The 222,856-nt window shown below is 74.8% G+C and carries 222 protein-coding genes, 1 tRNA gene, 2 pseudogenes and 2 riboswitches (2 of these 227 cut by a window edge); of the genes and pseudogenes, 80 read left to right on the top strand and 145 right to left on the bottom strand.

Features of this window, described 5'->3' with window-relative positions:
• On the top strand, window positions 1–194 hold the end of the coding sequence (locus FHX32_RS27345; protein WP_109904953.1) for a MarR family winged helix-turn-helix transcriptional regulator. The gene continues 268 nt to the left of window position 1, outside the view; the window shows 194 of its 462 coding nt (coding positions 269–462); the start codon falls outside the window, past its left edge; its stop codon occupies window positions 192–194.
• 61 nt (window positions 195–255) lie between these two features.
• Here FHX32_RS27345 and FHX32_RS27350 read toward each other — a convergent pair whose 3' ends face one another.
• The 3 genes from FHX32_RS27350 to FHX32_RS27360 form a co-directional block, all read right to left on the bottom strand.
• A complete protein-coding gene (locus tag FHX32_RS27350; RefSeq protein ID WP_167189440.1) occupies window positions 256–966 on the bottom strand; it encodes a hypothetical protein in 711 nt (236 codons plus the stop codon).
• Between the two features lie 74 nt (window positions 967–1,040).
• Complete coding sequence (locus tag FHX32_RS27355) at window positions 1,041–1,496, bottom strand: peroxiredoxin (RefSeq protein ID WP_274703366.1); 456 nt, start codon at window positions 1,494–1,496, stop codon at window positions 1,041–1,043.
• Window positions 1,497–1,538: 42 nt separating this feature from the next.
• On the bottom strand, window positions 1,539–2,372 hold the full coding sequence (locus FHX32_RS27360; protein ID WP_167189443.1) for a patatin-like phospholipase family protein: 834 nt from the start codon (window positions 2,370–2,372) through the stop codon (window positions 1,539–1,541).
• Between the two features lie 76 nt (window positions 2,373–2,448).
• On the opposite strand from FHX32_RS27360, the gene FHX32_RS27365 reads away from it, so the two are divergent.
• From FHX32_RS27365 to FHX32_RS27375, 3 genes are all read left to right on the top strand, one after another.
• Window positions 2,449–3,177, top strand: a complete 729-nt coding sequence (locus FHX32_RS27365; protein WP_167189446.1) for an SDR family oxidoreductase — start codon at window positions 2,449–2,451, stop codon at window positions 3,175–3,177.
• Between the two features lie 12 nt (window positions 3,178–3,189).
• Window positions 3,190–3,924, top strand: coding sequence for a methyltransferase domain-containing protein (locus FHX32_RS27370; protein ID WP_167189449.1), 735 nt, complete (start codon window positions 3,190–3,192; stop codon window positions 3,922–3,924).
• 104 nt (window positions 3,925–4,028) lie between these two features.
• Window positions 4,029–4,655, top strand: coding sequence for a GNAT family N-acetyltransferase (locus FHX32_RS27375; RefSeq protein ID WP_167189452.1), 627 nt, complete (start codon window positions 4,029–4,031; stop codon window positions 4,653–4,655).
• A gap of 91 nt (window positions 4,656–4,746) precedes the next feature.
• Here FHX32_RS27375 and FHX32_RS27380 read toward each other — a convergent pair whose 3' ends face one another.
• On the bottom strand, window positions 4,747–5,208 hold the full coding sequence (locus FHX32_RS27380) for an Lrp/AsnC family transcriptional regulator (protein ID WP_109904977.1): 462 nt from the start codon (window positions 5,206–5,208) through the stop codon (window positions 4,747–4,749).
• Window positions 5,209–5,300: 92 nt separating this feature from the next.
• On the opposite strand from FHX32_RS27380, the gene FHX32_RS27385 reads away from it, so the two are divergent.
• From FHX32_RS27385 to FHX32_RS27400, 4 genes are all read left to right on the top strand, one after another.
• On the top strand, window positions 5,301–6,155 hold the full coding sequence (locus tag FHX32_RS27385) for an LLM class flavin-dependent oxidoreductase (RefSeq protein ID WP_167189455.1): 855 nt from the start codon (window positions 5,301–5,303) through the stop codon (window positions 6,153–6,155).
• Window positions 6,152–6,601: a nucleoside deaminase gene (locus tag FHX32_RS27390; RefSeq protein ID WP_208419444.1), complete on the top strand. Its 450-nt coding sequence runs from the start codon at window positions 6,152–6,154 to the stop codon at window positions 6,599–6,601. The genes FHX32_RS27385 and FHX32_RS27390 overlap by 4 nt, the downstream gene beginning before the upstream one ends.
• 111 nt (window positions 6,602–6,712) lie before the next feature.
• Window positions 6,713–7,852 carry a sensor histidine kinase gene (locus FHX32_RS27395; protein WP_167189458.1) on the top strand — a complete coding sequence of 380 codons (1,140 nt, stop codon included), beginning with the start codon at window positions 6,713–6,715 and terminating at the stop codon, window positions 7,850–7,852.
• A complete protein-coding gene (locus FHX32_RS27400; RefSeq protein ID WP_167189460.1) occupies window positions 7,849–8,511 on the top strand; it encodes a response regulator transcription factor in 663 nt (220 codons plus the stop codon). The genes FHX32_RS27395 and FHX32_RS27400 overlap by 4 nt, the downstream gene beginning before the upstream one ends.
• Before the next feature lie 72 nt (window positions 8,512–8,583).
• Here the strand turns inward: FHX32_RS27400 and FHX32_RS27405 are convergent, their stop codons facing one another.
• Together FHX32_RS27405 and FHX32_RS27410 are read right to left on the bottom strand one after the other, a co-directional pair.
• A complete protein-coding gene (locus FHX32_RS27405) occupies window positions 8,584–9,006 on the bottom strand; it encodes a DUF6223 family protein (protein ID WP_167189464.1) in 423 nt (140 codons plus the stop codon).
• Window positions 9,007–9,433: 427 nt separating this feature from the next.
• Window positions 9,434–10,003: an AAA family ATPase gene (locus tag FHX32_RS27410; RefSeq protein WP_167189467.1), complete on the bottom strand. Its 570-nt coding sequence runs from the start codon at window positions 10,001–10,003 to the stop codon at window positions 9,434–9,436.
• Between the two features lie 54 nt (window positions 10,004–10,057).
• Here FHX32_RS27410 and FHX32_RS27415 point away from each other — a divergent pair, with 54 nt between their 5' ends.
• The 3 genes from FHX32_RS27415 to FHX32_RS35460 are packed head-to-tail and all read left to right on the top strand — an operon-like array spanning window position 10,058 to window position 12,211.
• On the top strand, window positions 10,058–11,062 hold the full coding sequence (locus tag FHX32_RS27415) for a tyrosine-type recombinase/integrase (protein WP_167189470.1): 1,005 nt from the start codon (window positions 10,058–10,060) through the stop codon (window positions 11,060–11,062).
• A complete protein-coding gene (locus FHX32_RS27420) occupies window positions 11,059–12,075 on the top strand; it encodes a hypothetical protein (RefSeq protein WP_167189473.1) in 1,017 nt (338 codons plus the stop codon). Before FHX32_RS27415 ends, FHX32_RS27420 begins: the two co-directional genes overlap by 4 nt.
• A 10-nt stretch (window positions 12,076–12,085) precedes the next feature.
• Window positions 12,086–12,211, top strand: coding sequence for a hypothetical protein (locus tag FHX32_RS35460; RefSeq protein WP_486481358.1), 126 nt, complete (start codon window positions 12,086–12,088; stop codon window positions 12,209–12,211).
• A 129-nt stretch (window positions 12,212–12,340) separates the two neighbouring features.
• On the opposite strand, the gene FHX32_RS27425 is transcribed toward FHX32_RS35460, so the two are convergent.
• Both FHX32_RS27425 and FHX32_RS27430 read right to left on the bottom strand, forming a co-directional pair.
• Complete coding sequence (locus FHX32_RS27425; RefSeq protein ID WP_167189476.1) at window positions 12,341–12,643, bottom strand: hypothetical protein; 303 nt, start codon at window positions 12,641–12,643, stop codon at window positions 12,341–12,343.
• Between the two features lie 110 nt (window positions 12,644–12,753).
• Window positions 12,754–13,533 (bottom strand): endonuclease/exonuclease/phosphatase family protein, encoded by a 780-nt coding sequence (locus tag FHX32_RS27430; RefSeq protein ID WP_167189479.1) that lies wholly within the window; start codon window positions 13,531–13,533, stop codon window positions 12,754–12,756.
• A 336-nt stretch (window positions 13,534–13,869) separates the two neighbouring features.
• Between FHX32_RS27430 and FHX32_RS27435 the strand changes: the two genes are divergently transcribed.
• Window positions 13,870–14,643, top strand: coding sequence for a sulfite exporter TauE/SafE family protein (locus tag FHX32_RS27435; protein WP_486481359.1), 774 nt, complete (start codon window positions 13,870–13,872; stop codon window positions 14,641–14,643).
• A 42-nt stretch (window positions 14,644–14,685) separates the two neighbouring features.
• A complete protein-coding gene (locus FHX32_RS27440) occupies window positions 14,686–15,462 on the top strand; it encodes a GNAT family N-acetyltransferase (RefSeq protein ID WP_167189482.1) in 777 nt (258 codons plus the stop codon).
• A gap of 27 nt (window positions 15,463–15,489) precedes the next feature.
• Here the strand turns inward: FHX32_RS27440 and def are convergent, their stop codons facing one another.
• Together def and FHX32_RS27450 are read right to left on the bottom strand one after the other, a co-directional pair.
• On the bottom strand, window positions 15,490–15,999 hold the full coding sequence (def, locus tag FHX32_RS27445; protein WP_167189485.1) for a peptide deformylase: 510 nt from the start codon (window positions 15,997–15,999) through the stop codon (window positions 15,490–15,492).
• A gap of 10 nt (window positions 16,000–16,009) precedes the next feature.
• Window positions 16,010–16,798, bottom strand: coding sequence for a TetR/AcrR family transcriptional regulator C-terminal domain-containing protein (locus FHX32_RS27450; protein ID WP_167189488.1), 789 nt, complete (start codon window positions 16,796–16,798; stop codon window positions 16,010–16,012).
• A gap of 78 nt (window positions 16,799–16,876) precedes the next feature.
• Between FHX32_RS27450 and FHX32_RS27455 the strand changes: the two genes are divergently transcribed.
• Window positions 16,877–17,836, top strand: coding sequence for an ATP-binding cassette domain-containing protein (locus FHX32_RS27455; RefSeq protein ID WP_167189491.1), 960 nt, complete (start codon window positions 16,877–16,879; stop codon window positions 17,834–17,836).
• Window positions 17,833–18,645, top strand: a complete 813-nt coding sequence (locus FHX32_RS27460) for an ABC transporter permease (RefSeq protein WP_167189494.1) — start codon at window positions 17,833–17,835, stop codon at window positions 18,643–18,645. Before FHX32_RS27455 ends, FHX32_RS27460 begins: the two co-directional genes overlap by 4 nt.
• A gap of 199 nt (window positions 18,646–18,844) precedes the next feature.
• Here the strand turns inward: FHX32_RS27460 and FHX32_RS27465 are convergent, their stop codons facing one another.
• Window positions 18,845–19,321 (bottom strand): MarR family transcriptional regulator, encoded by a 477-nt coding sequence (locus FHX32_RS27465; protein WP_167190912.1) that lies wholly within the window; start codon window positions 19,319–19,321, stop codon window positions 18,845–18,847.
• A gap of 51 nt (window positions 19,322–19,372) precedes the next feature.
• Between FHX32_RS27465 and pip the strand changes: the two genes are divergently transcribed.
• Entirely contained in the window at window positions 19,373–20,323 is a 951-nt protein-coding gene (gene pip / locus FHX32_RS27470; protein ID WP_167189497.1) for a prolyl aminopeptidase, read from the top strand.
• A 52-nt stretch (window positions 20,324–20,375) separates the two neighbouring features.
• Here the strand turns inward: pip and FHX32_RS27475 are convergent, their stop codons facing one another.
• Together FHX32_RS27475 and FHX32_RS27480 are read right to left on the bottom strand one after the other, a co-directional pair.
• The gene (locus tag FHX32_RS27475) at window positions 20,376–20,981 is read right to left on the bottom strand and encodes a YdeI/OmpD-associated family protein (protein ID WP_167189500.1); all 606 of its coding nucleotides are present in this window, start codon (window positions 20,979–20,981) and stop codon (window positions 20,376–20,378) included.
• Window positions 20,982–21,146: 165 nt separating this feature from the next.
• Complete coding sequence (locus tag FHX32_RS27480; protein WP_167189503.1) at window positions 21,147–22,340, bottom strand: chorismate-binding protein; 1,194 nt, start codon at window positions 22,338–22,340, stop codon at window positions 21,147–21,149.
• A 123-nt stretch (window positions 22,341–22,463) separates the two neighbouring features.
• Here FHX32_RS27480 and FHX32_RS27485 point away from each other — a divergent pair, with 123 nt between their 5' ends.
• Window positions 22,464–22,664, top strand: coding sequence for a DUF5999 family protein (locus FHX32_RS27485; RefSeq protein WP_167189506.1), 201 nt, complete (start codon window positions 22,464–22,466; stop codon window positions 22,662–22,664).
• 124 nt (window positions 22,665–22,788) lie between these two features.
• Here FHX32_RS27485 and gcvP read toward each other — a convergent pair whose 3' ends face one another.
• Window positions 22,789–25,608 carry an aminomethyl-transferring glycine dehydrogenase gene (gene gcvP, locus FHX32_RS27490; RefSeq protein ID WP_167189509.1) on the bottom strand — a complete coding sequence of 940 codons (2,820 nt, stop codon included), beginning with the start codon at window positions 25,606–25,608 and terminating at the stop codon, window positions 22,789–22,791.
• 73 nt (window positions 25,609–25,681) lie between these two features.
• A riboswitch (glycine riboswitch) is annotated at window positions 25,682–25,779 on the bottom strand.
• 99 nt (window positions 25,780–25,878) lie between these two features.
• Here gcvP and FHX32_RS27495 point away from each other — a divergent pair.
• Complete coding sequence (locus FHX32_RS27495; protein ID WP_167189512.1) at window positions 25,879–26,235, top strand: nuclear transport factor 2 family protein; 357 nt, start codon at window positions 25,879–25,881, stop codon at window positions 26,233–26,235.
• A 115-nt stretch (window positions 26,236–26,350) separates the two neighbouring features.
• Here the strand turns inward: FHX32_RS27495 and FHX32_RS27500 are convergent, their stop codons facing one another.
• Window positions 26,351–27,220 carry an NAD-dependent protein deacetylase gene (locus tag FHX32_RS27500; protein WP_167189515.1) on the bottom strand — a complete coding sequence of 290 codons (870 nt, stop codon included), beginning with the start codon at window positions 27,218–27,220 and terminating at the stop codon, window positions 26,351–26,353.
• A 120-nt stretch (window positions 27,221–27,340) separates the two neighbouring features.
• On the opposite strand from FHX32_RS27500, the gene FHX32_RS27505 reads away from it, so the two are divergent.
• On the top strand, window positions 27,341–28,000 hold the full coding sequence (locus tag FHX32_RS27505) for an SDR family oxidoreductase (RefSeq protein WP_167189518.1): 660 nt from the start codon (window positions 27,341–27,343) through the stop codon (window positions 27,998–28,000).
• A 79-nt stretch (window positions 28,001–28,079) separates the two neighbouring features.
• Window positions 28,080–28,790, top strand: coding sequence for an SDR family NAD(P)-dependent oxidoreductase (locus FHX32_RS27510; RefSeq protein WP_167189521.1), 711 nt, complete (start codon window positions 28,080–28,082; stop codon window positions 28,788–28,790).
• A 45-nt stretch (window positions 28,791–28,835) separates the two neighbouring features.
• On the opposite strand, the gene FHX32_RS27515 is transcribed toward FHX32_RS27510, so the two are convergent.
• From FHX32_RS27515 to FHX32_RS27580, 14 genes are all read right to left on the bottom strand, one after another.
• Window positions 28,836–29,522, bottom strand: coding sequence for a cell division protein DivIVA (locus FHX32_RS27515; protein WP_167189524.1), 687 nt, complete (start codon window positions 29,520–29,522; stop codon window positions 28,836–28,838).
• The gene (locus tag FHX32_RS27520; protein WP_167189527.1) at window positions 29,519–30,697 is read right to left on the bottom strand and encodes a globin domain-containing protein; all 1,179 of its coding nucleotides are present in this window, start codon (window positions 30,695–30,697) and stop codon (window positions 29,519–29,521) included. The genes FHX32_RS27515 and FHX32_RS27520 overlap by 4 nt, the downstream gene beginning before the upstream one ends.
• A 2-nt stretch (window positions 30,698–30,699) precedes the next feature.
• Window positions 30,700–31,098 carry a group I truncated hemoglobin gene (locus tag FHX32_RS27525; RefSeq protein WP_167189530.1) on the bottom strand — a complete coding sequence of 133 codons (399 nt, stop codon included), beginning with the start codon at window positions 31,096–31,098 and terminating at the stop codon, window positions 30,700–30,702.
• A gap of 636 nt (window positions 31,099–31,734) precedes the next feature.
• Entirely contained in the window at window positions 31,735–32,331 is a 597-nt protein-coding gene (locus FHX32_RS27530; protein WP_167189533.1) for a MerR family transcriptional regulator, read from the bottom strand.
• A gap of 207 nt (window positions 32,332–32,538) precedes the next feature.
• Window positions 32,539–33,003, bottom strand: coding sequence for a bifunctional nuclease family protein (locus FHX32_RS27535; RefSeq protein WP_088962140.1), 465 nt, complete (start codon window positions 33,001–33,003; stop codon window positions 32,539–32,541).
• Between the two features lie 173 nt (window positions 33,004–33,176).
• Entirely contained in the window at window positions 33,177–33,878 is a 702-nt protein-coding gene (gene ftsR / locus FHX32_RS27540) for a transcriptional regulator FtsR (protein WP_208419526.1), read from the bottom strand.
• Between the two features lie 50 nt (window positions 33,879–33,928).
• Window positions 33,929–34,381 carry an oxoglutarate dehydrogenase inhibitor Odhl gene (gene odhI, locus FHX32_RS27545; protein WP_030503922.1) on the bottom strand — a complete coding sequence of 151 codons (453 nt, stop codon included), beginning with the start codon at window positions 34,379–34,381 and terminating at the stop codon, window positions 33,929–33,931.
• A 214-nt stretch (window positions 34,382–34,595) separates the two neighbouring features.
• The gene (gene gcvH, locus FHX32_RS27550) at window positions 34,596–34,976 is read right to left on the bottom strand and encodes a glycine cleavage system protein GcvH (RefSeq protein WP_167189540.1); all 381 of its coding nucleotides are present in this window, start codon (window positions 34,974–34,976) and stop codon (window positions 34,596–34,598) included.
• A gap of 56 nt (window positions 34,977–35,032) precedes the next feature.
• The gene (locus tag FHX32_RS27555) at window positions 35,033–36,046 is read right to left on the bottom strand and encodes a DUF881 domain-containing protein (RefSeq protein ID WP_167189543.1); all 1,014 of its coding nucleotides are present in this window, start codon (window positions 36,044–36,046) and stop codon (window positions 35,033–35,035) included.
• A gap of 11 nt (window positions 36,047–36,057) precedes the next feature.
• On the bottom strand, window positions 36,058–36,390 hold the full coding sequence (locus FHX32_RS27560; RefSeq protein WP_007460356.1) for a small basic family protein: 333 nt from the start codon (window positions 36,388–36,390) through the stop codon (window positions 36,058–36,060).
• Entirely contained in the window at window positions 36,387–37,322 is a 936-nt protein-coding gene (locus FHX32_RS27565) for a DUF881 domain-containing protein (RefSeq protein ID WP_167189546.1), read from the bottom strand. The genes FHX32_RS27560 and FHX32_RS27565 overlap by 4 nt, the downstream gene beginning before the upstream one ends.
• The gene (clsA, locus tag FHX32_RS27570; protein WP_167189549.1) at window positions 37,319–37,957 is read right to left on the bottom strand and encodes a cardiolipin synthase ClsA; all 639 of its coding nucleotides are present in this window, start codon (window positions 37,955–37,957) and stop codon (window positions 37,319–37,321) included. The genes FHX32_RS27565 and clsA overlap by 4 nt, the downstream gene beginning before the upstream one ends.
• 261 nt (window positions 37,958–38,218) lie before the next feature.
• The gene (locus FHX32_RS27575) at window positions 38,219–39,070 is read right to left on the bottom strand and encodes a SpoIIE family protein phosphatase (RefSeq protein ID WP_167189552.1); all 852 of its coding nucleotides are present in this window, start codon (window positions 39,068–39,070) and stop codon (window positions 38,219–38,221) included.
• A 124-nt stretch (window positions 39,071–39,194) separates the two neighbouring features.
• Window positions 39,195–39,941: an SAM-dependent methyltransferase gene (locus FHX32_RS27580; RefSeq protein ID WP_167189555.1), complete on the bottom strand. Its 747-nt coding sequence runs from the start codon at window positions 39,939–39,941 to the stop codon at window positions 39,195–39,197.
• Window positions 39,942–40,060: 119 nt separating this feature from the next.
• Between FHX32_RS27580 and FHX32_RS27585 the strand changes: the two genes are divergently transcribed.
• From FHX32_RS27585 to FHX32_RS27595, 3 genes are all read left to right on the top strand, one after another.
• The gene (locus tag FHX32_RS27585; protein ID WP_167189558.1) at window positions 40,061–40,942 is read left to right on the top strand and encodes a universal stress protein; all 882 of its coding nucleotides are present in this window, start codon (window positions 40,061–40,063) and stop codon (window positions 40,940–40,942) included.
• 77 nt (window positions 40,943–41,019) lie between these two features.
• Window positions 41,020–41,232 carry a phosphatidylethanolamine-binding protein gene (locus FHX32_RS27590; RefSeq protein WP_167189562.1) on the top strand — a complete coding sequence of 71 codons (213 nt, stop codon included), beginning with the start codon at window positions 41,020–41,022 and terminating at the stop codon, window positions 41,230–41,232.
• The gene (locus tag FHX32_RS27595) at window positions 41,229–41,702 is read left to right on the top strand and encodes a hypothetical protein (protein WP_167189565.1); all 474 of its coding nucleotides are present in this window, start codon (window positions 41,229–41,231) and stop codon (window positions 41,700–41,702) included. Before FHX32_RS27590 ends, FHX32_RS27595 begins: the two co-directional genes overlap by 4 nt.
• A 1-nt stretch (window position 41,703) precedes the next feature.
• Here the strand turns inward: FHX32_RS27595 and FHX32_RS27600 are convergent, their stop codons facing one another.
• The gene (locus tag FHX32_RS27600) at window positions 41,704–41,910 is read right to left on the bottom strand and encodes a hypothetical protein (RefSeq protein ID WP_088993884.1); all 207 of its coding nucleotides are present in this window, start codon (window positions 41,908–41,910) and stop codon (window positions 41,704–41,706) included.
• A 133-nt stretch (window positions 41,911–42,043) separates the two neighbouring features.
• On the opposite strand from FHX32_RS27600, the gene FHX32_RS27605 reads away from it, so the two are divergent.
• Window positions 42,044–42,700, top strand: coding sequence for a hypothetical protein (locus FHX32_RS27605; RefSeq protein ID WP_167189568.1), 657 nt, complete (start codon window positions 42,044–42,046; stop codon window positions 42,698–42,700).
• 6 nt (window positions 42,701–42,706) lie between these two features.
• Here FHX32_RS27605 and FHX32_RS27610 read toward each other — a convergent pair whose 3' ends face one another.
• The 8 genes and pseudogenes from FHX32_RS27610 to fdh form a co-directional block, all read right to left on the bottom strand.
• Complete coding sequence (locus FHX32_RS27610; protein ID WP_167189571.1) at window positions 42,707–42,877, bottom strand: hypothetical protein; 171 nt, start codon at window positions 42,875–42,877, stop codon at window positions 42,707–42,709.
• A gap of 90 nt (window positions 42,878–42,967) precedes the next feature.
• Window positions 42,968–43,165 (bottom strand): hypothetical protein, encoded by a 198-nt coding sequence (locus FHX32_RS27615; RefSeq protein ID WP_167189573.1) that lies wholly within the window; start codon window positions 43,163–43,165, stop codon window positions 42,968–42,970.
• Between the two features lie 63 nt (window positions 43,166–43,228).
• The gene (gene selB / locus FHX32_RS27620; RefSeq protein WP_167189576.1) at window positions 43,229–44,992 is read right to left on the bottom strand and encodes a selenocysteine-specific translation elongation factor; all 1,764 of its coding nucleotides are present in this window, start codon (window positions 44,990–44,992) and stop codon (window positions 43,229–43,231) included.
• A gap of 3 nt (window positions 44,993–44,995) precedes the next feature.
• Window positions 44,996–46,303, bottom strand: a complete 1,308-nt coding sequence (gene selA, locus FHX32_RS27625; protein ID WP_167189580.1) for an L-seryl-tRNA(Sec) selenium transferase — start codon at window positions 46,301–46,303, stop codon at window positions 44,996–44,998.
• Window positions 46,304–46,322: 19 nt separating this feature from the next.
• Window positions 46,323–46,418 (bottom strand) — tRNA-Sec (locus tag FHX32_RS27630).
• 45 nt (window positions 46,419–46,463) lie between these two features.
• Window positions 46,464–47,663, bottom strand: a complete 1,200-nt coding sequence (gene nrfD, locus FHX32_RS27635) for an NrfD/PsrC family molybdoenzyme membrane anchor subunit (RefSeq protein WP_486481360.1) — start codon at window positions 47,661–47,663, stop codon at window positions 46,464–46,466.
• Window positions 47,660–48,730, bottom strand: a complete 1,071-nt coding sequence (locus FHX32_RS27640; RefSeq protein WP_167189583.1) for a 4Fe-4S dicluster domain-containing protein — start codon at window positions 48,728–48,730, stop codon at window positions 47,660–47,662. Before FHX32_RS27640 ends, nrfD begins: the two co-directional genes overlap by 4 nt.
• 86 nt (window positions 48,731–48,816) lie before the next feature.
• Window positions 48,817–52,035: pseudogene (gene fdh / locus FHX32_RS27645) on the bottom strand (formate dehydrogenase); the annotation flags it as partial.
• A gap of 70 nt (window positions 52,036–52,105) precedes the next feature.
• On the opposite strand from fdh, the gene FHX32_RS27655 reads away from it, so the two are divergent.
• Entirely contained in the window at window positions 52,106–52,906 is an 801-nt protein-coding gene (locus FHX32_RS27655) for an SDR family oxidoreductase (protein WP_486481415.1), read from the top strand.
• 542 nt (window positions 52,907–53,448) lie between these two features.
• On the opposite strand, the gene FHX32_RS27665 is transcribed toward FHX32_RS27655, so the two are convergent.
• Window positions 53,449–54,036, bottom strand: coding sequence for a hypothetical protein (locus FHX32_RS27665; protein WP_167189589.1), 588 nt, complete (start codon window positions 54,034–54,036; stop codon window positions 53,449–53,451).
• A gap of 821 nt (window positions 54,037–54,857) precedes the next feature.
• Between FHX32_RS27665 and FHX32_RS27670 the strand changes: the two genes are divergently transcribed.
• From FHX32_RS27670 to FHX32_RS27690, 5 genes are all read left to right on the top strand, one after another.
• Window positions 54,858–55,199 (top strand): YciI family protein, encoded by a 342-nt coding sequence (locus tag FHX32_RS27670; protein WP_167189592.1) that lies wholly within the window; start codon window positions 54,858–54,860, stop codon window positions 55,197–55,199.
• A gap of 47 nt (window positions 55,200–55,246) precedes the next feature.
• Complete coding sequence (locus FHX32_RS27675; RefSeq protein ID WP_167190924.1) at window positions 55,247–56,494, top strand: DUF6596 domain-containing protein; 1,248 nt, start codon at window positions 55,247–55,249, stop codon at window positions 56,492–56,494.
• Window positions 56,495–56,587: 93 nt separating this feature from the next.
• Window positions 56,588–56,929: a hypothetical protein gene (locus tag FHX32_RS27680; RefSeq protein WP_167189595.1), complete on the top strand. Its 342-nt coding sequence runs from the start codon at window positions 56,588–56,590 to the stop codon at window positions 56,927–56,929.
• The gene (locus tag FHX32_RS27685) at window positions 56,926–57,585 is read left to right on the top strand and encodes a nucleotidyl transferase AbiEii/AbiGii toxin family protein (RefSeq protein ID WP_486481361.1); all 660 of its coding nucleotides are present in this window, start codon (window positions 56,926–56,928) and stop codon (window positions 57,583–57,585) included. The genes FHX32_RS27680 and FHX32_RS27685 overlap by 4 nt, the downstream gene beginning before the upstream one ends.
• 154 nt (window positions 57,586–57,739) lie before the next feature.
• Window positions 57,740–59,530, top strand: coding sequence for a 5'-nucleotidase C-terminal domain-containing protein (locus FHX32_RS27690; RefSeq protein WP_167189598.1), 1,791 nt, complete (start codon window positions 57,740–57,742; stop codon window positions 59,528–59,530).
• Window positions 59,531–59,984: 454 nt separating this feature from the next.
• Here FHX32_RS27690 and FHX32_RS27700 read toward each other — a convergent pair whose 3' ends face one another.
• Complete coding sequence (locus tag FHX32_RS27700; RefSeq protein WP_167189601.1) at window positions 59,985–60,800, bottom strand: DUF2785 domain-containing protein; 816 nt, start codon at window positions 60,798–60,800, stop codon at window positions 59,985–59,987.
• The gene (locus tag FHX32_RS27705; RefSeq protein ID WP_167189605.1) at window positions 60,797–61,951 is read right to left on the bottom strand and encodes a geranylgeranyl reductase family protein; all 1,155 of its coding nucleotides are present in this window, start codon (window positions 61,949–61,951) and stop codon (window positions 60,797–60,799) included. Before FHX32_RS27705 ends, FHX32_RS27700 begins: the two co-directional genes overlap by 4 nt.
• A gap of 192 nt (window positions 61,952–62,143) precedes the next feature.
• On the opposite strand from FHX32_RS27705, the gene FHX32_RS27710 reads away from it, so the two are divergent.
• Together FHX32_RS27710 and FHX32_RS27715 are read left to right on the top strand one after the other, a co-directional pair.
• A complete protein-coding gene (locus FHX32_RS27710) occupies window positions 62,144–62,380 on the top strand; it encodes a hypothetical protein (RefSeq protein WP_088993896.1) in 237 nt (78 codons plus the stop codon).
• Window positions 62,356–63,629, top strand: a pseudogene (locus FHX32_RS27715) (MFS transporter). Before FHX32_RS27710 ends, FHX32_RS27715 begins: the two are co-directional and overlap by 25 nt.
• Window positions 63,630–64,013: 384 nt before the next feature.
• Here FHX32_RS27715 and FHX32_RS27720 read toward each other — a convergent pair.
• The 3 genes from FHX32_RS27720 to FHX32_RS27730 all read right to left on the bottom strand — a co-directional run bounded on the left by FHX32_RS27720 (window position 64,014) and on the right by FHX32_RS27730 (window position 67,803).
• Window positions 64,014–64,649: a hypothetical protein gene (locus FHX32_RS27720; RefSeq protein ID WP_167189608.1), complete on the bottom strand. Its 636-nt coding sequence runs from the start codon at window positions 64,647–64,649 to the stop codon at window positions 64,014–64,016.
• Window positions 64,650–64,661: 12 nt separating this feature from the next.
• Window positions 64,662–66,461, bottom strand: a complete 1,800-nt coding sequence (locus FHX32_RS27725; protein ID WP_486481362.1) for a DUF4012 domain-containing protein — start codon at window positions 66,459–66,461, stop codon at window positions 64,662–64,664.
• Window positions 66,462–66,579: 118 nt separating this feature from the next.
• Window positions 66,580–67,803, bottom strand: a complete 1,224-nt coding sequence (locus FHX32_RS27730) for a glycosyltransferase family 4 protein (RefSeq protein WP_167189613.1) — start codon at window positions 67,801–67,803, stop codon at window positions 66,580–66,582.
• Window positions 67,804–67,962: 159 nt separating this feature from the next.
• Here FHX32_RS27730 and FHX32_RS27735 point away from each other — a divergent pair, with 159 nt between their 5' ends.
• Window positions 67,963–68,517, top strand: coding sequence for an arsenate reductase/protein-tyrosine-phosphatase family protein (locus tag FHX32_RS27735; RefSeq protein ID WP_167189616.1), 555 nt, complete (start codon window positions 67,963–67,965; stop codon window positions 68,515–68,517).
• On the opposite strand, the gene FHX32_RS27740 is transcribed toward FHX32_RS27735, so the two are convergent.
• From FHX32_RS27740 to FHX32_RS27780, 9 genes are all read right to left on the bottom strand, one after another.
• Complete coding sequence (locus FHX32_RS27740) at window positions 68,498–69,958, bottom strand: polysaccharide biosynthesis tyrosine autokinase (RefSeq protein WP_167189619.1); 1,461 nt, start codon at window positions 69,956–69,958, stop codon at window positions 68,498–68,500. The two genes, FHX32_RS27735 and FHX32_RS27740, sit on opposite strands and share 20 nt — an antisense overlap.
• 260 nt (window positions 69,959–70,218) lie before the next feature.
• On the bottom strand, window positions 70,219–70,416 hold the full coding sequence (locus FHX32_RS27745; RefSeq protein ID WP_167189623.1) for a hypothetical protein: 198 nt from the start codon (window positions 70,414–70,416) through the stop codon (window positions 70,219–70,221).
• Between the two features lie 112 nt (window positions 70,417–70,528).
• Window positions 70,529–71,116 carry a TMEM165/GDT1 family protein gene (locus FHX32_RS27750; RefSeq protein ID WP_167189626.1) on the bottom strand — a complete coding sequence of 196 codons (588 nt, stop codon included), beginning with the start codon at window positions 71,114–71,116 and terminating at the stop codon, window positions 70,529–70,531.
• Between the two features lie 225 nt (window positions 71,117–71,341).
• On the bottom strand, window positions 71,342–72,307 hold the full coding sequence (egtD, locus tag FHX32_RS27755) for an L-histidine N(alpha)-methyltransferase (RefSeq protein ID WP_167189629.1): 966 nt from the start codon (window positions 72,305–72,307) through the stop codon (window positions 71,342–71,344).
• A gap of 51 nt (window positions 72,308–72,358) precedes the next feature.
• The gene (gene egtC, locus FHX32_RS27760; protein WP_167189632.1) at window positions 72,359–73,105 is read right to left on the bottom strand and encodes an ergothioneine biosynthesis protein EgtC; all 747 of its coding nucleotides are present in this window, start codon (window positions 73,103–73,105) and stop codon (window positions 72,359–72,361) included.
• A gap of 97 nt (window positions 73,106–73,202) precedes the next feature.
• Window positions 73,203–74,540 carry an ergothioneine biosynthesis protein EgtB gene (gene egtB / locus FHX32_RS27765; RefSeq protein ID WP_486481363.1) on the bottom strand — a complete coding sequence of 446 codons (1,338 nt, stop codon included), beginning with the start codon at window positions 74,538–74,540 and terminating at the stop codon, window positions 73,203–73,205.
• On the bottom strand, window positions 74,537–75,772 hold the full coding sequence (gene egtA / locus FHX32_RS27770; RefSeq protein ID WP_167189635.1) for an ergothioneine biosynthesis glutamate--cysteine ligase EgtA: 1,236 nt from the start codon (window positions 75,770–75,772) through the stop codon (window positions 74,537–74,539). Before egtA ends, egtB begins: the two co-directional genes overlap by 4 nt.
• A gap of 305 nt (window positions 75,773–76,077) precedes the next feature.
• Window positions 76,078–76,929, bottom strand: coding sequence for a hypothetical protein (locus FHX32_RS27775; protein WP_208419447.1), 852 nt, complete (start codon window positions 76,927–76,929; stop codon window positions 76,078–76,080).
• Window positions 76,930–76,945: 16 nt separating this feature from the next.
• Window positions 76,946–77,575 (bottom strand): RNA polymerase sigma factor, encoded by a 630-nt coding sequence (locus tag FHX32_RS27780; RefSeq protein ID WP_167189638.1) that lies wholly within the window; start codon window positions 77,573–77,575, stop codon window positions 76,946–76,948.
• Window positions 77,576–78,162: 587 nt separating this feature from the next.
• Here FHX32_RS27780 and FHX32_RS27785 point away from each other — a divergent pair.
• On the top strand, window positions 78,163–79,470 hold the full coding sequence (locus FHX32_RS27785; protein WP_486481364.1) for a serine/threonine-protein kinase: 1,308 nt from the start codon (window positions 78,163–78,165) through the stop codon (window positions 79,468–79,470).
• Between the two features lie 262 nt (window positions 79,471–79,732).
• Here the strand turns inward: FHX32_RS27785 and FHX32_RS27790 are convergent, their stop codons facing one another.
• The 5 genes from FHX32_RS27790 to FHX32_RS27810 form a co-directional block, all read right to left on the bottom strand.
• Complete coding sequence (locus FHX32_RS27790) at window positions 79,733–82,213, bottom strand: ABC transporter permease (protein ID WP_167189641.1); 2,481 nt, start codon at window positions 82,211–82,213, stop codon at window positions 79,733–79,735.
• Complete coding sequence (locus tag FHX32_RS27795) at window positions 82,210–82,986, bottom strand: ABC transporter ATP-binding protein (protein WP_167189644.1); 777 nt, start codon at window positions 82,984–82,986, stop codon at window positions 82,210–82,212. The genes FHX32_RS27790 and FHX32_RS27795 overlap by 4 nt, the downstream gene beginning before the upstream one ends.
• Before the next feature lie 147 nt (window positions 82,987–83,133).
• Entirely contained in the window at window positions 83,134–83,799 is a 666-nt protein-coding gene (locus FHX32_RS27800; protein WP_167189647.1) for a response regulator transcription factor, read from the bottom strand.
• A complete protein-coding gene (locus FHX32_RS27805) occupies window positions 83,796–85,049 on the bottom strand; it encodes a sensor histidine kinase (protein ID WP_167189649.1) in 1,254 nt (417 codons plus the stop codon). Before FHX32_RS27805 ends, FHX32_RS27800 begins: the two co-directional genes overlap by 4 nt.
• A gap of 67 nt (window positions 85,050–85,116) precedes the next feature.
• Window positions 85,117–85,797, bottom strand: coding sequence for a DUF305 domain-containing protein (locus tag FHX32_RS27810; protein ID WP_167189652.1), 681 nt, complete (start codon window positions 85,795–85,797; stop codon window positions 85,117–85,119).
• A 138-nt stretch (window positions 85,798–85,935) separates the two neighbouring features.
• Between FHX32_RS27810 and FHX32_RS27815 the strand changes: the two genes are divergently transcribed.
• Window positions 85,936–87,390, top strand: a complete 1,455-nt coding sequence (locus tag FHX32_RS27815) for an LVIVD repeat-containing protein (RefSeq protein ID WP_167189655.1) — start codon at window positions 85,936–85,938, stop codon at window positions 87,388–87,390.
• A 72-nt stretch (window positions 87,391–87,462) separates the two neighbouring features.
• Here the strand turns inward: FHX32_RS27815 and FHX32_RS27820 are convergent, their stop codons facing one another.
• Entirely contained in the window at window positions 87,463–87,684 is a 222-nt protein-coding gene (locus tag FHX32_RS27820; protein ID WP_167189657.1) for a DUF2188 domain-containing protein, read from the bottom strand.
• Between the two features lie 101 nt (window positions 87,685–87,785).
• Between FHX32_RS27820 and FHX32_RS27825 the strand changes: the two genes are divergently transcribed.
• From FHX32_RS27825 to FHX32_RS27835, 3 genes are all read left to right on the top strand, one after another.
• Window positions 87,786–88,793: a linear amide C-N hydrolase gene (locus FHX32_RS27825; RefSeq protein ID WP_167189660.1), complete on the top strand. Its 1,008-nt coding sequence runs from the start codon at window positions 87,786–87,788 to the stop codon at window positions 88,791–88,793.
• Between the two features lie 223 nt (window positions 88,794–89,016).
• Complete coding sequence (locus FHX32_RS27830; RefSeq protein WP_167189663.1) at window positions 89,017–89,760, top strand: hypothetical protein; 744 nt, start codon at window positions 89,017–89,019, stop codon at window positions 89,758–89,760.
• A complete protein-coding gene (locus FHX32_RS27835) occupies window positions 89,757–90,101 on the top strand; it encodes a winged helix-turn-helix domain-containing protein (RefSeq protein WP_167189665.1) in 345 nt (114 codons plus the stop codon). Before FHX32_RS27830 ends, FHX32_RS27835 begins: the two co-directional genes overlap by 4 nt.
• 99 nt (window positions 90,102–90,200) lie before the next feature.
• Here the strand turns inward: FHX32_RS27835 and FHX32_RS27840 are convergent, their stop codons facing one another.
• The 6 genes from FHX32_RS27840 to FHX32_RS27865 form a co-directional block, all read right to left on the bottom strand.
• Window positions 90,201–91,031, bottom strand: a complete 831-nt coding sequence (locus tag FHX32_RS27840) for a MerR family transcriptional regulator (RefSeq protein ID WP_167189668.1) — start codon at window positions 91,029–91,031, stop codon at window positions 90,201–90,203.
• Window positions 91,032–91,087: 56 nt separating this feature from the next.
• Window positions 91,088–92,701 (bottom strand): asparagine synthase-related protein, encoded by a 1,614-nt coding sequence (locus FHX32_RS27845; protein WP_167189671.1) that lies wholly within the window; start codon window positions 92,699–92,701, stop codon window positions 91,088–91,090.
• A gap of 4 nt (window positions 92,702–92,705) precedes the next feature.
• Window positions 92,706–93,674, bottom strand: coding sequence for a hypothetical protein (locus tag FHX32_RS27850; protein ID WP_167189674.1), 969 nt, complete (start codon window positions 93,672–93,674; stop codon window positions 92,706–92,708).
• A 156-nt stretch (window positions 93,675–93,830) separates the two neighbouring features.
• Entirely contained in the window at window positions 93,831–94,613 is a 783-nt protein-coding gene (locus tag FHX32_RS27855) for an isocitrate lyase/PEP mutase family protein (RefSeq protein ID WP_167189678.1), read from the bottom strand.
• Window positions 94,610–95,626: a cytochrome P450 gene (locus FHX32_RS27860; protein ID WP_486481365.1), complete on the bottom strand. Its 1,017-nt coding sequence runs from the start codon at window positions 95,624–95,626 to the stop codon at window positions 94,610–94,612. Before FHX32_RS27860 ends, FHX32_RS27855 begins: the two co-directional genes overlap by 4 nt.
• 227 nt (window positions 95,627–95,853) lie before the next feature.
• A complete protein-coding gene (locus FHX32_RS27865) occupies window positions 95,854–96,594 on the bottom strand; it encodes a helix-turn-helix domain-containing protein (RefSeq protein WP_167189681.1) in 741 nt (246 codons plus the stop codon).
• A gap of 130 nt (window positions 96,595–96,724) precedes the next feature.
• Between FHX32_RS27865 and FHX32_RS27870 the strand changes: the two genes are divergently transcribed.
• Window positions 96,725–98,941, top strand: coding sequence for a family 43 glycosylhydrolase (locus FHX32_RS27870; RefSeq protein WP_167189684.1), 2,217 nt, complete (start codon window positions 96,725–96,727; stop codon window positions 98,939–98,941).
• A 48-nt stretch (window positions 98,942–98,989) separates the two neighbouring features.
• Here the strand turns inward: FHX32_RS27870 and FHX32_RS27875 are convergent, their stop codons facing one another.
• The 9 genes from FHX32_RS27875 to FHX32_RS27910 all read right to left on the bottom strand — a co-directional run bounded on the left by FHX32_RS27875 (window position 98,990) and on the right by FHX32_RS27910 (window position 108,175).
• Window positions 98,990–100,288 carry an ABC transporter substrate-binding protein gene (locus FHX32_RS27875; protein WP_167189687.1) on the bottom strand — a complete coding sequence of 433 codons (1,299 nt, stop codon included), beginning with the start codon at window positions 100,286–100,288 and terminating at the stop codon, window positions 98,990–98,992.
• 16 nt (window positions 100,289–100,304) lie between these two features.
• Window positions 100,305–101,405, bottom strand: coding sequence for a branched-chain amino acid ABC transporter permease (locus FHX32_RS27880; RefSeq protein ID WP_167189690.1), 1,101 nt, complete (start codon window positions 101,403–101,405; stop codon window positions 100,305–100,307).
• Complete coding sequence (locus tag FHX32_RS27885) at window positions 101,402–102,286, bottom strand: branched-chain amino acid ABC transporter permease (protein ID WP_167189693.1); 885 nt, start codon at window positions 102,284–102,286, stop codon at window positions 101,402–101,404. Before FHX32_RS27885 ends, FHX32_RS27880 begins: the two co-directional genes overlap by 4 nt.
• A complete protein-coding gene (locus tag FHX32_RS27890) occupies window positions 102,283–104,175 on the bottom strand; it encodes an AMP-binding protein (RefSeq protein WP_167189695.1) in 1,893 nt (630 codons plus the stop codon). The genes FHX32_RS27885 and FHX32_RS27890 overlap by 4 nt, the downstream gene beginning before the upstream one ends.
• Window positions 104,172–104,948 (bottom strand): ABC transporter ATP-binding protein, encoded by a 777-nt coding sequence (locus FHX32_RS34675; protein ID WP_486481366.1) that lies wholly within the window; start codon window positions 104,946–104,948, stop codon window positions 104,172–104,174. The genes FHX32_RS27890 and FHX32_RS34675 overlap by 4 nt, the downstream gene beginning before the upstream one ends.
• Window positions 104,945–105,736: an ABC transporter ATP-binding protein gene (locus FHX32_RS34680; RefSeq protein ID WP_208419448.1), complete on the bottom strand. Its 792-nt coding sequence runs from the start codon at window positions 105,734–105,736 to the stop codon at window positions 104,945–104,947. The genes FHX32_RS34675 and FHX32_RS34680 overlap by 4 nt, the downstream gene beginning before the upstream one ends.
• Before the next feature lie 134 nt (window positions 105,737–105,870).
• Entirely contained in the window at window positions 105,871–106,392 is a 522-nt protein-coding gene (locus FHX32_RS27900; protein WP_167189698.1) for a 2'-5' RNA ligase family protein, read from the bottom strand.
• Between the two features lie 26 nt (window positions 106,393–106,418).
• Window positions 106,419–107,024 (bottom strand): response regulator transcription factor, encoded by a 606-nt coding sequence (locus FHX32_RS27905; protein ID WP_167189701.1) that lies wholly within the window; start codon window positions 107,022–107,024, stop codon window positions 106,419–106,421.
• Entirely contained in the window at window positions 107,021–108,175 is a 1,155-nt protein-coding gene (locus FHX32_RS27910) for a sensor histidine kinase (protein WP_486481367.1), read from the bottom strand. The genes FHX32_RS27905 and FHX32_RS27910 overlap by 4 nt, the downstream gene beginning before the upstream one ends.
• Before the next feature lie 133 nt (window positions 108,176–108,308).
• Between FHX32_RS27910 and FHX32_RS27915 the strand changes: the two genes are divergently transcribed.
• The gene (locus FHX32_RS27915) at window positions 108,309–109,163 is read left to right on the top strand and encodes a hypothetical protein (protein WP_167189707.1); all 855 of its coding nucleotides are present in this window, start codon (window positions 108,309–108,311) and stop codon (window positions 109,161–109,163) included.
• Window positions 109,164–109,264: 101 nt separating this feature from the next.
• Window positions 109,265–111,058, top strand: coding sequence for a DEAD/DEAH box helicase (locus FHX32_RS27920; RefSeq protein WP_167189710.1), 1,794 nt, complete (start codon window positions 109,265–109,267; stop codon window positions 111,056–111,058).
• Between the two features lie 67 nt (window positions 111,059–111,125).
• Here FHX32_RS27920 and FHX32_RS27925 read toward each other — a convergent pair whose 3' ends face one another.
• A complete protein-coding gene (locus FHX32_RS27925) occupies window positions 111,126–111,596 on the bottom strand; it encodes a MarR family transcriptional regulator (RefSeq protein WP_167189713.1) in 471 nt (156 codons plus the stop codon).
• 57 nt (window positions 111,597–111,653) lie between these two features.
• Between FHX32_RS27925 and FHX32_RS27930 the strand changes: the two genes are divergently transcribed.
• Window positions 111,654–112,142, top strand: coding sequence for an SgcJ/EcaC family oxidoreductase (locus FHX32_RS27930; RefSeq protein ID WP_167189716.1), 489 nt, complete (start codon window positions 111,654–111,656; stop codon window positions 112,140–112,142).
• A gap of 67 nt (window positions 112,143–112,209) precedes the next feature.
• Here the strand turns inward: FHX32_RS27930 and lon are convergent, their stop codons facing one another.
• Window positions 112,210–114,546, bottom strand: coding sequence for an endopeptidase La (gene lon, locus FHX32_RS27935; RefSeq protein WP_167189719.1), 2,337 nt, complete (start codon window positions 114,544–114,546; stop codon window positions 112,210–112,212).
• A gap of 395 nt (window positions 114,547–114,941) precedes the next feature.
• On the opposite strand from lon, the gene FHX32_RS27940 reads away from it, so the two are divergent.
• A complete protein-coding gene (locus FHX32_RS27940) occupies window positions 114,942–115,286 on the top strand; it encodes a histone-like nucleoid-structuring protein Lsr2 (protein WP_167189722.1) in 345 nt (114 codons plus the stop codon).
• A gap of 143 nt (window positions 115,287–115,429) precedes the next feature.
• On the opposite strand, the gene FHX32_RS27945 is transcribed toward FHX32_RS27940, so the two are convergent.
• On the bottom strand, window positions 115,430–116,686 hold the full coding sequence (locus FHX32_RS27945; protein WP_167189725.1) for a hypothetical protein: 1,257 nt from the start codon (window positions 116,684–116,686) through the stop codon (window positions 115,430–115,432).
• Window positions 116,687–117,000: 314 nt separating this feature from the next.
• Window positions 117,001–117,870 (bottom strand): PDDEXK family nuclease, encoded by an 870-nt coding sequence (locus FHX32_RS27950; RefSeq protein ID WP_167189728.1) that lies wholly within the window; start codon window positions 117,868–117,870, stop codon window positions 117,001–117,003.
• A gap of 228 nt (window positions 117,871–118,098) precedes the next feature.
• Here FHX32_RS27950 and FHX32_RS27955 point away from each other — a divergent pair, with 228 nt between their 5' ends.
• Both FHX32_RS27955 and FHX32_RS27960 read left to right on the top strand, forming a co-directional pair.
• Complete coding sequence (locus tag FHX32_RS27955) at window positions 118,099–118,692, top strand: GNAT family N-acetyltransferase (RefSeq protein WP_486481368.1); 594 nt, start codon at window positions 118,099–118,101, stop codon at window positions 118,690–118,692.
• A 46-nt stretch (window positions 118,693–118,738) separates the two neighbouring features.
• A complete protein-coding gene (locus FHX32_RS27960; protein WP_167189734.1) occupies window positions 118,739–119,467 on the top strand; it encodes a helical backbone metal receptor in 729 nt (242 codons plus the stop codon).
• A 33-nt stretch (window positions 119,468–119,500) separates the two neighbouring features.
• On the opposite strand, the gene FHX32_RS27965 is transcribed toward FHX32_RS27960, so the two are convergent.
• Together FHX32_RS27965 and FHX32_RS27970 are read right to left on the bottom strand one after the other, a co-directional pair.
• Complete coding sequence (locus tag FHX32_RS27965; protein WP_167189737.1) at window positions 119,501–120,451, bottom strand: TerC family protein; 951 nt, start codon at window positions 120,449–120,451, stop codon at window positions 119,501–119,503.
• Window positions 120,452–120,617: 166 nt separating this feature from the next.
• Window positions 120,618–121,313 (bottom strand): CBS domain-containing protein, encoded by a 696-nt coding sequence (locus FHX32_RS27970; protein ID WP_167189740.1) that lies wholly within the window; start codon window positions 121,311–121,313, stop codon window positions 120,618–120,620.
• Between the two features lie 211 nt (window positions 121,314–121,524).
• Here FHX32_RS27970 and FHX32_RS27975 point away from each other — a divergent pair, with 211 nt between their 5' ends.
• Both FHX32_RS27975 and FHX32_RS27980 read left to right on the top strand, forming a co-directional pair.
• Window positions 121,525–122,082, top strand: a complete 558-nt coding sequence (locus FHX32_RS27975) for a hypothetical protein (protein WP_486481369.1) — start codon at window positions 121,525–121,527, stop codon at window positions 122,080–122,082.
• 176 nt (window positions 122,083–122,258) lie between these two features.
• Window positions 122,259–122,651 carry an FKBP-type peptidyl-prolyl cis-trans isomerase gene (locus tag FHX32_RS27980; RefSeq protein WP_167189746.1) on the top strand — a complete coding sequence of 131 codons (393 nt, stop codon included), beginning with the start codon at window positions 122,259–122,261 and terminating at the stop codon, window positions 122,649–122,651.
• Between the two features lie 70 nt (window positions 122,652–122,721).
• On the opposite strand, the gene FHX32_RS27985 is transcribed toward FHX32_RS27980, so the two are convergent.
• Window positions 122,722–123,072, bottom strand: a complete 351-nt coding sequence (locus tag FHX32_RS27985) for an STAS domain-containing protein (RefSeq protein ID WP_167189750.1) — start codon at window positions 123,070–123,072, stop codon at window positions 122,722–122,724.
• A gap of 162 nt (window positions 123,073–123,234) precedes the next feature.
• On the opposite strand from FHX32_RS27985, the gene FHX32_RS27990 reads away from it, so the two are divergent.
• The gene (locus FHX32_RS27990) at window positions 123,235–124,254 is read left to right on the top strand and encodes an SMP-30/gluconolactonase/LRE family protein (protein ID WP_167189753.1); all 1,020 of its coding nucleotides are present in this window, start codon (window positions 123,235–123,237) and stop codon (window positions 124,252–124,254) included.
• Between the two features lie 84 nt (window positions 124,255–124,338).
• On the opposite strand, the gene FHX32_RS27995 is transcribed toward FHX32_RS27990, so the two are convergent.
• Window positions 124,339–125,601 carry an Ig-like domain-containing protein gene (locus tag FHX32_RS27995; RefSeq protein WP_167189756.1) on the bottom strand — a complete coding sequence of 421 codons (1,263 nt, stop codon included), beginning with the start codon at window positions 125,599–125,601 and terminating at the stop codon, window positions 124,339–124,341.
• Window positions 125,602–126,291: 690 nt separating this feature from the next.
• On the opposite strand from FHX32_RS27995, the gene FHX32_RS28000 reads away from it, so the two are divergent.
• Together FHX32_RS28000 and FHX32_RS28005 are read left to right on the top strand one after the other, a co-directional pair.
• A complete protein-coding gene (locus FHX32_RS28000; RefSeq protein WP_167189759.1) occupies window positions 126,292–127,239 on the top strand; it encodes a sugar phosphate isomerase/epimerase family protein in 948 nt (315 codons plus the stop codon).
• Window positions 127,240–127,264: 25 nt separating this feature from the next.
• On the top strand, window positions 127,265–129,352 hold the full coding sequence (locus FHX32_RS28005) for a PQQ-dependent sugar dehydrogenase (RefSeq protein ID WP_167189762.1): 2,088 nt from the start codon (window positions 127,265–127,267) through the stop codon (window positions 129,350–129,352).
• A gap of 63 nt (window positions 129,353–129,415) precedes the next feature.
• Here the strand turns inward: FHX32_RS28005 and FHX32_RS28010 are convergent, their stop codons facing one another.
• From FHX32_RS28010 to pdhA, 4 genes are all read right to left on the bottom strand, one after another.
• On the bottom strand, window positions 129,416–131,095 hold the full coding sequence (locus tag FHX32_RS28010; RefSeq protein WP_486481370.1) for a right-handed parallel beta-helix repeat-containing protein: 1,680 nt from the start codon (window positions 131,093–131,095) through the stop codon (window positions 129,416–129,418).
• Between the two features lie 146 nt (window positions 131,096–131,241).
• On the bottom strand, window positions 131,242–132,603 hold the full coding sequence (locus FHX32_RS28015) for a dihydrolipoamide acetyltransferase family protein (RefSeq protein ID WP_167189769.1): 1,362 nt from the start codon (window positions 132,601–132,603) through the stop codon (window positions 131,242–131,244).
• Window positions 132,600–133,616, bottom strand: a complete 1,017-nt coding sequence (locus tag FHX32_RS28020; RefSeq protein ID WP_208419546.1) for an alpha-ketoacid dehydrogenase subunit beta — start codon at window positions 133,614–133,616, stop codon at window positions 132,600–132,602. The genes FHX32_RS28015 and FHX32_RS28020 overlap by 4 nt, the downstream gene beginning before the upstream one ends.
• Window positions 133,613–134,803, bottom strand: coding sequence for a pyruvate dehydrogenase (acetyl-transferring) E1 component subunit alpha (pdhA, locus tag FHX32_RS28025; RefSeq protein WP_486481416.1), 1,191 nt, complete (start codon window positions 134,801–134,803; stop codon window positions 133,613–133,615). Before pdhA ends, FHX32_RS28020 begins: the two co-directional genes overlap by 4 nt.
• Before the next feature lie 72 nt (window positions 134,804–134,875).
• Between pdhA and FHX32_RS28030 the strand changes: the two genes are divergently transcribed.
• Window positions 134,876–135,382: an Lrp/AsnC family transcriptional regulator gene (locus FHX32_RS28030; RefSeq protein ID WP_167189778.1), complete on the top strand. Its 507-nt coding sequence runs from the start codon at window positions 134,876–134,878 to the stop codon at window positions 135,380–135,382.
• Window positions 135,383–135,389: 7 nt separating this feature from the next.
• Here FHX32_RS28030 and FHX32_RS28035 read toward each other — a convergent pair whose 3' ends face one another.
• From FHX32_RS28035 to FHX32_RS28045, 3 genes are all read right to left on the bottom strand, one after another.
• Window positions 135,390–136,361 carry a non-homologous end-joining DNA ligase LigD gene (locus FHX32_RS28035; RefSeq protein ID WP_167189781.1) on the bottom strand — a complete coding sequence of 324 codons (972 nt, stop codon included), beginning with the start codon at window positions 136,359–136,361 and terminating at the stop codon, window positions 135,390–135,392.
• Between the two features lie 60 nt (window positions 136,362–136,421).
• Window positions 136,422–136,748 carry a hypothetical protein gene (locus tag FHX32_RS28040; RefSeq protein ID WP_167189784.1) on the bottom strand — a complete coding sequence of 109 codons (327 nt, stop codon included), beginning with the start codon at window positions 136,746–136,748 and terminating at the stop codon, window positions 136,422–136,424.
• Between the two features lie 306 nt (window positions 136,749–137,054).
• Entirely contained in the window at window positions 137,055–137,285 is a 231-nt protein-coding gene (locus FHX32_RS28045) for a hypothetical protein (RefSeq protein ID WP_167189788.1), read from the bottom strand.
• Between the two features lie 223 nt (window positions 137,286–137,508).
• On the opposite strand from FHX32_RS28045, the gene FHX32_RS28050 reads away from it, so the two are divergent.
• From FHX32_RS28050 to FHX32_RS35465, 3 genes are all read left to right on the top strand, one after another.
• Entirely contained in the window at window positions 137,509–138,237 is a 729-nt protein-coding gene (locus FHX32_RS28050; protein ID WP_167189790.1) for a histidine phosphatase family protein, read from the top strand.
• Window positions 138,238–138,583: 346 nt separating this feature from the next.
• The gene (locus FHX32_RS28060; protein ID WP_167189793.1) at window positions 138,584–140,071 is read left to right on the top strand and encodes a S8 family serine peptidase; all 1,488 of its coding nucleotides are present in this window, start codon (window positions 138,584–138,586) and stop codon (window positions 140,069–140,071) included.
• A gap of 176 nt (window positions 140,072–140,247) precedes the next feature.
• Window positions 140,248–140,493 (top strand): hypothetical protein, encoded by a 246-nt coding sequence (locus tag FHX32_RS35465; RefSeq protein WP_486481371.1) that lies wholly within the window; start codon window positions 140,248–140,250, stop codon window positions 140,491–140,493.
• On the opposite strand, the gene FHX32_RS28070 is transcribed toward FHX32_RS35465, so the two are convergent.
• Entirely contained in the window at window positions 140,418–141,272 is an 855-nt protein-coding gene (locus FHX32_RS28070; protein ID WP_167189796.1) for a metallophosphoesterase family protein, read from the bottom strand. The two genes, FHX32_RS35465 and FHX32_RS28070, sit on opposite strands and share 76 nt — an antisense overlap.
• A 104-nt stretch (window positions 141,273–141,376) precedes the next feature.
• A riboswitch (ZMP/ZTP riboswitch) is annotated at window positions 141,377–141,466 on the top strand.
• An 18-nt stretch (window positions 141,467–141,484) separates the two neighbouring features.
• On the opposite strand from FHX32_RS28070, the gene FHX32_RS28075 reads away from it, so the two are divergent.
• A complete protein-coding gene (locus tag FHX32_RS28075; protein WP_167189800.1) occupies window positions 141,485–142,924 on the top strand; it encodes a glycine hydroxymethyltransferase in 1,440 nt (479 codons plus the stop codon).
• A gap of 62 nt (window positions 142,925–142,986) precedes the next feature.
• On the opposite strand, the gene FHX32_RS28080 is transcribed toward FHX32_RS28075, so the two are convergent.
• The 7 genes from FHX32_RS28080 to FHX32_RS28110 form a co-directional block, all read right to left on the bottom strand.
• Window positions 142,987–144,645, bottom strand: coding sequence for a ribulokinase (locus FHX32_RS28080; protein WP_167189803.1), 1,659 nt, complete (start codon window positions 144,643–144,645; stop codon window positions 142,987–142,989).
• Between the two features lie 197 nt (window positions 144,646–144,842).
• Window positions 144,843–145,103: a hypothetical protein gene (locus FHX32_RS28085; RefSeq protein WP_109905009.1), complete on the bottom strand. Its 261-nt coding sequence runs from the start codon at window positions 145,101–145,103 to the stop codon at window positions 144,843–144,845.
• A 67-nt stretch (window positions 145,104–145,170) separates the two neighbouring features.
• Window positions 145,171–146,616: an aminotransferase class I/II-fold pyridoxal phosphate-dependent enzyme gene (locus tag FHX32_RS28090; RefSeq protein WP_486481417.1), complete on the bottom strand. Its 1,446-nt coding sequence runs from the start codon at window positions 146,614–146,616 to the stop codon at window positions 145,171–145,173.
• A complete protein-coding gene (locus FHX32_RS28095; protein WP_167189806.1) occupies window positions 146,565–147,692 on the bottom strand; it encodes an alpha-hydroxy acid oxidase in 1,128 nt (375 codons plus the stop codon). The genes FHX32_RS28090 and FHX32_RS28095 overlap by 52 nt, the downstream gene beginning before the upstream one ends.
• Complete coding sequence (locus tag FHX32_RS28100; RefSeq protein WP_167189808.1) at window positions 147,685–148,662, bottom strand: alpha/beta hydrolase; 978 nt, start codon at window positions 148,660–148,662, stop codon at window positions 147,685–147,687. Before FHX32_RS28100 ends, FHX32_RS28095 begins: the two co-directional genes overlap by 8 nt.
• 55 nt (window positions 148,663–148,717) lie before the next feature.
• Window positions 148,718–149,935: a cytochrome P450 gene (locus FHX32_RS28105; protein WP_167189811.1), complete on the bottom strand. Its 1,218-nt coding sequence runs from the start codon at window positions 149,933–149,935 to the stop codon at window positions 148,718–148,720.
• A 63-nt stretch (window positions 149,936–149,998) separates the two neighbouring features.
• Complete coding sequence (locus tag FHX32_RS28110; RefSeq protein ID WP_486481418.1) at window positions 149,999–151,276, bottom strand: SGNH/GDSL hydrolase family protein; 1,278 nt, start codon at window positions 151,274–151,276, stop codon at window positions 149,999–150,001.
• A gap of 306 nt (window positions 151,277–151,582) precedes the next feature.
• Here FHX32_RS28110 and FHX32_RS28115 point away from each other — a divergent pair, with 306 nt between their 5' ends.
• From FHX32_RS28115 to FHX32_RS28130, 4 genes are all read left to right on the top strand, one after another.
• Window positions 151,583–153,157 carry an AMP-binding protein gene (locus FHX32_RS28115; RefSeq protein ID WP_167189817.1) on the top strand — a complete coding sequence of 525 codons (1,575 nt, stop codon included), beginning with the start codon at window positions 151,583–151,585 and terminating at the stop codon, window positions 153,155–153,157.
• Window positions 153,154–154,365 (top strand): MFS transporter, encoded by a 1,212-nt coding sequence (locus tag FHX32_RS28120; protein ID WP_167189820.1) that lies wholly within the window; start codon window positions 153,154–153,156, stop codon window positions 154,363–154,365. Before FHX32_RS28115 ends, FHX32_RS28120 begins: the two co-directional genes overlap by 4 nt.
• Window positions 154,366–154,575: 210 nt before the next feature.
• Window positions 154,576–155,490, top strand: coding sequence for an aminoglycoside phosphotransferase family protein (locus tag FHX32_RS28125; RefSeq protein ID WP_486481372.1), 915 nt, complete (start codon window positions 154,576–154,578; stop codon window positions 155,488–155,490).
• Window positions 155,491–155,542: 52 nt separating this feature from the next.
• Entirely contained in the window at window positions 155,543–155,947 is a 405-nt protein-coding gene (locus tag FHX32_RS28130) for an MmcQ/YjbR family DNA-binding protein (protein ID WP_109898643.1), read from the top strand.
• A gap of 83 nt (window positions 155,948–156,030) precedes the next feature.
• Here FHX32_RS28130 and FHX32_RS28135 read toward each other — a convergent pair whose 3' ends face one another.
• Complete coding sequence (locus tag FHX32_RS28135; protein WP_167189823.1) at window positions 156,031–156,498, bottom strand: SLOG cluster 4 domain-containing protein; 468 nt, start codon at window positions 156,496–156,498, stop codon at window positions 156,031–156,033.
• Between the two features lie 139 nt (window positions 156,499–156,637).
• On the opposite strand from FHX32_RS28135, the gene FHX32_RS28140 reads away from it, so the two are divergent.
• Window positions 156,638–157,330, top strand: a complete 693-nt coding sequence (locus FHX32_RS28140) for an SGNH/GDSL hydrolase family protein (RefSeq protein ID WP_167189826.1) — start codon at window positions 156,638–156,640, stop codon at window positions 157,328–157,330.
• Window positions 157,327–158,346 (top strand): WYL domain-containing protein, encoded by a 1,020-nt coding sequence (locus FHX32_RS28145; RefSeq protein WP_167189829.1) that lies wholly within the window; start codon window positions 157,327–157,329, stop codon window positions 158,344–158,346. Before FHX32_RS28140 ends, FHX32_RS28145 begins: the two co-directional genes overlap by 4 nt.
• An 89-nt stretch (window positions 158,347–158,435) precedes the next feature.
• Here the strand turns inward: FHX32_RS28145 and FHX32_RS28150 are convergent, their stop codons facing one another.
• The 12 genes from FHX32_RS28150 to FHX32_RS28205 all read right to left on the bottom strand — a co-directional run bounded on the left by FHX32_RS28150 (window position 158,436) and on the right by FHX32_RS28205 (window position 169,573).
• The gene (locus tag FHX32_RS28150) at window positions 158,436–159,794 is read right to left on the bottom strand and encodes a circularly permuted type 2 ATP-grasp protein (protein WP_167189832.1); all 1,359 of its coding nucleotides are present in this window, start codon (window positions 159,792–159,794) and stop codon (window positions 158,436–158,438) included.
• A gap of 3 nt (window positions 159,795–159,797) precedes the next feature.
• On the bottom strand, window positions 159,798–160,769 hold the full coding sequence (locus FHX32_RS28155; RefSeq protein WP_167189835.1) for a transketolase C-terminal domain-containing protein: 972 nt from the start codon (window positions 160,767–160,769) through the stop codon (window positions 159,798–159,800).
• Between the two features lie 2 nt (window positions 160,770–160,771).
• Window positions 160,772–161,743 carry a thiamine pyrophosphate-dependent dehydrogenase E1 component subunit alpha gene (locus tag FHX32_RS28160; protein WP_167189838.1) on the bottom strand — a complete coding sequence of 324 codons (972 nt, stop codon included), beginning with the start codon at window positions 161,741–161,743 and terminating at the stop codon, window positions 160,772–160,774.
• On the bottom strand, window positions 161,740–162,531 hold the full coding sequence (locus FHX32_RS28165; RefSeq protein ID WP_167189842.1) for a DUF3050 domain-containing protein: 792 nt from the start codon (window positions 162,529–162,531) through the stop codon (window positions 161,740–161,742). The genes FHX32_RS28160 and FHX32_RS28165 overlap by 4 nt, the downstream gene beginning before the upstream one ends.
• Before the next feature lies 1 nt (window position 162,532).
• Window positions 162,533–163,462, bottom strand: a complete 930-nt coding sequence (locus tag FHX32_RS28170; RefSeq protein WP_167189845.1) for a phytanoyl-CoA dioxygenase family protein — start codon at window positions 163,460–163,462, stop codon at window positions 162,533–162,535.
• Window positions 163,459–164,550 (bottom strand): 4-hydroxyphenylpyruvate dioxygenase, encoded by a 1,092-nt coding sequence (hppD, locus tag FHX32_RS28175; protein ID WP_167189848.1) that lies wholly within the window; start codon window positions 164,548–164,550, stop codon window positions 163,459–163,461. The genes FHX32_RS28170 and hppD overlap by 4 nt, the downstream gene beginning before the upstream one ends.
• Before the next feature lie 67 nt (window positions 164,551–164,617).
• On the bottom strand, window positions 164,618–165,856 hold the full coding sequence (locus tag FHX32_RS28180) for a beta-ketoacyl-[acyl-carrier-protein] synthase family protein (RefSeq protein ID WP_167189851.1): 1,239 nt from the start codon (window positions 165,854–165,856) through the stop codon (window positions 164,618–164,620).
• The gene (locus FHX32_RS28185; protein ID WP_167189854.1) at window positions 165,853–167,469 is read right to left on the bottom strand and encodes a class I adenylate-forming enzyme family protein; all 1,617 of its coding nucleotides are present in this window, start codon (window positions 167,467–167,469) and stop codon (window positions 165,853–165,855) included. Before FHX32_RS28185 ends, FHX32_RS28180 begins: the two co-directional genes overlap by 4 nt.
• Entirely contained in the window at window positions 167,466–167,993 is a 528-nt protein-coding gene (locus FHX32_RS28190; RefSeq protein ID WP_167189857.1) for a beta-ketoacyl synthase chain length factor, read from the bottom strand. Before FHX32_RS28190 ends, FHX32_RS28185 begins: the two co-directional genes overlap by 4 nt.
• A complete protein-coding gene (locus FHX32_RS28195; protein WP_167189859.1) occupies window positions 167,990–169,069 on the bottom strand; it encodes a beta-ketoacyl synthase N-terminal-like domain-containing protein in 1,080 nt (359 codons plus the stop codon). Before FHX32_RS28195 ends, FHX32_RS28190 begins: the two co-directional genes overlap by 4 nt.
• Window positions 169,062–169,307: an acyl carrier protein gene (locus tag FHX32_RS28200; RefSeq protein WP_167189862.1), complete on the bottom strand. Its 246-nt coding sequence runs from the start codon at window positions 169,305–169,307 to the stop codon at window positions 169,062–169,064. Before FHX32_RS28200 ends, FHX32_RS28195 begins: the two co-directional genes overlap by 8 nt.
• Window positions 169,307–169,573: an acyl carrier protein gene (locus tag FHX32_RS28205; protein WP_088993997.1), complete on the bottom strand. Its 267-nt coding sequence runs from the start codon at window positions 169,571–169,573 to the stop codon at window positions 169,307–169,309. Before FHX32_RS28205 ends, FHX32_RS28200 begins: the two co-directional genes overlap by 1 nt.
• Window positions 169,574–169,588: 15 nt before the next feature.
• Here FHX32_RS28205 and FHX32_RS28210 point away from each other — a divergent pair, with 15 nt between their 5' ends.
• Complete coding sequence (locus tag FHX32_RS28210; protein ID WP_167189865.1) at window positions 169,589–170,365, top strand: 4'-phosphopantetheinyl transferase family protein; 777 nt, start codon at window positions 169,589–169,591, stop codon at window positions 170,363–170,365.
• On the opposite strand, the gene FHX32_RS28215 is transcribed toward FHX32_RS28210, so the two are convergent.
• The 11 genes from FHX32_RS28215 to FHX32_RS28265 all read right to left on the bottom strand — a co-directional run bounded on the left by FHX32_RS28215 (window position 170,260) and on the right by FHX32_RS28265 (window position 180,676).
• The gene (locus FHX32_RS28215; RefSeq protein ID WP_167189868.1) at window positions 170,260–171,654 is read right to left on the bottom strand and encodes a class I adenylate-forming enzyme family protein; all 1,395 of its coding nucleotides are present in this window, start codon (window positions 171,652–171,654) and stop codon (window positions 170,260–170,262) included. The two genes, FHX32_RS28210 and FHX32_RS28215, sit on opposite strands and share 106 nt — an antisense overlap.
• 384 nt (window positions 171,655–172,038) lie before the next feature.
• A complete protein-coding gene (locus tag FHX32_RS35470) occupies window positions 172,039–172,209 on the bottom strand; it encodes a hypothetical protein (protein ID WP_486481373.1) in 171 nt (56 codons plus the stop codon).
• A 199-nt stretch (window positions 172,210–172,408) separates the two neighbouring features.
• Window positions 172,409–172,744, bottom strand: coding sequence for an antibiotic biosynthesis monooxygenase family protein (locus FHX32_RS28225; RefSeq protein ID WP_167189871.1), 336 nt, complete (start codon window positions 172,742–172,744; stop codon window positions 172,409–172,411).
• On the bottom strand, window positions 172,744–173,988 hold the full coding sequence (locus tag FHX32_RS28230; RefSeq protein WP_167189874.1) for a beta-ketoacyl synthase N-terminal-like domain-containing protein: 1,245 nt from the start codon (window positions 173,986–173,988) through the stop codon (window positions 172,744–172,746). Before FHX32_RS28230 ends, FHX32_RS28225 begins: the two co-directional genes overlap by 1 nt.
• Entirely contained in the window at window positions 173,985–175,259 is a 1,275-nt protein-coding gene (locus tag FHX32_RS28235) for a beta-ketoacyl-[acyl-carrier-protein] synthase family protein (protein ID WP_167189876.1), read from the bottom strand. The genes FHX32_RS28230 and FHX32_RS28235 overlap by 4 nt, the downstream gene beginning before the upstream one ends.
• A 114-nt stretch (window positions 175,260–175,373) precedes the next feature.
• Entirely contained in the window at window positions 175,374–175,778 is a 405-nt protein-coding gene (locus FHX32_RS28240; protein ID WP_167189879.1) for a cupin domain-containing protein, read from the bottom strand.
• A complete protein-coding gene (locus FHX32_RS28245; protein ID WP_167189881.1) occupies window positions 175,771–176,511 on the bottom strand; it encodes an SRPBCC family protein in 741 nt (246 codons plus the stop codon). Before FHX32_RS28245 ends, FHX32_RS28240 begins: the two co-directional genes overlap by 8 nt.
• A complete protein-coding gene (locus FHX32_RS28250) occupies window positions 176,508–178,070 on the bottom strand; it encodes an acetyl-CoA carboxylase biotin carboxylase subunit (RefSeq protein ID WP_167189883.1) in 1,563 nt (520 codons plus the stop codon). Before FHX32_RS28250 ends, FHX32_RS28245 begins: the two co-directional genes overlap by 4 nt.
• A gap of 10 nt (window positions 178,071–178,080) precedes the next feature.
• Complete coding sequence (gene accB / locus FHX32_RS28255; RefSeq protein ID WP_167189885.1) at window positions 178,081–178,632, bottom strand: acetyl-CoA carboxylase biotin carboxyl carrier protein; 552 nt, start codon at window positions 178,630–178,632, stop codon at window positions 178,081–178,083.
• The gene (locus tag FHX32_RS28260; protein ID WP_167189887.1) at window positions 178,629–180,341 is read right to left on the bottom strand and encodes an acetyl-CoA carboxylase carboxyltransferase subunit alpha; all 1,713 of its coding nucleotides are present in this window, start codon (window positions 180,339–180,341) and stop codon (window positions 178,629–178,631) included. Before FHX32_RS28260 ends, accB begins: the two co-directional genes overlap by 4 nt.
• Entirely contained in the window at window positions 180,338–180,676 is a 339-nt protein-coding gene (locus FHX32_RS28265; RefSeq protein WP_167189890.1) for a TcmI family type II polyketide cyclase, read from the bottom strand. The genes FHX32_RS28260 and FHX32_RS28265 overlap by 4 nt, the downstream gene beginning before the upstream one ends.
• A gap of 424 nt (window positions 180,677–181,100) precedes the next feature.
• Between FHX32_RS28265 and FHX32_RS28270 the strand changes: the two genes are divergently transcribed.
• From FHX32_RS28270 to FHX32_RS28285, 4 genes are all read left to right on the top strand, one after another.
• Window positions 181,101–181,907 (top strand): BTAD domain-containing putative transcriptional regulator, encoded by an 807-nt coding sequence (locus FHX32_RS28270; protein WP_167189892.1) that lies wholly within the window; start codon window positions 181,101–181,103, stop codon window positions 181,905–181,907.
• A 123-nt stretch (window positions 181,908–182,030) separates the two neighbouring features.
• Window positions 182,031–182,378, top strand: coding sequence for a TcmI family type II polyketide cyclase (locus FHX32_RS28275; RefSeq protein WP_167189893.1), 348 nt, complete (start codon window positions 182,031–182,033; stop codon window positions 182,376–182,378).
• Window positions 182,379–182,393: 15 nt separating this feature from the next.
• Window positions 182,394–183,743 carry an FAD-dependent monooxygenase gene (locus FHX32_RS28280; protein ID WP_167189896.1) on the top strand — a complete coding sequence of 450 codons (1,350 nt, stop codon included), beginning with the start codon at window positions 182,394–182,396 and terminating at the stop codon, window positions 183,741–183,743.
• Between the two features lie 234 nt (window positions 183,744–183,977).
• Window positions 183,978–184,868: a hypothetical protein gene (locus FHX32_RS28285; protein ID WP_167189899.1), complete on the top strand. Its 891-nt coding sequence runs from the start codon at window positions 183,978–183,980 to the stop codon at window positions 184,866–184,868.
• A gap of 115 nt (window positions 184,869–184,983) precedes the next feature.
• Here the strand turns inward: FHX32_RS28285 and FHX32_RS28290 are convergent, their stop codons facing one another.
• Window positions 184,984–185,829: a hypothetical protein gene (locus FHX32_RS28290; protein ID WP_167189902.1), complete on the bottom strand. Its 846-nt coding sequence runs from the start codon at window positions 185,827–185,829 to the stop codon at window positions 184,984–184,986.
• 237 nt (window positions 185,830–186,066) lie between these two features.
• Between FHX32_RS28290 and FHX32_RS28295 the strand changes: the two genes are divergently transcribed.
• The 3 genes from FHX32_RS28295 to FHX32_RS28305 all read left to right on the top strand — a co-directional run bounded on the left by FHX32_RS28295 (window position 186,067) and on the right by FHX32_RS28305 (window position 188,135).
• Window positions 186,067–186,273, top strand: coding sequence for a hypothetical protein (locus FHX32_RS28295; protein ID WP_167189905.1), 207 nt, complete (start codon window positions 186,067–186,069; stop codon window positions 186,271–186,273).
• Window positions 186,274–186,414: 141 nt separating this feature from the next.
• Entirely contained in the window at window positions 186,415–187,062 is a 648-nt protein-coding gene (locus FHX32_RS28300) for a methyltransferase domain-containing protein (RefSeq protein ID WP_208419451.1), read from the top strand.
• Between the two features lie 113 nt (window positions 187,063–187,175).
• Window positions 187,176–188,135, top strand: coding sequence for a TIGR03557 family F420-dependent LLM class oxidoreductase (locus FHX32_RS28305; protein WP_167189908.1), 960 nt, complete (start codon window positions 187,176–187,178; stop codon window positions 188,133–188,135).
• 79 nt (window positions 188,136–188,214) lie between these two features.
• Here FHX32_RS28305 and FHX32_RS28310 read toward each other — a convergent pair whose 3' ends face one another.
• The 5 genes from FHX32_RS28310 to FHX32_RS28330 all read right to left on the bottom strand — a co-directional run bounded on the left by FHX32_RS28310 (window position 188,215) and on the right by FHX32_RS28330 (window position 196,852).
• Complete coding sequence (locus FHX32_RS28310) at window positions 188,215–189,852, bottom strand: right-handed parallel beta-helix repeat-containing protein (protein WP_167189911.1); 1,638 nt, start codon at window positions 189,850–189,852, stop codon at window positions 188,215–188,217.
• 190 nt (window positions 189,853–190,042) lie between these two features.
• A complete protein-coding gene (locus FHX32_RS28315) occupies window positions 190,043–192,139 on the bottom strand; it encodes an amino acid transporter (RefSeq protein ID WP_208419452.1) in 2,097 nt (698 codons plus the stop codon).
• Window positions 192,140–192,349: 210 nt separating this feature from the next.
• Window positions 192,350–192,742: a hypothetical protein gene (locus FHX32_RS28320; protein WP_486481374.1), complete on the bottom strand. Its 393-nt coding sequence runs from the start codon at window positions 192,740–192,742 to the stop codon at window positions 192,350–192,352.
• Window positions 192,743–193,075: 333 nt separating this feature from the next.
• The gene (locus tag FHX32_RS28325; protein ID WP_167189915.1) at window positions 193,076–193,846 is read right to left on the bottom strand and encodes a DUF5995 family protein; all 771 of its coding nucleotides are present in this window, start codon (window positions 193,844–193,846) and stop codon (window positions 193,076–193,078) included.
• A 105-nt stretch (window positions 193,847–193,951) separates the two neighbouring features.
• Entirely contained in the window at window positions 193,952–196,852 is a 2,901-nt protein-coding gene (locus FHX32_RS28330) for a helix-turn-helix transcriptional regulator (RefSeq protein ID WP_167189918.1), read from the bottom strand.
• A 188-nt stretch (window positions 196,853–197,040) separates the two neighbouring features.
• On the opposite strand from FHX32_RS28330, the gene FHX32_RS28335 reads away from it, so the two are divergent.
• The gene (locus FHX32_RS28335; RefSeq protein ID WP_167190956.1) at window positions 197,041–199,338 is read left to right on the top strand and encodes an AAA family ATPase; all 2,298 of its coding nucleotides are present in this window, start codon (window positions 197,041–197,043) and stop codon (window positions 199,336–199,338) included.
• Between the two features lie 114 nt (window positions 199,339–199,452).
• The gene (locus FHX32_RS28340; RefSeq protein ID WP_167189921.1) at window positions 199,453–200,349 is read left to right on the top strand and encodes an aldo/keto reductase; all 897 of its coding nucleotides are present in this window, start codon (window positions 199,453–199,455) and stop codon (window positions 200,347–200,349) included.
• Between the two features lie 152 nt (window positions 200,350–200,501).
• On the opposite strand, the gene FHX32_RS28345 is transcribed toward FHX32_RS28340, so the two are convergent.
• The 6 genes from FHX32_RS28345 to FHX32_RS28370 form a co-directional block, all read right to left on the bottom strand.
• A complete protein-coding gene (locus FHX32_RS28345) occupies window positions 200,502–201,176 on the bottom strand; it encodes a flavin reductase family protein (RefSeq protein ID WP_167189924.1) in 675 nt (224 codons plus the stop codon).
• Between the two features lie 71 nt (window positions 201,177–201,247).
• On the bottom strand, window positions 201,248–201,811 hold the full coding sequence (locus tag FHX32_RS28350; protein ID WP_167189927.1) for a dienelactone hydrolase family protein: 564 nt from the start codon (window positions 201,809–201,811) through the stop codon (window positions 201,248–201,250).
• Between the two features lie 65 nt (window positions 201,812–201,876).
• A complete protein-coding gene (locus FHX32_RS28355) occupies window positions 201,877–202,986 on the bottom strand; it encodes a nucleotide disphospho-sugar-binding domain-containing protein (protein ID WP_167189930.1) in 1,110 nt (369 codons plus the stop codon).
• A gap of 44 nt (window positions 202,987–203,030) precedes the next feature.
• Complete coding sequence (gene paaI, locus FHX32_RS28360; protein WP_167190959.1) at window positions 203,031–203,411, bottom strand: hydroxyphenylacetyl-CoA thioesterase PaaI; 381 nt, start codon at window positions 203,409–203,411, stop codon at window positions 203,031–203,033.
• 31 nt (window positions 203,412–203,442) lie between these two features.
• Window positions 203,443–204,750: a phenylacetate--CoA ligase PaaK gene (gene paaK, locus FHX32_RS28365; RefSeq protein ID WP_167189932.1), complete on the bottom strand. Its 1,308-nt coding sequence runs from the start codon at window positions 204,748–204,750 to the stop codon at window positions 203,443–203,445.
• Between the two features lie 167 nt (window positions 204,751–204,917).
• Window positions 204,918–205,895 (bottom strand): zinc-binding dehydrogenase, encoded by a 978-nt coding sequence (locus FHX32_RS28370; protein WP_486481375.1) that lies wholly within the window; start codon window positions 205,893–205,895, stop codon window positions 204,918–204,920.
• A gap of 218 nt (window positions 205,896–206,113) precedes the next feature.
• On the opposite strand from FHX32_RS28370, the gene FHX32_RS28375 reads away from it, so the two are divergent.
• From FHX32_RS28375 to FHX32_RS28395, 5 genes are all read left to right on the top strand, one after another.
• The gene (locus FHX32_RS28375; protein ID WP_167189938.1) at window positions 206,114–206,878 is read left to right on the top strand and encodes a class I SAM-dependent methyltransferase; all 765 of its coding nucleotides are present in this window, start codon (window positions 206,114–206,116) and stop codon (window positions 206,876–206,878) included.
• Between the two features lie 73 nt (window positions 206,879–206,951).
• The gene (locus tag FHX32_RS28380; protein ID WP_167189941.1) at window positions 206,952–207,425 is read left to right on the top strand and encodes a FluC/FEX family fluoride channel; all 474 of its coding nucleotides are present in this window, start codon (window positions 206,952–206,954) and stop codon (window positions 207,423–207,425) included.
• The gene (gene crcB / locus FHX32_RS28385; RefSeq protein ID WP_167189944.1) at window positions 207,422–207,784 is read left to right on the top strand and encodes a fluoride efflux transporter CrcB; all 363 of its coding nucleotides are present in this window, start codon (window positions 207,422–207,424) and stop codon (window positions 207,782–207,784) included. The genes FHX32_RS28380 and crcB overlap by 4 nt, the downstream gene beginning before the upstream one ends.
• Before the next feature lie 100 nt (window positions 207,785–207,884).
• Complete coding sequence (locus tag FHX32_RS28390; protein WP_167189947.1) at window positions 207,885–208,778, top strand: IS982 family transposase; 894 nt, start codon at window positions 207,885–207,887, stop codon at window positions 208,776–208,778.
• 78 nt (window positions 208,779–208,856) lie between these two features.
• On the top strand, window positions 208,857–209,567 hold the full coding sequence (locus FHX32_RS28395; RefSeq protein ID WP_167189950.1) for an MBL fold metallo-hydrolase: 711 nt from the start codon (window positions 208,857–208,859) through the stop codon (window positions 209,565–209,567).
• Between the two features lie 7 nt (window positions 209,568–209,574).
• Here the strand turns inward: FHX32_RS28395 and FHX32_RS28400 are convergent, their stop codons facing one another.
• Window positions 209,575–209,910: a hypothetical protein gene (locus FHX32_RS28400; protein WP_088994030.1), complete on the bottom strand. Its 336-nt coding sequence runs from the start codon at window positions 209,908–209,910 to the stop codon at window positions 209,575–209,577.
• Between the two features lie 163 nt (window positions 209,911–210,073).
• The gene (locus tag FHX32_RS28405; RefSeq protein WP_167189954.1) at window positions 210,074–211,285 is read right to left on the bottom strand and encodes an MFS transporter; all 1,212 of its coding nucleotides are present in this window, start codon (window positions 211,283–211,285) and stop codon (window positions 210,074–210,076) included.
• A gap of 157 nt (window positions 211,286–211,442) precedes the next feature.
• Between FHX32_RS28405 and FHX32_RS28410 the strand changes: the two genes are divergently transcribed.
• The 3 genes from FHX32_RS28410 to FHX32_RS28420 all read left to right on the top strand — a co-directional run bounded on the left by FHX32_RS28410 (window position 211,443) and on the right by FHX32_RS28420 (window position 214,222).
• The gene (locus tag FHX32_RS28410; RefSeq protein ID WP_167189956.1) at window positions 211,443–212,429 is read left to right on the top strand and encodes a LacI family DNA-binding transcriptional regulator; all 987 of its coding nucleotides are present in this window, start codon (window positions 211,443–211,445) and stop codon (window positions 212,427–212,429) included.
• A 117-nt stretch (window positions 212,430–212,546) separates the two neighbouring features.
• A complete protein-coding gene (locus FHX32_RS28415; protein WP_486481376.1) occupies window positions 212,547–213,251 on the top strand; it encodes an alpha/beta hydrolase in 705 nt (234 codons plus the stop codon).
• 29 nt (window positions 213,252–213,280) lie between these two features.
• Window positions 213,281–214,222, top strand: a complete 942-nt coding sequence (locus FHX32_RS28420; protein ID WP_167189962.1) for an AraC family transcriptional regulator — start codon at window positions 213,281–213,283, stop codon at window positions 214,220–214,222.
• 75 nt (window positions 214,223–214,297) lie between these two features.
• Here FHX32_RS28420 and FHX32_RS28425 read toward each other — a convergent pair whose 3' ends face one another.
• The gene (locus FHX32_RS28425; protein WP_167189965.1) at window positions 214,298–214,927 is read right to left on the bottom strand and encodes a TetR family transcriptional regulator; all 630 of its coding nucleotides are present in this window, start codon (window positions 214,925–214,927) and stop codon (window positions 214,298–214,300) included.
• A 68-nt stretch (window positions 214,928–214,995) separates the two neighbouring features.
• Here FHX32_RS28425 and FHX32_RS28430 point away from each other — a divergent pair, with 68 nt between their 5' ends.
• Window positions 214,996–216,177: an FAD-dependent monooxygenase gene (locus FHX32_RS28430; RefSeq protein WP_167189968.1), complete on the top strand. Its 1,182-nt coding sequence runs from the start codon at window positions 214,996–214,998 to the stop codon at window positions 216,175–216,177.
• Window positions 216,178–216,181: 4 nt separating this feature from the next.
• On the opposite strand, the gene FHX32_RS28435 is transcribed toward FHX32_RS28430, so the two are convergent.
• From FHX32_RS28435 to FHX32_RS28475, 9 genes are all read right to left on the bottom strand, one after another.
• Window positions 216,182–216,667 (bottom strand): NUDIX domain-containing protein, encoded by a 486-nt coding sequence (locus FHX32_RS28435; protein WP_167189971.1) that lies wholly within the window; start codon window positions 216,665–216,667, stop codon window positions 216,182–216,184.
• 67 nt (window positions 216,668–216,734) lie between these two features.
• Window positions 216,735–217,244 (bottom strand): cupin domain-containing protein, encoded by a 510-nt coding sequence (locus FHX32_RS28440; protein WP_167189974.1) that lies wholly within the window; start codon window positions 217,242–217,244, stop codon window positions 216,735–216,737.
• 32 nt (window positions 217,245–217,276) lie between these two features.
• Entirely contained in the window at window positions 217,277–217,768 is a 492-nt protein-coding gene (locus tag FHX32_RS28445; protein WP_486481377.1) for a PfkB family carbohydrate kinase, read from the bottom strand.
• Complete coding sequence (locus tag FHX32_RS28450) at window positions 217,765–218,742, bottom strand: DUF6807 domain-containing protein (RefSeq protein ID WP_167189977.1); 978 nt, start codon at window positions 218,740–218,742, stop codon at window positions 217,765–217,767. The genes FHX32_RS28445 and FHX32_RS28450 overlap by 4 nt, the downstream gene beginning before the upstream one ends.
• Window positions 218,739–219,401 carry a hypothetical protein gene (locus FHX32_RS28455; protein ID WP_486481378.1) on the bottom strand — a complete coding sequence of 221 codons (663 nt, stop codon included), beginning with the start codon at window positions 219,399–219,401 and terminating at the stop codon, window positions 218,739–218,741. The genes FHX32_RS28450 and FHX32_RS28455 overlap by 4 nt, the downstream gene beginning before the upstream one ends.
• Window positions 219,385–220,146, bottom strand: a complete 762-nt coding sequence (locus FHX32_RS28460; protein WP_486481419.1) for a carbohydrate ABC transporter permease — start codon at window positions 220,144–220,146, stop codon at window positions 219,385–219,387. Before FHX32_RS28460 ends, FHX32_RS28455 begins: the two co-directional genes overlap by 17 nt.
• A gap of 116 nt (window positions 220,147–220,262) precedes the next feature.
• On the bottom strand, window positions 220,263–221,246 hold the full coding sequence (locus tag FHX32_RS28465) for a carbohydrate ABC transporter permease (RefSeq protein WP_167189983.1): 984 nt from the start codon (window positions 221,244–221,246) through the stop codon (window positions 220,263–220,265).
• A 53-nt stretch (window positions 221,247–221,299) separates the two neighbouring features.
• Window positions 221,300–222,529: an IS110 family RNA-guided transposase gene (locus FHX32_RS28470; protein ID WP_167179979.1), complete on the bottom strand. Its 1,230-nt coding sequence runs from the start codon at window positions 222,527–222,529 to the stop codon at window positions 221,300–221,302.
• A 236-nt stretch (window positions 222,530–222,765) separates the two neighbouring features.
• Window positions 222,766–222,856, bottom strand: partial view of an extracellular solute-binding protein gene (locus FHX32_RS28475; protein ID WP_167189986.1) — the end only. 1,256 nt of this gene lie beyond the right edge of the window; only the last 91 of its 1,347 coding nucleotides appear in the window; its start codon lies beyond the right edge, outside the window; the stop codon is at window positions 222,766–222,768.

Consider the following 222,856-nt stretch of genomic DNA (forward strand, 5'->3'; position numbering starts at 1 on the left):
CGCCCGACCCCGCCGACCGGCGCCGCAACGTCATCACCATCACCCCGGCCGGGCAACGTGAGCTGCGCCGGATGGGGGAGACCCTCGCCGCGGTCCAGGACACCCTGCTCGCCCCGCTCACCGCCACCGAACGCGGCCAGCTCACCCGGCTGCTCGGCAAGCTGCTCACCCACCACCGGCAGCGCCGCCCCTGACCGGCGAAAACGGCGGCGGGACGGGCGGCGCCACCGCCACCCGCCCCGCCGCCGCGTCGCCTCAGTGCGCCTCGCGCAGCTCCGCCAGCCGGGCCTCGATCTCCGCCAGCTCGGCGCGCAGCTTCTCGGCCTGCTGCTCGGCCTCGGCCCGCTCGGCGGCCAGGATCTGCTCCACCGCCTCGTGCACCCCCGGCACGTCCACCAGCGCCACCATCCGCAGCGCCTCCGCCGGCTTCACCACGTACGGCTTCGCCAGCGCCTTGCTGCCCTGCTGCGCCGCCACCGTCCACTCGCCGTCGGCGTACGCCAGGGTCACCGTCAACCCGGCCGGGCCCTTCGGCTTCGCCGCCTTGCCCGCCCGGCGCGCCGGCTTGGCCGCCTCCACCGTCTGCACGCTCGACTCCTCCCGCCGCGCCGGCCGCGGCGCCGGCACCCGGTCCAACACGAACTCCGGCTCCGCCGGCGCGGCCGGCGGCTCCGGCTCGGGCTGCGGCTCCGGCTCGGGCTGCGGCTCCGCCGCCGCCTTGCGCCCGGCGCCGCGTGGCGCCACCGCCACATCCGCCGGAGAGAACGGCAACTCGTCGCGGCCGAACCGCACCACCACGAACTCCTCCGAGGCCGCCGGGTCGGTCAGCTCCACCACCTGACCGACCTGCCCGGCGATCTGCCCCGCCGCGGCGGTGAACACCACCTTCGGCTTACGGCCGGCCGCCAACGCCTCCCGGAAGCTGCGCACATCGTCGTCGGACAACCCCTGGCCAGCGGCACCCATCAGCAACCTCTTCCGTACACCTGTTTGATGCCTGCCTTGATACCAGCCGGCTGCGACAGCGCCGCGGCGGGGGATCACCCACCCAGCGCCCGCAACGCCCGGTCCGCGTGCCCGGTCATGCTCAGCTCACTGTGGACCACCTCGATCAGCCGGCGGTCGGTGCCGATCACGAACGTCACCCGCCGGGTGCTCAACGCGCCCAGCGGCAACCGCCGCCGCACCCCGAACCGCTCGGCCACCGCGCCATCGGCATCCGACAGCAGCGGATAGTCGAACCCGTGCAGCCGGGCGAACTCCGCCTGCCTGGCCACCGGGTCGCGGCTGATCCCCACCCGCTGCGCGCCGAGCGCCGCGAACTCCGCCGCCAGGTCCCGGAAGTGGCAACTCTCGGCGGTGCAGCCGCGGGTCATCGCCGCCGGGTAGAAGAACAGCACCACCGGACCCGCCGCCAGCAGCTCCGACAACCGCCGCACCGTGCCCGTCTGGTCCGGCAGCGCGAAGTCCGCCACCACGTCCCCGACACCCAGCACCGCGCACCTCCACCCTCGACACCGACGCGGCGAGCGTAGAGGTCAACCCCACACCGCGGCCACCTCGTCGCACACCGCCGCCGCCTGCGCCCGACCGGCCCGCGCCGCCGCCGCCCGCCGCGCCGGGTCCAGCACGTTGCGCCCGATGGCCGCCCGCGCCGCCGCGTCCGGCGCCACCACCGCCACCTGAGACCCCGCCGCCCGCAACGCCGCCACCTGCGCCGACAACCGGGGCATCGGCCCGAACGCCGCCGCCGTCGGCGCCAGCACCACCACCCGCTGCGCGCCCCGGGCCAGGTCCGCGTTCACCGCCGAGCGCATCCCACCGTCGATGAACCGCCGGCCACCGATGGTCACCGGCGGCCACACCCCGGGCACGGCGCAACTGGCGCCCACCGCGTCCACCAGCGACACCCCGCTGTCGGCGTCGAACACCACGAACTCACCCGACGCCGCGTCCACCGCGGTCACCAGCAACCGCCGGGCCGGCCAGTCCCGCTGCGGCAGCCGCGCCTCGATCACCGCCCGCCGCGACGCCTCCGACGGCGTACGCGCGGCCACCGCCATCGCCCCGATCCGGGCCCGCGACCGCACCGCGTCCCGGGTCCGACCACCGGCCCACACCAGCCGCGCCACCGCCGCGAACCCGAACCGCGCCGCCACCTCACCGCCCGGCGGCGCCAACTGCGCCTCGTACAACTGCTCGACCGGCCGGCCCGAGCACACCTGCGCGCCCACCACCGAACCCGCCGACGTGCCCACCACCAGGTCCGCCTCGGCCAGCGCGACACCCCGTTCGGCCAGCCCGGCGACGATCCCCAGCTCCCAGGCCACCCCGGTCACCCCACCGCCGCCCAGCACCAACGCCCGCGTCATGTGACGTTCCCCTCCCCGCCGGCCCGTGCCGGTCACGGTAGCGTCGGCGCAGCGACAACGGCAGGGGAGAGGTGCGTTGAATCCGGTCACCGTCATCACCGGCGGCAGCCGCGGCATCGGCGCCGCGACCGCCCGCCGGCTCGCCCGCGCCGGCCACCACGTCGCGCTGTCCTACCGCCGCGACCGGGACGCCGCGGCCGCCGTCCTGGCCGACCTGCACGCCACCGGCGTACGGGCCGTCGCGGTGCCCGCCGACACCCGCGACCCCGACCAGGTCGCCGCCCTCTTCGACGCCGCCGCCGACCTCGGCGACCTCACCGGCCTGGTCAACAACGCCGGCGTCACCAGCCCGATCGGGCCGTTCACCGACCTCGACCCCGCCGACCTGCGCGAGGTCGTCGACGTCAACCTCATCGGCTACGTCCTCTGCGCCCAGCAGGCCGCCCGCCGGATGAGCGGCGGCGCCGCCATCGTCAACATCTCCTCCGCGGCGGCCACCCTCGGCAGCCCCGGCGAGTACGTCCACTACGCCGCCGTAAAGGCCGCCACCGACACCCTCACCACCGGCCTGGCCAAGGAACTCGCCCCCCGCGGCATCCGGGTCAACGGCGTCGCCCCCGGCATCATCCGCACCGACATCCACGCCCTCTCCGGCATGCCCGACCGCCCCGACCGGGCCGCCGGGCGGATCCCCCTCGGCCGCGCCGGCGAACCCGACGAGGTCGCCGCCGCGGTCGCCTGGCTGCTCAGCCCGGACGCCTCCTACACCACCGGCGCGGTCCTGCGCGTCGCCGGTGGCCTCTGACATCATCGGCCCATGACCGGAGTCTTCGGAGACGTCGCCGACCTGTACGACGACGCCCGCCCCGGATATCCCACCACCATCGCCGACACCATCCGCGCCTACCACGGCGCAACCCCGACCCACGTGGTCGAGATCGGCGCCGGCACCGGCAAGGCCACCGACGTCCTGCTGCGCCTCGACGCCCCGCTCACCTGCCTCGAACCCGACCCGCGGATGGCCGCCGTGCTGGCCGCCCGACACCCGGGCGTCACCGTGGTCGCCCAGACCTTCGAACAGTGGCAGCCACCCACCGGCGGCGTACCGCTGATCGCCTGCGCCCTGGCCTGGCACTGGCTCGACCCGGCCACCCGCAACCAGCGCGCCCACGCCGCCCTCACCCCCGGCGGCACCCTCGCCGTCTTCGGCCACAAGTACGGCTACGCCGACCCCGACCAGGGCGGCGCCATCGACGCCGCGCTACGCGCCATCGACCCCACCGTCACCGAACGACCCGCCGGCTGGTTCGAACACGACATCACCGCCAGCGGCGTGTTCACCGACGTCCGCGCCGACACCACGCACCGCGACGTTCCGCTGGACACCGACGGCTACCTGCGCCTGCTGCAGACCTTCGGCCCCTACCGGCAACACCCGCCCGACCAGCAGACCCGCGCGCTGACCGCGCTGCGGTCCGTGGTGGACGGCTTCGACGGCACCGTCACCCTGCGCCTGCGCACCACCCTCGTCCTCGCCCGCCGCCCGCGCTGAGCCCGTCGACCCGCCCGCCCGCCGCGTCGAACCGGCGACCGGTGGCGGCAGACCGCCCGTGCCCACCGACCCGACGCCAGGTCGGGGTCGGTGACAATCGCGGCATGCCCCTGCTCGTCCCACCGCTGATGGCGCCCGGCACGATGGCGCGACGGCCGCAACCCGAGATCGACGCCGACGGCCTCCGACTGCGACCCTGGCGGCCCGCCGACCGGGCCGCCGTGGTCGCCGGCTACGCCGACCCGGCGATCCGACGCTGGCACTGCCGGTCGATGACCGACGACGAGGCCCGCGCCTGGATCGCCGGCTGGCCCGAACGGTGGCGGCGGGAGACCGGCGCCGGCTGGGCGGTCGTCGACCACACCGGGGTGCTCGGCCAGATCAGCCTGCGCCGGCTCGACCTCGCCGAAGGGCTGGCCGAGGTGTCGTACTGGGTGCTGCCGGCCGCCCGGGGCCGGGGCGTCGCACCGCGCGCGCTGGCCGCGCTGACCGGCTGGGCGTTCACCGGGCTCGGGCTGCACCGGGTGGAGCTGTCCCACTCCACGGCCAACCCGGCGTCCTGCCGGGTGGCGCTGCGCGCCGGCTTCCCCGCCGAGGGCACCAAACGCGGCGAGGGCCGGCACGCCGACGGCTGGCACGACATGCACCTGCACGCCCGCCTGCGCGGCGACCCGGACCAGCGGACGGCGACCCGACCCGTGACCGGGGGACCGGCGCCGGCGCCACGGTGACGCCCGTAGCAGGTCGACCTCCACCCGTCCCCGCAGGTGCCGTGGACCTGACCGACCGACCCGTGGGTCCGGGCCCCGCCCGGACCCACGGTCACGAACACGTGGCCGGCCGGCCCATCGGACCACGGTAGGGCAACGTCTGGCTGTAGACGATGTTGGTGGTGGTGCTGCCGAACCGGGCCAGTTCGTTCACCAGCTCCTCGAGGTGGACCATCGAGGTGGCGGCCACCTTCAGCGAATAACAGTCCTCGCCGGTGGTGCGCAGGCACTCCAGGATCTCGACCCGCTCGCCGAGCAGCCGGTGCAGTGGCTCGTGCCGGCTGCCGGGGTACTTCAGACGCACGACGGCGAGCACCGGGTAGCCGACCTTCGCCAGGTCGACCTCGGCGCGGTAACCCGCGATCACCCCCGCCGCCTCCAACCGCTTCACCCGTTCGGTCGCCGCGGAGGCGCTCAGGTTCACCCGGCGCCCCAACTCGGTCAGCGGAACCCGCCCGTCCCGCTGGAGCTCACCCAGGATCGCCCAGTCGGTCGCATCGAGACTCTCGGCCATTCCGGCAAACTACCGGCAGATCCACGGCGAAACCGCCCACCCCCGGGCCGAACTCCCTTCAACCCGGCAGCACCGCCGAATAGCCTGGACGTGTGAAGATCGGCGTCAACGTCCCCAACTTCGGCCCCGGCACAAACCCCGACGTGCTGCGCCGCTGGGCGCAGACGGTCGAGGGCCTCGGCTTCGACCTGCTGATGGTGTCCGACCACATCGCCGTGACAGCCGACGTCGCCGAGCAGTACCCGGCACCGTTCTACGAACCCTTCACCAACCTCGCCTGGCTGGCCGGCGTCACCGACCGGGTCCGGCTCGGCACCACCATCCTCGTCGCCCCGTACCGGCACCCGCTGCTCACCGCGCGGATGGCCGCGAACCTCCAGCAGCTCAGCGGCGGCCGGCTCGTCCTCGGCGTCGGCGTCGGCTGGGCCCGGCAGGAGTTCGCCGCGCTCGGCATCCCGTTCCACCACCGCGGGCGCCTCACCGACGAACACCTCTCGGCGATACGCGACGCCTGGGCGAACGACACCGACTACCGCGCCGGGCAGATACCGATCTGGATCGGCGGCAACAGCGACGCCGGCCTGACCCGGGCCGTACGCCTCGGTGCCGCCTGGCACCCGCTGCGGTTCACCCTGCCCTGGCTACGCGCGGCACTGCACCGGATGAAAGCCGCGGCCGACGAGCAGCGACGACCCGTCCCCGCCCTGACGCCCCGCATCGCGCTACGACTGACCACGGCACCCCTCACCGGCCCCGCCCGCCTCGCCGGCGAAGGCACCATCGAGCAGATCGTCGACGACCTCGACCAGTTGCGCCTCCTCGGCGCCGAGACGGTCGTGCTCGACCCCTTCAACGGCGACCCGCACGAGACCCACCGGCCACAGACCGCATGGCACGCGCTCGCCACCGTCGCCGCCCACTGCGACCAGAACGACCACCACCGATGAACGGAGCACACGTGCACCTCGACGACGAACGTCACCTCCGCCGGGCCATCGCGCTCGCCGACGCCGCCCGGGAAGCCGGCAACCCGCCCTTCGGATCCCTGCTGGCGGGCCCGGACGGCACGGTGATCGCCGAAGAACGGAACACCACGATCACCGACAACGACATCACCGCCCATCCCGAGCTGAAGCTGGCCCGGTGGGCGGCCGCGAACCTGGCCCCGGACGTGGCAGCGGCCACCACCATGTACACCAGCTGCCAGCCCTGCGGCATGTGCACCGGCGCGCTCGAACGCTCCGGCCTCGGCCGCGTCGTGTTCGCGCTGGCCACCGAGCAGCTCGACAGCCTCAAGGCGCCCAGCTTCACCGCCGGCCCGCGGCCCGTACCGCAGGACGGCCCCGCACTGTTCGACGAGGCAGCCAAACCGGTCGAGGGCTACTACCGCTGAGCCACCACCCGCGACGAGATCCGCACAACGCTGACCGGGACAGCAACGAACCGCTCGGAACGCACACCGGAGCTTTCTCCGCCGCCGAACCGACGGTCTAGGCTTCGGCCCATGTCGAGCTGGCGATGGCACAGCCGGGCAGCGAACACCACCCTGGTGCTCGCCGTCGGCCTGGTCGCCCTCGTCGGCCTGCTCGTGCAGTCCCGCGGCCTCGACACCACCGCCGACCGGCTGGCCCTGCTGGCCGTACTGGCGTCCACCGCCGCGCTGTACCTCCGCCGCCGCCACCCGGTGGCGGTGGGCGCGGTGGCACTGGCCGCCGTTAGCGCGTACGGGGCACTGCTGCACCGCCCCGGCCCGATCATGCTGGTCTTCGTCGTCGCCCTCTACACCGTCGTCGACGAAGGCCACCTCGGCGTCGCCATCGGCCTCGGCCTCGCCTCCGTACTCGCCTTCGCCGCCGCGGACAGCTACGACAGCACCAACGCCAACGGAGCCACCCTGTTGCACGCCGGCTGGCTCATCGCGGTCATCGTCGGCGTCACCCGCAACCGCCGCGCCTACCTCGCCGAGGCACAGGCCCGCGCGCTCGCCGCCGAACAACGGACGGCGGAGGAAGCCCGCCGCCACGCCACCGAGGAACGGCTGCGCATCGCCCGCGACCTGCACGACGCGCTCGGCCACCACCTCTCACTGATCAACGTGCAGGCCAGCGCCGCGCTGCACCGCCCGGACCCGGCCCGCTCGGAACAGGCCCTCACCGCGATCAAACACATCAGTAAGGAGACGCTGGGCGAGTTGCGCGCCACGCTGGGCAGCCTGCGACAGGACGGCGAGGCACCCACCCGCCCCGCACCCGGCCTGCACCGCCTCGACGAGCTGGTCACCACCGCCGGCCGGTCCGGCCTGACCGTCCGCACCGAACTGACCGAAACCCGGCCACTGCCGCCGGAGGTCGACCTGGCCGCGTACCGGATCCTGCAGGAGGCGCTCACCAACGTGACCCGGCACGCGGGCGCGACCACCGCGGTGATCCGGATCCGACCCGACCGCGACGACGTGCTGGTGGAGATCGACGACGACGGCACCGGCGCACCAGGGCCGCCCGGCAACGGAATCCTCGGCATGGGCGAGCGGGCCCGGGCACTCGGCGGTGCGCTGACCACCGGCCCCGGCCCGGACGGCGGCTTCCAGGTCCGGGCCCGCCTCCCGCTGCGACCCGGCCCGATACTCACCGGAGCGACACCGTGATCCAGGTGCTGCTCGCCGACGACCAGACCCTGGTCCGCGCCGGGTTCCGGTCCATCCTGCACGGCGAGGACGGCATCGAGGTCGTCGGCGAAGCCGCCGACGGCGCCGAGGCCGTGCGGCTCGCCCGCCAACTACGGCCCGACGTCGTCCTCATGGACATCCGGATGCCCGGCCTGGACGGCCTCGCCGCCGCCCGGGAGATCACCGTCAGCTCGCCGGTCCGCGTCATCATCCTGACCACCTTCGACCTGGACGACTACGTCTACGGCGCGCTGCGCGCCGGCGCGAGCGGCTTCCTGGTCAAGGACACCGAGCCGGCGGAGCTGATCCACGGGGTACGCGTGGTGGCCCGCGGCGACGCGCTGATCGCACCGTCGATCACCCGCCGGCTGATCGCCGAGTTCACCGCCCGGGCCACGCCCCCCGACCCGGGTCCCCGGCTGAACGCGCTCACCGAACGGGAACGCGAGGTGATGACGCTGGTCGCCGCCGGCCTGTCCAACGACGAGATCGCGGCGCGCCTGGTGCTCAGCCCGGCCACCGCCAAGACGCACGTCAGCCGGATCATGACGAAGACCAAGGTCCGCGACCGGGCCCAGCTGGTGATCCTCGCCTACGAGTCCGGCCTGACCGTCCCCGGCTGGCTCACCCGCTCCTGACGCGGGCGCGCCCCGACGACGACCCGGGGGCCGGCCCGGCCCACACGCCGGGCCAGCGCCCGTCGACCGGTGTCAGCCGACGCGGCGGGAGCGGGCCAGCGCCAGCCCACCCAGCACGACCGCGACCAGCCCGACCAGCAGGGCTACGTAGGCTCCACCCCGCCCGTTGCCGGTGCCGATGCCATTGTCCGACGTGGCTACCACCAACCCGCCGAGGCCGATGCCGAGCAGACCCGCCACCAGACCCACGGTGGCTCCGAGCCGCCCGCTGCCGGTGCCGATCCGACTGGTGGGGCGGGCCAACGCCAGCCCGCCGACGATTGCGCCGGCCAGCCCCAGCACGGCGGCCACGCTGGCCCCGAGTCGCCCGGCGCTCATGGTGTAGGCATCGGCCGCGACCGGCTGGGTCGAGACGTACGCCGCCGCCGGTGTGGCGAACCCCAACGCCCCGAGCAGCGCGGCGGTGGTGGCGGTGAGCAGGTGACGGACGGACATGGCGGATCCCCTTCGCTGGCATGACCGGTACAGGCCGCAGCGTATGGACCGGCGAGGTGCCGAGTCGTCGTGCCGGAGTTGCGATGCGGCTACCACCCCGGTTGTACGTGCCCCGGCCGCCGCACCACCAGGGTTGTGAGCCCAGGGGAGCGGCATCGACGACCGTCGACAGCGTCGTGGCGAAGGGTTGGTGTACTCGCCGGCGGCGCCGGCGGCCGTCGGCCGGGCACCGGTGATCTCCGAGAACGGGGCACACGGCTGCGGTGGCCACGGACAGTCCGATCCGATCGGCGAGCGTCTCGGCGCGCCAGACACGGCGCGAGGCCGACGTGGGCCCTGTCGTCCAACCAGGACGCCGAGCGCGACCGTGCCGACCGTCGAAGTTCCCAGCTCATCCCGCCCGACGCTCGTGGTTCGATAATGTACATTATGTCAAGTCGAGCGGATCGGGGTCCTCTCTCGCCGGAGGCGGCCCCAGGTACGCCACCACCGCGGCGGCGCGCCGCTCGACCGGGCCGGGCGGCACGGCCACCAGTTCGTAGCCGTGTTCCACGTACACCTCGGCGTGCACGGCGGCGAACTCCAGCGACTCGGTGTAGCTGATCCGGCGGGCCGCCGTCGGCGTCACGAAACCCAGCGGCCGGACCAGGAACACCTGACGCTGGTAGATCCCCTCCCGGGCCGTCCGCTCCACCTCGGCGGCGAGTACCGCGCCGACCGGCCGGCCCAGGAACCGGGCCAGCGCGAGCGTGCACAGTGGTGACCGGTCGTACACCTGCACGGGCCCGCACGCCCCGGCCTGGCGGCTGCGTTGGAGCCGGACGACGGCCTCGACGAAGTCGGGCTCGCTCCACGGCTCGGCCACGCCCCGGGCCTGCCCCGCCGTGATCACGTCGGTGGCCGCCTCGGCGACGACCGGGTATCCCCGCCGACGCAGTTCGTCGGCGATGCTGGTCTTGCCCGCTCCCGGCGCGCCGGTCAGCACGTACCGTCGCATCCGCGCCCTCCCCTGAGCTGTCCACGAACGCGAAAGTCATGCATAATATCCCTTATGCATGACAAACAGGACGAATCGGTGCAATACTGGATCGAGGAGTTCCTGACCGCCCGGGCCACCCGCAAGCCGTCCCCGCACACGCTCGAGGCGTACCGGCGAGACCTGCGTACCGTCGCGGCCCTGGCCGGCGAACTGGTCACCCCTCCCCTCCCCCTGGACGCCCTGCCCGTCGCCGCCCTCACTCCCCGGCTGATGCGCGCGGCGTTCGCCCGGTATGCGACGCCGCGCGCCGCGGCGTCGGTGCACCGTGCCTGGTCCACCTGGAACAGTTTCTTCTCCTTTCTGGTCGCCGACGGGGTGGTCGGCGGCAACCCGATGCCGGCGGTCGACCGGCCCCGCGCGCCGCTCCCCCGGCCCAAGCCGCTGCGCGGGTCGGACACCCCGGAACAGCTGCTGACGGCGGTGGCCCGGGAGGACGCCCGGCAGCGTGATCCGTGGCCGGAGCGCGACGTGGCGGTGCTGGCGCTGGCGCTCTGCGCGGGACTGCGGCTGTCGGAGCTGCTGGCGCTGCGGGTGGGTTCGCTGGCGGGCCGGCCCGGTGAGCGGCGCGTCGACGTGGCGGGCAAGGGTGGGCGGCCGCGGGTGGTGCCGATCGAGCCGGAGCTGGACGGGGTGCTGGTGGACTATCTGGACAGCCGGGCCCGGCGGTTCGGGGCGCGGACGGTGCGGCCGGACGCGCCGCTGCTGGTGGACCGGCGGGGCGAGCCGCTGCGTCGGGGTGGGCTGCAGTACCTGGTGGAGTCATGTTACCGGCGGGCGGGCATCGGCGACCGGGTGCCACCCGGGGCGCGGCTGCACGCGTTGCGGCACACGTTCGCCACCCGGTTGGCCGAGGACGGGGCGAGCGCGGCGGAGATCATGCGGTTGCTGGGGCACGCGTCGTTGGCGTCGTCGCAGGCGTACATCGAGGTGACGGCCGGTCAGCAGCGGGACGCGGTGCGGGCCAACCGCACCAACCGGGTGTTGGCGGGGTTGGTGCGGGGGGTGGCGCGGCGGTGAGGGTGGGCGAGGCGCGCGCGGTGGCGGCGCGGTGGGTGCGCCAGTACGCGGCGCGGGAGCCGGGTGTGCGGGGTGCGTTGGTCAGTGGTTCGACGCTGGGTATGCCGGACGACGCGGTGCTGCCGCCGTGGTCGGACGTGGACGTGCTGGTGGTGCGGGACGCGCCGGCCGGGAAGCTGGGCAAGTTCCGCTGGGGTGGGGTGTTGCTGGAGGTGACGTTCCTGACCTGGGCGGAGCTGGGCGAGCCGGAGGAGGTGCTGGGGTCGTTCGTGTTCGCCGGGTGTCTGCGGGCGGGCGCGGTGCTGGCGGATCCGACGGGGCGGCTGGTGGCGACGCACCGGCGGGTTGCGGCGGAGTTCGCCGAGCCGCGGTGGGTGCGGCGGCGGTGGGCCGGGGTGCGGGAGCGCGTCGAGCGGGGGTTGCGGGAGCTGGACGCCTCGGCGCCGTTGCCGGAGCAGGTGCTGGCGTGGCTGTTTCCGACGTCGTTGACGGCGGTGGTGCCGTTGGTGGCGGGGTTGGTGGAGCCGACGGTGCGGCGGCGGTACGTGCGGGCGGGTGAGGTGCTGGCCGAACGCGGTCTGGCGGAGCGCTATCCGGGTCTGCTGGATCTGTTGGACGGTGGTGGGGTGGGTGCGGCTCGGGTGCGGGAGCACCTGGCCGGGTTGGCGCGCACGTTCGACGTGGCGGCTCAGGTGGCGCGGACGTCGTTCTTCTTCAGTGCGGACGTCACGCCGGCGGCGCGGGTGGTGGCGGTGGACGGCAGTGGGGCGTTGGTGGCGGCGGGGTTGCATCGGGAGGCGATGTTCTGGATCGTGGCGACGTACGCCCGGTGTCACCTGATCCTGGCGGCGGACGCTCCGGAGCGGGGTGCGGAGTTGCTGCCGTTGTTCGAGGCGGCGGTGGCGGATCTGGGGGTGGCGTCGGCGGCGGATCGGCGGCGGCGGGCGGATGCGGTGTTGGCGTACCTGCCGGGGTTGTGGGAGACGGCGGAGCTGGTGATGGCCCGGTCGTGAGGTGTGGTCAGTGGGCGCGGTGGCCGGTGCCGTCGGCGGTGGCGGGCAGCGGGCCGAGGACGGCGTCGACGCTGTGGATGCGGGCGCGGGTGGGCTGGTAGTCGGCGCAGACGGCGTCGGCCTTGTCGCCGAGTGAGCAGCAGGACCGCGGCGGCGAGGGCGGGTGCGGTGCGGGGGTGGGACACGGCGGTCTCCACGGGGTGCGGTGGTGCCGGCAGGGCGGCTCAGTACGCCGCCCTGCCGGCACCGGGTTACCGGGTGGGTGTCACAGGGCCGCGCACTGGTCGGTGCGGGGTCCGTGGACGGTGTTGGTGAGGCCGAGGTTGATCGGCTCGGGGGTGTTGCCGGCGCAGGCGAGCGGGCCGCGGACGGTGGTGCATTCAATCTGGTAGTCGGTGGCGTCGGGTACCGGTTGCCAGGCGAGGGTGGCGTATCCGTGGGCCTGCTGGGCGGTGAGGTCGGTGACCTGGTTGGGGTCGGCGGTTTCCTGCTGTCGGGCGCTGGCCGGGGTGGCGACGAGGCTGACGGCGAGGAGTGTGGACAGTGCGATGAGGGCGGTGCGTCTCATGTGGCCTCCATGGCGAGGACTGGCTGACCGTGACGCGGTTGGGACCAGACGCAACGACCTCGAGCAATACTTGCGGTAAGGGGTCCCTTCCCCTGTCGCCGCTGACCGGTTCAGCCCAGGTCGACGAGGAGGGGGCGGTGGTCGGAGATGGTGGACAGCGGGGTGTGCACGCCGGTGACGGCAGGCAGTTGATCGATGCCCTGCCGGTCGGCGAGGACGTGGTCGAGTTGCACCCGGGGTTGCCCGGCGGGGTAGGTGGGGCGGCGGCCCAGGGGTCGCCAGCCGGAGACGAGGCGGGCGGCCCAGGCGGGCAGGTTCAGGTCGCCGAGCAGGATGCGGGGGGCGGGCAGGGTGCGCAGGGCGCGGACGACCCGGCGCAGCTGGTGGGCGTTCCAGCCGGGGACGAAGGACAGGTGGGTGGCGGCGACGGTGAGCGGGCCGTGGGGGGTATCGAGGATGGCCGCGAGCAGTACGCGGGGTTCGTCGTGCAGCAGGACGAGCCCGCCGCCGGGGCCGGGGACGTAGACCGGTGAGCGCACCGGCGCGGGGCGCAGTCGGGTGACCCGCCAGCTGCGTACCGGGTGGCGGCTGACCAGGCCGACGCCGTAGCAGGGTTCGCCGTGCCCGTCGTCGTCGTGGGTGAGCGGGCGGAACTTCTCGCCGGGGGTGCCGACGACGGCGGCGGCGAAGCGGTGTTCGGGCGCGTCGAGCGCTCGGGCGGCGATGGCGGTGAGGTCGAGTTTGCCGCTGCGGCTCTGGTCGCGGTCGACCTCCTGCAGGGCGAGGATGTCGGCGTCCAGCGCGGTGACGGCGGCGGTGAGACGGTCGGGGTCGACCAGGCCGTCGGTGAGGGAACGGCCGTGCAGCAGGTTGAACGTGGCCAGGCGCACGTTTGCACCCTACGATGCCGTGGCACAGTTGCCCGGTGCTCAGGGTGTTGCTGTGTTCGGCGCTGGTGTTCGTGGCGGTCGGCGCGGTGGGTGTCTGGTTGCGGCGCGCTCGCGGCCGCTGAGGTCGTGCATCCCCCGGCCGGACCGGTCAGCCGGCCGGTGCTGGGTGCACGGCACGGTGCGGATCATGCTCGAGGCGCGGCCGGCGGGCCGCACGCGCGGGCCACGGGTGGCCCGCCCAGCTGCCCGGATTCGGTGCCGGCCGGGTGTCGGTGCTGGTGAGGCTGGCCACAGACGGTCTCGCCGCCGGGCCGGCGATGGGAAGAATGGCCGCCCGTGGACCCCGTATCGCTGACCACCCTGCTCGCGGCGGCCGCCATGGCCGGCTGGGTCGACGCGGTGGTGGGCGGCGGCGGTCTGCTGCTGCTGCCGGCGCTGCTGGTGGGGGCGCCGGGGGTGCCGGTGGCCACCGCGTTGGGCACGAACAAGCTGGCGGCGATCGCCGGGACCGCCACGGCGGCGGTGACGTACGCCCGGCGCACCAAGCTCGACTGGGCGGTGGCCGGGCCGGCGGCCGGGCTTGCGGTGCTCTGCGCCGGGCTGGGCGCGGCGCTGGCCGGCAGCGTCCCGGGGTCGGCGTACCGGCCGGTGGTGCTGGTGGTGCTGGTGTCGGTGGCGGTGTTCGTGTTGCTGCGGCCCCGGCTCGGCGTGGTGGCGGCGCCGCAGCGGCGCACCCCGAAGCGGGTGGTGGCGGCGGTGGCGGTGGCCGGCGTGGGCATCGCCCTGTACGACGGGTTGATCGGCCCGGGCACCGGCACGTTCCTGGTGCTGGCGTTCACCGCGCTGGTCGGCGCGGACTTCGTGCACGGCTCGGCGATGGCGAAGGTGGTCAACGCCGGCACCAACCTGGGTGCGCTGGTGGTGTTCGCGGCGACCGGGCACGTGTGGTGGCTGCTGGGCGCGGGCATGGCGGTGTGCAACATCGCCGGGGCGGTGCTGGGGGCGCGGATGGCGTTGCGGCGCGGCGCCGGGTTCGTGCGGCTGGTGCTGCTGGTGGTGGTGCTGGCGCTGGTCGGCAAGCTCGGCTACGACCAGTGGCTGGCGAGCTGACCGGCCGGCGGGGCCGCACGGCCGGTGTGTGATCATCGGCGGGTGCCGGTACGCGCGGAACACGACCGGGCCGTCCTGGCGCGACTGTTGGGGCGGGATCCGGTGCTGCACGCCTACCAGTTGGGCGACCTGGACGACTTCTTCTGGCCGTACACCTCGTGGTTCCGCCGCGGGGACGAGGTGGCGTTGCTGTACCACGGCGCCGACCCGCCCACCCTGCTGGCGTTCGCCGCCCCGGCGCGGGTCGCGGCGCTGGCGGCGTTGCTGCGCGAGCTGGCGCCGGTGCTGCCGGCCCGGCTGTACGCGCACCTGTCCCCCGGCCTGGAGCCGGCGCTGGCCGACGGGTTCACCTTCGACGCGGCCGGCGGTCACCACAAGATGGCGTTGACCGATCCGGCGCGGCTGGCGGCGGTGGCCCCGGCGGGGGTGGTGCTGCACGCCGGTGACCTGCCGGCGCTGCGCCGGCTCTACGCGGCCGCCTACCCGGGCAACTGGTTCGACCCGCGGATGCTGGACACCGGCCAGTACGTGGGCGTGCGCGACGGCGACGAGCTGGTCGCGGTGGCGGGGGTGCACGTGTACTCCCCCGCCTACCGGGTCGCGGCGTTGGGCAACGTCACCACCCATCCGCGGGTACGGGGCCGGGGGCTGGCCGGGGCGGCGGTGGCCGCGCTGTGCGGGCGGCTGCGCGAGCGGGTCGACCACGTCACGTTGAACGTCAAGGCCGACAACACGGCGGCGCTGCGGCTGTACGACCGGCTCGGCTTCACCCGCGTCGCCGACTACGGCGAGTACACGCTGACCACCCGCCGGGCCTGAGCACCGGCAGCCCGCCGGGGGTGGCGGTCAGCCGCGTTGGCGGGGCGAGTCGAACTGGCCGGCGCGGATCTCGCGCAGCGCCCGGCGGCGGACGTCGCCGCGCAGGGTGTCGACGTAGAGCCGGCCGGCCAGGTGGTCGGTCTCGTGCTGCAGAGCGCGGGCCAGGAATCCGCTGCCGGAAATGGTCAGCGGCTCGCCGTGCTGGTCGAAGCCGTGCGCGGTGGCGTGCATCGCCCGCCGGGTCGGGAAGTACAGCCCGGGGATGGACAGGCAGCCCTCGTCGTCGTCCTGGGTCTCCTCGGACAGTTCCAGGGTCGGGTTGATCAGGTGCCCGCGGTGGCCGTCGGCGTCGTAGACGAACACCTGGGCGCTGACCCCGATCTGGTTGGCGGCCACGCCGGCGCGCCCGGGCGCGCCGAGCAGGGTGTCCATCAGGTCGCTGACCAGGGCGCGCAGTTCGGCGTCGAAGCTGGTCACCGGCTCGCACGGGGTGCGCAGCACCGGGTCGCCGATGATCCGGATGGGCCGCATCGTCATGCCGGCAAGATTATCCGGCGGCGGGCGGGGCGCCACCGCCCGGGCGGTCGCGGATCAGCACCTCGATGCCGTCGAGGATGCGGCGCAGCCCGAACTCGAAGGCCCGTGCCGGGTCACCGGCGGCCTGGTACTCCTCGCCGGCGGCGGCACCGACCCGCGCGGCGAGCGGGAAGCGGCGCGGGTCCATCGCCTTCTCCAGGTACGGGGCGTGTGCCTGCCACCACTGTTCCTCGGTCATGCCGGTGCGCTCGGCGGCCTGGGCGGCCTCCACGGCGCCGCGTACCGCGCCGTGCACGAACCCGGAGATCAGCGTGACCACGGCGTCCATCTCCAGGTCGGTCAGGCCGATGCCGTCGACGGCGCCGAGTTCGTACTCGTAGCGGGCGATCACGTTGGGGCCCAGCGGCGGGCGGGTGGTGGCGACCTGCAGCAGCCAGGGGTGGCGCAGGTAGAGCGCGCGGGTCTCGCGGGCGATCTGTTCGAGCCGGCCCCGCCACCCGCCGGGCACGTCGGCGGGACGGGCGGTCTCGCCGTAGACGGTGTCGAGCATGACGTCGAGCAGTTCGCCCTTGCCCGGCACGTACGTGTAGAGGCTCATGGTGCCCACCCCGAGCCGCTCGGCGACCCGGCGCATGGACAGCGCGGCGAGTCCTTCGGTGTCGGCGACCTCGATCGCGGCCCGGACGATCCGGTCGACGCTCAGGTCGGGGCGCCCCTTGCGGCTGACGCGTTCCCGGGTGCGCCACAGCAGGGCGAGGCTGCGGGCGGGATCGCCGGTGCCGCTGTACTCCGTCGTCACGCCCCGCACTTTACCGTCGCCTGTACCGTACGTTGTACGGTACGCTGTACGACACGAGTTCGGGAGACGGGAGCGCGGATGCACGACGACACACCGGCCATCGAGGCCGAAGGGCTGCGCAAGCGGTACGGCGACACCGAGGCCCTCGCCGGGCTCGACCTGGCGGTGCCGACCGGGCGGGTCTGCGCCCTGCTCGGCCCGAACGGGGCCGGCAAGACCACCGCGGTGCGGATCCTCACCACCCTGCTGCGACCCGACACCGGCCGGGCCCGGGTCGCCGGGCACGACCTGGTGCGCCACCCCGACCGGGTGCGGGCCGCGATCGGCCTGGTCGGGCAGCACGCCGCCGTCGACGAGGTGCTCAGCGGCCGGCAGAACCTGGTCCTCTTCGGCCGGCTGCACCACCTGTCGGCGCGCGCCGCCCGGACCCGCGCCGACGACCTGCTCGACCGCTTCGGCCTGGCCGACACCGGCCCCCGGCCGGTGTCCGGCTACTCCGGCGGCATGCGCCGCCGGCTCGACCTGGCCGCCAGCCTGGTCCGCGCCCCGCGCGTGCTCTTCCTCGACGAGCCCACCACCGGGCTCGACCCACGCGGGCGCAGCGAGGTGTGGGACGCCGTGCGCGGCCTCGTCGCCGACGGCACCACCGTGCTGCTGACCACCCAGTACCTGGAGGAGGCCGACCAGCTCGCCGACACCGTCCGGGTGATCGACACCGGCCGGGTGGTCGCCGCCGGCACCCCCGACCAGCTCAAGAACGACCTCGGTGGTGACCGGCTCGACGTGGTCTGCGACCGCGCCGCCGACCTCGACCGGGCCGCCGCCCTGGTCGCCGCCGCCACCGCCGCCACCCCGGCCGTCGACCCGGCCGCGCTGCGGATCAGCGTCCCGGTCAGCGACCGGGTCACCGCCCTGGCCGCCGTGCTGCGCGCCCTGGACGGCGTCGGCGTCGCCGACGTGGCGGTGCGTCGCCCCACCCTCGACGAGGTGTTCCTGCGCCTCACCGACACCCCGACCGCCCGGACGGTGACCGCATGAGCAGCCTCACCCTCACCCCGGCCCGGCTGCGCTGGGCCGTCACCGACAGCGCCGTGCTCACCGGCCGGGCGCTGCGGCACTGGGCCCGCCAGCCCGGGCAGCTGATCGTCGGACTGCTCTTCCCGGTGCTGCTGGTGCTGATGTTCGGCTACCTGTTCGGCGGGGCGATGTCGGTGCCCGGCGGCGGCGACTACCGCGAGTTCCTGCTGCCCGGCCTGTTCGCCATGACCATGGCCTTCGGCATCGAGGCCACGTACGCCGCGGTGGCCACCGACACCGCCCGCGGGGTCACCGACCGGTTCCGGTCGCTGCCGATGGCCCCGTCGGCGGTGGTGACCGGCCGCGCCGCCGCCGACCTGCTGCACTCCGCCGCCGGCCTGGCGGTGATGCTCGGCTGCGGCTGGCTGGTCGGCTGGCAGTGGCGCAACGGCGCGGGCCCCGCGCTGGCCGCGATCGGGCTGCTCCTGCTGCTGCGGGTCGCGCTGATCTGGGTCGGCATCTACCTGGCGCTGCTGCTGCGCCGGCCCGAGTCGGTGGTGGCCCTGCAGATCCTGGTCTGGCCGGTCGGGTTCACCTCCAACGCGTACGTGCCGCCGGAGACCATGCCGGGCTGGCTGGCCGCGCCGGCCGAGTGGAACCCGCTGTCGGCGACGGTGGCCGCCTGCCGGGAGCTGTTCGGCAATCCCGGCTGGGGCGGCGAGTCGTTCGCCGCGCAGCACGCCGTCGGGCTCGCCGTGGCCTGGCCGGTGCTGCTGATCGCGGTGTTCCTGCCGCTGTCGGTGCGCCACTACCGGCGGCTGAGCCGCTGACCGGAACCAGCACGTCGTGGGGCGCCGCCGACGTCGGCGGCGCCCCACGACCACGACCTGCGGCCGCGGTGTGACGGCCGGAAGAACCGCCGGCCGACGGTCGCGGCCGGACGTCCCGTGTGCGGGCGGGGCCGGCGCGCCGGGCGGCACGGGCACAGCCGGGCGGCACGGGCACAGCCGGGCGGCCGGGCGGCGGGGATCAGGCGGACGGTGGGGGCAGGCCGGCGTCGGCGATGCGCTGGCGCAGTGGCCGGCGGCCCACCGCGGCGAGCAGCGCGTGCAGCAGGTCGGCCAGCGGCACCGGCAGTTCCGCGTCCAGGTCCCGCATCGCCGCGGTGGTGGCCGCCCACTCCGCCTCGATGACCGGCAGCAACTCGCGGGCCCGGCCCGTCAGGTGCACGATGCGGTGCCGGGCGTCCGCGCCGCGGGTCAGCTCGACCAGCCCCGCCCGGGCCATCTGCGCCACGGTCTGGCTGGCCGCCGAATGGGTGACCCCGACCCGGCGGGCCAGGTCCCGGATCGGCAGCGGCCCGTCGGCGACCAGCACCCGCAGCGGCGGCGAGAACCGGGGTCGGTAGTCGGCCAGGCCCCGCTCGGCGTAGACGGCGGCCACGTCGCCGTCGAGCACCTCCAGGACGTGCCGCAGCAGCGTCCCCACCGCCTTCCGGTCCGGCATCTCAGTCACCCCGCTAATGTAACAGCGCTGTTGTATCTGAGGGAGGACAGAATGTACGAAGCGGTGCAGCCGTACGCGCACGGCATGCTCGAGGTCGGCGACGGCCAGCTCGTGTACTGGGAGACCTGCGGCAACCCGGCCGGCAAGCCGGCGGTGGTGCTGCACGGCGGCCCCGGCTCCGGCGCCACGCCGAGCTGGCGGCGCTACTTCGACCCGGCCCGCTACCGGGTGCTCCTGTTCGACCAGCGCGGCTGCGGCCGCAGCCGCCCGCACGCCGCCGACCCGGCCGTCGACCTGTCCGTCAACACCACCGACCACCTGGTCGCCGACATCGAGCGGCTGCGCGAGCACCTGGACGTGGACCGCTGGCTGGTGCTCGGCGCGTCCTGGGGGTCCACCCTCGGCCTGGCCTACGCCCAGCGCCACCCCGACCGGGTCAGCGAGCTGGTGCTGTTCAGCGTGGTCACCACCAGCCGCCGCGAGGTCGAGTGGATCACCCGGGAGATGGGGCGGATCTTCCCCGCCGAGTGGGCCCGCTTCCGCGACGGGGTGCCCCCCGCCGACCGCGACGGCGACCTCGCCGACGCCTACGCCCGGTTGCTGGCCGACCCGGACCCAGCGGTGCGCGAGCGGGCCGCCCGGGACTGGTGCGCGTGGGAGGACACCCACGTCGGCACCGTCCCCGGCCACCGGCCCGATCCCCGCTACGCCGACCCGGTGTTCCGGATGGCCTTCGCGCGGCTGGTCACCCACTACTGGCGGCACGCCGCCTTCCTGCCCGACGGGCAGCTGCTTCGCGAGGCACGGCGGCTCGCCGGCATCCCGGGCGTGCTGCTGCACGGCCGTCGGGACGTCAGCAGCCCGCCGGAGATCCCCTGGCGGCTGGCGCAGGCCTGGCCGGACGCCCGTCTGGAGCTGCTGGAGGCCGCCGGGCACGGCTCCGGCCACGGCATCGGCGCGCGGGTCCTGGCCGCGCTGGACGAGTTCGCCGGCCGCCGCTGAGCGTTCGCGCCGGCAGCGCGAGCGGGCGCGGCGCCGCGGGCCGGCGGCGGGTTCAGTCGTCGAGGGTGCGCCGCTGCGGATAGATCGTCTCGCCGCGGGCGAGCATGTCGACGAACTGGGCGATCCGCCGGGCCCGGGTGTCGGCGCGCTTGGCGCCGGCGACCCGGTACACGACGGCGTACCGGTTCTGCGCGGTGAGGATGTCGAACATCGCCCGCGCTCGGGGCTGCGCCGCCAGCGCGGCGGCCAGGTCGTCGGGCACCTCGGCGCTGGCCTGCCCCGGGTAGGCGGCGTCCCACCGGCCGTCCGCCCGGGCGCGCTCGACCTCGGCCATTCCGGCCGGGCGCATCCGTCCTTCGCGGATCAGCCGGGTGACCAGGTCGACGTTGCGCGCGGACCACACGCTGCGGGGACGCCGCGGGGTGAACCGCCGCCGGTAGGTGCTCTCGTCGCGGCGGCCGGCCTGGCCGTCGATCCAGCCGTGGCAGAGCGCCTCGTCGAGCGCCTGGTCGTAGGTGAGGCTGGTCGGGTGTGTGGTGCCCTGCCGGGCGAGCACCAGCCACACCCCGGTGGTGCTGTCGTGATGCGCGGCGAGCCACTCCCGCCACGCGTCGGCGTCGGCGTCGATCAACTCCGCGACGTCAGCTGCTGACCCCACCCTGACCTCCCCCACGACCGCATCCGGACCACCGGTGCGGTTGTCCGTTCCCGGGCCGCCAACCTCATGATCGACGCGCCGGGCGACCCGGGGTACGACCGTAGCGGCACCCGCCGACAGTCTCGCCGGATGACGCCGCACAGGGCCGGCGGGGGCGGTCCGGGGTCAGCGGCCAGCGAGGGCGGCGCGTACCGGTGCGGTCTTCGCGGCCGCCTCGGCGACCTCGGCGTCCGGGTCGCTGTCCCAGGTGATGCCGCCGCCGGCCCAGACGTGCATCCGGTCGCCGTCGGCGGCGGCGGTGCGGATGGTCAGCCCCAGGTCGATCCGGCCCGGCGCGACCCAGCCGAGCGCCCCCATGCTGGCGCCCCGGCCGACCGGTTCCAGGGCGGCGATCCGGTCCAGCGCGGCGAGCTTCGGCGCGCCGGTGACCGACCCGCCGGGGCAGACCGCGCGCAGCAGGTCGGCCAGGCCGAGCCCGTCGGCCACCGCCGCGGAGACGGTGGATTCGGCCTGCCACAGGTCGCACCAGCGGCGGACCGCGAACAACTCGTCCACCCGGACGGTGCCGGTGCGGGCGAGCCGGGCCAGGTCGTTGCGTTCCAGGTCGACGATCATCACGTGTTCGGCGCGTTCCTTGGCCGAGGCGAGCAGTTCGACGCGGCCGGTGGCGGTGGCCGGGCGGGTCCCCTTGATCGGGCGGGTGATCAGCCGGCCGTCGGCCAGCTCCACCAGGGTCTCCGGGGAGGCGCAGCCGATCGCCCAGCCGGCGCCGGTGAGGGTGCCGCCGTAGCGGGCGCCGGGCAGCGCGCCGAGGCGGGCCAGCGCCGGCAGCGGGTCACCGGCATACCGGGCGGCCGCGTGGCCGACCACGTTGACCTGGTAGACGTCGCCGCGACCGATGGCCGCGTGGACCGCCCGCACCGCGTCGGCGTGCTGCCGGGGGGTCCAGCTCTCCGCCCAGTCGCCGAGCCACCAGCCGGCCGGCGGCGACGCGGCGGGCGGCGGCGCCGGGGTGTGCCCGTAGACCACCACGGCGACCTCCGGCAGGTCGGCCGGGTTGGCGGCGCCGGCCGCGGCGCCGGCCAGCAGCGCGCCGGCGGCGGCGGAGACGTAGAGTGCGGCCCCGCACGCCCCGGCGGGATCGTGCCGGGCGGCCGGGCGGGCCAGGTCGTGCAGCGGCAGGCCGTGGGCGGCCAGGAACTCCTCGGCGAGGGCGGCCGGGTCGCCGCCGTCGGCGGGCCGCCACTCCCACCGGGCGCGTTCGACCAGCGTACGGCGGCAGCCGGCGGGTGCCGCCGGCACATCGATCAGCCTCTCGCTTGGGAGCGTTTCCACGCCGTCCGGCCCAATCCGCCTCATCCGTTCAGTGGATTTCCCGTCAACCACGCGCACTTGTGCTCGATGCTGGCCACTTTCGCTTGGTACTGTGCGTCACTGGTCATGTGAACCATGACACAGTGCCCCCACAGTCCGGAGAACCCGATGTGCCAGCACCAACCCACCTGCCCCTCCGCCGAGGCGACCGACCGGGAGGCCGCCCGAGTCATCGCCTGCTTCCGTGAGCAGGGCTGGAGCCTGCTCTGCAACGGTGTGATCGTCTTCGAGGACACCGGCGAGCTGCTTCCCGACGGCCGCACCATCGCACCGCACCGCGGGCCCGCCCGCCACGCCCTCGTAGCCTGACCTGTCACTGTCCGTAACGTCATTCTTCGCGTCGGCCCAGGCTAGTCCCCCGGTCGGGACGTCCGCCGGCAGGTCGGCGTACCCGCCGGGGCGGCACCCATGACCGCCCCGGCGCGCCGCGACATCAGCTCTCGAAAGCCTCCGGCGACGGGCATGAGCAGACCAGGTTCCGGTCGCCGTACGCGCCGTCGATCCGCCGTACCGGCGGCCAGTACTTCCCGGCCCGGTCCACCCCGGCCGGGTACGCGCCCACCGACCGCGGGTACGGGTGCTCCCAGGAGTCGCCGCTGACCATCGCCGCGGTGTGCGGCGCGTTCGCCAGCGGGTTGTCGCCGGCCGGCCACTCCCCCGCACCCACCTTGTCGATCTCCGCCCGGATGGCGATCATGGCGTCGCAGAACCGGTCCAGCTCGGCCAGGTCCTCGCTCTCCGTCGGCTCCACCATCAGCGTGCCCGCCACCGGGAACGACATGGTCGGGGCGTGGAAGCCGTAGTCGATCAGCCGCTTGGCGACGTCGTCCACGCTCACCCCGGTCGCCTTCGTCAGCGGCCGCAGGTCCAGGATGCACTCGTGCGCCACCAGGCCCTTGTTGCCGGCGTACAGCACCGGGTAGTGGGCGCGCAGCCGCGCCGCCACGTAGTTCGCCGCGAGCACCGCCACCCCGGTGGCCCGGGTCAGCCCGGCCGCACCCATCATCCGCAGGTACGCCCACGGGATCGGCAGGATCCCCGCCGACCCGTAGCGGGCCGCCGAGATCGCCGGCCGGCCGTCGACGTGCCCGCCCAGCGGGTCGCCCGGCAGGAACGGCGCCAGGTGCGCCCGCACCGCCACCGGACCGACCCCCGGCCCGCCGCCGCCGTGCGGAATGCAGAACGTCTTGTGCAGGTTCAGGTGCGACACGTCCGCCCCGAACCTGCCCGGTTTGGCGAACCCGACCAGCGCGTTGAGGTTCGCCCCGTCGACGTACACCTGGCCGCCGGCCTCGTGCACCTTTGCGCACAGCTGCGCGATGCCGGTCTCGTACACGCCGTGCGTGGACGGGTACGTCACCATGATCGCGGCGAGCGCGTCCCGGTGCTTGTCGATCTTTGCGTCGAGGTCGACCAGGTCGACGTTGCCGTCGGCGTCGCAGCCGACCACCACCACCCGCATGCCGGCCATCACCGCGCTGGCCGCGTTGGTGCCGTGCGCCGACGACGGGATCAGGCACACGTCCCGGTGCCCCTCACTCCGGGAGGCGTGGTACGAGCGGATGGCCAGCAGCCCGGCCAACTCGCCCTGGGAACCGGCGTTGGGCTGCACGCTGACCGCGTCGTAGCCGGTCACCTCGGCCAGCCACGCCTCCAGCTGGGCGATCATCTCCCGGTAGCCGGCGGTCTGCTCGGCGGGCGCGAACGGGTGGATGTGGGCGAACTCGGCCCAGCTCACCGGCTCCATCTCGGTGGTCGCGTTGAGCTTCATCGTGCAGGAGCCGAGCGGGATCATGCCCCGGTCCAGGGCGTAGTCGAAGTCCGACAGCCGCCGCAGGTAGCGCAGCATCGCCGTCTCCGAGTGGTGGCTGCGGAACACCGGGTGGGTGAGGAAGTCCGAGGTGCGGGCCAGCCCGGCCGGCAGCGCGGGGTCGCCGGCGCCGTCGAACGCGGGCACCCCGAACGCCGCCCACACCGCCGCCAGGTGCGCGTCGGTGGTGGTCTCGTCGCAGGCGATGCCCACCCGGTCGGCGTCGACCAGGCGCAGGTTCACCCCCCGCTCGGCCGCGGCGGCGACCACGTCCGCCGCCCGGCCGGGCACCGTCGCGGTGACGGTGTCGAAGAACGCGACGTCCGCGACGCTCACCCCGCCGGCGCGCAGCCCGGCCCCGAGCCGCGCCGCCATCTCGTGGGTACGCCGGGCGATCGCCCGCAGCCCGTCCGGGCCGTGGTAGACGGCGTACATGCCGGCCATCACGGCGAGCAGCACCTGCGCGGTGCAGATGTTGCTGGTCGCCTTCTCCCGCCGGATGTGCTGCTCGCGGGTCTGCAACGCCAGCCGGTAGGCCGGGTTGCCGTCGGCGTCGCGGGACACCCCGACCAGCCGGCCGGGCAGCATCCGCTCCAGCCCCGACCGCACCGCCAGGTAGCCGGCGTGCGGGCCACCGAAGCCCATCGGCACGCCGAACCGCTGGGTGGTGCCGGCGGCGATGTCGACGCCGATCTCCCCCGGCGGGCGCAGCAGGGTCAACGCCAGCAGGTCCGCGGCGACGGTGACCAGCGCCCCGACCGCGTGCGCCGCCTCGACCAGGCCGGCCTGGTCGCGCACCGCCCCGGACGCGCCCGGGTACTGCAGGTGCAGGCCGAAGAACTCGCCCGGCAGCGCCTCGGCGTCCAGGTCGAGCACCCGCACCTCGATGCCGAGCGGCTCGGCCCGGCTGGCGATCACCGCGATGGTCTGCGGCAGGGTGTCGGCGTCGACCACGTACACCGGGCTCCTGCTCTTCGACGCCCGGCGGGCCAGGGTCATCGCCTCGGCCGCGGCGGTGCCCTCGTCGAGCATGGAGGCGTTGGCGGTGGCCAGCCCGGTCAGGTCGGTCACCATGGTCTGGAAGTTCAGCAGCGCCTCCAACCGGCCCTGGCTGATCTCCGGCTGGTACGGCGTGTACGCGGTGTACCAGGCCGGGTCCTCCAGCACGTTGCGGCGGATCACCGCCGGGGTGTGCGTGCCGTGGTAGCCCAGGCCGATCATGGACACGGCGACGGTGTTGCGCGCGGCGAGGGCCCGCAGCTCGGCGATCGCCTGCTGCTCGGTGGCCGGCGCCGGCAGGTCGAGGGTGCCGTGCCAGCGGATCACCTCGGGGATCGCGGCGTCCATCAGCTCGTCGATCGAGCCGTATCCGACCGTTTCCAGCATCCGGCGCTCGTCGTCCGGATCGGGGCCGATGTGGCGGGCGGCGAACTGCTCTGTCATGGGCTGCGCTCCCGGGGGCGAGGTCGACGGGTCGGCCTCCCCCTGAGTCGCGCCCGCGCAGCGCTCCACAGTGCCTGCCCCCGCGGTCCTTTTGCCTGAGAGGTTCCGGGGAGGATATGCCCCTTCGGCGCCGCCCGTGCTGCTGTGGGCGGTCTCTCCCGCGTGGGTGGTACCGGCGAAGGTCAACGCTACCAGCGTCGGTGTTTCGGGCCGATGTCGTACCCCCGTCCCCGATCATGGGGGTAGTCGCGCACACCGCAGGAGGTGCCCATGACCGAGCCGGCGACCAGCCCGGACGACCTGGGGCGATTCTTCGTCGCCCGCGCCAACGCCCGCGACGTCGAGGGTCTCGTCGCCCTCTACGAGCCCGACGGGGTGTTCGCCACCCCGGCCGGGCCCGCCGCCGGCGCCGAGCAGCTCCGGGTCGCGTTCGAGCAGATGCTCGCCGACGGGCCCACCTTCACCCCCGGCCAGCCGCAGCCCACCCTGTACGCCGGGGAGCTGGCGTTGACCTCCACCCGCCTCGACGACGGTTCGGTCACCGCGGAGGTGGCCCGCCGCCAGCCCGACGGCACCTGGCGGTGGGTGCTCGACCAGCCCCGCTTCGTCCCGCCGCCGACCAGCTGACCGACCCGCCGGCCCTGGCGCCCCTCGGGGCCGGGCACACGGCGTCGGTTGATCGGCTGCCGCCGGTCATCCGGCCTGCCGCGCCGCGGCCGGAGTGGCCGGGAAGACCGCGCGCCTACCCGGCGGCCACCGCGGCGACCGTCCCGGCACTGTCGGGGGCGCCGGCGGTCCGGTCGGCCAGCGCGGGCAGCAGCCGGCCCAGCGGCGCGTCCACGGTCAGCGCCGCGTACCCGTCCCCGCGGGTCGGCCCCTGGTTGACGATCGCCACCGGGATGCCCAGCTTCGCGGCGCGCAGCACGAACCGCCGCCCGGACATCACCGTCAACGACGAGCCCAGCACCAGCAGCAGCCGGGCCCGGTGCACCACATCGAAGCAGCGCGCCACCCGCGGCGCCGGCACCGTCTCACCGAAGAACACCACGTCGGGCTTGAGCGTGCCGGTGCCGCAGAACGTGCAGTCCACCACCCGGAACCGAGCCACCTCGGCGTCGGGGAGATCCACGTCACCGTCCGGGTTGACGGCGTCGACCTGGGCGTCGAAGCCCGGGTTCGCCTCCCGCAGCCGCCGGTCCAGCTCCTCCCGCGAGGTGTGGTTGCCGCAGTCCAGGCAGACCACCTCGTCCAGGCGACCGTGCAGCTCCACCACCGGCGCGCTGCCGGCCGCGGTGTGCAGCCCGTCGACGTTCTGGGTGATGACCGCGTCGACCAGGCCGGCGCGCTGCAACCGGGCCACCGCCCGGTGCCCGTCGTTCGGCGCCGCCCGGGCGATGGTCCGCCACCCCAGGTGGCTGCGCGCCCAGTAGCGCCGCCGCGCCTGCGCGTCGCCGGTGAACGTCTGGTACGTCATCGGGGTGTGCCGGCGGGCCGCGCCGCTGGGCCCCCGGTAGTCCGGGATGCCCGACTCGGTGGACAGTCCCGCCCCGCTGAGCACCACGACACCACCGGCGCCCACCAGTTCGGCCAGCGCGTCGATCGTCTCGGTCACCCGTCCATGCTGCCTCACCCACCCGCGCCGCGGCGACCACGCCGCGGGCCACCGGCCCGCCCCCGGGGCCCGCGACCGCCTCCGGCGGCGCACCCGCGGCCGGCCGGCTAGATTGCGGGTATGCGCGTCGTCATCGCCGGAGGACACGGCAAGATCGCCAGGCTGCTGCTGCGGGACCTCGCCGGCCGCGGCGACACCGCCGTCGGCCTGATCCGCAACCCCGACCACGCCGCCGCGCTGACCGCCGCCGGCGCCCACCCGGTCCTCGCCGACCTGGAACACCTCGACGTCGACGCCCTCGCCGGCCACCTCGACGGCGCGGACGCGGTGGTCTTCGCCGCCGGCGCCGGCCCGGGCAGCGGCGCCGCCCGCAAGGACACCGTCGACCGGGCCGCCGCCGTGCTGCTCGCCGACGCCGCGCAGCGCGCCGGCGTCCGCCGCTACCTGCTGGTCTCCTCGATTGGCGTGGAGGGCGAACCGCGCCCCGGCACCGATGAGGTGTTCGCCGCGTACCTGCGGGCGAAGAAGGCCGCCGAGGACGACATCACCGGCCGGGACCTCGACTGGACGGTGCTGCGGCCGGGCCGGCTCACCGACGACCCGCCGACCGGGCGGATCACCCTGGACCGGCGGGTGCCCCGCGGCGCGGTCACCCGCACCGACGTCGCCCGGGTGCTGCTCGCCCTGCTCCACGCCCCGGCCACCGCCGGCCTGATCCTGGAACTCGTCGGCGGGGACACCCCGATCGCCGAGGCGGTCGCCGCCGTCACCGCCCGCTGACGCCGCCACCGGCGGCCCGCCTCCGGCCTGACCCGGGTCCTCGACAGGGCCGACACCCGAGCTGCGAAACTCGGTGATCATGCAGGAGTCACCGAAGGCGGCGCCGGTGGCCGTGGTCACCGGAGCCAACCGGGGCATCGGCCGGGCGGTCGCCGCCCACCTCGCCCGCGACAACTATCACACCGTCCTCGCTGTCCGCGACCCCGATCGGGGCCGGCACGCGGCCCGGGACCTGCCCGGCAGCGTCACCGTGGAGCGCCTCGACGTCGCCGACGCCGACAGCGTCACCCGGTTCGCGCAACGGCTGCGCGACCGGCACGGCCGGGTCGACGTGCTGGTCAACAACGCGGCGATCAACTACGACACCTGGCAGGACCCGCTCGGCGCCGACCTGGCCGTCGTCCGCGACACCCTGGAGGTCAACGCCCTCGGCGCCTGGCGGGTCAGCCAGGCCCTCGTGCCGCTGATGCGCCACCGGCGCCCCGGCCGGCGGATCGTCAACGTCTCCAGCGAGAGCGGCTCCCTGACCGGCATGGGCGCCGCCGCCCCCGGCTACGCCATGTCCAAGGCCGCGCTGAACGCGCTGACCCGGCTGCTCGCCGCGCAACTCGCCGCCGACGGGATCCTGGTCAACTCGGTCTGCCCCGGCTGGGTCGCCACCGACATGGGCGGCCCCGCCGCGCCCCGCACCGCCGCCGAGGGAGCGGCCAGCGTGCTGTGGGCGGTGCGGATCCCCGACGACGGCCCCACCGGCGGGTTCTTCCGCGACGGCGAACCGCTGCCCTGGTGAGGCCACCGGCGGCCGGCCCGCGAACCGCGCGGGCCGGCCGCCGGTTCAACGCTGCTGGTGGCGGGGCAGCGCACCCTGCCCGGCACCGGCGTGCACCGCCGGACCAGCCGGTCCGACCAGCCGGTCCATGGTGCGGGCCAGGTGCTCGCTGCCGTCGTCGAGGTGCCGCGCCGCGGCCTGCATGTGCGAGATCATCATCTCGCCGTAGATCCGCAGCGCCTCCCGGGTGGCCACGCCGTCGTCGAAGCTCGACCCGGCCGCCGAGCGGTAGTCCTGCACCGCCCGCTCGGCCTCCCGCTTCGCCTCCTCCGCCGCCGCCTGCACGTAGCTCTCGTACTGCACCCGGGCGTACTCGGCCACCCGCCGCGCGTAGTCGTGCGCCTGCGCGATGATCTGCTCGGCCTCCCGCTGGGCCGCCGAGAGCAGGTTCACCTCCTTCGCCGCCGGCAGCTTCGCCTCCGCCCCGGCGCTCGGGATCACCCCGTGCCGGTGCAACTCCACCCGGTCGTTGAGCCGCTCGTTCTCCGCCCGCAGGGTGGCGATCTGCGCGGACAGCAGATCCAGCTCGTCGGCCACCTGCATCCGGAACCGGTCCACGTCGGCGTGGTCGTAGCCACGCCGGGCGAACGACGCGGAACCGAACTCCCACCGACGCACCCGGTCGGCCGTCATCCGTACCTGCACACCGCCGGAGACCTGCGCACCGTCATACCGGCTGATCGGAGTCGTCAACGGGAACCTCCGGAACTGTCAGGGGCGGACGCCTGATCCACCGCCGTGCGCCACGCCGGGCCGTACCAGTGCTTGCCCAGCCCTTCGTGGTGCAGCTGACCGGCGTGGTAGCCGGCCCGGGCCAGCGCCGCCGCCGAGTACGACACCATCTCGTCGGAGCCACACACGTACACGTGCCGGGACCGCCAGTCACCGTCGGCCAACGCCCGGTCCACCGCGTGCACGAACTCCCCCGGCCGCTGCAGGTCCGTGCCCACCACGTAGGTCACCGTCAGCCACGGGTTCGACGACGCCAGCTTGTCGATCGCGTCGTTGTCGTAGAACTCGGTGCGCGAGCGGGCCCCCACGTACAGGTCGACCTTGCGCCGGGAGCCTTCCGCCGCCACCTGCTCCACCAGCGCCTTCACCGGCGCCCAGCCGGTGCCGCCGGCCAGCAGCAGCAGGTCCGCCGACCCGGCCGACCACAACGTCAGCCGGTCACCCACCGGCGCGGCCAGGTGGATCTGGTCACCGGTCGCGCACCCGTACACCAGCCGTGACGACACCGCCCCGCCGGGCGCCGCGCGCACGTGCAGCTCCAGGGTGCCGTCCGCGCGCGGCGCGTTCGCCGGCGAGTAGTACCGCCACGACCGCACCGACGGGTGAGACACCCCGATCGACTGCCCCGGCGTGAACGGCAGCAGGTACTGCGGACGCAGGGTCAGCACCGCCACGTCGAACGCCCGCCGCTCGTGCCCGATGATCTCCGCCACCCACCACGGCGGGTTGACCGCCTCGGCGGCCTGCGCGGCCTCGATCATCACCTGCGACACCAGCCCGTACGCGCCGGCCCAGTCCTGGGCCAGGTCTTCGGTCCACTGCTCGCCGAGGAAGTGCTGCAACGTCGCCAGCAGCGCCTCCCCGACCGCCGGGTAGTGCTCCGCGCGCACCGCGAACTTGCGGTGGTCGGCGCCGAGGTCCTGCAGGAACCCGACCAGCCGGTCCACCTGGTCCACGTTGGACACGATGTGCCCCAGCGCGGTGACCAGCCGGTCACGCTGCCCCGCCATGTTCGTCGGGAACATCTGCCGGGTCTCCGGGTGGGCCAGGAACAGCGTGGAATAGAAATAGAGCGGCACCTGGTCGCCGTGCGCGGTGACCAGGGACCAGCTCTGCTTGAGCCGGGCGGCGTCCACGCTCAGGCGCTCGCCGGGTTCCCGCTGGCCACCACCTGGTCCTGCACCTGCCCCAGCACCACCTGCACGTCGGCGATGATGTCGCCCGGCACACCCAGCTCGGCCAGCGTCACGGTCAGGTGCTCACCGACCTTGACGTAGTGCTCCACCGGGATCCGCAACGGCTGGTGCGCCTCGGCCAGGCTCCGCCCGGCGTACTCGTTCGGACCACCCAGCACCACGGTCAGCATCAACGCCAGGTGCCGACGCTGCCCCGGCATGTCCACATCGGTGAAGTAGCCGGCCAGTTCCGGGTCGGCCAGCACCCGGTCGTAGAACAGGTCGACGGCGGCCTTGACCGAGGTGGCGCCACCGATGCGCTCGTAGTGGGAGGCGGGAGCGGTTTCTTCCGTAACCGTCACGGTCGTTCCTTCCGACGTGGAGGGGTCGCGCGGGGCTGGCGCGCAGGGGCAACGGTCGGCCGGCGCGCATCAGCGCCGTCGCAGGCGACACCCGCACCGGGGCGACCGCGTGACGGACCATAGCGCGTCACGTCGCCGCGGTCATCGCCCCCCTATCGGATTCCCGACGCTCTCCACTACCCACAGTGACAATCAGACCGGCATCGACATCCACAGTAGGCAATCACCAGCGCACCCACAGTCATCACTGATGCGACAGCCACCGCCGGCCGAACCCGCCACGGACCGGCACCAACGGCCCCGCGCTCGCCGCTGACCACCGCAGACACCCGACGACCGATCGCCTGACCTGCATCATCCGTCCCGGCAGCCCCACCTCAGCCGCAGAGACGACCACCACACACCAATCGGCCAGCCACCCGCCAGCGCCCCCGGCACCCCGCACACAGCGTCACCACGAAATATGCAACAAGCCTCGGCGCGTCGCGCGCACCGTACGTCACAGAACCGGCGCCCGAGCGCCCGGGAAGCCGCCACCGCACGACCACCAGGACACCCGACCAGCCCGGACCCACCCTGCCGGCCGGACACGGCCACCGGTGGCGCGTCAGCACCACCCCACCACGACCGACCCGGTCAGCCGGCCCGCCTACGCGCCCGCCGCGCCGCCAACTCGTCCCCCACCGAATCCGGCGCCACCGCCGGCGACTCCTGACCCGGCGTGGCCGCCGCCGGCTCCGCCGGCAGATGCGACAACGAACCCTGGATCTCCTTGAACGCCCCACCGATCGCGATGCCGAACACGCCCTGGCCGCCCTGCAACAGGTCGACCACCTCCTCCGGCGACCGGCACTCGTACACCGTCGTCCCATCGGAGATCAACGTGATGCCCGCAAGGTCCGCCACCCCACGCGAGCGCAACGCCTCGATCGCCTTCCGGATGTTCTGCAACGACACCCCGGCGTCCAGCAGCCGCTTCACGACCTTCAAGACCACCAGGTCCCGGAACGAATACAACCGCTGCGTGCCCGAACCCGAGGCGTCCCGCACACTCGGCACCACCAGCCCGGTACGCGCCCAGTAGTCCAACTGGCGGTAGCTGATCCCCACCGCGTGGCAGGCCGTCACCCCCCGGTAGCCCACCGAACCGTCACCGTCCGTCGCCACCCCCGGCGGCGCCGCACCCGGCTCGTCCACTTCCGTACCCGGATCGGGATCTCGCGGCTCGTGCATCCGGACAACCTCCCCGCCAGTGCGGTGACACGTCGTTTCCGGGACGTGCACCCCTCGACACGGCAACCCTATAGCCGCCCCCAGGAGTTACCGCGCAGGAACCGTCGCGACACGCCGCGCAGTCAGGGGAAAGATCACCCACACCGCCGGGACATCACCCACAGTGACCCCGATCGACCTCACCACCAGCCGCCCACCGGCAGCCGGTCAACCCGCGAAATCCTCCGGACGCACCTGCTCCAGGAACTCGCGGAACTTCTCCACCTCGTCCTCCTGCTCGTCCGGGATCACGATCCCCGCCTCACTGAGGACCTGCTCGGCACAACGAATGGGCGCCCCCACCCGCAACGCCAACGCGATGGAATCGCTCGGCCGCGCCGACACCCGCACCCCGTCACCGATCAACAGATCGGCGTAGAAGACGTTCTCCTTCAACTCGGTGATCTCCACCGCCCGCAACGGCGCCTTCAACGCCGCCAACACGTCCCGCAGAAGGTCATGAGTCAACGGCCGGGCCGGCTTGACCCCCTGCTGCTCGTAGGCGATCGCCGTCGCCTCGACCGCGCCGATCCAGATCGGCAAGTAGCGGTCCCCCTCGACCTCCCTGAGCAGGACGATCGGCTGGTTGCTGGGCAGCTCCACCCGAACCCCGACCACGCTCAGCTCGCGCACCGCCGCCTCCGTGTCGTTGTCACCTACGCCGCACCGCGCCCTTCCCTGCACGGTACACGGACCGCGACACGGCCGTCCCACGCGCAATCCGCACCACGCCCGCGCCAGAAAGGGGTTACCCCGGCAAGCCTACGACACGCTTCCCGGGACAGATCTTTCCGCACACCCGCCGGTCACCGGCCCAACGTCGACCGCAACCCCACCCGCACCAACGCCGCGTGCAACTGCTGAGACAACGCCACCAACTCCCGCGCCGTCTCCGCCGCCCGCGCCCGCGCCGCCGGATCACTCTGCCGCGCCAACGGCGCCACCAACTGCGCGAACAGACCGACCTCCCGATCCGCCGCCGTCCGGTAAGCCCGCAGATGCCGCGGCTGGAACCCGTACGCCGCCAGACCCGCCACCGCCCGCGCGATGATCAACGCATCCCCGTCGTACCAACCCGGCGGATCCGACACCACCAACCCGAGCCGCTCCAGCTCCGCCAACGTCGACTCGTCGAGCCCGCTGCGCGCCACCAGATCAGCCCGACCGAGCCGCACCTCCGACGACTCGGCCGGCTCCGCCGACTCCCGCCCCGGCACCTCACCACCAGGACCCACCGCCACCAACGTCGGCCGCGCCCGACCCGGCGCCTCCCCGGTCGCGTCCCACTGCGCCAACTGCTCACGGATCACTCGCAACGGCAGGTACTGGTCCCGCTGCGCGGTCAACACGAACCGCAACCGCGCCACATCGTCCCAGCTGAACTTCCGGTAACCCGACGCCGTACGCTGCGGCTCCACCAGACCCTCGGCCTCGAGAAACCGCAACTTCGAAATCGTGACGTCCGGAAAATCCACCCGCAACTGCGCCAGCACCTCACCGATGCTCATCAACGGTTGCGCGCGCGCCGCACCCGGCGACGTCGAGGCCGCAGGCTCGTTCACCCCCGGCCGGCCTCCCCCTCCGGGCGCGGACCGGCGATGAACACCACCCGGAACTTGCCGATCTGCACCTCGTCACCATTGCTCAACGTGGCCGCCTCGACCCGCTCCCGGTTCACGTACGTGCCGTTCAGGCTGCCCACGTCCCGCACCGTGAACGTGCCACCGTCCCGGTGGAACTCCGCGTGCCGCCGCGACACCGTCACGTCGTCCAGGAAGATGTCACTGTCCGGATGCCGGCCGCTGGTCGTCACATCGTGATCCAGCAGGAACCGGGCACCCGCGTTCGGACCCCGCCGGACCACCAGCAGCGCCATCCCCGGCGGCAACGAACCGGACATCCGGCTCGGCACCACATCGGTGTCCGGCCCCTCCAGCACTTCGTCGAGCGAGCCGAGATTGAGCGTCGAAGTGACGTCGAGTGGGGGGAACTCGTCGTCTGGGCGCGTCATGGGACCACCTCACGGATCTGTTCGGTCGGCGTCGGGTGATGGCGGGTCTGGCCGCCGGGCCAATGAACACCCGGCGGCTGGCTCCCCGTGCCCGGAAAGGCGCTTCCGCGACGCTCAACTATTGGGTTCTCGGTCGACTGGGCGAGCCTAGCCAGCGCCGAAATGCAGGGCAACCGGACGCGCGGACTCGACAGGCGCACCGGCTCGGGCACACTCAGCTCTCGGTGAGCTCGCGATACGCGCCCGCGGACAGCAGCCCGCCGACCGCCGCCGGATCGTCCGGGGTGATCTCCACCAACCAACCCGCACCGTACGGGTCAGTGTTGATCACCTCAGGGGTGTCACCGAGCGCCTCGTTGCGCGCCGCCACCGTACCGCTGACCGGGGCGTAGATCTCCGACACACTCTTGGTCGACTCGATCTCACCCAACGACTCACCAGCAGCCACCGCCGTGCCCGCCTCGGGTAGCTGGACATACACGATGTCACCCAGCGCGTCCTGCGCGAAATGGGTGATGCCGACCCGGACAGTGCCGCCGTCGCCACCGGACACCCACTCGTGCTCAGCGGTGTAACGCAGATCCTCAGGAATCACCAGACGCGTCCCTCATCCATCGGTGCACCGGGCGCACCCGGTGCCGGCCGCGCCGGTCAGGAGACCGGACGGGCGTGTTCCAGCTTGATCGGCGCGTGCAGCGCCGAAACCTCGGCAGCCTCACGATCCTCAACGATCACGTTACCGCCGTCGCCCGCAACCGACGCCACCACCCCACCGGGAATGTTCAACGCCGTACGCATCGTCGCCGGATCACCGATCACCGTGATCGTGTACGGACCCGTCAACCGCCGCCCGTCCACGATCAACGACCCGTTCTCCCCGTCCAGGAAGTACGTCGACGCGACGATCCGCACCGTCGCCCGATCCCCACCGGAAATCTGCATCGCCTCCGCGCCCGCACCCCGCAACTCCTGCACCGCGTCCAGCACCCGCGACGCCGAGATCGGCTTGCCACCCGGAACGAACCGCACCGACAACCCCGGCCCCGTCGCCGGCAACGTCCCCGCCAGGATCCCCAACTCGTCCGCCCGCCGGGTAGCCTCCTCCAACGCCGCCTGGCGCCCCTGCTCACCCGACTGCAACTGCCGCTGGCTCTCCTCCAACGACTCGATGTCCTGCCGCAACCGGTTCGTCCGCGAATCCAGGTCGTACAGGATCCGGACCAGGTCCTCCTGCCGGGTCGCCGCCAACGTCGGATCCGTCGACGTCGTCTTCAACTGCACCACCAGGGTGAACCCCAGCAACGCCAACAGCACCGCGATCATCACCCCGGCCGAGCTGAGCCGCGCCCGCACCGACCGCGCCGGCCCGCCACCCGCCGCCGGCGCCTCCACGGCCCCGCCCGGCCCGCCGGCACCCCCGGCCGGCCCCTCGACCGCCGCGGCGCTCGCCCGACCCAGATCCACCGTCGCCGCCTCACCGGCGGCGTCCGACTCCTCCGCCGGCGGACCGTCCTCCCGCTCCGCAGGCCGCGGCGCCAACGGGCTCAACTCGTCCGGATCCGGCGCGTCCGGCCGCGGATCCGGCTCCCCCGCCGGCCCCGACGGACGCGGCGGACCCGCCGGCTGCGGCCAGCCGGTCCCCGTCTCGGTGTGCTCGTCGCTCATCGCCTGTAAACCTACGCCCGGAACAGGTGCCGGCGGATCGCCGCGACGTTACCGAAGATCCGCACCCCCAGCACGACCACCACACCGGTGGACAGCTGACCACCCACGCCCAACTGGTCACCCAGATACACGATCAGACCCGCCACCAGCACGTTCGAGATGAACGACACCACGAACTGCTTGTCGTCGAAGATCCGGTCGAGCTTCGCCCGCACCCCACCGAACACCGCGTCCAGCGCCGCCACCACCGCGATCGGCAGGTACGGCTGCAACGCCGCGGGCACCGTGGGATCGAGCCACACCCCGAGCACCACCCCGGCGAGCAACGCCAGCACCGCGATCATCGACCACCTCCGGAGGGGCTGGGGGGCGTCCGGGAACCGGACGGCTGGACACCGGTGGCCGACCGCGACGGCGTCGGACTCACCGAAGGCTCCGCGTAGCGTAGCTGCGGCTCCGGCGCCGCCGGCAGGGTGAGGTCGTCGACCTTGCGCACCCCGAACGACAACCCGGTCTTCTCCGCCACCTCACGCATCAACAACGCCGACCGGCTGTCCTCGAACCGGCGCTTCATCGACCCCGGGCCGATCGCCGACACCTCGTACGGCCCGGTCACCGGGCGGAAGTCCACCAGGATCGCCTCGCCGGCCGACCGGATCGTCGACGTCGCCGTCAACCGCTGACCGTTGATCGCGATCGCCTCCGCACCCGCGCTCCACAGGTCGTTCGCCACCGCCTGCAGGTCGCTGTAGAGCACCCGCGGCGGCCCGGCGCCCGCCCCGGTCACCGCGTCCTGCTTCCCCGGCGCGTCCGCCAGCCGCACCACCACGCCGTCGCCGCGCACCCGGCCCATCCCGGTACCCGCCTCCAGGTCCCGCAGCCGGGCGGCCTGCGACCCGCTCAACGCCAGCTCGCGCTGCCGGGCGACCTCCTCGCGCAGCTGGTCGGACCGGGCCGCCAGCCGGTCCGCCTCGGCCTGCCGCTCCTTGATCTGGGCGACCAGCCCGGAGCGGGCCTGGCTGCGCCCCGGCTCGTCGGCCAGCGTCTGCTTGTACGCCACCGCGAACAGGAAACCGAGCAGCACGATGACCACCAGGCTCACCGAGCGGGCCGACCAGCCCCGCCACCCCGAGGGCGGCCCACTGTCGCGCCGGTGCGCCGCCGCGTCCAGGTAGCCGGGATCGAGCGGGTTGCGGAACAGCTCGGTGAGGAAGTCCGGGGCGTACACCCGGTCGGCGCGGCCCTGGCCCTGGCCCTCCCGCGGCGTGCCGGTCACGCGCCCGCTCCCCCGGCCCGCACCGCGGTGACCAGCTGGCGGGCCTGCACCACGTAAAGCGCGCCGGCCACCCAGTAGAGGATCAGACCCCACCAGGCCAGACCCCAGCCGACCGGGCCGGCCACCGCGGCCGCGTCCGACACCGCCGACGCCAGCAGCAGCACCGGGAACGCGGCCAGCAGCAGGAACGTGGCGGTCTTGCCGACGTAGTGCACCGGCGGCGGCCCGTACCCGTAGCGGCGCAGCACCGCCAGCGAGCCGAGCAGCAGCAGCTCCCGCGCCAGCAGCGCGGCGGTGAACTGCCAGGGCACCACCTCGCGCGCGGTGAACCCGAGCAGCGTGGCGAGGATGTAGAGCCGGTCGGCGAGCGGGTCGAGCAGCTCGCCTAGCCGGCTCACCTGGCCCAGCCGGCGGGCGATCCAGCCGTCCACCCAGTCGGTGGTGCCGCCCACGGCCAGCACCACGATCGCCGCCACGTCTGCGCGGGCGACCAGCAGCAGATAGAGGAAGAGCGGCACGCCGAGCAGCCGCACGAAGCTGATCAGGTTGGGCAGGGTGAGAACCCGGTCGCCGGGAGCCGGATCGGCGCCGCCCGAGGCCCCCGGATGCGCTGCCCCAGCCGGCCGACGCGACACCGAACCTCCTCCGCGGCGCGTCGCGGCCGCCCGACCGAGGCCGGGCGCTGCGGGACGCGTGCTGTCGGGCCGGCATCCGCCGGCACCCGCTGCGGTCCCGGGACGGGACCTCCCCTGATTCGGCCCGCGATCGTCGTGATCACGGGCCGGCTGAGTTGCGCTGCCACTATATCGGGCGCTCGCCGCCCGCCCGGGTGCCGCACGGTCCGCCTCGGCGGCGTCGCCGTCGCTTGTGACGGGGCTCACGTCGCGTAGAGCATCCTAGGATGCTGGAATCGGCGGCTCGGCCTGGCCGAAGGCGTCCACCGCCCGCACCCGGCCGGTGAGCGTGTCCAGCTCCAGCAGCACGGTCGCCACGTACCGCCGGCCCCGGTGCTGGTGGAAGACCGTGTCCGAGGCGAGTTCGGCCTGCTCGGTCAGGCTGCCGCCGGAGCGGCGGGCGTTGCGCAGCGCGTTCACGGTCACCGCCGTGAGCAGCGAGGCGGACAGCCCGATGCCGGAACCGTTGAGCACGGCGAGGGTCAGCCGGTCGCCGTCGAGCGACCAGTCGAAGTGGTCGCCGCCCACCGTGTACGCCGGCTCCAACTGGCCGGCGAGCTGGAACGCGTCGTGGCTGACCCCGCGCCCCGGCAGCAGCTCCCACTGCATCTCCGCGGCCATGCTGAGCCGCTCCCGGCGGCGGGCCCGGCGGTAGCGGTCGGCCTCCCGGTCCGCCGCGCGCAGCACCACCGCCAGCTCACCGGCGACGTCACCGACCCGCTCCACGATGGCCGGGCCGGGCGCGGTCGGGAACTCGACCAGCAGCACCCCGAGCCGCTCCCCCCACACCGACAGCGGCAGGTAGAGCCGGCACCGGCCGTCCCCGGCGCCGTCGAGCACCGGCTGCTGACTGCTGAAGCACCGCTGCGCCATACCCTGACAGGACAGGAAACCGGCCTCGGGCACCTCCGGGTCCAGCACCGGCCAGAGGCCGCTGATCCGGTAGTCGGCGAGGAACACGTCCGTCCGCGTCGCGCCCAACGTGGACCGGATGGCCCGGTCGGCGGCCTCGGCCACCTGGTCGGGCGGGGACTCGCGCAGGGCACGCGACAACCCGCCGGGCGCGTCCAACATGGTTCTCCTCCGGCAACACTTGCTGTAGGGCAAGCATCAACCGGGGGCCGCCTGGACCGCGCCGCGCGGGCGGCCCGCCATCGTGATCAACCTGCCTCCGGAGGCCCGCCGGCCCGCCGCGGAATCAGTCCGCCGCGCGGACCGCCACCGCGCCGTGGAAGGCGTCCGGAACGTCGGCCGGCGGGCCGTCGGGGCGCCACCGCACGATCGGCGCGATGCCGTCGGCCGTGGGCCGCCACCGGCCCAGCAGGGGCGCGAACGCCTCGGGCCGGCGCATCCGGAACGCCGGCCCCATCATCGCCAGCGCCTCCGGGTGACCGGCCAGTTCCTCGGTGTCGAAGTCGATCGCGAGCCGGCTGCCCGGGGCGACCGCGCCGTACAGCTCGTCGAGCGTACGGGCGAGCGTCTCGTCGTCGAGGAACGCGGCCAGCCCCAGGAAGACCACGCCGACCGGCCGCCTCCCCCACCCCGGCACGAACCGGTGCAGCTGCGCCGGGTCGACGGTGCCGATGTCGGTGGCGTCGCCGTAGCCGTAGCCGGCCCGATCGCTGCCGGCCAGGATCCGCTGGCCCAGCCGGATGGTGACCGGGTCCACATCGGTGTAGAGCACGGTCGCCTCCGCGGCGACCTCGTGCACGTTGCCCATGGTGGGCACCCCGGCGCCGAAGACCAGGAAGCTGTCCACGCCGTCGGCGACGATCGCCCGCACCGCCCGACCGAGGAAGGCACGCAGCTCGCGGAAGACCGGCGCGCACGGCCCGTACGCCTGCTCGAAGGCGCGCGCCGCGGCCACGTCCACCGGGGAGTGATGCTCCCCGCCGAGCCAGAAATCGATCATCCGTGCGGTGCTCGGCTGGTCGGGTTCAACCATCGACGACGCTCCCTCCCCGGCGGTCGTCGCCAGCGTACCGAGCGGACGTCCTGGGCGGTATCGCCCCGCCGGCACGCCACCGGCCGCGATACTGACCCGGAACCGGTGGGAGGTGGACGGTGAACTCGGCGAACGGCGCGGCCGTGGTGGTCGGCGTGGACGGTTCGCGGCCGGCGCTGCGGGCCGTACGCCTGGCTGCCGCCGAGGCCGACCGGCGCAACCGGCCGCTGCGGGTCGTGCACGGCTTCATCTGGCCGCTGCTGCACGTGCCGCTGCAGCCCCCGGCCGGCGGGCCGCCGGGCAGCGGACTGCGGCAGCAGGCCGAGCGGCTGGTCGCCGAGGCGGTGGCCGAGGCCGAGTCCGCGGTGCCCGGCCTGCGGATCTCCGGCGAGATCGTCGACGGGGAGGCGGCGGCGGTGCTGCTCGGCGAGTCGCCGGCCGCCGCGATGATCGTGCTCGGCGACCGGGGCCTGGGCGGCTTCTCCGCGCTGGTGGTCGGCTCGGTCGCGGTCCAGGTCGCCTCCTACGCCGACTGCCCGGTGCTGGTCGCCCGCGGCACCGACCGGGCCGACGGGCCGGTCGTGGTCGGGGTGGACGGCTCCGAGACGTCCCGGCTCGCCGCGGAGTTCGCGGTCGAGGAGGCGTCGGTACGCGGGGCCGAGGTGCTCGCCGTGCACGCCTACCGGCACCCGGTCTCCACCGGCCCCGGCGACATGCAACCGCTGGTCTACGACGACAGCGAGCTGCGCACCGAGGAGGAGCGGCTGGTCGCCGAGGTGACGGCCGGGCTCGCCGACCGCTGGCCCGACGTGCCGGTCACCCGGCGGACCGTCCGCGGCCGCCCGGCGGCGGTGCTCACCGACGCCTCCCGCCAGGCCCAGCTGGTGGTGGTCGGCCGGCAGGGGCGCGGCGAGTTCACCGGGCTGCTGCTGGGTTCGGTGAGCCAGTCGGTGCTGCACCACGCCGACTGCCCGGTCGCGGTGATCCGCGCGCCGCGCTGAGCCGGGGTTGGCCCGCCCGCAGACGGGTAGACGCAACCCGGTACGCCGACGGGCGACAGCGACCGGAGGAGGCAGTGATGCCAGGACCACGGCCGGGCAGCAACGCGTACGACAAGCAGCGCGCGCGGATCCGCAACGCGATCGACGATTCCGGACGCCGGGTGCCGGACGACAAGGCCAACCAGGTGGCCAACCGGATCCTGCAGGAGGACCGGGGACAGCGGGGCGTCGTGCGCGGCGAGCGGACGTACGGGCCCAAGGGCGAGCGCGAGCCCGGAGACCCGAAGTGACCGGGACCAGCCTGGCCGACGGGGTGATCGTCGGGGCGGTCGGCAGCACCGCGCTGAACATCGTCAGCTACCTGGACATGGTGCTCCGCGGGCGCCCGGCGAGCAGCACGCCGGAGGAGAGCGCCGGCCGGCTGGCCGGGGTGGCGCACGTCGACCTCGGCGCCGGGGACCAGGCGGCCAACCGCCGCTCCGGTCTCGGGCCGCTACTCGGCTACGGCGCGGGGATCGCCGCCGCGGTCGGCTTCGCGCTGCTCACCCGCGGCCGGCGGCAACCCCTGCCGCTGGCCGCCGGGCTGCTCGGCGGGGGCGTGATGACGCTCTCCGACGGCGGGATGACCGCGCTCGGCGTGACCGACCCGCGCACGTGGCGCCGCTCGGACTGGATCGCCGACCTGGTGCCGCACCTGGCGTACGGCTTGACGGCCGCAGCCACCTGGAACCGGCTGCGGCCGCCCGGCGGGCGGGGCTGAGTCAGCCCCGCCCGCCGCTCTCGTCGTCGGCCACCGGCTCCCCGGCCGGGCCGTACGGCGAGACCTGTCCCTTCGGCACCGGACGCCCGGCGTCCCCCTTGGACGTGCCGCGGTTGCGGGGATGACCGGTCGGTTGTGGGCCCTTGCTGTACTGGCTCGTGGCGCCCTTGTCGTTGCGCCGGAGCTCCTCCTGCTGCGGGTTGACCACAACTGTCTCCTTCCGCCGGACGGCACCCGGCCGGCGCCGCCTCCGCCACGGGTTACCCGCCGCGGCAGGCGCCATGCCGCAGCCGGACCGGTCGGCCAGGGGTGACCGGCCGCAGGCCGGGTACCCCCGGCAGATGGGCGACGACCGGACCGTGGCGCGGGTCCTGCTGGACCGGCGGGGACGCACGTACGCCGAGGAGGCCGGCATCCGGCTGGCCGACCGGCCGGCCCCGCTCTACCAGCTGCTGGTGCTCGCCACGCTGCTGAGCACCCGGATCCGGGCCCAGGTCGCGGTGGCCGCCGCCCGGGAGCTGTTCGCCGCCGGCTACCGCACGCCGCAGGCGATGGAGGCGGCCAGCTGGCAGGACCGGGTGGACGCGCTGGGCCGCGGCCACTACCGCCGCTACGACGAGCGCACCTCGACGATGCTCCGCACCGGGGCCCGGCTCTGCCTGGACCGCTGGCGCGGCGACCTGCGCCGGCTGCACCGGGAGGCCGACGGCGACCCGGCCGGGCTGCGCCGGCGGCTCACCGAGTTCCCCGGCATCGGCCCCACCGGGGCGGACATCTTCCTGCGCGAGGCCCAGACGGTCTGGCCGGACGTGCGCCCGTACGCCGACCGGCGTGCGCTGGCCGGGGCGAAGCGGCTCGGCCTGCCCGCCGCGCCGGACCGGCTGGCCGGGCTGGTCGGCGCGGCCGAGTTCGGCCGGTTCGCCTCGGCGCTGGTCCGGGTCGCGCTCGGCGAGGAGTCCGCCGGCGAGGTCAGCCGCACCGCCGCCGGCGCCCGCTGACCGCGCTCACTTCGTCGGCGTGTCCCCCGGCTTGGTGAGGTGCCAGACCAGCAGGGCCGCCAGCAGCGCCAGCACCACGAGGCCCCCGGTCACCCCGCCGCCCTCCTCGGGACTGCGGCCGGTGGTGCCGAAGTAGATCACCGCGAGCCCGGCGAGCACCGTGAGAAAGGTACGCATTCCTCGGTCCTTCACGTACCGCACGGTACGGACGGGAACAGGAGCGTACCCGGCTTTTCCGGCACATTCCCCCGAACGGGGGTGGTGCGCTCAGTCGACCTCCAGGTCGTCCAGCGAGATCTTGTGCGACATCAGCCAGCGGGCCAGCGCCGACATCCCGAACAGCCACAGCGGCGCCGACTCGGTGGTGCCGTTGGTGGCGAAGATGGCGAACCGCAGGTCGGGCGCCCGGTACGCCTCGATCCGCCACTTGTGCTGCCGGTCCCGCCAGATCGCGGAAGGGTCCATGCCCGTCACGCTAGGTGACCGGCCCTCCCGCCGGGCGGCCTTGACCACCCACGACGGTCCGGATCAACCGCTGGCGGCGACCACGATCCGGGCGTCGTCGGGCAGCCGGCGGGTGGCGCCGCGCCGGTCCAGCAGTTCCAGCAGCGGCACGGCGACCCGCCGGGTGGTGTCCAGCGCCCGCCGGGCGGCACTGAGCGTGAACGGCTGCGGCAGCCCGGCCAGCACCCGCACCGCCTCGTCGGCGGCCCCGGGCAGCAGCACCACGTTCTCGGCCAGCCGCAGCAGCGCCCCGGCACGCACCGCGGCGCCGATCTCGCGCGGCCCGAGACCGAGGTCGGCGAGGTCGGCCACCTCCGGGGCGCGGAACGGGCGCTCGGCGTACCCGGCCCGGAGCCGGGCCACCGCGCGGGCCACCGGCTCGGGCAGCGCGTCGGCGGCGGACGCGGTGACCCGCCCGGCGCGCAGCCGCAGCGGCGGCCGGACCAGGGCCTCGACCAGCGCCCGGTCGGGCAGCTCCAGGCGCCGCCGGAGCAGCTCGACCGGCGCGCCCGGCTCCAGCGGGTGCTCCCGGCCGTACCGGGTGACCTCCTCGCCCAGCCGGACCGCCAGCTGCCGCCAGTGCTCCGGGTCGGCCAGCCAGTCACCGGCGACCGGTCGGACGGTGACCTCGACCCCGGTGCGGACCAGGTCGGTGACCCGGGCCAGCCGGCGGCGGCGCAGCTCGCCGGCCAGGTCAGGACGGCCGTCCAGGCCGGCGAGCACCGCGGCGCGGGCGGCCGCGGCGCCCCGGCGGGTCAGCGGCGGGGGCGCCACGTCCAGCACGGTCACCCCGCCGGCGACGTGGTGGCGGCCCGGATCGCGCAGCAACGCCCGGTCGCCGACCAGCAGCGGCAGCGGGCGAGCCAGCCGCAGCCGGGCGGTGTCCGGGCCGAGCGGGCGCACCCGGGCGGGCACCGCGGCGGCGCCGACGTGCAGGGTGAGGGTGGCCGGCAGGTCGGCGACCGGGTCACCGGCGAGCCGCACGTCGAGCAGGTCGGTCAGCCGGAACCGGCCGGGGCTGAGCAGCGCGTCGCCGCGGGCCAGCCGGTCGCGGGGTACGCCACGCAGGTTCACCGCCACCCGGGCCACCGCGTCGACCCGCGCCGCGGCGACGCCGAGGCGGTGCAGGCCGCGCACCCGCACCGGCTCCCCGGTGGCGGCCAGTTCCAGCTCGTCGTCGACGCGCAGCCGGCCGGCGCCGAGGGTGCCGGTGACGACGGTGCCGCTGCCCCGGACGGTGAAGCAGCGGTCCACCCAGAGCCGCACCGGCGCGTCCGCCACCGGCGCGGGCAGCCGAGCCGCCAGCCGGTCCAGCGCCGCCCGCAGCTCGGGCAGGCCGGCGCCGGTGACCGCGCTGACCGCCACCGCCTCCACCGCTGCCAGCGAGGTCGCGGCGAGTTCCGCCCGGGCCCGGGCCAGCGCCGGCCCCGGATCGGCCAGGTCCGCGCGGGTCACCACCAGCAGGCCGGACGACACCCCGAGCGCGTCCAGCGCCGCCAGGTGCTCGGCGGACTGCGGCATCCAGCCCTCGTCCGCGGCGACCACGACCAGCGCGGCGGGCACCGGACCCACCCCGGCGAGCATGTTCGGCACGAACCGTTCGTGCCCGGGCACGTCGACGAAGGCGACCGTCCCGCCGGACGGCAGCGCGGTCCAGGCGAAACCGAGGTCGACGGTCATGCCCCGGCGCCGCTCCTCGGCCCACCGGTCCGGTTCCATCCCGGTCAGCGCCCGCACCAGCGTCGACTTGCCGTGGTCCACGTGCCCGGCGGTGGCCACCACCCACATGGCTCAGCCGTCCCCCGCCACCCGTAGCACGGCGGCCCGCACCGCGTCGTCGGCGTCGGCGGGCACGCAGCGCAGGTCCAGCAGCAGCCGGCCGCGCACCACCCGGCCGAGCACCGGCGGGTCGCCGGTGCGCAGCGGCCCGGCGTACCGCTCGGGCAGGCTCAGCGCCCACGAGTCCAGCTCCACGCCGGGGGCGCCGCCGCCACCGACCACCGCGGCGGCCGGCACCACCTCGGCCTTGCAGCCGTCGGCGGCGAGCCGGTCGCGCAACCACTCGGTCCGCTCCCGCAGGGCGCCGGCGGCCGCGTGCAGCGCCGCCCGGGTCGGGGTGGCCGGGTCACCGACGGTGGCGGCCAGCGCGGCCAGGGTCAGTTTGTCCACCCGCAGCGCCCGGGCGAGCGGGTGCCGGCGCAGCCGGTCGACCAGGTCGGCGGCGCCGAGCAGCAGCCCGGCCTGCGGGCCGCCGAGCAGCTTGTCGCCGCTGGCGGTGACCAGCGCCGCGCCCGCGCGCAGGGTGCTCGCGGCGTCCGGCTCGTCGGGCAGCAGCGGATCCGGGGCGAGCAGCCCGGAGCCGATGTCGGCCACCACCGGCACGCCGAGGGTGGCCAGCCGCCGCACCGGAACCGCCGAGGTGAAGCCGGTGACCTGGAAGTTCGACGGGTGCACCTTGAGCACGAAACCGGTGCGCGGGCCGATCGCCGCAGCGTAGTCGGCCAGCGTGGTGCGGTTGGTGGTGCCCACCTCGCGCAGCCGGGCGCCGGTGCTCTCCAGCAGGTCCGGCAGCCGGAACCCGTCGCCGATCTCCACCAGCTCGCCCCGGCTGACCACGATCTCGCCGCCGGCGGCCAGCGCGGTGGCGGCCAGCACCAGCGCCGCCGCGCCGTTGTTCACCACGTGCACCGCGCCGGCGTCCGGCACCGCGGCCGCGAGCGCGTCCAGGGCGTCCCGGCCCCGCCGGGCCCGCCGGCCAGTGCGCAGGTCGAACTCCACATCGGTGGGTCCGGCGGCGGCGACCACCGCGGCGACAGCGGCCGGCGACAGCGCCGCCCGGCCCAGGTTGGTGTGCAGCACCACCCCGGTCGCGTTGAGCACCGCCCGGGGCACCGGCGCGGGCAGCGCGGCCAGCGCCGCGTCGCGTACCTCGTCGGGGCTGATCTCGCCGCGGCGGGCCCGGTCCTGGGCGCGGTGGACGGCGGCCTTGACCCGGTCCCGCCCGAGCGTGCGGGCAGCGGCGGCAAGCGCGGGGTCGGCGAGCAGCGCGTCGGTGCGCGGCACCCGCCGGCGCGGATCCGCGCCGCCGTCCCCTGTCACGTCATCTCCCCGGCTGGCTTGGCGGAGACGGACGGGAATCGAACCCGCCTGGCCCGGGTCCCGGACCACACCGGTTTTGAAGACCGGGAGGGGCACCAGCCGCCTGAACGCCTCCACGGAGCATTTGACCACAGCGGCGGCGGGGCCGCGCGAGTAAGGGTCAGTCCTCCCCGGCGGCGCGGGCCAGCCGGTCGCGTTGCGGCACCACCGTGTACTTCGGATCCCTCGCCGAGGCGACGCCGCCGTGGAAGATGCCGAACCGGGTCGCCACCGACGCGGCCAGCAACGCCGCCCCGGAGAGCGCGGAGACCGTCCGGCTGCGCCCGCCGAGGACGGCGCCGGCCACCCCGGCGCCGGTCAGCGCCCGCCCGGCCCGCAGGAGCCTGCCTGCCCGGCCGACCCGGTACGGCTCGCTGAGCAGCCCGAGCCGGGTCTCCACCCGGTGCGAGCCGTACAGCTCCAGCGCCGCGCCGGCGACCGCCATCCGCCGCGCCGGCCCGGCCTGCCCGAGCGGCGCGGCGAGCAGACCCACCCCGGCGCCGCTGGCCAGGGCACTGCCCGCGAAGACCACCGGCAGCTCCGGGTACGCCTCGTGCCAGGACGGCACGGCCGTGTCGGCCAGCAGCACCCCGGTGTACGTGGCCAGCGCCGGCGCGGTGACCGCGGCGGCCAGGCCGGCGGCGTGCCCCACCGGTGGCAGCACCCGCCGGGCCAGCCCGGGCAGACCGTGCCCGGGCAGCCAGGGCGCGGCCTCCGCGACCGCCGCCACACCGGCGGCCGGCCCGAACGCGACCAGGATCCAGGTGCCCACCGACATCGGCGAGGTCGGCTTGGCGACCCGCAGCATGTGGTGGAACCGGGCCGGCCGGCCCAGGTCCCGGATCAGGAAGCCGGTGCTGGCGCCGACCGCCGCCAGCGCGGCGAGCCGCCCGGCCCGGCGCAGCGCCGGCCGGCCGGTGAGCTGACCGCCTGCGGCCAACAGCGACGACCCGGCCGCCAGCCCGCCGGTGAACAGGTACGCCGCGATGTCCCACTTCCACACCGGGGGCTTCAGCACCGGCCGGCCGTAGTAGGAGGTGAACTCGGCCTCCGGGACGGTGAGCTCCGCGCCGCCGCGCCGGCGCCGCCCGCCCCGGTGCCGCTCGGTCGGGGCGGCCGGCGTCGCCGGGGACGGCGCCAGGCCCGCCGCGGCGGCCCCGGCGTCGCTGCGCGCGGCGCCGACCCCGGTGCCGGTGGACCGCCCGCCCTCCCACGCCGGATCACCCGACCCGCCGGGGCCGGTTGCCGCCGGTCCGGCACCACCGCCGGCCAGGCGCTCGCGGAAACGGCGGAACCGGTCGCCGACCGGGCGGTCACTCACGAGGAACCTCCGACGAACGCGGCGACGGCGGCCGCCGCCATGGCCAACGCGGCCAGGCCGGCGCGCTTCCACATCTTCGGCAGGTCCCGGGTGGTCACCACCGGGTCCGGCGGCAGCCCGTACACCTCCGGGGAGTCGAGCAGCAGGAAGAAGGCGCCGTCGCCGCCGACCCCGTCGGTCGGGTCGTGCCCGTACAGCCGCGCCTCCGGCACACCCCGCTCGTGCAGGGTGGCCACCCGGGCGGCGGCCCGCTCGCGCAACTCCTCCAGCGGACCGTACTGGATGGACTCGGTCGGGCAGGCCTGCGCGCAGGCCGGGGTCATTCCGGCGCCGATCCGGTCGTAGCAGAGCGTGCACTTCCACGCCCGGCCGTCGCCCTTGCGCTGGTCGATCACCCCGTACGGGCAGGCCGAGATGCAGTAGCCGCAGCCGTTGCAGATGTCCTCCTGCACGACCACCGTGCCGAACTCGGTGCGGAACAGCGCCCCGGTCGGGCAGACGTCCAGGCAGGCCGCGTGGGTGCAGTGCTTGCAGACGTCGGACATCATCAGCCAGCGGAAGTCGGTGCGCCCCTCGGCGCTGCCGGTCCGTCCCGGCGGCCCGTCACCCGGCATGCCGAGGAACCGGGTACCGGCCGCCGTCGCCGCGGCCGGGTCGCCGGCCATCCGGGCGGCGGCGTCCGGCGAACCGGGCGGCACACCCGGTTCGGTGCCGGTGGGGTTGCCGGTGCCCGCGGCCACCGCCGCCGACGAGGCGCTCACCGAACCGCCGGTCGGGTTGCCGGCGAACGGGGGCGTCCGGTGGCCGGCCGGGCGGGCCTGCTCGACGAAGGCGACGTGCCGCCACGAGTTGGCGGTCAGCGCGCCGGTGTTGTCGTATGACATGCCCAGCAGGTCCAGCCCGGAGCCGGGCACGTCGTTCCACTCCTTGCAGGCCACCTCGCACGCCTTGCAGCCGATGCAGACGCTGGTGTCGGTGAAGAAGCCCATCCGCGGTGGGGCGTCGGACCAGCCCGCGTCCGGTGCCGGGTCCAGCGGGCCGAAGAGGCTGTTCGGGCCGGGGCTCATCTCGGCCCTCCCCCGTCCGGCCGCCGCTCGCCGGGCGGGTGCGCGCCGGGAGTGACGATCGAGGGATGCGGACCGGGGTCGGCGCCCGGTTCCAGGCCGGCCCGGCGCCGGTAGTCGGCCACCAGGTCCAGCAGGCGCGGCCCGGTGGGCCGCCGGCCCGGTCGTACGTCGCAGGTACCGATCTTGCTCTCCTGGATCAGCACGTTCGGGTCGAGGGTGATCCCGAACAGGTCGTTGGCCGAGTCGCCGGTGACCAGCCCCTCACCGCCGAAGTGGTACGGCAGCCACACCTGGTGGATCGTCCGGCCGTCCACCCGCAGCGGGGCGAGCCGGTCGGTGACCAGCACCCTCGCCTCGATCACCGCCCGCCCGCTGACCAGGTGCGCCCAGCCCAGGTGGGCCAGCCCCAGCTCGCCGGCCAACTCCGGGGACACCTCGACGAACATCGCCGGCTGCAACTCGGCCAGCGGCCGGACGGTGCGGCTCATCCCGCCCGCGGTGTGGTGCTCGGTGAGCCGGCTGACCGTGAACACATACGGGAACACCTGACCGTGCTCGGCCGGTGGGCTGGGGTTCACCGAGTTCACCGGGTGCGGGTACACCTTGCGGGTCGGGTTGGCCTGCTGCCGGTAGAACGGATTGCGCACCGGCGACTCGGCCGGTTCGTAGTGCGTCGGCAGTGGGCCGTCGATCAGCCCGCGCGGCACGTACAGCCAGCCCTTGCCGTCGCTCTGCATGACGAACGGGTCGTCACCGGCGATCCCGGCCGGTCCGGAGGTTCCCTCCGGCGGCCGGTACGTCGGCGGTTTGGTCTTCTCGAAATCCGGCACGTCGTAGCCGGTCCACTCGCCGGCGTCGGCATCCCACCAGACGTACTTCTTCCGTTCGCTCCACGGCCGGCCCTGCGGGTCGGCGGAGGCGCGGTTGTAGAGGGTGCGCCGGTTGGCCGGCCACGCCCAGCCCCACTCGCCGGCCACCCAGTTCTGCTCGTGCCGGGACTTGCGGCGGGCCGCCTGGTTGACCCCGTCGGCGTACACCCCGGTGTAGATCCAGCAGCCGGCGGCGGTGGAACCGTCGTCGCGGGCCTCGGTGAACGACGACAGCGGGCGGCCGGTCGCCACCTCGTACCCGTTGATCTCGCGCAGCACCGCCTCGGCGCTCGGCTCGGCGAACGGAGCCTGCGTGGGGTAGTCCCAGGTCAGGTCGAGCAGGGCCCGGTCGCGGGGGTGCGGAGAGCCGGCCAGCTTCTCCCGCAGCTTGCGCCCCAGGTGGTAGAAGAACCACAGCTCGGAGCGGCAGTCGCCCGGCGGGTCGAGCGCCTTCTCCCGCCACTGCAGCAGCCGCTGGGTCTGGGTGAAGGTGCCCTCCTTCTCCACGTGCGACGCGGCGGGCAGGAAGAACACCTCGGTGCGGCACTCCTGCGGGACGATCTCGCCGGTGGCCACCTCGGGGCTGTTCCGCCAGAACGTGGCGCTCTCGATCATGAACAGGTCGCGGACCACCAGCCAGTCCAGGTTGGCCATGCCCAGCCGCTGCGCCCGGCCGTGCGCCGAGCCGACCGCCGGGTTCTGGCCGAGCAGGAAGTAGCCCTTCACCTTGCCGTCGATCATGTTCAGCACCTGCTGGTAGGTGCCGTGGTCGCCGGTCATCCGGGGCAGGTAGCCGTAGCAGAAGTCGTTCTCCGGTGTCGCCGCGTCCCCCCAGTACGCCTTCAGCAGGCTGGCGCCGTAGGCCCGCGCGTTGCCCCAGAACCCCTTCTGGCCGGGGTGCCGGATGCTGTTCACCCACTGGTCGAAGGTCGGGTGGTCGGCGTGGTGCGGCATCGGCAGGTAGCCGGGCAGGAGGTTGAACAGCGTCGGGATGTCGGTGGAGCCCTGGATGCTGGCGTGCCCGCGCAGCGCCAGCACCCCGCCGCCGGGCCGGCCCACGTTGCCCAGCAGCAGCTGGATGATCGCGCCGGTACGGATGTACTGCACGCCGACGCTGTGCTGGGTCCAGCCGACCGAGTAGATCAGCACGCCGGTGCGCTCCCGGCCGGAGTTCTCCGTCCAGGCCCGCGCCAGCTCCAGGAACTTCTCCCGCGGCACACCGCAGACCCGCTCCACCATCTCCGGGGTGTAGCGGGCGAAGTGCCGCTTGAGGATCTGGTAGACGCAGCGCGGGTGCTGCAACGTCTCGTCCCGCTCGGTCCGGCCCGGGATCGGCGCGCCGTGCGACTCGTGCCGCAACCCGGCCGCGGCGTCCCGCTCCTTGTCGGTCTCCTCCGCCGCCGTCCCCGCCCGGGTCTCCTGGCCCGCGTACTGCCAGCTGGTCCGCTGGTACGTACCGGTGTCCGGGTCGTAGCCGGAGAAGAAACCGTCCCCGTCCTCGGTGTCGACGAAGTCCTCGCTGACGATCGTCGCGGCGTTGGTGTACGCCAGCACGTACTCCCGGAAGTCCAGCTCGTTGCTCAGGATGTAGTTCACCACCCCGCCGAGCAGGGCGATGTCCGAGCCGGCCCGGATCGGCAGGTACGTGTCGGCGAGCGCGCTGGTCCGGGTGAACCGCGGATCGACGTGGAAGACCTTGGCGCCGCGCCGCTTGGCCTCCATCACCCACTGGAAGCCCACCGGGTGGGCCTCGGCCATGTTCGAGCCCTGGATGACGACGACGTCAGCGTTGGCGACGTCCTGCTGGAAGTCCGTCGCGCCACCGCGACCGAAGCTGGTCCCCAGACCGGGGACGGTGGCGGAGTGTCAAATCCGGGCCTGGTTCTCGATCTGGAGCGCCCCCATCGCGGTGAACAGCTTCTTGATGAGGTAGTTCTCCTCGTTGTCCAGCGTCGCCCCGCCCAGGCTGGAGATGCCCAGGGTGCGGTTCAGCGGCCGGCCCTCGCCGTCCACGTCCTCCCAGGTCTGCTCCCGCGCGGCGAGCACCCGGTCGGCGATCATGTCGAGCGCGACGTCGAGGTCCAGGTCCTCCCACTCGGTGCCGTACGGCCGGCGGTAGCGGACCTTCGTCTGCCGCAGCGGGCTGGTCACCAGGCTCTTGCTGGCCGCGCCCTTCGGGCAGAGCCGGCCCCGGGAGATCGGGCTGTCCGGGTCGCCCTCGATCTGGCTGACCCGGTTGTCCTTGACGTACACCCGCTGGCCGCAGCCCACCGCGCAGTACGGGCAGACCGAGCGGGCCACGCTGTCGGCGGTCTCGGTACGCGCCGTCAGCTCCGCCGAGCGGGCCGACTGCGCCGCGGCGCCCCGGCCGAGCGGGTCGGTGCCGGTGAGCTGCCGGTAGACCGGCCAACCTTGGATGAAGGTACGGATGCCCACCACGCCACCCCCCTTCGCCCCGACGCCGACCCCTCGAACATAGGCCAGCCGACGCCCGCACGCGACAGCTCTGACCGATCTTCACGTCCCGGAGACAGCGCCGCCCCTTCGCGACGGCAGGAGGTGGTCGAGGCCGACCGGCGTCGTCGAGGCGTTCGCGGACGTCACCCACGCGGTGGTGCTGCTTCCCATGGTGTACGAGCCGGCCCTGGTCGCCCGATACGCGAGCAACGTCGCGCACGCCGCCCGGGCTGCCGGCGTGACAAGGCTGGTGTTCGTCACGGGCAACCGGATACCGACGGACGCCGACACCGGCGTGGCCGCCCTCGACACCCGCCGCACGGCGGCGCAGACCCTGCTCTCCTCTGGTGTTCCCACGGTGGTGCTCCAGCCGTCGGTATATCTGGACAACCTTCGCGCACCGTGGGTGGCCGGCCCGCTGGAGGATGAGGGCGTCCTGCGGTACCCGCTCGCCCCGCAGGCACCGGTGGCCTGGGTGAGTCACGAGGATCTCGCGGTGGCCGCCGTGGCCGCGCTGCACCAGCCCGGGTTACCTGGTCACCACCTGCCTCTCGGCGGCCCGGACGTCCTCACCGGCCCGCAGCTCGCCGCCCTGTTCGGCGAAGCCCTGGGCCGGCCGGTGCGGTACGTGCCGCAGACTCCGGCAGACTTCGAGGCCACGCTGACAGCGGTGCTGGGAGCAACGACCGCAGCCGCGGTGGCGGACACCTACCGGTGGGTCGCCCGGCACCCCCGGTACTACGCGGCCGACCCGGCGCCGGTGCACCGCCAGCTCGGTGTGACCCTGACGCCGCCCCGGCTGTGGGTGACGGCCCAGCCCTGGTCTCCGAACGCCGGAATATCCCGATGAGCGGCCTGCACCGGGCGGTCGGCCGAGCCCACGACGGCTCGTCCGTTCCCTTTGAGGACTTGGCGATGACCGTCACCGATGAGATCCGCCGGCACCACGGCGTCATGGCGGGCCGGCTGTCCGGACAGCTCCCCCGCACCCGGGATCAGTTCGACGTGTTCGCCGACGCGCACACCCCAGATTTCGTCCTGGTCAACGAGGACGGCGCGGTCCTCGGGCGGGAACTCGTCCTCGCCGCCGTGGAGGCCACCCACGGCGCCGTTCCCGGCTTGGTCGTGGTGATCCGGGACGTCCGGCTGGTGGCGCACGCCGGACCGCTGGTGGTCGCGCTGTTCGACGAGTGGCACCACCGGCCCGATGGCGAAACGCTGCGTCGGTGCACGGTGATCTTCCGCCGTGACCACATCGTCCCGACCGTTCTGCGGTGGCGGCATCTACAGGAGACGTCGGTGTATTCCTGGAGTGACGGCTGCACGACTGGCCGGCATCTGTTGGGTGCCGGCCAGCAGTCCCCCTGTGAGGAAAGTGTTTGTTCGGTTGGGTCAGCTGTTCCAGTGCTCGGCGACGAGGTCGGCGGCCTGCTGTTCCCACTGGGCGTAGTGGTCCGGGTAGGCCGACACCTGCACGGTCTGCGCGGCGACGGTCAGGGGCATGTCCTGCCACCCGTCGACCTGCTTGAGGCCCTTCAGGAACGCCGTGGTCGAGTACTCGGGGTCGGTGATCTGCTCCACCGTGCCCCACCCGCTCGACGGGCGCTGCTGGAACAGGCCCTGCGAGTCGTGGTCGTTGCGCTCGCCCAGGTGACCCAGGTTCTCCAGCTTCGACTCCTGCAGGCTGGTGGCGATGGCCACCACGGCGGCGCGCTCGTCCATGTCGGACGTCTTCGTCGCCGCGATGATCGCCTTCACATTCGCGACCTGCTCGTCGTTGAGGTCGATGCGCGACTGCTCACCCTGCACCCCGTGCGGGATCAGCTTGCCCATGTCCGGCTTGTCAGCCTGCACCACGGCGACCGGCTTGACGGCCTCGACCGGGCCGGTGTCGGCGTGGGTGGCGGGGCCAGCGGCGATGCCACCGGCGAAAGCCAGACCAGCAATACCCAGAACGCTCTTCCGCATGATCGTGTTCATCACACAGCTCCTTCCGGGGGATAACGCCACCAGCCCAAGGGGGGACAGGCCGACAGGGCGCAAGCACCATCAGGCGCTCAGAAAGACTTGGGGGACTCGGCACGATCACGGGCGGGGGACGCCCGTGGTGCCAAAAATGCCGGCCGAACCAGTAGGGCGGGGGTGCCCTACGCGGTGCCGGACTGGGTAACGACCGCCATTGCTGCGATCGCCGGGTGATGTAACGACCGGCCGCCCGCCATCATTCCGCGAACCCAGGACCCCGGGCCGGCCCTGCCGGCCACGTGCCCCTGCTCGATCGTCCGCATGATGTAACGCCCCCGACCAGGCCCCGATTCCACCACCCGGATGCCACCGATCACACCCACAAACCCGACACACACCCCACCGACCGCATCCCAGCAAACGCCCACCCCGGAGGCTGGGCAAGGTGATCAACTCCGGGTCAGCGGGGAGGGGGCCACCGAGGAACGAGCGGGATACCTCAGCGGCATATCCATGACTCAGAGGTATCACCCTCCCGGACAACACGCCTGGCCCCCGACGACACCGTGACGGCACGAACGGAGCTGGGCCACACCCCCAACCGCAACCACCCACCCACCGCAAGCGAACGGCGCGCCACCGAAACCGCAACCACCCACCGCGAGCGGACGGCATGCCCCAGGCCACTCACCGCCCGCGCGCCACCAACCGGCCGCAACCACGGCGCTGACCACCGCGCCGAAAAATCTCCCCGGACCCGGTCGATTTCCCCCGGACCCGATCGTCGTCATCCTGTACGGCACAGGGCCGCACAAGCAGACCTCGAGGAGTTCGACATGAAGTACATGCTGCTGATCCACGCCGGCGCCACCGACGGGGCCGACCAGTGCACGTTCGAGGACTGGGTGATGTACGACAAGGCGCTGAAGGAAGCCGGCGTCCTCGTCTCCGGGCACTCGCTGAAGGACCTGACCACCGCCACCACCGTGCGGGTCGGCCCGAACGGCGAACGGACCGTCACCGACGGGCCGTACGCGGAGACCCGCGAGGTGCTCGGCGGCTACGACGTGATCGACGTACCGAACCTCGACGTCGCGCTGGAGTGGGCCGCCCGCTGCCCCGGTGCGCGCGGCGGCGGGTCGGTGGTGGTGCGGCCGGTCGCCGAGTTCGACCTGTGACCGCGGTGGACGAGCGGGGCACCAGCGTCGGGGCGTCCGTCGAGCTGATGTTCCGGGAGGAACGCGGACGCCTGCTCGCCTCTCTCGTCCGCCGGTTCGGCGACCTGGACCTGGCCGAGGAGGTCACCTCCGAGGCGATCGAGGCGGCTCTGGTGCGCTGGCCGGTCGACGGCGTACCGGCGAGGCCCGGAGCCTGGTTGCTGACCACCGCCCGGCGCAAGGCGGTCGACCGGCTGCGCCGGGACCGGGCGTACGCGGCGCGGCTGGCGATCCTGCAGGTGGAGGCGGACCGGGCCGATCCGGCTGCGCCGGCGGACGCGGACACGGACCTGCCCGACGAGCGGCTTCAGCTCTTCTTCACCTGCGCCCACCCGGCGCTGCCCGCCGAGGACCGTACGGCGCTGACCCTGCGGTGCCTCGCCGGCCTGACCACGCCCGAGGTCGCGCGGGCCTTCCTGGTGCCGGCGGCCACGATGGCGCAGCGGATCGTCCGGGCGAAACGGAAGATCCGGGAGGCCCGGATCCCGTTCCGGGTGCCCGGCCCGGACGAGCTGCCCGACCGCCTGCCCGGCGTGCTCCAGGTGCTCTATTCGATCTTCACCGAGGGCTACGCGGCCAGCTCGGGGGCCCGGTTGCAGCGGCTCGACCTCGCCGAGGAGGCGATCCGGCTGGCCCGGATCCTGCGCCGGCTGCTATCCGCCGAACGGGAGGTGGCCGGGTTGCTCGGGCTGATGCTGCTGGTGCACGCCCGGCGCGACGCCCGTACCGGCCCGGACGGCGAGCTGGTGCTCCTCGCCGACCAGGACCGCGGCCGGTGGGACCAGCAGATGATTGAGGAGGGGCGCGCCCTGGTGCCGGTGGCGCTGACCGGCGGCCCGCCCGGCCCGTACGGGGTGCAGGCCGCGATCGCCGCGCTGCACGACGAGGCCGCCGACGTGGCGAGCACCGACTGGCCGCAGATCGTGGCGCTCTACGACGTGCTGCTCGCCGTGGCCCCGTCCCCGATCGTCGCGCTGAACCGGGCCGCGGCGGTGGCCATGCGGGACGGGCCGGCGGCCGGCCTGGCGCTGCTCGACGAGCTGGCCGACGAGCCGCGGCTGCGCGGGCACCACCCCTACCCGGCCGCCCGCGGCGACCTGCTGCGCCAGCTCGGCCGGTACGCCGAGGCGGCGGCGGCGTACCGGGCGGCGCTCGACCTGGCCGGCACCGAGCCGGAGCGGGCACACCTGCGGCGCAACCTGCGCGCGGCGGAGGGCCACGACCCGGACCACCCGGACCACCCGGACCGGCCATGACCGGCCCGCACGGACGAGGCGTCGGCCCGGTCGAATGCGCATGAGGCGCACGCGTACGCGCGTCCCGGCGGCCGGGGGCGTTACCCTGTCAGCATGTCGGCCGTTTCCGCCACCACCCCCCGCGCGGTCCACCTGGCCCGCCCGGGGCGTCCCGCCGTGGTGGCGCGCACCCTGGCCGAGCTCACCGGCCCCACCCGCGGCGTGGTGGAGCTGCCGGTACGGCTCGTGTGGTGCCCGGACCGCCACTTCGACCTCGGCGACCCGGACCAGCTGCTCTGGATGTACGAGAACGTGCTGCGCGAGACCACCCGCACGGAGGACCTCCGCCGGCTGATCAACGGCCGGACGCTGCGCCGGGTGTGGCGGCTGCTCAACCTGCCGCGTGGCGTCCGCGCCGCCTGGGAGGACCGCCACCGGGGCCTGCGGGCGGCGTGAGCACCGCCCACCCCCACGAGTTCTACCGCGAGGTGGCCCGGGTGGCCCTGTCGGCCGCCGGGCGGTACCGGTTCGTGCTCGGCGGCGGGGTGGCCTGGGCCGCCCACGGGCTGGTCACCCGCCCCACCGAGGACGTCGACCTCTTCGCCGACGTGGAGGGCGCGGCCGCGGCCGCCGCGACCGCGGTGCGGGACGCGCTGCGGCGGGCCGGCTTCCAGGTCGACGACGCCGACCCGGACAGCGACCTGGCCGAGCTGTTCGACGGCTTCGACCGGGACCTGCGGGACTTCGTGGTCAGCCGGGGTCACCGGCAGCTCCGGCTCAGCCTGGCCCGGCTCGACCGGCACCGCAGCCCGGTGGTGATGGACCTGGGCCCGGTGATGGACCTGCGCGACCTGGTGGCCAGCAAGACCGCGGCCCTGGTCAACCGCCGCGAGGTGCGCGACTACATCGACGTCGCCGCGGCCCGGGAGCACTACCCGGTGGCCGAGCTGCTGGCCCTGGCCCACCAGTTCGACCCGGCGCTGGACCCGGAGGACGTCAGCGCGGCCGGCCGCTACCTCGACCGGCTGCCGGACCGCCGGTTCGCCCGCTACGGGCTCGACCCGACCGAGGTCGGCCGGATCCGCGAACGACTCGCCGACTGGCCACGCTGACCGCACCCGCCGCAAGGCGCGGTCACTTCGTCGGCCGTCCGCCCGTCACACCGAGCACTGGGGCGGCGCGGGCTGCTGTGGCTGGTGGGACAGCCGGCCGTTATGGTGCGCTCGGCGCCCACGAGGCGACTCCATCCCCATGGAAGGGCATCGCATGACCTCTCCCTCCGGCCCGTCACGCCGCACGGTGCTCGCCGCCGCGGCCGCGGCGGCCTCCGCCCCGCTGATCGCCGCCGGCCCCGCCCAGGCGGCCGGCGCGGCCCGACCGCGGAGCTGGGACCTCACCCTGCTCGGCACGTCCGACACCCACGGGAACGTCTACAACTGGGACTACTACTCCGACGCCGAGTACGACGACAGCCGGCACAACGACATCGGCGTCGCGAAGCTGGCGACCCTGATCAACCAGATCCGCGCCGAGCGGCGCGGCCGGGCGACGCTGGTGCTCGACGCCGGCGACACCATCCAGGGCACTCCCCTGGCCACCTTCTACGCCAAGCAGGAGCCGATCACCAGCACCGGTGAGACGCACCCGATGGCCCGGGCGATGAACATCATCGACTACGACGCCGTCACGCTCGGCAACCACGAGTTCAACTACGGCCTGCCGCTGCTCGACCTGTGGATCCGCCAGCTCGGCTTCCCGGCGCTGGCCGCCAACGCCATCAACGTGGCCACCGGCAAGCCGGCCTTCCTGCCGTACGTCATCAAGAAGGTCTCCCTCGGTTTCGCCGCGCCCACCCTGCGGGTCGGCATCCTCGGCCTGACCAACCCCGGCGTGGCCATCTGGGACAAGAGCAACGTCGAGGGCCGGCTGCGCTTCGACGACATGATCGCCACCGCGGCGAAGTGGGTGCCGGTCATGCGGGCCCGGGGCGCCGACATCGTGCTGATCTCCGCGCACGGCGGCGACAACGGCACCTCCAGCTACGGCCCGGAGCTGCCGATCGAGAACCCGACCGCGCTGATCGCCGAGCAGGTCCCCGGCATCGACGCGATCCTCTTCGGCCACGCCCACGCCGAGGTCGCCGAGCGGTTCGTGACCAACGCGCAGACCGGCGAGCAGGTGCTGCTCTCCGAGCCGTCGAAGTGGGGCCAGCGGCTCACCCGGATGGACTTCGAGCTGACCCGCGAGCACGGCCGGTGGAAGATCACCAAGAAGGCAGCGGCGCTGCTCAACACCAACACCGTGGTCGAGGACCCGAAGGTCCTCGCGGCCGTGCGGGCCCAGCACCAGAAGACCGTGGCGTACGTCAACCAGGTGGTGGCCCGGTCCACCGTGGAGCTGTCGGCCGCGGAGTCCCGGTACACGGACACCCCGATCCTGGACTTCATCAACCACGTGCAGACCGAGGTGGTGACCGCGGCCCTGGCCGGCACCTCGTACGCGAGCCTGCCGGTGCTGTCGATCGCGGCGCCGTTCAGCCGCACAGCGGTCTTCCCGGCCGGGGACGTGAAGATCCGCGACGTCGCCGGGCTCTACGTCTACGACAACACCCTCGAGGCGGTCGTGCTCAGCGGCGCCGAGGTGCGGGCCTACCTGGAGTACTCGGCGAAGTACTTCCGCACGCTCGCCCCGGGCGCCCCGGTGGACCCGGAGACGATCAGCGACCCGGCGGTGCCGGACTACAACTACGACGTCATCTCCGGCCTGGACTACGACATCGACATCTCCCGGCCGGTCGGTCACCGGATCACCCGGCTGGTGCTGCCCGGCACCGACACGCCGGTGGCCGACAACGCGCAGTTCGTGGTGGCGGTGAACAACTACCGGCGCAGCGGCGGCGGCAACTTCCCCGGCATCGTCAAGACGCAGGTCTACAACGCGCAGCAGGAGATCCGCCAACTGCTCATCGACTGGGCGCAGGCCCGGGGCACGATCGACCCGGGCGACTTCTTCCAGCCGAACTGGCGGCTGGTCCGCGAGGGCGTCCCGGTCTTCTGACCCGTACCACCCGACGGGCCGTGGGCGGCGACGCCCGCGGCCCGTCGCCGTGTCTCAGGCGTGCCGCAGGTCCCAGCGCTCCGGCTCGTCGAGCGGCTCCGGGCGGCCCGGCGGGGTTCGGTCTCGGTCAGCTCGACCCGCTCCTCGGGGCGCGCCACGCGCGGCAGCTCGCCGAACCGGACGTGCCGCAGGAACGCGTACTCCTTGTCGGTGAACGACGGATGGGTGCGGTCGTCGGTCATGCGCCCTCCCCTTTCGCCGCCATTCTCTGCCGGCGGGCCCTCCCCTGGCCAGCGTCTCGTGGGCCCAGCAGGTCGCGCGGGCCACGTCGCGTAGAGCATCCTAGGATCCTGGGTGGACGGGGTTCGCCGGGGTCGCTCGCCTCGCCCGTGGAAACGGCGGTCCACTCACGCACGCCTCAGCGGTCGTGCCGCTGAGGCGAGAACGGCTCCGGTCAGTGGTGCTGGAAGACCGGGGCCAGCACCTCGACGAGCCGGGCCTTGACCGCCTCCCGGTGGGACAGCGGCAGCGGGTCGGGGCCCGGGTGCGCCGGCCACAGCGCCGGCGGCCGCTCGGCGATCCCGGTGTCGGCGAGCAGGTAGAGCGCCCGCAGCGTCCGCATGCAGTTCGACATGCGCGGCGGCGTGCTGCCGCGCGGCTTGGTGGCGAAGTCGGCCTCGACCGGGTCGAGCCAGCTCACCGCGTCCCGCGGCGCCAGGTCGGTACGGGTGAGCACCAGCGCGATCGCCCGGGCCAGCCGGTCGTCCTCCTGCTCGGCGAAGAGCTGGTCGGTCGGGGCGACCAGGCGGGCCGCGGCCAGGGCGAGCATCGCCGCCGGGTCGACCGCCGGATGACGGCCGAAGGTGCCCAGCAGGTCCGCGCCGTGTGCCACCGCGTGCAACCAGCCCAGCCGCGGATGCCAGCCGCGCAGGTCGGTCTCCGTCGGATACCAGGCGGTGAAGGCCGCCAGCCAGGACGGGCGGAAGTCGCCACGGGAGACGATCATGTCGAGCACCAGCGGGGCGAACGTGCGGGCCTGCACCTCCGGGTCGGTGAACCGCTCGGCCATCAGGTCGCCGAGCGCCGCCCGGCGGTCCGCGTCGATGACGTCGCGGGCGATCCAGGTCGACAGCACCACGTACGGCGCGCCGTCGCGGACCTCCGGATCGGGATCGCGCAGCGCGGCGGCCAACTCGGCGACCAGGGCGTCGAACGGCCGGTCGGCGGGTACCGCGAAGTCGTTCTCGCCGACCTCGTCCCAGTTGATCACCCGGACAGCCTAGCCGCGGGTCGCCGGGGCGCGGGCAGCCGGTCCAGCAGCGCCAGGGCCGCCCGGACCGGCGCCCGGGACAGCGTCTCGTCGAAGCTCGCCCGCCCCTGGCAGAACCGCACGAACATCCGCCAACCCGGCGGGGTGGCCAGCAGCGCGTGGAAGACGTCCGGCCGGCGGGAGAAGACGTCCAGCAGCCGGTGCCCGGCCCGCATCGAGGGCATCAGCCGCTCGGCGACCGCGCGCTCGTAGCCGGCCGGGTCGCCGGCCGCGACCGCCGCGCCGGCCAACTCCCCGGAGCGCAGCGCGTAGCTGATCCCCTCCCGGCTCCACGGCTCCAGCAGCCCGGCGGCGTCCCCGACGACCAGCACCCGGCCCCGCCGCAACGGCGAGTCCTCGGCCCGGCAGCGGGTCAGGTGCCCCGAGTCGTGCTCCGGCGGCACGTCCGCCAGCCCCAACCGGTCCACGAACCGGCGCAGGTACTCCCGGGTCCGCTCCCCCTCGCCGCGGGCGGCGACCACCCCGACGGTGAGCCGGTCACCCTTCGGGAACACCCAGCCGTACGACCCGGCGAGCGGACCCCAGTCCACCAGCACCCGGCCCCGCCAGCGCGCCTGCTCCTCCGGCGGCACCGGCAGCTCCACCTCCAGCCCCAGGTCGACCTGCCGGTAGTCGACCCCGACGTGCCGGGCCGTCACCCCGGACGAGCCGTCGGCACCGATCACCGTACGGGCGTGCACGGTGTCGCCGTCGGCCAGCCGCAGGCGTACGCCGTCGGGGTCCTGCTCCACGGCGCGGACCGCGACCCGCTCGCGGACCTCGGCGCCGGCGTCGACCGCGGCGGCGCGCAACCGGTCGTCGAACTCCTCCCGGCGGACCATGGTCACCAGCGGACCGCCGTGGCGTCGGGTGAACCCGCGCCGGCCGTCCCGGGTGAAGGTGACCCGGTCGACCCGGTCGTGCGCGGGCACCTCGATCCGGTCCGCCACGGCCGCGAGCGAGGTGCCGATCAGGCCACCCCCGCAGGTCTTGTACCGCGGATGCGCGACGCGTTCCACGACGACGGTGCGGACGCCGGCACGGGCGGCGACGTACGCGGCGGAGAGCCCGGCCGGCCCACCGCCCACCACGGCGAGATCCCAGACGATCACGTGTGCAGCCTAGGGCACCCGGTCACCGGTGACGGTGGCGGCGCGACCCGACCCGCACCCGCGTTCGCGCCCGCGGCGGGCACCCGGCGGAGCGCCGGCACCGCCCGATCGGGTGGGCATCTTCGGTCAAGCAGGGGGTAACCGCGCAGCGCAGACCGCCCGCGCGGAGGCGGCGGGAACGAAGGAGGAGCCATGCGGCAGGTACAGCTGTCGGAGGTCGAGGAACGGGTGTACGAGGCGGTGACCGCGCTCGAGGCGCGCGGGCAGGTGCCCTACCCGGACATGATCGCTGAGGAGTGCGGCCTGACCGAGGAGCAGTTGCACGCCCCGCTGCACATGCTCACCGAGAAGAACCTGCTGCACCGGGAGGATTCACCGATGGCCGGCCTGGACTTCGGGCCCCGATTCTGCGCCCGCCAGATGGCGTGACGCGCCGGCGGCCGGCGCCGGACGACCGGCGGCGCTGGCAGGCCCTCGGGGTCGGGCTGGTCGCCGCCTTCATGACGCTGCTCGACGTGAGCATCGTCAACGTCGCCGTGCCGTCGAGGCCGGGCTGGCCACCTCCCCCGAGTGGCTGGTCGTCGCGCGAGTACTCCAGGGAGCCGCCGCCGGAGTGGTCAACCCGCAGGTCACCGGCCTGATCCAGGAACTCTTTCAGGGCCCGGAACGTGCCAGCCCGTTCGGGCTGCTCGGCGCCACCATCGGCATCTCCACCGCGGTCGGCCCGCTGCTCGGCGGTCTGCTGATCGCCCTCGGCGGCCAGGAGCACGGCTGGCGGTGGGTCTTCTTCGTCAACGTGCCGGTCGGGATCGTCGCGGTGATCCTCGGCTGGCGGCTGCTGCCCAGCCGTTCCAGGGGTCCGGTCGACAACCGGCGCCTCGACCCGGTCGGTGTACTGCTGCTCGGGGTCGGTGTGGTCCTGCTGCTGCTGCCGCTGGTGCAGCAACAGCAGTGGCGCGGACCGCAGAAGTGGCTGCTCGTCCCGGCCGGGCTGGTCGCGCTGGTCGCCTTCGGACTCTGGGAGCGGCGGTACGCGCGCCGGCGGCAGCCGCTGTTCGACCTGCGGCTGTTCACCTTCCGGTCGTACACGCTGGGTTCGCTGATCGCGTTCATCTACTTCGGTGGGTTCACCGCGATCTTCTTCATCTTCACGCTCTACCTGCAGAACGGGCTCGGCTACAGCGCCCTCGTCGCCGGCCTGGCCATCACCCCGTTCGCGCTGGGCTCGGCCGCCGCGTCCGCGCTCGGCGGCCGGATCGTCAACCGGTACGGGCGCCCGCTGGTCGCCAGCGGCCTGGTCACCGTGGTCGTCGGCCTCGTCGGCGTGGTCGCGATCCTCGAGTTGGGCCCCGGGCACATCGCCGTACCGTGGCTGACCGCCGGGCCGCTGCTGGTCGCCGGCCTCGGCAGCGGGCTGGTGATCGCGCCCAACCAGACGCTCACCCTCTCCGAGGTACCGGTGCGGCAGGCGGGCAGTGGTGCGGGCATGCTGCAGACCGGCCAGCGCATCGGCACGGCCGCCGGCATCGCCGCCGTCGGCTCGGTCTTCTTCGCCTCACTGACGGCGAGCGACGGGGACTGGTCCCTGGCCTTCCGGCACTCGCTGCTGCTGCCCGCCGGGATCATCGCGCTGGCCCTGGTCGCCGCCGTCGCCGACATCAGCCGCAGCCGCCGCTGACCGCCCCCGGAGGTTGGGGCGGGGTGATCAACTCCGTGTCGCCGATATGGGGCGGGTGCCGGGTAGCCGGGGAACGAGCGCGATACCTCTCCGTCATTTTGATGACTCAGAGGTATCACCCTTCCCGGGACCCATGCCCAGCCGTGACGACACGCCCGACCCGAACGGGCCCCGCCGGCAAGGAACCCGCTCAAGTGACCGAGCGAGCGGGACTCCGAGCGGCCGTCACGAGCGGACCCGGGCCACACCCCAACCGCAACCACCCACCGCGAACGGACGGGCAGGCCACACCAACCACCTCGCACAACAGGGCTGGCGCCCGTCGGAACACTCCGACGGGCGCCAGCCCGAGGTGCCTCCGGGCCCTGCCCGGTGCCGAACCTGTCAGCTCGCGCCCGTGCCGATGCGGTGGCGGCGACGCCAGGCCAGCGTCGTGAGCAGCAGCACCGCGCCGACGCCCACCAGGCCGCCGCCGAGCTTCATCGGCGTACCCAGGCTGTCACCGGTGACCGGCAGCGGCTGCTGGTCAGCCCGCCGGGGCAGCACCCGGACCTCGGTGGAGGCCGAGCGGTCGGACTCGTCGCCGGTCGCCGTGAAGGTCAACAGGCCGGTGATCGACGGCTTGTACGGCTTGGTGAACCTGCCCCGCGAGTTGGTGTACGCGTAGAAGGTCAGCGGGGCGGCGGCCTGGAAGGCCACCGGGGCCATCGCGACCGTGCTGCCGTCGCTGCGCCGCGCCCGGCCGGGGGCCGGGGCGGCGAGCGGGGCGACGCTGACCACGATGGTCACGCGCTCGTTGGGGCCGAAGTTCCGGCCGGTGAGGACGACCGTCTCACCGAGGGTGATCGTGGTGCGGTTGACGGTGAGTGTCGCTGCGCCCTGGCCCGGTGGGTAGGGCGGTGGTTGGGGCGTGTCCGTCAGCGTGGGCGCCGGCTGCGGCTGCGCCGCCCCCGCTGCGGTCGGCACGGCCACCACGGCCAGACCGACCGTGAGCGCCATGATGATGCGGGATAGCCGCATGATGGTTCCCTCCTACTGGTCACAGCTTGGTGCGGTAACAACTTGGGTGGTCCATGGGGTGGCGGTGGGCGTGAGCCACAGCTCGGCCGTTCCGGCGCCGGTCTTCGCCGTGAGCAGGGAAACCTCCAAGGTGCGGGAGGCTCCCGGTCCGACGTCCACGTTGGCCGTCGCCACCTGCCGTCGCCGTTCGGTGCCGGAGCCGAGCGCCACCTCGGCCCCGTCGAGACGGGCGTCGAGCACCGATCCGCCGGCCGGGCTGTACACCGAGACGAAGGTCCGCACGGTGTACGGGTCGCCCGCCAGGCCGAGGCCGAGGACCGACTTCGCCAGGCCGGTCTTCGGCGCCGTCGAGCGCAGGGTGACGCGCAGCCGGAGCTGCCGGCGGCCGTCGGGTCGGCATTCGCCGAGCGTCAGGTCCGCCGCCGGGCGCAGGTAGTAGCCGAGCTTCGCGCCGCTGCCGTCGTTGAGGAACACGCCGACGGTCGGCACGGTGTCCTGCTCGGGAAGCGTTCCGGCCATCCGGCTGGCGCCGAACGTCCGCTGCTCCTCGGGGCGGGCACTCCAGAACAATATCCGGCGTTCCCGGACAGCACGGTCGAATACGGACAATAACGCCCTTGGGTTGACATTCTTCTTGAAGAAGGCGTCGAAGACCGCGACGGCCGCCGCCGTGAAGTACTCGTCCTGCTGCCGGGTGTCCAGCCGCTGGTAGCTGTCGCTGAGCAGCGTCCGCACCGCGGTCTCGCTGTCCAGCGGGGCGTGCCCGGGCACCAGCACCGGCCCGGTCGCCTTCAGCAGGTACGACAGCACCACCGGGTCGACCGCCAGCACGCCGTCCACGTTCAGGCCGGTCTGCTGGCGGACCATCTGCCGGTAGAGGTTGGCGGCGGTCGGGAAGTGCGGGGTCAGGTTGACGTCCGCCGGGTAGATGCCGGGCAAATCGCCCCAGAGACGGCGTACCTCGGCGGGCGTCTTGAGCGGCGGGGTGAAGCGACCCAACGCGGCGCTGCTCCCCTGCCGGCCCATCCGCACCCGGCCGTCGTCGGCGTGCAGCACGGCGTACGCGCCGAACATCCCGCCGGTGGCCCGCAGCTCCGCGTTGTTCTGCGACACCAGCAGGTAGCGGCGCGGCCCGTCGACGCCGAGCAGCGGCGGCAGCAGCCGCGCGGCCTGGTCAGCCGCGGCGGTGAGGTCGGCCAGCCGGTCGATCTCGCCACGCAGGTCGGTGAGCGCCTGGCGGATCTGGCTGACCAGGTCGTCGACCGGGACCCTGGCGAGGCTGGTCCGAGTGTCGCGGACCGTCCGGTGCACCGCGGCGAGTTCGGTGGAGAGGGTGCGCAGCCGGGCCACGTCCAGCCGGCCCTCGGTGGGCACGAGGCCGGCGAGGTCGGTGCGGAGCAGGCTCGGGAACGCCTGCCGCGCCAGGTCGTCGATCGCGATCGAGATCTGGCGTACGGCGGCCAGGTCGTCGCCCGCGAACGGCGCGCGCCGCCCGACCCACCAGCCGGGGTCGGCGGTCGCCGCCCGCGCGGCCCCGGACTGTTCCTGCAGTGCGGCGAGGGTGCGCTGGGCCCGGGCGGTGTCCCCACCGACGACCTGGGCGCTGAGCTCCCGGGCCAGCCCGGCGGCGTTGACCAGGTGGGCGCGGGCCTGCCAGCCCCGGAATCCCACCCAGCCGACGGAGACCAGCAGCAGCGAGCCGACGACCAGCGCGCTGAGCAGGGCGCGGCGCAGCCGGGCGCGGCGCAGCCGGGCGCGCCGGCGCCGCCGGGACCGACTGCGCCGGCGGCGCGGCCTTTCGCTCTCCGTCACGCCGTTCTCCATTTCCAAAACCGGACAGAAGGGCACGTTTCTCTGACGTTCTTAGCACGTAACGAGCCTTCTGGGTCGGAAATGACGGTCTGACTGGTATGCGAATATCGCTCGTCGGTCAGCGGGCGCCGGAGCGGGCCGCCACGACCTCGCGGAGCAACCCCTCGATCCGGTCCACCCCGGCGGTCAGCGACATCTCCCGCAGGTACGCCTCCCGGCCCCGCCGGCCCATGTCGACCCGGGCGGGCGGCGGGATGGTGGCGGCCAGCCAGAACCGGTCCGCCAGCGCGGCCCAGTCCTCGGGTGGGCAGGAAAGGCCGGCCCGGGCCCGCTCGACCAGCTCGGCGGTGTCGCCGCCGGCGGACGCGACGACCGGGGCCGCGCAGGAGAACGCGGCCTGCAGCTTGGCCGGCACCGTGCCGCGCAGTTCCGGCAGGTCACGCAGCATGACCAGCTGGTAGTCGGCGGCGGCGTACAGGTCCGGCATGTCCAACGGGGACCGGCGTTCGACGAACCGCACGTTGTCGGCCCGCAGCTCGGCAGCGAGCCCCCGCACCCGCCGCTCCTGCGCGCCCGATCCCACCAGGACCAGGTCCATCGTGTCGTCCAGCGCGGCCGCCGCGCGGACCGCGGTCTCCAGGCCCTGCCGATTCCCGATGGTTCCGGCGTGCATCACCACGCAGCGGCCGTCCCGACGGACCAGCCGCTGGGCGGCGGGGCTCGGGCGGGCGGGGTGGAAGATCCGCTCGTCGGTCCAGTTGAGCACCACCCGGACCCGGGCCGGATCAGCGCCGGCGGCCACCACCGGGTCGCGCAGCGACGGCGCGGCCACCGCGATCGCGTCGGCGGCCCGGTACGTCCGGGCCATCGCCGCGCCGATCCGCGCCGTCCACCCGCCGGCGTCGGCCCCGCCGGGTTCGTCCCGGGCGCAGACGTCCGGCACGTGCAGGACGGTCGGCACCCGGCCGAGCAGCCGCAGCAGCCCGGCCGCGGCGAACACGGTGGCCGGCGGCTGGTGGACGTAGAGCGCGTCCACGTCGGCGAGGAACCGGCGGCCGGCCAGCACCGCACTGCCCGCGAAGGAGAGGTAGCCGGCCATCCGGGCCCGCACCGAGGAGTCCCCGCCCGCGTACCGGGGCACCCGCCGGACGGTGAGCCGCTCGCTGCGCGTCTCGTGCTGCCAGCGCTGGCGCCACCCCGGATAGACGTGCCCGCCCGGGTAGTCCGGGAAGCCGGTGAGCACCCGCACGTCGTGCCCCCGGGCGGCGAGTTCCTCGGCGAGGCTGCCCGGGATGAACGCCGGCTCGGGCGGGAAGTGGTACGTGAGCACGCCGATCCTCACCGGGTCACCTCCGTCCGGGGCGGCCGGTTCGGCGCGGCAGCACCGGTCACCGGGGTGGAGTCCACGTACGATGCCGACAACCCCTCCGCGGTCGGCCGTCGCACGCCGGCCGCCGTCGCGGCGACCCGCGCCGCGACCTCGCCGACGGAAGGGGTCCAGATGACCGACCGGGTGCTGTTCGTCTGCCACGCCAACCTGTGCCGGTCGCCGATGGCCGAGTACCTCGCCCGGCGGCTGCTGGCCGACCGGCCGGTCACCGTCTCCAGCGCGGGCACCGACGCCGTCGAGGGCCTGGCCATGCACCCGTACGCCGCCGAGGTGGCGGCGGAGACCGGCGCGGACCCGTCGGGCTTCCGTAGCCGGCTGCTGCGCCCGGAGTACCTCGAGGGCGCCACGCTGGTGCTCACCTCGACCCGGCGGCAGCGGTCGGTGTGCACCGCGATGGTGCCGGCGGTGCTGCACCGGACCTTCACCCTGCGCCAGTTCGGCCGGCTGGCCGCGGCGGCCGAGCCGCCGGAGGACCTGGCCGACGATTCGCTACGGGCCGCCGTCGTGGCGGCCGCCCGGGCCCGGGGGCGGCTGCAACCCGCCGCCCCCGGTACGGACGACCTGCTGGACCCGATCGGCGGCGCCGCCACCGACTTCCGAAGCTGCGCGGAGGAGATCGAACGGTCGCTACGACCCCTCGCCGCGCTCATCGGGGCAGCCGGGTGAGTTCCTGCGTACGGTCCGGGACACCGGCGCCGGCGCGCTCGGCGTGCCGGCCGCTGGTGGCCCGGTCCGCCGGTACCGAGGTGGTGGCGGTCGAGGCGACCACCCGGTAGGCCTCGTACTGGTAGGCCTCGGCCTTCGGGACCTTGGCCATGTTCAGCACGCAGCCGAGCAGGCGCACCGAGACCGAGTGCAGCGCGCGGGCGGCCGCGGCCACCTGGGTGCGCGAGGTCCGGCCCTGCTGGGACACGAGCAGCGCGCCGTCGGCCTGCACGGCCACCACGACACCGTCGGTGACGGCCAGCAGCGGCGCGGTGTCGATGATGACGATGTCCGCCGACTCCCGCAGGGCCAGCAGCAGGTCCGCCATCGCCTTGGAGCCGAGCAGCTCGCTCGGGTTCGGCGGCGCCGAGCCGCTGGGCAGCACCAGCAGGGACTTGTCGCCCCAGCGCTGCACCACGTCCCCGACCTGCACGTCACCGACCAGCACGTCGGTGAGGCCGACGCCGGCGTCCAGGCCCAGGTAGTCGTCGACCTTGGGCCGGCGCAGGTCGGCGTCGACCAGCAGCACCCGCCACCCGGCCTCGGCCAGCGCGATGGCCAGGTTGCAGGAGAGGGTGGTCTTGCCCTCGCCCTGCAGCGCGCTGGTCACGGCGATCACCCGGGCGGGCTCGTGCACGTCGACGAAGCGCAGGTTGGTCCGGAGCTTGCGGACCGCCTCGGCCCGCGCCGAGTTCACCGCCTCGCCGACGATCAGCGGCTCCGCCTTGGCGCTGCCCTCGAACGGGATCTCGCCGAGCAGCGGGCTGCCGGTGGCCCGTTGCAGGGTCGCCGCGTCGCGCAGCCGGACGTCGGCCAGCCCGCGCAGGATCGCCAGGCCCATCCCGCAGAGCAGGCCGAGCAGGCCGCCGATGGCGCCGTTGCGCACCGGCTGGGGCGAGACCGGGCTCGAGCTGACCCGCGGGCCGCTGACCACCTCGATCTTGATCGGGCCGGTCTGGCCGTTCGCCGGCGTCTCGACCTTCTGCACGAGCTCGACGAACTTCGCCGACAGTGTCTCGGTCACCCGCAGCGCGCGGGTCTGGTCGGTGTCGGTCACCGACGCCCGGAGCAAAACTGTGCCGGTCTCGGTGGAGGTGCTGACCCGGCGCTGGATCTCCTCGGCGGTCAGGCCCACCGAGTTCTCGGCCACCACGGCCTGCGCGAGCCGGTCGCTGGTCAGCAGCTCGGCGTACGACTTCACGCGCTGCTGCATGAGCAGTCCGCCCTGGTAGGCGTCCGTGACGCCCTGGCTCGGGGTGGTGACGAAGAAGGTCACCGAGGCGACATACCGGGGCTCGGCCCGGACGGTGACGAACGCGGTCACCCCGAGCGCTACCATGATCGTGAGCAGGACGATCCACCAGTGCTGGCGCACCAGGCGAAGCTGGCGGTACAGGTCCATCAGGCGCGCCTCCGTACCAGGCCGGTAACGCCAAAGAACTTCACGGAAACCCCCAAGGTCGACTCAATCTCGTGAACCATTAAAGCGGCTCATGCGCCTTTATGTCCGGAGTTATCTGTTTTCTCCTAGGCGAGAAGGCGCGCCCGGAATTACCAACCCGAGAACTGGTCGTTCGGCATCGCCCCGGAAGCAGAAAAGCCGTCCGGGCACGGTGCGAACGGGGGCGCCGGCCACGCCGGCGCCCCCGTTTCGCGTACGCCTCAGCGGCGCCGGTCGGCCGGCGCCCGCTCCTCGGCCTCGTCGGCGAGGGCGTCGGTCACCGGTTCGGTGAAGTCGTCGGCTGGCACCGCCACCTCCTCCGCCCGGTCCTGCTCGTCGGCCCGGCCACCCGGCGGCGGCTCGGGAGCGGTGGCGCCGCCGGCGAACCCGTACTCGTTCGGCTCGTCGTGCTTGCTCATGTGGTTATCCTCCCGGTTTCTCCGCTTTCGCCTCCTACCGCTCACGGTAGGTGGTGATCCCTGTGCCCGCAGGACGCCGGGGATAGTCACCGGGGCGACGGGTGGTCCGCGCTCAGCGCAGCTGCGCCACCGCCTCCAGGATCAGCCAGAGCCCGCAGATGGCGAAGAGCACAGCGGCGCCGTAGCGGATGGTCCGCTCCGGCAGCTTCCGGCCGAGCAGCCGACCGACCAGGATGGCGAGCGCGTCCGCCGCCACCATGCCCACGGTGGAGCCGAGCCAGGTGCCGAACCAGCCGTACTTGGTGGCCAGGGTGATGGTGGCCAGCATCGTCTTGTCGCCCAGCTCGGCCAGGAAGAAGGCGACCGAGACCGCGACGATGGCGGACTTGCTGGTCTTCTCAGCCTTGCGCCGCTCCTCCTCGGTGAGCTTGTCCCCGCGCAGGGTCCACGCCCCGAAGCCGAGGAACGCCAGGCCGGCGAGCAACGAGATCCAGCCGGTCGGCAGCGCGGCGCCGAGACCGTACCCGATCGCCACCGAGGCCAGGTGCACCACGGCGGTGGCCACGGTGATCCCGATCAGCACCGGCAGCGGCTTGAAGCGGGTGGCGAAGGTCAGCGCCATCAACTGGGACTTGTCGCCCAGTTCGGCGACGAAGATGACGCCGAAGCTGACCGCCAGCGCGACGAGGAAACCCTCCATGACATCCTTCCGGTCCACGCCGGGAGGAGGTACGGGGCGACCTCGACCCGGCTGATACAGCCTGGGTCGAAGGTCTCGCCCGCCCCGCCGTCGGCGGGGCCGTGTGGCCGGATGCGAGAACGCACCAGTATGTCGACCACGACATTGGGGGCTACTCCCCTTCGCGCCGCCAGCCTAGCCGATCACCTCCGCCGGCCGCCCCCGGAGTGAACCGGCTCACCCGGCTCAGTCGGCCCGGGCGAGGGTGACCCCGAACAGGCCGTCCGGATCGGTCCAGAACTCCGCGGCGGCGAACCCGGCCGCGGCCAGCTCCCCGGCGATCCCCGCCGGGCGGAACTTCGCCGAGACCTCGGTGCGCAGCTCCTCGCCGGCGGCGAACCGGACGTCCAGGTCGAGCACCCGCACCCGCATCGGCCGTCGGGCCCGCAGCCGCATCTCGATCCACTCCCGCTCCGCGTCCCAGCGGGCCACGTGGTCGAACGCCGCCGGGTCGAAGTCGGCGCCCAACTCCCGGTTGATCACCCGCAGCACGTTGCGGTTGAACTCGGCGGTCACCCCGGCCGCGTCGTCGTACGCCGGCACCACCACCGACGGGTCCTTGACCAGGTCGGTGCCGAGCAGCAGCCAGTCGCCGACCTCCAGCGCGGCGCGCATGTCCGCCAGGAACCGGGCCCGTTCGGCCGGCAGCAGGTTGCCGATGGTGCCGCCGAGGAACACCACGAGCCGGCGCCCACCGGTGGGCAACCGGTCGAGGTGCCGGGTGAAGTCACCGACGATGCCGCGTACCCGCAGCGCCGGATAGTCGGCGGCGATCTCGGCGGTGGACCGGCGCAGCGCGCTGACCGACACGTCCAGCGGCACGAACGTGCCCAGCCCGCCGTGCCGGGTGAAGGCGTCCAGCAGCAGCCGGGTCTTCTCCGACGAGCCCGAACCGAGCTCGATCATCGTCTTCGCGCCGGTCAGCTCCGCGATCCGGTCGGCCCGTCGGGCCAGCACCGCCCGCTCGGCGCGGGTCGGGTAGTACTCCGGCAGCCGGGTGATCTCCTCGAACAGCTCGCTGCCCCGGGCGTCGTAGAACCACTTGGGCGGCAGCCACTTCGGATCGGCGCTCAGACCGACGCGCACGTCGTCGCGCAGGCCACGGTCGAGGTCCCCGGGTTGGAGGTGGATCTCCAACGGCTCGGTGCTCATCTGGGCTCCCTTCGTTCGGGCGACAGGTCCCTCTCCCCGGCCGGTCAGCGGTCACACCTGCCCGATGGCGCGTACCCGCACCTCGGTCGCGGTGCCGGTCACCAGGTGCCCATCGGGCACCTCACGCCAGCCGGGTTCGTCGTCGTGCGGTTCGGACGCCAGCAGCACCGACCGCGGTGTGGTGCGGATGGACAACGCGTGCCCGGCCACGCTGGCCGCCACCGTCCGCCCGTCGGTGAGCAGCAGGTTGAGCCGGGAACCGGGGGCGGCCGCGGCGACCGCGGCGACCGTCTCGGCGACCGCCCGGGCCGGATCCACCCCGGCGCGCAGCCGGTGCCGCACCAGCGCCCAGAGCAGCGCCGAGTCGGTGGCCGCGTCCAGGGTGAGCAGGTCACGCACCGGCAGCCCGGTGGCCAGCGGCACCATCGAGTCGGGCCAGCCGCGCACCACCCCGTTGTGGCTGAACAGCCAGCGCCCCTCGGCGAACGGCGCCGCGGCATTGTCCAGCACCGCCATGCCGACGGTGGCCGAGCGCACCGCCGCCAGCACCGCACCGGTCGAGGTGACCGCGGCGAGCTGGGCGATGGTCGGGTCGCTCCAGATCGGCTGGGCCCGCCGGTACCGCACCGGGTCACCGTCGCCGGGAAACCAGCCGATGCCGAAGCCATCGGCGTTGATCGTCCCGCCGCCGCGCATGTCGCGCGGCGCCCAGGACTGCCGCAGCAGCGAGTACGGCGGGTCGAACAGCAGCTCCCGCAGGTTGACCGGCGGCCCAAGGTAGGCCAGGTGGCGACACATCAGCCGGCACCGCCGCCGGCCCGCCGGGCGGCTCGCCCGCCCGACCGGCCGCGCGCCGCCCACGCCCCGCCGGTGGTACGCGTCGCGGATGCCGGCGTCACCCGCACGCTTCCTCGACGGTGGCGTCGCGGGCGCAACGGAAGCCGCTGAAGATCTGCCGGCGGATCGGGTAGTCCCAGTTGCGGAAGGTGCCCCGGCAGGCCGCCCGGTCGGTGCCGAACGACCCGCCGCGCAGCACCCGGTAGTCGTCGCCGAAGAAGACCTCGGAGTATTCCCGGTAGGGGAAGGCGGTGAAGCCCGGGTGGCCGCGGAAGGTGGTCGAGGTCCACTCCCACACGTCGCCGATCAGCTGGTGCACGCCCAGCGGGGAGGCCCCGTCCGGGTACGCCCCGACCGGGGCCGGCCAGAGGTGCCGCTGGCCCAGGTTCGCGTGCTCGGCGGTGGGGTCGTCGTCGCCCCACGGGTAGCGCCGGGAGCGGCCGGTGGCCGGATCCCAGCGGGCCGCCTTCTCCCACTCCGCCTCGGTGGGCAGCCGCTTGCCGGCCCAGGCCGCGTACGCCTGCGCCTCGTGGAAGCAGACGTGCACCACCGGCTCGTCGTCGCGGACCGCCGTCCACCGGCCGAAGCGGCGGCAGGCCCAGCCGTCGCCGTCGCGCCGCCAGTGCATCGGCGCGGTCAGCCCGGCCTCGGTGCGGTGCCGCCAACCCTCCGGGGCCCACCAACGCGGGTCGTCGTAGCCGCCGTCGGCGATGAACGCGCGATAGGCGCCGTTGGTGACCGGCGCGGCGTCGATGACGTACGCGGGCAGCTCGACCCGGTGCGCCGGGCGCTCGTTGTCCAGCGCCCAGGGGTCGGTGTCGGTGCCCATGGTGAACGGCCCGGCCGGCACCAGCACCTCGTCGCCGACCCGCACCCGCGGCTCGGGCGGCGGGGGCGCGGCCAGCACCGCCGGGCCGGCGCGCAACTGGTGGGTGGCGAGCATCGTCTCGTCGTGCTGCTGCTCGTGCTGGACGATCATCCCGAAGGCGAACCCGTCGGCGACCAGCGGCCGGTCGGTGAACCGGACCCCGTCCAGCAGATCGAAGACCTTGTCGCGGACGGCGCTGACGTAGGCGCGGGCCTCGGCCGGGGGCAGCAGCGGCAGCGCCGGGCGGTCCTTGCGGGGCTGCTTGAACGCGTCGTAGAGATCGTCGATGTCACGCCGGACCGGCTCCCGCCCGCCCACGTCACGGACCAGCCAGAGCTCCTCCTGATTGCCGACGTGGGCCAGATCCCACACCAGCGGCGACATCAGCGGCGAGTGCTGCCGCATCAGGTCGGCGTCGTCGACCACCTCGGTCAGCAGCGCCGTCCGGGCCCGGGTACGCGCCAACTCCTCGGCGATCCGGCCGCGCAGCCGCTCCGCGCCGTCCCGCTCCGTCACGTCTCCGGTCACCGGTGTCCCCTCTCCGCGACGGCGCGCCGGCGCCGTACGCCTCGGTGGATCTCGTCGTACAGCGGCGCCGGCAGGTCGAGCCGGGGCAGCGCCGCCAGGGCCAGGTCGAACAGGGCCGCCGCCGCGGCGGCCAGCGCCGGATCGCGCAGGCCGTGCCGGGCGGCGGTGGGCCAGCGGTGCGCCACCGGCGCGGCGACCGCCCGGGCCGCGTCGACGGTGTCGGGGCCGCAGAGCAGGGCGGCGAGGACCGTCAGCGGCAGCGTCCAGCCCCGGCCGGGCTGCGCGTCGAGGTAGCGCAGCTCCAGGTAGCCGCGCGGGCGCACCGGCGGGAAGAGCGTGCTGACGTGGTATTCCAGGTCGTCCGTGGTGGGCGGCCGGGGCAGCGCCCCGTCGATCCAGTCGGCGAAGGTGACCCCGGGCGGCGGTGTCCAGTCGGCGCCGTCGCCGCGCACGCAGAGCAGCGGCGCCGCCAGCACGTACGCCGTCCAGGCCGACACCGGGTCCAGCTCGGCCTGCTGCGGCGTCCAGACCGGTCGGGTGCGGGCCGGGTCGATGGCCAGCCAGGCGGCCATCCGGGCCGATGCCCAGCCGGTGCGCCGGCCGGCGTGCCGGTCGGCGGTGGCGAACGCGGCCACCAGCGGTGGGCCGACCGCGTGCACCAGCGCCCAGCGGGCGGCGAACCGCTCCGGCTCGCCAGCGTCCAGGCAGATCTGCAGGCCGGCGGTGCTGTACATCATCGTCCGTCCGGCCGGCCCGCGGCGGTCGAAGACCTGCCGCATGGCCCGGTAGCGGGGCGTCTCGACGACCGGACGCGGGGCCCGGTGGGGATCGATTCCGGTCTGCCCGAGGGCCAGCCCCGCACCGGCGAGCAGGTTGGTGAGCTGGGCGACGTCGGCCTCGGTGGCCTGGATCAACGCGGCGATCGAGGGTCGCGGCGCGGTGGAGACCTCCAGTTGCCCGCCCGGCTCCACGGTCACGGTGCTGCCGTGCCGGAGCTGTTCGGCGGGACTGGCGGGATCGAGGGTGACAGGGGTGTGCCGACCGAGCGCCGCCCGGAGCCGCTCGGCGTCGACCGGGCGGGCGGGGTCGGCGGTGTCGTGCACGGTCCATTCCAGTTCGACGCCGGTGCGGGTCGGTGGACCGGTCTTGAAGCAGATCCGGGCGAGGTGCCGGGCGGCCGCGCCGGACTCGCGCAGCACGGTGGACTGGTCAAGTTCCGGTGACGTCACCACGGGATGCCCCCTCTCGCTGCCGGCGACCCGACCTTGGGCCACCGTAACCCGGCCCACCGACAACGTTCCGCCCGTACGCGGCGATCCCCGGTTGGCGGTGCGGGGGTGGCGACCCGCTGACGTGCGACTCGGGCCGCACGGCAATGCGGGACCAGCGACGATGTCGCCTGGGCCGGCGGGGGCGGTGCGGCCGGCCACCCGTGCTCCGTTTTCAGCCGGTCGGGCGGGCGGTACCTCAGTCGCCCGACGATGTCCTGGGCCGCCAGCCACACGGCGGTAGGCGGACCCGGCGGGCGAGCGGCGGCTCAGCCGGCCGGGCGGGCAGGGGGCCGGGCGTTCCGGCCGGTGGCCGGCGGGGCGGCCGGGTCCGCCGACGGAACATCCCCACCGGCGGCGGGGGCCGCGCCCCGAGCGGCCGGATCGGCGGCGGGCGGGACGGCGGCCGGCGGGACGGCCGGCTTGATCTTCGGGGACTTCGGCGGCTTGGCCGCCGGGGATTCTTCCGGCTCGGTGGCGTCGGGCACCAAGGCGTGGCAGTGGTCCTCGACCCGGTCCCGACCACCGGCGGCGGTCACCAGCCCGCCGAAGGCCGGCGTGTCCAGCGCCTTCGCCCGCTGCGCCGGCGACTTCGCCAGGTAAGCCCGGCACAGTCCGGCGAGCTGCTGCTCCCCGGCCGGCGACCGGTTGCCGCCGGCCGGCCCGCTGGTGGTGGGCGTCGCCGGGCCGGGCGATTCGGTGCCGCCGGCCGTGGCCGGCCCGCCCGCCCCGTCGGTGGTCGGGGCCGGGGCCCGAGTGGTCGGCGAGGGCGGGGGCGGGGGCGGCGGATCGTCCGGACGGTCGAGCGTGGCGGCGGCGAACGCGGCGCCGGCGGTCGCGGTGGCCGCGACGCCGGCGATCCAGGCCACGGCGCCGGCGGTGAACCCGCGACGGCGCGCGGCGCGGGGCGGCGCGGCGGCCGGCCCGGCCGCACGGGCCGCACGGAAGGCGGCCAGCGCCGCTTCCTCCCCGGCCAGTTCGCCGGGGCGGGCCGGGGAGGCCGCCGCCGACAGCAGCCGGGCGAGCGGATCCGTCCCGGCGGGAGTGCCGGGACCGGCGGCGTCGAGCAGCCGATCGGACTCGGTGCGGTCGGCGGGCCGACCGGTCCGGCGCAGGCGCATCCTGAATCCCCTCACGTCAACCGTCCGCCGGCTCGGCGTGCGGCGCCTGCCGGCGCCCGGTACGCGGACGGGGCGGCGCGGCGCTCTCCGACTCGGCCGGCCGGTCGGTCGGGTAGTGGCGTTCCATCAGCGCGGCGAGCCGCCGCAGCCCGCGGTGCGCGGCCGTGCGCACCGCTCCGGGTCGCCGCCCGAGCACCCGGCCGGCGGTCTCCGCGTCCAGCCCGATGACCGCGCGCAGCAGCACGGCCTCGGCCTCCCGGGGCGGCAGGGTCGAGATCAGCGCCAGCGCCGCCTCGGTGCCGATCGTCTCGCCGGCCCGTTCGGCGGTGTCGGCGTCGCCGGCCAACTCGCTGAGCGCCTGCACGGGCACCGGCAGGGACGGGCGGCGGCGCTGCCGGCGCAGGTGGTCCATGGCCCGGTTGCGGGCGATGGTCACGGTCCAGGCGCGGAACTCGCCGCCGGTGAAGCTGGGCAGGTCGCGGGAGATCTGCAGCCAGGTCTCCGAGGCCACGTCCTCGGCGTCCGCGCCGACCAGCGCGGTGAGGTAGCGCAGCAGGCCCGGCTGGAGGCTGCGGTAGAGGAAGCGGAAGGCGTCCTCGTCGCCGGCCTGGGCGGCGACGACGGCGTCCGTCAGCTCACCGGACATGGGTCCGCCGGCTCCGGGTCGACGGTCGGGCGCAGCAGCCCGGCCGGTGCGGCGTCCGGGGCAGGGTGCAGCGGCGCACGCCGGACCTGGCGTGCGCGACACCAGCCCGGTCCGGCAGCCGGACCTGATCCCGCACCCTCAGCCCCCCGCTGACCTGTTCGCACCCCCGGCCGCAGTGGCCCGGCGGTATGTCTGGACACTCGCCACGGCGCGACCGACGGCGGGTGCCGCGGCAGGGCCGTGGGGCGGGCCCGAGTTCGGCTAACGCTAGGAGCCGGTGGCCGATCCGACAAGCCGGTGACCGTGGGGAAAAGAGTGAGATTTATCTGGCCGAAGGCCGGCGAGTTGCCGTAACACAACCGGAGATCGGGACGCTACGACGCCCCGGACGGCGTTGTGGGCGCGGTGGGGCCGGCCGTTCGCCCAGCCCAGCGCGGGCGCGCGCGGATCTCGTCACGGATCGTTCCGGTCCGGTGACACGATATCGGAGGAGATCGCGATTTCGCCGCCCCACCGGCCGGTCCGCGGCGGCCGGGGCGCGCTGGTCGCGGCGCGTGCTTTCCCGCGGCGCTGGGTACGGTATTGCTGTGTTGTCATCGGAGGTCGTGCTCAGCGGCCGCTACCGCTTGGACGAACGTGTCGCCACTGGCGGCATGGGTGACGTCTGGCGTGGCTCGGACCTGGTCCTCGGCCGTTCGGTCGCGGTGAAGGTGCTGCTGCCGGCGCTGGTCTCCGACCCCGACTTCATCGCCCGGTTCCGGGCCGAGGCGCGGATCATGGCCGCGGTGCGGCACACCGGCATCGTGCAGGTCTTCGACTACGGTGCGGACGAGCTGCCGGACGGCTCCCGGGCCGACTACCTGGTCATGGAGTTCGTCACCGGCCAGCCGCTGTCGAAGCGGATCGAGGCGCTCGGCCGGCTGGACGTGGCCGAGACGATGTCGATCGTGGCCCAGGTCGCCCAGGCGCTGCACGCCGCGCACTCCGGTGGCATCGTGCACCGGGACGTGAAGCCGAGCAACCTGCTGGTGCAGGAGGACGGTTCGGTCGTGCTGGTCGACTTCGGGGTCGCCCGGTCGACCAACGTCACCAGCATCACCAGCACCAACGCGGTGCCCGGCACCGCGCTCTACATGGCTCCCGAGCAGGCCGCCGGCCGCCCGGTCTCCGGCGCCACCGACATCTACGCCCTGGGCGCGGTGGCGTACTGCTGCCTGACCGGCAGCCCGCCGTTCACCGGCGACAATCCCCTGCAGGTGGCCGTGCGGCATCTCGACGACGAGCCGCCGGAGCTGCCGCACGACATCCCGGAGGCGGTCCGCGCCCTGGTCGGGCGTGCCCTGGCCAAGGACCCGACCGACCGGTTCAGCAGCGGCGCGGCGATGGCCGCGGCGGCCCGGGCCGCGGTCTCCGACCCGTCCGCGCCCACCGCGATGGTGCCGCCGGCGGCGGGTCGGCTGCGCAACGCCGGCACGGCGGGCGGACGCCGGCGGCGCGGCACCCTGGTCGGCGCGGCAGCGGCGGTGCTGGTCGCGCTCGCCGCGCTCGGCGCGGCGCTGGGCGCGGCCCAGGAGGCCAACGCGCCGGCGGTGGAGATGCCGACCACGGTGCCGGCGACCGCGCCGAGCGAGGCAGAGCTGCCGGTCCAGGACGATCCGAGTTCGGATGCCCCGGCCAACCGGCCGTTCCGCCCGGCCGGGTCGACCGGAAGACCGTCGGCGTCGGTCAGCCCGACCCCCAGCGTGCAGCCCAGCGAGACCGCCAGCCCGAATCCCCCACCGGTTGAAACCCCGCCCCCGTCGACCAGTCCGTCGACGACGCCACCGGTCGATCCGCCGACGGAGTCACCGGCCTCACCCACGGCCGACCCGGGTGGCGGCGGGTCCGCGGAGTGACCACGAACGCGGCCAGCTAACACTTCCGCACCAATGGCACCGTTGTTTCCAAAACGGACTCACGATGTGAAAGACGGCGCTATGGTCGAGGGCAGGTAGGTAGGTAGTTGGCCGCGTACCGGTGGCGGCAGGCCGGAACGTCTGCCCGTCCGCGCCCACTCGGCGCGGCGCCGCGGCTCCGGATGACCCGGCACCGCTGGCTGGTCCCGCCGCCCTGAGGGGACGGCGGGACCGGCCGGCGGATGTCACCCGGGCGCGGCGGTCACTGGTCGCCGAGCGCCTCCACCACCGGCCGGGACAGCGCCCGCCGGGCCGGCAGCACCGAGGCGCCCAGCGCCGCCAGCACCGCGACGCCGAGGATCAGCCCAAGCTGCCCCAGCGGCAGCACCACGTGGAAGTCCCCGCCGATCCGGCCGAGCAGGGCCATCGCGGCCGCGCTGACCCCGGTGCCGAGGCCCACGCCGAGCACCGCGCCGACCAGCGCCATCAGCACCGCCTCGACGGCCAGCATGCCGCGCATCCGACCGCGGGTCAGCCCGACCGCGCGCAGCACGGCGTTCTCCCGGGTGCGCTCCACCACCGACAGGCTCAGCGTGTTGGCCACCCCGACCAGCGCGATCACCACGGCCAGGCCGAGCAGCGCGGTGACGAACGCCAGCAGCATGTCCACCGTGCTGGTCAGCATCTCCTTGTAGGCGCCCTGGTCCATCAGGTTGACCGTCGGGTAGCGGGCCAGGACTGTCTCCACGGCGGCGCGGGCCGAGTCGGCGGAGACCCCGTCGGCCGGGTCGATCTCGGCCAGGAAGCCCCGCCGGTCCGGGAAGAGCGCGGTGAAGTCGTCCTCCGCCACCTCGATCACGTGACCGGCCGGCACCGAGCTGCCGGCCGGTCCCGGCCCGTCGTCGGTGACCACGGCGGCGACCCGCAGCTCCCGGTCCCGCACGGTGACCGTCGAGCCGGCGGTCCAGCCGCGCGCCTGCGCCAGTTCCCGGTGCACCAGCGCCGTGCCGGGGCCGAACCCGCCGAGGTCGCCGGCGACCACCCCGGTCAGCGTCCGGGCGACCAGGTCCGGGTGCGCGGCCCGGATCTCCATCCCGGCGGACACCGCGCTGCGCTGCTCGTGCACCACCCCGAGTTCGGGGCGGGCACGCAGCTCGCCGGCGAGGGTCGCCGGCAGGTCGCCGCCGATCCCGGTGACCACGAGGTCCACCCCGATCTCGGCGTCCACGCTGCGCTCGATGCCGTCCTTGGTGCTGCGCGCGCCGACCACGAACGCGGAGACCAGCCCGATCCCGATCACCAGCGCGGTGGCGGTGGCGGCGACCCGCCGGGGATTGCGCACGGCGTTGGCCACGGCCAGCCCGGCGGTCGCCCCGAACAGCCGGCGGGCCGGCCAGCCGAACACCCGCACCAGCGCCGGCACCAGCACCGGCCCGAACAGCACGATGCCGAAGAAGGTCAGCACCCCGCCGGCCGCGACCAGCAGCACCTGCACAGCGAGCGCGGCGCCGACCAGCGCGGCGATCCCGGCCGCGACGACCACCGCGCCGGCGGCCAGCCGCAGCCGGCCGGCGCCCCGGGTGGGTTGCACCGCCGCGTCGGTGAGCGCGGCGACCGGGGCGATCCGGGTGCCTCGCCAGGCCGGCAGCAGCGCCGCGCCGACCGTGATCGCGGTGCCCAGCACCAGGCTGAGCAGCACCGTCGGCGCGGTGACGGTGAGCCCGCCGGAGGCCGGCGCGTCCAGCCGGGACATCAGCTCGCCCAGGCCGGCGGCCAGGCCGACGCCGAGCAGCACGCCGACCGCGGAGGCGGCCAGCCCGACCACCACCGCCTCCAGCAGCGCGGCGCGGAACAGCTGCCCGCGGGTCGCCCCGACCAGCCGCAGCAGCGCGGTCCGCCGGGTCCGCTGGGCCAGCACGATGGCGAACGTGTTGGCGATGACGAACCCGGCCACCACCACCGCGACCCCGGCGAAGGTGAGCAGCACCATGTTGAACTGCTCCAGGCTGCGGACCGCCTCGTCGACCGCGTCGTCGAGGATCTGCTGGCGGGTCTTCACGCTCGGCCCGGCGCCGGTCGCCGCGGCGACCCGGTCGACCAACTCCGCCTCGGGCACACCCGGCCGGGCGGCCACCATGATCCGGCCGTACCCGCGCTCCCCGGTGACGGCGAGGGCGTCGGACCCGACCAGGCCGATGAACGGGCCGCCGATGTCCCGGGCGGTGCCAGCCACGTCGACCGTGCCGACCAGGGTGTACGGCCGGGCCGCTCCCCCGGCCCCGCCGACCCGGACCGGGGCGCCGAGGGTGAAGCCCTCGGCGGCGACCGTCGGCGCGTCGAGCACCACCTCGCCGGGACGGTCCGGCAGCCGGCCGGCGACCACGTCGTACGAGCGCAGGGCGGGTTCGACCGGGATGGCGGCGAGCACGGCGTAGCCGAGCACCGGCCGGCCGTCGGCGCCGAGCGCCCCGCCGGAGCCGGTCAGCTCGCCGGCCGCGGCGGCCACCCCGTCGACCGCGCGCACCCGGTCGACCAGGGCCGGCGGCAGCGCCTCGGACTCGGCGTAGACGCCGAGGTCGGTGTGCCGGTCGAAGGTGCCGGCCCGCTCGTACGCGCCGGCCCGCATGCCGTCGACGAAGATCAGCGTGCCGGCGACGAACGCCACGCCGAGCACGATGGCCAGTGCGGAGAGCAGCAGGCGCAGCGCCTCGGCGCGCAGCGAGCGCAGGGTCAGCCGGATCACCGGGCCACCGCCTGGCGGGCGGGGTCGAGCCCGGCGAGCGCGTCCAGGACCCGCTCGGCGGTGGGCGCGGTGAGATCGCGCACCAGCCGGCCGTCGGCGAGGAAGACCACCCGGTCGGCGTGCCCGGCGGCCACCGGGTCGTGGGTCACCAGGACGACGGTCTGCCCGAGGGTGTCGACCGCCTCGCGGAGCAGCCGCGGCACCTCGGCGCCCGCGCGGGAGTCCAGGTTGCCGGTGGGCTCGTCGGCGAAGATGACCCAGGGCTTGGTGATCAGGGCGCGGGCCACCGCCACCCGCTGCTGCTGCCCGCCGGAGAGCTCCGCGGGCCGGTGCCGCAGCCGGTCGGTGAGCCCCACCGCGGCCACCACCTGGCGCAGCCAGCCGGGGTCGGGGCGGCGGCCGGCGATGGCCAGCGGCAGCACGATGTTCTCCTCGGCGCTCAGCGCCGGCAGCAGGTTGAACTTCTGGAACACGAAGCCGACCCGGTCTCGGCGCAGCAGGGTGAGCCGGCGGTCGTCGAGGCGGGCCAGGTCGGCATCGCCGATGCGCACCGCGCCGGCGGTGGGCCGGTCCAGGCCGGCCAGGCAGTGCATGAGGGTGGACTTGCCGGAGCCGGACGGGCCCATGATGGCGGTGAACCGGCCGGCGGCGAAGTCGACGTCGACGCCGGCCAGGGCGACGACGGCGGCCTGGCCGCTGCCGTACCGCTTGGACAGGCCGCGGGCGGTGACCGCGACGCCGGCGGCGGCGTGCGCGGGAGGTGCGACGGACACGTGGCGCTCCCCGTGGAGATCGTTGGTGGGACGTCTCCGACGCTATGGGCGGGCCGGCCGGGCGGCGTCCACCCGCGCGCTCGACTCCGCTGCGACCGCGGGTGCCCCTGACCGGGCGGTCCCGTACGACCTGGGTCGTACGCCGGCTCAGCCGCCGGGGGTGACCAGCCCGCTCTCGTACGCCAGCACCACGGCCTGCACCCGGTCGCGGAGCTGGAGCTTGGCCAGGATCCGCCCGACGTGGGTCTTCACGGTCGCCTCGGCGACGTGCACCCGGGCAGCGATCTCGGCGTTGGACAGCCCCTGCGCCACCAGCAGCAGGACCTCCCGTTCCCGCTCGGTGAGCTGGGCCAGCCGGGGATCCTCGGTCGGGCCGGGGCCGAGCTGGCCGGCGAACCGGTCGAGCAGCCGCCGGGTGATCGACGGGGCGACCACCGAGTCGCCCTGGGCCACCACCCGGATCGCTGCCAGCAGCTCCTCCGGCGGGACGTTCTTGAGCAGGAACCCGCTGGCCCCGGCCTGGAGGGCGGCGAACGCGTCGGCCTCGGTGTCGAAGGTGGTGAGGACCAGCACCCGGGGCGGGCCGGCGGGCCGGCCGGCGCAGAGCCGGCGGGTCGCCTCCACCCCGTCCATGGTCGGCATCCGGATGTCCATCACCACCACGTCGGCGGCGACCCGGTCGAGCACCCGAAGCGCGTCGGCGCCGTCGATCGCCTCGCCGACCACCTCGAGGTCGGGCTGGGAGTCCAGCACCATCCGGAACCCGGCGCGCACCAGCGCCTGGTCGTCCACGATCACCACCCGGACCGTCATGCCGGCACCACCTCCGTTCCGGCCGTCGACGGTAGCGGCAGCCGCGCCCGCACCTGCCAGCCCCCGGCCAGCCGGGGCCCGGCGGTCAGGCTGCCGTCGTACACCGCCACCCGCTCGCGCATGCCGACCAGGCCGTGGCCGCCGGACGGCGCCGGGCCGACCACGGTCCGGCCGCGCCCGTCGTCGACCACCGCGACCAGCACGGCGCCGGGCTCGCGGGCGAGGGTGACCTCGACGGCCGCGCCGACCCCGGCGTGCTTGAGCGCGTTGGTCAGCCCCTCCTGCACCACCCGGTAGACGGTCAGCTCCAGCCCGGGCGGCAGCGGCGCCGGCTCACCGGTCACCGCGTGCCGCACCCGCAGGCCGGCGACCCGGAACCGGTCGAGCAGGGCGGGCAGTTCGGTCAGCGCCAGCCGGCGGTGCTCCGGGTCGGCGACCACCCCGGCGCCGTCGGGCTCGGCCGCCGCGCCGGTGTCGGCCGCCGCCTCCGGCCGGCCGTCCTCCCGCAGTACGCCGACCAGCCGGCGCATTTCCTCCAGCGCCTGCCGGCCGGTGTCGGCGACCACCTTGACAGCGGCGCGGGCGGTCTCCGGGTCGCGGTCGAGCATGTACCGCGCCCCGTCGGCCTGCACGATCATGACGGCCATGCTGTGCGCCACCACGTCGTGCAGTTCGCGGGCGATGCGGGCCCGCTCCCCGGCGACCGCGGCGCGGGCCTCCGCCTCGCGTTCCCGCTCCAGGGTGGCGGCCCGCTCCTCCAGGCTGAGCACGTAGAGCCGGCGGGTCCGTACGTTGAGCGCGACCAGCCAGACCGCTCCGGTGACCAACCCGAAGTAGATCGCGGTGGCCCACCAGGCGACGCCACCGTCGGTCTGCCGGTCGTTCTGCACGGCGGCCAGCAGCACCCCGACGGCGGCGACGATCCCGGCGAGGATGCCGTCGCGGAGCCGGTCGGCGTACTTCACGACGCTGTAGAGGGCGATCAGCACCGCGATGTCGAAGGGCAGCGGACCCCAGCCGGCGACCACCTGGAGCAGCGCGAGCGCCGCCACCACGGCGGTGACCGCCGAGGGGTGGCTTCGCCGGAACAGCAGCGCCACCGCCATCGCGGCCCCGGTCAGGGTGGCCTTCCAGTCGCCCGGCTGGGCCACCACGCCGGCGACGGCGAAGAGCGCCACCGCCGCGGAGACGAAGACGTCGAAGGCGACGCTGCGCAGCGGACGGCCGAAGATGGTGCGGTTCACGGTCACCCAGCGTACGTGCCCGGTCGGCGCGACGGCCGGCCCGCCGTGATCATGCGGGGGTGGCGGCGCCGGGTCAGGAGTCGAGGAGTTCGCGCAGCCGGTCGATCTCGACGGACTGCTCGGTGGCGACCGAGTTGGCGAACTCGGAGAGGGTGAGCTCGGAACCGACCTTGAGCAGCTCGGTGGCCATCTCGACCGCGCCCCGGTGGTGCTCGGTCATCATCCGCACGAAGAGCCGGTCGAACTCGGCGCCCCGGGCGTCGGCGAGCCGGCGCATCGCCTCGGCCGACTGCATGCCGCGCATGGTGCCGTGGTCGTGCCCGTCGACCCGCTCGGCGAGACCCCGGACCTGCAGCCAGCCCCGCAGCATGCCGATCTCCGGGCCCTGGCTGGCCCGGATCCGGTCGGCGATGGCCCGCACGTCGGGGTCGGCGGCCCGGTCGGGGGCGAGTTCGGCCATCGCCAGGGCCTGCCCGTGGTGCGGGATCATCATCCGCACGAACTCGACGTCCATCGCGTTGTGCGGGCGCTCGGGGGCGCGGACCTGCTCGGCGGGCCGGACGGCCGCCGACTCCCCGGGCCGGCCCGGCACGATCACCGGCGGGCCGGTCGGGGTGGGCGTGGCGGTCGCGGCGGCCGGCCGGGCCTCGCCGGGCGCCGGGTCGGCGCCGGCGCGGACCACGACCAGGACCACCAGCGGCAGCGCGAGGGCCAGTGTGACGATCGCCAGGGTCCGCGCGCGCCGGTTGGTCATGGGCCACTCCCTGAGATCGAGGTCACCGCGATGGTATCCATTGACGGACCTGGCGACATGTGACCCAGATCACATCGACGCATGTCGTCGGACGGTAAGGTGTGGACAATCGTCACCCCCCTTGCGAAGGGCTCGCCGATGATCAGATTCCCCTCGCCGCGGACCCGGCGGTTCAGGGTCGTCAGCCTGGCCGCGGCCGGGCTGCTCCTGGCCAGCGCCGCGACCGCACCACCCAGCAGCGCCGGCGTGGCGCCGCAGCCGGCGTCGGCCGGCACAGTGGACACCACCAACACCATCCCCGGCGTCGACGAGATCGTCAGCAGTCCCAACCTGCGACTGATCACCAACCTGCCCAAGCAGGCCCCGCTGGACGCCACCAACAGCGACCTGGCGTTCCAGGGCAGGTACGCCTTCGCCGGCAACTACAACGGCTTCGTCGTCTGGGACATCTCCCGGCCCAGCGCGCCGACGGTGGTGGCGTCGGTGTTCTGCCCCGGATCGCAGAACGACATCTCCGTCCACGACGACCTGCTCTTCCTCTCCACCGACTCGCCGCGCAGCGACGACTCGTGCAACAGCACGGGCCTGCCGGCGACGGAGAAGGAGTCGTGGGAGGGCATCAAGATCTTCGACATCCGGGACAAGGCCAACCCGCGCTACATCAAGTCGGTGGAGACGGCCTGCGGCTCGCACACCCACACGCTGGTGCCGGCCAAGGACAACCGCTCCGTCTACCTGTACGTCTCCTCGTACAGCCCGCGGGCGGAGTTCCCGGACTGCCAGCCGCCGCACGACTCCATCTCCATCGTCAAGGTGCCGCTGAAGAAGCCCACCGCGGCGGCGGTGGTGGCCACGCCGAACCTCTTCCCGGACGGCGGCTACGAGGGCGTGCCGGGCGAGAAGTCGGCGACCACCGGCTGCCACGACATCACCGCGTACCCGCAGAAGGACCTGGCCGCGGGCGCCTGCATGGGTGACGGCATCCTGATGGACATCCGTAACCGGGAGGCGCCCCGGGTGATCAACCGGGTGCGGGACACGACCAACTTCGCGTTCTGGCACTCGGCCACCTTCAACAACGCCGGCACCAAGGTGGTCTTCACCGACGAGCTGGGTGGCGGCGGCGCCGCGACCTGCAACGAGACCATCGGGCCGAACCGGGGCGCGGACGCCATCTACGACATCACCGGCCGCGGCGACAACCGGACGATGGTCTTCCGCAGCTACTTCAAGATCCCCCGGACCAACGCCGACACCGAGAACTGCGTGGCGCACAACGGCTCGCTGATCCCGGTGCTCGGGCGGGACATCATGGTCCAGGCGTGGTACCAGGGCGGCGTGTCGGTGTGGGACTTCACCGACTCGGCCAACCCGACGGAGATCGCCTTCTGGGAGCGCGGTCCGATCTCGACGGAGGCCCCGGTCGGCGGCGGCTCGTGGTCCGCGTACTACTACAACGGCCACATCTACTCCAACGACATCGCCAAGGGCTTCGACGTGCTGAAGCTGACCGACTGGCGGACCTGGACGGCGGAGCTGGTCCGGTACCGCGAGCTGAACGTGCAGACCCAGCCGCGCTACCTGGGCTGGTAACCCACGCGACAGACCGGGCCCGGTCCCCGTTCGGGGGCCGGGCCCGGTCACGTACGCGGCGAGGCGGTCGCCTCAACCCACCGGCGGGTACGGGTCGCCCTGGTAGGTGTTCTCCGTCTCGATCTTCCCGTCGGCGGTGTGCACGACGAGCTGGCTCGGCTCGTCGCCGTGCGCCGCCTCGCGGCCCGCCTCGACGGCGCGCTGCTTCGTGTCGAAGGTGCCGACCACCTGGTTGCCCCGCTCGACCTTCCAGCCGCCACCGTTCGGTACGACGTGGTACTCGTTGCGCTTCATGCCACCTGCCTCTCGTTCGTGGCGGTTCAGGTACCCGGCCGTGCGGGCCGAAAACCGGGCCGGTGGACAACCATCTATCGCTGCCCTAGCGTTCAATAGATATGCGGAGGACTTTGTGGGGCGCCGGCGTCGCCCTGATGCTGGCCGTGACCGCCTGTTCCACACCCGACCCGGCCGACCCCGCACCGGACGCGCCGGCCGTGACCGGGACGCCGATCGCCTCCCGGCAGGACCCGGGCCAGGTCGAGCAGACCCTGACCAGCCTGCGCAAGGTCGACGACCTGCCGCTGTACGAGATGACCTACGTCGGGGCTTACGACCCGACCGTGGGCACGGACGCCAGTCCGACCACGAAGCCGTTCGGCTGCTCGCTCTTCGTCGCCGCGGGAGACCCGGGCCGGCCGCTGTTCGCCCGCAACTTCGACTGGGACGCCAACCCGGCGATGGTGCTGCGCACCGACCCGCCGGACGGCTACGCCAGCATCTCCGTGGTGGACATGTCCTACCTCGGGGTCGGTGCCGACCCGGCCGGCGACCGGCGGCTGCTCAACGCCCCGCTGCTGCCCTTCGACGGCATGAACGAACGCGGCCTGGCGGTGGGGCTGGCCGCCGACGACGGCGCCCGGGCCGAGCGGGATCCGGCCAAGCCGACCGTCGGTTCGGTGCGCATCCTGCGCCTGGTGCTCGACCAGGCGGCCACGGTGGACGAGGCGGTCGCCGTGTTCAACCGGTACAACGTGGACTTCGACGGCGGGCCGCCGCTGCACTACCTCATCGCCGACGCCACCGGCGCCTCGGTGGTGGTCGAGTTCACCGACGGCCGGCTGCGCGTGGAGCGGGGGTCGGGCGGGTGGCAGGCGCTGACCAACGTGCCGGTCGCCGGGGTGCCGGAGCAGCGCCGCCGGGAGGACCACCGGTACCGGGTGATCGCCGAGGCGCTCAGCCGCACCGGCGGGGTGGCGGACGCGCCCGCCGCCCTGGGGATCCTCACCGACGTCCGCCAGGGACACACCCGCTGGTCGGTGACGTACGGCCTGCGCAGCGGCGAGGTCCGGCTGACCACCGCCAGCGGCGGCGGCGAGCGGCGCTACCAACTGCCGGTGAGCTGACGCCTCCCGGCGCGCCGCGACGGCCGGCAGCCCCGGCGGCGTCCCCGGCGGTGAGCAGGTGCCCGTGCCGCTTCCCTGCCGTGCCGGCGGCCGCCCGACCCGCCCGTCCCGGGTCGCGGCAGCGCGGCCGGTCCCGGGTGGGCGATGTTGCCAGCGCGGTGCGCCGGCCATAAACTTTGCATCGCAGAGCTTTCGCTGTCGCAAAGCCAGACAGGAGTACGCCATGGAGCCCGGCGCCACCGAGCAGGCCGAAGACACCCTCGCCGCCCTGGAGCGGTTGCGCCGACGCACCCACCGGCGCGTCCACGGCGGCGCCTGGCTGCCCGCCCTCGGCATCGCCGCGCTGCTGCTCGCCAGCGTGGCGCTCTACCGACACCCGCTGGCCTTGCCCACCTCCATCGTGGCCGAGCATCCCTGGTGGGCGGGGCTGCCCGACGAGCAGCGCAGCCCGGTGGCCTCCTACGCGTTCTGGTTCCTCGGCACGCCGCTGCTGTTCGCCGGCATCGGCCTGTGGTACCGCTGGCGTGCCCGCCGGCTCGGCGTACGGGTCGCGTGGCCGCTCGTCGCCGGCACCGGGCTCGGGGTGCTGGCCCTGCTGGCCGTGCTGGCCGCGGTGCCGACCGGGCCGGTGCCCGACGGGCTCACCGTCGCCGACGGGCCGTACTGGTCCGGGCTGCTCACCCCGCTGCTGCCGCTCGCCGCCGCGGTCGTGGTGCTCGGCCGGGCCGAGCGCAGCGCCGGCCTCACTGCGGCCGGGGTGTGGATGGCCCTGCTCACGGCCTGGCTGTGCACCTCGTTCCCGCTGGGCACGCTGCCCGGCTGGGCGGGCCGGCTGCTCGGCGGGGGCAGCGGCCTCGGTGGCCAGCTCGGGCTACGACCCGGCCACTATCTTGTCCTGATGGCACTCCCCCTGCTCGCGGTCGCCGCCGTCCGGCTGGTGTCCGGCCGCCGTCCGGACCGCGCGTGACGCGGCAGCAGCCGCCGCACCCCGCCACGGCCCTGGACGACGTGGTCCACCAGCGGGTCCGGCTGGGCATCCTCACCGTGCTGAGCGAGGCGCACGAGTGCCGGTTCGCGGTCCTGCGCGACGAGCTCGGGCTGACCGACGGCAACCTCAACCGGCACCTGCGCATCCTGGAGGAGGCCGGGCTGCTCCAGGTCACCAAGGGCTACCAGGGCCGCCGGCCGTGCACCTGGGTGCGGTTGACCCGGCAGGGCCGGGCCGCGCTGCGCGCGGAGGTCGCCGTGTTGGAGCAGCTGGTGACCCGGATCCGCGGCGCGGCCGGCCGACCGGACGCCGACGGCTGAGCACCGGGCCGCCGACCGGCCGTGGCGGACGGCCGGCGGTGGCGGACGGCCGGCGGTGGCGGACGGCCGGCGGTGGCGGACGGCCGGCGGTGGCGCCGGTCAGCCGCGCCGAACGGGCAACTGGAGCTCCGTGACGCCCTTCTCCGGCGCGTCCGGGCAGTAGTCCAGGTAGACCTCCCGGGCGAACCCGTCCGCCCGGTAGCCGTTCTCCTCGATCCAGCGGGCCAGCACCTGCATGCTCCGCTCCACCTCGTCCATCGGGCCGTGGTGGATGACCGTCGCCGCGGCGGGCACCGCGGGCAGGTCGGCCACCGCGACGCCGGCCGCCGGATCGGGGTCGACGTCGACGGTCACCCCGGCGTGCACCACGACGGCCTCGCCGCCGGGCTCCCCGGCCGGGGCGTACCAGGCGATGCCCGGTCCGCTCGGCCGGATCCCGGCGGCCGCCAGCCGGCGGAACAGCTCCGGGTAGAGCGGCTGGATCACCGGGCTGATGTCCTCGGTCTGGTAGCTGGGCGCGGTGGCGCTCAGTTCCGCGAGGCGCACCGGCGCGATCGACTTGAGTACGACGTCCTGGGTGGTCATCCGACCCTCCGTCTCGATCATCCGGAGCCTCGCCTCGATCCCGGCCAGCCGGGCGGTGTCCGCGGCGACCTGCGCCTCCAGTTGCGAGCGGCGCAGCCGCAGCATGCCGCGCAGTTCGGCGACGTCGACGGCGTCGTCGAGGATCGCCTGCACCTGGGCCAGGGTGAAGCCCAGCTCCTTCAGCGCAATCACCCGGTTGAGCCGGCGCAACTGCTCGGCGGTGTAGTAGCGGTACCCGCTGTACGGGTCGACGGCGGCCGGGCGGAGCAGGCCGATGCTGTCGTAGTGGCGCAGCATCCGCACCGACACCCGGCCCAACCTGGCGAAGTCTCCGATGCTGAACATGACGCTCCCTACGGTCGGCGCTGACACCGTGTCAGAGTCAACCGCGGCGCGTCAGCTCAGCCCGGCAGCGGGGCCTCCTCGTCGCCGCGAATGCGGCGCGGGCCGACCAGCCGGCGCACCATCGGGGCGGCGTTCCACTTCGCCGCACCGACCAGGTCGCGGGCGTGCTCCAGCACGGTGTAGTCCGGCCGCGCCCGGCCGGCTGCGATGGCCCGGTCCAGGTCGTTGCCGCAGCGGGTGAGCACGGTGTCGAAGTCCCGGCGGACCGGCTCCAGCAGGTGGTAGCCGAACTGGCGGTGCAGCCGGGCGAAGAGCGGCTTGTAGAGCCGGGCCCGCTCGTGCAGCCCCGACGAGTACGACATCGGGTTCTTCGGCCGCCGCCGCACGTAGTCGGGCAGCAGGTCGGCGAAGGCCCGCCGGACGATCCACTTCTCCTGGCCCTCGCGCAGCTTCAGGGTGACCGGCAGCCGCATCGCCAGCTCCACCACGTTCAGGTCGAGGAACGGCACCCGGGCCTCCACCCCGTATCCCATGCTGGCCCGGTCGACCCGCTGCAGCTCGGTCCGGCACAGGTTGCGGATCTTGTGCAGGAAGAGCCGGCGGGACGCCTCCGGGCCCACCTCGTGGTACATCGGGTAGCCGCCGAACAACTCGTCCGAGCCGTCGCCGGTGAGCACCACCTTGACGCCCAGCTCCCGCAGCCGGCGGAAGATCGGCACCGAGACCACCGCGTTGATGATGTCGCCGTACTCGGTCAGCTCGGAGATCCGGATCGCCTCCCGGATCTCGGCCAGCCGGATGTCGCGCGGGCGCAGCTCGACCACCTCGTGCGGCACGCCCAGGTCGGCCGCGAGGCGCCGGGCGTACGTCACGTCCGGGCTCTCCGGCACGCCCACGGTGACAGCGACGCAGTCCGGGTGCATCTCCCGGACGTGCAGCAGGGCCAGCGAACTGTCCAACCCGCCGGAGAGCACCACCCCCACGGTGAGGTCGGTGTCCACCCGGACCCGGATGCTGTCGGTGAGGGCGGCACGGACGAGCAGGGCGGCCTCGTCCGGGTCGTCCACCACCGGCAGCCCCTCACCCAGCCGGAGCAGGTCGAGGTACGGACGCAGCCGCACCTGCCCGTCGGCGTCGGCCCAGCCGTGGTGCCCGGGCGGCACCTCGGCGATCTGGGTACCGTGCCCGACCAGCGCCTTCACCTCGCTGGCCAGGTGCAGGCAGCCCGGGGTGCGGGTCCAGTAGAGCGGCTTCACGCCGAGCGGGTCGCGCACCAGGTAGGCGCGGCCGGTGGCCCGCTCGACCACGGCGAAGGCGTACTCCCCGCGCAGCCGGGTCACCATCCGCTCGCCCCAGTGCAGGAACGCGGCCAGCACCACCTCGGTGTCGCTGACGCTGCGGAACCGGTACCCGAGCCGCGTCAGCTCCCCGCGCAGCTCGTGGTGGTTGAAGACCTCGCCGTTGTAGCAGAGCACCCACCGCTCGTCGGCGGAGGTCCACGGCTGCACCGCCCGCTCCCGGTCCACCACCCGCAGCCGCCGGACGCCGGCGAGCAGGCCGTTCTCGTACCGGGTCTCGGTGACCTCGCCACGCGGGGCGAGCACCGTCAGCATCCGCCGGAAGATCGCCGGGTCGGCCTCCGGGCCGAGGCTCAGCACGATGCCGCACATCGGCTCACACCCCCATCTCGGCTTCGTACGCCCGGCGCAGCCGCCGGCGGGCGCCGGGCGCGAGACAGAGGTGCCAGGCCTGGCCCTCGTCGACCACGTTGACCTCGCCGGCCTGTTGCCGGGCCAGCAGCAGCCCGGCGAGGGTCTCCCGGACGCCGAACCGGTCGAACCAGGCCAGCTCCACGTCGGCCGCCCAGCCGAGGCAGTGCCCGCTGGGCACCATGGCGGCGTAGCCGAGGCGGCGCAGCCGGTACTGGTGCTCGGCGCTGCGGACCAGGCTGGTCACCCAGAGCGGCGGGGTGCCCGCCGGGGTGCTGGCGGCGAACTCGCGGCCGACGTCGTTGAGGAATGCGACCATCTCCCGGCGGGCCCGGCGGAACAGCAGCCCGGCGGTACGCGGCGCGGCGTCCGGGAGCAGTCTGCGGCGCAACGCGCGCACCCCCCGCCCCAGCACGGTGGCCGGCTGCTCCTGGTAGCGGAAGCGGAGCAGGTCCCGCCGGCGCAGCCACTCCAGGTCCACCAGTTCCGGGCTGGCGTAGACCTGCGCGTCGGTGAGGTAGGTGGGCGCGTCCCGCCACCACATCACGTCGATGCGGGAAAGCAGGTAGATCCGGACCAGGGCGGTCAGGTCGGCGGCGGAGCTGCGTTCGTTCGGCTGGTAGCGGGCCATCTCCAGCAGCAGCGTCTCGCGGGCGCCGACGAAGCCCTGCGGGGTGGCGTCGAGCACCGCCGCGATGGCCGGTTCGCGCAGCCGGGCGTCGATCAGCACCTGCCGGGCCGCGGTGGATGGTGCCGTGGCCAGCGCGCCGACCTCGACCAGCAGTTCGGCCACTGCGGCGCGGTAGGCGTCCAGATCGGGGCCGGGCGACGGGATCCGCCGCGGCGGGCCGGCCGGTGGCCGGCGGCGGGCCGGGGCGGTCGACGCGGCGGGCGGACCGGGCTGGTGTCCCGGGCTGCGGCTCGGCACTCGCATGGTCGGTCCTCTCTCCCGTCAGGACAACGGTGGGCAACCTCTGCGAACCACCGTAATCGGCCGGACCGGGCCAAGCCCGAACAATCCTCCTATCTTCCTCCGAAGGGATATGAGCAGGTCAGGACGGCCGCCGGGCGACCGCCGCGGGACGAACCGCTACCCGGCGGACGGCGCGCTCAGCCGCTGCGTCTCGGCGTACGAGGGCAGCCGCGGCGGGACGCCGTCGCCGTCGAGCACGGCGAGGGCACCGGCGAGCGCGGCCCGGAACGGCAGGGAGCCGGTGCTCACCCGGGCCGCCCCGAGCGCGCCCAACTCGGCGGGGCCCGGGCCGCCGGGTGACAGCAGGACGTTGAGCGGGGCGTCGATCGCGGCGGCCAGCCGGGCGATCAGCTCGGGGTCGGCGACGCCGGGCACGAAGACGCCGTCGGCGCCCGCGTCCCGGTAGACACGGGCCCGGCGCAGCGTCCCGGGCAGCGGGTCGGGCGTGCCCAGCCACCAGGTGTCGGTCCGGGCGTTGACGAACAGGTCCGGCACGGCCGCCTTGACCGCGGCCACCTTGGCCGCGGTCAGCTCCGCCGGTGCGAGGGTGCCGTCGGCCCGGCCGTCCTCGACGTTGATGCCGACCACCCCGAGCCCGGCCAGCTCGGCGGCCAGGTCGGCGACCGCGGCCGGGTCGTCGCTGAACCCGGCCTCCACGTCGACGGTGAGCAGCACCGGGAGCCGGCGCAGCAGCCGGGCCAGCCGCAGCGTCTCCGCCCGGGTGGCGGCCGCGCCGTCGGGCAGGCCGGCCGCCGCGGCGACGCCGAGGCTGGTGGTGCCGATCGCCCGGTGCCCGCGCGCGGCGAACGCGGCGGCGCTGGCGTGGTCCCAGGCGTTGGGCAGCAGCAGCGGCCGGTCCGCGTGGTGCAGGGCGCGGAAGGCGGCGAAGCGATCGGTCATCGGGGACGTACCTCCAGTCGGGTCGGCACGCGCAGCAGCGCGTGCGGTTCGTGGCGGACCGGCGCGGGCACCGGCCGGCAGCGGCGGCGCAGCACGTCCACCACGCCGGTGGCCAGCGCCAGCGCGTGCCGCTCCCCCGGGCAGCCGCGCGGCCCGGCGCCGAAGGTCAGCGCCGCGTGCGGACGGCCGGGCAGCAGGTGGTCCGGCTCGGCGAAAACCGCCGGGTCCCGGTTGGCCGCGTCGAAGCGCAGCAGCAGCGGGCTGCCCGACGCCAGGTCCCGCCCGCCGAGCCGGACCGGGGCGGCGGTGACCCGCCGGGTGCCGCGTACCGGCGGGTCGAGCCGGAGCACCTCGGCGAGCAGGTCGCCGGTGGACACGTCGGCCGGCCAGGCCAGCACGTGCCGGGCGGCGGCGCCGATCAGGCCGGCGGTGGCGTCGCCGGCCTGGACCAGCAGACCGATCCGGTTCGCCCGGACCTCCGGCGGGGCCGGCGGGGTCAGCGCCAGCAGCGCGGTCACGGCCCGGTCCGCGCGGCGCACCGTGTCCCGGTCGGCGCCGGGGTGGTACGCGGCCGCGACCGCGGTCACCGCCGGCACCACGGCGTCCGGATCGGCGATACCAAGCCGGTCGGCCAGCACCCGCAGCGGTACGCGGCGGGCGAGCACGGCCATCACGTCCAGCCGGTCGGCGGCCCGGTCGAGCGCCCCCCCGGTGAGCCGGGCCGCGCCGCGGCGCAGCTCGTCCGGGTCGAGTTCGGCCAGCATGGCCGTGCCGGCCGCGCGGCGGGCCGGGTGGGTCTCGGGCGCGCTGAACCGGCTCACCGTGCCGCGCAGCCAGGCGAGGGTGCCGGGCGGGGCGGGCGGGGCGACCGGCACCCGGCAGGCGGGATCGAGCAGCGCGGCGCGGACGTCGGCGTGCCGGGTCACGGTCCAGCCGGTGGCCGGATCGAGGATGGGCGGGCCGCACGGCGGCGTGCCGGCGGCGGGTGCGAGGAGGTTCGTCACGACGGTCACCGGGCCGACGGTAGGGCCGGATCGGTTCGGCCCTCACCGAAGAACGCGCGACCCAGCGGGCTGATTCACCCGACGTCCGCGATGTCGTGCATCGACGACGCCCGGACGACCCGATGTCCGGAACCGGAGTGGATCACGCGGCGTCGGTCCGCGATGTCGCGGCAGCGACGACGCCCGGACCACCGGAACCGGAGTGGATCACGGAGGGCCGGTCCGTGCAGGCCGGGTCAGGCGCGGCCGCCGCCGGTGTCCGTGCCGACCGCGGGGGCGAGGTCGGTGACGGTCAGGCCGAGCGCGCCGGCCAGCGCGGGCCCGCCGGCCGGGGTCAGCCGGACCGCCCGGCCGGTGCCCCGGGTGAGCCAGCCGAGATCGAACAGCCGGCCGCAGAGCGCCGCGCCGAGCGTACCGGCCAGATGTGGGCGCCGCTCGGTCCAGTCCAGGCAGTCGCGCAGCAGCGGGCGCCGGCCGGGGGTCGCGACCGGCACGTCCAGCCCGCCCAGCCAGTCCCGTCCGGCCGGGGTCAGGGTGAGCCCGGCCCGCTCGTCCAGCAGCCCGCGGGCCAGCATGGTGTCGCGCAGCAGCACGCCGAGCCGGCCGGCCAGGTGGTCGTAGCAGGTGCGGGCGTACGCCAGGGCGGCGTCGGCCCGCACGGCGCGCAGCGAGCGGGCGGGGCGCGCGGCGCCCGGCGCGTGGCCGGCCAGGTCCTCGACCAGCTGGGCCACCGACGGCCCGGCCAGCCGCAGGTAACGGTGCCGCCCCTGGCGCTCCTCGACCAGCAGCCCGCCGGAGACCAGGCGATCCAGGTGCTCGCTCGCGGTCGACGGGGCGACCCCGGCGGCCCGGGCCAGCTCGCCCGCCGTCCAGGCGCGGCCGTCGAGCAGGGCCAGGCAGAAGCCGGCCCGGGTGCGGTCGGCGAGCAGGCCGGCGAGGCGGGCCAGCGCCGCGCCGTCGGTGCTGGTGGCGCTCATCCGCCCATGCTGACACGGGCACGGTTCGGCGACCACCGACCGGTCACCGGCTCTTTACAACGTTGTATGCATCGTTGTAGAAACGGACGGAGTGACCCTCGTCGACATTCCCCCACCCGAGGCAGGTCTGATGGGACAACTCCGTCGTGGCGGTGCGCTCACCGCCGTACTCGGTCTGCTGCTGGCGGCGACGGCGTCCGCGCCGGCCGTCGCCGCACCCGACGCCGACTACCGCAACCCGGTCTCGGCCGGGTTCGCCGACACCTTCGCCGACCCGGTCGTTCTCCGCGGTGACGACGGCTACTGGTACGCCTACGGCACCACCGATCCGCTGCGCGAGGGCGAGCGGCAGTTCCACCGGGTGCCCACCGCCCGCTCCGCCGACCTGGTGGACTGGCAGTACGTCGGGGACGCCTTCGGCGCCGACCAGCGGCCCCCGTACGCGGCGCCCGGCGCCGGCTTCTGGGCGCCCGACGTCCGCCGGATCGGCGACCGCTACGTCATGTACGTGACGGTGACCGACACCACCGTCTCGCCGGAGGGCAGCGACTTCGCGATCGGCGCGGCGACCGCGCCCACCCCGACCGGCCCGTGGACCTTCGCCGACGAGCCGGTGGTGGCGCCCCGCCCCGGCGGCGGCGGGGGCTGGTTGTGGACCATCGACCCGTCCCAGTTCACCGACGTCGACGGGACCAGCTACCTCTACTACGGCAGCTACTACGGGGGCGTCTCGGTCACCGAGCTCTCCCCCGACGGACTGCGCGCCGTCGGCCAGCCGACCCTGGTGGCGATCGACAACAAGTTCGAGGGCGGCTACGTGCTGCGCCACGACGGCTGGTACTACCTGTTCGCCTCGACGGCGAACTGCTGCGCCGGCCCGGCCACCGGCTACTCCGTCCACGTCGGCCGGTCGCGGAGCCCGCGCGGCCCGTTCGTGGACCGCGACGGCATCCCGCTGACCGCGTCCCGGACCGGTGGCACGCCGGTGCTCACCCAGAACGGCAACCGCTGGATCGGCACCGGCCACAACGGCTTCCTCACCGACCTGTCCGGCCAGGACTGGATCGTCTACCACGCGCTCGACCGGGCCGACCCGTACCTGGACGAGCCGTTCGGCATCAACGAGCGGCCGATGCTGCTGGACCGCCTCGACTGGATCGACGGCTGGCCGACGGTCAACGCCGGGGCCGGCCCGTCCGACGGCGACCGGCCCGCGCCGGTGACCACCGGCCGGGTGGACGAACGGTTCGACGCCGGGCTGGCCGGCTGGCGGGACACCGGCGACTGGCGGATCGCCGACGGGCGGCTCACCGGCAGCGGCGCGCTGACCAGCCGTACCACCGTCGGCGGCGACGTGCGGGCGGAGACCGACCTGCGGCTGACCGGCGCCGACGCGGCCGGGCTGACCCTCGGCGGCCGGGTCGAGGTGCGCCTCGACGCGGCGGCCGGCCGGCTGGTCGCCCGCGACGGCGGTCGCACCGCCAGCGCCCCGCTGCCGCTCGGCCACCGCCTGGCCGACCGGCACAACCTGGCCGTGGAGGTACGCGGCCGGCGACTGGTGGCCGAGCTGAGCCCGGCCCGGCTCGGCGCCCAGCTCGCCACCGTCGCGCTGCGGCTGGACCGGCCCGTGCCCGGGCGGCTCGGGCTGACCGCGACCGGCGGCGCCGCCGAGTTCGACAACGTCAGCCTGGCCCGGCTGCACCGGCCGGTCCGTTACGCCGTGCCCGAGCCCCGGGCCGGCGCCGTGCTGCCCGAGTGGTCCGACGAGTTCACCGACGGCCTCGACCCGGCCTGGAGCTGGGTGCGGCCGGACCCGGCGGCCACCGCGTCCGGCGGAGCGCTGCGCTGGCCGACGCAGGCGGCCGACCTGGTCGGCACCGGCAACACCGCGGGCGTGCTGCTGCGCGACGCGCCGGCCGGCGACTACGTGGTGGAGACGAAGGTGACCCTCGACCTGGGCGAGGAGACCGTGCGCAACTACCAGCAGGCTGGCCTGGTCGCCTACGTCGACGACGACCGGTTCGCCCGGCTGGCCCAGGTGGCGATCTGGAACACCCGGCAGGTGGAGTACGGCTACGAACTGCCTTTCGCCGGGCAGCCGGTGTACGGCGGGAACATCGTCGGCACCCCGGCCACCACCACCTGGCTGCGGCTGGCGCACCGGGTCGACCCGGTCACCGGCGAGCACGAGTTCCGGGCCGGTTCCAGCCGGGACGGAACGCACTGGACGTGGGGTGGGGTGTGGACCTTCCCCGCCGACACCACGCCCCGGATCGGCCTGGTCGCCCACGGCGGCGCGCGGCCGCCGGTCACCGCCGAGTTCGACTACCTGCGCTTCCACCGCTGACCCGACGCGGTCGGGCCCCCGCCGTCGCGGGGGCCCGACCCGGTCGGCTCAGAGCTTCTCGTAGCAGGGCCGGTCCAGGGTGTACGCCTGGGCGGTCGGCCCGGTGAACAGCTCGCGGACCTGACTCACCCCGGTCGGGGAGGCCTTGTCCGGCTTGTAGACCGCGGTGACCCGGACCGCGCCCTCGTTCGCCCCGGCGGCGTAGTTGCCGGCGGTCGCCGGCAGCATCCCCTCGTAATCCACCGAGGTCAGCGACTTGACCGCCTTGAGCAGGCCGGCCCGGGTCAGGTCGCCGTCGGCGACCGCCTTGGTCAGCGCCGCCTTCATCGGGTACGACCAGACCCAGCCGGCGGTGTAGCCGTCGTTCGGGGTGACCCCGGGCAGCGCCTCGCGCAGCGCCCGGTGCCCCGGGGTGTCGGTGCTCCAGGTGTTCCACGGCGCGGTCTGCTCGTAGCGGGCCAGCAGCGCCGGGGCGGCCGGGCTCTGCAGCAGCGCCGGGTTCCAGGTCGGGCTGGTGCCGATGAACCGGCCGGCGAAGCCGCGGGCCACCGCCTGCCCGACGATGGTGGCCGCGTCCGCCGGCCCCATGGTGAGCACCACCAGGTCCGGCTTGCCGGCGAGGATGGCCTGGATGGCGCCGGCCTGCTTGTCGGCGCCGGAGTCGGTCTTGACGTCGGTGAAGGTCATCCCGAGGGTCTGTGCGGCCAGCTTCACCCCGGCCGCGGCGTCGTCGCCGTAGTCGCCGGCCAGGTGCACCGCCATCACCGACTTCGGCGCGTACGTCTCGCGGGCGTAGTCGAGCGCGTTCATCGACTCGACGCAGTAGTTCGCGCCGGACTCGATGATGACGTCCTCGAAGGCGTAGCCGGAGGTCCACGCGGCCGGGGCGGCGATCACGTTGCTCGCCTTCATGTCGCCCAGGATGGCGCCGGTGGTGGGCGAGCCGAGGCTCTGCGCCAGCGCCAGCACGTTCGGCTTGATCTCCTGGTAGACCTGGTTGTGGGTCTGCGGGTTGTACTTGTTGTCCCGCACGTACCGGGTCACATCCACCTCGTAGTCGCCGATCCCGCCGGCGGTGTTGACCCGCTTCCAGAACGCCTTCTGGGCGTCGGTGATCGGCACCGCGAGGGCCCGGAACGGCCCCTCGGTGAGGTCGGAGATGATGCCGAGGTAGATGCAGCCCTTGTTGCGGTCGACCGCGTCCGGGCACGGCTCGGCGGTGACGCCGACGTCGGTGCGCAACCCGGATTCGTCAGTTGTGCTGTCCCCGCCACGGCACGCGGTGAGCGTGCCTGCCAGCAGGATCAGGGCCACCCCGAGGGCGGTCCGCGACGTCCGTAATGCCATGGCTTCCTCGCTCGGGTCAGTAGGAGAACGGCCACGCCTTCCAGTAGGCGCGGGCCCGGACCCAGAGCCCGAACAACCCGCGCGGTTCGAAGATCAGGAAGACGATGATGAGTACGCCGTAGAGGATCGTCTCCACCTGGAAGACGTTCGGCACCTCGTTCGGCTGGGTGCTGATGAACGGCACCCACGCCTGCAGTTCCCGGGTGAGCCGGGGCAGCAGGGTGATGAAGAACGCCCCGGCGATCGCGCCGGAGATGGTGCCCGCGCCGCCGATCAGCACCATGGCGATGTACTGCACGGACAGCAGCAGGCTGAACGAACTCGGGTCGAAGAAGCCGGTGACGGTGTAGAGCAGTGCCCCGGCGCAGCCGGCGTACGCCGACGACACCGCGAACGCGAGGGTCTTGTACCGGGGCAGGTTCACCCCGATCACCCCGGCCGCGATGTCCCGGTCGCGGATGGCGGTGAACGCCCGCCCGATCCGCGAGCGGGCCAGGTTCCGGGCGGCCACCGCGAAGACCACCAGCAGCGCCAGCATCAGCCAGTACAGCTTCTGGTCGCGGGTGGCGGTGGCGTCGGTGACCGCGAGCGGGCGGCCGAGGAACTCCAGGGTGGCGGCCGGCCGGCCCACCCCGGCGCCGCCGGTCAGCGCCGACCACTCGTTGAACACGTGCTGGCCGATGAAGACCAGGCCGAGGGTGACGATGGCGAGGTAGAGCCCGCGCAGCCGGGTGGCCAGCGGGGCGACCAGCACGCCGGCCAGCGCGGCCACCAGGCCGGCGGCGGGCAGCCAGACCGCGATGTCGGTCACCCCGAGGCCGATCACCCGGCCGTCCGGGTCGCCGCTGATCGCCGCCGCGGTGTACGCGCCGATGCCGAGGAAGAACGCGTGGCCGAGGGAGACCTGGCCGGCGTACCCGGTGACCAGGCCGAGCCCGATCGCGCCGATCGCGGCCACGCAGCAGACCGCGAGCAGTTGCAGCAGGTCGTCGGTGAGCAGGAAGGGCAGCGCGACGGCCAGCGCCAGCAGCACGCCGGTCCACCACCGCTTGGCCGGGGTGTCCAGCAACGCCAGGTCCTGGGCGTACGAGGTGCGCAGCAGCGGCCGGTGTCTCATACCCGCTCCACCTCCCGGGTGCCGAACAGCCCGTACGGGCGGACCAGCAGCACGACCAGCATCAGCACGTACGGGGTGATCACCGAGACGTTGCCGCCCAGCCAGGCGAGGTCGTTGGCGTAGCTGGCGGTGAGTTCCTGGAGCACGCCGACGGCCAACCCGCCGACCACCGCCCCGGGCAGCGAGTCGAGCCCACCCAGGATGATCACCGGCAGCGCGGTCAGCGCGATCAGCCAGAGCGCGGCGTCCACGCTCGCCCCGGCGGCGGCAAAGGTGCCGGCCACCGCGGCCAGCCCGCCGGCCAGCGCCCAGCTGACCGCGAAGACCGCGCCGACCGACACGCCGTGCGCCAGCGCCGCCTCCTGGTCCAGCGCGGCGGCCCGCATCGCCAGCCCGGTGCGGGTGAACCGGAAGAACGCGAACAGCCCGGCGACCAGCAGCCCGGTGGCCGCCACCGCGGCCAGGTGCCGCTGTTGCAGCTCCACCGGGCCGAGCGACAGGGTGCGCAGCCCCCACGGGTCGCCGACGTGCCGCACGTCCAGGCCGATGAAGGCGTTGACCACCACCCGGACGGCGACGTCCACGCCGAGGGTGATGATGGCGACCACGAACGCGGGCCGGCCCACCATGGGCCGGACGGCGGCGCGCTCGACGCCGAGCGCGAGCAGCCCGGTGCCGACCGCCGCGAGCGGCACCGCCGCCCAGAAGCCGACGGCCGGGGCGAGATAGGTGACCGCGACGACGCCGGCCAGCATGAACGCGGGCTGGGCGAAGCTGATCACCCGGGTGGCCTTGTAGATGATCACGAAGCCGAGCGCGAGCAGGGCGTAGACGCTGCCGGTGCCCAGCCCGCGCAGCACGCTCTCGGCCAGTTCGGTCACCGGTCACCGCCCGGCGCGTACAGCTCGTCGACCAGGTCGGCGAAGGCCCGGGTGACCGCCTCCCGGCGGACCTTCTGGGTCGCGGTCAGTTCGCCGTCGTCCTGGTCGAGTTCCTTGGGCAGCAGCCGGAACCGCCTGATCTGCTCGACCCGCGGGTGCCGGGCGTTGACCTCGTCCACCACGGTGCGGATCAGCTCGACCACCTCCGGCTTGCCGCTCAGGTCGCGGTAGGTGGTGTACGCCAGCCGCCGTCGCTGCGCCCACTGCCCCACCGTGTCGGCCTCGATGCCGATCAGCGCCACCAGGTAGGGCCGGCGGTCGCCGATCAGCACCGCCTCCTTGACGTACGGCGACGCCTTCAGCTCGTTCTCGATGCCCGCCGGGCCGATGTTCTTCCCACCCGCGGTGATCATGATGTCCTTGGCCCGGCCGGTGATCCGCACGTGCGTGCCGTCCACCCACTCGCCGATGTCGCCGGTGTGCAGCCAGCCGTCCGGTTCCAGCACCGCGGCGGTGGCGGCCAGGTCGTCCAGGTAGCCGGCGAAGACCCCGGGGTGACGGGTGAGGATCTCCCCGGTGGTCTCGTCGATGCGCAGCTCGACGCCCTGCTGCGGCTCGCCGACCGTGCCGAGCTTCACCCGGCCGGGCCGGTTGCCGGTGGCGATGGCGGAGTTCTCCGTCATCCCGTACACCTCGTGCATCGGCACCCCGATGCCCATGAAGAAGCGGAGCACCTCCGGGGCGATCGGGGCGGCGCCGGAGGCGGCGTAGCGCACCCGGCGTACCCCGATCCGCTCGCGCAGCGCCCGGTAGCAGAACAGCCAGCCCACCGCGTACGCCAGCCGGCTGGCCGGGGTGTGCCGGCCGCCGGTGGCCACCAGGGTGGCGCCGATCCGGTCGGCGACCCGCAGCCAGAACCGGGCCACCGCCCGTTTGAGCGGGGACGCCGACGCCACCCGGATGGTGACCGTGGCGAGGATCTTCTCCCAGATCCGGGGCACCCCGAACAGGATGGTCGGCTGCACCTCGCGCAGGTTGGCCGGCACGGTGGCGACCGACTCGGCGAAGTTCACCTGCACCCCGGCGCCGGCGCTGCTCCAGGTGGTGAAGACCCGCTCGGCGACGTGGCAGAGCGGCAGGTAGGACAGGAGCAGGTCGTCCGGGCCGGGCGGGGGGTCGGCCAGGCCGCCGCCCTCGGTGACCGTCCGCACCGCGAAGTCCACGTTGGCGACGGTGAGCATGGCGCCCTTCGGCCGGCCGGTGGTGCCGGACGTGTAGATCAGGGTGGCCAGGTCGGTGTCGGTGGCGGCGGCCATCAGCTCGGCGACCGCGCCGGGGTGGGCGACCCGGTGGGCGACGCCGAGGGCCAGGAAGTCGTCCCAGTACAGCAGCCCCGGATGCCGGTAGCGGCCCCGGACGCCGCGCGGTTCGAGGTAGACCACGCGGTCCAGGTCGGGGCAGTCGTCGAGCACCGCGAGGGCCTTGTCGACCTGCTCCTGGTCCTCGGCGACGAGCACCCGGGCGCCCGAGTGGGCCAGCAGGTAGCCGATCTCGGCGGCCGGGTTGGTCGGGTAGAGCCCGACGGTGACGCCCCGGACAGCGACGGTGGCCACGTCCGTCCAGAGCCACTCGCGCCGGTTCTCGGCCAGCACCGCGACCCGCTCCCCCGGGCCCACCCCGAGGGCCAGCAGGCCGTGCGCCACGGTCTGCGCCGTGTCCCAGTACGCCGCCCAGGTCACCTCCTGCCAGATACCGCGGACCTTCTCCCGCAGCGCCACCCGCTCCGGGGTGGCCCGGGCGCGCTCGCGTACCCGGGCGGCGATGGTCGGGACGGCGGCGTCGGCGGCGCCGGTGGCGGACGCCCCGGTCGGCGCGCTGGTGGTGCTCATGTCGTCGTCACCTCCCCCAGGTAGGCGCGGATCACGTCGGGGTGGTGCTGGATCTCGGCCGGGGTGCCGGTGGCCACCGGTTGTCCGAAGTCGACCACCAGCACCCGGTCGGCGAGGTCCATCACCAGGCCCATGTCGTGCTCGACCAGCACCACCGGGATGCCCAGCTCCTCCCGGACGTCGAGGATGTAGCGGGCCATGTCCTCGGTCTCTTCCAGGTTCATCCCGCCGACCGGCTCGTCGAGCAGCAGCAGCTTCGGCTCCATGGCCAGCGCCCGGCCCAGCTCCACCCGCTTCTGCACCCCGTACGGCAGCAGCCCGACCGGCATCCGCCGCCACTGCTCCAGCTCCAGGAAGTCGACGATCTCCTCAACGGCGGCCCGGGCGGCCAGTTCGGCGCGCCGGGCCCGGCCGCGCCAGAGCACCGCCGCCAGCGGCCCGTACCGGATGTGGTGGTGCCGGCCGAGCAGCAGGTTCTCCAGCACGGTGAGGTTGGCGAAGAGCTCGACGTTCTGGAAGGTGCGGGCCAGCCCGAGCGCGGCGATCTGGTGCGGGCGCCGGCCGACCAGGTTGACGCCGTCGAATATCACCTGTCCGGACTGCGGCCGGTAGACCCCGGAGAGCACATTGAAGATCGACGTCTTGCCGGCGCCGTTCGGCCCGATCACGGCGAACAGCTCCTGCCGGCCGACGGTGAAGCTCACCCCGTCGATCGCCCGGACGCCGGCGAAGCTCAGCCGCACGTCGGTGAAGCGCAGGATCTCCTCGCTCACGACAACCACCGCTTCCGTCGCCGGTAGTGCTTGGCCTCCCGGAACGAACGCCGGCCGGTGTCGGCGCCGGCGTGCAGGCCGAGGTAGAACTCGCGTACGTCGTCGTCGGCGAGCAGCTGCGCGGCCGGCTTGTCGAGCACCACCCGGCCGGTCTCCAGCACGTAGCCGTGCGCGGCGACCGAGAGCGCCATGGCGGCGTTCTGCTCGACCAGCAGCACGCCGGTGCCGGCGGCGTTGATCCGCACGATCAGCTCGCGGACCTGCTCGACCAGGCGTGGGGCGAGGCCGAGGCTGGGCTCGTCCAGCAGCAGGTAGCGGGGGCCGGCCATCAGCGCGCGGCCCATCGCCAGCATCTGCTGCTCGCCGCCGGAGAGGTAGCCGGCGGTGCGCCGGCGCCGCTCGGCCAGCACCGGGAAGAGCGCGTACACCTCGTCGAGCCGGCCCGGGATCCGGCGCGGGTCGGTGTGCCCGCCGAGGCGCAGGTTCTCCTCCACGGTCATCTCGCCGAAGATCCGCCGCCCCTCCATCACCTGGGCGACGCCACGGCGCACGATCGCGGCCGGGCGCAGCCGGTGCAGCGGCTGGCCGTCCAGGGTGACCTCGCCGCGGACCACCGCGCCGTGGTGGATGTCGAGCAGCCCGGTGATGGCCCGCAGCAGGGTCGTCTTGCCGGCACCGTTGGCGCCGAGCAGCGCGACGATCCCGCCCGGCGGGACGGTGATGCTCAGGCCGCGGAGCACCAGCATCACGTCGTCGTAGACGACCTCGAGGTTGCGCACCTGCAGCATGGCCGGCGCTCCTGGGGCTCGAGTGTGGCGTGCGCCACAAGTTACCGAGCATTAAACCGCGCGGAACGTCCCCGCAAAAGATCGGAACGGTTGGATCCGTGGGGTCGGTCGCCGACGGTCGGCCGGCGGCGGGGTCAGCCGGCCGGCGTGCCGAGCGGGTGGACGGTGCGGGTCGCGCCGTCGTAGCTGCGCGCGGCGACGAACTCCCCGGCCGGTGGGGCGTCGCCGACCACCGCCCGGGCCAGGCCGGCGTCGGCGTCGCGGAACCGCAGCGCCAGGCTCAGGTGCGGCCGCCAGCGCCGGGGCGCGTGCCACGGGTTGCGCCCGTCGGCGTCGGTGAGCACGCGCCACACCGCCGCGTGCAGGGCGGTCAGTTCGGCGCCGGGGTGGACCAGCCAGACCAGCGGCGCGCTGCCGTCCAGCACCGTGACCTCGCCGAGCCGGGCCGGCAGCGGCAGCGCCGCGTCGACCAGCGCGGCCAGCCGGGCCACCGCGCCCGGCGGGAACTCGTCGGCCGCGGCCAGGGTCAGGTGCGGCCGGTTGGTCGGGTGGGTGTTGCGCGCCAGGCTGGGCAGCCCCGCCCCGGCCAGCCGGGCCCAGGCGGCCCGGACCGCGGCGTCCAGCCCCGGCGAGCAGACCAGTTCGACCGTACGCATCAGCGTCAGGCTAGTCGGCGGGGTGGTCAGAGCCAGCCGTTGTCCCGGGCGGTGCGCACCGCCGCCGCCCGGTCGGCGGCGCCCAGCTTCTGCACCGCGGCGGCGAGGTGGTTGCGGACGGTGCCGGCGGACAGGTGCACCCGGCGGGCGATCACCGCGACCGGGGCGCCGAGTTCGGCCAGCCGCAGCGTCTCCAGTTCGCGGGGGGTCAACGGGCACTCGGGCAGGGTGAGCGCGTCGGCGGCCAGCGACGGGTCGACGTACCGGCCGCCGGCGTGCACCCGGCGGATCACGTCGGCGAGCGCGCCGCCCGGTGCGCCCTTGGGCAGGAAGCCCCGGGCCCCGGCGGTGAGCGCCTGGCGCAGGTGCGCCGGCCGGCCGTGGCCGGTCAGCAGCACCACCGCGCAGTCGGGCCGCACCCGGGTCAGCTCGGCGGCGACCTGGATGCCGGTGAGCCCCGGCATCTCCAGGTCCACGACGGCCACGTCCGGCCGGTGGGCCAGCGCGGCGGTGACCGCGGCCGGCCCGTCGGCGGCCTGCGCCACCACCTCGAGGTCGGGCTCCAGCCCGAGCAGGGCGGCGACCGCCACCCGGACCAGCTCCTCGTCGTCGGCGAGCAGGACGCGGATCATGAGGCGACCGGCACGGTGGCCTCCAGGGTGAACACCGCACCCTCCCGGTGGACCCGCAGCCGGCCGCCGGCCGCGCCGAGCCGGTCGGTCAGCCCGCGCAGGCCGTTGCTCCGCCCGTCCGGGCCACGGTCGGTGGCGCCGTCGTTGGTCACCGTCATCCTGGCCACGCCGCCCTCCTGGACGATCTCGATCCGGCACCAGCCGGCCCGGCTGTGCCGCAGCACGTTCGTGCTCGCCTCGCGCAGCACCGCCGCCAGCTCGCCCGCCGCCGCCGCCGGCAGGCCGGCCGGTGGGGACGGCACGGCGCACCGTACGCCGCACGAGCGCAGCACGCCGGCCACGGCGGCGAGCTGCTCACTCAGGTCGATGGTGCGGTAGCCGTGCACGGTCTCGCGTACCTCGGTCAGCGCGGCGGCGGCCAGCCGCCGCACCTCGGCGGCCTCGCGGCCGGCCCGCTCCGGATCGCTCGGGGCGAGCCGGGCGGCCAGCTCGGCCTTCAACGCGATCACCGTCAGGTTGTGCCCGAGCACGTCGTGCACCTCGCGGGCGAGCCGCAGCCGCTCCTCGGCGGCGGCCAGCCGGGCCTGGGCGGCCTGCCCCTGCCGGGCCTCGACGAGCAGGTCCCAGAACCAGACCTGGAACCAGTTCAGCACCGCGATGCCGGCCCCCACCCCGCCGGTCACCGCCAGGTGGCGGCCCAGCGAGCCGCCGGTCCAGCCGGCCACGCCGGCGGCGACCGCGACGGCCAGCGCCGCCACCGCCAGCGCGGCCGGGGGGCGGACCAGCAGCGGCGCCATGCCGACCAGCGAGGCGCCGAGCCACGCCCAGGTAGGCCAGTCACCGGCGGCGACCGGACCGACGACGGGGACGCTCAGCACCGCCACCACGGCCAGGCACACCTGGAACCGTCGGCGCCGCCGGTGCGCCAGCCACGGCGTGGCCGCCGCGTACAGCACGGCGGACTGGGCGGCGGCGAAGGCGAGCACGCCGGCCGCGCCGAACGCCGCGCGCACCGGGTCGGGTTCCCGCAGCACGCCGACCGCCGGCAGCAGCAGACTGGCCCAACCGCTGCTGGCCAGCGACACCAGGGTCGCCAAGCGGGCACGGCGCAGCCGCCGGTCCGCCCGGGGTACCGCCGCCTGCTGCGCCACGCCGCAGATCCTAGGGCGGCTCGGCGTCCGGTTCACCCGTGCGGATCGCACGGTCCGGGCGTGCGGTCCGCACCGAGAACCCGTGCCGGACGCGGGTGTCCCGCGCAGCACGGCCGCCGGCAGGGTCGACGGCATGAGAGAGACGTTGACGGAGCACCCGGTCCCCGCCGTGCCACCCACCGCCCACCGGTCCGGTGGCGCCCGACACCTGCTGCGGCACCTCGGCGAGATGGCGCTGGCGATGGTCGCCGGGATGGTGCTGCTCGGCCCGCTGTGGACGGTGGCCGGCGCCCCGCTCGGGCTCACAACCGCGCTGGCCCGGCCGGACGTCGCCGCGCTGGTGATGGCGACCGACATGACCATCGGCATGACCGTCTGGATGCGGTACCGCCGGCACTCCTGGGCCGCCAGCGGCGAGATGGCGGCCGCCATGTACCTGCCGTTCCTGCTGCTGCTCGGGCCGTACTGGGCGGGGCTGCTCGGGGCCGACGCCCTGCTGCTCGGCGGGCACCTGCTGATGGTGCCCGCGATGGTGCTGGTGGCGGTGCGGCAGCGGCACGCCGAGCCGGTGCCGGTACGGCGGCACCCGGCCGTCGTCGCGGTGGCCCGCCGGTGGCCCACCCTGCTCGCCCTGCTGATGACGGTCAAGCTGTGGGCCGCGCCGGACGTGCCGAGCCCGTGGCTGATGCTGGTGCTGCCCGGCTTGTACCTGCTGATCGGCGCGGCCCGGCGCCGGCTGCGCGGTCCCGGCGGGCTCGGCCGGCAGCTGGTCGGGCTGGCCGCCTGGTCGGCGCTGGTGCTGGTGGCGGTGGTGGTCGACGACCGGGCGGCGGCCTGGCTGGTGGCCGCCGGGTGGCTCGCCCACGCCGGCTGGGACCTGCTGCACCACCGCCGCGACGAGGTGGTGCCCCGGGCTTACGCCGAGGGGTGCGGCGTGTTCGACGCGGCCATCGGCGTCTCCGTCGTGCTGGCGATCCTGTCCAGCTGAGGGAGCGGTCGGGCCGGCCGGCGGTACGGGGGCGGCCGGCCCGAGTCGGTGTTGTGCCGGTCGCCGCACCGCCCGCCCGGCCGTGATGAAAGGCTTGTCACATGAGTTCCGCACCCGTACCGCCCGAACCACCCACCCGTCCCGCCGCCGACCCGGACACCGGGGCGGGTGCCTTCGCGGACCTCGGCCTGCGCGCCGAGCTGCTGAACGCGCTGACCGCGCTCGGCTACGAGGAGCCGACCCCGATCCAGCGGGAGGCGATCCCGCCGCTGCTGACCGGGCGGGACCTGCTGGGCCAGGCGGCGACCGGCACCGGCAAGACGGCCGCGTTCGCGCTGCCGTTGCTGCAGCGGATGCCCCCGCAGCGCGCCGGCGGCGATCCGACGGCGCTGGTGCTGGTGCCCACCCGGGAACTCGCCGTGCAGGTGTCCGAGGCGTTCCACCGCTACGGCAAGGACCTGGGCACCCGGGTGCTGCCGATCTACGGCGGGCAGCCGATCGGCCGGCAGCTGCGGGCCCTGGACGCCGGGGTGGACGTGGTGGTGGCTACTCCCGGCCGGGCGCTGGACCACATCGCCCGGGGCACCCTGCGGTTGGGCGGGCTGGCCACCGTGGTGCTGGACGAGGCCGACGAGATGCTCGACATGGGCTTCGCCGAGGACATCGAGGCGATCCTGGAACACGCGCCGGAGCAGCGGCAGACGGTGCTCTTCTCGGCGACCATGCCGGCCCGCATCGACGGGATGGCCCGGCAGCACCTCACCGACCCGGTGCGCATCCTGATCGCCCGGGAGCAGCCGGTGGCCGGCGAGGCGCCCCGGGTGCGGCAGAGCGCCTACATCGTCGCCCGGGCGCACAAGCCGGCGGCGCTGGGCCGGGTGCTGGACGTCGAGTCGCCCACCGCGGCGATCGTGTTCTGCCGCAGTCGGGAGGAGGTGGACCGGCTCACCGAGACGATGAACGGGCGCGGCTACCGGGCGGAGGCGCTGCACGGCGGGATGAGCCAGGAGCAGCGCGACCGGGTGATGGGGCGGCTGCGCGCGGGCACCGCCGACCTGCTGGTGGCCACCGACGTGGCGGCCCGGGGCCTGGACGTCGAGCAGCTCACCCATGTGGTCAACTACGACGTGCCGTCGGCGCCGGAGTCGTACGTGCACCGGATCGGCCGGGTGGGCCGGGCCGGCCGGGAGGGCGTGGCGATCACCCTCGCCGAGCCGCGCGAGCACCGGATGCTGAAGACCATCGAGCGGGTGACCGGGCAGCGGATCACCATCGACAAGATCCCGACGGTGGCCGACCTGCGCACCCGGCGGCTGGAGCTGACCCAGGCCGCGCTGCGGGAGAGCCTGCTGGAGGACGACCTCGACCCGTTCCGGGTCATCGTCGAGTCGTTGACCGACGAGTTCGACCTGGTCGAGGTGGCGCTCGCCGCGGTGCGGCTGGCGCACGAGGCGACCTCGCCGGGCGCGGCCGACGAGGAGGAGATCCCGCAGGTCCCGGTGCGCGGCCCGCGGGAGGGGCGACCGGAGGGTGGCCGGGGCGAGCGCCGCGGCGGGCGGCCCCGGGCGGGCGGCGGCACCACCCAGGTCTTCATCGGCCTTGGCCGGCGCGCCGGGGTGCGCCCGCAGGACCTGGTCGGGGCGATCACCGGGGAGACCCGGGTCAGCGGCCGGGACATCGGCTCGATCGAGATCGCCGACCGGTTCTCCCTCGTCGAGGTCCCGTACGCGGTGGCCGACGAGGTGATCGCCGGGTTGCGCGGCAGCACCATCAAGGGGCGGAAGGCGACCGTGCGCCGTGACCGCGACGGCGACGAGCGTCGTTTCGACGGTGGTGACCGGCGTGACCGCCGGGAGTTCGACGGCGACCGGCGGGAACGCCGGGACCGTCGCTGAGGCACCCGCACCGATGCGCCGGCCACCGGCGGCATCGGTGCGTCCCGCGGTCAGGCCGCCGCAGGCCTCACGACCGCTGCCGCGAGCCGGCGGCCAGCCGCTCGGCGTGCTCCTGCTGCACGGCGCGGGCGGTGACCAGGAAGTCGACGATGGTGGCCAGTTGGTCGCCGTCGTAGCGGGCGAGGGCGCGCAGGCCCGCCTCGCCGAGCGGCCGGTAGATGTCCCGCTCGGCGGCGTGGGCCGACTCGGTGGCGGCCACCAGGACCCGGCGCCGGTTCTCCGGGTCCCGGGTACGGGCCACCAACCCTGCCCGCTCCAGCCGGTCGATGACCGTCGTGGTGGCCGCCGGGCTGAGCCGTAGCGCGGCGGTCAGCTCCCCCGCGGTCAGCGGTCCGCGGTCCAGCACGACGTCCAGGGCCCGCAGGTCGGTGCGGTTGATGCCGAGTCGCACCGCCGCCGCCTCGTCGAACGCGTCGAAGCTCTGTTGCAGCAGCCGGATCTGCCGGGCCACCTCGCGAGGCACATCACTTTTCGACATTCGAATCTTTCTGCTAGCGTTCGTTTCGACGATCGAACATTAGCAGGAGGTTCTCCCGTGACCGACGACGACCGCACCGAGATCCGGCAGCTCTTCGACCGGCTACTGGCGGCCTGGACGGCGAACGACGCCATCGCCTACGGCGCCTGCTTCACGGCGGACTCGGACTACGTCTCCTACGACGGCACCAGGGCGGCCGGCCGAGCACCCATGCAGGCGACTCACGACCAGCTCTTCCGGGGAGTGCTCGCCGGCTCCGCGCTGGTCGGCGAGGTGGAGTCGATCCGCCCGGTGACCGACGACGTGGCGATCGTGCACGGGACCGGGTCGGTGCTGATGCCGTGGCGGTCCCGACTGCCCCGGCGCCGGCTGTCCCGGCAGACCCTGGTCGCGGTCCGCACCGCGCAGGGGTGGCGGTTCACCGCCCTGCACAACGGTCGGGTCCGCCCGGTCCGGATTCCCGCCCCCGGGTCGGCGCCCGCCCGACTCGCCCAGGCGATGGCCCGCGGGGCGCGCACGCTCGGGCTCGGCCGGCCGGTGGCCTGACCGGCCCCGACGGACGGATCGGGGGCGCGGGCGAACCGCCCGCGCCCCCGATCGGGCCGGTCCCCTGTCAGGCGGCGGCGAGCGCCGGTCCGTCCAGGGACTCCGCGTCGAGCTCGGCCGGGCGCAGCGCCAGGGCGAGCACGTCGGCCACGTCGGCCAGGGTGTGGATGGTCAGCGCCTCGCGAACCTCGGTCGGCAGGTCGTCCAGGTCCGGCTCGTTGCGCTTCGGGATGATCACCTCGGTCAGGCCGGCCCGGTGCGCGGCGAGCAGCTTCTGCTTCACCCCGCCGATCGGCAGCACCCGGCCGGAGAGGGTCACCTCGCCGGTCATCCCGAACTCGGGCCGCACCGGTCGCCCGGTCACCAGGGAGGCCAGCGCGGTCACCATGGTTATGCCGGCGCTGGGGCCGTCCTTGGGCACCGCGCCCGCCGGGAAGTGGACGTGGATCCGACGTCCGGCCAGGGCGTTCGGGTCGATGCCGAAGCGTCGCCCGTTCGACCGCAGGTACGACAGCGCGATGTGCGCGGACTCCTTCATCACGTCGCCGAGCTGGCCGGTCAGGGTAAGCCCCGGCTCGCCCTCCATGCTGGTCGCCTCGATGAAGAGCACGTCCCCACCGGCGCCGGTCACCGCCAGGCCGGTCGCCACGCCGGGCACGGCCGTCCGCTCCGCCGACTCCGGCGTGAACTTGGGCCGACCCAGGTAGCGGGCCAGGTTGTCGGTGTCCACCTCGACCGGGGACGGGTCGTCGGCCAGCGCTACCGTCACCTTGCGCAGGATTTTGGCCAGGGCCCGCTCCAGCTGCCGGACGCCGGCCTCCCGGGTGTACTCCCCCGCGATCCGGGCCAGCGCCTCGTCGGCCACGGTCACCTCGTCGGCGGTCAGCCCAGCCCGCTCCCGCTGGCGGGGCAGCAGGTGGTCGCGGGCGATGGCGACCTTCTCGTCCTCGGTGTACCCGTCCAGGGTGACCAGCTCCATCCGGTCCAGCAGCGGGCCGGGGATGGCCTCCACCACGTTCGCGGTGGCCAGGAAGAGCACGTCGGACAGGTCGAGGTCGACCTCCAGGTAGTGGTCCCGGAAGGTGTGGTTCTGCGCCGGGTCGAGCACCTCCAGCAGCGCGGCGGCCGGGTCGCCGGAGTAACCGGCGGCCAGCTTGTCCACCTCGTCGAGGAGCACCACCGGGTTCATCGAGCCGGCCTCGCGCAGCGCGCGGACGATCCGGCCGGGCAGCGCGCCGACGTAGGTGCGCCGGTGACCGCGGATCTCCGCCTCGTCCCGCACGCCGCCCAGGCTGACCCGGACGAAGTTGCGGCCCAGCGCCCGGGCGACGGACTCGCCGAGGCTGGTCTTGCCGACGCCGGGCGGGCCGGCGAGGGCGAGCACCGCGCCGGAGCCGCGCCCGCCGACCACGCCGAGGTTGCGCTCGGCGCGGCGGTTGCGCACCGCGAGGTACTCCAGGATGCGGTCCTTCACGTCGGGCAGGCCGGCGTGGTCGGCGTCGAGCACCGCGCGGGCCGCCGCCAGGTCGGTGTTGTCCTGGGTACGCGTGTTCCACGGCATCTCCAGGACGGTGTCCAGCCAGGTCCGGATCCAGCCCGCCTCCGGGGAGGCGTCGCTGGCCCGCTCCAGCTTGCCGACCTCGCGCAGCGCCGCCTCGCGGACCTTCTCCGGCAGGTCGGCGGCCTCGACCCGGGCCCGGTAGTCGGCCGAGCCGTCGGGCTCGTCCTCACCGAGCTCCTTGCGGATCGCGGCGAGCTGCTGGCGCAGCAGGAACTCCCGCTGCGACTTCTCCAGCCCCTCGCGGACGTCGTTGTTGATCTGCTCGGTGACCTCCTGCTCGGCCAGGTGCTCCTTCACCCAGCCGACCAGCAGCTCCAGCCGGGCGGTGACGTCCGGCGCGGCGAGCAGCTCGCTCTTCTGGTCCAGGCTCAGCCAGGGCGCGTACCCGGCGGAGTCGGCCAGCTCGGAGAGGTCGGTCATCCGCTCCATCGCGTCGATGACCTGCCAGGCGCCCCGCTGCTGGAGCACCGAGGTCATCAGGGCGCGGTACTCGCGGGCGAGTTCCCGGGCCCGACCGGCGGGAGCGGGTTCGGACAGTTCGGTCGCCTCGACCCAGAGGGCGGCGCCGGGCCCGGGCACGCCCGAGCCGATCCGCGCCCGGGACAGGCCGCGGATGACGGCGGCGGGCTCGCCGCTGGGCAGCCGGCCGACCTTCTCGATGGTGGCCACCGCGCCGACCGGGCCGTACTCGCCGTCGAGGCGCGGCACGGCCAGCAGCTTGCGGTCGCCGGTGGCGCGGGCCGCGTCGACCGCGGCCTGGGTGGTCGGGTCGAGGGTCACCGGGATGACCATGCCGGGCAGCAGCACGGCGTCGGTCAGGGGAAGTACCGGAAGAGTTGCCATCGAACACCTGCTATCGCGTTGTCTTGAGCCTGTCTCGCTCAAGTAACAAAGCGTTCCCCTTGTTCCGCCGTGTGACCCAGACCACTCCCGGCCGCCGGACGTGCCGCAGGCGATCGTCACCGGCCGGAGCACGCTGGAGATCGCCAAGCAGCCGCACATCTCGGTACGGACGGTCATGCGGATGGCGGCGGCGCTGCTGCGCGAACTCCGGGTGTCCAGCCGGCGGAGGCCGGGCACGCCGGCCTGCTCGGCCGGTGAGCCAACCGCTTTCCCGGTCGCCGCGATTTGCACAGTGAAACGACCCGCCGAAATGAAAACAGCGGAATTGTTGCGGGTGCGCCGCGGGATGGGTCAAACTTTGACCACACCCCGCCGCACACAGGGAGTATTCGGCGATGGCAAGAAAAGTAATCACGGTGCTGACCGACGATCTCGACGGCGGAAAGGCCGACCGGACGGTCGAGTTCGGTCTCGACGGCGTGGCGTACACCATCGACCTCTCCGACGAGAACGCGGGAGTCCTCCGCAAGGCGCTGGACCCGTACCTGAGCGCCGGCCGACGGATCGGCCGGGGCACCGCCGAGACCGGACGGGCACCCCGCCGGGCGAGCGGAACCGGCGCGGGAATGGATCGCGAGCAGAATCGCGCCATCCGGGAATGGGCCGCCAAGAACGGTTTCCAGATTTCCGAGCGGGGCCGGATCCCGGTCGAGGTCGTCGAGGCGTACAAGAACCGCTGAGCACGGCGGGACGCGGTCCCGCGGGCGGGGTCGGGCCGGCGCACGGTCCGGCCCCGCCGCTCGCTGTCCGGGCCAGGGTCGCCCGGTGCCGCGTCGGGGCGGTGCGGAGGCGTACGCCCCGCACCGCCCCGGCCGGCGCTCGGTCAGTTGACCTCGATGCGTACCGCGTCGAAGGCCGGAGTCTGGTTGGCCCGCTCCATCATCGGGATCCGGTGCGACCCGTCACCGGCCCAGACCGCGCACTGCGCGGTGCCGGACTCGGGCAGCCCCGGGATCTGGATGGTGACCTCGTCCGGCTCGGCGCCGCCGCGGCTGTCCTCGGTGGCGACGAAGAACGCGGGCACCTCCTGGGGCGCCGGCGGCTGGTCGAGGCTGTCCAGCATCCGGCAGGCGGTGTGGAAGTGGCCCCGGACCAGCCCCTGCTCGTTGAGCAGCGAGCTCTCCACGTAGTAGCCGCCCTGGCCGGCGGCGAGGAAGCGGTCCCGGACCAGGTTCCGGGTGGAGACCCGGAGGGTGAACGGCTGGTTGGCGCCCACCTGCTCGGGGAAGTCGGTGATCAGCAGCGACGGGTTGTTCGCCGCGGCGCCGACCTCGCCGAACGCGGTGCTCACGCAGCGGTTGCCGTTCTGGAATCCGTCGTGCGGCTGCAACTGGCTCTCGTCGCAGTCGTTCGCCAGCACGCCGAGCCCGGCACCCGGACCACCGTTGTCGCCACCGCCGTTGTTGCCGCCGCCGTTGTTGTTACCGCCGCCGTTGTCGCCACCGCCGGTGTTGCCGCCGCCGTTGCCGGTCGGCTGCACCTGGCACTCGGCGAGCTGGCGCAGCCCCTGCGGGCGCGGGCCGAACCGGTCGATCGCCGTGGTGATCCGGTCCAACGTCGCCCGCCGCTTGCCGGCCAGCGGCTGCAGGATCGCGTTGCGGATGAACGCCTCGCCCCGGTCGCCCTCGGCGGCGAGCCGGCGGTCGGCCTCGGCGATCTGGGTCTGCAGCAGGCTCAGGTTGCGATCCACCTCGGCCCGGGCCCGGCGGGGCACCTCCGGCAGCTGCCCGGCCACGTCCGGACACGCGATCGCGGAGCCGCCGTTGGGCGCCTCGCCGTCGCGGACCTCCTGGCACTCCTCGAGCGTCTGCTGGCCGTCGCCCCAGTGGTTGCGCACCCACCGGCCGTTCTGCCAGGTACGGGTGGTGCCGTCCCGCCCGCTCGGCGCGGTTGCCCCGGGGCTGGGCGCCACGCAGGCCGCGGCCGCCGGCCGGGTCCGGTTCGACCGCCGGTCCTCGGCCGACGAGATCTGGGTGACGGCGACGACGCCACCGAAGACCGCGAGCGTGCCGACGACGGCCAACAGCCGCTTGCTCCGCGCGTTACCGGATGACCGGCGCGCCCGTGTGGACCTGCGCATCGAATTGCACTCCTTCTCGATCCGGTACTTGATTCGTGACCTCGGCGGACCGACGGAATTGAGGTGGCACGCCCCGACGGAAACCGTCCGGGCGGACCGGTGGCATGTCGACGACCGACGATGCCCTTTCCGCACCGTCTCCCGCGCCGGTGACGCGGATGGGGAGATCCTGTCCATTCCCGCAGGAGTACGAAGCGGCGGCCGCCACGGTTCAATGCGGATCGGACAAAAATTCGCGGCCGGTCGGGACGGCCGCACCGGAGATACGGTCGGTGCCGGAACGCACCCGGGCGCGCCCGGGTGGACGGAGGAAATCAGTCCACGCAGAGGTGGTCGAAGGCGAAGCCGTTCTCCAGTTCGTCGCGTCGCGCCCGCAGGCCGCGGATCTCGGCGCGCAGGTCGTCCCGGGAGACCAGCGCCGGCGCGTCGCCGTCCAGCCCGGCCAACCGCTCACCGACGGCGACCGCCGCCAGGTCCTCGGCGAGCCGGGCGGCGTCCACGCCGCAGGAGAACCGGTGCTCCCAGACCGACACCCGCTCCACCAGGCAGGCGCCGGGGCGCACCTCGACCCAACTCCAGCCCTCGGCCGGCCCGTCCTTCCAGGTCACGTGCAGCCCGCGCACGATCGGGTCGGCCAGCCGGCGCGCCACGTACGCCTCCACGGCCGCCGCCCGGGCCAGCGCGCCGAGGTCGTTGACGTGCCCGGTACGCCCGTCGGGCAGCCGGCCGAGGATGTCCCGGAAGCCCACCGCCGTCTCCCCCGGCAGGCCCCCCTCGGCGTACCCGCGCGCGTCGATCACGTACGCCACGATCCGCCGGCCGTGGTCGGCGGCCCGCAGCGTCGGCGACTCGATCCGCAGCACCTCCAGGCCGACGGCCGCGCCGACCGCGTTCTTCATCCGCTCGGTGCGCTGGGCCGCGGAGCCGGCCGGCGCGGGAGGGCCGATCTCGACGGCGAACAGCGGTCGGCCGCTGTCGCCGGCGCACACCACGAAGTCGACGCCCTCCCGGATGGCGGTGCTCCACTGGTTGCCGGTGATGCCCGGCGGGCGGCGCTGCACCAGGTCGCCCATCCGGCGGTCGGCGTACACGACCTGCCCGGCCCGGGCCAGCACCGGGGCGCGGCCGTCGTCGGTCGGGATCGGGCGCAGCCAGGAGGTGTGGTCACTGCCGGTGCTCGTCATCGCCTGATCCATCCGTCGTCCGTGGGCCGGCCCGAGTCTAGGCCGTCGATCATGGTCGTCGCGTCGTCGGTGCGGCCGACTCCGCCCGAGCCGGGCGCGGCACATCCGTCGACCAGGACGATCACGGTGGGCGCCTGCGCACCGGCCGGTCAACGACCGGTGACGGCACTGCGGGCCGTCGGGCAAAACCGGTTGAGCGGCGCGGGGTGGCCGGGCTGGGATGGGCCGGTGACCGTATTCCTCGCCACTGAGCGGCTGGTGCTGCTCGAGTTCACCGAGGCCGACGCGGACCTGCTAATCGAGTTGGACAGCGACGCCGAGGTGATGCGCTACCTGACCGGCGGCCGCCCCACCCCGCCGGAGGTGGTCCGCGACCGGACCCTGCCCGCGATCCTCGCGCTCTACCGGCGGCCGCCGGGCCTCGGCTTCTGGGCGGCCGTTGACCGGGCCGGCGGCGAGTTCCTCGGCTGGTTCGAGTTCCGCCCGACCCGGGACGGCGAGGTCCGCGAGGTGGAGCTCGGCTACCGGCTGCGCCGCTCGGCGTGGGGTGGTGGCCGGGCCACCGAGGGCTGCCAGGCCCTGATGGAGAAGGGCTTCACCGAGCTGGGCGTGCAGCGGGTCACCGCGAACACCATGGCGGTCAACGCGGCCTCGCGCCGGGTGATGGAGAAGGTCGGCCTGCGGCACGTGCGCACGTACCACGGCGACTGGCCGGAGGCGATTCCCGGCTCCGAGCACGGCGAGGTCGAGTACGCCCTGACCCGCGACCAGTGGCTCCGCGACCGAGCCGACCGGAACGCCGCCTCCGGGTACCCGGCATGATCGACGGCGGGCGGGCGTAGGGCCTCCGGGCAGGAGGGGGTTCGGGATGCGGGTGGTGTCGCTGGTGCCGTCGCTGACCGAGGCGGTGGCCCGCACCCTGCCCGGGCTGCTGGTCGGCGCCACCGACTGGTGCACCCACCCGGCCGGGCTGGACGTGGCCCGGGTCGGCGGCAGCAAGTACCCGGACCTGGACCGGGTGCTCGCCCTGCGGCCGGACGTGGTGCTGCTCAACGTCGAGGAGAACCGTCGCGCCGACGCGGACCCGCTGGCCGCGGCCGGGGTGCCGGTGCGGATCACCTACCCGCGTACGGTGGACGGGGCGCTGGCCGAACTGGCCGAGCTGCTGGCCGAGCTGGGTGCCCCGGCCGAGCCGGACTGGCTGCTCGCCGCCCGCCAGGCCTGGGCGGACCTGCCCGCGGTCCCGGCCCGCCGGGCAGTGGTGCCGGTCTGGCGGAAGCCGTGGGTGGTGCTCGGCGCCGACACCTTCGCCGGCGACGTGCTGCGCCGGCTCGGCGTACGCAACGTCTACGCAAACCACGCCGAGCGCTATCCCCGGCCCGGCCTCGACGAGCTGCGCGCGCACCCGCTCGACCTGGTGGTGCTGCCGGACGAGCCGTACCGGTTCACCGAGCGGGACGGGCCGGAGGCGTTCCCGGGCATCCCCTGTGCCCTGCTCTCCGGACGGCACCTGACCTGGTACGGCCCGTCGCTGGCCGAGGCGCCGGCGGTGCTGGCCGCCCAGCTGGCCCGACCGGTGGTGCACCCGGCCGGTTGACCGGGCGCCTCAGCCTCCCGCTGACGTCGACCCTCAGCCGCCCGCCGTGCGGCGCTCACGCCGGGCGGCGACGATGCTCCAGCCGATGGCGACCGAGAGGGTCAGCACCACCACTGCCAGGGTGATCCAGACCGGCAGCTTCCCGACCGGGGTCTCGGACAGCAGCAGCTTCAGCCCGGCGAAGGCCAGCAGCACGGCCAGCCCGTACCGCAGGCAGCCGAAGTGACGCAGCAGGCCGGCCAGGCAGAAGTAGAGGCTGCGCAGACCGAGCACCGCGAAGGCGGTGGCCGTCCAGACCACGAAGGTGTTGGTGGTGATGGCCAGGATCGCCGCCACCGAGTCGATCGCGAAGATCACATCGGTGGCCTCGATGGCGACCAGCGCCACCAGCAGCAGGGTGGCGTGCCGACGGCCGCGTACCCGCACGAAGAACCGGTTGCCGTGGAAGCTGGCCTCGGTCGGCACCAGCCGGCGGAAGACGCGCACCGCGAGGTTGTGGTCCGGGTCGACGTCCGGCTCGCCGCGCACCGCGAGCCGCCAGCCGGTCCAGATCAGGAAGGCGCCCAGGATGAACCCGACCCAGGCCAGCCGGTGCAGCAGTTCCGCGCCGGCGAAGATGAAGACCAGCCGGAAGCCGAGCGCCCCGATCACGCCCCAGAACAGCGCCTTGTGCTGGTAGCCGGGTGGCACCCGGAAGTAGCCGAAGAGCAGCGCGAAGACGAAGACGTTGTCCACCGACAGCGCCTTCTCCAACAGGTAGCCGGAGTAGTAGGCCAGCGCCGGCTCGCCGCCGCGCCAGAGCCAGACCAGCAGGCCGAAGGCGAGCCCGGCGGTGATCCAGACCGCGCTCCAGGCCAGCGCCTCGCGCAGCTCGATGACGTGGTCGCCGCGGTGGGAGAACATGTCCACCGCGAGCATCGCGGCGAGCACGCCGGCGACCGCCGCCCAGGCCCACAGCGGTGCCGTGAACGTCGCCTCGTCCACCCGGCGCCCTCCGCATCCGTGCCGGCGGCTCTGTGCACGCGTGACGCGCGGCGGCGGCACCGGAGACGCGTCGTACCGAGCCTAGGCGAGCGTCCGGACGTCCGACGGTGGTCCGGCGAAGTCCGCGGGCCCCGCCCGGCGGGGGCGGGGCCCGTGGGGTACGCGGTCAGGCCACGGGGGTGACCTGGCCGTCCACCTCGACCAGGGCGTGGTCGTCCACGTCGTACGCGATCGTGTTCGTCACCCGCACCACGCCGCTGACCTGGCCGGCCAGCCGCCCGGCCAGCTCGACGGCGGTACGCCGGTCGAGCCGGCCGTCCAGGGTCACCTCGCCGTCACGGACCCGCACGGTGACCAGGCCGTCCCGGATCGCGAGCACCCGACGCAGCACCTCCTGGACGACGTCCTCACGGATCTCGGCGTCGGTGCGCAGGTGCACCCGCAGCAGGTCGCCCCGGGTGACGATGCCGGCCAGCCGGCCCAGGTCGTCCAGCACCGGCAGCCGCTTGACCTGCTCGCGGTCCATCAACCGGGCGGCGGCGGGCAGGCTGGCGCCCGGGTACGTGGTCACCGGTGGCGCGGTCATCAGGTCCCGAGCGAGCAGGGCGTCGGCCTTCTCCCGCGCGCTGCGCCGGCGCCGGCCGGCGAAGACCCGCCGCTCGTCCGGGTGCCCGGCGCGTTCGATCTTGTGCAGCAGATCCGCCGCGGACACCACGCCGAGCACCCGGCGGAAGCGGTCCACCACCGGCACGGCGCTGATGCCGCGCCGGACCAGCACGTCGACGATCGCCCGGTACGGGGTTTCCTCGTCCACCGTCGCGACGTCCCGGGTCATCACGTCGCCCACCTGCCATGTCCTCATCACGACCTCCTCCGCTGTCACCTGCGACGCTACGGCCGCCGCCGGGGCCGGGTCAGGGTCGCGCGACCGGTGCCGACCGGCCGACCGGACCGGTGCGCCCGGGGTCCAAAGTCCCGGTCGGTTCGGGCCCGGTCGGCCCTGACCCGGCGCCCGGGACGGGGCGTCCAATGGAGATGCCACCGGGAAGCGCGGTGCGAAGCACGGAAGGGACGTGGAGACAATGACCGCGACGATCAAGCGGACCACCGCCGAGACCACCGCTCCGGTGACCGAGACCCGCCGGGAGCGGGCCACCCGCTACCTGCTCGCCGGACTCCGGCTGGCGCTGGGCTGGGTCTTCCTCTGGGCCTTCCTGGACAAGCTGTTCGGCCTCGGCCTGGCCACCGAGGCGAAGAACGCCTGGCTCGACGGGGGCAGCCCGACCAAGGGCTTCCTCAGCTTCGGCGCCACCGGCCCGTTCCAGGACTTCTACCAGAGCATCGCCGGCGCGGCCTGGGCCGACTGGCTCTTCATGATCGGTCTGGCCGCCATCGGCACCGCGCTCATCCTCGGCATCGGGGTGCGCGTCGCGGCCGCGGCGGGCGGCCTGCTCCTGGTCATGATGTGGACGGCCGTACTGCCCCCCGAGAACAACCCGTTCATGGACGACCACCTCATCTACGCCGCGGTGCTCGCGGTGCTCGCCCTGGTCAACGCCGGCGACACCTGGGGCCTTGGTCGGATGTGGGCCAAGCTCCCGATCGTCCAGCGGTACGGCTGGCTCCGATAGCCGACCCCGAACCCTCCCCTCGGCGGGCGTCACCACCGGTGACGCCCGCCGACCCGTGCGCCCGCCGCCGGCGTCCTGCCCGCGCTGCCGGCGGGTCCGCCGGGCATCGGCGGGCCGCTATCCGGCAGGATCGGCGGTGACCGGACATCACGACCAGTACGGCAGGAGACTCGCGAATGAACCAGGCAGCAGGCGCCCGCCCGGGCAAACCCGAGGTGGGTCCGATCGAGGGCGCGCCGCCGGCCGACCTCGTGATCGAGGACATCACCGTCGGCGAGGGCCCGGAGGCGCAGCCGGGTCAGCTGGCCAACGTCCACTACGTGGGGGTGGCGCACTCCACCGGCCGCGAGTTCGACGCGTCGTGGAACCGCGGTGAGGCGTTCGAGTTCCCGCTCGGCGGCGGGCGGGTCATCGCCGGCTGGGACCAGGGCGTGGTCGGCATGCGGGTCGGCGGCCGGCGGCGGTTGACCATCCCGCCGCACCTGGGCTACGGCGACCGGGGCGCCGGCGGCGTCATCAAGCCGGGCGAGACCCTCGTCTTCGTCGTCGACCTGCTCGGCGTCCGCTGACCGGCGCTGACCGGCCGAACCAGCGCGGCCGGGCCGGCGACCCCCGTCGTCGGCCCGGCCGCGTTGGCGTTCAGCAGGCCACCAGCTCGCGGTCGGGGCACGGGTCGACGATCGGGATGACCCGGTGCAGGCCGGTGGCGCGCAGCACCCGGTGGACCGTCGGGTCGGGGCCGACCAGCACCAGCTCGCCGCCCCGGGCCCGGATGCGCAGGTGTGCGGCGACCAGCGCGCGCACCCCGGCGGCCGAGAGCACCCGTACGCCGGAGAGATCGAGCCGCAGCACCGATCGGGCCGGGGCGGCCCAGAGGGCGGACCGCAACGCGCCGACGGTGGCGATGTCGACCTCGCCGGTCACCCGCATCTCCACCATGTGATCAGCCGCGCTGATCTGCACGTGGAGGCGGTCGTCGCGTTGTCCCATGCCGTCGAATTTAGCCGGCACCACCGACAGTTCCGACCTGCCGCGGGCCGAATCCGGGTACGCCCAGGGTTCGACCCCGAGGCTGTCGGGATCCCCCTCAGGGATGAGCTTGCCGGCCGGTCGGGGGCGGCGCGGACGGCATCGGCGGACGAGAATGGCCGGATGGCCGTCCCCCGCCCGCGCGCGCCCTGGCTGATCCGTCCCGTCCGCGAGCCGGCCACCGTGCCGCCGCCGCTGGACGGGCCGTGGGCCCCGACCGACACCCGGCTCGACGCCACCGAGCTGCTGCCCCTGCCCGACGGCGCCACCGGCCCGGAGGACGTGCTGGTCGACCCGGCCGGGCGGGTGGTCAGCGGCGCCGAGGACGGCCGGATCTGGTGGTGGCCGGTCGACGCGCAGCCGGGCACCCGCCCCCGGCTGCTCGCCGAGACCGGCGGCCGGCCGCTCGGTGTCGAGCTGGACCCGCGCGACGGCAGCCTGGTGATCTGCGACGCGTACCGGGGGCTGCTGCGGGTGACCCCGGACGGGGCGGTGCGGGAGCTGACCGGGGCCGGGGCGCGTCCGCACCTGGCCGACAACGCCGCCGTCGCCCGCGACGGCACCGTCTACTTCACCGACTCGTCGTACCGCTTCCCGGTCTCGCACTGGAAGCGGGACCTGCTGGAGCACCGGCCCAACGGTCGGGTGCTGGCCTACCACCCGGGCACCGGGCGCACCGAGGTGGTCCGGGACGGGCTGTACTTCCCCAACGGGATCGCGCTGACCCCGGACGAGTCGGCGCTGATGCTGGTGGAGACCGCCACCCACCGGCTGGTCCGGCTCACCCTGCCGGACGCCGAGGTCACCGTGCTGGCCGACCTGCCGGCGTACCCGGACAACCTGACCGGGGTCGGCGACGGGACGTACTGGATCGCCCTGCCCAGCCCTCGGCTGGCGGCGATGGAGCGGCTGCTGCCCCACCCGCGGCTGCGCCAGCTGGTCGCGGTGCTGCCGGCGGCGGTGCAGCCGAAGCCGTTGCGCTACGGCCTGGTCGCGCTGGTCGACGGCGCGGGGCGGGTGCTGCGTACGCTGCACGGTCCGCGCGGCGGGTACCACATGATCACCGGCGTCCGGCAGCACGGCGACCAACTCTGGCTGGGCAGCCTCACCGCGACCGGGGTGGCCCGGGTTCCGCTGGCCTGAGCCGCTCCCCGGCGCGCCGATCGGTGCGGCGGGAACGGCGCGACCGGCCCGCCACGCTGGCGGGCCGGTCGGCGTACCCCTGGATCAGCCGCCGGTGACCGACGGCACCGGTGCCGGCGAGCCGCCGGCCACCGCACCCGGGTGCGGCACCTGACTCGGCGCGGGCCGCAGCCCGGCCGGTACGGGCAGTGCGCTGCCCTTGACGAACTCGTCCCAGCCGACGTTCCACGCCGTCCAGCCGTTGCCCTCGGTCAACTCGACCTCGGTGCCCTTGATGGTGACCAGGTCACCGACCTGGGTGACCCGCATCAAAAAGTCCGCTGCCTCGTTCGACACGTTGGTGCAGCCGTGCGAGACGTTGGTGTTGCCCTGGTCCCCCACCGACCACGGCGCGGCGTGGATGAACTCGCCGCCCCAGGTGAGCCGCTGCGCGTCCTCGACGTCGACCACGTAGGGGTCGGCCGAACCCCGGGTGTCGAACGTGGTGAACTCGTGCTTCTCCATGATCACCATCTTGCCGCTGGACGTCGGTGTGCTCGGCTTGCCCATGCTGACCGGGATCTTGCGGACGACCTTGCCGTCGCGCACCACCGACATCTGCTTGGTGGCGTTGTCGATCTCCAGCGACACCTGTCGGCCGATCTTCGAGGTGGCCCGGCGGTCCTCGTCGCCGACGTGGTCCTTGCCGATCGGCAGACCCTCCAGCCCCGCCCGGACACTGATCGTCGTGCCCGGCCGCCAGAAATCGGGCGCCCGGTAGTAGACCTGGCTACCGTCGGACACCCAGGACCAGGCGCCCGGCTGCGGCGGATTCGTCTTCACGAACAGGCGCCGCTGCACATCCGCCCTGGCCTCTTTCGGAATGGGCGGGTCGAACGCGACGGTTACCGGCATCGCCGTGCCGTACGTCCGATTACCGGCGAAATACAACGTGCTGGTGATCGCCGGTTTCGACGATTTCGGCATGGTGGTGAAGGTGGTCTTCCGGGTGGTGGTGGCGCCCGAGTCGCCGGTGGCGGTCACCTCGGCGGTGTAGGTCCGCTTCGGCTGCAACGGCTCGCTCGGCACCCAGCCCGAGCCGTCCTCCCGCGGTTCCGCCGTGACCTCCTTGCCCTTGTCGTCGGTGATCCGCACCGCGGTGACCCGGCCGCCCTTGACGGCGGTGCCCACCTCGGCACTGATCGGGACGTCCCGGGCCCGGTCGGCGGGTGTCAGGCTCACCTCCGGCGGGGCCGACCGGCCCTTGGCCGGCTCGGCGCCCTTGCGGTCGGCGGTGCATCCACCCAGGACCAACGGTGTGGCCGCGATGCTCACCGCCAGCAGCGTCAATCGCCGCCTCAACTCCATGATGCGTCCCCCCGTTTACGGACTTCCTTCCGTCACATTCTCGCCGTCGGTCGCCGTCGGCCGCGCAATTTCGACGGATTCGGAAAAGCAAATTTGCGGCCCTATTTTCCGGCGTGTGCTCGATAACCGGCAACTGGGCGGAGAGCCGGTTCCCGCGCCAGATCCACCCGTTAGACCGTCCATGGCCGGGCTGTCCCCTGCGGGGATATCTGCCGCCCACTTCGCCACCGCGGTCGGGTCTGCCCGATCTGCACCGACCGCCCGGCCTGTCGCAGCGGGCCTCGCCGCGGCAGGCCGGCTGCCGCCGACGACGCGGCGGCGGGAGTGGGAAGGACCCGGATGCCGGCCACTACGGACCGCGCGCAACCCACGCGGCCCGTCGGAGTGCGGCCGGCCGGCAGGGATCCAGCGCCCGCTTTTGTCGGGGCGAGCAGAAGTTTCGTCAGTCCCGGCAGAGCTTTGCCTTCGCTCATCGATAAGGGTACGGTGACCAATCAGATACAAAGTTGTCCATTGGTCGATCCGTTGCCCCGCCTTCCGGGCGATCCGCCCCGCCCGACGGGCGGCGCCGCCGCGTCCTGACCGCGACCGTTTCGCCGGGCCCACGCCCGGCCGGTCCGGCATGCCCGGCGGACGGCCGGTCGGCCCGAGCGGCCGGGCCCGCAACGCCCGGCAGGAAGGACCAGCACCATGGACGAACTCACCTCCCGACCACCGGCGTCCGGCCCGGAGCCGGTCAGCCGCCGCGGCGTGCTCCGCGCCGCCACCGTCTCGGCCGCCGCGGTCGGGGCCGCCGGGCTGCTCGGTGCGCCCGCCGCGGCCCACTCCGGCCCGGCGCGCGGCCGCCGGGTCCCCGCCGACCGGATCAGCATCCAGCTGTACACGCTGCGCGACCAGCTCGCCGCCGACCTGCCCGGCACGCTCGCCGCGCTGCGGCGGATCGGCTACCGCCGGGTCGAGCACGCCGGCTACGTCGGCCGGACGGCCGCCGAGTTCCGGGCCGCGCTGGACGATGCCGGGCTGCGGGCCACCTCCGGGCACGTCGGCATTCCACAGCCGTTCGACCCGGACGCGTGGGAGCAGGTGCTCGCCGACACCAACACCGTGGGCTGCCGGTACCTGGTCCACCCCTGGTTCGGGCTGGACGCCGAGGGCCGGCCGATCCGGGACCCGCAGCGCTACCGGGCGCTGGCCCGGGACCTGAACCGCGCCGGGCGGATGGCCGAGCGGGCCGGGCTGCGGTTCGGCTACCACAACCACCAGCTGGAGTTCGTGCCGCTGACCGACGGACGGACCGGGTTCGAGGTCCTCGCCGCCGAGACCGACCCCCGGCTGGTCCACTTCGAACTCGACCTGTTCTGGACCTGGCGCGGTGCCCGGGACCCGGTCGACGTGATCCGCGCGCACCGCGGCCGGATCCACCAGGTGCACGTCAAGGACATGGACCACAACGCCAGCTTCGCCGACCTCGGCGACGGCCTGATCGACTTCGGCCGGATCTTCGGGTACGCCCGGGAGGCCGGGATCGAGGAGTACATCGTGGAGCGCGACGACGCGGGCACCCCGCCGCGCGCCCCCGCCGACGCCCTCGACACCGCCCGGGTCGGCTACGCCTACCTCGCCTCACTCCGCTACTGAGCCACGACCTCGGGGGAACGCCCAGATGAGAAGAGCCGCACTCCTGCCCGCCCTGGTGCTGGTGGCCGCCGGTCTCACCGCGCCGGCCGCGCCGGTCAGCGCCGCGCCCGCCGCCCCACCACCGGACAGCAGCTTCCAGAAGGTCACACTCAACGACTACCCGGGCGAGCCGATGAGCCTCGCCGTCCTGCCCGACCTGCGGGTGCTGCACACCTCCCGGACCGGCGAGGTCCGCATCCACGACCCGCGGACCGGGCTGAACACGCTCGCCGCCGACGTGCCCGTGTACGAGCACGACGAGGAGGGCCTGCAGGGCATCGCCATCGACCCCGACTTCGCCCGCAACAAGTGGGTCTACCTGTACTACTCCCCGCCGGGGAACACGCCGGTCGACGACCCGGCGACCCCGGACGTCAACGAGGGGGACGCGCCGCTGGTCGGCACCGAGGCGGACTGGCAGCGGTTCCGCGGGGTGCTGCGGCTGTCCCGGTTCAAGCTGGACGGGATGACGCTCGACCTGCGTACCGAGCAGAAGATCATCGACGTGCCCACGGACCGGGGCATCTGCTGCCACGTCGGCGGGCAGATCGACTTCGACAGCAAGGGCAACCTGTACCTGTCGACCGGCGACGACACCAACCCGTTCTTCTCCGACGGCTACACCCCGATCGACGAGCGCGCCGACCGGAACCCGGCCTTCGACGCCCAGCGCACCTCGGCGAACACCAACGACCTGCGCGGCAAGCTGCTGCGGATCCGGGTCAGGCCGGGCGGCGGCTACCGCGTCCCACCGGGCAACCTGTTCCGGCCGGGCACCCCGAAGACCCGGCCCGAGATCTACGCGATGGGCCTGCGCAACCCGTTCCGGTTCGCCGTCGACCGGCGCACCGACGACGTCTACCTCGCCGACTACTCCCCCGACGCCGGTTCGGCGAACCCGGACCGGGGACCGGCCGGGCACGGCCGCTGGATGCTGGTGGACAAGGCCGCCAACTACGGCTGGCCGTACTGCGTCACGCCGACCATGCCGTACCGCGACTACGACTTCGCCACCGGCACGCCCGGCGGGTACTTCGACTGCCGACGGCCGGTGAACGACTCGCCGCACAACACCGGTCAGCGCCGGCTGCCGCCGGTCGAGGCGCCGCAGGTCTGGTACCCGTCCGCGGCCTCCGGCGAGTTCCCGCAGCTCGGCACCGGCGGGATCGGCCCGATGGCCGGCCCGGCGTACGACTACGACGGGCGCAGCACCTCCCGGGTGAAGTGGCCCGCCTACTACGACGGTGTCCCGCTGTTCTACGAGTGGACCCGGGACTACATCAAGGAGTTCCGCCTCGACCGGGCCGGCGAGGTCGCCGACATCCGGCCGGTGGTGCCCTCGCTGGTGGTGGACAACCCGATGGACCTTGAGTTCGGCCCCGACGGCGCGCTCTACGTGCTGGAGTACGGCGACGGGTACTTCGCGGAGAACCCGGACGCCCAGCTGTCCCGGATCGACTTCGTGCGGGGCAACCGGACCCCGATCCCGAAGATCAGCGCGGACCCGACCGCCGGGCAGGCGCCGCTGACGGTCACCTTCTCCAGCGCCGGTACGGTCGACCCGGACGGTGATCCGCTGCGCTACGCCTGGGACTTCGACGCCGACGGCTCGGTCGACTCCACCGAGCCGAACCCGAGCTGGACGTACCAGACCAACGGTTCGTACTCGCCGACGCTGAAGGTCACCGACCGCACCGGCCGGTCCGCCGCCGTCACCCTGCCGCTGCTGATCGGGCCGCGGGCGCCGATCGTCGAGTTCGTCACCCCGGTCGCCGGCCAGCCGTTCGAGTTCGGGCAGACCGTCACGTTCCAGGTGAAGGTCACCGACGACCTGCCGGTGGACTGCTCGCGGGTACGGGTCACCTACATCCTCGGGCACGACGAGCACGGCCATCCACTGTCGACCGCCTCGGGCTGCACCGGCAGCATCGCCACCTTCGTCGACGGTGGGCACAGTGGCGCGCCCAACCTGTCAGCGGTCTTCGTCGCCGAGTACACCGACGCGCCGACCGAGCCGGACGTACCCCCGCAGACCGGCACCGCCACGGTGGTGCTGAACCCGTCGGCACCCTGACGGCCGGGCCGGCGGCGCCCCGGGTGACCGGGCCGCCGCCGGCCGCCGGGGGCGCCGACCGCCTCACCCCTCGTCGTCGTGGCCGTAGTTGCGTTCCCACCGGCCACCGACCGGCGGGGTGTCCGCGCGGACGGCGGCGTCGAGGTTGCCGGCCAGGTCGTTGTCCACCACCCGGCAGTCCACACAGCAGCCCTGGTCGGTGATCCAGATTCCGTGGGTCTGGGTGGCCGGGCCGCGGTTGTCCCAGATCCGGTTGCTCCGCACGGTCGCCGCGGTGAGCTCCGCGTTGACCGTGATCCCGGCGCGCACCGGCGGCGCGGACGGCAGCTCGTACGGCGTCCCCGGTTTCGGGGTGTCCCCGCTCCAGGCGGTGAACGCGCCGGGCCGGATCGGCGCCAGGGTCAGCGTCTCGGCGTCGTTCGCCGCCACCACCGCGACCGCCCGGCCGACCCGCACCACCTTTCCCCGGTGCCCGTCGTTCGGCCAGGTCGCCGTCCGGTCCACCACGGACTTCTCGCTGTACCGCACCGAATCGCCGTGCCCGGTCATCGCCGGCGCCACCTGCCGACCGTTGTTGCGGATCCGGTTGCCGACCACGATCGCGTCCCGGATCGGCCGGTCGAAGCGGATCGCGTCGCCGCTGTTGCCGTAGAAGTCGTTGCTCTCGATGACGATCTCCTCGGCCACGTCCTGCCCCGCCGCACCGAGGCTGCGCTGGTGGTAGCCGTGCCGGCCGTTGCCGCTGACCCGGTTGCCCCGGATGGTGTACGGCCCGGGGGTGTTGCCGATGCTGATCCCGTCGCGCAGGTTGCCGTCGATCACGCAGTCGGTGAGGATCCCGCCACTCCCGGCGGTGTGCGTGGTGCCCTTCGCCGAGACGTGGAAGCCGGCCTCCAGGTTGCCGGTCATCGTGCAGGCGGTGACGATGAGGCCGTTGGCGCCCCAGTCGGAGATGCCGAAGCGGTTGCCCTGGGTGTGGCAGCCGATCACCTTGATGCCCCGCGGACGCAGCCCACCGGCCTCCTGCAGTTCCAGGAAGATGCCGTTGGTGGCGTTGGCCACCGCGCTGCAGTTGACGATGGCGAGCCGCTCGATGCTGCCCCACCCGCCGATGCCGACCCCGATCCCGGCGCCGCCCATCTCGGTGCCGTTGTCCAGCCGTCCGCACCCCATCACCAGCACCCGGTCGATCACGCAGTCCTGCAGGAAGTCGCAGCCCAGCCCGGTCGCCGCGGTGTGGTGGATGTAGAGGTTGCGGAACACGCCGCGGACCACGTACTGCAACCCGAGCCCCTTGGCCAGCGGGGTGTACTCCGCCGACGCCACCTGCGAGCCGTCGATCTCGAAGTCGGCGAAGGTGCAGTTGGCCAGGTGCCGGTCCCGGCCGGCGCCGTGCTGCTGCGCGGTGTGGAAGGCCAGCGGCACCGACTCTGCCCGGTTGCCGGCGTTGCTGAGCACGAACCGGGTCGCCCCCGGCCCGGCGCCGACCAGCGACACCCCGCTGCGCCACACGGTGCCCGCGTCGCGGATCGAGTAGACCCCGGGCGGGCAGTGGATGACCCGAGCCCGCCCGTCCGCCTCGTACGCGTCGCCGAGCAGGTCGACCAGGGCCGCGAGGGCGGGCTGGTCGTTGGTCACCCCGTCGCCGGTCAGACCGTGCTCGCGGGCGTCGCAGAGCAGCGGCGCCCCGGCGACCGGATGCGGCCGGATGCCGGAAGCCACGGTCATGCCCGGATGCGCCACGTCGTCTCCCCTCGGCGACTGGGCCGCCCGCTTTCCCGGTCCGTCCGCCGGGAAACACCCACCGGCGCCGGGAGACACCCACCGGCACCGCCCGGACGGCCCGTCCGGCGGCTCCGGCCCGCGTGGGCCGGGGCCGCCGGCGCCGGTCAGACGGTGGCGATCAGCAGCGTCGGCCGCTCGACGCAGTCGGCGACGTGCCGCAGGAACCCGCCGGCCACCCCGCCGTCGCAGACCCGGTGGTCGAAGGTGAGGCTGAGCTGTGTCACCTTGCGGACCGCGAGCTGACCGTCGACCACCCACGGCTTGTCCACGATCCGCCCCACCCCGAGCAGTGCCGCCTCCGGGTGGTTGATGATCGGGGTGGAGCCGTCGACACCGAACACCCCGTAGTTGTTCAGGGTGAACGTGCCGCCGGTGAGCCGGGCCGGCGGCAGCGTGCCGGCCCGCGCCGCGGCGGTGGTGGCCGCCAGTTCGGCGGCCAGCTCACCGGTGGTCAGCCGCTGCGCGTCGCGGACCACGGGTACGACCAGGCCCCGGTCGGTCTGCGCGGCGATGCCCAGGTGCACCCCGGCGGACTGGACGATCCGCTGCCCCTCGGTGTCCACCCGGGCGTTGAGCTGCGGGTAGCGGCGCAGCCCGGCCAGGCAGATCCGGGCCAGCAGGGCCAGGATGCTCACCGGCGCGTCCGGGGTCGCCGCGTTGATCGCCGCCCGGGTCTCCACCAGCCCGGTGGCGTCCACGTCCACCCAGATGGTGACCTCGGGGATCTCCCGGCGGCTGCGGGACAGCTTGTCGGCGATCGCCTTGCGGATGCCGGTCAGCGGGATGACCACGTCGCCTGCGCCGGCCGGGGCGAGCCCGACGTGCGCCGCCGGCGGGCCGGCCGGCTCCGGACGGTCCGGCACCGCGGCCAGCCGGGCGGGCGTCGCCGCCGCCAGGGCGGCCTCGACGTCGGCCCGGCGGACCACACCGCCGGGGCCGGTGCCGCGCAGCGCGGCCAGGTCCAGGCCGTGCTCGCGGGCCAGCCGGCGCACGATCGGCGAGATGACCAGGGGGGCCGGCGCGGCCGACGCGGTCTCCGACGCCGGGGCGGTCGGCGCGGCCACGGGCTCCGGGGCGACCGCGAGCCGGGGCCGACGCCGCCGCCGGCCCGACCCGCCGTGGCCGGTGCCGTAGCCGATCAGGACGTTGCCGGAGCCGGCCCGCTCCTCCTCCCGGTAGGTGGCGTGGCCGGCGGGTTCGCCGCCGTCGGCGTCCGCCGGGGCGATGGTGATCAGCGGCTGGCCGACCGGGCGCACCTCACCCGCCGCGCCGTGCAGGGCCACCACCCGGCCGGCGTACGGGCAGGGCACGTCGACGACGGCCTTGGCGGTCTCCACCTCGACCACTGTCTGGTCCACGGTGACCATGTCCCCGACGGCGACCCGCCACTCGACGATCTCCGCCTCGGTCAGCCCCTCGCCCAGGTCGGGCAGGAGGAACACCTGCGCCCCGTCGACGGTGGTCATGCCGCGCTGCCTTCCGTGAGCCAGCGCGGGTCCGGCTGGTCGTCCCACTGCAGACGGGCCACCGCGTCCAGCACCCGGTCCACCCCGGGCAGGTGGGTGTGCTCCAGCATCGGCGCCGGGTACGGGATGTCCAGCCCGCTGACCCGCAGCACCGGCGCGTGCAGGGCGTGAAAGCAGCGCTCCTGCACCCGGGCGGCGATCTCGGCGCCCACCCCGGCGAAGCCCTGCGCCTCCTGGATCACCACGCAGCGCCCGGTGCGGCGGACCGAGGCGGTGACCGTGGCGTCGTCGAACGGCACGATGCTGCGCACGTCCACCACCTCCAGGTCCCAGCCCTCCTCGCGGGCGGCCTCGGCGGCCTCCAGCGCGACCGGCACCGCCGGCCCGTACGCCACCAGGGTGGCGTCGCGGCCGGGCCGGCGCACGACCGCCCGGCCGAACGGCTCGGTACGCGCCGGCAGTTGCGCCTCGGCGCTGGAGAAGTAGAGCTTCTTCGGCTCCATGAAGACCACCGGGTCGGGGTCGGCGATCGCCTCGCGCAGCAGCGAGTACGCGTCCTCGACGGTGGCCGGGGTGACCACCTTCAGGCCAGGGGTGTGCGCGTAGTAGGCCTCGCTGGAGTCGCAGTGGTGCTCGACCCCGCCGATCCCGCCGGCGTACGGCACCCGGATGACGATCGGCACGCTGAGCGCGCCGCGGGTCCGGTTGCGCAGCTTCGCCACGTGTGAGGCGATCTGCTCGAACGCCGGGTAGGCGAACGCGTCGAACTGCATCTCGACCACCGGGCGCAGCCCGGACATGGCCAGGCCGACCGCGAAGCCGACGATGCCGGCCTCGGCGAGCGGGGTGTCGAAACAGCGCTTGTCGCCGAACCGGGCCAGCAGCCCGTCGGTGATCCGGAAAACGCCGCCGAGCTGCCCGACGTCCTCGCCGAAGACGACCACCCGCTCGTCGGAGGCCAGCGCGTCGGCGAGCGCCGCGTTGAGCGCCTTCGCCATGGTGGTGGCCATCAGGCGTCCCCCTCCTGCTCGGCCGCGGCCAGTTCGGCGCGGACCTGCTCCCGCTGCTCGACCAACTGCGGGGTCGGCTCGGCGTAGACGTGGTCGAACAGGCTCAGCGGGTCGACGGTCGGCTGGGCGTTCATCCGGGCCCGCAGGTCGGCCGCGTACTCCTCGGCCTCGGCGGCGACCGCCGCGACGGCCGCCTCGTCCAGGACGCCGCGCTCGCGCAGGTAGGTCTCCAGCCGGGCGATCGGGTCCCGGTCCCGCCAGGCGTCGACCTCGGCGCCGTCCCGGTAACGGGTGGCGTCGTCGGCGTTGGTGTGCGGCTCCATCCGGTAGGTGTGCGCCTCCACCAGGAACGGCCCGTTGCCGGCCCGGGCGTGCGCCACCGCGCGGGTGAGCACGGCGAGCACGGCGACCGGGTCGTTGCCGTCGACCTGCTCGCTGGCCACGCCGTAGCCGACACCCTTGTACGCCAGCGACGGGGCGGCGGTCTGCCGGGACAGCGGGACGCTGATCGCGTACCGGTTGTTCTGCACGAAGTAGACCACCGGCGCCTTGAACACGGCGGCGAAGTTGATCCCCTCGTGGAAGTCGCCCTCGCTGGTGGCGCCGTCGCCGATGAAGGCCAGTGCCACGGTGTCCCGCCCCTGGTACGCCTCGCCGTAGGCAAGCCCGGCGGCGTGCACGCACTGGGTGGCCAGCGGGGTGCACTGCGGCGCGGTGCGCCGGGCGGCCGGGTCGTACCCGCAGTGCCAGTCGCCGCGCAGCAGGGTGAGCACCTCGACCGGGTCGAGCCCGCGGGAGACCAGCGCCATCGACTCGCGGTAGGTCGGGAAGACCCAGTCGGTGTCGCGCAGCGCCAGCATCGCGCCGACCTGGCAGGCCTCCTGGCCCCGGGAGGACGGGTAGACGGCCAGCCGGCCCTGCTTGGTCAGGGCGGTGGCCTGGACGTCGAACCGGCGGCCGATCACCATCCGGCGGTACAGCTCGGCCAGCGCCTCGGCGGGCGGCTCGGGGTAGTCGGCGGGGGCGGGCAGCGGCGTGCCGGCCGGGTCGAGCAGGCGTACCGGCTCGGCGGCCGGCAGCAGCCCACGGGCCGGGTCGGGCGGGGTGGTCGACCGGCGGGTGGATGCCCTGCGGACCGCCTGGGGTGTGGTCGTCACGGCGGGGACCTCCTGGACGTGTGGTGGGCCTATGCTCCTGCTGTCGGATGATTGACTCAAGATCCGCGGCAATTGCGGGACAGATGGCAGGTGGGAGGCGTCACGGTGAGCCAGGAATCCGGGCCGGGGGTGGACTCGACGGCCGGAACGGGACGATCGGCCCGCCCGCTCGACGAGGTGGACCGCCGGATCCTGGACGAGCTGGTCCGGGACGGGCGCACCTCGGTGCGCACGCTGGCCGAGCGGGTGCACGTCTCGCGCACCAACGCCTACGCCCGGGTGGAGCGGCTGCTGCGCGACGGGGTGGTCACCGGCTTCCGGGCGCGGGTGGCGCCGGAGGCCGCCGGGCTGGGCACCTCGGCGTACATCGCGCTGAAGATCGAGCAGAACACCTGGCGGGAGGTCTCGGCGGAGCTGGCCCGGGTGCGCTACATCGAGCACGCGGCGCTGCTCGGCGGCGACCACGACGTGCTGGCGCTGGTCCGCGCGCCGGACAACGCCACCCTGCGGGACGTGGTGCTCAACCGGGTGCAGAGCATCGCCGGGGTGCTGTCCACCCGCACCTGGCTGGTCTTCGAGGAGTTCGACGGCGAGCGCAGCCCCTGGGCGTGAGCCGGCGTCAGCGTTCGGGCGGCGCCTCCAGGCCCTCCCGGTCGGCCAGCTCCAGCAGCGGCTCCAGGGAGAACCGCCGCTCGTCCAGGCCGGCGTGCGGGTCGCCGCGCTCGGCGAACCGGGCCGGCATCGACGGCACGTCGAAGTCCTCCGGCCGCGCGTCGTCCAGCTCCGACCAGTCCAGCGGCGCGGAGACCAGCGCCCGAGGGGTGGGCCGGATGGAGTACGCCGAGGCCATGGTGTGGTCTCGGGACATCTGGTTGTAGTCGACGAAGACCGGGCGGTCCCGTTGCTCGCGCCACCAGGTGGTGGTGACCAGCTCCGGCAGCCGGCGTTGCATCTCGCGGCCCAGCGCGAGCACCGCCCGCCGGCAGTCGCCGAAGCTCCACCGGGGCTCGACGGAGAGGTAGATGTGCAGGCCCCGCCCGCCGGTGGTCTTCGGGTAGCCGGTCAGGCCCAGCTCGTCGAGGAACGCCCGCACCTCGCGGGCCACCGGCACCACCTGGTCGAAGCCCACCCCGGGCATCGGGTCGAGGTCGATCCGGAGCTGGTCGGGGCGCTCCACGTCGGCGGCGGAGACCGGCCACGGGTGGAACCGGAGGGTGCCGAGGTTGGCCGCCCAGATCACCACCGCCAGTTCGCTCGGCGCGACCTCGTCGGCCGTCCGGCCACTGGGGAAGGTGATGTGCGCGGTGCGGACCCAGTCGGGCGCGCCCGCGGGCAGCCGCTTCTGATAGAAGGCGTCACCGCGGTTGTCCTGCCGGGTGCCGATCTTCGCGCCCGGGAAGACGCCGCGCGGCCACCGCTCCAGCATGGTGGGGCGGTCCCGCAGCGCGCGCAGGATGCCGTCGCCGACGGCCAGGTAGTAGCGCACCACGTCGAGCTTGGTCAGCCCGAGTTCGGGGAAGTAGGGCTTGTCCGGACTGGAGACGCGGACGACCCGCTCCCCCACCTTGATCTCCTCGGCCGCCGTCGCCACGCCTCACACGGTAGCGGCGACCGGCCGGGCCCGGGGGCAGCGCGCCGAGCGCGGCTCGGCTCAGGCGACGAGCATGACGCCGACGACCACCAGCGGCAGGCCGACGAAGAGGAAGACGCCGACGCCGGTGAGCACCCGCCCACCGCCGCCGGTCTCCTGCTCGGGCGCGAGCCCGAAGGTGGACCGGGCGCCGAGCATGCCGACCCGGCTCAGCGTCAGGTCGCCGGTCACCCCGAGCAGGGCGCCGACGACCACGAGCGCGATGCCGAAGCGGGTGACGAAGTCGCCGCCGGCGACCGCGACCCAGATGCCCGCCGCGGCCGCGACCACCACCAGGGCGATCACGAACAGCACCAGCGCCTCGCGCAGACCACGCACGACCGTCATCGCCGACCCCACCTCCGTCTCCCGGCGCCGCCGCCCGGGACGGCCATTGTGCACGGTGCGGACGCCGTGCCGCTGCCCCGGACACGGAGTGTGGTCAGCGGCGGCGCGGGCCGGCGACCGGGCGCCCGTCACCAGGGCGGTCCGGACGCGCGGGAGCGACCGGGCCACGGAGGCCCGGCCGGGATGACGGCGGCGGGTCGGGCACGCGGAACCTGGCCCGGGCACGCGGAAGCCGGCTGAGCGCGCGGGACCGGGCCGGGCACGCCGAGGCCGGGCCGGGGTGACCGGCCCGGCCGCCGTCCGGTGTCAGCGACCTTCCTTCTGCAGGCGGCTCACCAGCATCTGCTTGCCCTGGTCGCCCGCCTTGCGGTTGTTCTCCTGGATCTTGCGGAACCAGGTGGCGAGTTCCGTGTCGCCCCGGGCATCCGCGTCCGCGATGTACGTCTCCATCCGGTACACGTGCTCGAGCGACATCTGCAAGGCGTGGATGAGGTCGTAGTTCTTGTCCCTCACCGGGCTCATCTGTTCCTTGGTCATGGTCGCCACGGCGCAACCTCCCCTGTCGGTCATCGTGGAGCCAGCGTTTACCCGGCCGTGCCGGGTTCACGCCCGCCGCCGGCCGACGATGAGCAGTCCCGGAGATCGCACCGAACGGGGCGACCACGCCCCGGCCGCCACGCCGACCGGCGGCCAGCCGACCACCGGCCGGGCCGCCGGCACCGGCGATTAGCCGCCAGCACGCCCGGGTACGGGTGGCCCCATGGACCTGGCAGCGCTCTGGATCGTCCGGCACGGCGAGAGCACGGCGAACGTGGCGGCGGGCGCGGCCGAGCGGTCCGGCGCCGAGCTGATCGACCGGACCCACCGGGACGCCGACGTGCCGCTCTCGGCCACCGGCGAGGAGCAGGCCCGGGCCACCGGCCGCTGGCTGGCCGGGCTCCCCGCGTCGCGCCGGCCCGACCTGGCGGTGGTGTCGCCGTACCTGCGCGCGGTACGCACCGCCGAACTGGCGCTGGCCGGCACCGACATCCCGGTCAGCCAGGACGAGCGGCTGCGCGACCGGGAGCTGGGCATCCTCGACGGGCTCACCGGCCACGGGGTGCGCCAACGGCTGCCGGAGGAGGCGGCCCGCCGGGCGCGGCTCGGCAAGTTCTACTACCGGCCGCCGGGCGGCGAGTCCTGGACGGACGTGGCGCTGCGGCTGCGTACCCTCCTCGGCGACCTGCGCCGCGACCACCCGGGCCGGCGGGTGCTGCTCTTCGGCCACGACGCGCTGGTCTTCCTCACCCGCTACCTGGTCGAGCAGCTCACCGAGGCGGAGCTGATGGGGCTGACCCAGGGGCAGGTCATCGCCAACTGCTCGATCACCGGCTGGTCCGCCGACGAGCACGGCCGGCTGACCCTCGACGTGTTCAACGACGTCGCCCACCTGCGCCAGCAGGGCGCGCCGCCGACCCGGGAGAACGAGGTCCATGCCGAACCGGTCTGACGCCGCGGTGATCACCCCACGGCTGCTGCGGGACTGGGCGCTGCCGTACCGACCGGCGGCAAGCAGGCCCGGGGCACGGTGCTGGTGGTGGGCGGCTCGCGGGTCACCCCGGAGCGGCTGGTCCCCCGGTTCGGCCGGATCGGGTTCCTCGCCCGCGAGCTGCTCGACGAGATCCCGCACACCCTCGCCACCGTCTGACACCTTTTGTCCGCCTGAGCGGGTGTGTGTAACGCCACAACGGCTTCCGGCGCTGGTTGCACAGAGGCAAGCATCCTGCCTGCCTCTCGCCGGTCCGCGCTCCACCCGGGGCGCGTCAACCGGCGGGTAACGGCCCCTGGGAGTCTGTGTGAAGAACCTCCGTCGCAAGACACTGGCCGCCGCGTCCGCCCTGACGCTCGGCGTCGGTCTGGCCGTCACCGGCGGGCTCGCGCCCGCCGCGGCGGCCGCCGGCCCGGACACCACGTTCCTGGTGCTCGCGCCGCAGGGCGCGAAGACCGACAAGGCGGCGGCCCGGGTGGCTGCCGCCAAGGGCACCGTGGTGGCCAGCTACGACCAGATCGGCGTGCTCGTCGTCCGCTCGACCAACCCCGACTTCGCCACCGACGTGGCGGGCGCGGGCGTCGAGTCGGTGGCGTCCACCGCCGGCCTGGGCACCGCCCTCGACGAGGGCGAGACCGTCGAGGTGGCCGCGGCCGACGCCGTGACCGCCGCCGCGGATCCGACCACGGAGCCGCTCTTCGGTCAGCAGTGGGACATGCCGATGATCGGCGTCCCGCAGGCCCACGCGATCAACGCCGGCAGCGCCGACGTGGTGGTGGGCGTGCTGGACAGCGGCATCTCCAGCAGTCACCCGGACCTGGCCAGCCAGATCGCCAAGGACAAGAGCGCGTCCTGCCTCGGCGGTGTCGTCGACACCACCGAGTCGGCCTGGAACCCGACCACCTCCGACCACGGCACCCACGTGGCCGGCACCATCGCCGCCGCGGTCAACGGCGTCGGGGTGACCGGGGTCGCTCCGGGGGTGAAGGTGGCCGCCGTCAAGGTCGTCAACAACGACGGCTACATCTTCCCGGAGGCCGCGGTCTGCGGGTTCCTCTGGGCGGCCGAGCACGGCATGCGGGTCACGAACAACAGCTACTACATCGACCCGTGGGAGCTGAACTGCCGCAACGACGCCCGGCAGCGTCCGGTGTGGCAGGCCGTGCAGCGGGCCATCCGTTACTCGCAGAGCAAGGGCGTGCTGCACGTGGCGTCCGCGGGTAACTCCAACTACGACCTCGCGCACAAGATCACCGACACCGGCAGCCCGAACAACGGGACGCCGGAGGTCCGCGAGGACCTCACCAGCGCCTGCCTCGTCCTGCCGGGCGAGGCGCCGGGCGTGGTGACCGTGTCGGCGGTCGGCCCGACCGGGGAGAAGAGCTACTACTCCTCGTACGGCCAGGGCGTGGTCGAGGTGACGGCGCCGGGCGGCGACACCCGGTTCCGCACCGAAGGTGCCCGGTCGACGATCACCGACGCCATCCTGTCGACCACCTTCAACACCGCCACCCGCACCAACGGGTGGGGGTACAAGCAGGGCACCTCGATGTCCGGCCCGCACGCCGCCGGCGTGGCCGCGCTGGCCCTGTCCGCCCACCCGGGCATGACGGCGGGCCAGCTCAGCTCGTTCCTGCAGGGGACGGCCGAGGCGAAGTCCTGCCCGCAGGGGGTCTACAACCCGGTGCCGCTCTTCCCGACCGGTCCGAACGTGTACGACGCCACCTGCTCCGGCGGGGAACGCAACTCGTTCTACGGCGCCGGCATGGTCAGCGCCTACAACGTGGTGCGCTGAGGCGACAGCACGACCAGTGGTGGGGCCCGGCGGTGATCCGCCGGGCCCCACCCGCTCTGGGGGGACACCAGTTTCCGCAGCTCACCCCCGGGGTACCGGACGATCATCCGGCGAACCTAGGAGGTCACCCGGCGTCCACCGATGCCATCGTCCTGCTCAAGGAGGACCACAAGGAGATGCGCCGCCTGGTCAAGGCCTTCCAGGAGAACGTGCTGCACCACGTCGAGGAGGAGGAGCAGGAGTGGTTCCCGAAGGTGCGCGAGGCGCTCGGCCGTAAGCAGCGGCAGGAGATCGGCGAGCGGATGATCGAGCTGCGTGGCGGGCCCCGGCGGGTCGGGGCCCGTCGTCATGCCGGGGGCGCCGGCAGGATCCGCCGCGGCCGCCCCGGCGGTACGGTGCGCTGCCGCCACTCCCTTGGATAGCCCAGCGAGACCTCCTCGAACCGGACACCGTCGTGCCAGGTGGTCCGGGGGATGTGCAGGTGCCCGTAGACCACCGCGGCGGCGTCGAAGCGCAGGTGCCAGTCGGCGGTGGCCTCGGTGCCACACCACTGGGCGAAGATCGGGTAGCGCAGGATCCGGGTCGGCTCGCGGACCAGCGGGTAGTGGTTGACCAGCACGGTGGGCAGCGCCGGCTGCCGCTCGGCCAGCCGCTGCCGGGTCTGCTCGACCCGGGCCGCGCACCAGTGCGCCCGGCTCGGGTACGGGTCGGGGTGCAGCAGGAACTCGTCGGTGCAGACCACCCCGGTCCGGTACGCCTCGGCCAGCGCCGCCTCGCGGGTGTCGAACCCGTCCGGCAGCCAACTGTGGTCGTAGAGCAGGAACAGCGGCGCCACCAGCACCGGCCCGCCCTCGCCGCGCCACACCGGGTACGGGTCCTCCGGGGTGAGCACGCCCAGCCGCCGGCAGATCGCCACCAGGTGCTGGTAGCGCTCCAGCCCGCGCAGCGTCACCGGGTCGTTCGGCGGGGACCACAGCTCGTGGTTGCCGGGCGCCCAGACCACCCGCGCGAAGCGGCGCGCCAGCAGCCCGAGCGCCCACTCGACGTCGGCCACGGTGTCGGCCACGTCCCCGGCGACGAGCAGCCAGTCGTGCGGCGAGTCGGCGTGCAGGCCTTCGACGATCGCCCGGTTCTCCCGGTGGCCGACGTGCAGGTCGCTGATGGCGAGCAGGCTGCCGCCCGTGCTCCCGTCGGCCACCATGCGTCGATCCTATTGATCGCCAACCCCCACCGCGAGCCCGCGCCCGCCGGCACCCGGCTTGACGGAGGTGGACCGGGGTGGCGGGTCGCCGACCCGGTAGGATCAGCCCGGGCCGTGACTGGCGCGTGGGGATGGAGCACCATCGGGAAGCGGTCCCGTCATGAGGACGCATGCCGAGCGCCTGGGCCTTCCGCACGTCACCTGGAGGTCGCATGTCGTCGCTGAACGCCGAATCCACCGCTTTCCGCAGCGCCCTCGAGGTGATCCGCGCGGTCGAACCGCGGGTCGCCGACGCCATCGGGGCGGAACTGGTCGACCAGCGCGAGTCGCTGAAGCTGATCGCGAGCGAGAACTACGCCTCCCCGGCCACGCTGCTGGCGATGGGGAACTGGTTCAGCGACAAGTACGCCGAGGGCACCGTCGGCCGCCGGTTCTACGCCGGCTGCCAGAACGTCGACACCGTGGAGGCGCTCGCCGCCGAGCACGCCCGGGAGCTGTTCGGCGCCGCGCACGCGTACGTGCAGCCGCACTCCGGCATCGACGCCAACCTGGTCGCGTTCTGGGCCATCCTGGCCGACCGGATCGAGTCCCCGGCCTTGCAGAGGGCGCAGGTCCGGCAGGTCAACGAGCTCACCGAGACGGACTGGTTCGCGCTCCGCCGCGAGCTGGGCAACCAGCGGATGCTGGGCATGTCGCTGGACGCCGGTGGGCACCTCACCCACGGCTTCCGGCCGAACATCTCCGGCAAGATGTTCGACCAGCGTAGCTACGGCACCGACCCGGCCACCGGTTTGATCGACTACGACCGGGTCGCCGAGGCGGCCCGTGAGTTCAAGCCGCTGATCCTGGTCGCCGGCTACTCGGCGTACCCGCGGAAGGTCAACTTCCGGATCATGCGGGAGATCGCCGACTCGGTCGGCGCCACCTTCATGGTCGACATGGCCCACTTCGCCGGCCTGGTCGCCGGCAAGGTGTTCACCGGCGACTTCGACCCGGTGCCGCACGCCCACATCGTCACCACCACCACGCACAAGTCGCTGCGCGGCCCGCGCGGCGGCCTGGTGCTCTGCCAGCCGGAGCTGGCCGACCAGGTGGACCGGGGCTGCCCGATGGTGCTCGGCGGCCCGCTGCCGCACGTGATGGCCGCCAAGGCGGTCGCCCTGGCCGAGGCACGCCGTCCCGACTTCGCCGACTACGCCCAGCGCATCGTGGCCAACGCGCAGGCCCTCGCCGAGGGGCTGCTGCGCCGCGGCGGCAAGCTGGTCACCGGCGGCACCGACAACCACCTGGTGCTGATCGACGTCTCCGGCTACGGCCTGACCGGCCGGCAGGCCGAGCAGGCGCTGCTCGACTCGGGCATCGTCACCAACCGCAACTCGGTGCCGCAGGACCCGAACGGCGCCTGGTACACCTCCGGCATCCGGATCGGCACCCCGGCGCTCACCACCCGGGGGCTGGGCATCGCCGAGATGGACCAGACCGCCGAGCTGATCCACACCGTGCTGAGCCAGACCACGCCGGGCAGCAACGCCGACGGCACCCCGTCGAAGGCCAAGTACCTGCTCGACCCGGCCGTCGCCGACAAGGTCAGCCGGCAGGCCACCGAACTGCTCACCGGCTTCCCCCTCTACCCCACCGTCGACCTGACCTGACCCGCACCGTCCCCGACGACCCGCCCGGCCCCGCCGCGCGGGGCGTCGCCGGCGGGGTGGGGTCAGCGGGGGCGGTTGCGGAGGGCGCGGAGGCGGTGGAGGGTGTCGGTGCCGCCGCGGCCGAAGTGGTCGTGCAGGGCGCGGTACTCGGCGTACAGCTCGTCGTAGACCGCCGCACGGGCCGGATCCGGGTGCCAGGTCTCCCGGTGGGGGGCGCCCATCGCCGCCGAGGCGGCCGGCACGTCGGGGTACGCCCCGGCGGCCACCGCCGCGTGGATCGCCGCGCCCAGCGCCGCCGGGTGCGCCGAGTCGACCACGTGCAGCGGCCGGCGCAGCACGTCGGCGTAGATCCGCAGCAGCAGCCGGTTGCCGGTCAGCCCGCCGGCCACGGTCAGCTCGTCGACCCGCACCCCGGCGTCCTCGAACGCGGCGACCACGGTCCGCGCCCCGAACGCGGTCGACTCCAGCAACGCCCGCCAGATCTCCTCCGGCCGGGTGGCCAGGGTCAGCCCGACCAGCACCCCGCTCAGCTCGTGGTCCATCAGCACCGAACGGTTGCCGCTGTGCCAGTCCAGCGCGAGCAGGCCGTGCCCGCCGACCGGCTGTTCGGCGGCGAGTGAGTCGAGCAGCTGGTACGGGGTCATCCCCAGGTCGCGGGCCCGCTCGGCGTACGACGCGGGCAGCGCGGTGGCGGCGTACCAGGCGAAGATGTCGCCGACCCCGCTCTGCCCGGCCTCGTAGCCCCACGCGCCGGTGGTGACACCGCCGTCGACCACGCCGCACACCCCGGGCACCTCGTGGCAGGCGTCCGCGTTCATGATCAGGCAGGTGGAGGTGCCGAGCACCGCGAGCATCCGGCCCGGCTCGACCGAGCGGGCCGCCGCGGCGGTGACGTGCGCGTCGATGGCGCCGACGGCCACCGCGACGCCCACCGGCAGGCCGGTCCAGCCGGCCGCCTCCGGGGTGAGCCCGCCGGCCCGGGCGCCCAGCGGCGCGAGCGGACCGTCGACGCGGGGCAGCAGCCCGTCCAGCCGCGGGTGCACGGCGCGGAGGAACTCCGCCGACGGGTACCGGCCGTCCTGGCGCAGCCCCTTGTAGCCGGCGGCCGAGACGTTGCGGGTCTCCCGGCCGCAGAGCTGCCAGACGATCCAGTCGGCCGCCTCGACCCAGCGCTCCGCCAGGTCGAAGACCTCCGGGTCCTCCTCCAGCAGCTCCAGCGCCTTGGCCAACTGCCACTCCGCCGAGACCCGGCCGCCGTAGCGGGCCAGCCAGCGCTCGCCCCGCGCGGCTGCCAGGGCGTTGATCCGGTCGGCCTGTCGCTGGGCCGCGTGGTGCTTCCACAGCTTCGGGTACGCGTGCGGCCGGTCGGTCAGCCCCGGCAGCTCGCAGAGCGGGGTGCTGTCGGCGCGGGCGGGCAGCACGGTGCTGGCGGTCGCGTCGACGCCGATGCCGATCACGTCCTCGGGGCGTACGCCGGCGGCGCGCAGCGCGGCGGGCACCGCTACGCGCAGCACCTCGCGGTAGTCGTCGGGGTGCTGCAACGCCCAGTCCGGCGGCAGCGGCGCGCCGCCGGGGAGGCGTTCGGTGATCACCCCGTGCCGGTACGGGTGCACGGCCTCGCCGAGTGCGGCGCCGTCGGCGATGTCCACCACCAGGGCCCGGCCGGACAGGGTGCCGAAGTCGACCCCGACCACGCACCGGGGCCGCCCGGGTTGCGCCACTGCTCCTCCTCCCCGCCGCGACCGGGCGGCGCGGGAGCGGCCGGGCGTCGGCGGGAGGCAACGGTAACAACAACGCCGGGTGAACGGCACGCCGCCGGCGCGCGGCGCGGACCGGGGCCGACCGCCCCGGACGGGGGCCGGGCGGTCGGCCGGTGACGGGCCGGCGGCGACGGGATCGGGGGCGGACGCCGGGCGGGTCAGCCGATCTGCCGCTTGAGGTGGTAGCGGTGCACCTCGGTGCTGCCCTGGACGTTGTTCACGTCCTCGGCGGCGGAGACCAGTTCCCAGCCCTCCCGGCCGGCCCGGTTGAGGTGCGCGATCGCCGTGTCGCCGTACGCGGTGATGTCCCGGCGCGACCCGTCCGGGCCGTACCAGATGAAGCTGACGTGGAAATTGCGGCCCTGCCCCTGATAGCGGCGGACCAGCAGGGCGTACTCCCAGGCGACCATGGCGTCCATTATGACCGTCCACGCAGGACGCGGGAACGCGGGCAGTCGCGGATTGCCATGCGGTGAACGCGTTGTGTCAGGCCACCCGTCCCGACTCCGCGGTGCCGGCCTCCCGCGCGCCGGGAGCCGCCTTCGCCACCGCCCCACCACGGCGGGCCAGCTCGTCGGTGACCAGGGCGGCCAGCCGGTCCAGGCCCAGGTCGATCTCGGCCGGGGTCACCGCGCTCACCGACAGCCGCAGCGCGTCGACCGGGGCGCCGGCCTCGTAGAAGTGCGCCATCGGGGTCCAGAGCAGCCCGTACTCGCGGGCCGAGCGGTGCAGCAGCGCGTCGTCGACCGGGAACGGCACGGTCACCACCACGAAGAAGCCGCCGGCCGGCACGTTCCAGCGCACCGGCGAGGCGTCCGCCGGGAACCGCCGGGCCAGTCCGGCGACCAGGTGGCGCAGATTCCGGGTGTACGCGGCCCGCTCGCGGACCGTGGCGGCGACCAGGCTGCACCCGTGCTCCAGCAGCGCCCCGCCGACGACCGCCTGGGCGATTGCCGAGGTGTTCACGGTGACCATGCTCTTGATCTTCGCGAGCTGGTCGGCGAGCAGCCCGACCGTGCCGTCCGCGCCGGCCACCCGCTGGTCGGCGACGACGTAGCCGACCCGCGCGCCGGGCAGCACGGTCTTGGCGAACGACCCCAGGTAGACCACCCGCCGGCCGGTGTCCAACGCCTTGAGCGTGGGCACCCGCTCGGCGTCCCCGGCCGGGAAGAGGCCGTACGGGTTGTCCTCCAGCAGCAGCAGGTCCTCCGCCTCGGCCAGGGCGAGCAGCCGCCGCCGGTCGGCCAGGCTCACGCTCGTCCCGGACGGGTTGGCGAAGTCCGGCATCAGGTAGCAGGCCCGCGGGCGCAGCCCGTCGGCCCGCGCCCGGCGCACCTCGGCCCGCAGGTCGGCCAGGTCGACCCCGGCCGGCCCGCCGGCCACCGGGCGCACCGGCAGGTCGAGCAGCCGGGCCGCGCCGGTCAACCCGACGTACGTGGGCGCGACGGCGAGCAGCACGTCGCCGGGACCGGTGCGCAGCGCCCGCAGGACCAGGAACATCGCCTCCTGGCAGCCGACCGTCACCACGATCGCCTCCGGGTCGACGCTGATCCCCTCGTCCACCGCCAGGTTGCGGGCCACCAGGTGGTGCACGACGCCCTTGGTCCGGCCGTACTGGAACAGGGTGCGGTGCACCTGGGCCGGGGTGAGACCGACATCCTCGGCGAGGTGACGGCGAAACGTGTCCAGGAACCGGTGCAGCGCGGCGACGTCGAAGAACTCCTCGTACGGCCGGCCGGCGGCCAGCGACACCGCGTCCGGGTAGTGCTGGGCCACCTCGTTGAGGAAGTTCATCGAGTTCAGCGCCGGGTCGTCGACGGCCGGATGCAGGTCGGCGGTGCTCAGGTCGGCCACTGTCAGGTCCGCCGGCGCCGCCACGCTCAGTCCACCGTCCGGGTGCGCAACTCGCGGGCGGCCGCCGGGTCGGCGCAGCCGGTCAGCGCCAGCGCGTCGCGGAACTCGTCGGCGAGCAGGGTCAGCGCCGCCTCGGCGCCGGCCTGGCCGCCGACCGCCAGCGCCCAGAGCATCGGCCGGCCGACCAGCACCCCGTTCGCGCCGAGCGCCAGGGCGCGCAGCACGTCCATCCCGCCGCGGATGCCGCTGTCCATCAGCACCTCGCACCGGTCCGCGACGGCCGCCACCACCTCGGGCAGCACGGCCGCGGTGGCCGGGGCGCCGTCCAACTGGCGGCCGCCGTGGTTGGAGACCACCACCGCGTCGGCGCCGGCGGAGACCGCGAGGACGGCGTCGCGCGGGTCGAGGATGCCCTTCACCACCAGCGGCAGCGCGGTGCGCCCGCGCAACCAGTCCAGGTCGTCCCAGGTCAGCGCGGGCGCGAAGACCGCGTCGGTGTGCGCGGCGATAGCGGAGACGCCCGGCATCGCGGTGTGCGCGAGGTCGTCCCGTCCGGCCGGCAGGTTGGCCGCCACCACGTGCGGCGGGACGGCGAACGCGTTGCGCACGTCGCGCAGCCGCCGGCCGAGGATCGGCACGTCCACGGTGACCGTGAGCGCCGTGCAGCCGGCCGCGTGCGCCCGGTCCAGCAGGTCGGTGACCAGACCTCGGTCGCGCAGCCAGTAGAGCTGGAACCAGACCGACCCGCCGGCCTTGGCGACCTGCTCGATCGGCACGCTGCCCAAGGTGCTGGCCAGGTACGGCACGCCGGCCGCGGCCGCGGCGGCGGCCAGCGCCACCTCCCCGTCCGGGTGCACCAGCCGCTGGTACGCGATCGGCGCCACCGCCACCGGCAGTGCGGACGGCGCGCCGAGCAGCCGGGTCTCGGTGCGCGGGGTGGGCACGCCGCGCAGCACCCGGGGCAGCACCGCCACCCGGTCCAGGGCGCGCCGGTTGGCGGCGAGGGTGATCTCGGCGCCGCTGCCGCCGTCGATGTAGTCCCACACGTCGGGCGGGAGCACCGCCCGGGCCGGCTCGGCGTAGTCGGCCAGGCAGGCCGGTGCGGGCGGCTCCGCCACCGGCGCGGCCGGTTTCGGCAGCACATCCTCAGCCATCGTTGGTCCCCCTTCCCGCCGGCACCGCGTCCGGGTCGGTGCCGGTCAACCCGAACCGCCCGCGCAGGAACGCGGCGGCCTCGTCCTGGGCGCGCCGGCCGTCGTCGAAGACGCCGGGCATGGCGAAGAAACCGTGGATCATCCCGGGGTAGCGGGTGAGGGTGCTCGGCACGCCGGCGGCGCGCAGCCGGTGCGCGTACCGCTCGCCCTCGTCGCGCAGCGGATCGTGCTCGGCGGTGACGACCAGGGCGGGCGGCAGGCCGGTCAGGTCCGGCGCGAGCAGCGGCGAGGCCAGCGGGTCGCGGGCGGCGTCCGGGTCGGGCAGGTAGTGCCGGCGGTACCAGGCGACGGAGTGGCGGTTGAACAGCAGCGGGTCGTCGTCGCCGGCGGACACCGCGGTCTGGTCGGTGTTCGGGTAGACCAGCAGTTGCCCGGCGAGCCGGGGACCGCCCCGGGCCCGGGCCAGCAGAGTGACCGCGGCGGCGAGGTTGCCGCCGGCGCTGTCGCCGCCGACCGCGAGCCGCGCCGGGTCCAGCCCGAACTCCCGGGGGTGGGCGGCGAGCCAGCGGGTGGCCGCGTGGCAGTCGTGCACGGCGGCCGGGAAGGGGTGCTCCGGGGCGAGCCGGTAGCCGATGGTGACCACCTGGCAGGGCACCGCGTTGGCCAGCCGCCGGCAGATGCCGTCGGCGGTGTCGATGCTGCCCAGCGTCCAGCCGCCGCCGAAGAAGTAGACCAGGGTGGGCAGCGCGCCGGGGCCGGCCGGCCGGTACACCCGTACCGGCAGGTCGCCGGCCGGGCCGGGGACGTGCGTGTCGCGGACCTCGGCGACCGGCTCGACCGCGCCGCCACCGGCCCGGATCGCGGCCAGGTCGGCGGCGCGGGCCTCGGCCAGGGTCTGGGTGTACAGCGGTGGCGTGCCGGCCGCGGCCCGCGCCGCCCGGTACGCCGCCACCTGCGGGTGGAGGCTCATGCCGGCCCCCCGCTGCGCTCCGGCCCGGTGGCGTCGAGCCTGGTGGTCCGCCCGCTCACGCCGCCTCCCGCCCACCGGTGTGCAGCAGCAACTTGTCGATGCCGCGCAGGAAGAGGCTACCGCTGTAGATCGGCTTCTCGGCGACCGCGAGCCGGGGGAAGCGGGCCAGCAGCCGGGGCAGCGCGAGCCGCCCCTCCAGCCGGGACACCGCGGCGCCGAGGCAGAAGTGCAGGCCGACGCCGAAGGCGAGCGACGGCGGGCCGGGCCGGCGCGGGTCGAACCGGTCCGGGTCGGGGAACCGGGCCGGGTCGCGGTTGGCGGCCGCGATCACCAGCAGCACGTTCTGGTCCCGCTCGACCGGCACCCCGCCGAGCACGGTGTCCCGGGGCGCGGCCCGGGCCAGGAAGTGCACCGGGGCCTCCAGCCGCAGGATCTCGTCGACGGCGCCCCGGGTCAGCGCGTCGTCGCCGGGCAGCGCGGCGGCCACCTCCGGGTGCGCCAGCAGCAGTGGCAGGCCGTTGCTGAACATGTAGACGGTGGTGACGAAGCTGGCGTTGAAGAGCACGATCAGGTTGCTGATCAGCTCGTCCTCGGTCAGTTCCACGCCGCCGGCGTCGACCGCCTCGACCAGCCCGCTGATCAGGTCCGCGCCGGGCTGCCGGCGCCGGTGCGCGATGAGGTCGCGGTAGAAGGCACGCAGTTCCGCCGCGGCGGCGTTCGCGGCGGCCAGGCGTTGCGGGGTCTTGCCGGCAACGTCGAGGAACTCGTCGATCCGGTCCACGCGTTCCCGGTACCAGGGCAGGTCGGCCTCGGGGATGCCGATGAACTCCGCCATCACCCGGGCCGGCAGGGGGTAGGCGAAGTCGGCCACGAAGTCGATCCCGGCGGTCTCGGCCATCCGGTCCAGCAGGTCGTCCACCACCCGCACGATCACCGGCTCCAGCGCGCCGAGCCGACGTGGCGTGAAGGTGCCGGCGAAGACGTGCCGCATCCGGGTGTGGTCGGGCGGGTTGATGAACATCATCGAGGTCAGGAAGGTCCTCAGGATCTCCTGTTCCGGCCAGCCCGGCGGGGCCTGCTTGTACCACTGCGGGTCACGCAGCACCTGGTCCACCACGTCGTACCCGACCGCGACGGCCGCGATCGGCTGATCCACGGCCCCGGCCGGGATCGGGTTGACCGGCCCCAGCCGGTGCAGCGCGGTGTAGCAGGGGTACGGGTTCTGCCGGCCCTCGTCGCTGTAGAGCCGGGTCAGCACCTGCGGGACGTCCACGTCGGTCTCCCCCCGGGAAGCGGTGGCACGGGCGGCGGGGTGGGCCGCCGCCCGCGCCGGATGTCACAGGCCGAGCAGGCGCAGCGGCACGGCGTCGGCCATCGCCTGGTTGCCGGCGTCGTTGGGGTGGATGTGGTCACCGGAGTCGTACGCGGGCAGCAGCCGGCTGGGCTGGGCCGGGTCGCGCAGCACCCGGTCGAAGTCGAGCAGCCCGTCGAACTCGCCGCTGCCGCGCAGGTAGGCGTTCACCGCCTGCCGGGTGGCCTCCTTCTCCGGCGTCCACACCCCCGGGTTGCCGTGCCCCTCGTAGGGCGTCAGGGTGGCCACCAGGCTGCGCAGGCCGCGTGCCTTGACCTGCTGGTTGATCTGCCGCAGGGCGGCGATGATCTGCTCGGCGGAGTCGCCGGACATCCAGATGTCGTTGATGCCCAGGTGGGTGACCACGGTGCGGGCGTCGGTCTGGGCGAAGACGTCCTCGTCGAGCCGGCTCACCGCGTTCGGCCCCAGCTCGTGGTAGCCGGGGAAGCCACCCGCGCCGGGCTCCGGCCCCTCGTGGTTGAGCCGGTTGCCGGCCAGGCTCAGGTTGAGCACGCCGGGGGTGCGGACGTCCGGCCGGGCGTCGATCAGCCGGTCGGCGAGCAGGTCGGGCCAGCGCTTGTTGGCGTTGACCGTGCTGCCGTTGCCGTCGCCGATCGAGTCGCCGAGCACCACCACGGAGCCCGGCGAGTGCCGGCGCTGCACGTCGATGCCGGAGAGGAAGAACCAGCAGCAGTTCGGCCGGATGGTGAAGCCCGCGCCGTCGGCGGCGGAGGTCAGGTCGGTGGCGCCGATGAAGTTGGTCTGCCGGGACTGGCCGTGGAAGGTGACCGGGCCGGTCGGGGTCGGGAAGTGCACGGTGAGCACCAGGTCCTGCTGGTCGCCGACCGGGAAGTCGACCGGGTCGCTGAGCAGTTCGGCGCCGCGGTTCATGGTGGCCGAGGCGGCGCCGTTGAAGCGCAGCTCGCGCAGGCTGGCCGGGTCGATGTCGGAGTGGTCGTCGGCGGTGGCGGTGTTGGGGCGGGCGATGGTGGCCCGGCCGACCTGGACCGCCTGCTCGCCGTAGATGTTGCTCAGTCGCACCCGCAGCCGGGGACCGCCGACCGAGGTGTGCACCACCATCCGCACGCTCTGGTTGTTCAGCCCGGTGTTGGTCAGGCCGGTGGCGTTGCCACGGGTCACCGCGGCGGCCCAGCTGCCCGCCCAGACGGCCCGGTCGCCGCGCGCCCCGGGCGTCGAGTCGGGGCCGGCGCTGGCGACCACGGCCGGGGTGCCCGCGACCAGCAGCGCGGCGGCGGAAGCTATCACGTGCCATCTCTTCGGAGTCGCCATTGAACCTCCATCGTGGTGGCAGCCCAGGGCCGTCCGCGGACGGTCACCGGCTGGACGATGGACCGGAACCTAGCCGCCGTCGAAGATGGACGTCAATCAACCTGATCGACCCGATCAAATGTCCGCCAGTCCGCGCGGAGCGCCGTTCGGCCACTCTCCGCCGACGGCGGGAACACCCTACGCTCACAGGCGGCGGCGAGGTGGTCGCCGACCCGCGCGCCACCGCCGCGCCCTGCCCGGGACCTGCCCGGGCACCGCCGGACCGGATGGGGACTGCCGATGACTGACGGGCAACGGGCCAGCTACGTGCACCGGGCGCTGGCGCTCTTCGCCGGCTGGGACGAGCGGGAGGCGCTGGTCGGCGGTGGCCGCCGGCTCAGCTACGCCGACGTGCGCGCCGAGGTGTGTGCGCTGGCCGGCACGCTGCGCCGGCACGGCGTACGGCCGGGCGCGGCGGTGCTGGTCGCGCTCGGCAACCCGGTCGAGGGGCCGCTGGTGCAGCTCGCCCTGCACCTGCTGGGCTGCCGGACGATGTGGGTCGCGCCGGTCACCTCCCGGCGGGAGGTCACCGACTTCGCCCGGCTGGCCCGCCCCGACGCCTTCCTCTACGACGCGCGGGACCCGGCCGGCCTCGGCCCGGAGCTGGCCGCCGCGCTGCCCGGCGTGCCGGTCTTCTGCCTCGGGCCCGGTGGCGCCGGCCCCGACCTGACCGCCGCCACCGCACCCGGGGACGAGCCCGACGAGCTGCCCGGCGCGGTGCCGGCGCCGGAGTCGTTCCTGCAGACCAGCGGCACCACCGGCCGCCCGAAGCTGGTGCACCACCGGGAGAGCTTCTACGCGCAGATCCTCACCCTGGCCGCGGACTTCCGCGCCGCCGGCTTCCCGCTGCTGCGGCACCTGTCGCACTCCCCCATGTGGCTGGCCAGCGGCCAGATCACCACCCTGTTCAACCTGTTCACCGGCGGCGTGCTGTTCCTCCGCGACGGCTGGGACCCGGCGCGGTTCGTGGACACGGTGCAGCGGGAGCGGATCAACTCCACCTTCGTCACCCCCCCGATGCTCTACGAGGTGCTCGACCACCCAGCGCTGGACGGCGCGGACTTCTCCGCGATGTTCATGTTCAACGTGGGCGCCGGGCCCGCCGCGCCGGCCCGGCTGCGCCAGGCGATCGCCCGCTTCGGTCCGGTGCTGCGCATCGTGTACGGCCTCAGCGAGGCGGTGGTGATCACCGCGCTGCCCGGGCTGACCGACGACCCGGAGCACCCGGAGCGGCTGCGCTCCTGCGGCCGGCCGTACGGGGACGTGCGGGTGGAGATCCGCGCCGAGGACGGCACGGTGCTGCCGCCGGGCGTCGACGGTGAGGTGTGGGTGCACACCGAACTGCGCTTCGCCGGCTACCACGGCGAGCCGGAACTGACCGCCGACACGCTGGTCGACGGCTGGGTGCGCACCCGCGACATCGGGCACCTGGACGCCGACGGCTACCTCTACCTGGTCGACCGGTTGCAGGACCGGATCCTCACCCGGCAGCGCAGCTGGCCGATCTACTCCCGCCCGATCGAGGACGTGCTGGCCGAGCACCCGCAGGTGCGGGCCGCCGCGGTGATCGGCGTACCGGACGAGGTGGCGGGCGAGGTCCCGTACGCCTTCGTGGTGCCGGCACCCGGCGCGACGGTGACCGGCGCCGAGCTGATCGACCTGGTGACCACCGCGCTGAGCGACACCTGGGCGCCCGGGGCGGTCGAGTTCGTCGACCGGCTGCCGCTGAACCGTTCGGCCAAGGTGGACAAACGGGCGCTGCGCGCGAGGTACGCCGCGGCCCACCCGCACGCCGCGATCGGCAGCCCGGCGTGACTCCCCGGCGGGAACTGGTCACCCTGGTCACCGCCGATCTGATCTCCAACCTGGGCAGCCGGATCTCGGTGGTCGCCATCCCCTGGCTGGTGCTGGAGACCACCGGCAGCCCGGCGAAGATGGGTCTGGTGGCGTTCGCCGAGACGCTGCCGTACCTGCTCTCCAGCGCGCTGGCCACGCCGTGGGCGGACCGGATCGGGTTGCGCCGCACCTCGATCCTGGCCGACCTGGCCAGCGCGGCGCTGATGGTGGCGGTGGCGCTCACCCCGTGGCTCGGCTTCGGCGCCCTGGTGGCGCTGGTGGCCGTCGTCGGCGGGCTGCGCGGCATCGGCGACCGGGTCAAGCACGTGCTGTTCCGGCCGGCCGCGGAGGCCGCCGGGGTGCGGCTGATCCGGCTGACCTCGGTCTACGACGGGTTGGGCCGGCTGGTCACCCTCTTCGGGGCGGCCGCCGGCGGCCTGCTCGTCTGGTGGTTCGGGGTGACCGGGGCGATCCTGATCGACGCGGCGACGTTCGGCGTCTGCGCGCTGCTGATCGGCGCCCTGGTCCGCCCGCCGGCGGCCAGCGCGACGCCGGCCCAGCCGGAGGGCTACCTGCGGGCGCTCGCCGGCGGGTTCCGCTACCTGGGCCGGGACCGGATGCTGCTCAGCATGCTGCTGGTCATCGCCGCGCTGAACATGGTGGCCAACGCCAGCATCGCGGTCTACATCCCGCTCTGGGTGGCCGGCGTGCTGGGCAACCCGGCCGGGCTGGGCCTGGTGCTCGGCGCGTTCTCGGCCGGCGCACTGCTGGGGAACCTGCTGTTCACCGTGCTCGGGCCCCGGCTGCCCCGCTACCCGACCTTCGTGGCCGGGGCGCTGGTCAGCGGCACCCCACGGCTGGTCGCGCTGGCGCTCAGCGAGGAACTGCCGGTGGTGCTGGTGGTGACCTTCCTGTCCGGCATCGGCATCGCCGCGGTGAACCCGCTGCTGGGCGTGGCGCTCTACGAGCGGGTGCCGGCGCAGTTGCAGACCCGGGTGATCGGGCTGGCCGGGTCGCTGGGGTTCGTGGGGCTGCCGGTGGGCGCGCTGCTCGGCGGTTGGTCGGTGGCCGCGTTCGGCCTCGCCCCGGCCCTGCTGGCGATGGCCGCCGCCTGCCTGCTGGTGACTCTGCTCCCGCTCTCCACCGCCCTCCGCCCCACCCCCTCCCCCACACCCACCACCCCCTGACGCCTTCCTCGTCGATCAAGGGATTTGCGTCAGGATCGCGCCCCCGGCGTGACACAAACCCCTTGATCACGGCGCGGCCGGCGGTGGGCGGCGCGGCCGGCGGTGGGCGGCGCGGCCGGCGGTGGGCGGCGCGGCCGGCGGTGGGCGGCGTGGTCGGAGGCGGGCGGGAAACGGGTTGCCGGGGTGGGGTCGGGTGGGGAGGGTCGGGGGGTGGAGCAGGATGGGCGAGTCGCGGTGCCGGACGACGTGCTGCGCGGGTGGATCGACGTGGGGCTGGTGCGCCGGCTGGTCGCGGCGCAGTTTCCACAGTGGGCCGACCTGCCGGTCCGGCCGGTCGCGGTCGGCGGCTGGGACAACCGCACCTTCCGTCTGGGTGACCGGATGACCGTCCGGCTGCCCTGCGGCGAGGGCTACGCCCTCCAGGTCGCGAAGGAGCGGCGCTGGCTGCCGGTGCTCGCGCCCCGGCTGCCGCTCACCGTGCCGATCCCGCTCGCCGCCGGGGAACCCGGCGCCGGCTACCCGCACCCGTGGTCGGTCTACCGCTGGATCGACGGCGACACCGCCCGCCCCGAGCGGATCGCCGACCTGGCCGAGTTCGCCACCACCCTCGCCGGCTTCCTCGCCGCGCTGCGCCGGGTGGACCCGGCCGGCGGGCCGGCGGCCGGCCGGCACAGCGCGTGGCGCGGGGCGCCGCTGCGCACGTACGACGCGGAGACCCGGCGCGCGGTCGACGCGCTCGGCGACCGGATCCCCCGCAACCCGGTCACCGCGATCTGGACGGCCGCCCTGGCCACCACCTGGGACGGCCCGCCGGTCTGGTTCCACGGCGACATCGCCGTCGGCAACCTGCTGGTCCGCGACGGCCGGCTGGCCGCCGTCATCGACTTCGGCTGCTGCGGGGTCGGCGACCCGGCCTGCGACACCGTGATCGCCTGGACCCTGCTGGACGGTCCGAGCCGGACGGCGTTCCGGGCGGCGCTCGGCGTCGACGACGCCACCTGGGCCCGGGGGCGCGGCTGGGCACTGTGGAAGGCGTTGATCACGCTGGACGACGCCGACCCGGCACGGGCCGCCGAGGCCCGGCACACGCTCGGCCAGGTGCTCACCGAGTGGCGGGAGGGCTGACCGTAGGGCGTAGGGCGACCCGCCGGCGGCGCGCGGCGCGTATCGTCGGGGCGTGGCCACCTGGGACGACGTACGCCGCATCGCGCTGGGCCTGCCGGAGACCAGCGAGCACCCGTCGTACAACGGGGCGCCGGCGTGGCGGGTGCGGAAGAAGTCCTTCGTCTTCGACCGTCCGCTGCGCAAGGCCGACCGCGAGGCGCTCGGCCCGGCCGCGCCGGACGGCCCGGTGCTCGGCGCGTACGTGCCCGACCTGGGGGCCAAGGAGGCGCTGCTCGCCGACGACCCCGCCGCCTACTTCACCACCCCGCACTTCGACGGCTACCCGGTGATCCTGGCACGGCTCGACCAGCTCGACGTCGAGGAGCTGACGGAGCTGGTGGTCGAGGCGTGGTACGCCTGCGCGCCGAAGCGGCTCGCGGCCGCGTACCAGGCCGGGCAGCCGACCACTCCGTCCTGACCGGGCGGGCCGGTCAGGCGTCCGGGCGACGGAACGGGACGGCCGCCGGCGGGCCACCGTGCCGCGAGGTCGGGCCCGGCGAGTCAATCCGACAGTGCCGCCACGACGGCCTCCTCGGCGGTGGCGACGTGCACCGGACCGGGCACGGGCAGCCCGTCGGCGTCGAGGATCCGCCAGCCGCCGAGCACCACCACCGGGATGCCGCCGCGGCGCAGGCCCAGCGCCACCTCGCTGAGCGTGCCCCAGGACCCGCCGACGGCGATCATCGCGTCGGCGCTCCACACCAGGATCGCGTTGCGGGCCTGACCCATGTTGGTGACCAGCACCGCTGAACAGTCGGCCGGGCCGGGGTCGGTGCCGTCGTCGGGGCGTACGCCGATCACCAGGCCGGACCGGGAGCGGGCGCCGGCGGCGGCCGCGGCCATCACCCCGCCGCCGGCACCGCAGAGCACCGTCACACCGCGCTCGGCGAGCAACTCACCCACCCGGCGGGCGTACGCCAGCTCGGTCCCGCTCGCCGCCGCCGGGCCGCAGACCGCCACCTGCACCATGGCCGACCCCCCTTCCGCCCGCCCATCATGCCCGCGGCGGTGGCCCTTCCGGGACGAGCGCGCGAGGGTCCGCCCGGCGGAGGTCGTCCTGCCCGACGGGCCGCTGCCCGCGGCCGACGGGGTCGATTAGCGTACCCCCATGCCATCGACGTTGACCGAAGCGACCGATCCGTGGTGCCTACGTCTCGGGGAGAGCGCGGCGCTGCTGCGCGGGCATCCGTGGCGGCGCTTCGCGGTGCTGGGCGACAGCGTGGCCGAGGGGCTCTGCGAGCCGGTCGACGGCTATCCGGAGGTTCAGTGGGCGGACCGGATCGCCGCCGAGCTGCTGGCCGCGGCGCCCGACCTGGCGTACCTGAACCTGGGGCTGCGCGGGCTGCGGGCGCACGAGGTACGCGCCACCCAACTCGCCCCGGCGCTGGCCTTCCGCCCCGACCTGGCGCTGGTGGTCTGCGGCGGCAACGACGCCTTCGCTCCCGCCTACGACGCCGACGCGGTGGACACGGAGCTGACCGCGATGATCGAGGCGTTGCGGGCCGCCGGGGCGGACGTGATCACCGTCGGGATGTTCGACGTGTCGCACAGCCCGGCCGTCCCGCAGCGGCACCGGGCCGGCCTGGCCGAGCGGATGCGCCGGCTCTCCGCGCACACCGGCGCGCTCGCGGAGCGGCTCGGCACCCTGCACGTGCGGCTCACCGACCACCCGCTCACCGCGGACCCGTCGATCTACAGCAGCGACGGCCGGCACGGCAGCGCCCGCAGCGACGCCATCGCCGCCGCCGAGACGGTCCGCCGCCTCGGCGCCCACCTGGCCGCCGTCCGGCGCCCCGGTTGACCGCCCCGGTCCGAACCCGCCGCCGGCCCCACCCGGCCGCGACGGACCCGTGGACCGTTTCGCTCGGATGCCGGGCGGGTGCCGCCGGGCGCGTCAGGAGGTGTGCTCTGGGGGTCAGCCCGCGCACCCTACGGCGGGACGTCGAGCGGCTGCGCGGCTACGGCTACCCGGTCGACACCCAGCCCGGACCGGGCGGCTACTACCGGCTCGCGGCCGGCCGGACCATGCCGCCGCTCGTCCTCGACGACGACGAGGCGATCGCCACCCTGCTCGGTCTCGCCTCGCTCGCCGCCACCGGTCCGGCCACGTACGGCGCGCTGGACGAGGCGGCGACCCGCACCTACGGCAAGCTGGAGCAGTTCCTGCCCGCCCGGTTGCGTCCCCGCGTGGCGGCAGTCCGGGCGAGTCTGGAGACGGGGCGGCACGAGACGCCGCCCGTGGCCGCCGAGCAACTCGGCCTACTCGCCGACGCCATCGCCGGCGCCGAGGTCGTCACCTTCAGCTACACCGACGCGCAGGGCACACGCAGCCGGCGACGGGTCGAGCCGTACCGGCAGGTCCACCACCTGCTGCGGTGGTATCTCCTGGGGTGGGACGTCGACCGGGCCGACTGGCGGGTGTTCCGACTCGACCGGATCGGCGGCCCGGTGCGGACCGGCACCCGCTACGCACCCCGGCCGCTGCCGGCCGAGTCGGCGCTGGAGTACCTGCGGGGCGGCCTCGGTGGAGCCGGGCAGCGGGTGACCCTCGTGGTCGAGGCGCCGGCGCACCGCGTGCTCGACGCCCTCAGGTACCACGACATCGAGGTCGACGCCGTCGACGACCGGCGGACCCGGGTCGTCGTCTCGGTCGACTCCTGGCAGTGGCTGCTGCTCAACCTCGCCTTCCTGGACGCGGACTTCACCATCGACGCCCCACCCGACCTCACCGCCGCCTGCCACACCTTCGCCCACCGCCTCCTGACCGCCACCACCCCTCCTCCGCCCGGCACCCCCGACCCATCCCGTCGATCATGAAGTTGCTGACCCGACACGCCGGGGCGAGCCGCAACAACTTCATGATCGACGCGGGCGGAGCGGGGCAGGGCGGAGCGGGGGCGGGGCGGTCAGTCGGTTACCAGGAGGCCGGAGAGGAGGACGCCGCGGGCGAGGTTGAGGACTCCGTCGCAGCCGGGGAAGCCGGTGCGGATGCAGGCGCCGGCCGGCTGGCGGCCGAACAGGTACGGCGCGATGCTGTAGGGCACCTCGGCGGTGACCGTCTCGCCGGTCTCGATGTGCACGAAGTCCAGCGGGACGGTGTCCGCCGGGACGTACTCCTGGAGGATGAAGCCGCCCCGCTCGGCGAACCGGCGCACCCCGTCGCGCCAGCCGTCCGCGTCGCACTCCCGGCCGATCAGCACGTCCACCCCGGCCGAGCCGTCGGCCGGCTTCGTCACCAGGTCGGCCCGGTCGGCCACCGCCCGGTCCAGCAGGGCCGGGGTGAGCGCCCAGGTACGCGGCACGTACCGGTGGATCAGGTCGCGGTCGGCGGCCGGGAGCGCGTCGGCGTCCGCCCAGAGCCAGGCGAAGCCGAGCTTGTTGGCCAGCAGCCAGGCCGCCGACGACACCCACATCGGCACCGTTCCGGCCGCCAGCCCCGCCTCCAGCGCGTCCACCCCGGCGCTCGGGGTGACCCGGTTGGGCACGAAGAGCCGGAACACTCCGTCGACCGGCGCGCCGTCGACGACCAGCCGGTTGTCGCCGTCCAGCGTCACCCCGGACACCGGCGCGATCACCAGGTCCAACCCGAACGCGGCGGCCCGCTCGGCCACCGGGGCGAGCACCCGCAGGAATCGCTGCGGGTCGTCCAAGCCCGGGTACTCGGCGTCGAAGTCCAGCAGCATCGCCACCCGCGCCCCGTCCGGCAGGCACAGCCCGGCGCGGATCGCCGCGAACCGGCGGTCCACCGCGGACGGCGCCGCCTCGAGGCGGACCCGGTCGGTGATCCCTCGGGCCCGGTAGACGTCGACGAACCGGCGGACCACGGTGTCGGCGTCGAACGCGCCGCCGAGGCTGCTGTCGATGTTGTACTCCACCACCCGCGGCACTCCGCCGGAGAGCAGCACGTCCGGCCGGAAGGCGGCCAGCAGCGCCTCGGTCAGCGGCTCGTCGTCGTTCAGCAACCGGGTCGCCCCGGCCGGAACGCCGAGCAGCCGGCGCAGCTCCCCCGCGGTGCCGGCGCGCCGCCGGCACGCCTCGAAGATCAGCTGGGCGAGCCGGTCGCAGACGGCGTTCAGCACGTCCAGCGAGGTCCGGTCCATCACCGGCGGCCGGGCCAGCCGCCACTGCCGGTTGTACGTGGCCCGGCCGTCGAAGATCTCCCGCCAGGACTTCGCCCCGGCGGCCACCATCTCGGCCCGTACGTCGGCGGGCAGGTCCAGCCACGCCTGCGCGGCGGACGGCCAGCGGTGGTCAACGTCGATCATGTCTCACCCGTCCTTCAGCACGTGTTGGATGGCGGTGCGCAACTGGTCCCGACCCGGTTGCACGGCCCGGTCCAGCGCGGGGGCGAACGGCAGCACCGCACCGTCCGGGCGGGTGACCCGGCGCGGCGGCGCGACCAGCGGCACCCGCTCGACGATGGTGGCGATCACCTCGCCGGCGATCCCGCAGGACCGGTTCGAGTCGTCGACCACCACCAGCCGCCGGGTGCGGGCCACCGACTCGGCGAGCGAGTCCCAGTCGAACGGGTACAGCGTGCGCGGGTCGTACACCTCCACCGACGCCTCGCCGGCCAGTTCCTCCGCGACCGCGAGCGCGTCGTGCACCAGATGCCCGACCGCGACCACGGTGACGTCGTCGCCGGCCCGGTGCACCCGGCCCCGGCCCAGCGGCACCGGGGCCAGAGCGGCGAAGTCCACGTCGGCGCGGACGTCCAGCGCGCCGGCCGGCGCGAAGACCACCACCGGGTCGTCGCAGCGCACCGCCGAGACCAGCAGCCCGTACGCGTCCGCCGGGGTGGCCGGCACCACCGTGGTCACCCCGACGTGGGCGAAGAGGCTGTACGGGTGGTCGGAGTGCTGCCCCGCCCAGCCGGTACGGGAGCCGGAGCCGGGCACCAGGTAGGTCACCGGCACCGCGCACTGCCCGCCGGTCATCAGCGGGAACTTGTGCGCGTGGTTGACGATCTGCTCGAAGACCAGGAACAGCAGCGACGGGATCTGGAACTCGACCACCGGGCGCAGCCCGGCCAGGGCGGCGCCGGTGGCGAAGCTGGTGAACGCCTGCTCGGACAGCGGGGTGTCCCGCACCCGCTCCGGGCCGAACCGCTTGAGCAGCCCGGCCGTCACGTTCGCGGCGCCGACCCGGATGTCCTCGCCGAGCAGGAACACCGTCTCGTCGCGGGCCAGCTCGTCGGCGAGCGCCCGGGTGAGCGCCCGCCGGTAGGAGAGCCTGGGCATGGTCAACCACCTCCGGTGCGGGCGGTGAGGCCGCTGGCGTACAGGTGCGCCAGCGCGCCGGCCGGGTCCGGCTCGGGGCTGGCCAGGGCGAACTCCACCGCCGCTGCCAGCTCCCGGTCCACCTCGGCGTCCACCGCGGCCCGGTCGGCGGCGGACAGCCGGGCGCCCTGGATCGCCACCGGGTCGCGGGCCCGGCCCCGGGCCACCTCGTCGGGCGGGCGGTAGTCGAGGCGTACCACGTGTTCGAAGGTGTGGTGGGCGTCGAACCGGTAGGTGCTCGCCTCGATCAGCTCGGGGCCGCCGCCGGCGCGTAGCCGGGCGACGGCGGCCGCGGCGGCGTCGCGTACCGCCTCGGGGTCCTGGCCGTCCACGACGGTGGCCGGCATGCCGAACGCGGCGGCCCGGCCGGTGATGCTGCCGGCCACCGCGCCGGCGACCGGCATGGTGGTGGCGTAGCCGTTGTTCTCGCAGACGAACAGCACCGGCACCCGCCAGAGCGCCGCCAGGTTGAACGCCTCCAGCAGCATCCCCTCGTTGACCGCCCCGTCGCCGAAGAAGCTCACCCCGACGGTGTCCGCGCCGCGCCGCCGGCGGGCCCAGACCGCACCGGTGACGATCGCCCCGGACGCGCCGACGATGGCGTTGGCGCCGAGCACGCCGACGCCGAAGTCGGCGGCGTGCATCGAGCCGCCCCGGCCGGCGTTCAGGCCGGTGGCCCGGCCGCACAGCTCGGCGAGCATCCGGGCCGGGTCGGCGCCCTTGGCCAGCACGTGCCCGTGCCCGCGGTGGGTGCCGACCACCACGTCGTCGGCGCCCAGCGCGGCGCACACGCCGGCGGCGATCCCCTCCTGACCGAGGTAGGGGTGGATGCCGCCGACGATGTGCCCGGCGCGGACCAGCTCGATGGCCCGCTCCTCGAACCGGCGGATCAGCCGGACCGTGCGGTAGAGCCGGACCGGGTCGGCGTCGGTCACCGACCCGCCTTGATCGCGGCGAGGATGTCGTCCCAGAGCCGGGCCCGGGCGGCCAGCGCGGTGTTCACCGTGTCCGCGCACTCCTGCCACTTCGCGTCGTCGTCGCCGCACAGGTCGGCGAGCATCTGCATGGCCATCGGGGTGTGCTGCTCGCCATCGACCTCGATGTGCCGCTCCAGGTAGTCGACGAACGTGTGCAGCCGCCGGCTGCGTTCGTTGACCGCGACGACCTGGGCGAACATGTCCGGGATGAGATCCTCCCGGCCGAACGCGAAGGCCGCCGCCTGGCAGTGCACCGGGGTGCCCTCGATGATCCGCCAGGTGGTGGCGGCGAACGCGGCCGACGGGGCGGGCACCCCGGCCTCGCCCAGCGCCGCGCCGACCGGCCGGCCGGCGCGCAGCAGCTCGACCAGCCGGTCCACCGCGGTGGTGTCGGCGCCGGCCTCCCGCATGCCGCGCACGTACAGCTCGAAGTGGCTGAGGTAGCCGTCGCCGAGCTCGTCGCTCTCCTCCACCATCACGATGTCGTTGATCAGCCGGCGGCTGCCGGTCGGCCCGGTCGGGATCCACGGCACGGTGACGCAGGTGAGCTGCCGCTGCAACGACTTCAGCAGCGACATGAAGTCCCAGACCGCGAAGACGTGGTGGGTCATGAAGGTGACCAGCGCCTCGTGGGTGTCCAGGTTGGCGTAGAGCGGGTGCTTGACCACCGCGTCGCGGCGGTCGGCCACCGCCCGCTCCAGGCGCTCGATCCCCGGATGCGTCCTTCCCCAGTCGTACCGTGACATGTCAGCCTCCCTGCTGGGCGCGGTGGCGCCAGATGACCGGGCAGTATTCGGGGTCCGCGTAGTCCGGCCGCCCGTCCGTGGTGCGGCGGACCAGCACGTCGTGGTTGTACGCGGCGAGCGAGCCGTCGGAGAGCGGGTACGCCCGCCAGGCGTTGTCGCCGTCCTGCAGGTGCAGCGAGATCGCCTGCCGGGGGCGGTCGCTGACGTTGGCGCCGCTGCCGTGGTAGGTGCGGCAGTGGTGGAAGCTCATGTGTCCCTTGGGGATCACCATCGGCACCTTGCGGATCTCGGCGCCGTTGTGCGCCGCGTTCGCGGCCAGCATCTCCTCCAACTGATCGCGGTCGCGCTCGGCGAAGTGCCGCACCACCGTGTCGTCGGTGCCGATCTCCCGCCAGCGGTGCGAGCCGTCGACCATGGTGATGGTGCCCATCTCCTCACCGCAGTCGTGGAAGGGGATGAACGCGGTCAGCATCTTCTCCGACGACGAGGACGCCCAGTAGTGCTTGTCGAAGTGCCAGGGCACGATGTTGCTCGGCTCGCCCGAGATCGGCGGCTTGTAGATCAGCGTGGACTGGAAGACGCGGATCTCCTCGGCCTGGGCGAGGCGGGCGGCGACCGCGCCGATCAGCGGCTTGCGCAGGATCGCGGCGAGCCCGTCGTGCTCGTGGTGGACGTAGTCGTTGTGCCGCTGCACCGCGCCCTTCGACGGCTCCCAGTAGGCCAGCTTCGGCGGGCGTACCGGCAGCCGGCGGTCCCGCTCGCCGGCGTAGTAACGCTCGGCGGCCGCCGTGAGGGTGTCCACCTCCTCGTCGGTGAGCAGCTTCTTCGACAGGTACCAGCCGTGCTCGGCGTAGAACCGCACGTCGGAGTCGGAGGGCAGCAGCGCCTCCTCCTCGGCGGTCAGCGTCGGGTCGAACTCGGTCGTGGTCACGCACCCACCCCCTGCGGTACGGCCGCGGTCGCGGCCAGCTCCCGTTCCTTGGCCTCGTAGAGCGCCTTGATGTTGCCGCTGCCGAAGGTCAGCGCCCCGCGCCGCTCGATCAGTTCGAGGAAGAAGGTGCGGCGCACGTGCATCGACTCGGTGAAGATCTGCAGCAGTTGCCCGGCGTGGTCGGAGTCGACCAGCACGCCCAGCTCGCGCAGCCGGTCCAGCGGCGCGTCGACCCGGCCTACCCGGGCCTCCAGCTCGTCGTAGTAGCTGCCCGGGGTGGCCGCGAAGCGCACCCCCCGGGCGGCGAGCGCGCCGACCGCGCCGACGATGTCGTCGGTGCGCAGCCCCAGGTGCTGCACCCCGGCGCCGGCGTGCTGGTCGAGGAACGCGTCGATCTGCCCCGGCCGGTGGCTGCGGTCCGGCTCCAGCAGCACCAGGGTGACCCGGCCGGACGGGCTCTGCACCACCGTGGAGTTCATCGCCTGCCCGTCGACCTCGATGTGCTCGGTGAAGATCTCCGCGAAGCCGAACACCTCCCGGTAGTGCCGTACGGTCGTGACGAGCTGTCCCGGCGGCACGCAGACCGCCAGGTGGTCGATCTCGGCGAGCAGCGGGTCGTCGCCGTCGGCCGGCGGTGGGGTCGGCTCCACCGCGCCGGGCAGGAAGTCGCGCCGGTCGCCGCGCCGCTCCACCAGCCGGTGCAGCACGTCGCCGAAGCCGCCCACCTCGGCGGTGACCACCTCGGCGTCCGCGCCGCGGTAGGTGGCCGGCGGGGTCACCCCGGTCGCGCCACGGGCCACCAGTTCGGCGTACGCGCCGGCGGCGTCGTCCACCTCGACGGCGACCACCGCCACGCCGTCGCCGTGCCGCTGCACGTACCGGGCGGCCGGGTGCTGAGCGGTCAGCCCGGTGGTGAGCACCATCCGGATGTCCGCCTGGCTCAGCAGCAGCGACCGCCGACCGGCCAGCCCGGTCTCCGGGCCGCCCTGGCCGCTCAGCCGGAAGCCGACCGCGCGGCCGAAGTAGAAGGCGGCCTGCCGCGCGTCCCCCACGTAGAGTTCGATGTGGTCGATTCCACGGATGTCCATCTCATCTGCCCTTCCCCCCGTGCTCTGCCGTCGGGCGCGCCCCGCCCGCGGGTAGGTGCTGTGCCGGTCACCTCCTCGGCCGGGCGGCCCGCGCGAGCAGCAGGCTCACGTTCTGGCCGCCGAAGCCGAACGAGTTGGTCAGCGCGTACTCCGTCTCCGTCGCCCGGGGCTCCTTGCGAATGTGGTCGGCCGGGCAGGCCGGATCCGGGTCGTCCAGGTTGTGCGTCGGCGGCAGCAGCCCGCGGCCGAGCGCCAGCGCGGTGGCCGCCGCCTCCAGCACGCCGGACGCGCCGAGCAGGTGCCCGGTGAGCGCCTTGGTGGAGCTGACCGGCACCCCGTACGCCCCGAAGACCTCCGCCAGCGCGGTGGTCTCGGCGATGTCGCCGAGCTTCGTGCCGGTGCCGTGCGCGTTGACGTAGCCGACCCGGGCGGCCGGCACGCCGCCGCTGGCCAGCGCCCGACGCATGCACTCGGCCGCGCCCGCGCCGTCGGGTCGCGGCGCGGTCGGGTGGTACGCGTCGGTGGTGGCCCCGTAGCCGGCCACCTCGGCGTAGCCGGTGGCGCCCCGGGCGGCGGCGTGGTCGGCGCGTTCCAGCACCAGCAGCGCCGCCCCCTCGGCGAGCACGAAGCCGTTACGGCGGGCGTCGAACGGCCGGCTCGCGGCGGTCGGGACGGCCCAGCCCCGGGCGAGCGCCCGGGCGTTGCCGAAGGTGTCCGCGAAGGTGGGGAAGAGCGGCGCCTCGCTGGCCCCGCAGAGCACCACGTCCGCCTCCCCGGCCCGGATCAGGCGGACCGCGTCGGCGACCGACTGGGCGCCGGAGGCGCAGGCGGTGCCGACCGAGGAGGTGTAGCCGCGGATGCCGTACCGGATCGCGATCCGCGCCGACGGCATGTTCGGCAGGATCCCGGTGAGCAGGTACGGGCTGACCGCCGCCCGCCCCCGGGCGGCCCGGGCCAGCACCTGCTCCTCCAGCGTGGACATGCCGCCCACCCCGCCGACGATCACCGCGATCCGGCCCGGGTCGACGTCCCGGCCGACCTCGATGCCGGCGTCGGCGAGCGCGTCGGCCGCGGCGTGCAGCGCGAGCACCACGATCCGGTCCAGCACCCGGGTCTCCGGACCGGACGCGACGGAGCGCGGATCGACCGGCGGCAGCAGGCCGGCGACCTCCAGGCAGTCGGCGGCGGGGTGCCCGGCCGGCGGGCGGGCCAGCCCGGACCGGCCGGCGCAGAGCGCGTCGAAGGTCGCCTCGACGCCGCGCCCGACCGGGGTGAACAGGCCCATCCCGGTGATCACTGCGGTCATGACGAGGTCCCGGTGAGGTAGCGCTCGCGCAGCGCGACCTTGCGTACCTTGCCGGTGACGGTGACCGGGATGTCGTCGGAGCGGACCGGCACCACCCGGCGCAGGGTGGCGCCGACGTCCGGGCCGAGCGCGGCGCGGACCCGCTCGGTGCGATCCTCGGCGGGGTCGGCGCCGGCGGCGAGTTCCAGCAGCACGTCGGTGACCACGGCGCCGCCGTCGGCGACGATCACCACCGTGCAGTCGGTGACGTCGGGGCAGGCGGCGAGGATCCGCTCCTCGGACATCGCGGTGTAGAACCGCCGCCCGTCGCCGGCGTCGACCGAGTCGACGGCCCGGTCCAGGTGGTAGTACCGGCCGTCGGCGTCGGCGTACACCAGGTCGCCGGTGAGGTACCAGCCGCGCTGGCGGAACCGGTAGGTGGTGACCGAGTCGTTCCAGTAGCCGCGGAACAGCGACGGCGAGTCGATGCCGAGCCAGCCCGGCTGGCCGGGCGGCACCGGGTCGCCGTGCTCGTCGAGCACGGCCACCTTGGTGAAGCGGTACGGCCGGCCGATGCAGCGGCCGTACCGGTCGGTGTCGGCGCGGTGGGTGATGTGGAACATCGAGTGCCCCATCTCGCTGGAGCCGAGGCCGTCGATGAACACCGAGCCGGGCACCCGGACCACCCCGTCGCGGGTGACGACGTCCCGGGAGCCGACCGCGACCAGCCGGCGGATGTGCGGCTCGTGCGAGCAGTCCCCGGTGTTGAACCACAGCCGCACCGAGTCCAGGTCGTACCCGGACAGGTCGAAGCGGGCCAGTTCCGCCCAGGTCACCGAGAAGCCGAACACCCCGTCCGGGCGCCACCGCTGGATCGCGTCGAGCACCCGCTCGCCGCCCTGGTCGGAGAGGAGGAACATCTCCGCCCGGTTGCCGAGCGCCTGGTTGACCATGAGCACGGTGGCGGTGTGCGGGGCGGGCAGCGCGTTGAGGATCCGGCTGGTGCCCTGCGCCTGGGGCATGGTGAGCAGGTGCCGGGTGGCGGCGAAGAGGCTGGCGTGCGAGTGCAGCACCGCCTTCGGCACGCCGGTGGTTCCCGAGGTGTGGGTGATGACGACCGGGTCGTCGGCGTGGTGCGGGTAGTGCGCCGGGGCGGCGGACGGATCACCGGCGCCCGCCTCGACGGGGCTGCCGATCACCGGCACGCCGAGGTCGTGCCCGGCCAGCAGCGCGGCGTGCGCGTCGTCCGCGAGCACGCCGACGCCGCGCAGCCGACGGATGTACTCGGCGGCGATCTCCGGGCGGAGCTTGCCGTTCATCAGCGCCGGAATCGCGCCGAGCCGGGTCAGCGCGAGATAGCTGAGCACCATGTCGGCGGCGGCGGTGGCCCAGACCGCGACCGGGTCCCGCGGCCCGATCCCTCGGGCGTGCAGCCAGCCGGCCCGGGCGGCCACCCGCTGGTCGAGCTGGCCGAGGGTGAGCGGATGTTCGGCCGGGTGGCCGTCGACCTCGGTGTCGAAGGTGAGCCCCGGCCCGTCCGGGTCGGCGCCGTACGCCAGCACCCGGGCCAGCACGTTGCCGGCGCCGATCCGCTCGTCGGCGGCCAGCCGGCCGCGCAGTCCCCTGCTCCTCATCGGTCGTCTCCTCCCCCCAGCAGCACCGCGACGGCCGATGCCGCACCGCCGTCGTCGGGTGCGTCGTCGATCAGGACCAGCAACGCCGCGTCGGCGTCGCCGTCGTGCACCAGCAGGTCGGCCGCGGCGATCCCGTCGGCCCGCGGGTCGCCGGTCGGCGCCAGGCAGAGCACCGGCCCGGCCAGCCCCCAGCGGGCGGCCACGTGCCCGGCCACGCTGTTGGGCACCGACTGGAAGAAGAACAACGGCCCCGGGCGGCGGCCGGCGGCCACAGCCGCCCGTACGTGCGCCGCGCTGGCCCGGTCGCCGTCCGCGCTGACCAGCACGATCGCGCACCGGTCGCCGCCCGGCGCGGGCGCCGCCCGGTGGGCGCGGGTGAGGCAGCGCTCCGCCACCGCCGCGACCAGCGGGTTGAACGCCGAGTACAGGTACCCGGGCAGTGGCGGCGGCGGGCCGTCGCCGGGTTCCGGCCAGGCCGCCTCGGCCAGCACGGCGAGCCCGCTCACCCGGTCCGGCCCGGTCACGCCGCACCGACCAGCAGGGCGGTGTTGGCGCCGCCGAAGGCGGCGTTGAGGGTCAGCGCGTACCGGGTCGCCGCGGGCCGGGGCGCGTCCCGGATCACGTCCAGCGGGCAGTCCGGGTCGGGGCCGAGCCAGCCGGCGTTGACCGGCAGCTTCCCGTGCCGCAGCGCCAGCACGGTGACCACCAGTTCGAGCAGCCCGGACGCCTCCAGCGCGTGCCCGTGCAGCGCCTTGGTGGAGCTGACCGGGACGCCCGCCGCCGGGCCCAGCGCCGCGCGCAGGGCCGCCGCCTCGGCGGCGTCGCTGTGCCCGGTGCCGGTGGCGTTGGCGTTGACGTAGCCGACCGCGTCGGCCGGCAGCCCGGCCCGGGCCAGCGCCGCGCCGACCGCGCGGGCCATCCCGCGGCCGGCCGGGTGTGGCTGGCACGGGTGGTACGCGTCGCCGGCGCGGGCCCAGCCGAGCAGGTCGGCCAGCGGCCGGCGGGCGGCCCGGGCGGACTCCAGCACCACCGCGGCGACGCCGTCGCCGAGCAGCAGCCCGGTACGGCCGGCGCTGAACGGGCGTACCGCGCCGTCGGTGGCCAGCGCGCGGCCGGCGTCGAAGAGGGCGTACTGGTCGGGTTCGACGAGGTAACCGGCGGCGACCACCACCCGGTCGGTGTCGCCGCGCCGGATCAGCGCCGCCGCGTCGGCCACCGCGCTGGTCGCCGAGACGCAGGCGGTGGTGTAGACCCGGGTGGGGCCGCCCAGGCCGGTCCAGCCGGCGAGGGTGCCGGCGAGCGCCGGAACTCCGGGGCCGCCGTGCACGGCCAGCAGCAGCGCGCAGCCGGCCCGCCGGGCGGCGTCGAGCCCGGCCGCCCGGCAGGCCTCGGTCACCGACTCGGCCAGCTCGTCGGGCAGGTCGCCCACCTCGGGCAGGGTGGCCGCCGCGTCCACCCGCCGGGCGCCGGTGTCGAAGCGGCGGACCGGCCGGAACGCCGGCACCCCGGCCAGCACGCCGGCCAGGTGCGCCGCCGTGCCCCGGCCGAGGGCGCTGGTCGCGTGCACGCCGGTGAGCTGGACGGCCGCCGCCTCAACCATCTGCGGCGGCGGTCAGGGAGGTCCGGAAGACCGCCAGGGCGTCGTCGACGGTACGGATCCGCGCGAGCTGGTCGTCGGTGAGGTCGAGCGGCCGCTCGTAGCGCTGCTCCACCAGGTGCACCAGCCAGGCCAGCTCCATCGAGCCGATCCGCTCGGGCACCTCGGCGGCCGGTTTCGCGGTGAGTTCGGCGAGCATCGCCACCAGGTCGGCTCGCCCCAGGTCGGGCCGCCCGGTCATCAGGACTTGTCGCTCGTCGCGGTGGCGACCCGGTCGGCGACCATCGCGGTGAACTCGCCGACGGTCATCAGCGCGAGCTGCTCCGACTCGTCGTCGGCGAACTTCAGCCCGTAGCGGTCCTCCACCCGGACGGCCAGGTCGGCGAGGGCCAGCGACTCCAGGTCCACTCCGGACGGGCCGAGGGTGGTGTCGTCGTCGATCCCCTCGACGTCGTAGTTCATGTCGGCGAGCTGCTCGATGACGAAGGCGCGGACCTCGGTTGACATGGTTAACCTCTTTCCGTGAGCCAGCTACCGGTGCCCGGTCGGGACACCGTGCACGTGTGGGTCGGCCGGGGCGCCGGCGGTCGGCCGGGGCTGGCCGGGCGGCTGCTGCGGCGGGCGGGCGCCACGCTGCTCGGCCGCGCGGAGGCGGAGATCGTGGTCGGGCACGCCGCCGACGGGCGGCCGCTGGTCAGCGCTGGCGGGCCGGGTGGCGCGACGGTCGCGCTGCCGGTCAGCGTCAGCCGCGCCGACGCCGTGGTGCTGGTCGCCGCCCGCCGGGCGGGGCCGGTGGGGATCGACGTCGAACGACGCCGCGAACTGCCCGCGCTGGCCCTGGCCCGACGCTGGTACGGCCCGAGTGAGCTGGCCTGGTTGGCCACGCGACCAGCGCGCGGCCGGGCGGTCGACTTCCTGCGGTTGTGGACCGCCAAGGAGGCGGTCGGCAAGGCGCTCGGCGTGGGACTGCGCGGCGGCGGCCTGCGCCGGCCGGTGCCGGTGCCCGACGGTCCCGGCGCTGACCTGCTGCGGCCGCTGCCCGGCCGGGCCGACCTGCGGGTCGGGCACCCGGCGGTCGACCGGGAACTCGTCGTGGCGGTCGCCGTCGCCGGCCCGGTCGACACGTCCGGCGCGGGGGGTGGCGTGCAGGTGCTGGTGGTGGACGGTGACGTCGGGCTGGTGCAGCGGACCGGTCACGACGTCGCCGCCGAGCGCAGCGCGTCCGGGGAGCGGACCAGCTTGCCGGTGGTGGTGCGGGGCAGTTGGTCGAGCAGCCGCAACACGCGTGGCCGTTTGTAGCCGGCCAGCCGTTCGGCGAGCAGCTTGTCCAGCACCTCCTCCGACAGCGGCCCGTCCGGTTGGACGTACGCGATGATGCCGTCGTCCCAGAGCACCACCGCGGCGGCCACCCCCGGCAGTTCGGCGACGCAGGTCTCCACCTCGGTGAGGTCGACCTTCATCCCGCCCACCGACACCTGCGAGTCCAGCCGCCCGTGGACGGTGAACAGGCCGGTGTCCGGGTCGACCGTCCCGGCGTCGCGGGTGCGCAGCCAGCCGTCGGCCCACCGCGTCGGGTCGCTGAGCCCGACGTACGGCGAGGCGGGGCAGCTGACCCGGAGTTCACCGCCGACCGCCCGGACCTCGATGCCGGGCGCCGGGGCGATCGCCGGCCGGTGCCGCCCGTACAGGTCGGTGCCGATCACCCCGACCTCGGTCATCCCGTACATGTTGCCCAGCGGCACGCCGAAGCGGTCGGTGAACGCCCGGGCGACCGCGGCCGGGACCAGTTCCCCACCGGTGGTCATCCGTTTGAACTGAGGCAGCGGCCCGCCCGGCCGGGTGGAGGCGAGCAGTCCGATGTGGAACGGCACGCCGAGCACGGTGGCCGGGGTGTCGGCGGCGGCGATGGCGGCGAGCACGGCGTCGCCGCTGAGCCGCTCCGGCGGGACCAGCTCGACGCCGGCGTGCAGGCCGTACAGCAGTCCGCCGACCAGGCCGAGCACGTGCACCATCGAGGGGAGCAGGACGATCCGCTCGCCGGGCAGCGCCACCCCGTCGATGCGGGTGTAGCGATGCACCTCGGCGACCAGGTCGCCGGCGGTTCGGCCGATCACCTTGGACGGTCCGGTGGAGCCGGAGCTGAGCTGGATCACCGCGTGCCCGCTGACCGCGGGCCGGTCGGCGTAGCCGGTGACGCCGGCGGTGACGTCGACGAAGACGCGCAGCGCCCCGCCGCCGGTGCGCGCCGGCGTCACCACCACCTGTGGGGTGAGCCGGCGCAGCGCCCGGTCCACCTCGTGGTCGGTGAGCCGGTGGTCGAGCAGGATCGCCTGCGCGCCGACCCGCCAGGTGGCCAGCAGGTGCACCACGTACGCCAGCGAGGGCGGCAGCCGCAGCGCGGCGGCCCCGCCGGGACGCAGCCCGGCGTCGACCAGCCCGGCCTGCGCGTCGGCGACCAGCCGGCGCAGGGTGGCCCGGTCGACCGGTGCCGGCAGCCGCAGGCAGACGCCGTCGCCCGGGCCGGACAGCAGCACCTCGTCGACCCATCCCGGGTCCGTCTCCAACGGGTTCCCTGTCGGTTGCTCCATCGCCACCGCCGTCACCGCCCAGCATCGAACAGGGCGGGATCCGCCCAGGAAAAGTGCTTGTCGGGGTGCTGCGGGGGAACCCTACGACGGCACTCGGATCCATTGCCACATGCAAATGGCTAGATCAAAACGAGCGGCTGGCCGGATTGTCGACGGCCCGTTCGACGGGGCAGGATCGGACGCGTATGCCCACCGAACGCTACCAAACGATGACCCATCGTGCGGACGGCGGGCACTGCCGACCGTACGGCCGATGGCGTTCTTCGACCGGCCCGGCCCGGCGCCGGCAGCGGCGGTGGGTTCCGCACGACCCCGCCGGGCGCCGGCGAGGTCGTGCGGACCGTTCGACCTGGGCAGCCCGACGGACCCGGCGCGCGGTTGGGGTCAGGACACCGGTGGCAGCACCACCCGGGCGGTGCGCCGCTCGCCGTCCATTGCGCGCATCGCGCGGGCCAACGTGCCGGCGTGCAGTTCCGTCTCGCCGCGCTCACGCATCAGCTCGGCGACCGCGGCGATCGCCGTCGCCTCGGCCGCCAGGGCCCGCGCGGCGACCACGCAGCCGAGCGGGTCGAAGTGGCCGCTGTCCCGGGCCGGGTTCAGCGGGCGACCAGGTCGACGATCCGCAGGTACCGCTCGACGAGCTCCTGCTCGGCCCGGGTCAACGCGGGCAGGTCACGTTCGCTCATCCCCGCAGCCTGCCACCGGATCGGACGGCCGGCCGCCCCGGCGCCGCCGACGACGCGGCACCGAGGCTTCAGGCCGGGCTCTCGGCCGCGGTCCGGGAGTGGGTCTGGGCGTGGATGTGGAAGCGCAGCGACCGGGCGTCGGTGAAGCACTCCCGCATCGGCCGGACCAGGTCGCGGTGCTCCGGGCTGCGTTCCCACCGCTCGAAGTCGGCCAGCGCCGCCCACTCGCTGGTGATCAGCCACTGCTCCGGGTCGGTGGCCGAGCGGCAGACCTGGTCCACCAGGTGCCCGGGCACCCCGCCGGCGACCTGGTGGCGGATCTGCTCGTACGCGGCGAGGAACGCCTCGGTGCGGGCCGCCGGCACCCGCACCAGGAAGACCACCCGGGCCCGTTGGTCGGTCATCACGCCACTCCTTCCACCGGTGCCGCGCCGCGCAGCACCAGAGCACTGTTGAAGCCGTCGAAGCCGCGTGCGCAGACCACGGCGGTCCGGCTCGCCGGCCGCCGGTGGGTACGCAGGAAGTCCAGCTCGCAGCCCTCGGCCGCCTCGTCCGGCGCGGCCGACGCGGGCAGCGTGTCGTGCCGGAAGGCGAGCAGCGCGGTCGCCACGTCCACCGCCGAACCGCCCTGGTGGGCCCGGCCGGTGAGCGGCTTCTGGGTGGTCACCGGCGGCGGGCGGGTGCCGAAGACGGCGCGCAGCGCGGCGGCCTCGGCGCGGTCGTAGCGGGGCACGCCCAGCGCGTCGGGCAGCACCACGTCCACCTCCGCCGGCTCGACGCCGGCCCGGTCCAGGGCCAGCCGGATCGCCCGGGCGTACTGCCGCGGGTCGCCGGCGCCGTCCGGTCCGGTGTGCACGCCGTCGTGGGTGGCGCCCCAGCCGGTCACCTCGCCGTAGATCCGGGCGCCCCGGGCCAGCGCCCGCCCCAGCTCCTCCACCACGAACACCGCGCCACCCTCGGCCGGCAGGTAGCCGCTGGCGGCGACGTCGAACGGCCGGTACGCCCGCTCCGGGTCGGCGACGTCGCTGAGCAGCCCGGAGCGCAGCTGGCAGGCCAGCGCGTACGGGCTCAGCGGGCACTCGGTCGCGCCGGCGATCACCACCGGGGTGCCCCGGCGGATGGTGCGTACCGCGTGCGCCAGGCTGTCCAGGCCGCCGGCGGACTCGGCGGCCAGCACCCCGCACGGCCCCTTGAACTGGTGGTGGATGGAGAGCTGGCCGACGCTGGCCGCGTAGAACCAGGCGATCGACTGGTACGCCCCGACGGTCCGCGCCGGCGACCCCCAGAGCCGTTGCAGTTCCCGCTGCCCGAACAGGTTTCCACCGGACGAGCTGGCCAGGGTGACCGCCCACCCGTACGGGTCGGGGGCCCGCTCGGGCAGCCCGGCGTCGGCCAGCGCCAGCCGGGTGGCGGCGAACGCGAGATGCGTCCACCGGTCGGTCTGCACCAGCCGGCGGTTGTCGGCGTGCGCGGCGCCGTCGAAGCCGGGCACCTCACCGCCGTACCGGGTGGGATAGCCGGCCGGGTCGAAGAGGGTGATCGGCCCGGTCCGGCGGGTGCCGGCGAGCACGGTCCGCCAGTGCGCGTCCGCGCCGACGCCGCTCGGCGCCACCACGCCGATCCCGGTGACCACGGCCCGGGCGGTCACGCCGGCACCGTCCGGGGCAGCCGGCGGAACACCATGGCGGACTGGAAGCCGCCGAAGCCGCTGCCGACCGAGAGGGCCACGTCCACCGGCAGCTCGCGGGCCTCGTTCGGCACGTAGTCCAGGTCGCACTCCGGGTCCCGGGTGGCCCAGTTGGCCGTCGGCGGCACCACGCCGTACTCGATGGCCAGCGCGCAGGCCGCCATCTCGATCGAGCCGATCGCGCCGAGCGAGTGCCCCACCATCGACTTGATCGAGCTGACCGGCACCCGGTACGCGGCCTCGCCCAGCGCCCGCTTGAACGCCGCCGTCTCGTGCCGGTCGTTCTGCCGGGTGCCGGAACCGTGCGCGCTGATGTAGGAGACCTGCTCCGGGACGATCCGGGCCTGGCCCAGCGCGGCGCTGACCGCCAGCGCCATCTCCACCCCGTCCGGTCGTAGCCCGGTCATGTGGAAGCCGTTGCTGCGGCTGGCGTAGCCGGCCACCTCGCAGTAGACGTGCGCGCCGCGCCGCCGGGCGTGTCCGGCCTCCTCCAGCACCAGGACCGCAGCGCCCTCGGCGAGCACGAAGCCCCGCCGGTGGGCGTCGAACGGCCGGGAGGCGTGCGCCGGGTCGTCGTTGTCCGGGCTGGTCGCCTTGATCGCGTCGAAGGAGGCGACGGTGACCGGGGAGATCGGCGAGTCGGCGGCCCCGGCCAGCACCACGTCCGCCTCGCCGTCGACGATCAACTGGTGGGCGTACCCGATGGCGTCGATGCCGGAGGTGCAGCCGGTGGAGACCACCTGGGCCGGGCCGTGCAGGCCGTGCCGGCAGGCCACGTCCGCGACCAGGCTGCTGGGCACCAGCGCCTGGTACAGGTACGGGCCACCGCGGGCGTGGTCGACCAGCCACCGGCGGCCGGTGTCGCTGACCCGCACGTACTCCTGCTCCAGCGCCATGGTGCCGCCCACGGCGGTGCCCAGCACCACCCCGGCGTGGTCCCGCTCGGCGTCGGTGAGCTCCAGACCGGCGTCGGCGACCGCCTCCGCGGCGCAGGCCAGCGCGAACTGCACGTACCGGTCGGCGCGGCGCCGCTCGGCGTCGGTGAGCCCGGCGGCGACCGGGTCGAAGTCGCACTCGGCGGCGATCCGGGACCGGAACGGCGACGGGTCGAAGAAGGTGATCCGGCGGGTCGCGGTGCGCCCCTCGGTGATCGCCTTCCAGAACCGGTCCCGGGTCACGCCGCCCGGTGCGACCACCCCGATGCCGGTCACCACCGTGCGGCGCCCGCTCACGACGCCACCCCGGTTCGCGACTGCGGGGCTCGCAACCCCGGCTCACTCCTCGCGCTCACGACGCCACCCCGGCTCGCGACTGCGGGGCTCGCAACCCCGGCTCACTCCTCGCCCTCACGACCCGCCCCGCTGCTCGACCAGCTCGGTATCGACGTGCCCGAGCTCGGGTCGGGGTGCCAGCGGCCCGAGGTGGAAGACCACCTCGGCCGGCTCGTCGCCGGTGTTGCGCAGCCGGTGCCGGACGTCGACCGGGACGAGCAGCGCCTCCCCGGCGGCCAGCGGCACCGGCCGGTCGTCGAGGTCCACGGTGATCGCGCCGCGGCACACGTACAGGAACTCCTCGCTGTAGGGGTGGTAGTGCTCGGCGATCCGCTCCCCCGGCGCCAGCGCCGCCACCCCCATGAAGCCGGAGGTGCTGCCGACCGTCCGCGGGCCGAGCAGGACCCGCAGCTCACCTCCGCGACGCCGGTCCGGCGGTACGTCCCGCGCGGCGACCAGCCGCAGTGTCTGCTCACTCATCGTCGCCTCCACTCGGCTCGCCGGTCGGCGTGCCGCCGTCGCGGGCCAGCCGTTCGACCCGCTCCTTGATGACGGCCAGCTGCACCGCGCTGTTGGCGTTGATCCGGTCGGTCATGCCGGCGTTGTCGACCGGGGCGCTCGGCTTCATGGCGAAGTCCTGCACCCAGGTCATCCGAGTGCCGCCGGGCTCCTCGGTGTAGCGCCAGTGGATCCGCATGTACTCGAACGGCCCGGTCTCCACCCGCTGCGCCCGGACCTGCCGGGTCGCCGGGTCGGCGGTACGCTCGCTGACCCAGCTCCAGGCGATCCCGTTCTCGTCCGGGTGCATGGTGAGCCGGAACCGCACGGTGTCGCCGTCGCGGTGCAGGATCTCCACCCGGGCGTACTCGGTGAACAGCTCGGTCCAGCGGGCGACGTCGTTGGTGACGTCCCAGACCAGCGGCAGAGGCGCCGCGATCAGCACGCTGTTCTCGGTGTGCCCCGGCGGTTCGGCCCGGCGGGCCACCAGCTCCGCCACGGCGGGGATGCTCAGCTGGGCAGCCTGTTCCGGGATCTGCACCTGCCAACGGTCGGCGACCACGGCGGAGAGCTCCAGCAGGGCCAGCGAGTCCATGCCGAGCTCCTCCAGGGACGCGGCCGGCGCGCGGGCGGCCGCATCCGGATCCAGTCCACAGTGCGCCACCAGGATGTCGGTGATCTCGCCGGTGAGCGGACGGCCATGGGTGACGGTCATCGGGTCCTCCTGTGCGGTCGGTCGGGCGGGCCGGCGGGCCCGCCGGGGCGGGCGGCGTCGGGCGGCCGGGTGGCCGGCGGATCGGCGGGTACGCCGGGCGGGCGGGCGGTGGGCGGGTCGCCCGGCCCGGCCGGCCGGCGCGCGGCGGGTGGGCGGGTCGCCGGCGACCTGGTCGGCGACCCGGTCGGCACGGCCGGCGAGGCCGGGTTCCGGGCGGCGAGCAGCCGGTCGACCAGGCCGGTCGAGTAGCGCCCCTTGCGGAACCCGGGATCGTCGAGCACCCGGCGGACGAACGGGATGGTGGTGCGCACCCCGGGCCCGGCGATGTCGAACTCGTCGAGGGCGCGCTCCAGCCGGTTCAGGGCCAGTTCCCGGTCGGGCGCCCAGACCGCCACCTTGGCCAGCAGCGAGTCGTAGTACGGGCCGACCAGATAGCCGGGGTGGCCGTGGGTGTCGACCCGGGTGAACGGGCCGCCGGGCGGGACGAACCGCTCCAGCCGGCCGGGGGTCGGGGCGAAGTCGCGGTCCGGGTCCTCCACGTTGACGCGGCACTCGACCGCCACTCCGTGCGGGCGGACGTCCTCCTGCCGCAGCCGCAGCGGCACTCCGGCGGCGATGTGCAGCTGCTCGTGCACCAGGTCGATTCCGGTGATCATCTCGGTGACCGGATGCTCGACCTGGATCCGGCAGTTGATCTCCAGGAAGTGGAACCGCTCGTCCGCGTCGACCAGGAACTCGACAGTACCGGCGCCGGTGAAGCCGACGTCGAGGGCGCCGCGCAGGGCGGCCGCCGCGATCGCCTCCAGGGTGGACGCGGTCAGCGCCGGCGCCGGTGCCTCCTCGACCAGCTTCTGGTGCCGGCGCTGCACCGAGCAGTCCCGGGTGCCCAGGTGCACGCCGTTGCCGTGCTGGTCGCAGAGCACCTGCACCTCGACGTGCCGGGCGTCGGTGAGGTACCGCTCGACGTACACCCGATCGTCGCCGAAGACGGCCTGCGCGGCGGCGCGGGTGCGCGCGTACGCCCGGGGCAGCTCCGCCGGGGTGCGGACCACGGTCATCCCCCGCCCACCGCCGCCGGCCGCGGCCTTGACGATCACCGGGTAGCCGACCTCGGCGGCCACCGCCACCGCCGCGGCGGCCGTCGGCACCGGCCGTACGCTGCCCGGCGGCAGCGGCAGCCCGGCCCGGCGCATCAGCGCCCGGGCGGACGACTTGTCGGCCAGCTCGGCCATCACCCGCGGCGGCGGGCCGATGAAGGTCAGCCCGTTCTGCTCGCAGATCTCGGCGAAGTCGGCGTCCTCGGAGAGGAACCCGTAGCCGGGGTGCACCGCCTGCGCGCCGACCTGCCGGGCCGCCTCGACGATCGCCGCGGCGTTGAGGTAGCTGCGCCGGCTCTGCGCCGGCCCGATCCGGACCGCCTCGTCGGCGAGCCGGACCGGCGTCGAGTCGGCGTCCGCGCTGGAGTAGACCACCGCGGTCCGCACCCCCAGCTCGCGGCAGGCCCGCAGCACCCGCAGGGCGATCTCGCCCCGGTTGGCGATCAGCACCTTCTCGAACATCGCCACCACCTCAGGCCGGTTCCAGGGCGACCAGCGGCTGGTCGTACTCCACCGGCTGGCCGTCGTCGGCCAGCACCTCGACCACCCGCCCGGCCCGGTCCGCGGTCACCTCGTTCATCAGCTTCATCGCCTCGACGATGCCGACCACCTGGCCCGGCCGGACCAGGTCGCCGACGGCGACGAACGGCGCGGCGCCGGGTTCCGGGGCGCGGTGGAAGGTGCCCACGATCGGCGAGCGCACGGTGGTCCGGGCCGGCCCGTCCCCGTCCGCGGCCGGCGGCCGCGCCGGGGCGGTGGGTTCGGTCGCCGGCCGGGGCGCCGGCGGCGGACCGCCGGCCGGGGCGGGCGGACCGTGCCACTCCACCTCCAGAACGGTCTGCCCGCTGCGCAACCGGACCCGCCGCACCGGTCCGGCCAGTTCGGCGACGAGCTGCCGGGCCTGCCGGCGCAGCCCGGCCAGCACCGCGTCCACCCGGTCCGGACTCGCGTCGGCCGCCGGCGGGCCGGAGCGGGGCGGCGGGGTGGCCGCGTCCGGCGAGCGCCCGGTGCGGGCGGCGGTCACCGGGCACCCGCCCGGCCGCCGGCCGCGCCGAAGCGTCGGAACCGCTGCCGCCGCCGGCGCACCAGCGTCGCCGGGGCCACCTCCAGCAGCGGGGTGAGGTTGGCCAGCAGGGCCAGCCGCAGCAGGCGGGCGGCCGCCTCCGGGTCGTCCTGCGCCGCGGTCGCCGGCTCCGGCACCACCTCGTCCACCACCCCGAGCCGGCACAGGTCGGGCGCGGTGAGCCGCAACGCGCGGGCCGCCTGCGGGGCCGCCCCGCGGTCGGGCCAGAGGATCGCCGCGCAGCCCTCGGGGCTGATCACCGAGTAGACCGCGTGCCGGAGCATCAGCACCCGGTCGGCGACGGCCAGGGCCAGCGCCCCGCCGCTGCCGCCCTCCCCGGTGATCACCGCGACGACCGGGGTGGGCAGCATGGTCAGCGCCAGGATGTTCTCCGCGATGGCAGCCGCCTGGCCCTGCTGCTCGGCGTCCACGCCGGGATCCGCGCCGGGGGTGTCCACCAGGGTCACCACCGGCAGCCCGAGGCGCGCGGCGAGCCGCATCAGCCGCAGCGCCTTGCGGTGCCCGGCCGGGCTGGCCATGCCGAAGTTGCGGGCGACCAGCTCGGCGGTGGTGTGCCCCTTCTGGTGGCCGATCACCATCACCGGTCGGCCGGCCAGCCGGGCCAGGCCGCCGACCACCGCCGGGCAGTCCCCGCCGAGCCGGTCGCCGTGCAGCTCGACGAAGTCGTCGAACGCCGACTCCAGGTAGTCCAGCGTGGTCGGGCGGCCCGGGTGCCGGGCGGCGCGGACGGTCGCCCAGGCGTCGCCGACCGGGCCGTCGACCGCCGACGCGGAGGTGGCGGTTGCCGCCGGGTCCAGGGCGGCCGGCTGCGACCGGCGTACGTCCGGAGCCGGGTCGGGCCGGCGGGCGGCCCCGACCGCGGCGAGCAGCGCGGTCAGCCGGCTCCGCAGCGCGCGCCGGGGCACCACCATGTCCACCTGCCCGTGCCGCAGCAGGAAGTCGGCGGTCTGGAAGCCGTGGGGCAGCGCCCGGCCGGTGACCTGACGGATCACCCGGGGGCCGGCGAAGCCCATCCGGGCGCCGCTCTCGGCGATCACCACGTCGGTGTTGGTGGCGAAGGACGCCGCCACTCCCCCGTACGTCGGGTCGGTGAGCACGCTGACCGTGAGCAGGCCCGCCTCGCGCAGCGCGGCGACGGCCTGGCTGACCGTGGCCATCTGCATCAGCGACAGGGCACCCTCCTGCATCCGCGCCCCGCCGGAGGCGGTGACCAGGACCAGCGGCACCCGGTCGGCCAGCGCCCGCTCGGCGGCGCGGGTGATCAGCTCACCGACCGCGCAGCCGAGGCTGCCGCCGAGGAACCGGAAATCCATCACCGCGAGCGCGCAGGGATGCCCGCCGATGGTGGCGACGCCGCAGACCACCGCCTCATCCAGACCGGTGCCGGCGCGGGCGGCGGTGAGCCGGTGCGGGTACGGCAGCACGTCGACGAAGCCGATCGGGTCCACCTCGGCCGGGCGGTCGGACAGCGCGGCGAACGAGCCGGGGTCGACCAGCTGGCGCAGCCGGTCGGGCGCGCCGAGCCGGACGTGCGTGCCGCATTCGGGGCACACGTCGAGGTTGCGGTGCAGCCGCTTGCGGTACAGCAGCGTGGCGCAGCCGGCGCAGCGGGACCAGAGCTGCCCCTCCCGGGGCGCGGTGGCGGTCACGACGGCCGTCCGGCGGGCGCGGCGTCGAAGCGGTAGAAGCAGCGGGCCATGGCGTCCCGCGGCGAACGCCAGTCCGGCAGGTACGGCGAGATGTACGGCCGCAGCCGCGCGCTGACCCGCTCGAACTCGGGGTGCCCGCGGGCCGTCTCCACCGCCCCGTCGCCCGGCAGCTCGGTCTCCAGCAGGTGCACGTAGAGGTCGTGCAGCCGGTACAGCGACCGGTGCCGGACCCCGACCAGGCGGGGCAGCTCGGTCGCGTCGGACTCGGCGAAGATCTCGGCGACCTGCGCCTCGGCGGTCGGTACCACCTTCGCGACGATGAGCGAACGGTCCATGGCTGGGCCTCCCCCCACGGCGTCCGGTGCCGGCGACCCCGGGCGGACGCGCCGGACGACTGCCGACACGATGCGCCCGACGGCGTCACGCGGCCGTCACCGGGCATCGCCGCCGGACGACGCGGCGTGGTGACGGTGCGTTGACGCAAGCTGTGTATCCGCTGTCCGTCCGCTGACCGAGGCACCGGCTCTTGGTGACATATTCGCAGTTCAGAGCCGTTCTCACGGTCGACTTCGGGGCGTCGAATCACCGACCAGCGTGTTGACCCAGCGTAGTCGCTATTGATAATCTTCGTCGCGGTCACCCCGGCGGGCGCCGCACGCCGCCGGTGCCGCGGCGGAGCGAGCTCGACAGTGGCGTCACGGTCGGCCGCGCCGGGGACACAGCAGACAGTCGGGACGAGCGTTCCGCAGGGGGTGCCGCGTGGCCGCTGATCCATCCGTGCCGACCGTCGGGGGACGTCCCGGCGCCGGCATCTCGCTGCACCTGCTCGGCGGGTTCCGGCTGCTGCACGCCGACGCGCCGGTGGTGGTGCCGCGCGGCCTGCAGCGGGTCGTCGCGCTGCTCGGGCTGCGCCCCGGAGTGACCCGCAGCAACCTGGCCGGACTGCTCTGGCCGGACGCTCCGGAGGAGCGGGCGCTGTCCTCGCTGCGGACCGCGCTGTGGCGGCTGCGCCAGGACCCGTACTGCCCACTGGACACCAGCGGCGACACGCTGCGGCTCGATCCGGTGGTGCGGGTCGACGTGGACGACCTGGTCGACACGGCCGCCCGGGTACGCGACGGCGACGCCCCCGGCGCCATCGCCGGGGCGCTCTGCGCCGGCCGGCACGACCTGCTCCCCGGCTGGTACGACGACTGGGTGCTGCTGGAGCGGGAGCGGCTGCGCCAGCTGCGGCTGCACATGCTGGAACAGGTGGCGTGCCAGCACCTGGCGGCCGGCCGGCACGGCGAGGCGCTGGAGGCCGCCCTGGAGGCGATGGCCGCCGAGCCGCTGCGGGAGACCCCGCACCGGCTGGTGGTTCGCATCCACCTCGCCGAGGGCAACGCCTTCGAGGCGGTGCACGCCTACTACGTCTACCGGGACCTGCTGCACCGGGAGCTGCACCTGGAACCGTCGGCGGCGATGAGCGCCCTGCTCGCCGACACCCTCGCGCCGATCCGGCAGGCCACCGGCGACGCCCGGCCACGCCCCCGCCGCGACCCGGCCACCCGCGGCGCGACCCGCTGAGCCGCCCGTCATCGCCGGTACGGCGCGGGTGACGGTCGGGTGACAGGGCGGCCGGCAGGGTGGGCGGCACAGGTGTCCGTGGCCGCTCCCCCGAACGGGAGCGCCACCGGGGAGAGGGGTCCCATGAGCCGTCTACTGATCGTCAGCAGGATCATCCCGGGCGCGGAGGGACGGGTGGCGCAGATCTTCGCCGAGTCCGACGCGACCGAACTGCCCACCCTGACCGGTGTCCGGCACCGGTCCCTGTACTGCCTGCACGACCTGTGCGTACACCTGATGGAGACCGCGGAGGTCGACGCGGACGCGCTGGCCGAGGCGCGCAGCCACCCGCTCTACCGGCAGGTCAACGAGCGGCTCTCGGCGCACACCTCGCCGTACCTGCCAACCTGGCGCTCGCCGCGCGACGCCATCGCCGGCTGCTTCTACCGGTGGGACGCGGCGGCGGCGCCCGCGCCGCGACCGGCCGGGTGAGCGGGGCCGATCACGATGGCCACCAGCACACCGCACGTCCTGGTGATCGGCGCCGGCACCGGAGGGCTCTGCCTGGCGCACGGGCTGCGCCGCGCCGGGATCAGCGTCGCCGTCTACGAGCGGTACCGCACCCGCGGTGAGGGGCTGCTCGGCTACCGGGTCGGCATCGGCCCGACCGGCAGCCGGGCGCTGCGCGAGTGCCTGCCGCCGGAGCTGTTCGACACCTACCTCGCCACCTGCGCCCGGTCGCCGCGGTACTTCAACGTGATCAGCCAGCGGATGCGCCAGACCGCGTCGTTCGAACTGCGGCCGGACACCGACCCGGTCGACACCGAACGCTCGGTGGCCCGGATGACACTGCGCCAGGTCCTGCTCACCGGGATGGAGGACGTGGTGCATTTCGACAAGACCTTCACCCGCTACGAGCAGCGCGACGACGGCACCGTCACCGCCCACTTCGCCGACGGCAGCACCGCCACCGGGGACCTGCTGGTCGCCGCGGACGGCACGCACTCGGCGGTGCGCCGCCAGTACCTGCCGCACGCGGTCACCCGGGACGCCGGCACCATCAACATCGCCACCCGGATCCCGCTCACTCCGCACACCCGCGGCCTGCTGCCAGAACGGATCCGGCGGGGGATCTCGCTGATCTTCGGCGCCGGCGGGATGATGGGCGTGCTGCACGTGATGGAGTTCAGGTGGGACCGCGACGGCACGGTGAAGCCGGAGGTCAGCGCGGCCGACGCGGCGGTGCTGGCTCGCTGGCCGGGGCTGGCGCACGACCCCACCCGGGACAACATCAACCTGGTCATCTGGAGCACCGCCCGCCGGTTCCCCGCCGACGTCATGCGCCGCCGCGGCGAGGAGCTGATCCGGCTCGCCCTGGACCTCACCCGCGGCTGGCACCCGAACCTGCGCGAGCTGCTGGCCTGCGGCGACCCGGACAGCGCCCTGCCGATCAGGGTGAGCACCTCGGAGCCGGTGCCGCCGTGGAAGAGCAGCACCGTGACGCTGCTCGGCGACGCCATCCACACCATGACCCCCGGTCGCGGGGTCGGCGCGAACACCGCCCTGCGCGACGCCGCCCTGCTCTGCCGGCAGCTCAGGCTGGCCGCGGCCGGCGACAAGACGCTGGTGCAGGCGGTCGCCGACTACGAGACGGTGATGGTGCCGTACGGGTTCGCCCGGGTCGCCGACTCGCTGAACCGCAGCGGCACCAACGGCGACGACCGGATGTACCACCCGCTGTTCGGCCGGCTCGCGCTGCTCGGCGCCCGTGGCTACTTCACCGTCACCAGCCGGGTGCCGCGGCTGCGCCGCAAGTTCGTCGATGACTTCTACACCTATCGGGGCGAGGAGGACTGAGCACCGTCCCGTCACGACCCCGGCGCCCGGCGGCGCCGGGGTCGTCCGGCTGCCCGCCGCGACGGCGCGGCCGGCCGCCCCGACACCGTCCGTCGCCCGTCGGGCACCCCCGGTACGGCCCGTCCCACCGGCACGGTCGGTTGCCGAGCCTCCCTGTCCCCCGGATCGCGCGTGTGCGAAGCTGCGGCGAGTTTTTCTCGCGAGATTCCGACGTGAACGAGAGGGAGGTTTGCCGTGGCGTGGTCTTTCGGGCACTGGCTGATACTGATCGTGGCTCTGCTGGTGGGCCTGGCCGCCGGCTGGGTGCTACGCGGCCGGCGCGACGCAGCGACCGCCGGCTCGCCCAGCATGGACGGTGACGCCGCCGGCGGCATGACGGCCGTGCTGGCCGAGCCGGCACCCGCCGCCACCACCGACACCGTACGGCCCGAGGCGACCGTCGACCCGGCCCCGGCCGCGGTCGCCGAGCAGCCCGCGCCGGTCGACACCGTGCCGGCCCAGCCCGGGCCGGCCACCGCCGCGCCCGACACGGTGGACGCGGCGGACATGGCGCTCACCGACGCCCCGGCGTCCACGCTCGACCCGGTCGCCGACCGGGAGCGGGCCGGTGCCGGCGAGCCGGCCGAGGCGGACGCCGCCCTGGTGACGGAGCTGGCCGCGCGCGACGGTGAGGGCGGGCCCGAGGACGAGGTGCCGGTCAGCGTGCCCGACACCGACCGTCCCGACGGCGACGAACCGGCCGTGGTCGCGCAGCGCCCGGAGCCGGCCGCCGAGCGGGCCGAGGACGTCGCAGCGGCCGAGCCGCCCGCGCGGCCCGCCGTCGCCACGCCGCCGGTGCGGCCGGCACCCGCGCCGGCCGCCGAGGCCGCCGGGGACGCCGAGCCGGCCGACGACTTCCGCCGCATCCAGGGGGTCGGGCCGAAGATGGCGGCCGCGTTGCAGGCCGCCGGCGTCCGGACCTACCGGCAGCTGGCCGAGCTGGACGAGGCGGGCCTGCGGGACCTCATCCGGGCCGCCGGGCTGCGTGCCGCGCCCGGCCTCGCCACCTGGCCGCAGCAGGCCAAGGTGCTGGCCGGCACGCCGGAGGCGGCGGCCGTCCTGCCCGCCGGCGGAAACGACGCATGACCGGTAGCGGCCCGGCGGTCGGCGAACCGACCGCCGGGCCGCCCTGGCGGGAACCACCGGTCGCCGCGTCGGCCGCCCGGATCCCCGGGATCCCGCTGTGGCGGACCGTGCCGGGCTACTCCTCATGCCGACGGTCCGCGGGCACCGGCAGACCCAGCGCCGGGCCGCCCGCATCTCCCGGCCGCGCCGCGTTCGAGTACGAGGTGTTCAGCCAGGTCTCGCTGTCCCGTACCGGCGGGCTGCCCGCCCTGCTCACCGCCGCGCCGGCCGCGCTGGTCCGGCCGCCGGTCTTCGCCGCGCTCGCGGCGATGCTGGTGCTGTTCGGGGTGGCGCTGGCCGATCGCCGGCGCAGCCGGGGCAAGCCGCCGGAGGCGCCGTCCCCGCCGCACTGACCCGGCCCGGCTCCGGCGGCCGCCGACCGGTCACACCAGTGCCTCGGCGTAGGACCGGACCCGCAACCGCTGCCCGGCGGCGGGGCCGAGGCGCACCTGGAGCCCGGGCGGTGGTCCACCCCGGCCTCGGCGACCGCCCGGGCGAAGAAGGCGTTCGACGGGCAGGCCAGCCCGGGCGCGATCACCCGGGTGGTGCGTACCCCCTGGTCGTGCGGGGTCAGGTGGGCCGGCAGCCCGGCGGCGGCCGGCCCGCGGAAGCCGAACGGGCCGGCGCCGTAGAGCGCGTCCATCAGCTGGCGGACCCGCCGCTGCGGGAGCCGGTGCGGCACCAGCGACCAGTCGAACAGGTCGGCGATCCGGCCGGGCGTGGCGGTGATGCTGCGGACCTGGCCGGCCGGCCGACCCTTGGCGAGGTTGACCCGGCGCACGGTGCCGGCGTCCGGCCGGGTGACCACGGCGTAGAAGTTCCCGAAGGCGACCGCGACGACCGCGCCGCCGGCCAGCGCGCGGGCCGCCACGGCCACGTCCTCGGGACGGTCGACGAACAGGTGCGGTGTCCAGGCGCCCATGGAACCTCCTCGGCGGGCCGTGACGCAGTTGTACGTCCATCGCCGGGCCCGGCCGGTGGTGGGTCGTCGATCCGATAGTCGACCCGCCGGTGCGGGCGGGCGATCCCCCGCCGTACCACCGGCCGGCCACGCCCGACGGACGCGGCGGTCGGGCCGGCCGATCGGTGGCGCCGTTAGCCGATCGACGCGACTGGGTACAACGCCTGCACCTCGAAACCACCACCCCTGGAGGCAGTCATGCGCGGCACCTCGATACTCGGCGTCCTGGTCGTCATCTGGCTGATCATCGGCGCGATCGCCGCCGGTCAGCGCGGCTACTACGGCGACGACGACACCAACTGCGCGGAGGCCGGCACGATCCTGGTGACCATCGTGGCCGGGCCGCTCAACTACATCGGCGCCAACCCGAAGGTCGACTGCGAGCTGCCCGAGCCGTCCAGGTAGGACGTTGTGCCCCGGCCCGCGCCCCGGCGGTGCGGGCCGTCGCGTGCCCGGGTCCGGCAGGTCACTTCCCCTAAAGCGTCCTGGGAAGACGGCGTCCGGGCGGGGCGGCCGGACCGGCGCGGACGGTCCAGACTGGTCACCGTGACCGAGACGACCGACACCCGACGCAGCTACGACCGAGTGGCCGGCCGGTACGCGGCGGAGATCGGCGACGAGCTGACCGGCAAGCCGCTGGACCGGGCGCTGCTCGCCGCGCTGGCCGAGTTCGGCGCCGGCGGGCCGGTGCTGGACATCGGCTGCGGGCCCGGCCAGGCGGCGGCCGAACTGGCCGGGCGGGGCGCGCGGCCGGTGGGCGTCGACCTGTCGCCGGCGATGTGCGCGCTCGCCCGCCGCACCACCGCCCTGCCCTGCTGCGCGGCGGACATGACCGCGCTGCCGGTCCGCTCCGCCGCGGTGACCGCGATCGTCTGCCTGTACGCGGTGATCCACCTCGACCCGCCCCGACGGGCCGCCGCCTACGCCGAGTTCGCCCGGGTGCTGCGCCCCGGCGGCAGTGCCCTGATCGCCTTCCACACCCGCGACGAGCAGACCCCGCCCGGGCAGGCCCGGACGCTCACCGACTGGTGGGGGCACCCGGTGGCGCTGACCTTCCGGTTCCTCGACCCGGCAGCCGAGGTGGCCGCCCTCGCCCGGGCCGGGCTCACCCTCACCGCGCGGCTGGACCGCCGTCCGGACCCCGACCGGGAGCACGCCAGCGAGCGCTGCTACCTGCTGGCGCGACGCGCCTGAGCGGCCGGCGGCCGAGCCGGGGACCGCTCAGGGGCCGCTCAGGGGTGACGTTTGCCGCGGGTCGCGGCGGGAACGGCCCTTGCTCGACCGCCGTACGGACGGGAGCAGGAGGCATGCAGATCGGCTACAAGCTCGCCGCGGAGGGCTACGGACCGCAGGAGATGATCCGGCAGGCGGTCCGTGCCGAGCAGGTCGGCTTCGACTTCGTCGAGATGAGCGACCACTTCCACCCGTGGCTGGACGTCCAGGGCCACTCGTCGTTCGCCTGGAGCGTGCTGGGCGCCATCGCCGCCCGGACCACCACCCTGCGGCTGGCCACCGGTGTCACCTGCCCCACCGTCCGCTACCACCCGGCGATCATCGCTCAGGCCGCCGCCACCCTGGCCCTGATCTCCGGCGGCCGGTTCACCCTCGGCGTGGGCGCCGGCGAACGGCTCAACGAGCACGTGGTCGGGCAGGGCTTCCCGAGCGTACGCGGGCGGCACGAACGGCTCCACGAGGCGCTGGAGATCATCCGGCTGCTCTGGCAGGGCGGCTACCGGTCGTATGAGGGCAAGCACCTGCAGCTGGAGGATGCCCGGGTCTTCGACCTGCCCGAGACCCCGCCGGTGATCGCGGTGGCGGCCAGCGGGCCGGACTCCGCCGCGCTGGCCGCCGAGCTGGGCGACGGGCTGTTCGCCACCGAGCCGAAGGGGTCGATCGTCGAGCACTACCGCGCCGCCGGCGGGCAGGGCCCCCGGTACGCCGAGGTGCCGCTGGCCTGGGCCACCGACGACGGGCAGGCGGTGCAGGCGGTGCTGCAGACCAGCCGCTGGATGGTCACCGGCTGGAAGGTGATGAGCGAACTGCCCAACCCGGTCAACTTCGACGCCGCCAGCTCGTACGTGGAGGAGCGGCACGTCCGCGAGCTGTTCGCCGTCGGCCCCGACCCGGAGGTGCACGTCCAGGCGGTTCGGCCGTACCTCGAGGCCGGCTTCGACCACATCGTGCTGCAGAACGCCGGCCCGGACCCGGACGGCTTCCTCGACTTCTTCGCCGCCGAACTGGCCGGCCGGCTGCGCGCGCTCGGCTGACCCGGACGGCGGGCGGCCCGCCGGGGCGATCGGGCGATCGTCCCGGCGGGCGGTGGCTGGGCAGAGCCGATGGCGCGGGTCAGCGGAAGCAGTGGGTGACCGGCACCCGGGAGCCCGCGCAGTTGGTGGGCCGGTTCTCGATGACGTCGGTCTCGTCGTCGACCGTCACCCGGGCCTTGTCGGCATGGATGCCGCCCGGCGCGCGGGTCCCGCCGTTGCGGATCACCTCGCTGCGGTGGATCGTGAGCTGCCCGAGGGAGGCGAAGATGCCGCCGCCGGTCGACCGGGCGCCGACGGCGGCGTTCCGGCTCACCTCGCTCTGCCGCACCAGCAGGTTGGACTTCTCGGCGTAGAGGCCGCCACCGTTGCCGCGGGCGGTATTGCCGGCCACCACGCTGTCGTCGAGCGGGACCAGCCCCTGGAAGGTGGAGATGCCGCCGCCGTTGCCGGTGGCGGTGTTGTCCCGAACGGTGAGCCGGCGCAGGAAGAGCACCGCGTCCGAGTTGGCCAGGCCGCCGCCGATCTGGGCGGTGTTACCGAGGACCTTGGTGTCGGAGACCCGGGTCCGGGCCGAGAAGCTGGCCAGGCCGCCGCCGTGCGTCGCGGTGTTGTGTGCGAAGGTGCTGCCCTGCACCTCGGCCGCGCCGCGGTAGTTGGCCAGCCCGCCGCCGTACGCGACGGCGCTGTTGTCGCGGAACTCGGAGCGGTGCATGGTGAGGACGCCGCCGTTGAGGAGCCCGCCGCCCTTGCCCGCCTTGCCGGCCGCGGTGTTCGACACGAAGGTGCTCTCGTCGACCAGCATGTTGCCGTCGTTGAAGATGGCGCCACCGCCGCCCTCCGCCGAGAGCGAGACGCTGTGGGCGATGGTGGTGCGCTCGACGACGGCCGAGGCGCCGTGCACGACGTGGATGGCGCCGCCCTCGGCGGCCGACCGGCCGTTGCGCAGGACGACGTCGCGCAGGGTCAGCTCGCCGCCGTCGCGGACGGTGAAGAACCGGAACGCCTCGGCGTCGGTCTTCCGGACGATCGTGGCGCCCGCGCCCTCGACGGTGACCGGGTGGTAGATCACCGGCAGGCCGGCCTTGTCGTCGGCCGGGTTGCGCGGCGGCGCCTCGGCGTCGCCGGGGTTCTCCGCCGTGTCGGCGGCCTCCCGGGCGTCGCGGATCCCGCCGTCGTACTGGTCGGGCTGCCCGAACGCGTGGGTGAGCGGGTACGTGCACTTCGGCGCGAGCCGGAGGGTGCCGCCACCCTCGGCGTTGACCCGAACCAGCGCCGCGATGAGCCGGGCGGGGTCGCACGGAACCGCTATCGCGTCCCGGTGCCACCGGTTGCCGCCGCCGTCGCGGCGCTTCCGCGGGTCGTCCCCGGTGCCGCGCGACTCCTGCGGGTCGCCACCGGCGGCGCGCTCCCAGCCGCTGCGCAGGTCGTCCGGCCGCCCGTCCGTGCCCTGCGGGCCCGCCTCGGGCCGGCGTTCACCGCCGTCGGGCCGTTCGCCGGGGCGGTGCGGGCGCCCCGGGTCGGTCTGGTCGCCGGTGCGCATCAGCGCGGGCCGGCCCTGGTCCGGTACGGCGGGCCCGTGGTCGGCGGCGGTCGCCGCGCCCCCGGTCAGCCCCACCGCTCCGGCCACCAGGCTGCCCGCCACGACACCGCCGGCTAAGAACCACCGGGATCGTCGCCTGGGTCGTGCTGGGCGCCGGCTCCCCTGGTAGGTGGACATCACGCTTCCCTGCCTCTCGTGCGGATGACAAGGCCGCGCCGAGACGGGCGCGGCGTGGCTGGCTCGCCGCAGCCACCGAAAGTCACGATACGGTGAGTAATCGGACAAGTCCGTCGAACATGAATAAACGTGTCTTTCGCCTTCATCCACCCCAGCCGGGCACCGAACGGCTCGCCCCGGCGGCCGCGGCTCATCCGCCGACGTGGATTCCCGGGCGACGGGTCGGGTCGGGCTCGGAGCGGCGCAGGATCTCCCGGACCACCGGCGGGGTGTCGCCGCGACCGAGGATCAGGTAACGCAGCAGGTGCGCGACCGGGCTTCCCTCCGACCACTCGAAGTGCGCGTGCGGTCGCACCCCGGTGGCGTCGCGGAGCGCGAGCAGGATCGCCGCGATGGCGTTCGGGGCGGCCGGGCTGCTGGCGCGCAGCACCCGGAACCCGGCGACCTCCACGCCGTGCACCCGCAGCACCTGGCTGAACTCGGACGGGTCGACCACGTCGATTTCCAGGAAGAGCACGTCGGCCGCGCCCGGCACCGGGTTCATCCCACGCTGCGCCCGCTCCTTGACCGTGTACTCCTTGACCGCGCCGGTGTCACGCCGGTTGGCGATCACGTGCAGCCGGCCGTCGTGCGCCACCGACTCCTGGATGTAGCGCCGGGCCTGCTCGTCGAACTCGATCCGCTCGGCGCGCAGCTCGGTGGTGCGACTGACCCGGGAGACCAGCGAGACGGCGATGATGCCGAGGATGAACAGGGCCGAGATGGTGATCCCGTCCGGCTGCTCGATCACGTTCTCGACCAACGCGTACAGCAGCACGAGGACGAGCACGGTGAAGCCGGTGGCGACGCCCCGCCGGTGCTGGCGGGCCGTCGCGATGGCCACCGCCACCGCGGCCGAGACCATCATCGCGAGGATCCCGGTGGCGTACGCCCCGGCCTGGGCGTTCACGTCGGCCCGGAAGATGACGGTGATGGCCACGCAGACCAGCGTGTAGACGATGACCACCGGCCGCACCGCGCGGGCCCACTCGGGCGCCATCCCGTACGAGGGCAGGTAGCGGGGCACGATGTTGATCAGGCCGGCCATCGCCGAGGCGCCGGCGAACCAGAGGATCAGCATGCTGCTGACGTCGTACACAGTGCCGAAGCCCTCGCCGACGTGCTCGTGGGCGAGGAACGCCAGCGCCCGCCCGTTGGCCGCGCCGCCCGGCTCGAACTCCTCGGCGGGAATCAGCACCGTGGTGACGAACGTGGTGGTGACCAGGTACACCGACATGATCAAGGCGGCGGTGCTGAGCAGCCGGCGGGTGTTGCGGATCCGGGCGGCCAGCCGGGCCTGCGGGTCCGGGCCCCGGCCGGCCACCAGCGGCATCATGCTGACCCCGGTCTCGAAGCCGGACAGCCCGAGCACCAGCAGCGGGAAGGCGAGCACGGCGGTCAGCGCCACGTCGGCGGGTCCGCCGGTGGTGGTCAGGGCGGCTGTCCAGTCCGACAGGTGGCCCGGGTCCGCCACGATCTCGGCGACCGCCACCGCGACGATCACCGCGTTGAGGGCGAGGAAGACGGCGACCAGCGGGATCGCCACCACCACGGCCTCGCGGAAGCCGAGCAGGAACACCCCGCCGAGGATCAGCAGCAGGAGCACGGTCACCGCCACCGCCACCAGCGGGCCGCCGAATCCCGCCGGCAGGTACGGGTTCTCCAGCAGGTGCACGGTGGCGTCGGCCGAGGAGAGGGTGATCGTGATGATCCACGAGGTGGCCACGAAGCCGAGCAGGACGAGGACGAAGATCTTGCCCCGCCAGAACGGCAGCAGCCGCTCCAGCATCGCCACCGACCCCTGCCCGTGCGGGCTCTCCCGGGCCACCCGGCGGTACATCGGCAGCATCCCGAACAGGGTGAGCGCCACGATCAGCAGGGTCGCCAGCGGCGACAACGCCCCGGCGGCCACCGCCGCGATGCCGGGCAGGTAGGACAGCGTGGAGAAGTAGTCCACCCCGGTCAGGCACATCACCTGCCACCAGGCATGCGACCGGGCCTGCCGCTCGGTGGTCTCCGGGCCGAGCGGCTGCACCTGGTGCTCGAACAGCCACCGGCGCAGCCGGCCCTCCGGTTCCTGCCGGCGCACCAGGTTCTCCACCCGCTCCGGGACGCTGACCCGGCGGCCGGCGCGGTCGCCGGGGCGGGTCGGGTCGCGGGCGGCACGCAACTCCGGCCCGGGCCCCCGGGACGCCGGCTGCGGTCGCCCGCGCGGGCGTCGCGCCTTCCCCCGCTGCTCGTCAGCCATCCCCCGTCCCACCCTCGGCCGTCCTGCCCAAAAGGTAGGCGGTGCCCGGCGGCCACCCTGGCGGAACAGACGAAGCCGGCCGGTCCGGCCACCCTGGCGGAACAGACGAAGCCGGCAGCGTCCCCCGCCAGGACGGACCGGACGAAGCCGCCCGGGCTTTGCGGCCGGGCGCGTCCGGACCGACGCCGGAGCGGGACGGACCGAGGCCGCTCAGCGGGCCACCGGGCCGGACAGCACGCGGGCCAGGCCCTCCGGGTCGGCGACCGTCACGGTCACCGCCGGGTGCCGCGGCCAGCCGACGGGCAGCAGGGCGGGAACCGGTTCCGCGAACCGTACGCAGACGCCGGCCCGCCAGCTGCTGCCGAACGTGGCCCCGGCGTCGGCGAGCGACAGGTGCGGGCCGATCACCCGCCACCAGCGGTACGGCCCGGCGACCTCCGCCCCGGTGACGTTGCCCCGGCCGGTCCGCAGCCGCCACGGGCCGAACCGGACGATCAGTTCCGCGTCGTCGACCCGTACCCAGGCCGTCGCGGGCCGGACGCCGACCAGCGCGAGACCCGGCCGGAACACCGGGTCGAACCGGAAGGCGAACCGGTGGGTCACCGGGCCCCACCCCGGCGACGCCCGTCGCCCGGCCGGGCGGGGCGGTGCGGTGCGTCGGGTCGGGGGCGGGGTCGCGCCGCGGGCCGGCGCCAGGCCTGGACGTCCATGCCCCGCGCGTACCCCGTGCGGGCCGGCCGACACCCCCCGGGCCGGCCGGCCCCTCCCCCACGGTCGCGGCGGGCGCCCCCCGGGCCCGACCGCGATGCCTCCGACGTCCGCCGGCCGTCGCGGGTCGTCCGGCCGGATGCCCCACCCCCGTGCCGGCCGGCGACCCGCCGACGGACATGTCCCCGCGCCCCACCTGGGGCGAAGCGCGGGGACCCCCCGTCCCGGCTACTGCAGGAACGCCCCGAGGGGCGAGAGCAGCAACCGACCGAGCAGCGCGGCGTTGTCGTCCAACCGCGCGCGCTCGCACTCGTGGGCGCCCGGATCGTGCCGGCAGCGCCAGATCTTCTGCGCGTTGCGCCAGGCGACGTCGCGGGTGTACTCGATCAGTTCACCCTGGTACCAGTCGTCGATGTCGCCGTTCAGCATGTCGATGAGCAGTTGCCAGCGGTCCAGGTAGCCGCGCCGCAGCCCCGGGATCTTGTCGGCGAAGATGTTGTTGATCTCGAGGTAGTCGCGGTGCTGGTCGGTGCCGTCGACCGGCTCCGACTCCAGGCTGTCGAACGTGGTGACCAGAGCGAACGGCAGGTCGAAGTTGATGTGCGCGTTCACCCCGGCGGCGGCCGACGGCAGCGGCCGGGCGTCCGGGCCGCGCATCCGCTCGAACAGGCACGACCAGGCCTTGGGGCAGCCGGGGTTGGAGTCCGTCCACAGCCGCAGCGCGTCGAAGTAGCGGGCCGCGAACTCGACGTCGAGCCGGGACAGGAACACCGGGTCGGCGAACCGGTCGTCGTAGAGACCGTCCAGCACGCTGGTGGTGATGGTCAGGTAGAGCTTGTTGAAGTCGGCGAGCGGGCAGCTCTCCTCCAGCGGAGGCAGCCGCACCAGCAGGTCCTGCAGCTTGGTGAGGTGGTCGACCACCGCGGGCACGTCGGCGGGGTGGTCGGCGAGCAGGTCGACGATGTCCCGGTGCACGGGCCCCCAGACCGGTTCCGTCATCTTCTCCTCCACACTGCCGCAGCACCCCCGTCGGTGACACGGCACAGCCTTCCAGCCGGCGGCTGTCCGCCGGATCAGTAGAACGACGTATCCGTACCGCGCGCGTCAGGCCGACCGGCTACGCAGGTAGATGGCGCTGGCCTGGACCCGGGTGCGGACCTGGAGCTTGTCGAAGATGTGCGACACGTGCACCCCGATGGTCCGTTCGCTGATGAACAGCCGCTGCCCGATCTCCTTGTTGGTCAGCCCCTCGGCCACGGCGGCGAGCACCTCGCGCTCGCGGGCGGTCAGCATGGCCAGTTCGTCGCCGTCCGGACCGGCGGCCGCGCCGGCGTTGCCGACCGGGCCGCGCTCCTCGAGCGGCACCCGGGCCCGGCCGGCGAGGGTACGGATCTCCGAGGTCAACGGCACCGCGCCGAGCCCCTGGGCCACCTGGTACGCCTGCCGCAGCAGCTTCCCCGCGGTGGCGCTGCGGCTGCGCCGGGCCAGCAGCGCCTCGGCCTGCCGAAGCCGGGAGTAGGCGGCCGGGTAGGGGTGGTTGCGCCGGTCCCACTCGGCCGCCGCGTGCGCCCACAGCTCCGGGTCGCTGCCGTCGAGCCGGCTCACCTCGGCGGCGCAGAGCGCCAGGAACCCGTCGACCACGTCGCGGACCGGGCGGGCGGCGTGTTCGCTCCTGCGGGCCACCCGCTCGGCGACCTCCCGCAGCCGGCGCACCGCTGTCCGGTCGACCGCCAACGTACGGCTGGCGTGCGCCTCGGCCTCGGCCCGCAGGCCGTGCCAGACCAGCGTGGCGAGGATGCCCACGTCGTCGGAGCGGCTCTCGGTCAGCCCGCGCTGCACCGCCTGCCGGGCCAGGTCGTGCCGGCCCTGCCACATCGCCAGGCCGGCCCGCAGGGTGAGCAGCGGGATCACGTGCCGGGCGCCGCCGCCGGCGAGCATCGTGGCCACCGAGTCGAGGTCCCGGTCGGCGGCCTCGATGTCGCCGTAGCCGACGGAGAGGCGGCACCGGGCCAGCAGCAGCTCCACGGCGTCGGCGCCGGACGGGCGGTGCCGCAGCGCCGCCGCGACCACCTTCTCCGCCTCGGCCCACTGGCCGACCCGGAACAGCCCGTTGGTGGCGATGGCCAGCAGCCGCGTCTCGTAGGTGCGACCGAGCCCCAGCTCGGCCACCCGCTCGGCACCCCGGCGGGCCACCACCACGCCCTCCTCGAGGACGTTCAGCGGCCCGGTGAGCAGCTCGGCCAGATGCAGGTATGCGCAGGCCACGTCCTCCGGCCGGCCGGCCCGCTCGGCGGTCTCCAGCGCCTCGCGCATCACCGCCAGCCCGGCGTCCGGATCCTCCAGGTACGCCTCGGAGAAGCCGAGCGCCGCGCTGGCCAGCACCACCTCCGAGGTGGAGCCCTCCACCCGTGCCGCCAGCCGCAACGCCTCCCGGGCGCGGCGACCGGCGTCGGCGTACCGGCCCAGGTGCAGCAGCAGCTCCGCCAGGTGGGCGGCGGCGGTGGCCCGCTCCCGGGGCGTGCAGTCGGCGGCCTCCAGCGCCCGCTGGTACTCGGCCTCGGCCGGCGCGGACCGGCCGGCGGCGGCCAGGTAACGGGCCCGCCGGATGTGCAGCGCGCAGGCGGATCCGCCGGCGTCCGCGGCGACCAGTTCCTCCAGCAGCGCCAGCGCCCGGGCGTGCTCGCCGCAGTGGTGGGCCGCCTCGGCGGCGTGTTCGAGCAGGGTGGCCCGGTCCACCGCCACCGGCCCGCCGGCCGGGGTGTCGGCCAGCTGCAACGCCACCGACCAGTGCCGGTGCGCCTCGGCATAGCCGTGCAGCCGTTCGGCCTCCCGGGCCGCGGCCATCGCCGCCGGCAGCGCCCGAGCCGGCTCGCCGGCCAGCCGCCAGTGGTGCGCCAGCCGGGCCTGGTGCAGCTCGGCCGGCGCCGCGGTGAGCGCCTCCGCGTAGCGGCGGTGCACCGCGGCCCGCTCGGCCGGCAGCAGCTCGTGCTCCAGCACCTCGGCGACCAGCCGGTGCCGCAGCCGGTAGCCGTCGTCCGCGCCGACCAGCAGCCGGTGGGCGACCGCCGCGCGGACCGCCTCGATCAGCTCGTCCTCGGGCAGCCGGACCACCCGGGCCAGCAGCCAGTGCTCGACCGGCTCCACCCCGGCGGCGACCGCGTGCACCACGGCGTGCGCGGGCTGGGGCAGCGCGTCCACCCGGGCGAGGAAGATCTCGCGTAGCGTGTCGGAGAGCCCGTCCCGCCCGTCGCGCAGGTCGCGGGCCAGTTCCTCGACCACGAACGGGTTGCCGCCGCTGCGCCGCCAGACCTGCTCGGCCGCCTCCGGGGCCAGCGGGCCGCCGACCACGGCGGCGGCGAGCCGCTCGGTGTCGGGCCGGTCCAGCGGGGCCAGGTCGAGCACCCGCACCGACCGCAGCCGGCGCAGCTCGGTGAGCACCCGGCGCAGCGGGTGGGCGCCCTGCAACGACTCGGCCCGCACCGCGGCCAGCACCGACAGTTGCAGGTCGCCGAGGCCGGCCAGCAGGTAGAGCAGCAGCTGGCGGGTGCTCCGGTCGACCCACTGCAGGTCGTCCAGGACGAGCACCAGCGGCCGCCCCTCGGCGATCAGGTGCAGCCCCCGGGAGACCCGCTCCAGCAGCGCGCCGGCGCCGTCCGGACCGGCGGTCTCGTCGGCGAAGGTCTGCAGCAGCCCGCGTACCGCCGACGAGGTGCGCGCGTGCGAGGCGGTCAGCTCCGCGTCGAAGCGCCGCAGCGCCTGCAGCAGCGGGTGCAGCGGGGATGCGTCGCCGATGTCCAGACAGGACCCGGTGAGCACCAGGGCGCCGGCCTCGCGCAGCCGGGACCCCACCTCGCGCAGCAGCCGGGTCTTGCCCACGCCGCTCTCACCGGTGAGGAAGACCGCCGCGGTGTGCCCCGGCCCCACGTCGTCGAGCAGCGCCGACCGCACCGCCGTCAGCAGGTCGGCCCGACCGACGAGCGGTGCGGTGTCCACATCGCTGGCCATGGCACGCAGCCTAGTCACAGGTCCCCGCACCGTTCTACGGGCCGGACGGCGCTGTGGTACTCCTCGCGTCGACTTCGCGACCAAAGGTTGCGCGCGGCCGACATACGTCGTTCTGCCGATCCCCCGTCGGCCCGGTGGTGACAGTCTCCGAACGTCATCAGCCAGGAACGGGGAGAGAGGCGGTGTCCATGCCCACCACCATCGCCGCGACGCCGGCCACGTCCGTACGTTGGCCGGTGCCCGAGGAACGCCGGACGGTCACCGTGCTGTTCGTCGACATCGTCGGATCCACCGCGCTGGTGGACCGGCTGGACCCGGAGGACGTCCGCACCCTGCAACGGGCCTACTTCGACACGGTCGGCGAGGTGCTACGGCGGTGGCGCGGCGTGGTCGAGAAGTACATCGGGGACGCGGTCATGGCGCTCTTCGGCGCCCGCGACTCGGACGGTTTCGACGCGTACCGGGCGGTGCGGGCCGGGCTGGAGATCCAGCGGGCGCTCGACCGGCGGGCGCTGGCCGGCGGGCCGCGGCTGCGGGTGCGGATCGGGGTGGCGACCGGCGAGGCGGTGGTGGACCTGGCCGGCGCCCGCGACGGCGGGCACGGCGCGGCCAGCGGCGCGGTGATCACCACCGCGGCCCGGCTCCAGGAGTACGCCCCGCCCGGCGGCGTGGCGCTCTGCGCGGCCACCCACCGGGCCACCGCGGGCCTGGTCGAGCAGCGCCGCGTCCCGCCGGTGGCGATGGCCGGCAAGGCGTCGCCGGTCGACGTCTGGCACGCCTCCGCGCCGGTGCGGCCGGCCCCGGTACGGCACGACGGCCCGTTCCTCGGCCGGCGCCGGGAGATGGCCGCCGCCCGGGACCAGATCGTCCGGGCGGTACGGGACCGCCGCCCGCGCTGGGTGTCCCTGGTCGGCCCGGCCGGCAGCGGACGCAGCCGGCTGCTGCACGAGCTGAGCCGGTCGGTGGCGACGGTGGACACGGTGGCGGTCCGCTGGTGCGTGGCGCGCTGCCTGCCGTACCCGGATCATCCGCTGGCACCGGTCGCTGAGCTGGTCCGCGGCTTCGTCGGCCTCCGCGCCACCGACCCGCCCGCCTGGGTACGCCGGCGGCTCGGCACCGCCCTCGCCGGCCTGGTGCCGCCCGAACGCCTGCCGGTGACCGTGGCCACGCTGGCCCGACTGGTGGCCCGGCCGGACGCGCCCGACGCGGCCGACGCGGCGGCGCTCTGGCGGGTGGCGCTGCTGGCCCTGGCCGCCCGGCAGCCGGTGGTGGTGGCGGTGGACGACGTGGACCGCGCCGCGCCGGAGGTGACCGCCTTCCTGCGCGCGCTCCTCGCCGCGGCCACCGCGCGGCGCCTGCCGCTGGCGGTGGTCACCGCGCACCGTCCGCAGTGGGCGGAGCCGCTGCCGGAGCCCTCCGCGCCGGTCGAGCTGCGGCCGCTCGGCCCGGTGGACAGCGACCGGCTGCTGCGCGACCTGCTCCGCCGGACCGGCCGGCCGGTCGCGCTGGCGGACCGCCTGCTGCCTCTGGTCGGGGGCAGTCCGGGCCACGCGGCGGCGTACGTCCGGTCGCTGGTCGAGGGGGCGGACAACGCGGCGGACCTGCCGGTGCCCGAGCCGGTCCGCCGGGCCGTCGACGCGCGACTGGACCGGCTCGACGGCGACCAACGGGCGGCGCTGATGGCCGTGGCCAGCCGGGCGGCGGCCTGCCCCGCGCCGACCGTGGACCGGCTGCTCGACTGGGCGCCGGGACGGGCCCGGCCGGTGCTGCGGTCGCTGGTCGCCCTCGGGTTGCTGGCCGCCCGCCGGGCCGGCGGGTACGCGGTCGCCGAGGCGGTGGTGCGCCAGGTCGCCTACGCCCGGCTGCCCCGGGCGGTACGGGCCGAGTTCGCCCGCCGCGCCGGCGAGACGCCGCCGCGTCCCGGGCCGGCACCGGCGCCCGCCGCCGGGGCACACACCATGCCGGACCTGGTCGCTCCACGCCGATCCGCCGCCGCGCCGCCACCCGCCACGCCCCCGCCGAACCCGGTGACGGCCCGCCGACCGAGCGGCGCACCGGCGCGCCGCCCGTCCGCGCCCACCCCGATGACCGTCCACCCGGGCACGTCCCGCCGCTCCACCGGCACGCCGGTACCCGCCGCCCCCACGCGGATTCCGATGACCGCGCACCGGCCCAGCGGCGCATCGGCACGGCCCGCGCCGGGCCTGGCCACCACCCGGCCCGCCGGCGAGCGGGACCGGCACCGCCCGTCGCACCCGGCCCGGCCGTCCCGCCCGACGGTGGTTCCGCTGCGATCGCCGGCGGCCGAACGACCCCGCTCCGGCGACCCCGGAAGAGCGTGCCGCGGCGGCCCCGCAACAGCGGCAGGCGGGGAGGTCCGGCGGCATGCCGCCCGGTTCCGGAACGGCGGAGCGGATGCGGGCGAGGTGGGGGCGGGACGCCGGCGTACACCGTCGGTTCGGGCGCCGGCCCGGGCGGCCGCCTGACGGCGGCCCGGATGCCCGGCTCTCCCCACGATCCAAGCTATCAGTCGACACCCCCGGGCGGTATCGGGTGCGCGGCCGAGTGCGCAGGTCAGTGCCGTTGGTTAGGTTCGCCCGATGCCTACCGACGAGATCACCGCGGCCGCCGCGGGCAGCTGGACCCTGGGCGACCGCAGCGTGCACCGAATGGGGTTCGGCTCGATGCGCCTCACCGCGAACCCGGACCGGGACCTGGCCGTCCGCGTCCTGCGGCGGGCGGTCGAGCTGGGCGTCAACCACATCGACACCGCCGCCTTCTACTTCTCTCCCGGCGGGCCGCTGCGGGTGGGCACCGGTCCCGTCCGGTACGCCACCGAACTGATCCGCGACGCCCTCCACCCCTACCCCGACGACCTGGTCATCGCCACCAAGGTCGGGCCCGACTACCGCACCTCGGCCTGGAGTGGCGAGCTGACCAGCCCCGCCGACCTGCGCCGGCAGGTCGAGGAGAACCTGCGCCGGCTGGGCCGCGACCACCTCGACGTGGTGAACCTGCGGATCGTGCGGCGGCCCGGCGACGACTCGGTGGCGGAGCGCTTCGCCGCCCTCGCCGAGCTGCGGGACGCCGGACTGATCCGCCACCTCGGGCTGTCCAACGTCCGGGTCGACCACCTCGACGAGGCGCAGGCCATCGCGCCGGTGGTGTGCGTGCAGAACGCGTACGCCGTCGACGCACACCGGAGCTCCGACGACCTGCTGCGGGTCTGCGGGGAGCGGGGGGTGGCGTTCGTGCCCTTCTTCGCGCTGGCCGGGGAACGCCGCGAGGCCGGCGCCACCGCCGAGCACGACGCGGCCGTACGCGAGGTCGCCCGCGCCCACGGCGCGACCCCGCACCAGGTGCGGCTGGCCTGGACCCTGCACCAGGGGTCGCACGTGCTGGCCATTCCCGGCACCGGCGACCCGGAGCATCTGGCGCAGAACGTCGCCGCCGGCGCGTTGCGGCTCTCCCCCGACGAGCTGGCCCGGCTCGGCTGACCGCACCACCGGGCCGGCGCCGCGCGGGCCGGTCCGATCCGGCGCGAGCCGGCGCGGCGCTGCTCGGGCGGACGCCGCGCGGGCCGAGCCCGCCAAGCGAGCCGACGTGGCGCGGGTGGCCGGCCCGCGCCGCGACGGGCTTCCCGGCCGGCTTACCCGGAGAGCGTTTCGCTTCCCGGACGGGGGCGTGGGGTCTGGGAGCGGAAGCTGTGGCCGAGCTCGTCGCCCAGACCGAAGTAGTGGCGGAAGTTGTAGATGAGCGGGCTCCACGCCGACGGGTCGACGTGCTGGGTGCCGGGCACCACGACCCGCGGGTCGGCGTGGACCTTGAGCACCTGGGCCTCGACGATGAGGAAGTCTCCTTCGGCGTCGGGCCGTACCCGGGTCGCGCGGGCCTCCAGGTGCAGCGGGCATTCGGCGACCCGGGGCGGCCGGACCAGCTCGGACGGGATGGGACGCAGGCCGGCGGCGGCGAACTTGTCCGGCTCGAAGCGGAAGGCGCCCCGCTTGTGCTCGGGCACGTCGCGTCGTCCGGTGAGCGGGGCCAGCCGCTCCACCGCGGCCCACAGGGCCGGGCCCGGGAGGTTCACCACCAGGTCGGGACGGCGCCGCAGGTTGCGGCCGGTCTGCCCGGCCCGGCCCAGCCCCAGGACGACGACCTGACCGAGCGCCCAGGCCGACGACATCGGCGCGAGGTTGACCGAGCCGTCGGCGTTCTCCGTCGACAGCAGCACGACCGGGGTGCCGAAGTACAGGATGCTCGGGGTGATCGCCACGTGGTCCGGGGCGACGCCGGCGGCCGGGGAACTCTCCGTCGCTGTGTTCATGGGCAGCGACGGTAGGGCGCGGACCGTTCGGTCGCCGGCGAAGGATCGCCGCACGGCCGGCCGCCGGGCGGCTAACCGGTGAGGAAGGCCAGGCTCCGGTCCCAGGCCCGCAAGGCGGCGCGCGCGTCGTGGTCGGGCACGTCCGGGTCGGTGAACAGGTGCCCGGCACCCGGGTAGCGGTACACGTCCACGGCGGCGCCGGCCGCGGTCATCGCCCGCCGCCACTCGTCCACCTCGTCCTGCGGTTCGTACTCGTCCGGGTCGGCCAGGTGCAACTGCACCCGCAGGCCGGGGCGGACCGCCTCCGGCGCGCCGCCGGTGCCGTGCAACAACAGCAGCCCGGCGGTGTCGGGACGCTCGGCGAGCATCGCGCCGGCCACCCCGGCGCCCATCGAGAAGCCGGCCAGCACGGCGTCGGCCGGTGCGTCGCGCAGTGCCGCCCGGGCGCGGTCGAGCACGACCTCCTGGCCGATCTCGTCGAGCAGGGCGAAGCCGTCGGACACCGTGTCGGCGGGCGGCACGCCGTACAGGTCGGGGGTGGCGACCTCGTGCCCGGCGGCGCGCAGCTCGTCGGCGGCGCGCAACACGGCCGGACGCAGCCCGTACACCGAGTGGAAGAGGACGATGTGTCGCATCGGCCCATCGTGCCCGAGACCACCGACAGGACCGCCGCGCCACGCGTGGCCGCCGGCGCCTCCGGTCAGGCCAGCGCCGCCAGCCGGGGCACCAGGTCGGCCGGCTCCGGCATGGCGGCGATCTCCCGGCTGACCTGCGTCGCGGCGTCGCGCAGCGCGGCGTCGGCGACCAGCCGGGTGAGCGTCGCCGGAGTGATCTCGCGGGTGGCGGCGGCGATGCCGGCGCCCCGGGTCGCCACCAGCTCCGCGTTCTGCCGCCGGTCGCCCGGGCCGACCGTGGCCAGCTGCGGCACCCCGGCGGCCAGGGCGCCGAGGACGCTGCCGGCGCCGCCGTGGTGCACCAGCGCCGCGCCGGCCGCCAGCGCCGCTGGCAGCGGGATCCAGCCGACGGTACGGACGTTGTCGGGCAGCGCGGCCCGGGCCAGCCGCTCGTCCGGCCGGACCAGGACGAACTCCGCGTCCACCCGACCGGCCGCAGCGACCACCGCGCGCATCGGGCCTCCGCCGCCCGGCCCGGCCACGGTGCTGCGGCTGACCAGCACCCGGGGGCGCTCGCCCGGCTCGCGCAGCCAGTCCGGCAGGTCGCCACCGCCGACGTACGCGCCGTAGCGCATCGGCCAGCCGTCCTGGCGCAGCACGCTGGGCGGGGCGACCGCGACGGCGGCCGCCGGTGGGGGCAGTTCGGCCAGGCCGTGCCGGCGCAACGCCGGGGCGAGCCGCTCGACCGTGGCCCGGACCAGCTCTCGGCCGTCGAAGAGGGCGTTCTCGTGGCGTACCGCCGGCACGCCGAGTCGGGCGGCGGCAACCGCCCCGGCCACTGCGAACGGCTCGTGCACCACCAGGTCCGGCTTCCACTGCTCGGCCAGCGTGACCACCCCGTCGGCGAGCTGGTCGTTGACCGCGCCGAAGAGCAGCCCGGCGCCCCGGGTGCCGGCCCGACCGGCCAGCTCGGCGCGGGCCACCAGCGGGTGGCGCAGCAGCATGCCCCGGGCGATGCGGCCGAAGTCGAACCCGGGCGCGACGTCCCGCACCGGCAACCCGGAGCGGGCCACGTCCAGCCCGTCGGCGGCCGTGGCGACCAGCACCTCGTGTCCGGCGTCGCGCAGCGCGACGGTCAGCGGGACGAGCGGGAAGACGTGGCCGATCAACGGCGCGGAGACCACCAGGACGCGCATGGCGCCGATGCTAGGCGATCACCACCAGCCGGCGGGGCCGCCGCTCAGCCCGGCTGCCCGTTGACGGTGCGGCTGCGGCCGCGGAACTCGGCCACCACCTCGCCGTCCCCGCGGGACACCGTGACGTCGTAGATGCCGCTGCGACCGTACCGGGTCCGTTCGGTGGCCCGGGCGATGAGCAGGTCACCCTCCCGGGCCGGCCGGACGAAGGTGATCTCGCCGCCGGCGGCGACGGTGACCGGGCCGTGGCTGTTGCAGGCCAGCGCGAAGGCGGTGTCGGCGAGCAGGAACACGAAGCCGCCGTGGGCGATCGCGTGGCCGTTGACCATCGCGCCGGTCACCCGCATCCGGGCCTCCGCCGCGCCCTCGGCGGCGGAGACCAGCTCGATCCCGAGACTGCGGGAGGCCGCGTCGGCGTCGAACATGTCGTACGCGGCGTTGCGTGCCTCGCCCACGTCAGCCGGCCCGCCGCTGGTCCACGATCCGGCGCATCTTGCCCATCGACCGTTCCACGCCGTCCGGGGCGATCACGTCGACCGCCACGCTCACCCCGATGGTGTTCTTGACCAGGTCGACAAGTTCCGCGCCGGCCCGCTCTGCGGCGTCGACGGCCACCCCGGCGCGCCGCTCCACCCGTACGGTCAGCGTGTCCATCCGCCCCTGCCGGGCGAGCACGCACTGGAAGTGCGGCGACAGCTGCGGGGTACGCAGGATCAACTCCTCGATCTGGGTCGGGAAGACGTTCACCCCGCGCACGATCATCATGTCGTCGGTCCGGCCGGTGATCTTCTCGATCCGGCGCATCGGCCGGGCGGTGCCGGGCAGCAGCCGGGTGAGGTCCCGGGTGCGGTAACGGACCACCGGCATGGCCTCCTTGGTCAGCGAGGTGAGCACCAGCTCGCCCCGCTCCCCGTCGGGCAGCACCTCGCCGGTCACCGGGTCGATGATCTCCGGGTAGAAGTGGTCCTCCCACAGGTGCAGGCCGTCCTTGGTCTCCACACACTCGTTGGCCACGCCGGGGCCCATCACCTCGGAGAGGCCGTAGATGTCCACCGCGTGCATGTCGAGCCGCCGCTCCATCTCCCGGCGCATGTCCTCGGTCCACGGCTCGGCGCCGAAGATGCCCACCCGCAGCGACGTGCCGCGCGGGTCGACGCCCTGCCGCTCCATCTCGTCGACGATGGCCAGCATGTAGCTGGGGGTGACCATGATGACCTCGGGCTCGAAGTCGCGGATCAGCAGCACCTGCCGCTCGGTCATCCCGCCGGAGACCGGGATGACCGTGCAGCCCAGCTCCTCGGCGCCGTAGTGCGCGCCGAGCCCGCCGGTGAACAGCCCGTAGCCGTACGCGACGTGCACCCGGTCGCCGGGGCGGCCGCCGGAGGCGCGGATCGAGCGGGCCATCAGCCGGGCCCAGGTCTTCAGGTCGGCCGCGGTGTAGCCGACCACAGTCGGCCGGCCGGTGGTGCCGGAGGAGGCGTGCAGCCGGGCGATCCGCTCGCGGGGCACGGCGAACATGCCGAACGGGTAGTTCTCCCGCAGCTCGGCCTTGCCGGTCAGCGGGAAGCGGGCCAGGTCGGCCAGTTCCCGGCAGTCGTCGGGATGCACGCCGGCGGCCTCGAACGCCCGCCGGTAGTGCGGCACGTTGTCGTACGCGTGCCGCAGCGACCAGCGCAGCCGCTGCAGTTGCAGGGCGCGCAGCTCGTCGACGCCGGCCCGCTCGATCGGTTCCAGGTCCTCCGGGCGAGGGGTCCGGTCCTGCATCGCTACCTCCTGGCTCCTGGCGCGGGCGGCTGGCCGGGTACCCACCCGTCCACGCCCGCGCGGTCACCGCGCCCCGGCGTCGGGAGGTCACGCGCCCGCCGATCCGGGTACCGTACGCCCGCCGCCGGGCGGGCACCACCGCCGGGTGGCGCCCGCGGCGGTGGTGGTCAGACGGTGAGCAGCGCCTTGCCGATCACCGTCCGGCCCTCGACGGCCCGGTGCGCGTCAGCGGCCCGGTGCAACGGGAAGGTCTGCCCGATCAGCGGCGTGATCCGCCCGGCCGCCGCCGCGTCGAGCGCGGCGCGCAGGTGCCGGCGGGCCTGCTCCGGTGTGAACTGCACGTCGGCGATGCCGGTGACGGTGATCCGCCGGGCCCGGGCGACCTCCGGATCGGGGATCGCGAACGCCCCGGCCGGGGTGCCGTGCGCGGAGAACCGGCCGCCGGCGCGCACCAGGTCGAAGGCGGCCCGACCGTAGTCGCCCCCGGCGCCGTCGAAGACCACGTCCATGTCGCCGGCGGCGGCGCGCACCCGGTCGGTCCAGCCCGGCTCGTGGTAGTCGACCACCAGGTCCGCGCCGAGCCGGCGCAGCGCGGCCAGCTTCGCCGGGCCGCGGGCCGCGGCGACGACGAACCCGCCGGTGGCCCGTACCTGCTGCACCAGGACCGCGCCGAGGCCACCGGCGGCGGCGGTGACCAGCACCCGGTCGCCGGAGCGGACCGGCACCAGATCGAGCAGCCCGAACGCGGTCACCCCGTCGTGCAGCAGCGCGGCCGCGTCGGTGAGCGGGACCGCGTCCGGCACCGGCACGAGGCCGTCGACCGGCACCACCGCCCGTTCCAGGTAGCCGCCGCGCTCGTCGGTGCGGGTCACCACCCGCCGGCCGGCCCAGCCCGGGTCGACCCCCGCGCCGACCGCGCCGACCGTGCCGGCCACCCCCACCCCCGGGCGGTACGGCGGCCGCACCGGGAAGTACGTCCCACCCTGGCCGCGCCGGATCATCGTCTCCACCCAGAGCACGTCCGCGGCGGCCACCGCCACGACCACCTCGCCGGGACCGGGCACCGGCTCCGGCGCCTCGGTCAGCGCCAGCACCTCCGGTCCCCCGAACGCCGTCACCTCGACCACCCGCATGTCACCCTCCACTTCGCTCGCTGATACGACCAGCCTCGAAGATGAAGCGCGGTTGAGGTCAACGGCCGGCCCGGGTGACGCGGCCCACGGCGCCGGCGGAAGCGGTGCGGGGTCGAGCCGACCTCCGGCCCAACCCCGCACCCAACCATCGCCTCGCCATTCTCTCGCTATTGCAAATTGTTGGCAACAAGGTCTGGACCGGACCCACTGATGTAACTAGCCTGATCCGCATGACTCCTTACTTGACGAACGCGGCGGCCTGGCAGGAGAGCTGGGACCGCCAGCAGGAGGCGTACCTGCCGGACCGGGAGCACCGGTTCACCGCGATGCTCGACGCGGTCGACGCGATCCTCGACGGCGGGAGCCTTCGCCTGCTCGACCTGGCCGGTGGCACCGGCACCATCTCCCAGCGGGCGCTGCACCGCTTCCCGGACGCCGAGGTGACCCTGGTCGACCTGGACCCGGCGCTGCTCGCCATCGCCCGGGCCACCCTCGGCGACCGGGTCACCGTGGTGACCGCCGACCTCAACCGGCCCGACTGGTCCGCCGCGCTGCCGCACCGGGAGTACGAGTACGACGCCGTGCTCACCGCCACCGCCCTGCACTGGCTGCCGGGCGACCGGCTGGCCCGGCTCTACGCCGAACTGCGCGACCTGCTGCGCCCAGGCGGCCTCCTGCTCAACGCCGACCACATGCCCGACGACGGCCTCCCACAACTCAGCAAGCGCCTGCTGGACCGCGCCCGCGACCGCCGCGACGCCCGGTACGCCGCCGGCTCCGTGCTGTCCTGGTCGGACTGGTGGGAGCGGGCGGCGGCCGATCCGGCGCTCGGCCCGCTGGTCGCCCGCCGCCGCGAGATCTACCCGACCGGGCACAGCCCGGAGTGGAACCCGCCGGCCTCCTGGCACCTGGCCGCGCTGACCGAGGCCGGCTTCACCGAGGTGGGCACGCTCTGGCGCGGCGGCACCGACGCCGCCGTGGCGGCGGTGCGCTGACCTCCGCGCCGGACGTTATGCTGGCGCCCGCTGCCGGACGGCCGGCGGCGCCACCCGCGGTTGGGGAGGAGACGTGACCGGTCCGGCCGAGCCGCCGCGGATCGATCCCGACGTCGACCTGCGCGTACCCGCTGACCGGCGCGAACTCACCGCGCACCCGGCGGCGGTCCTCGGCGCGGTCTCCGCCGGGGGCGCGCTCGGCGCGCTGGCCCGGGCCGGCCTGCAGGCGGCGTTCCCGCACCCACCGGACGGCCTCCCGTGGGCGATCTTCGGGGTCAACCTCAGCGGCTGCCTGCTGATCGGCGTGCTGATGGCCGTTCTCGACCGGGCCGGCGGCGGGCGGCCGCTGACGCGTCCGTTCCTGGGCGTCGGGGTGCTCGGCGGCTACACCACCTTCTCCACCTACGCCGTGGACGTCCACCGGGCGCTGCTGGCGGGCGCCCCGGCCACCGCGCTGGCGTACCTGACCGCCACCCTGGTCGGGGCGTTGCTCGCGGTCTGGGCCGGGGACGCCGCGACCGACCGGGTGCTGCGAGGCCGGCGGTGACCGCCCTGCTCGTCGCGCTCGGCGCGGCCGTCGGCGCCCCGCTGCGCTACCTCACCGACCGGGCCGTGCAGGCGCGGCTCGGCTCGGCCTTCCCGTGGGGCACGCTCACCGTCAACGTGGCCGGGTCGCTGCTGCTCGGGTTGGTCACCGGGCTGCCGGCGGACCCGGCGGTGGGCGCGCTGGTCGGCACCGGCTTCTGTGGCGCGCTGACCACCTGGTCCACGCTGAGCTACGAGACGCTGCGGCTGGCCCGCGCCGGCCGGCGGCTGGCCGCGCTGCTCAACGTCACGGCCAGCCTCGCCGCCGGGCTGGCGGCGGCCACCGCCGGCTACGCGCTCGCCCGGGCAATCACCGGCTGACCGCCCGACGGCGAGCCCGCGAACGGCGGCGCCTAGACGAGTAGTTCCGAAGTCAGGGGTCGATGTCTGGGCATGAAGAGAGGGCATCCATGATCATGTTGTGACGCAAGACCTGGATACCCTCTTGACCGCACTGTACGTGAAGATCGACGACAGCATCCGCACGCCCCGGTGGCGGGGCCGGCCGCCGCTGTTGACCGACTCCGAACTGGTCTGCCTGGCCGTGGCGCAGGTTCTGCTCGGCGCCCGTTCGGAGGCCCACTGGATCCGCTACGCCCGTGTCCACCTGGCCGGCATGTTCCCGTACCTGCCCCAGCGCCCCGGGTACAACAAGCGCCTCCGCGCGGCGCTGCCGCTGGTCAAACAGGTGATCCGGGATCTGGCCCGTGACAGTGACTTCTGGTTCGACAACCACTGGATCGTCGACTCCACCCCGGTCCCGTGTGGCATGTCCCGCCCGACGGTGCAACGCTCGGACCTTGCCGGCTGGGCCGGTTACGGCTACTGCGCCTCCCACTCCCGGTTCTTCTGGGGCCTGCGGCTGTACCTGGTCTGCACCCCGACCGGAATGCCGATCCTGTGGGCCCTGGCCAACCCGAAGATCGGCGAACGGGAAGTCCTCGCCGCGATGCTTCAGGTCGAGGCCGGTGTGGTCGCCGAGCACGACGGGATCCTGCTGATCTCGGACAAGGGCTTCGCGTCCAAGCCGTTCGAGCGGCAACTGGCCGAGCAAGGCATCGAGCTGCTCCGCCCGTCGCGTAAGCCGGAGAAGGCCCGCTACGGCGAGCCGATGCTCAAGAAGGTCCGACAGTTGATCGAGTCGGTCAACGACACCCTCAAAGGCCAGCTTGACCTGGAAGAACACGGCGGACGAACCCTCGCCGGCGTCGCCGCGCGGGTGGCTCAACGTCTCCTGGCCATGGCCGCAGCGATCTGGCACAACAACAAGACCGGCGCACCCGTCACCCGATCCCTGATCGCCTACGACCACTGACCGGATTTCGGAACTACTCGTCTAGGATCGGGCCACAACCCGTCGCGTCGCGTTCGAGGAGTTGCCGCCATCATCGACATGGGGTTCGAGCACCTCGCCGGCCGGGTCTGGCGCTGCGCGGGCGACCCGGATCCGGCGAACGTGCAGGCCGGCGTCGCGCTGGTCGCCGACGACCGCGGCAGCGTGCTGATCGACGCCGGGCAGAGCCCGGCGCACGCCCGGGAAATCCAGGCCGCGCTGCGTGCCGCCGGGTTGCCGCCACCGCGCTGGCTGGTCTACACCCACCACCACTGGGACCACGTCTGGGGCGCCTGCGCCTGGCCGGACGTGGAGATCGTCGGGCACGTCGCCGGCGAGCGGCTGCTGCGCGCGGAGGCCGACCGGCCGTGGAGCCACCGGTACCTGCGCGAGCAGGTGCGGGCCAACCCTCGGCTCGGCCCGAGCTTCCGGGCCCGGGCGCTGGCGGTCGACTCGTGGGAGGGCTTCGCGGTGCTGCCGCCCACCCGGACCTTCACCGACGAGCTGGAGCTGCCGGTGGGCGTACGGGTGCGGCACGTCGGGGGCAACCACGCGCCGGACTCCACGGTGGTGACCGTGCCGGACTCGGGGGTGCTGCTGCTCGGCGACGCCTACTACCCGCCGCCGGCGCACCTGCGCACCCCGGCGGACCGTCCCGACCTCGCCCTGGTGCGCCGGCTGCTCACCGACGACGTCCACTGGTACGTGGCCAGTCACGAGCCGCCGATGACGCTGGCCGAGGCGCGGGCGGCGGTCGCCGCCGCGGGCTGATCCCCGCTCAGCGGGCGCGCCGCTCCGGGTGGGCCCGGTTCCAGGCCCGCATCCGCTCCGGGTAGCCGGTGCGGGCCGCCTCGTACAGCGGCACCGCGTGCTTGCGGGCGATCGCCCCGGCGGCCCGCGGGGTGCCGGTCCGGCGGCGGATCCACTCGCCGTCGTGGGCGATCGCGACCACCGTGGTGTCCGTCGCCGTGGTCTCCGGTTCCAGGTAGAACTCCACGCCACGGCGGCTGGTCACGAACGCCTCCAGCGCCGCCAGGTCCTCCCGGGTCGCCTCCCGGTCGAGTTTCGTCACCGCGCCCTCGGCGGCCCGCGGCCGCCGGCTGAACCAGCCCATGCCCCGCTCCTCTCCTCGCCCTCCCAGTGCACCACCGGCCCCTGGCAACCCCCTGCACACTCCCTGGGAGCCCCCTGCACGGTGAACCGTGACCGTCTGCCGGGAAGGAGGCGCCGAGCGCCGTCCAGCCGGCGATCGTGGCGACCGGCGCGGCGGGGTGGGGTCAGCGGGTCGGGGGGCGCAGGGTGGGGACCAGGGCCAGGGTGGGCAGCAGCAGCAGTGGCACCACCAGCAGCGCGTGCAGCGTGCCGACCCGGTCGCCGAGCATCCCGAGCAGCGGCGGCCCGGCGAGGAACGCGGTGTAGCCGATCACCGCGACCACGCTGACCCGGGCCGGTGCGCGCTCCTCGTCGTCGGCCGCCGCGCTCATCCCGACCGGGAAACCCAGCGAGGCGCCGACGCCCCAGAGCGCGACGCCGGCGATCGCCACCGGGCCCGATCCGGCCAGCACCGCCGTACCGGCGCCGAGGGTGGCGAGCAGGATGGTGGCGACCAGCACCGGCACCCGCCCCCACCGGTCCAGCGCCAGGGTGCCGACCGTCCGGCCCAGCGTCATGCCGACGACGAAGACGCCGAAGACCGCGGCGCCGGCCGCCTCGCTGAGGCCGTGGCCGTCCACGAAGGCGACCGCCAGCCAGTCGTTGGCGCTGCCCTCGGCGAACGCCATCACCAGCACCAGCAGGCCGACCAGCAGGGTGCGCGGCTCCCGCCAGGCGGCCAGCAGGTCCCGCCGGCGGCTGGCCGGAGCGGGGGCCGCCGCGCTCTCCGTCACCGGCAGGAACGACCGGGCGGCCAGCACGGTGCCGACCAGCACCACCGCCGCCAGCGCGGCCAGGTGGGCGGCGATCGGCACACCGAGGCGGGCGGCCCCGGCGCCGAGCGCCGCGCCGGCCACCGAGCCGAGGCTCCACGCCGCGTGGAAACGGGGCATGACGGTACGCCCGAGCCGCCGTTCCACGGCCGCGCCCTCGACGTTCATCGCCACGTCGCAGGTGCCGGAACCGTAGCCGAGCGCGAAGAGGCCGACCGCGACCCCGGTCAGCGAACCGAGGCCGGCGGCCGCCCCGGCCAGGGTCAGGCCCGCCGCGACGAGCAGGGTGGACCCGGCCACCGTGCGGGCCGTGCCGAGCCGTTGGGCCACCAGGCCGGCGGTGGGCATGGCGAGCAGCGAACCGGCGGAGAGCGCGAGCATCAGCAGCCCGAGCCGGCCGGCGGACAGCCCGAGCGCCTCGCGGACCGCCGGCACCCGGCCGAACCAGGTGGCCACGGCCAGGCCGTTGAGAGCGAACACCACGGCCACACCGGTGCGGGCGGCGAGCACCGACCGGGGTACGGGTCGGGCCGATGCGGCGGGTGGGGCGGCGGCGGGACTCACGACGGGTTTCCTTCCGGTGGACGGTCTGCCGCTTGATCGCACACCTGAGAGCGTTCTCACCACAATCCGGTTCCACCCCTTACCGACCGGGCCCGCAGCGCGGGATGATGCCGTCGGGCACCGCCGGGGGGGGCGGCCGACAACGGGGAGGACAGCGATGACGACGGCACGCCGACCACCGACCCTCGAGGACGTCGCCACCGCTGCCGGGGTCTCCCGGGCCACCGCCTCGCGGGTGCTCGCCGGCACCGGGTACGCCGCACCGGCCACCCGGGACCGGGTCACCGCGGCCGCCGACCGGCTCGGGTACGTGCCGAACCCCGCCGCCCGGGCGCTGGTGCGGGGCAGCGGGGTGCGGCTGGTGGTCGTGGTGGGGGGCGCCGACGCGACCGTCCTCGACGACCCGTACGTCGACCGGGTGGTCGGCGCGGCGGCCCGGGTCTGCGCCCCGTACGGGCTGGGGGTGGCGCTGCACTGGCTGCCGACGCGTGAGCCGGCCGGGCTGCGCCGGCTGGCCGAGGACCGCAGCGTGGGCGGGCTGGTCCTGGTCAACACCACCGAGGCGATGCTCGCCGCGATCCCCCGGGCGCTGCGCGGCCGGGTGGCCTCGATCGGCATCGGCTCCGCCGACGTGCCCTCCTTCGACGTGGACAACGGCGGCGGCACGGCGGCCACGGTCCGGCACCTGTACGCCACCGGGCGGCGCCGCATCGCCATGGTGACCGGTCCGGGCTGGCTGTCCTGCGCCGGCCGCTCGGTCGGGGCGTACCGGCAGGTGATGCGCGACGCGGGGCTGCCGGTGCGGCTGGTGCCCGGCGACTTCACCGCGCGCCGGGGGCGGGTGGCGGCCGGCGAGGTGCTGGCTCGCTGGCCGGACACGGACGCGATCGTCGGGATCAGCGACGCCACCGCGCTCGGGGTGATCGACCGGCTGCGCGGCGCCGGCGTCGGGGTGCCCGGGGACGTCGCCGTGACCGGCTTCGACGACATCCCGCTCGCCGCGATGACGACTCCCGCGCTGACCACGGCGACCCACCCGGTGGCGCAGATCGCCACGGCCGCGGCGACCGCCGCGCTGGCCGGCCGGCCGGCGTCGCCGGTGACCGTGTTCCCGTCCCGGCTGGTCCGGCGGGCCAGCGGCTGAGCCGGCATCGCCCTCGGCGTCGCGGAGAGCGGCCGGCGCGGCGGTGCTCCGGGGTTAGCCGCCGGTCAGTGGGGTATGCGGGCGCACGCCCGCGCCCAGGACTGGAGAGATGATCCCGTGGCCGAACCCGCGCCGCCGCACCGGCAGCCGGCGGAGAACCCCCGGCACGGCCGGCTGACCGCGCGGCCGGCGCCGCCGACCGCGCTGGCCGCCGCCGGGCTGGCGTCGCTGACCGACCCGCACGGCGGGCAGCTGGCCATGGTGTACGCCCCGGAGCCGGTCGACGGCCCGGCGTACCGGCTGGTGCTGCTGCTGCACGGGGCCGGCGGCTCGGCCCGGCAGGGGCTGGACCTGCTGCTCCCGCTCGCCGACGAGCACCGCCTGCTGCTGGTCGCCCCGCAGGCCGAGTCGAGCACCTGGGACCTGATCGTCGAGGGGTTCGGGCCGGACGTGCGGCGGGTGGACGGGTTGCTGGGCACCGTCTTCGCCGGGTACCCGGTCGACCGGGTGGCGGTCGGCGGGTTCTCCGACGGCGCCTCGTACGCCCTCTCCCTGGGCCTGACCAACGGCGACCTGGTCGACGCGGTGGTGGCCTTCTCCCCCGGCTTCGCCGCGCCACAGGTCACCCACGGCCGGCCCCGGGTGTTCGTCTCGCACGGCACCGACGACCCGGTCCTGCCGGTCGACGTGTGCAGCCGCCGTCTGGTCCCCCGGCTGCACGGCCTCGGCTACGACGTCACCTACCGGGAGTTCGCCGGCGCCCACGAGGTGCCCGCCGACACCCGCCGTGAGGCCGTCGCCTGGCTCGACGGCCGACGCTGAGGCCGTCCCCGGCTGGCTATGATCCGGGCGTGGACGGGCTGACCGGGTTGCTGGACGGGGCCCGGGCGCGGGGCGCGTTCCTGCTCCGGTCGGTGCTGGACCCGCCGTTCGCGCTGCGCATCGAGGACCGCGCGCCGCTGACCGTGGTGGCGCTGGTGCGCGGCGCCGCCTGGGTGGTGCCGGACGACGGCGAGCCGGCCCGGCTGGGCCCCGGCGACGTGGCGGTGCTGCGCGGGCCGGACGCGTACATTGTCGCCGACGACCCGGCGACCCCGCCGCAGGTGGTGATCCACCCCGGTCAGCGCTGCACCACGCTGCGCGGCGAGCCGCTGACCGCGACGCCCGGGCTGGGCGTGCGCACCTGGGGCACCGGCCCGGACGCCGCCACGGTGATGCTGACCGGCACCTACCAGCTGCCGGGCGAGCTGAGCCGGCGGCTGCTCACCGCGCTGCCGCCGCTGCTGGTGGTCACGGGTGACGACTGGCGCAGCCCGCTGGTGCCGCTGCTGGCCGAGGAGATGTCCCGGGACGCGCCCGGTCAGGAGGCGGTCCTCGACCGGCTGCTCGACCTGCTGCTGATCGCCGCGCTGCGCACCTGGTTCGCCCGGCCCGGCACCGCCCCGGCCTGGTACGCCGCCGCCGGCGACCCGGTGGTCGGCCCGGCGCTGCGGCTGTTGCAGGAGGACCCGGCCCGGCCGTGGACGGTCGCCTCGCTGGCCGCCGAGGTGGGCGTCTCCCGGGCGGCGCTGGCCCGGCGCTTCACCGACCTGGTCGGCGAGCCGCCGATGACCTTCCTCACCGGGTGGCGGCTGGCGCTCGCCGCCGACCTGCTGCGCGAACCGGACGCCACGGTCGGCGCGGTCGCCCGCCGGGTCGGCTACGGCAGCCCGTTCGCGCTCAGCGCCGCCTTCCGGCGGGTGCACGGGGTGAGCCCGAGCGCGCACCGGGTCGGCGCCGCGACCGGCGACTGAACCGGCCGGCGCGGGCCCCGGGGCGGCGATAGCGCAGTGCTGCTCCCGGTGCCGGGTGCGCCGCCAGGGCCGGCGTCAGGCCGGGTTGGTGGCGGCGCGCAGCAGGGTGCGTACGGCCGCCGCGAGGTCGGCCCGGCTGGCCGGGCTGCCCGGCGGCGGGGCGCTCAGCGCGCCGGCACCGACCAGCCGGTCGAAGAGCAGCCCGTCGATGAACGCGACCAGCTGGTCACCTTGCCGGCGCGGCTCGGGCGCACCGGCCCGGGCGAGCAGGTCGCGGGCCTGTACCCGCAGGCCGGTGCCGTGCTCGAGGACCTGCCGCAGTTCCGGCCGGTGCACCGCCTCCAGCAGGCAGGCGTACCGGGCGAGGGTGCGGCTGCGGCCGACGGTGAGCCAGCGGTCCAGCACCTCGGCCACGCCGATGGCGAGCCGGTCGAGGTCGTCCGGGGTGAGCGGCGGTCCTGGTCGCGGCGGCTGCTGGTCGGCGGGCAGCCGCTGGGCGACCAGGTCGGCCCGGTCGAGGTCGGCCAGCCGCTGCACCACCGCCTCGATCAGCGCCCGGCGGGTCCGCAGGTAGGCGGAGGTGGTGCCGAGCGGCACCCCGGCCCGGGCGTCGACCGCCCGGTGGGTCAGCGCCCGCATGCCGCCCTCGGCGAGCAGCTCGATCGCCGCGTCGGCCAGCGACGCCACCCGTTCCGCCCGTCCCATGGCCCTCCTCGGTTTCGCTTCTACGGATGTAGTATGCACTTCTACAGGAGTAGAAGGAGGCGGGTGCGATGGACGCGACGCACGCGGTCGTGGTCGGTGGCGGGATCGGCGGGCTGGCCGCCGCACTGGCCCTGCACCGGGTCGGCTGGCAGGTCACGGTGCTGGAGCGCGCCCCCGAGCTGCGCGAGGTCGGCGCCGGGCTCACCCTGATGGCGAACGCGCTGCGCGGGCTGGACGCGCTCGGGCTCGGGCCGGTGGTCCGTGCCCGGGGGCAGCAGGCACCCGGCGGGATCCGCACCGCGGGCGGGCGCTGGCTGTCCCGGTTGGACGCCGACGAGATGGCCCGGGTGCTGGGCACCACCGCGCTCGGCATCCACCGCGCCGACCTGCACCGGATCCTGGCCGACGCGCTGCCGGCCGAGGCGCTGCGGACCGGTGCCGAGGTGGACGACGTGGACCCGGACACCGGCGAGGTGCGCTACCGGCGGCACGGCGAGCGGGCCACGCTCCGGGCCGACCTGGTGGTCGGCGCCGACGGCCTGCACAGCGTGCTGCGCGCCCGGCTCTGGCCCGAGACCCCGGCGCCGGTGTACGCGGGCTCGACCGCCTGGCGGGCGGCGATCCCGTTCCCGGCTCCGGTGCCGGCCGCGATCAGTTGGGGGCCGGCCGCGGAGTTCGGCATGGTGCCCCTCGGCGCGGGGCGGGTCTACTGGTACGGCGCGGTCACCGCTCCGCCCGGCGGGCGTGCCCCGGACGAGCTGGCCGCCGTCCGCCAGCGCTTCGGCTCCTGGCACGACCCGATCCCGGCCCTGCTCGCGGCCACCCCGCCGGAGGCGGTGCTGCGCAACGACATCCTCCACCTCGGCACACCGCTGCCGTCGTACGTGCGGGGGCGGGTCGCGCTGCTCGGCGACGCGGCGCACGCGATGACCCCGAACCTGGGGCAGGGCGCGTGCCAGGCGATCGAGGACGCGGTGACACTCGGCGCGCTCTGCGCCCGTGCCGTCGACGTGCCGTCGGCGTTGGTCGCGTACGACCGGCAGCGGCGGCCACGCAGCCAGGCCGTCGCCCGGGCGGCGGCCCGGACCGGCCGCTTCGGTCAGCAGCTGCGCCACCCGGCGGCGGTCGCGCTGCGCAACGCCCTGATCCGACTGACCCCGGCCGGCACCGCGCTGCGCGGCATGGCCCGGTACGCCGACTGGCAGCCACCGACCACCAGCTCCCCGACCGGCCCGGCACCGGGTCGCTGACCTGTCAGCCGTCGGCGGATGACTGACCGCGCCGACCGTCAGCAGGTGCCTGACCGACCCGGCCGGCCGCGGCGAGCGCGGCCAGCCGGGTGTGCTCCGGTGAGCCGAGGAACCGGGCCAGCACCTCAGCGGTGCCCGGGGTGAACGGCCGACCGTCGAGGACCTCCTCGGCCGGCACGAACAGGATCGCCGCCCCCTCGCCGAGCATCACGTCGTCCTGCCCGGCGCCGGTCGCACCGCAGAAGTAGTGCTTCACCCGACCCAGCTCGGGCAGTTCCTGCCGGGCGAAGAGGCGCAACCCGTGCTCGGCGCGCAGCCCGGTCTCCTCCCCCAGCTCGCGTGCGGCGGCCTGTTCGGCGGTCTCGCCCGGTTCGCCGTGCCCGCCGGGCAGACCCCAGACGTTCGGATGGTTCGGGGCGTGCTCGTCGCGCAACTGCAGCAGCAGGCGCCCGTGACCATCCACCAGCAGCACGGCCGAGATCGAGATCATGCCGCAGGGTAACCCGGGGACCGGCGGCTCGGCGGACCGGCGGCGCGGGACGCCGCAGGTCCGTCGGTCAGGCGCGGGACCGCCAGAGTGGACTGTCCACGTAGTGGTTGTCGAACCGCTCGCCGCTGGCGCCGATCTCCGCCGGGTCGGCCTCGCCCCGGTAGACCCGTTCCAGCAGCCGGTAGTAGTCGAACCGGTCGATGCCCGGAGTGAAGACCACCAACACGTCGGCCGCCTCGTCGCGGGCCGGCGCGAAGGCGTGCGGGGTGTGCGCGGGGACGAGCAGGAAGTCGCCCTTGCGCAGGGTACGGATCTCCTCGCCGACCAGCACGTCGAGGACCCCGTCGAGGACGAAGAACGCCTCGGCCGCGCGGGTGTGCAGGTGCGGCGGCGCGCCGGGCGAGCCCCGGTGCAGCGTGGCCCGGTTGGCGGTGAGCGCGCCCGCGGTGGCGTCGGCGTCGGCGTCGGCGTCGGCGTCGGCGTCGGCGTCGGCGTCGGCGAGCAGGGTGATCAGACTGGTCGGCCCGTCCGCGAGGACGGTGGCGTCGGTGGCCTGGACGTGCACGGGTGCGGTCATGGTGGGTTGCCTCTCCGGAAAGGGATGGTGGATCAGGTCAGCGCGGCGGCGAACCGCTCGCGGGTGTTGCCGGGCGTCTCCGGGTAGCGCTGTTCCACGGCGGCGCGCAGGTCGGCGAGCGTCTGACCGGCCAACTCGCGCCGCCAGGCGAGGTCGGCCCGGCGCATGGCCTGCGAGACGAGACAGACCTGGCGGTAGTCGACGTCGGCCCGGCCGCCCGGGCCGGCCCGGAGGTAGAGGCCGGTGCGGGCCCGGTGGTCCACCGTCACCGGCCGGACGTCCACCCCGGCGGCGGCCACCTGCCGCACCACCAGCCGGCCGAACGGGTCGGCTCCGACCCGGCTCACCCAGGTCGTCCGGTGGCCGAGGCCGGCCAGCGCGACGGCCACGTTGGACTCGGCGCCACCGACGGTGACCGCGAGCCGGCCGGCCGACTCCAGCCGCGTCCCGGCGGCCGGGCTGAGCACCACCATCGACTCGCCCACGGTCACCACCTCGGGCGGGTCGCGGTCCGGCCCGGTCACGGCCGCTCCGGGTCGAGCGCGGCGGCCAGCGCGGCGGCCGTGTCCCGGTCCAGCGCCCCGTCGGCGACCGCGATCCGGTGCCGGCCGGCACGCCCGGTCCCGGCGGGCACCACGCGGGGCCGGTCGAACGCGAACGCCACGCACACCCCCGGGTACATCTCGGCCCGGACGAACCACCGGTCGCCGGGGCCGAGACCGGTGAAGACCAGGGTGTACGCGGTGCCGCCCGCCTCGGCGCGCAGCGCCAGCCACGGCTCGGCCGAGCCGTTCACCGCCGCCTCGCCCTGCCCGGTCGCGGTGAACACCGCCGGGGGCCGGTCGGCCATCGCGCGCCAGAAGAAACCGCCGTAGCCGGCGCCGCCGGGTCGGCCGTTGGTGGCCGGGCTGCCCAGCGGCACGTCCCGCCCGGGCGGCGGGGTGAGGGTGTAGTCGAGGTCGAGCCGCCAGGCGTCGGGGTGCCCGGGCAGCGCGCCGGCGGCGATGGCGCGCCGCTCGGTGAGCAGCACCGCCCCGGCCGGGTCGCGCCACTCCAGCCGATGTGCCAGCCGCTCCGGCGCGCGGTGCAGCCAGCCGGTGTGCGCGATCCGGCCGTGGTCGGCGCGCCAGGTGTAGCCGACGTCGCGGACGTAGGTGCGCCCGCCCCAGAGGTTGGTGCCGTCGACGTCCTGCACCGCCAGCGAGGCGCCGAGGTGCCAGACGTGGTCGGCGGGGAGCGCATCGGTCACCACCGTGCCGGCGCGGGTCCGCACCGGGTGGAGGTACGGCCGGGGCCCGTGCCGGGCGTCCAGCCGGGGCGCCACCCGGTACCGGGCCACCTCGACGCCGTCGACCAGCAACCGCGGGTCGTCGCCGTCCGGCCCGGCGGCCGGGTGCCCGGTGCTCTCGACGGTGGCCGTCGCGGCGGGCGGGCGGACCGTGCCGGCGGCGGCCGGTTGGTCGGGGTTGGCGGCGGCGGGGCGTGGGGCCGTGGTCACGACGGTTCCGGGCGGGTGGCGGGCCTGCTGGCGACCGCGTACAGGGCGGCCAGGGTGTAGCCGGCGAGGATCGGCACCGCGACCGGGGTGACCAGCACGGCGAGCAGCAGGGCCACCCCGGCGGTGCCGGCCAGCGCGGCCCAGCGGGCCGGGTGGTCGAGGCAGGCGCGGGCGGCGGTCCGGGCGGCCGGCCGCCACCGCCCCCCGGTACGGCCCACCTCGACCACGATCGACCCGGCGTAGCCGGCGACGGCGGCCGTGACCAGCACGGTGACCGCCAGCGCGGGCGTACCGCCGGGAACCCGCCCGGTGGCCAGCGCGGCCAGGTCCACGGCGAGCAGCCCGGCGCCGGCCAGGGCGAGCAGCGACACCGGCACGCCGGCCGGCACGGCCCGGGCGAACCGGGCCAGGATCTGCCGCGCCGACGGCCAGCCGCCGGTGCTGAACCGGTCGTGCACGGCGGCGCTGGCCGTGGCCGCCGCGGCGGCGGCGGTCAGCAGCGGCAGCGCGGCCACGGTCAGCAGGATGCCGAGCAGGGCCAGGTCGGCGGCGTCGGCGAGCACGTCGCGCCAGTCGCGGCTCATCCGCTCCGGCGCGTCCGGCGACGGGCCGGCCGGTTCGTGGGCGTACCGCCCGGCCGGTTCATCCCTTGAGGCCACTGGTGTTGATCCCCTCGACGAGCATCCGCTGGAACGCCACGAAGAACCCGAAGACCGGCAGCAGCGACAGCACCGACATGGCGAACATCGGGCCGACCGCGCTCTGGCTGGTCGAGTCGATGAACAGGGTCAGCGCCACCGGCACGGTGTAGTCCTCCAGGTCGGAGAGGAAGACCAGCTGCCGGAAGAAGTCGTTCCAGGTCCAGATGAACGAGAAGATCGCGGTGGTGACCAGCGCCGGGCGGCTCAGCGGCAGGATGACGTGCCGGAAGATGCCGAACGCGTTCGCGCCGTCGATCTTGGCTGCCTCGTCCAGTTCGCGCGGGATGCTCCGCATGAACTGCACCATGAGAAAGACGAAGAACGCCTCGGTGGCCAGGAACTGCGGCACCAGCAGCGGCAGGTACGGCCACTCGCCGCCGACCAGCCCGAGGCTGCGGAACAGGATGTACTGCGGCACGATCAGCACGTGCCCGGGCAGCAGCAGGGTGCCGATCATGACGGCGAACCAGACGCCGCGCAGCCGGAACCGCAGCCGGGCGAAGGCGTACGCGGCGAGCAGGCAGGACACCGCGTTGCCGACCACGGTGAGCAGGCTGACCATGGCGCTGTTGAGGAAGAACCGGCCGAAGCTGACGTCGAAGTTGCGCCACCCGTCGGTGTAGTTGCCCGGAGTGAACCGCTCCGGCAACAGGCCGATGTTGCTGGCGATCTCCGGTTGGCTCTTCACCGAGGTGCCGAGCATCCAGACCAGCGGGTAGAGCACCACCGCGAGGATCACCAGCAGCACCAGCAGCCGCAGCGCCGAGCGGCTGCGCGGCCGGGCGCCGGCCGCCGGTCGGCGCGTGGTCACCCCCACCATCACCGGTCCTCCCCGTCGGAGTAGTGCACCCAGAACCGCCCGGTGCTGAAGAAGATCACCGTGATCACCGCGACGGCGACCAGGAAGACCCAGGCCATCGCGGAGGCGTAGCCCATCTCCAGGTCGGTGAAGCCGGTGATGTAGAGGTTGAGCGTGTACATCAGGGTCGAGTCGACCGGCCCGCCGGTGCCGTTGCTGAGCACGAACGCGGCGGTGAAGCCCTGGAAGCCGTTGATGGTCTCCAGCACCAGGTTGAAGAAGATGACCGGGGAGAGCATCGGCAGGGTGACGTTGACGAACTGCCGCCACCGGCCGGCGCCGTCGACCGCGGCCGCCTCGTACAGCTCGGTGGGCACCTGCTTGAGCCCGGCCAGGAAGATCACCATCGGCGCGCCGAACTGCCAGATGGCCAGCACCATGAGGGTCTCCAGCGCCCAGTCCGGGTCGTTGACCCACGGCTTGCCGGTGATGCCGAAGAGAGCGAGGAACGAGTTGAAGGCGCCGTCCCGGTTGAACATGTTGACCCAGACGATGGCCAGCGCGACGCTGCCGCCGAGCAGCGACGGCAGGTAGAACAGCCCGCGGAACACCCCGACGCCGCGCCAGGCCCGGTTGAGCAGCAGCGCCACCCCGAGCGCGGCGGCCAGCTTCAGTGGTACGGCGACCAGCGCGAAGGTCAGCGTCACCCGGACCGAGTGCCACCACGAGGGGTCGGCGGTGAACATCCGCTCGTAGTTGGCCAGCCCCACCCACTCCACCTCGGACCAGGGGGTGAGGATGTCGTAGTTGGTGAAGCTGAGGTAGAGCGACAGCAGCATCGGGATCGCCGTGACGGCCATCAGGCCGATGAGCCAGGGCGACAGGAAGACGTACCCCGCCAGACCTTCGCCGTGCCGGGGCCGCCCGGGCCCGCGCCGGTTGGCGCGGGGCCGGACGGATCCGGGACCGCGGCGGGTCGGGTCGGGCGCCGTGGTCAGGGCCACGAGCCGGCTCCTCTCCGTACGACGGCGGGTCAGACACCCCAGGAGCTGAGGTGTCAAGCAGCGGTGGGTAGGGCGGTTCGGTGTGACCAAGCGGTGGCTTGGTCGTAATGGGTGTTGGTCTTGAGGCAGCCGTGGAGGATGCCGACGAGGCGGTTGCCGATCTGGCGTAGGGCGGCGGGGTGGCTGACGTCGCGGGCGCGGAGTTCGTCGTAGTAGGCACGGACGGCGGTGTCGTGCAGGATCGCGGCGCCGGCCTGCATGTGCAGGGCGTCGACGAGTCGGTCGTTGTGCACGAACCGGGCGTGGACGGTTTTGGTTTTGCCGGATTGGCGGGTGATGGGTGCGGTGCCGGCGTAGTTCTTGCGGGATCTGGCGTCGGTGTAGCGGCCGGGAGCGTCACCGAATTCTGCGAGCACCCGGGCGCCGAGGATGGCGCCGATGCCGGGCTGGCTGAGGTAGACCTCAGCGTCCGGGTGCTGGCCAAAATGGGCCTCGACCTGGCCTTCCATGGTGCGGATCTCGGTGTTGAGGGTCTGCAGGATTGCCACTGTGGCCCGGACGGTCGCCGCGTATGCGCCGGTGACGATCTCGGACTGGCCCAGGTGCGCGGTGCGCAGTGCCTGCCGGATCGCTGCCGCCTTGGTGGGGATGTCGCGTCGGCGGGCCCGTTTGAGTGCGGCGCTGATCTGCGCCACGGTCAGCTTGGCCGCCGCAGCCGGTGTCGGGGCCTTGGCCAGCAGTTCCAGGGTGTCCGAACCGGTGAGCGTCAGGACCTCGTATGCCTGCAGCGCGGCGGGGAAGTACTCCCGCAGCGCGGCCCGCAGCCGCAGCGTGTGCCGGGTGCGTTCCCAGATCAGCGTCTGGTGGGCCCGGGCGACGACCTTGACCGCCTCGGCGATGTCGGAGTCCGCGGCGACCTGCCGCAGCTGGTGCCGGCGGGTCCGCACCATGTCCGCCAGGGTGCGCGCGTCGGCCTTGTCGCTCTTGGCGCCCGAGATCGACATCAGCTCCCGATGCCGGGCGGCCTGCTTCGGGTTGACCCCGTAGACCTGATAGCCGGCCGCGACCAGCGCCCGCACCCACGGGCCACGGTCGGTCTCGATACACACCAGCACCTGCGCCGGCGAGGCATCCTCCGGCAAGAACCCGGCCACCAGGTCATGGAAACGAGCCACGCCGTCCACACCCTCGGGCAGCCGCACGGCCCGCAACGTCCGGCCGCGCTCGTCCTGCACCTCTACATCGTGATGATCTTCTGCCCAGTCGTCCCCGACGAACAGCACACCCGCCTCCGCTTCACCACACCGACCACTCTCGGCAGCCCACGGAAGAGCCCGGCGGCCTAATGGACCAGTGCTCACGCGCAGCGGCGGGCACGACACCCCATCAGCCGTTCCTCTCCCGACCACGAGCGGGGGCACGCTCTGACCCCAGGACTTCCAAGTCCAGGCGAGGGGAGTGCTCACCCACCCGCGGCTACCGGTGTCGAGTCTGCCAACGGCTCACCCGACAGCTCCCATTAGGCGATGGCGGACTTGCAGGCCTCGACGTACTGGGCGGCCGCCTCGGCGGGGGTGGCCCGGCCGTACTGGGCGTTCTCGGCGGCCTTG

It is taken from the genome of Micromonospora sp. CNZ280 (genome assembly GCF_011759515.1).

Excerpts from the sequence above, each read along its gene's own strand:
- FHX32_RS27350 (WP_167189440.1), bottom strand. The coding sequence starts at position 966 with ATGGGTGCCGCTGGCCAGGGGTTGTCCGACGACGATGTGCGCAGCTTC.
- FHX32_RS27360 (WP_167189443.1), bottom strand. The coding sequence starts at position 2,372 with ATGACGCGGGCGTTGGTGCTGGGCGGCGGTGGGGTGACCGGGGTGGCC.
- FHX32_RS27370 (WP_167189449.1), top strand. The coding sequence starts at position 3,190 with ATGACCGGAGTCTTCGGAGACGTCGCCGACCTGTACGACGACGCCCGC.
- FHX32_RS27375 (WP_167189452.1), top strand. The coding sequence starts at position 4,029 with ATGCCCCTGCTCGTCCCACCGCTGATGGCGCCCGGCACGATGGCGCGA.
- FHX32_RS27380 (WP_109904977.1), bottom strand. The coding sequence starts at position 5,208 with ATGGCCGAGAGTCTCGATGCGACCGACTGGGCGATCCTGGGTGAGCTC.
- FHX32_RS27390 (WP_208419444.1), top strand. The coding sequence starts at position 6,152 with ATGAACGGAGCACACGTGCACCTCGACGACGAACGTCACCTCCGCCGG.
- FHX32_RS27395 (WP_167189458.1), top strand. The coding sequence starts at position 6,713 with ATGTCGAGCTGGCGATGGCACAGCCGGGCAGCGAACACCACCCTGGTG.
- FHX32_RS27405 (WP_167189464.1), bottom strand. The coding sequence starts at position 9,006 with ATGTCCGTCCGTCACCTGCTCACCGCCACCACCGCCGCGCTGCTCGGG.
- FHX32_RS27410 (WP_167189467.1), bottom strand. The coding sequence starts at position 10,003 with ATGCGACGGTACGTGCTGACCGGCGCGCCGGGAGCGGGCAAGACCAGC.
- FHX32_RS27415 (WP_167189470.1), top strand. The coding sequence starts at position 10,058 with ATGCATGACAAACAGGACGAATCGGTGCAATACTGGATCGAGGAGTTC.
- FHX32_RS27425 (WP_167189476.1), bottom strand. The coding sequence starts at position 12,643 with ATGAGACGCACCGCCCTCATCGCACTGTCCACACTCCTCGCCGTCAGC.
- def (WP_167189485.1), bottom strand. The coding sequence starts at position 15,999 with ATGACGATGCGGCCCATCCGGATCATCGGCGACCCGGTGCTGCGCACC.
- FHX32_RS27455 (WP_167189491.1), top strand. The coding sequence starts at position 16,877 with ATGCACGACGACACACCGGCCATCGAGGCCGAAGGGCTGCGCAAGCGG.
- FHX32_RS27460 (WP_167189494.1), top strand. The coding sequence starts at position 17,833 with ATGAGCAGCCTCACCCTCACCCCGGCCCGGCTGCGCTGGGCCGTCACC.
- FHX32_RS27465 (WP_167190912.1), bottom strand. The coding sequence starts at position 19,321 with ATGCCGGACCGGAAGGCGGTGGGGACGCTGCTGCGGCACGTCCTGGAG.
- pip (WP_167189497.1), top strand. The coding sequence starts at position 19,373 with ATGTACGAAGCGGTGCAGCCGTACGCGCACGGCATGCTCGAGGTCGGC.
- FHX32_RS27480 (WP_167189503.1), bottom strand. The coding sequence starts at position 22,340 with ATGAGGCGGATTGGGCCGGACGGCGTGGAAACGCTCCCAAGCGAGAGG.
- FHX32_RS27485 (WP_167189506.1), top strand. The coding sequence starts at position 22,464 with ATGTGCCAGCACCAACCCACCTGCCCCTCCGCCGAGGCGACCGACCGG.
- gcvP (WP_167189509.1), bottom strand. The coding sequence starts at position 25,608 with ATGACAGAGCAGTTCGCCGCCCGCCACATCGGCCCCGATCCGGACGAC.
- FHX32_RS27495 (WP_167189512.1), top strand. The coding sequence starts at position 25,879 with ATGACCGAGCCGGCGACCAGCCCGGACGACCTGGGGCGATTCTTCGTC.
- FHX32_RS27505 (WP_167189518.1), top strand. The coding sequence starts at position 27,341 with ATGCGCGTCGTCATCGCCGGAGGACACGGCAAGATCGCCAGGCTGCTG.
- FHX32_RS27510 (WP_167189521.1), top strand. The coding sequence starts at position 28,080 with ATGCAGGAGTCACCGAAGGCGGCGCCGGTGGCCGTGGTCACCGGAGCC.
- FHX32_RS27530 (WP_167189533.1), bottom strand. The coding sequence starts at position 32,331 with ATGCACGAGCCGCGAGATCCCGATCCGGGTACGGAAGTGGACGAGCCG.
- ftsR (WP_208419526.1), bottom strand. The coding sequence starts at position 33,878 with ATGAGCATCGGTGAGGTGCTGGCGCAGTTGCGGGTGGATTTTCCGGAC.
- odhI (WP_030503922.1), bottom strand. The coding sequence starts at position 34,381 with ATGACGCGCCCAGACGACGAGTTCCCCCCACTCGACGTCACTTCGACG.
- FHX32_RS27555 (WP_167189543.1), bottom strand. The coding sequence starts at position 36,046 with ATGAGCGACGAGCACACCGAGACGGGGACCGGCTGGCCGCAGCCGGCG.
- FHX32_RS27560 (WP_007460356.1), bottom strand. The coding sequence starts at position 36,390 with ATGATCGCGGTGCTGGCGTTGCTCGCCGGGGTGGTGCTCGGGGTGTGG.
- FHX32_RS27575 (WP_167189552.1), bottom strand. The coding sequence starts at position 39,070 with ATGTTGGACGCGCCCGGCGGGTTGTCGCGTGCCCTGCGCGAGTCCCCG.
- FHX32_RS27580 (WP_167189555.1), bottom strand. The coding sequence starts at position 39,941 with ATGGTTGAACCCGACCAGCCGAGCACCGCACGGATGATCGATTTCTGG.
- FHX32_RS27590 (WP_167189562.1), top strand. The coding sequence starts at position 41,020 with ATGCCAGGACCACGGCCGGGCAGCAACGCGTACGACAAGCAGCGCGCG.
- FHX32_RS27605 (WP_167189568.1), top strand. The coding sequence starts at position 42,044 with ATGGGCGACGACCGGACCGTGGCGCGGGTCCTGCTGGACCGGCGGGGA.
- FHX32_RS27610 (WP_167189571.1), bottom strand. The coding sequence starts at position 42,877 with ATGCGTACCTTTCTCACGGTGCTCGCCGGGCTCGCGGTGATCTACTTC.
- FHX32_RS27615 (WP_167189573.1), bottom strand. The coding sequence starts at position 43,165 with ATGGACCCTTCCGCGATCTGGCGGGACCGGCAGCACAAGTGGCGGATC.
- selB (WP_167189576.1), bottom strand. The coding sequence starts at position 44,992 with ATGTGGGTGGTGGCCACCGCCGGGCACGTGGACCACGGCAAGTCGACG.
- FHX32_RS27640 (WP_167189583.1), bottom strand. The coding sequence starts at position 48,730 with ATGAGCCCCGGCCCGAACAGCCTCTTCGGCCCGCTGGACCCGGCACCG.
- FHX32_RS27665 (WP_167189589.1), bottom strand. The coding sequence starts at position 54,036 with ATGAACACGATCATGCGGAAGAGCGTTCTGGGTATTGCTGGTCTGGCT.
- FHX32_RS27670 (WP_167189592.1), top strand. The coding sequence starts at position 54,858 with ATGAAGTACATGCTGCTGATCCACGCCGGCGCCACCGACGGGGCCGAC.
- FHX32_RS27675 (WP_167190924.1), top strand. The coding sequence starts at position 55,247 with ATGTTCCGGGAGGAACGCGGACGCCTGCTCGCCTCTCTCGTCCGCCGG.
- FHX32_RS27680 (WP_167189595.1), top strand. The coding sequence starts at position 56,588 with ATGTCGGCCGTTTCCGCCACCACCCCCCGCGCGGTCCACCTGGCCCGC.
- FHX32_RS27690 (WP_167189598.1), top strand. The coding sequence starts at position 57,740 with ATGACCTCTCCCTCCGGCCCGTCACGCCGCACGGTGCTCGCCGCCGCG.
- FHX32_RS27710 (WP_088993896.1), top strand. The coding sequence starts at position 62,144 with ATGCGGCAGGTACAGCTGTCGGAGGTCGAGGAACGGGTGTACGAGGCG.
- FHX32_RS27720 (WP_167189608.1), bottom strand. The coding sequence starts at position 64,649 with ATGCGGCTATCCCGCATCATCATGGCGCTCACGGTCGGTCTGGCCGTG.
- FHX32_RS27735 (WP_167189616.1), top strand. The coding sequence starts at position 67,963 with ATGACCGACCGGGTGCTGTTCGTCTGCCACGCCAACCTGTGCCGGTCG.
- FHX32_RS27740 (WP_167189619.1), bottom strand. The coding sequence starts at position 69,958 with ATGGACCTGTACCGCCAGCTTCGCCTGGTGCGCCAGCACTGGTGGATC.
- FHX32_RS27745 (WP_167189623.1), bottom strand. The coding sequence starts at position 70,416 with ATGAGCAAGCACGACGAGCCGAACGAGTACGGGTTCGCCGGCGGCGCC.
- FHX32_RS27750 (WP_167189626.1), bottom strand. The coding sequence starts at position 71,116 with ATGGAGGGTTTCCTCGTCGCGCTGGCGGTCAGCTTCGGCGTCATCTTC.
- egtD (WP_167189629.1), bottom strand. The coding sequence starts at position 72,307 with ATGAGCACCGAGCCGTTGGAGATCCACCTCCAACCCGGGGACCTCGAC.
- egtC (WP_167189632.1), bottom strand. The coding sequence starts at position 73,105 with ATGTGTCGCCACCTGGCCTACCTTGGGCCGCCGGTCAACCTGCGGGAG.
- FHX32_RS27775 (WP_208419447.1), bottom strand. The coding sequence starts at position 76,929 with ATGCGCCTGCGCCGGACCGGTCGGCCCGCCGACCGCACCGAGTCCGAT.
- FHX32_RS27780 (WP_167189638.1), bottom strand. The coding sequence starts at position 77,575 with ATGTCCGGTGAGCTGACGGACGCCGTCGTCGCCGCCCAGGCCGGCGAC.
- FHX32_RS27800 (WP_167189647.1), bottom strand. The coding sequence starts at position 83,799 with ATGACGGTCCGGGTGGTGATCGTGGACGACCAGGCGCTGGTGCGCGCC.
- FHX32_RS27810 (WP_167189652.1), bottom strand. The coding sequence starts at position 85,797 with ATGACCAACCGGCGCGCGCGGACCCTGGCGATCGTCACACTGGCCCTC.
- FHX32_RS27815 (WP_167189655.1), top strand. The coding sequence starts at position 85,936 with ATGATCAGATTCCCCTCGCCGCGGACCCGGCGGTTCAGGGTCGTCAGC.
- FHX32_RS27820 (WP_167189657.1), bottom strand. The coding sequence starts at position 87,684 with ATGAAGCGCAACGAGTACCACGTCGTACCGAACGGTGGCGGCTGGAAG.
- FHX32_RS27825 (WP_167189660.1), top strand. The coding sequence starts at position 87,786 with ATGCGGAGGACTTTGTGGGGCGCCGGCGTCGCCCTGATGCTGGCCGTG.
- FHX32_RS27830 (WP_167189663.1), top strand. The coding sequence starts at position 89,017 with ATGGAGCCCGGCGCCACCGAGCAGGCCGAAGACACCCTCGCCGCCCTG.
- FHX32_RS27840 (WP_167189668.1), bottom strand. The coding sequence starts at position 91,031 with ATGTTCAGCATCGGAGACTTCGCCAGGTTGGGCCGGGTGTCGGTGCGG.
- FHX32_RS27845 (WP_167189671.1), bottom strand. The coding sequence starts at position 92,701 with ATGTGCGGCATCGTGCTGAGCCTCGGCCCGGAGGCCGACCCGGCGATC.
- FHX32_RS27850 (WP_167189674.1), bottom strand. The coding sequence starts at position 93,674 with ATGCGAGTGCCGAGCCGCAGCCCGGGACACCAGCCCGGTCCGCCCGCC.
- FHX32_RS27855 (WP_167189678.1), bottom strand. The coding sequence starts at position 94,613 with ATGACCGATCGCTTCGCCGCCTTCCGCGCCCTGCACCACGCGGACCGG.
- FHX32_RS27865 (WP_167189681.1), bottom strand. The coding sequence starts at position 96,594 with ATGAGCGCCACCAGCACCGACGGCGCGGCGCTGGCCCGCCTCGCCGGC.
- FHX32_RS27870 (WP_167189684.1), top strand. The coding sequence starts at position 96,725 with ATGGGACAACTCCGTCGTGGCGGTGCGCTCACCGCCGTACTCGGTCTG.
- FHX32_RS27875 (WP_167189687.1), bottom strand. The coding sequence starts at position 100,288 with ATGGCATTACGGACGTCGCGGACCGCCCTCGGGGTGGCCCTGATCCTG.
- FHX32_RS27880 (WP_167189690.1), bottom strand. The coding sequence starts at position 101,405 with ATGAGACACCGGCCGCTGCTGCGCACCTCGTACGCCCAGGACCTGGCG.
- FHX32_RS27890 (WP_167189695.1), bottom strand. The coding sequence starts at position 104,175 with ATGAGCACCACCAGCGCGCCGACCGGGGCGTCCGCCACCGGCGCCGCC.
- FHX32_RS34680 (WP_208419448.1), bottom strand. The coding sequence starts at position 105,736 with ATGCTGCAGGTGCGCAACCTCGAGGTCGTCTACGACGACGTGATGCTG.
- FHX32_RS27900 (WP_167189698.1), bottom strand. The coding sequence starts at position 106,392 with ATGCGTACGGTCGAACTGGTCTGCTCGCCGGGGCTGGACGCCGCGGTC.
- FHX32_RS27905 (WP_167189701.1), bottom strand. The coding sequence starts at position 107,024 with ATGATCCGCGTCCTGCTCGCCGACGACGAGGAGCTGGTCCGGGTGGCG.
- FHX32_RS27915 (WP_167189707.1), top strand. The coding sequence starts at position 108,309 with ATGAGAGAGACGTTGACGGAGCACCCGGTCCCCGCCGTGCCACCCACC.
- FHX32_RS27920 (WP_167189710.1), top strand. The coding sequence starts at position 109,265 with ATGAGTTCCGCACCCGTACCGCCCGAACCACCCACCCGTCCCGCCGCC.
- FHX32_RS27925 (WP_167189713.1), bottom strand. The coding sequence starts at position 111,596 with ATGTCGAAAAGTGATGTGCCTCGCGAGGTGGCCCGGCAGATCCGGCTG.
- lon (WP_167189719.1), bottom strand. The coding sequence starts at position 114,546 with ATGGCAACTCTTCCGGTACTTCCCCTGACCGACGCCGTGCTGCTGCCC.
- FHX32_RS27940 (WP_167189722.1), top strand. The coding sequence starts at position 114,942 with ATGGCAAGAAAAGTAATCACGGTGCTGACCGACGATCTCGACGGCGGA.
- FHX32_RS27945 (WP_167189725.1), bottom strand. The coding sequence starts at position 116,686 with ATGCGCAGGTCCACACGGGCGCGCCGGTCATCCGGTAACGCGCGGAGC.
- FHX32_RS27950 (WP_167189728.1), bottom strand. The coding sequence starts at position 117,870 with ATGACGAGCACCGGCAGTGACCACACCTCCTGGCTGCGCCCGATCCCG.
- FHX32_RS27960 (WP_167189734.1), top strand. The coding sequence starts at position 118,739 with ATGCGGGTGGTGTCGCTGGTGCCGTCGCTGACCGAGGCGGTGGCCCGC.
- FHX32_RS27970 (WP_167189740.1), bottom strand. The coding sequence starts at position 121,313 with ATGAGGACATGGCAGGTGGGCGACGTGATGACCCGGGACGTCGCGACG.
- FHX32_RS27980 (WP_167189746.1), top strand. The coding sequence starts at position 122,259 with ATGAACCAGGCAGCAGGCGCCCGCCCGGGCAAACCCGAGGTGGGTCCG.
- FHX32_RS27985 (WP_167189750.1), bottom strand. The coding sequence starts at position 123,072 with ATGGGACAACGCGACGACCGCCTCCACGTGCAGATCAGCGCGGCTGAT.
- FHX32_RS27990 (WP_167189753.1), top strand. The coding sequence starts at position 123,235 with ATGGCCGTCCCCCGCCCGCGCGCGCCCTGGCTGATCCGTCCCGTCCGC.
- FHX32_RS27995 (WP_167189756.1), bottom strand. The coding sequence starts at position 125,601 with ATGGAGTTGAGGCGGCGATTGACGCTGCTGGCGGTGAGCATCGCGGCC.
- FHX32_RS28000 (WP_167189759.1), top strand. The coding sequence starts at position 126,292 with ATGGACGAACTCACCTCCCGACCACCGGCGTCCGGCCCGGAGCCGGTC.
- FHX32_RS28005 (WP_167189762.1), top strand. The coding sequence starts at position 127,265 with ATGAGAAGAGCCGCACTCCTGCCCGCCCTGGTGCTGGTGGCCGCCGGT.
- FHX32_RS28015 (WP_167189769.1), bottom strand. The coding sequence starts at position 132,603 with ATGACCACCGTCGACGGGGCGCAGGTGTTCCTCCTGCCCGACCTGGGC.
- FHX32_RS28040 (WP_167189784.1), bottom strand. The coding sequence starts at position 136,748 with ATGACGGTCGTGCGTGGTCTGCGCGAGGCGCTGGTGCTGTTCGTGATC.
- FHX32_RS28045 (WP_167189788.1), bottom strand. The coding sequence starts at position 137,285 with ATGACCAAGGAACAGATGAGCCCGGTGAGGGACAAGAACTACGACCTC.
- FHX32_RS28050 (WP_167189790.1), top strand. The coding sequence starts at position 137,509 with ATGGACCTGGCAGCGCTCTGGATCGTCCGGCACGGCGAGAGCACGGCG.
- FHX32_RS35465 (WP_486481371.1), top strand. The coding sequence starts at position 140,248 with ATGCGCCGCCTGGTCAAGGCCTTCCAGGAGAACGTGCTGCACCACGTC.
- FHX32_RS28070 (WP_167189796.1), bottom strand. The coding sequence starts at position 141,272 with ATGGTGGCCGACGGGAGCACGGGCGGCAGCCTGCTCGCCATCAGCGAC.
- FHX32_RS28075 (WP_167189800.1), top strand. The coding sequence starts at position 141,485 with ATGTCGTCGCTGAACGCCGAATCCACCGCTTTCCGCAGCGCCCTCGAG.
- FHX32_RS28085 (WP_109905009.1), bottom strand. The coding sequence starts at position 145,103 with ATGGACGCCATGGTCGCCTGGGAGTACGCCCTGCTGGTCCGCCGCTAT.
- FHX32_RS28095 (WP_167189806.1), bottom strand. The coding sequence starts at position 147,692 with ATGGCTGAGGATGTGCTGCCGAAACCGGCCGCGCCGGTGGCGGAGCCG.
- FHX32_RS28100 (WP_167189808.1), bottom strand. The coding sequence starts at position 148,662 with ATGAGCCTCCACCCGCAGGTGGCGGCGTACCGGGCGGCGCGGGCCGCG.
- FHX32_RS28115 (WP_167189817.1), top strand. The coding sequence starts at position 151,583 with ATGACTGACGGGCAACGGGCCAGCTACGTGCACCGGGCGCTGGCGCTC.
- FHX32_RS28135 (WP_167189823.1), bottom strand. The coding sequence starts at position 156,498 with ATGGTGCAGGTGGCGGTCTGCGGCCCGGCGGCGGCGAGCGGGACCGAG.
- FHX32_RS28140 (WP_167189826.1), top strand. The coding sequence starts at position 156,638 with ATGCCATCGACGTTGACCGAAGCGACCGATCCGTGGTGCCTACGTCTC.
- FHX32_RS28150 (WP_167189832.1), bottom strand. The coding sequence starts at position 159,794 with ATGATCGACGTTGACCACCGCTGGCCGTCCGCCGCGCAGGCGTGGCTG.
- FHX32_RS28155 (WP_167189835.1), bottom strand. The coding sequence starts at position 160,769 with ATGCCCAGGCTCTCCTACCGGCGGGCGCTCACCCGGGCGCTCGCCGAC.
- FHX32_RS28165 (WP_167189842.1), bottom strand. The coding sequence starts at position 162,531 with ATGTCACGGTACGACTGGGGAAGGACGCATCCGGGGATCGAGCGCCTG.
- hppD (WP_167189848.1), bottom strand. The coding sequence starts at position 164,550 with ATGGACATCCGTGGAATCGACCACATCGAACTCTACGTGGGGGACGCG.
- FHX32_RS28180 (WP_167189851.1), bottom strand. The coding sequence starts at position 165,856 with ATGACCGCAGTGATCACCGGGATGGGCCTGTTCACCCCGGTCGGGCGC.
- FHX32_RS28185 (WP_167189854.1), bottom strand. The coding sequence starts at position 167,469 with ATGAGGAGCAGGGGACTGCGCGGCCGGCTGGCCGCCGACGAGCGGATC.
- FHX32_RS28195 (WP_167189859.1), bottom strand. The coding sequence starts at position 169,069 with ATGGTTGAGGCGGCGGCCGTCCAGCTCACCGGCGTGCACGCGACCAGC.
- FHX32_RS28200 (WP_167189862.1), bottom strand. The coding sequence starts at position 169,307 with ATGACCGGGCGGCCCGACCTGGGGCGAGCCGACCTGGTGGCGATGCTC.
- FHX32_RS28205 (WP_088993997.1), bottom strand. The coding sequence starts at position 169,573 with ATGTCAACCGAGGTCCGCGCCTTCGTCATCGAGCAGCTCGCCGACATG.
- FHX32_RS28215 (WP_167189868.1), bottom strand. The coding sequence starts at position 171,654 with ATGGAGCAACCGACAGGGAACCCGTTGGAGACGGACCCGGGATGGGTC.
- FHX32_RS28225 (WP_167189871.1), bottom strand. The coding sequence starts at position 172,744 with ATGACCGACCAACGGGCCCGGGTGGTCTTCCTGGTGCGGGTGCCGGCG.
- FHX32_RS28240 (WP_167189879.1), bottom strand. The coding sequence starts at position 175,778 with ATGAGTGAGCAGACACTGCGGCTGGTCGCCGCGCGGGACGTACCGCCG.
- FHX32_RS28245 (WP_167189881.1), bottom strand. The coding sequence starts at position 176,511 with ATGACCGTCACCCATGGCCGTCCGCTCACCGGCGAGATCACCGACATC.
- FHX32_RS28250 (WP_167189883.1), bottom strand. The coding sequence starts at position 178,070 with ATGTTCGAGAAGGTGCTGATCGCCAACCGGGGCGAGATCGCCCTGCGG.
- FHX32_RS28265 (WP_167189890.1), bottom strand. The coding sequence starts at position 180,676 with ATGGACCGTTCGCTCATCGTCGCGAAGGTGGTACCGACCGCCGAGGCG.
- FHX32_RS28275 (WP_167189893.1), top strand. The coding sequence starts at position 182,031 with ATGAGCCGTCTACTGATCGTCAGCAGGATCATCCCGGGCGCGGAGGGA.
- FHX32_RS28280 (WP_167189896.1), top strand. The coding sequence starts at position 182,394 with ATGGCCACCAGCACACCGCACGTCCTGGTGATCGGCGCCGGCACCGGA.
- FHX32_RS28290 (WP_167189902.1), bottom strand. The coding sequence starts at position 185,829 with ATGGGCGCCTGGACACCGCACCTGTTCGTCGACCGTCCCGAGGACGTG.
- FHX32_RS28295 (WP_167189905.1), top strand. The coding sequence starts at position 186,067 with ATGCGCGGCACCTCGATACTCGGCGTCCTGGTCGTCATCTGGCTGATC.
- FHX32_RS28305 (WP_167189908.1), top strand. The coding sequence starts at position 187,176 with ATGCAGATCGGCTACAAGCTCGCCGCGGAGGGCTACGGACCGCAGGAG.
- FHX32_RS28310 (WP_167189911.1), bottom strand. The coding sequence starts at position 189,852 with ATGTCCACCTACCAGGGGAGCCGGCGCCCAGCACGACCCAGGCGACGA.
- FHX32_RS28315 (WP_208419452.1), bottom strand. The coding sequence starts at position 192,139 with ATGGCTGACGAGCAGCGGGGGAAGGCGCGACGCCCGCGCGGGCGACCG.
- FHX32_RS28325 (WP_167189915.1), bottom strand. The coding sequence starts at position 193,846 with ATGACGGAACCGGTCTGGGGGCCCGTGCACCGGGACATCGTCGACCTG.
- FHX32_RS28330 (WP_167189918.1), bottom strand. The coding sequence starts at position 196,852 with ATGGCCAGCGATGTGGACACCGCACCGCTCGTCGGTCGGGCCGACCTG.
- FHX32_RS28335 (WP_167190956.1), top strand. The coding sequence starts at position 197,041 with ATGCCCACCACCATCGCCGCGACGCCGGCCACGTCCGTACGTTGGCCG.
- FHX32_RS28340 (WP_167189921.1), top strand. The coding sequence starts at position 199,453 with ATGCCTACCGACGAGATCACCGCGGCCGCCGCGGGCAGCTGGACCCTG.
- FHX32_RS28345 (WP_167189924.1), bottom strand. The coding sequence starts at position 201,176 with ATGAACACAGCGACGGAGAGTTCCCCGGCCGCCGGCGTCGCCCCGGAC.
- FHX32_RS28350 (WP_167189927.1), bottom strand. The coding sequence starts at position 201,811 with ATGCGACACATCGTCCTCTTCCACTCGGTGTACGGGCTGCGTCCGGCC.
- FHX32_RS28355 (WP_167189930.1), bottom strand. The coding sequence starts at position 202,986 with ATGCGCGTCCTGGTGGTCTCCGCGCCGTTGATCGGCCACGTCTTCCCG.
- paaI (WP_167190959.1), bottom strand. The coding sequence starts at position 203,411 with ATGTTCGACGCCGACGCGGCCTCCCGCAGTCTCGGGATCGAGCTGGTC.
- paaK (WP_167189932.1), bottom strand. The coding sequence starts at position 204,750 with ATGCAGGACCGGACCCCTCGCCCGGAGGACCTGGAACCGATCGAGCGG.
- FHX32_RS28375 (WP_167189938.1), top strand. The coding sequence starts at position 206,114 with ATGACTCCTTACTTGACGAACGCGGCGGCCTGGCAGGAGAGCTGGGAC.
- FHX32_RS28395 (WP_167189950.1), top strand. The coding sequence starts at position 208,857 with ATGGGGTTCGAGCACCTCGCCGGCCGGGTCTGGCGCTGCGCGGGCGAC.
- FHX32_RS28400 (WP_088994030.1), bottom strand. The coding sequence starts at position 209,910 with ATGGGCTGGTTCAGCCGGCGGCCGCGGGCCGCCGAGGGCGCGGTGACG.
- FHX32_RS28410 (WP_167189956.1), top strand. The coding sequence starts at position 211,443 with ATGACGACGGCACGCCGACCACCGACCCTCGAGGACGTCGCCACCGCT.
- FHX32_RS28425 (WP_167189965.1), bottom strand. The coding sequence starts at position 214,927 with ATGGGACGGGCGGAACGGGTGGCGTCGCTGGCCGACGCGGCGATCGAG.
- FHX32_RS28430 (WP_167189968.1), top strand. The coding sequence starts at position 214,996 with ATGGACGCGACGCACGCGGTCGTGGTCGGTGGCGGGATCGGCGGGCTG.
- FHX32_RS28435 (WP_167189971.1), bottom strand. The coding sequence starts at position 216,667 with ATGATCTCGATCTCGGCCGTGCTGCTGGTGGATGGTCACGGGCGCCTG.
- FHX32_RS28440 (WP_167189974.1), bottom strand. The coding sequence starts at position 217,244 with ATGACCGCACCCGTGCACGTCCAGGCCACCGACGCCACCGTCCTCGCG.
- FHX32_RS28460 (WP_486481419.1), bottom strand. The coding sequence starts at position 220,146 with ATGCTCGGCACCTCGGTGAAGAGCCAACCGGAGATCGCCAGCAACATC.